Raw genomic sequence first — 230,686 nt, 5'->3', positions numbered from 1 at the left:
CGTAATCTGATAGAGAAGGATGTTGTGTGGTTCCAAAATCAATGCTATTGTCAGAAAAATTATCAGCAACTATACATTGTATACCTTCTTTATCAGCTTCGAATTTTTGTAGTAATTCTTCTTTTGATCCGTATGTTTCATAAAACAGTGTAGCTATAGGAGAAGCATAACTTGAATCTTCTTTCAACATTAAGAAACCATTATCTAATAACTTAAAATTACTCATTAAGTATACAGCTTTATTATAATCATAGTTATTAGCATATTTAGCTCCATTAATGATATCATTATAGTCATAAATAGATCTAAAAAATAAGTCAAAATCATAACCTTTTGGTACCATAAGTTTAGAAACACTTCTACAACCTAAACCATAATAGGTGAAAATATCATTCCCTAATGCTGCTAATTGTTCTTTGGACTCATTTCCAGTTAATACAGCAACAGAATTTCTGTTTTTACGAATAATATTGGGTTTATTGCCAAAATAATGTTCGAAGTAGCGAGCTGTATTATTACTTCCTGTCGCAATCATAGCATCAAAATCAGTAAATCTTTCTTCAGTAAAAGAAATACGTTTTTCAAATCTTGGTTCAATAGCAATTAGATATGATGCGAGATATGGAAGTAATTGATTATCATTTGAAGATTGTTTTACCAGCACATTATGCCCACTTACGAGTACTGAAATGAAATCATGAAATCCAACTAAAGGGATATTACCGGCCATAATGATTCCGATTGTTTTAGTCGTTATAGTGTCTAAAGAATAAGAAGATAACCATTGTTCTAAATTATGTTTTGTAAGCGTCTTACTCCATTGTGATAATGAAAACACGATATTTTCTTCCGTAAACCAACCATTATGATGTTTAGCAGATTCTATTTTTTGAATCATTCCATCAAAAAAATCTTCTTGATGCATTATGTTGCTAATCTTCTCATAACCAGTATTTTTGAATTGACTTAGGAACCTGCCTAATTCAGAAAAAGCGACTATTCGATCATTTAATACCATTTCTAATTTGTTTATCACTAGTTTACGGGTTATTTTTGTGATGCAAATTTAGAATAAAAAAAGCTATGGCAATTATAATAACGGACGAATGTATAAACTGTGGAGCATGTGAACCAGAATGTCCGAATACTGCGATTTATGAGGGTGCGGATGACTGGAGATACGCAGATGGAACCGATTTAGAAGGTGATGTAGTGCTTCCTGGTGGTAAAGCGATTAATTCAGAAGAAGCTCAAGAACCGGTTAGCGATGAGATTTATTATATTGTACCTGATAAATGTACAGAGTGTAAAGGTTTTCATGAGGAACCTCAGTGTGCTGCGGTATGTCCTGTAGATTGTTGTGTACCTGATGAAGATGTAGTTGAAACGGAAGAATTTTTATTACAGAAACAGGCATTTATGCATAAAGAATAACTAACTATTTTATAGATACTTATTATAAACCTGTCTGTTTAGACAGGTTTTTTTATACTCGTTTTTTAAATTTTAGTATTTTCGTCAAGAATTTAACCTCAAATTTAAACATGAAATTATGAAAAAATTAATATTTTTTATCTTATTAACTGTTATTTCCTTTTCTTCTTATGGACAATATCGCTGGGAAGTAACGGGTGGTATAACTAGTTCTAGTCTTAATATCGAAAATTCTGAAAGTAACCGTGGTGTTGGTTTTCATTTTAATGCTGGATATGGATATGTGATGGGTGTTCGTGCCAAAACTAGTATTGTTTTTTCCGTTGAAATTTTACAAAGAAATAGTGAAGTTATAACAAATCTTCCCGGAGGAACGATTACTTCAGATTTTAAAGCATTGCAAGTAGGTTTTAATCCTAAATTCAGGTATTTATTTGGTAGAGGTAAAGATCGCTTTAGACCATTTATTAATGTCGGTCCTTCTTTTAGATTAAATACAGGTATAGAGTTCGCTGGTGTAGATTTAGAATCAGATGCATATGAGCAATTGGTTCTTGGAGGAGTATACGGTCTAGGTTTTTCTCAAATGGTAGGAGAGATGTTCGATATTTTTTTTGAAGCTGGGGCTATGAATGATTTTACGGATAACTTGACTGATGTAGATAGTAAATTCTTCGATATATATGCTAGAGTCGGAGTTCGTTTTAGAATATATGACGCGAGACGATAAAATAGAATAAACATAATATTAGTTAAGATCCTGCCTCGGCAGGATTTTTTTATACAATTATGTTTAATTTTTTGTAAATTAGTTACTTACAAATACATCTAAAAGAATATTAATATGCCAAATTGGGGATACATAGCAATTATTATTCTTGCATTTTATATTGTAGCTAGTGTAGCATTGTATTATTTGCAGGAGTATTTCATTTTCAAGCCAGAAAAGTTAAATAAGGATTTTGAGTTTCATTATAATAATCAAGTTGTAGAGGAGTATAATCTAGAAACTAGAGATGGAGCTGTAATCAATGGGCTTCATTTTAAGGTTCAGAACCCTAAAGGAGTTGTTTTATATCTTAAAGGAAATTCCAAGAGTATAAAAGGTTGGGGTAAATTTGCTGTGGATTTTACCAGGCATGGGTATGATGTGTGTATGTTAGATTATCGCGGATTTGGTAAAAGTACTGGTAGACGTTCTTTTAAGGCTATAAAAAGAGATCTTCAATTTGTCTATAATAAGCTAAAGGAAAAAGTAGACGAAAAATACATCATTCTATACGGTAGGTCTATGGGATCTGGCTTTGCAACAAAATTAGCTTCTATCAATAATCCTAAAATGTTAATTCTCGATGCTCCCTATTACAGTTTGAGTAAAGTAGCGGGTAAATTTATTCCTTTTATGCCCGTTTCTTTAATCATGAGATATCCAATACCTACTTATAAGTGGTTAAAATATGTGAATTGTCCTATACATATTATCCACGGGACACAGGATAAATTGATTCCTTTTAAATCTAGTATTAAATTATCAAAAATAAAACCAAAACTTACCCGATTATACACTGTCATTGGTGGAGGGCATAAAAACCTAAATAATTTTGAATCTTATCATAAAATGCTAGGAGAAATTATTAACTCGAAGATGAGAAAAATAAATCTCTCTAATACGAGCATTGGCGCAAGACATGCTGAAAAAAAAGTGAATGTCCAAGCTTAAAAAAGTCCTAATATGGACATTGATAATATATTTTATGGTTTTAGGGTTATTAAGTTTCTTTCAGCATAAAATTATTTTTCAGCCTAAAAAACTTCCTAAAAATTATACTTTTCAATTTGATCATCCTTTTGAAGAATTTTTTCTGGAGACTACAGATGGTGAACGCTTAAATGCCATACATTTTAAAAACAAACACCCTAAAGGAGTAATTTTGTATTTTCATGGGAATAAAGGAAGCTTATCCAGATGGGGGCGTATAACTACTTTTTTTGCTAAAAAGCAGTACGATGTGATCGTAATGGATTATAGAAGTTATGGAAAGAGTACAGGTATAATAACAGAAGAAAATTTATACAAGGATGCCCAGTTGTTTTATGATTATACATCAAAACTGTATAAAGAGGATCGAATAATACTATATGGTAGATCTTTGGGGACAGGTATTGCTACAAAAATTGCATCAACCAACCAACCAAGCAGTTTGATCTTAGAAACACCATATAATACCATGGAAGAAGTTACTTCTTATTGGTTACCGATTTTTCCTGTAAAAAGTATATTGAAATTTAAGTTTGCGTCGAATGAATTTATACAAGATGTAACTTGTGCTGTTACTATTTATCACGGTACTGATGATGGAGTAGTCCCGTATGCTTCTGGTAAAAGATTGTTTGAAAGTATACCTATATCTGAAAAGAGAATGATTACTATTGAAGGTGGGTCGCATAACGACTTGATAAACTTTGAAGAATATATAAAAACTATTGATAAGATTTTAGATAGAAACTCTAACGAAAACCAGAATGTCACTTCGAGCGGAGTCGAGAAGTAGATATTTACACTTAGTAAAATAATACATTTCGACTTCGCCCTGCGTGACAGTAATTTAATTAGAAATTAAAATCTAATCTAGCATAGTAATATGCACCACTGAATCCCATTTGTACAGCATCCCAGTAACCACCGGCTTCTGTTAAGTCATCTTGTTGATCTGGATATTCATTAGTAATATTGTTTCCGCCAATAGTAAGTTTCAGTTGATCTGTTAACTCATAACCAACTGTTAAATCGGCTGTTATTTTTGCACCATATATATCTTCATTATCATCAAAATCGACTAAGGTGATATCACTAAAACGAGTCAGACCAAGACCGGCATTAAATTTATCATTATTATAATTTAAATTTAGGGCAAACTTACTTCTTGGTGCAGAAGCCAGCAAAAACCCTTGCTCTCTTTTACCAAAAAAGATATCTGTATCTAGGTTAGTATTAATAGAAGTTATGTACATATTATTGACATTTCCCGCTAATAGTGCAGATAATGTTCCAAAATCATAATTACTTTTCCAGGAAAGTACAACATCCATACCTACGGTTTCTGTATCCACCCCGTTAGCAAAAAATTGAGCCTCATTTACATTATCAAAATCAGTTGCTTCAAAAGTACCCGTTAGTACAATACGATCTTTAATATCAATATAATAACCATCCACAGTTGCAGAGAAATCACCTAGCTTAGCCGTAACACCCAGGGATCCATTTAATGAAGTTTCTTCTTTTAATCGGTCTATCCCAAAAGATGCCGTAACAGGACTATTATTTGGAGATAATAATGTTTCTGTAGCTACACCTCCTTGGAAATCCGTAAATCTAAGGTTATAATAGATTTGTGCCAATGAGGGGGCTCTAAACCCAGTACTTACAGAAGCTCTTAAGTTAATGTTGTCTGAGGCTTTTACTCTAAATGCTAGTTTTCCATTAATAGTACTTCCAAAATCACTATAATTTTCAAATCTTGCAGCTCCCGCTATTAAAAAAGCATCCGTAACATCTAATTCTGCATCAGCATATAGGGATAAATTAGATCTAGATCGATCCACTTCATTAGCAGGACTGTATCCCGGAAATCCTTGTGATCCCCCAGATCTTGGATCACCACTTACGGGATCTATAGGTTGGGTTTGAGTAGCAGGATCGGTAATAGGGAGTCCATTAACATCATAAGTAGCATAAGAGCTTTCTTCTCCTGCAAAAATGATAAAATTTTCTGTTCTGTATTCTGCTCCAAAAGCTAGGTTCAAACCTTTGGTTATTTTAGGGTAATATTTCGAGAAGTCTAAATTAATTGTATTTTGACTTAAACTATGCCCTCCTGCATCGAATTCTTTAGGAGAGTTTTCTTCTAGAGATGCATTTAGTGTTCCTTCAATAAAATAGTGGAAATTGTTTTTTCCCCAGGTATTACTAAGATCTATTTTCCAGCCATTGTCTGTTTCAGTTCTTACCCCAGCAGAAATTGAATTATCAATGATATTAGAAGTAATTCTTGGTGTAAAGCCATTAGGATAAATTTCGGTAACTACACGTTCACCACCATTACGAGTAAAAGCAAATGCGTCAGTATCTCGATAGTTTCTACCTCCAAAGGCATATAATTCAGTTTTATCTGATAACGGAATACTAGCATTAGCAAAGAAATTAAAGCCATCTATTGCCGCTTCACCAAAACCTCTTCTAAAATCAAATCCTGGTCTAAGCGTTTTGTTTTTGCTTAAATATTCTGTGGTAAAATTGATATATCCCTTTTCTCCGATACCAACTCCGTAATTAGCAGTTACTTTTACAGAACCACCATCAAGACTCTTATCATCTGCTAGTCTGTTACCATCATTTTCAGTGTCCAAACGATTACCATCAGTATTTGGAGTTCCATCAGGGAAATCTCCTTTAGCATTCGTATTGTATGCACCATAGCTTATACTACCACTAAGTTTATCAATATTGTCTTTTAGAACTATATTAATAACTCCTGCAATAGCATCAGAACCGTATTGCGCAGCAGCACCATCTCTTAGAATTTCGATTCTTTTAATAGAAGTCGCAGGAATCGTATTAAGATCAGTTCCAGAATTTCCTCGACCTCTTGTTCCGAAGATATTAATGAGAGAAGAACTGTGTCTTCTTTTTCCGTTGATTAAAACTAGTGTCTGATCAGGACCTAAACCTCGCAAACTTGCAGGATCAATATGGTCGGCACCATCAGACCCTGATTGTTTATTGGCATTAAATGAAGGAGCAGAATACTGTAATAGTTCATTGATTTCTATTTTACCACTTTTTGTGACAATATCTTGCATATCTATAATATCTACTGCTACCGGAGTATCAGTAGCAGTACGTTTAGGACTTCTGGATCCTACTACAATGATTGTGCTAAGTGCTTCTCCTTCTGAAAGCACAACATCAATCTTGTCGTTAGTACCTACAGGAATTTCTTGAGTTTGGAAACCTACAAAACTAAATACCAAGACTGCATTTTCATCTACTGCAATGGTATATTTTCCGTCATCATCAGTTGTAGTACCCTTATTAGAGCCTTTTTCTACAATGTTAACAAAAGGTACTGGTAATCCCGAAGTGTCTGTTACTGTTCCTGTAACAATTCGTTGGCTAAATCCTAAACTTGTGAATAAGCCAAATAAAATGAGTGTGAGTTTTTTCATGTAAATTATATTTATTGGTTTTGAATAAAGATATTCAATAAATATTAAAGGGAGAAGTTGCATACTATTTATTACAAGTTTTGAATTAGGAAATATTAAAACTTGATGATTCTTTAAATTTCTTACATCATTTTTGGCGAGTCTTCTTGTAGGTCCTACAGTACTATTCGCGGATTTTCAAGTAAGAAATGTTTTTTTGAAAAACGTCACTTGATTATTTTCTTGAATATGATTTTTTTAAAATGACACAAGGGTAAGGTTCTAAAGATTTCTCTTATTTTTTTTATGTAATTTTTAGTCGAGTTGGGATAAGCATTCGTGGCACACTAAAATTATGAATATTAAAAAAAAGTGATAATTATATTACGAAAACGTTTGCGAAGTGTTAAAAAATTAGTAATATTGAAAAATTGGTCAACCAATTTAATTAAATCGGTAGTTTAAGGGAAAACGTAAACATTTTTTAAAAAATACTAACAAATGAAAAAATCACCAATAATTAGGGGAAAGTTATCTTACTTGTCATGTATTACTACATTCTTATTGCTGCTGTTTGTTTTAGCAGTCAGCTGCACCAATGAACAAATTGACGATGAATTCTTAGAAGAAATTAAAGATGATTCCGAAATAAGGGCTTCTGTACCTATCCAAAACCCTGGATTCGAATCAGGCGAAGTGAGTTGGGGCGACAATGCTAAATATGCTATCTCTGGTGACGAGTATTCTGGATCCAAAGCTGGTAAAGTAACAAGTTCTTCAGGTAGAATCGAGCAAACAGTAAGTGTAAGCCAAAACACTGATTATATATTAAAAGCTTGGGTTAATGGAAATGGAAAACTTTCCGTAGGTGGTCAAACTAATGACTTTAATACTAGTAACTATGAAGAAATTAGTATTGCATTTAACAGTGGAAGTTCATCTTCGGTCACAATTTTGGGTACTAGAGATAGTGGAGATGTTCGTTTTGATGATTTTACACTGGAAGGTTCTGAATTGGAAGATCCTACAGAATCAGGTAAGATCGTACCAATAGGTGTTTCTGCTAATGGAAATCAAACTGGTTACGGACCAGAAAAGACAATTGACGGAGAAATTGAAAATACCGAATCAAGATGGTCTTCTAACGGATATACGGGTAAATATATTACTTATGATCTTGGTGCTACAAAAACAGTTTCAAGTTTAAAAATAGCTTGGTTTAAAGGTGATGAAAGAAAGGCATATTTTAAAATTAGAGTTGGTAACTCGATATCTTCCTTGAATACTGTATTTGACGCAAAAACAGATGGGAGTAGTGGTGCTACCGAAGGTTTAGAAACCTATGATTTTGATAATGTAGAGGCTAGATATGTAAGAATATCTTGTTTTGGTAATTCCAGTAGTAGTTGGAATAGTATCATAGAAACAGAAATTTATGGAGAAGGTGGCGAGCCCGGTGATACAACTCCTCCTGGACCAGTTTCTGGATTAAGCGCAAGAGCTGGTAATAGTTCTGTAGCTTTAAATTGGAATAATCCCGGTGACACTGATTTTAATAAAGTACGTATTACGTATGATGGAGGAGAGGTAACTTCTTTAGGAGAAAATGTGACTATTAACAACTTGGTTAATGGTACTTCGTACACATTTACTGTAGTCGCAGTAGATAATTCTGGCAACGTTTCTGCTAGTAGAATTATAAATGCAACACCTCAAGGTCCACCACCAGGAGGAAGTGCAGCTAGTATTATCGGCCCTGGATGGAAGTTAAATGGATTTTCTGGTTCTTTAAATATTGGTAGTAGTGACAATGGATTAGATTATGAAGATAATGCTAGTAAAAATGAGAGTCATTTTTTCTTTGAGAAAGATGGATATGCTGCATTTAGATGTTATCCTGGTAACCCTTCTTCTGGAGGATCTAGTAATCCAAGATCAGAATTGAGAGAGGTTATAGGTGGTGGAGATGGCTATTGGAATGGTAATACAAATACAGAATACTCTATGAAGTGGAGATTTAAAGTCGAAAATTTACCGCCTTCCGGTAAATTAGCATTTGGACAAATTCATGAGAGAAATGATTTTTATGATGATGTGATAAGAGTTCAGGTACAAGGGGATGCTGGTCAAAGTTCTGGTAAAGTAGACTTGAGGATATTGGGATATGTAACTGAGAAAGTAGAAGATCGTGAGGGAAGAACAATTGATTTTGATATGCAGTTGGATACAGAATATTATTTTGAATTAACGATGAGTAATGGAGTTGTTACCTTATACAATTTAAATAATGGAGGCAATAGAATAGAAGAGTTATTTAAGTCTATCGATATAGGTAATGCAGATGAAAACTATTTTAAGGCAGGATGTTATTTACAATCAACAAGTAGTAGTCACGAAAGTTCTAGTGACTATGGTCAGGTATTGATTAAAAACTTAGTTGTATTTCCTGATAATTAGATTTAGAGAAATAGTTTTGGATACTAAAAATTGGACCACCTAAGTATATTTAGGTGGTCTTTTTTATAGTATTAATACGATCCAATAATGTATAAAACTTCAATAAATAGTCTTGAAAGGAGATATAAATATCATTTTAACAAAAAATACCATTAAATAATATATATATGGTTAAAATTTTAACACTATAATTAGTTAAAATTCAAAAAAAAATACGAAAACGTTTGAGTTGAGTTAATAAATCATTAATATTGTGTAACTAAATTGGTTAACCAATTTAAATATTGGACAACCAAATATTTAACACAAATTTTATGAATAATTCAAAACTAACTATTATGAAAACTCATGTAACCCAATGGAAAGGCATATCTACTGCTTTCCTAGCTAAAATGTTCTTGTTGTTAAGCTTTGTACTTACACCATCTTGTGAGTCAGAAGAGTTTGTAGAGCCAGCAGAATCAAGTTTCGAAGAAGAAACATTTGAAAAAGCAACCCCAGTTTCAGGGAGAACTTATTATTTAAGAAACAAAAAAAGCGGATTGCATATGGACGTTGCAAACAAAAGCAATGCTAATGGAGCTAACATTCAACAATGGGGAGATGCAAATGGTACCCATAGACAATGGCAGGTTATTAGTGCTGGTAATGGTTATTATAGACTTAAAGGTATCGATAGTGGTAAGTCAATTACTGTGAAGGATGGAAGTAATGCTAATGGAGCTAATATAGAATCAAGATCTTATAACGGAAGTAGCCATCAGGAATGGCAAATTATTAGTGTTGGTAGTGGTTATTACAGATTAAAATCTCGAGATAGTGGCAAATCTATTGGTGTTGCTGGTGGAAGTACCTCTAACGGTGCAAATGTAGAGTCACGTTCTTGGAATGGTGATGACAAATTTAGATGGTTTTTTACTGAAGTAGGAGGTACTCCACCGCCACCACCGCCTGGAGGAGGAACTGCTGCTAGTATTATAGGAAGTGGTTGGAAGCTAAATGGTTTTAGTGGTAATCTTAATGTGGGTAGTAACAATAACGGATTGAGTTATGCAGATAATGCAAGTACTGGCGAGAGTCATTTCTTTTTCGAAAAGAATGGATATGCAGCATTTAGATGCTACCCAGGAAACCCAACTTCTGGAGGTTCTTCTAATCCTAGATCAGAACTAAGACAAAGAATAAATGGAGGAGATGGTTATTGGAACGGTAATACAAATACAGAACACTCGATGAAATGGAGATTCAAAATAGAAGATTTACCTCCATCTGGTAAATTAGCATTTGGTCAAATCCATGAAAGAGATGACTTTTATGATGATGTTATTAGAGTTCAGGTTCAGGGTAGTAGTGGTCAAAATTCAGGATCCGTTGATTTAAGAATATTGGGATATGTAACTGAAGAAATAGAAGGAAGTGGAAGAACCATTGATTTTAATATGCAAATGGATACCGAGTATTATTTTGAGTTAGCTATGAGGAATGGAGTGGTTAGTTTATATAACCTTAACAATAGTGGAAACAGAACGTCGACCTTATTTAGATCTGTTGATATCGGTAATGCAAATGAAAATTATTTCAAAGCAGGATGCTACCTACAGTCAACTAAGAGCAGTCATTCTAGCTCTAATGTATACGGACAAGTTTCTATCAAAGACCTTAGCGTTAACTAAGTTAAAGTCGTTTTTTTTAAATATTAATTGCTTAGTATTAAATAGGTTAATTTACTACCACAATAGCCCGATGTATACGATACATCGGGCTATTTTCGATTTATTAAAAAACAGTTTAATAATTAAAGGCATACAGAGTCCCAAGATAATTCGCATAAACCACCATTAAGTGGGTTAGGAATCCAACTAATTCCGCCACATAAATAACAATCTTCTTCGGTTCTTGGCCAACCACCAGCTTTAATTATTTGTTGTTGCTTTTTGTCTAAAGTTTGAACACCATCTAAGTTTAAAATACTGTGTAACATTTTATTTAATTTAAGGATTAAACCATAAAATTACTTAATTAATAGTCAAAGATTCCCATCCGTTACGGGTAGTTTTTGAAACAATAAATTAAGTACCTAATTTAAAATCCTTAAATACAAAAAAGTTGAAGTTAATCGAAATCTTAAGTTACAACCTATTTTAATTTATAAGTTAAGGTAATAACAGTATCAGTTGTTGAATCGTAAGTTTCTAAAATTAAATTTTTATCTTCATCAAAATGTCCAAGACAATTATCTTTTGATCCCATATTTACTAAGTAATATCCATTAGAAACAGGTTTGGCTTTAGATGTTTTTTCTCCTTTTTCATCGATGAGCGTTAATATATAACCCGAGCCATCAGAGATACTGCTATATATTTTTTCATTAGAAGTCGTTCCAGAGTTTTTGATAGATACTTTTTCAGGTTCATATACTGCAGTTCTATTGGTTTCACCATCTTCTTCATCAGGACTTAGTTTTACTTCACTTTTTTTAGTAATTACTTGTTGCTGTTTGATTACTTTTTCTTCTCCATTAGCGCCTTTAATTCTGATTATTTTAGTTACTACTTCTTCAGAAGTATTTTCTTTGGCCTTCGTTTCTTCTGCCTTTTCTTTCTCTTCTTTTTTATCTTCGGATTGTGCATAGTTTATACAAGTGCAAAAGAAAAAGATAATTGTTACTAAGTTTCTTAGAGTTTTCATTGGTTTGTTTATTTGTTATTGTAAAATTACGAAAAAGTAATAAAATCATTTTATAGTGATTATATTAAAAGGGTAATTACTGTGGCAAACAGGATTGAATATATTTATTTTTAATTATAATCTCTTTACGTAGTATTTGTATACTAAGTGTCAATACTGTTATCTTTGCATTCTCAAAAATTTGAGCTAATATCTTATTAGCTCTTATACATATCATAATTATGAAAGCAGGAATAGTTGGATTACCAAATGTAGGAAAATCAACACTTTTTAATTGTTTGTCTAATGCAAAGGCGCAAAGTGCTAACTTTCCATTTTGTACAATTGAACCTAATATAGGTGTTGTAAATGTACCTGATCCTAGATTAGAAAAACTCGAAGAATTAGTAAATCCTGAGCGTGTCCTACCAGCTACCGTAGAGATTGTAGATATTGCTGGATTGGTAAAAGGAGCAAGTAAAGGAGAGGGTCTAGGAAATCAATTTTTAGGAAATATTAGAGAGACTGATGCGATTATTCATGTATTACGTTGTTTTGATAACGATAATATCGTACACGTTGATGGTTCTATTGATCCAATTCGGGATAAAGAAACCATAGATATAGAATTACAGCTGAAAGATCTAGAAACACTTGAAAAAAAGTTGGATAAGATCAAACGAGCTGCAAAAACTGGTAATAAAGAAGCTCAGAAAGAAGAAGCAGTATTACTAAAATTAAAAGAAGGTTTAGAAGCTGGAATATCCATAAGAGCGATTGACGTCTCTGATGATGATGATTTGGCGTTTGTAAAACCATTACAATTTATTACGGACAAACCAGTATTATACGTTTGTAACGTAGACGAAAGTGCTGCTGTTGATGGAAATGATCACGTTACAAGAGTAAAAGAAGCAGTTGCATCAGAAAATGCTGAGGTAATTATTCTAGCCGTTGGAACCGAAGCAGATATAACGGAGCTTGATGATTATGAAGAAAGACAAATGTTTCTTCAGGATATGGGATTAGAAGAGCCTGGAGCATCTGTATTGATTCGAGCAGCGTATAAGCTATTAAATCAACAAACTTATTTTACTGCAGGAGTAAAAGAAGTAAGAGCTTGGACAATTCCTATTGGTGCTACAGCACCTCAGGCAGCGGGTGTAATCCATACGGATTTTGAAAAAGGATTTATAAGAGCAGAAGTAATTAAGTATGATGATTATGTATCTTATGGTAGTGAAGCTAAAGTAAAAGAAGCGGGTAAACTTGGAGTAGAAGGAAAAGGATATGTAGTAAGTGATGGTGATGTTATGCACTTCTTATTTAACGTGTAATTTATATAGAAATTATTTTTTATACAAAACCTCTTAGATGATTTTCTAGGAGGTTTTTTTGTTGGACATCGTATTTTTTATTGATTCAGAAAGAGAACCAAAAATATTGCGTTTATTTTTATAAGATGCAAAAATCTAAACAGATTTCTATAGGAATCATTGTAGCAGTTATTGGTGTAGTTTTGTTTTCCGCGAAGGCGGTGATGGTCAAATTGGCTTATAAATATGATATAACTTCAGAACATTTGTTATTATTTAGGATGTCATTTTCTCTTCCTTTTTATTTTGCTATAGCTATATTTAACAAACCTTCAAACCCCGAAAAAATAAGAAAAATAGATTATTTGTGGATCATATTTTTTGGTTTTGTAGGGTACTATTTAGCGAGTTACTTTGATTTTCTGGGATTACAATACATAAAAGCGGGATTGGAACGCATAATTCTATTTGTATACCCAACTTTGGTCATTATCATTTCCAGAATATTTTTAAAAGATAAAATAACAAAACAACAGTTAGTAGCCATAATTATTACCTACATAGGAGTAGTAATTACTTTTTGGCAAGAACTTCAATTAGAGACGTCAAACCTTATTTTAGGAGGATCTTTAATTTTTCTAAGTGCGCTTACATATGCAACCTATTTAGTTGGTAGCGGTTGGTTAATACCTAAGTTTGGAGTTATTTCATTTACCTCTTATGCGATGATTGTATCTTCTTTATGTATAATTTTTCAATATTTAGCTTTTGATAGAGGAGACTTAACAAGTTATTCTTCAGAAGTATATTTCTTGAGTATTCTGATGGCTTTTTTTTCTACCATAATTCCGTCATATCTCATCTCTTACGCAATAGGAAAATTAGGAGCTTCAAATGTTGCTATCATTGGTAGTCTTGGACCAATATCTACCATTATACTTGCCTTTTTCTTTTTAGGAGAAAGTTTATCCCAAATACAAATTATTGGCGCTGCGATTGTAATTTTAGGGATTTATAGTGTCACAAAAAAGAGTAAAGAAAGAAAGTAATGTATGAGAGAGTCTTTATCTTAACTTTATAAAATAAACGTTTTTCTGTTTTTTTTTAGTAAATTAACTTTATTGACTGAATACATTTATTGATAGTTGATATGATTGTATTAGAGAAGTTAAGACATTTATAAAAGTTACATGTTTTGAGAAAAATATTTCTATTCACATATTTTATACTCTCTATTCCTTATTTGGTTTACAGTCAGCAAGAATCTAAATTCCCCGTCAATGACAGTTTTCAATATTTAATAGATACCGCTAATAATCTTACCTTCGAGTATAAGATTAAGGAATCTTTAGAATACGCAATTAAGGCAGCTAATTATGCTCATGAATTAGATAATGATCATTATAAATCAGAGGCCTATTATTTAATGGCTTACAATTATGAAACACTTGTTGATTATAAAAATGCGGAGCAATATTTCAAAAAATCGTTAAAATACGCAGAAGAAGCAAATGATTCATTACTTATATTATGGAACAATAATGGTTTAGGTAATGTGCATTCTGATGGTTATAAAGACCTAGAAGCTTCGCTGGTTTTTTATAGTAAAGCTACCGAGTTTGGAAAGTTGTTAAATGACTCACAAGAATATATGACTCCAGTGATTAATCTTGCTTGGACTTATATAGATGCAAAACAATTTGATAAAGCTATTCCGTATTTAGAAGAAGCCAACAAGTTAGTAGTGGAAAATAGGGATATAGAAGGGTATTGTGAGGTATATTACCTTAAAGGTAGACTTGCTTTAAGTCAAAATCAATATGCAGAAGCAGAAGAGTATTTTAAAGAATCTATCGAGATTGCAGAAAAGCATAATATGCTATTAGAGCTTTCCTATCTTTACGAAGCTAGGGCAGAGATGTTCGAAAAGAAAGGTAACCTAACGGAAGCGTATAATGATATAAAACGTTTTCAAGAATATAAAGATAAGGTTTACAATAAAGAAAAGCTGAAACAGATTGAAATTGCAAGAGTTAGTTTTAATGTAGACGAGTATAAAAGAGAATTAGAAGTAACAAAAACTGAAAAGGAGTATCAGACCAAAATGGCAAAAAACAACAGAACAATTAATATTATTTCTGTTGCAGGTTTGATATTTTTATTGGCTACTGCATTTTTCTTATATATAGGGTATCGATCAAAGAAAAAGTTAAATCACGTACTAAAAGATAAAAATAAACAACTAATAGAAGCTAAAGCCCAAGCTGAAAAACTAACCCAAGTAAAATCTCAATTTATATCTACAGTTAGTCACGAACTGAGAACTCCATTGTATGGTGTCGTAGGAATAACCTCATTGCTACTTGAGGATAAAGATGTGTTAGAGAAACATAAACAATTATTAGGTTCATTAAAGTTTTCAGGAGATTATCTTTTAAATCTAATTAATAATGTACTACAGATAAGTAAGATAGAATCCAATAAAGTAAGGTTGGCAAAAACACCTACAAACCTTTTTAAATTATCACAGAATTTACTGAATTCATTCGAGTACCAGGCAAAAAGTAAAGACAATGAACTTATTCTTGATGTACCCAATGATTTACCGGATGCTCTCAACGTAGATTCGCTTAGATTGTCAGAAATTCTGATTAATTTGATAGGGAATGCCTCTAAGTTTACTGAAAAAGGAAGAATATGGTTGAGAATCAAAATACTTAATAAAGAAAATAACACTATTTATATTCGTTATGAGGTCGAGGATAGTGGGGTAGGGATTCCTGACGACAAAAAGGATTTTGTATTTGAGAAATTTTCTCAAGTAGATAGAGAATCTAACAAAGTAGAAGGAACAGGTTTGGGACTTTCCATTGTAAAAAACCTTTTAGAAATGATGGACAGTAAAGTCCATTTAGAAAGTAATGAAGGACGAGGTGCTAAGTTTTACTTCGACTTGAAATTTGAAATATTAGAAGAGGGAGAAGAGCATTCTGTAAATGAACGGAATAACGGTACGACTAATGTTTATCGTAGGATATTGGTCGCAGAAGACAATAAGATTAATCAAATTGTGACTAAAAATTTATTGAGTTTGATTGGGTATGATTGCGTTATTGTAGAAAATGGTTTTAATGCATTGCAGATGGTTAAAAAGGAAGATTTTGATTTAATATTAATGGATCTTAATATGCCTTATCTAAATGGTAGTGAAGCCACAAAAAGAATTAGAGAATTTGATAAAACCACTCCTATAATAGCATTAACCGCTGCAGAGTTAGGAGAAGTTCAGGAGGAATGTTTAGCTATTGGGATGAATGATATTATTAATAAACCATTAAATAAAAATGATCTTCGAGATATTATTGCTAAAAACTTGTTGCCTTAGTGAGATTGTTATAGTATAGACGGAAATAAAAAGAAGCCAGAAAAAAATAACTTTTCTGGCTTCTTTTTATTTGGTGTTATTTATCTAGTTAGTTCCATCAGATATTGGTGGTCTTCTGTTTTTAACATATTTTTCAAGCCATTGATCTTGCTCCCAAATCAAATGTAAAATTGACTCTTTAGCTCTATATCCATGACTTTCTTTCGGTAACATGATTAATCTTGCCGTTGCTCCTAAACCTTTTAAGGCATTAAAGTAACGCTCACTTTGTAATGGATACGTTCCAGAATTATTATCAGCTTCTCCGTGTATAAGTAGTAGAGGAGTCTTCATTTTATCGGCATGCATAAATGGAGACATAGTATAGTACACATCTGGAGCTTCCCAATAACTACGTTCTTCACTTTGAAAACCAAAAGGAGTTAGGGTTCTATTATATGCTCCACTTCTGGCAATCCCGGCAGCAAAAAGATCAGAGTGTGATAATAAGTTAGCAGTCATAAAGGCACCATAAGAATGTCCACCAACGGCTACACGATTTCTATCAATGTATCCTAACGCATCAACTGCATCAATGGCAGCCTTACCATTAGCGACTAATTGTTTTCTAAAAGAATCATTAGGCTCTTCATCTCCTTCGCCAACTATAGGAAAAGAAGCACCATCTAATACTACATATCCTCTTGTTACCCAATAAATCATGGAGCCCCAAAAAGGGTAGGTAAATTCATTAGGATTAGATGTAGATTGTGAAGCACTATTTTTATCTTTAAATTCTCTCGGATATGCCCATAAGATCATTGGCATTTTTTCTTTTTTTGCAGTATCATAACCAATAGGGAGATATAAAGTACCTGATAGTTCTAATCCATCTTCTCTTTTATATTTTATAACTTCTTTATGAACATCTTGTATTGCGGAGAAAGGGTTTTTGAAGTTGGTAATTTGCTTCAACCCGTTTTTAGTAGTAATATTTCTAATATAAAAGTTAGGGTATTCGCTAGGTGATTCGATACCTACAAGAAATTCTCCTTTTTTGATATTGGTGGCATAATAAATGTTCTCTACTTTATCAGTATAAGAAGATTGATAAACTCTTGTTGTCTTAGTGTCGCTTAGATTAAGCTTGTCTATAAAAGGAAATTGCCCATCTTTTGTGTAGCCATCACCCGTAAGATATACATGTTTCTTATCAATATTTACAACTGATTTTCCGTATTCGTTTCTAGTGTTTACAAAGCTTCCTGGATCACTGTATCTATCTTGATAATTTCGATCAAAAATGATTTTTGGTTTTTCTGAAAGTTTGTTGGGGTTAAAAACATATGTTTTCGTATTTCTAGTATTCCACCAATAATCATATGCAAATGCTACTTCATCAGTGCTACTCCATTGAATACCACTATATCGATTAATCGTTTTTAATAGCGAAACGGGGTCTTTATTAAAGGGTGCATCTTGTTGAAAAACTTCATCACGATATTCAACTTTGATATCAGGATCTCCTTTGTCTAAAGCTTCAGCCCAAGTTATAGATGCAGGCTTATCCGCTCTCCAATTCATAGATCTTTTTCCAGTTCTTGTGGACATAAAACCTTTTGGGCGAACTTCATCAATAGGAACTTGATTTACAATTTTAAAACTTTCCCCTGTACTTTTATAAATAGTAGTTTCCTTTGGAAATCGGTAATAGGGAACTAAATAAGAAAAGGGCTTTTCGATTTTTGTGATCATCACATATTCTCCATTAGGGGAAAACGAAAAATCACTATACATTCCAGCTGATGCCCATTCTTTTTTGGATCCGTCTATAGAAACTTTAGAAATTTCAGAAGTAGCTAGTTGTTCAAAATTATATTCGTCATTAGGGTTTTTTAGCAGATCTTGATACGTTCTGTTTTGTGCTTTTGTTCCTTCACTAACAGAAATTGTAGGACCTTTAGGAACGGTGTTTTGAGTATCAATTAAAGATTCTCTGTTCTTTGGTAAAAACTTTACTAAAAGTGCTGAATTATCTTTAAACCACCTGAAAGGTGAACCCATATTAGCATTCAAAGAAGCATCTGTAATTTTAGTAGCATTAAAAGTATTAATATCTAAAACCCATAATTCTACGCCATTTGCTGTAGTATTAGTAAAGGCTGCTTTTGTTTGATCCGGAGACCAAGCCACATAAGTAATTCTTGGATTATCAGGCAGACCAATTACTTGTTTAGCTTCTGTATCTCCAGTTTTCTTTAATTTAATGTTTTTATAATAATTAGCTCTACTAGAAATATTTGTTTTAGGATTAATTCTTAATCCCGCTAATCGCATTTCTTGTTCTGATAATTCTGTAATGGTTTTATAACCATCTCGATATAAAAAAATTAAATTTTCTCCTTTTTGATCTATTCTAACCGAAGGGGCTAATGTTACATCTACTAGATCTAAAATCTCTTTTACGGGTTTTTGATAAGGAAGATTCTCTTGTGCTTTAGCAATAGATATTACAAATAGTAGTAATAAAAATGATTTGACGAATTTCATAATATAAAAAGGTTGGTTTAAGAGGTTACGTTATTAATAATCAAAAATAGAGATTTAATTCTTCAAACATTTGATTTCATAGTGTTTTGGAGGATAATACTACCACGAATTCATAAATTTAGGGTAAAATCTTTAGTTTTCTTTAGTACAATGTCCGTTGATTCTTTATGAGGAGTGTGACCCACATTTGGTATAATAAGAGATTTAGATTTTCCTGAAGTTTTTTGAACAATACTCGAAACTTGATCCATCGAGCCATATTCATCGTTTTCTCCTTGAATAATGAGAGAAGGACATTGAATTGCAGGTAAGTAACTTTCTATATTCCAATCCTCGAATGATGGCGAAAGCCAAGTTTCTGTCCACATTCTAAATACATCTTCTGTTTTTTCACCGTGATACCTAGCGAGCTTTTCTTTTAAATTAGTAGTTTCATAAGCAACTTTTGCATTTCTTATCCCTTGCAAAGTTTCTTTTTCTACAAAAACGTGTGCTCCTTCAGTAATAATTCCTTTTATTTTTTTTGGATATAAAGAGGCTGCCAGTAATGCAATACTTCCTCCATCACTATGACCGAATAGTATTACATTTTTTAATGAAAGTTGATCTATTAATTTGGCGAGTACATCCGCTTCTTTATGAAGATAGTTTTTGTTTCTTTTTAATTCAGAAAAACTATTTGATTTACCATAGCCTTGGCGATCATAAGAAAGTACGTTGCAATTAATAAGGGCACTTATTTTTTTAGGGAAATCTCTCCAAAGCTCGATGCATCCGAGAGAATCGTGCAAAAATATGATCGTAGAAAGTAAAGGATTAAATGATTCGGGATTGTCAGAAAGCCGTAATCTATTTGTGTCAATTAAAATATCCAAAGTGATAGATAAATAAGTAAATAATTATCAAAAATAGGTTAAAGTCTATACAAATTATATATTTTGCGCGACCAAAGTTGTAACACTCACTAATTTTTTGCGTCTAGCATAATAAATAATTGAATACATGAAGAACATATTTATTACACTATCCATTAGTCTTTTGCTAATTGGATGTGGATCCATTAATCAATCAAACGATATTGCTTCTAAAACACCAATTGCTACAGAGGTAGACTTAACACAAATAACAGATGATAAAGTTCCTGTTGTAATAAATCCAGGACGTTTTATTCAAGACACAGTAAAATACTACTTACCAAAAGTTGTGCAAGGGACATATGCAGTTAGTGATTTTGGGAAATTTGTGGATGATTTCAGAGCGTTAGATTATAATGGAGTAGAGTTGGCTACAGAAAAATTAGATTCGAATACGTGGTTAATTACAAATGCTAAACAATTAGATAAAATTATATATCAGGTAAATGATACTTATGATATAGAAAATACTAGTGTAGAAACACCTTTTTCTCCATCTGGAACAAATATAGAGACAGATAATTTTGTATTGAACTTACATGGGTTTATAGGATATTTTGATGTATTGAAAAATAATCAATATGCATTAGAAGTAAAAGCACCAACCGATATGCAAAGAACTTCTGCATTACAAAATGTTGGATCCGAAAAGAATGAAGATGGAACTATTACTACAGATAAGTATTTTGCAGCTAGGTATTTTGATGTTACAGACAACCCGATGATGTATGGTAAATTAGATGTAGAAGAATTCGAAGTAGGAGGGATCAAAATAGTTTTAAGTGTTTATTCTCCAAATAAAGCGTATACCGCGGCAGGGATTAAAGAGACCGTTTTTAAAATGATGAAGGCTCAAAAAGCGTATTTAGGAGATATCGATAGTACACCTAGATATGATATCTATTTATATCTAGCACCTCAATCGCAAACAGCACCAACAGGTTTTGGAGCACTAGAGCATCATACATCTACAGTGGTTGTGCTACCAGAAGCAATTCCAGAAGATGCATTGACATCAGCAATGATAGATGTAGTATCTCATGAGTTTTTTCATATAGTTACTCCATTAAGTGTACATTCTGAAGATGTCCATTATTTTGATTATAATGATCCAACGTTTTCCAAACATTTATGGATGTATGAAGGAGTTACAGAATATTTTGCAAGTGTTTTCCAAATTAATCAAGACTTAGTAGGAGAAGATGAGTTTTATACTAAAATGATGGGTAAAATCGAATCTGCTAGTAGGTACGATGATGCAATGAGTTTTACTGTAATGAGCGAAAATATACTGAATGAACCTTATGCTAAGAATTATGCAAATGTTTATGAAAAAGGAGCTTTGATAGGAATGTGTATTGATATATTAATGAGAGAAGAAAGTAACGGAAACCGTGGTATTTTATCACTAATGAAGGAATTGTCATTAAAATATGGAAAAAACAAACCTTTTGAGGATGATAAGATTATTGAAGAAATAACAGCAATGACATACCCATCTATAGGAGAATTTTTAAAAACTCATGTGATAGGTAATACTCCGATTAATTATAATGACTTTTTTCAAAAAGTAGGACTTTCTATTGGTGCTAAAGATATAGAAACTGATTACGTTAGAAACGGCAGTGCTATTATAGTTGGTGGAGATCAGGATAAAGGAACTATTTTCTTTACAGAATTAGTAGCAGAAAATAGTTTTTGGGCAGATAATGGGGTACGAGCTTATGATGTAATAAAAGAGGTTAATGGAACAAAATTAACTTTAACGAATGCTAATTCGGTATTGCAGGGAACACTTCAGTGGCAAGAAGGTGATGATGTAGAAGTAAAGTTAGATAGAGCAGGAGAAGAGATTGTTGTAAAAACCAAATTGACAAAATCTTTTACAAAAGGAGAAGTTTTAAGTGATATCGAAGCTCCAACAAAAGATCAATTAGCACTAAGAAACGCTTGGTTAAAAGGATAATCTAAGGAAAGTATACAGAAAAAAGAGGCTTTCTGGAAAGTGAACAAAACCTGAAACTGTCCGTCTCTGGATGAAGCTCAGTTTGACATAATAAAGTTGTTTTTCAGAAAGTCTTTTTTTTAGTGTTATTGGTTATAAGGGATTTTATCTAAAACATGTTGAATCGCTTCGATTCTTGCTTTTGTTTTTCTATCGGCTTCGATAATAATCCAAGGAGATTTTTCTGTATTCGTATGTTCGAACATTTTTACCTTATACTTGGTATACTCGTCCCATAATTCTTGGGCACTTTCATCTACTTTGGTCATTTTCCATTTTTTAAGAGGGCTCATTTTTATATCTTTAAATCTGCGTGCCTGTTCTTCTTTGGTAATAGAAAAATAGAATTTAATCAGATAGGTGTCAGATTCTAATAACATTCTTTCGAAATCATTTACCTGACCCATAAAAGTTTGATATTGCTGTTGCGTACAAAAATTATTGACAGGCTCTACAACTGCCCGATTATACCAGCTACGGTCAAAAAAAACGATCTCTCCAGGCTGTGGGAGTTGATTGATATACCGCTGAAAATACCATTGTCCTTCTTCTTCTTTTGAAGGTTTAGGTAATGCAATAATGCGGAATTGTCTTGGATTAATATGAGCAGTTATTCTCCTTATTGCACCTCCTTTTCCAGCAGCATCACGACCTTCAAAAAGTATAACAATTTTCTTTCCGTTTTTTATAGTCCATTCTTGTAGTTTAATTAATTCTACTTGTAATTCTTTTAACTCTGTTTCATACTGAGCCATGCGAATGACCTTTTGTAAATCAATCTTTTTATCTGCAAATAGATATTTAAGACCAATACTGGAGTTTAGTAGTGTTAGGTTTTCTTCAGAAAGATCTATTTGTTGAGTTTTTTGAGTTTCTGACATGTCTTAAATATCTATTTGTTCAACAAATCTATAATATCGTAAAATAACATTTGGATCGGGTAGTATAGTGGTTTTTGCTTTCGATCTGCCCATATAGTCAAATTGAGAAAGTACATATCGCATACTTTCTAATCTTGCGGTCTTTTTATTATTTGTTTTCACGATAACCCAAGGACTAAACGTAGTATGAGTTTTAGAGAACATTTGTTCTTTATAATGACTGTATTTATTCCATAATTTTTGCCCTTCCATATCCACAGGACTAAATTTCCATACTTTAAGAGGGTTTTTTAATCTGGCATCAAAGCGTTTTTTCTGTTCTTCTTTAGAGATAGAGAACCAAAATTTTATAACAATAATACCATCTTCATAAAGCATGTGTTCAAATTCTGGTACTTGCACCATGAATTTTTTATACTGTTTGTTATTGCAAAAACCCATTACAGGCTCCACTACAGCGCGATTATACCAACTACGATCAAAAAAAACGATTTCACCAGGATTTGGTAATTCTTTAATATATCTTCTAAAATACCATTGTCCCTTTTCTATTTCAGTAGGTTTTGTTAGTGCTACTATTCTCATAGAACGAGGATTAAGATGTTCTGTAAAACGTTTAATAGAACCTCCTTTTCCGGCAGCATCACGACCCTCAAAAATTACAGCTACTCGTAGTTTCTTTTTAGCAATCCAATTTTGAAGATTCACCAATTCTGCTTGTAAGAATCTAAGCTCTTCCTCATATCTGATTTTAGCCAATATTTTATTTATATCAATATTTTTTTGATGGGCTAAATCAATAAGTTGTTTCCGTTTTTGAACGCTGCTTAATTCTTCTACTGTGAACATATGATAACTAAGGTTAGTTTTTAGTGGGTGGTGTTATAAAGATAAGAAGAATATTTATTAATTTCTGCTAGTCTATTTCTGGGAATCCACCAACACCAGCTGCTAAGCGATCTTTTTTTACCTGAATCTTTTTACGCATCCAATCAGGATATTCACTGTCGTCTTCTGCTTCATAAATTCTAATATTCTGATTATCATCAGGAAGTATAAGGTCTTCCTGTCTGCATTTAAGAATTTTTGCTGCAGTCTCTACTCCAGAATAACCTGCTCCTGCTACTCCATGGGATAATACACTGGCACCACATAAATATAGGTTTTCAATTTCACTTTTTGCTTTATAAGCAAAAGGTCCAATTTGCCAAAAACTTTTTTCTGTTCCATATACACAACCATTAGTAGAGTTAATATAGTATTCATTGGTTATTGGAGTACCTAATTCTTTTTGTACAATTTTATCGCCAACTCCTGGAATAACTGTTTCTAAAGTTCTTATCATTTTTTTGATCAGCTTTTCCTTAAAAATTAGATAAGATTCAGAACGTCTGTCACCTTCATTTTTGTAGGCATTGAACGATTTGTGATTGATGTATGTAATTGCTTCTATTGTATGATACCTACCGTCAAAACTTATGGGGTCTTTTAACGTTGTACAGCTAATAAACATTCCTGGAAATGTATCTCCTTCTAAAAGGTCTATTTTCTGGGTTTCTTCAAAAACTTTGTCAAGATCCTCGTTGTTCATCATCCAGATATTACCGGAATCTAAACCTGCTTTTCTAACATCCATATCCACGGTTAAGAAAAGCATTAGGGAAGTACAAGAGTATTTTGTTTTATCAAGACGCTTACTTAGCTTTTTACTGATATTGTTTCTCCCTATTAAATCAAGAAATGTCTTATCAGGGTCTGCGTTAGAGATAATTCTTTTCGCAAAAATCTTTTCTCCACTTTCTAGTTCTACTCCAGTAGCTTTCTTTTTCTTATCTCCTTCCAGTAAAATTTGTTTTACTTTTTTACTAGTTCTTATTTCTCCTTTATGTTCTTTTATCGCATTGGTCATGGCTTTTACCAATGCTCCGCCACCACCAATAGGGTAGTAGCCACCACTAGAGTAATGCCCCATAACAGCTGCGTGTAACGGAAAACTAGCTTTAGAAGGTGGTAAACCATGATCTCCAATCTGTATATTTAGAACAGCTTTGAGTAATGGGCTCTTTATATGTTTTTTTATTACTTTTCTTAAACTAAAAACACTGTATTTTCCCATGTTCTTAGTGCGAAAAGGTATTGTAAGATGCGCCCAAAAACCCTTTACTTTGGGAATTAATTGTAGCTCATAGCATACATCACTAACAAGCTTTAAATAACTTGCTACTCCTTTTTCTTCTTCAGGAAACCGTTTAGCTAGTACTTCTTTTATGTTTTCATATCCAGCGGGCATATCAATACGTTCTTTGCCAATCCAGCAATGTTCATAAGCCTTAGGATTCATTCTAAAAAAAGAAATATTATTAGCAATACCAAGCCCTTCATAAAGTGTGCTGGTTGATTCCCCTTTGTTTAGTAAACCTACATAATGAACTCCAGGTGTAAAACGGTATCCATTTAGATAAAAACTATGACACCATCCACCAGGAACATCGTGTTGTTCTAATACCAATACCTTTTGACCTGAACGAGCTAAACATATTGCTGCAGAAAGACCTCCTGCACCTGAGCCAATTATAATAGTGTCATACTCTTTATTTTGTTTCAGAGCGTTTTCAGCATCTTTTTCTTTTTCCATAAACTTTAATACCAATAGTTACAATTCACTTTCTTTAGCAGTTTTTTGTTAAAGGTATTATTTTTTTAGGATAGCGAAGAAGTAGCCGACTAGCACATCTTATTTTTTTAATATTAAATACTTAAGATTTATAATTTCCAGTAGATTAAGTTCATGTTATTTTTAATCTGAAACCTGAACAAAGACACCTAATCTATCAAAAACAGACCCCCATCCGTTCATAAAGCCCATTTTTTCTTGTTGTTGACAATATTCTTCAGTAGCGTGAACTACATTAAAAGTGAAATTGGTTTTATCTCCGTCTTCTTCAAACAGTGCTTGTATTTCTACACCTTCGGTCATCGGTTTAAAATTAGCTGATGAAATTATTTTTTGAAACGCTACAATTTCTGTATAAATACCATCTGCTATGAATTCATTTCCATCTGGCATAAGCATAGCATATTTCCATGTTCCACCTTCACTAAAATTATGTTCTATTATTTTAGTTTCCATTCCTTTTGGTCCCCACCATTGCGCAATATGTTCTGACTGTGACCATGCTTCCCAGACTAATTTAATGGGTGCATTAAAGGTTCTCTTTAAGGATAGTGTGCGATTGTTTAAGTTACTCATTGTCTTTGGTTTTAGATTGTAATTGGTTTAAATAATTTTCGAAGGAATCTAATTTTTCCTCCCATAAAGTTTTGTATTGATCTATCCATAGAAAAGCTGGAAGCAGGTTTCTAGGTTGAATTAAACAGTAACGTTCTCTACCTTGTTTGTTTATGGAAATGATACCACATTCTTCAAGAATTTTGATATGTTTTGAAATGGCAGGACGACTGATGTCAAATTTTTCGGCAATAGCATTGATAGACAGTGTTTGTTCTGCTAAAAGGGAAATAATATCTCTTCTCACTGGATCTGCAATAGCTTGAAAAACGTCTCTTCTCATTATTAAATGTAACTGATTGGTTACAAATATATATGTAATCATTTGGTTACACAAATATTCGTTAGATTAATTTTATGAGGATTACGAATGAAGTATAGATTTTATTTATTGTTAGTTCATTTAAATATATAATTAATCTATATGTAATAGAAATGCAATTCATTAAATTTGGAAAGACATACTTTAAAACTCGATAAAATTATGGATAACACAGGAAGTTACAATATTAATGGTGAGGGCGATATTAGTAAATGTCCTTTTATGGGCGGAACTGCTAAGGCCTCTGCTGGTCAAGGTACCACAAATCGTGATTGGTGGCCAAATGAATTAAAATTAAATATTCTTCGTCAGAATGCAACAAAATCTGATCCAATGGGAAAAGATTTTGATTATGCTAAGGCATTTAATAGTGTTAATTATGAAGAACTTAAAGCAGATGTAGTGGCTTTAATGACAGACTCTCAAGATTGGTGGCCAGCAGATTATGGTCATTATGGCGGGTTAATGATACGTATGGCATGGCATAGTGCTGGTACGTATCGTGTAGGTGATGGTAGAGGAGGAGCAGCTACCGGTAATCAGCGTTTTGCACCTTTAAATAGTTGGCCAGATAATGGTAACTTAGATAAAGCACGTTTATTACTATGGCCTATTAAACAAAAATATGGTCAGAAAATTTCTTGGGCGGACTTAATGATTCTTGCAGGCAATTGTGCAATAGAGTCTATGGGATTAAAAACATTTGGTTTTGCCGGTGGTAGAGAAGATGTATGGGAACCGGAACAAGATGTATATTGGGGAGACGAGACAGAGTGGTTAGCTAATAAAGAACGTTTTGCTCATGGAACTCTGGAGGGTCATCTAGGTGCTGCTCATATGGGATTAATATATGTGAATCCAGAAGGGCCGAACGGTTCTTCAAATCCATTAGAAACAGCCAAGCTTATGAGAGAAACTTTTGGACGTATGGCGATGAATGATGAAGAAACTGTGGCACTTGCAGCAGGAGGTCATACTTTTGGTAAGGCCCATGGTGCTGCTGATCCAGATAAATATGTCGGGGTTGAACCTCATGGGGCTTCTATTGAACAAATGAGTACGGGGTGGAAAAACACTTATGGAACAGGGGTATTAGATGATGCTATTACCAGTGGTTTGGAAGGTGCTTGGACACCTAATCCGGATAAATGGGATTATGATTATTTCAAAGTATTATTGGATTATGATTGGGAGTTAACAAAAAGCCCGGCAGGTGCAAGTCAATGGACTCCTAAAGCAGATTCCGGTGCGCCAACTGCACCAACTGCTGGTGACCCTTCAAAAAGGCAAGCTTTGATGATGACGGATGCTGATATAGCATTAAAAATAGATCCTGACTATTTAAAAATCTCTCAACGTTTTCGTAATAATCCAGAAGAATTTGAAGATGCTTTTATAAGAGCTTGGTACAAATTAACACATAGAGATATGGGACCAGTGTCTTGTTATTTAGGACCTGAAGTTCCAACTGAGGAATTAATTTGGCAAGATCCTATTCCTGCAGGAACATCTCTTAAGGATTCGGATATTATCTCTTTAAAAAAAATGATTTCAGTTTCTGGTCTAACGGTATCACAGCTAGTAACGACAGCTTGGGCATCTGCCTCTACATTTAGAGGTTCTGATAAGCGTGGAGGAGCAAATGGAGGACGTCTTCGTTTAGAACCACAAAGGAGTTGGGAGGTAAATAGTCCAAAGGCTTTATCTACGGTATTAGATGTTTATCAAGGAATTCAAAAAGATTTTTCTGGAGATGTTTCTATGGCAGACCTTATTGTACTTGGTGGTAATGTCGGTGTAGAATTAGCGGCTAAAAATGCAGGATACGATGTGTCTGTTCCTTTTACAAGTGGTAGAGGAGATGCAACACAAGAACAAACGGATGTCAATTCATTCGGACATTTAGAGCCATTAGCTGATGGGTTTAGAAATTACTTGAGGGGTGATTTAAAATTAGCTGCAGAAGAATTGCTAATAGATCGCGCTCAATTACTAACATTGTCGATTCCGGAAATGACAGTTCTTGTAGGAGGTTTAAGAGTGTTAGGAGCAAATTATGATCAGTCTAATCATGGAGTATTTACGGATAATGTTGGTGCTTTGACCAATGACTTCTTTAAAAACATTTTAGATTTTACATATACTTGGAAACCTACATCAAAAGATGATACTTTGTTTGAAGGTAGTGACCGTAGAACAGGAGTAGCTAAGTTTACTGGTACTAGAGCTGATCTTATTTTTGGTTCTAATACCGAATTAAGAGCAGTTACGGAGGTATATGCTTCTGAAGATGCAAAGGAAAAATTTGTACAAGATTTTGTAGCAGCTTGGGCTAAGGTTATGAATCTAGATCGATTTGACTTGAAATAGAGTAGAGATAGTTTCGAGAAATCAGATATATTTTTAAGTAAGGTGATCTTGAAAAAGATCACCTTTTTTTTTATTCAAAAAATTCATATTCGTAACTTTAAGAATATAATTAAACTTTAGTATTTACGGAATAACTATAGAAACTGCATCTGCAGTAATAGGATTTACATTAGGAAACACGGTAACGCCTAGATCTGGATCCATATATGAATTGCTATAGAAATTATCACCATATACTTTAAACCATAACGTATCTCCAGGTTCAAAACCTAAATTTATGAAAAAAGCTATTGAAAAAGTTAGATTAGCAAGATTCGAGTTAGTTCCTACAATAGGTGAAAATTCGGTGTAAATTTCATTACTTACATTCTCGCTGTTATGATAAAAAATTCGTAATCTTTTTACCAGTAAGTCTTCTGTTTCAGGACGAGTGACCGTAAGAATAATGAAATTGCCGTTTATTACTACTGTATTTTCTGTTATAATACTATTAGAGATTTGACCAAGTTTTAATTGTTCTGGGATTAATGTAAATTCACCTACGTCGGTATGTTCTACATCAAAACGTTTGTAGGTTCCAAAACCTTCCTTTTCATATACTATAGTATAGGTTCCGAAGGGGACATTTTTTAAGTTGTAATTTCCGTTTAGATCTGTTGTAGCAGTTATTAAGGGAGAACTTCCCTCTAAAGAAATAGTCATGTTTGTATTGTCAATAATGTTCTGATCATCGTCATAAAGTTCGACGGTTCCAATGATATCCGCGGAAGGAATCAGTGCAGTATTGTCATCACTACTGCAGCTTGTTAATAATACTAAAGAAAGTACAAAAAGTAAGATGAATCTTTTTTTCATAATAAATGTGTTTAGGTAAAAAGTTTATTGAACATTGTTCCTGATTTAAGATAGGAATAATGTACAGGAAGTAGGTGTTGTGTTTTGATTATGAGTTGTTTATGAGGTTGTGTAAAGGTGTTCAATTATTTTAAAAAGATATATAAGGGTTTTCTCGTGTTTTATAGGTGTTTTTCTTTGGAGGTTAAAAAAAATGATTGACAAGTACTTCTTAGAAAATCTTCAATTTACTGTAAGCCAAATAATCAACAAAAAACAAGCTGTAATTGTTAATTACTTTGTAGTGTATCTATTTTAATTCCGTAAGTGAAACCTTATATTAGCAAGCATTCTACCCAAAATTTATGAGTAAGGAAACTAAATATACCGAAGATAATATACGATCCCTCGACTGGAAAGAACATATCCGTATGCGACCTGGTATGTATATTGGTAAACTTGGAGATGGATCATCTGCGGATGATGGAATTTATATTTTACTAAAAGAAGTACTTGATAATTCTATTGATGAATATGTCATGGGTGCTGGTAAAACTATTGAGATTTCCATTCAAGGAGATAAAGTGATTGTAAGAGATTATGGTCGTGGGATTCCATTAGGTAAAGTAGTAGATGTAGTTTCTAAGATGAATACTGGAGGTAAATATGATTCCAGAGCATTTAAGAAGTCTGTTGGGTTAAATGGAGTTGGTACTAAGGCTGTAAATGCATTATCTAAATTTTTTAGAGTAGAATCCACACGGGATGGGAAATCGGCTTCTGCAGAATTTGAGAAAGGGAATCTAACGAATCAGGATGTTTTAGAAGAAACCTCTCGCAGAAAAGGAACAAAAGTTTCGTTTGTGCCAGATGATACCATTTTTAAAAATTATAAGTATCGTACAGAGTACGTTGCGAAGATGCTTAAAAATTATGTGTATCTAAATCCAGGATTAACTATATTATTTAATGGAGAAAAATATTTTTCTGAAAACGGATTAAAAGATCTTCTTTCTGATACTATCAATGAAGATGATCGATTGTATCCTATTATTCATTTGTTAGGAGAAGATATCGAAATTGCTATTACACATAGTAAAACACAGTACAGTGAGGAGTATCATTCTTTTGTAAATGGACAGAATACAACGCAAGGAGGAACACATCAGGCTGCTTTTAGAGAAGCAATAGTGAAAACAATTAGAGAGTTTTATGGTAAAAACTATGAAGCCAGTGATATTCGTAAATCAATTGTATCTGCAATAAGTATAAAAGTAATGGAACCGGTTTTTGAGAGTCAAACCAAAACCAAATTAGGTTCTACAGAAATGGGTGGAAAACTACCAACTGTGCGTACTTTTATTAATGACTTTATAAAAACTAAACTTGATAACTTTTTACATAAGAATTCGGATGTAGCAGAAAGTGTTCAGCGCAAGATATTACAAGCAGAACGAGAACGTAAAGATTTATCTGGGATACGTAAACTAGCGCGTGAACGTGCTAAAAAGGCAAGTTTACATAATAAAAAATTAAGAGATTGTCGTGTGCATCTTACAGATAGTAAGAAAGATCGAAATCTAGAGAGTACTTTGTTTATTACCGAGGGAGACTCTGCAAGTGGTTCTATAACAAAATCAAGAGATGTAAATACGCAAGCAGTTTTTAGTTTACGTGGTAAGCCCTTGAATTGCTATAACATGAGCAAGAAAATTGTGTATGAGAATGAAGAGTTCAATCTATTGCAAGCGGCACTTAATATAGAAGAGTCATTAGAGGATCTTAGATATAATAATATTGTTATTGCTACCGATGCCGATGTAGATGGAATGCACATTAGGCTTTTGTTGATTACATTCTTTCTACAGTTTTTTCCAGAAGTTATTAAAGAAGGACATTTGTATATTTTGCAAACACCATTATTTAGAGTTAGAAATAAAAAAGAAACTATTTATTGCTATTCTGAACAAGAAAGAAGAGATGCCATTACTAAACTATCTGGAAAACCAGAAATCACCCGATTTAAGGGACTGGGAGAAATTTCTCCAGATGAATTTGTGCATTTTATTGGAGATGATATTCGTTTAGATCCTGTAATGTTGGATAAAGAAAAACCTATTGAGGAGTTATTATCTTTTTATATGGGAAAAAATACACCTAATAGACAAGAGTTTATTATAGAAAATCTTAAAGTAGAGTTAGATACTATAGAAGAAGAATTATAAGGATACAAAAAGTGCCCCCGGAAAAGGTATGGATATAGAAAACGAAAACGAAGAACTACATAGTGAGTTAACTCCAGAAGATCATCAGCCTCAGGAAGTGATTACAAAGGTTACCGGAATGTATAAGGATTGGTTTCTGGATTACGCATCCTATGTAATCTTAGAAAGAGCAGTACCATCAATAGAAGATGGGCTGAAACCTGTTCAGCGTAGAATTCTACATTCTATGAAAGACTTAGATGATGGTAGATATAATAAAGTAGCTAATATTGTAGGACATACTATGCAGTATCATCCACATGGTGATGCTAGTATTGCAGATGCAATGGTACAGATTGGACAAAAAGATCTGTTAATTGATATGCAGGGTAACTGGGGTAATATACTCACTGGCGACAGAGCGGCAGCTTCTAGGTATATAGAAGCGCGATTATCTAAATTTGCACTAGATGTAGTATATAACCCTAAAGTAACAGATTGGCAGTTATCGTATGATGGAAGAAAGAAAGAGCCGATTAATTTACCTATAAAATTTCCTTTATTATTAGCACAAGGAGCAGAAGGGATTGCAGTAGGACTTAGTACTAAAATTCTACCTCATAATTTTTTAGAATTGATCGATGCTTCTATTAAACATCTGCAGGGTAAACGGTTTACAATTTTACCAGATTTTCCAACTGCAGGAATAGCAGACTTTACTAATTACAATGATGGTAATCGTGGGGGTAAAGTTAGAGTACGTGCAAAAATCTCTCAATTAGATAAGAACACGCTGGTTATAAGTGAGATACCTTTCTCTACTACAACTTCTAGTTTAATTGATTCTATCTTAAAAGCGAATGAAAAAGGTAAGATAAAAATTAAAAAAATAGAGGATAATACTGCTGCAGAAGTAGAAATTTTAGTGCATTTGCCAGGAGGTATTTCTCCGGATAAAACTATCGATGCTTTATATGCTTTTACGAATTGCGAGTCATCTATTTCTCCTTTGGGATGTGTGATTGAAGATAATAGCAGACCTAATTTTATAGGAGTCTCCGAAATGCTAAAACGTTCTACAGATCATACTGTAGAGTTATTGAAGAAGGAATTAGAAATTCAGTTAAACGAATTACAGGAGCAATGGCATTTCGCATCATTAGAAAGAATTTTTATCGAAAACCGTATTTATCGCGAAATTGAGGAAGAAGAAACTTGGGAAGGAGTAATAAAGGCTATTGATAAAGGTTTACAACCACATATAAAACATTTAAAGCGAGCTGTTACCGAAGAAGATATTGTTCGTTTAACAGAAATTAGAATTAAAAGAATCTCAAAATTTGATATCGATAAGGCACAACAGAAGATTGAAGCTTTAGAAGAAGATATTGCTCAGGTAAAACATCATTTGGCACATCTTATTGAGTATGCTGTTTCCTATTTTAAAAGACTGAAAAGTACCTATGGTAAAGGATGGGAGCGAAAAACTGAAATAAGAATTTTTGACGACATAGAAGCGACTAAAGTTGTTATCAGAAATACAAAGCTGTACGTAAATCGTGAAGAAGGATTTGTTGGTACATCGCTTCGTAAAAATGAATATGTTACTGATTGTTCTGATATTGATGATATTATATGTTTTACAGCAGAGGGTAAACTGATGATAACTAAAGTAGATGCTAAGACCTTTGTAGGTAAGGATATTATACATGTTGCTGTCTTTAAAAAGAAAGATAAGCGTACTATTTATAATATGATTTATCAAGATGGTCGAGGAGGAGCATCTTATGTGAAACGTTTTGCGGTTACAGGAGTTACAAGAGATAAAGAATATGATTTAACACAAGGGAAGAAAAGTTCTAAGGTTACTTATTTTACTGCAAACCCAAACGGAGAAGCAGAGATAATTACTATTTTCTTGCGTCAGGCAGGAAGTGTGAAGAAATTAAAGTTTGATCTTAATTTTTCCGATCTATTGATAAAAGGGAGAGGTGTTAAAGGTAATATTGTTACTAAATATAATATCAAAAAAATTGAATTAAAAGAACAGGGTGTTTCTACTTTAAAGCCTCGTAAAATCTGGTTTGATGATACTGTACAAAGATTGAATGTAGATGGAAGAGGGGAATTGCTAGGAGAATTTAAAGGAGAAGATAGATTGCTGGTTATTAGTCAAAAAGGACTTCTTAAAACCATTATTCCTGAGATAACTGTGCACTTTGGTTCTGATATGGTGGTACTTGAAAAATGGAAGCCAATGAAGCCTATCTCTGCTATTTATTGGGACGGAGAGAAAGAAAAGTATTATGTAAAACGATTTTTAGTCGAAAATGCGGATCGTGAAGAGACATTTATTTCGGATCATCAGAAGTCATTTTTAGAAATAGTTTCTACAGATCATAGACCCGTAGCAGAAATAGTGTATAATAAATTAAGAGGTAAAGATCAGAAACCGAATGATGAAATAAGTTTAGAGGATTTCATCTCTGTCAAAGGAATTAAAGCACAGGGCAATCAATTGACTACAGAAAAGGTGAGGCAGATAAATTTATTAGAATCTTTACCATATGATGAACCTGAAGAGCTACCTGCAGAAGAAATCGAAGTAATAGAAGAAGAAGCGGTTTCATCTGGTTCCAAAAACACTTCTGGGATTGGTAATTCTGAAGATGATGAGAATAGTGATCAACCAACATTATTCTAAAAAAAATATGGAAGAACTATAAATCATAATCACAGAAATGATTTATAGTTCTTGTTAATAGATAATCAACTTATCTACAACTCTTTGGTTATCTGTACTTAGTAAGACAAAGTAAACCCCCTTTGTTAGATTAGAGATTTTGTCTGTGTTCTCTGTATGATTATAGCTTTTTGATATTATAGTTTTTCCGGTGGTGTCATATATTTTGAGTTTTTTTATTGAATTAGAGGTGTTTTTAAATTTTATATATGCTTCATCTTTTGTAGGGTTAGGATAAATCTCAAAGTATGAATTAGGATTGTTACTATTATTTATTCCTAAAGTAGTATTATCTACAAATACATCAAGCTCTGTAAATTCAAAATTACCGCTACTTTGGTATCCCTCTACAACAAAAGAAACTTCATGTAATTTACCTAAATTCATATCAATAGACTCCCATTGATTAAAATGCTCTGAAATATCTATAGTACCACTATTTCTTGTATCTCTTCTTATGCTAAAATATTGTTGAAACGTAGCGATACCCACAATCGAAGGTTGATTCACTCTTGTGTTCTCGTATACATCATACATACTTCCGTTTATTTCAAAAGATTTTTTTAAAACAGCCCCCTCTACCATTGATGGAATCCAATTACGCCAATCTTCAATGATATAATATTCTACAAGAGGCTCGATAGTCCATCCATAAATAGACAAATAGGAGTTCCCTGAATTGGTAGAGGGGTTGTAATTACAATTGTAAGTGGTGTAAAAATCTCCGATTTCTTGATGTAGTTGGGTTTGATCATATCCTAAACCTCTTCTTGCTAAATAGTTCAATATGCCATCCCATTCTCCGCTAAATAAAGCTTCATTACCAAGTGTCATACAAGCAGTCCCTTGTGAATTTTGATTCCATAATTCATATCTGAATCCATCTTCTTCTCCAGCAATCTGTTCTGCTCCTGATTGTATGCAATAGGTTTGTGCTTTGCTACTTAGAATATTTCCTAAAAGAAACATAAATAGTAATATTGTTAGAATTGTGTGATTTTGTCGTTTAGGGAATTGTTTATTCATAATTGTTATTTATTAAAAATCTTATTTTTAGTAATTTAAATAACTTACTTAAAGTAATACTTTAGTTATTTAAATCGGAATAAAATTCTTTAATAACAACGAAAAACAAAAATTATTGAGGGTGTTAAATGTTTTTTTTACTTAAATTTTAAGTAACCTATAGCTTACGTGCTATAAATAAATCGATTAAGATTTTTTTACAAACTTGGTTAAGATCACAATGTGTTGGCCATTAACTTTACCTTCTATATGTTCAGGGTTATCATATACTAAAGAGATATTACGGACTGCTGTACCTCTTTTGGCAGTAAAATTAGCACCTTTTACGTTTAGATCTTTAATCAGTACTACATTATCTCCAACTTGTAACGCTGTACCGTTAGAATCGATATGTTTTATAGTAGCATTTTCATCATCACCTTCTCCAGTAGCTTTTGCCCAAGCTAATGTATCATCATCCAGATATAACATATCTAACAAATCCTGTGGCCAACCTTCTGAACGCAATCGAGTAAGCATTCTCCAGGCCATAACCTGTACTCCAGAAACCTGGCTCCACATACTATCATTGAGGCAACGCCAGTGATTTGCGTCTATTGTGGAAACATCTTCAATTTGTCCTTTGCAAGTTGAGCATACTAAAATGCTAGAATCTAATCCCACATTTGGTGATTCAGGAAGATCGTATGTAGATAAATCCTTGGTAATACCACATAATTCGCATACAGATCCACTACGATCTTGTAATTCTTTTAATTTGCTCATTTGTTTCTGTCTATAGGTGAGATCACTGTAATTTCCTCAAAAATGCAATAATTTCTTTTAAATTCTAATTTTCTTGTCCTCTCAGTTTTCCTTTTTTGCGAAGTTTAAAATTTATAAACTCTACAAATAATGAAAACGCAATGGTAAAATATAAGTACCCTTTAGGAATAGTACCAACTTTACTTTCGAACACTTGTAAATGCGCTAAATGCGCAGCTTCTGCAATCAGCATAAAACCTATAAGAATCAAAAATGAAAGCCCTAGAATCTGAACTGATGGATGTTTGTTTACAAAACGACCAACTGGTGTAGCAAATAGCATCATAATTAAAACAGAAATTATCACAGCGATAATCATTATAATCAGCGCATCCGTTGGGTTGTCACTTAGTCCATTAGTCATGCCGACAGCGGTAAGAATAGAATCAAAAGAGAAAACAACATTGATCAATGTAATTTGTACAATTGCTTTGGATAATGAACTTGAACTTTTTTCTTTAATCTCTTTCTCTTCTTCTCCTTTTTCGTCAACTTTTTCGTGGATTTCGTGAACACTCTTATATAAGAGGAAAAGTCCTCCTCCAAATAATATGAGAGACTGTCCGCTAATTCCAGCTTCTATCCAAGGTAGATTAATATGCCAGAAAGGAGCTTCCATCGCTACAATCAAGGAAATACCAAACAGCAATACAATCCGCATAACCATGGCTAGTAATAAACCAATATTGGTTGCTTTTTTTTGTTCTTCATTAGGTAACTTACTCGAAGCTAACGAAATGAATATAATATTATCAATACCTAATACAATTTCAAGAAAAGTCAACGTTAATAGGGCTATCCAAGCGTCGGCAGTTGTAAAAATTTCTAGCATTACTCTATTTTTTTAGCAGTTCCTCTTTGCTTATTTTTTTTAACACCTACCAACCCATATTCAAAAGTATAAGTGTTTTTATCTGTGGTTAGGATCTTCATATGAATCGCTTTTTCCTCGGCCATATTTTTTGGATGAAGTTTCTTTACTACATACTCGCAGTCATTAATCCAGCGAATACTAGCGGTATCACTTTTACCTTGGAAATAATCTATTTCGATAGAATCATTACGGACAAATGTAGTTTTAGCAAGCGCTCCATTAAGATAGGTTTCAAATTCAAAAGTACCAGTCTGAAAATCTGTACAATCCCTTTCTTGCTGATAACAACTGGAAAGCAATACAGAAATAAAGAGTAAAAAAGCAAGTCGCCTCATAGCATTATAATAGTGATAAACGAAAATAAATCTATTTCAACAGATTTTACAGCAACAGTGAGAAAAGTTGTTAAGATTTTTAATTCTTGTAGATGTCAAAAGTACCATCTTTATAAAAAAATACAATTTGATTAATTTCTTTAGTAGCAAAAGCAGTATTGATGATCTGTTTTTCTTCATTTTCTGTGTTATCCGAAATATTGTTTTGAATTTCAGGTTCCGGAATAGAGAATAAATCTTGTTCGAGTTCTTCAGTATTTGGTATTTCGGTTAGAGTAGGAACTGTTGGTATAATTTGCGGAGTTGTTTCTATAGGTTTATTCGTTTCTTCGGATTTAGGAAATGTACCCTGACCATAAAGCAACCAATATAATTCTGCTTCTGGATAAGCTTCTGTAATTTTCATTACAAAGTCTAAACTTGGTTTATTTCTACCAGAAAGAATATGTGAAATAGAAGAGCGACCTACACCCATAGCGTCTGCAAATCCTGATGCCGAAACATGATAAAATTTCATGATTTCTTGTATTCTTTTTCCGAAAGCGGCAGTGTTTACCATTGTAAACTAGTTTAAATAAATAAATTGATTACAAAGGTAAACAAATTCAATTCAATATGAGTTTACAATTGTAATATAATACTAAATACAACAATTATTGTATAAACTAAAACTTTATATAAATACGTTTATTTAATTGAAAATAAGATTTTTAGTTAAAATTAAATCAAATAAAACTCTAATTGTTAATAACCTAATCATTTTGGAAAATGGAGTAATGGATTATGTTTAACTTACTAAACAATTTTAAAATTTAAATTGTTTACATCTGTAAATAGAGATGATTTACAATTGTAAAATGTGTATTAGTTTACATCTGTAAAAACTATGCATATTGTTATGAATCTTCAGTAAACAGTGGTAATTTAGACGCTTTAATTAGCCTATGGATATTAAAAAATTGTCAGAGTACTTCTCTACTTATAATGAGTCTTCTATATCAGGACGTTATATACATTTAGAACATATTACTCCACTTTTGGAAGGTTTTTCTAAAAAGGTGCATATTGAACTTTTAGGTACTTCAGAAAATAATGCTCCAATACATCTTATAAAACTCGGTAAAGGAAACAAGAAGTTGTTGTTCTGGTCACAGATGCATGGAAACGAAAGTACCACTACGAAAGCAGTATTAGATTTTATAAATATGTTGATGGATGATTCTAATGAGTTTTCCGAAAGTATTCTAGCATCTTGTACTTTATTTATCATTCCTATATTAAGTCCTGATGGAGCTAAGGCGTATACGAGACTTAACTATAACCAAGTAGATCTTAATCGAGATGCTCAAAATAAAACCCAAAAAGAAAGTGTTATACTAAACAATGTGATTCATAAGATTCAACCTGATGTAGCTTTTAATCTTCATGGACAGCGTACTATTTTTAGTGCAGGAGAAACTGAGTTTCCTGCTACAGTTTCTTTTCTCTCTCCAGCGGGAGATAAAGAACGTACAGTTACCAATTGTCGTAAGGTAGCTATGGAAATCATTTCTGAGATGAATTCTGTCTTACAAAAGTATATATCAAAGAGCGTGGGAAGATATGATGATGGTTTTAATATTAATTGTGTTGGAGATACCTTATCTGATATGGGGATACCTACAATTTTGTTCGAAGCCGGACATTATGCTAATGATTATGATAGAGAGAAAACTAGAGCTTATATATTTTACGCGTTGGTAACCGGAGTTCACTATATTTCTAATGAAAATATAACAGGAAATGGTCATAAAGGATACTTTGATATACCGGAAAACGGGAAGTGCTTTTATGATATCATTATTAGAGATGTTATTTTAGATAAAAAAAATGTAGATATAGCAATTCAGTATACCGAAGAATTATGTGAAAATGATATTAAATTCATTCCAAAAATTGTTAAAATTGAGGATTTAGAAAATTTTTATGGACATAGAGAAATTATCGGTAATAAAAGGGTGATATATAACGAAAACGTTACAGTAGAGGTACTTCCAGAAAATGAGTTGTTAAAATTCCGCCTAAATGATGAATTATTCTCAACAGAATTGAGAAAAAGTTGAAAAAAAATGTATGAAAACATTATTTTTCTGTTATTTTTGCAATGTAAATAATCGGGAAAATTTATTAGAATTACTATGGCAAAATTTAAATTAGACGAAGTAGATCACCAAATTTTAGACATGTTGATCGAAAATACACGTACTCCATTTACGGATATTGCAAAGAAATTGCTAATTTCTGCGGGTACTGTTCATGTGCGTGTAAAGAAAATGGAAGAAGCCGGAATTATCGAAGGATCTTCATTAACATTGGATTATAAAAAATTAGGATACTCTTTTATTGCGTATGTAGGTATATATCTTCAAAATACTTCACAAACCAAGTTTGTGTTACAAAGAATTAAGGAAATACCATTTGTAACTGTTGCTCATATTACGACAGGTAAGTTTAATATCTTTTGTAAAGTAAGAGCGAAGGATACGAATCATGCTAAGGATATCATTTTTCAATTAGATGATATCGATGGTGTGTACCGTACGGAGACCATGATTTCCTTAGAAGAAAGTATAAATGATAAGAAACGTTTGATGCATTCTATCTTTCAAGAAATGTAAAGGGCATTCTATTCGAACATATAAACCCTTTAGGAATCGATCTTAGAGGGTTTTTTAATGTTAAATAATTTATTAATCAACCATATTCGTAACCACAATTATGGCAAGACAACCAAAAATAGAGCGTTTTAACCACAACGTTCTTACTAAATATCAGATATACAACAGTATATTTATCACCTTACCTTTTGATGAGATCACAAACACAGGTGTTTTATTACCACTTTTTAAAGAAGTTTGTGAAAAGGGGTATGATGAAAAGAAAAATCCTTCAGAAATTGTAGAAAGCTTTTTTAAACTATATCAGGATAATCCTTCTGATAAAGAGAAGCACGATCTTTTATTTAGATTTATCCAGTATATAGAACGTCAGGTAGTATTATTTGATGCGATTGAAGATGCAGCTTTTCCTATTGTTAATAATATGGATGGTCGAGGTACGCTAAGAAGTATTAAAGAAGAAGCACAGGCAAAAGGACAATTAGAAGAATTAAAAGATTATTTAAGAAGGTTTAAAATTAGACCAACCTTAACAGCGCATCCTACTCAGTTTTATCCAGGAACCGTACTAGGGATTATTCATGATCTTGATACTGCTATCCGAGATAATGACTCGCAGAGAATAAAAAAGTTGTTAGCACAGTTAGGTAAAACAGCGTTCTTTAAAAAGGAAAAGCCTACACCATATGATGAAGCGGTGAGTTTAATCTGGTATCTAGAAAATGTATTTTATCACTCTGTAGGTACTATCTATAATTATATACAGCAGAATATTTTCCAAGGAGAAGATCTGGAAAATGATCTTATAAACCTTGGGTTTTGGCCTGGTGGAGATAGAGATGGAAATCCTTTTGTAACCACAGAAACAACACTTAAAGTTGCAAAAAGATTAAGAAAAACGATTCTTATCAATTATTATAGAGATATGCGTAAACTAAAACGCAGAATCACTTTTGGAAATCTACAAGATAAGCTAGGAGTTCTGGAAGAAGCACTATATGATAATTTTTATTATGCAAAAACTGCAGAACCTTTGTCTATTGAAACATTGATGAATGGTTTACTAGAAGTAAGAGAAGAATTGATCAGTAAACATCAATCTCTGTTTTTAGAAGAATTGCAGGATCTAATTAATAAAGTTAAGATTTTTGGATTCCATTTCGGAACCTTAGATATTCGTCAGGATTCCAGAGTGCATCATAGTGTGCTTACCGAAATCGTAAAAAAGACTAACGAATTGGGGCTAGGTTTTTTTCCTGATAATTATGATTCATTATCAGAAGAAGAACAAATACAAGTATTGTCTAATGTTACAGGAAAGTTAGATCCATCTGTGTTAGATGATGATATGGCAAGAGCAACAATGGAATCTATTTATGCGATACAAACCATACAAAAAAATAATGGAGAGCGTGGAGCGAATCGTTACATTATTAGTAATAATGGTAGTGTTATTAATGTGATGGAAACCTTCGCGATGATCAGATTAAGTGATTGGGAGCAACCATCGGTAGATGTGATACCGCTTTTCGAAACTGTTCCGGATCTCGAAGTTTCTCATCAGGTTATGGAAGCATTATATAGCAATCCGGTATACATAGAGCATTTAAAACGTCGTGGAATGAAGCAAACGATTATGCTTGGTTTCTCTGACGGAACGAAAGATGGGGGATACCTAATGGCAAATTGGGGTATTTTTAAAGCTAAAGAAGCGCTAACTGAGATGTCCAGAAAATATGGTGTGAAAGTAATATTCTTTGATGGTCGTGGAGGACCACCAGCCAGAGGAGGAGGAAACACCAATCAGTTTTATGCCTCACTTGGTCCAACAGTAGAACATGAACAAATTCAGATTACGGTTCAGGGACAAACCATTAGTTCTAATTTCGGAACTTTGGATTCTTGTCAGTATAATTTAGAACAGCTATTAGGAGCTGGTGTAGAAAATCAATTGACGGATAATGAAGCCAATCTATTTTCTAAAAAAAATAAAGAGACCATGCAGGAATTGGCGGATGTAAGTTACCAAACTTATGTAGATTTTAAGAACCATCCTAAGTTTTTACCGTATCTGGAACATATGAGTACACTTAAGTACTATGGAAAAGCCAATATTGGTAGTCGTCCTTCTAAACGAAGTAAAAGCAGTAGTTTAGATTTTGGTGATTTACGAGCAATACCATTTGTAGGTAGTTGGAGTCAGTTAAAACAAAATGTTCCTGGATTCTATGGAGTAGGAACTGCTCTAAAAACTTATGAAGATCGAGGAGAGTTTGATAAGATAACTGCCTTATATAAGGGATCTGCCTTCTTTAGAGCTTTGGTAGGTAATAGTATGATGAGTTTGACCAAATCATTCTTCCAGCTTACAGCCTATATGAAAGAGGATAAAGAATACGGTGCTTTTTGGGATATCATTCATAAGGAGTATGAATTAACTAAGCGTCTGTTGTTAAAACTAACAGGATATACTGAGTTGATGGAAAACGAATCAGCAGGTAAGGCATCTATTGATATTAGAGAAAATATTGTATTGCCATTACTTACGATACAGCAATATGCATTGAAGAAGATTCAGGATATTACTCGATCTGGCAAGGATACAGAAGATCTAGAAATCTATGAAAAAATGGTGACCCGTTCATTATTTGGTAATATCAATGCTAGCCGTAACTCAGCATAAGAAACTATAATTTTTTAAATGAAAACCACAGTTACTATTACTGTGGTTTTTTTGTTTGATTAATTTTGATTTTCTTTAAAAGAAAATTCTTGTAATTATAGTTTTAAATCCTTTTACGTGGTTTATGTGCTTAGTTATAAGAGAAATATATACATTAGTTAGTATATAAACATGTTACTCGCAAGCTGAAAACAGAAACTTTTGTAACACTTTCTAATATTCTGTATCAAACTGAAAAATCCTTTTTTATTATGCAGTTTCCTTTTAGTAAATCATATTCAGATACAGAACAGCAAAATCTAGTTCAACAAGCCATAGATGGAAATAAAAAATCATTAAATGAAATAATAAGCTTTCATCAACCATTCATTTACAATGTAGCTTGGAAAATGTGTCATAATCCTGCAGACGCTCAGGACTTAACACAAGAAGTTCTGATTAAAGTAATAACAAAATTAAGTCAATTCAACTTTAAAAGTAAATTTAGGACATGGCTATATCGTATTGTTGTGAATGAATTTTTACAATCCAAAAGAAGAAAGGGAGAAACGCAGTTTTCAAACTTTGATGATTATGGAGAACGTTTAGATCAAGTCCCAAATGCCGAATTAAGCATTGAAGAAGAAATTAGCTACCAAGAATTGTCAAAGGAAATGCAAATTCAATGTATGAGCGGAATGATTATGTGTCTTAATAGGGAACAACGCTTAATTTTTATTCTAGGAGCCAGTTTTGGAATTGATCATACACTTGGCGCAGATATTTTTGGTATAAGTCCACAGAATTTTAGAATAAAACTTCATAGAGCGCGAAAAGATTTGTTTAACTATATGAATAACAAATGTGGACTAGTGAATAAAGAAAATCCATGTCGATGCCCTAAAAAAGCAAAAACTTTAAAACAAATGGGTGTTTTGGATGAAGAAAAAATGCTTTTTAATATCAAAACAAAAATGAAAGTGAAAAACTTTGTTGAAGATACTCATGAAGAAGCTTTAAACGATTTCACATCCACCTATACCAAATTATTTCAAGAGCATCCAGTTAAAGAAGATTTTGATAAAGACACAATTATTAATGAATTAATAAACAACGATAAACTTTCTGCTTATTTCAAATTATAAGTTCCAAAAACACTTCGGCTAAATAATTACAAAGGTTACTTCATGCAAAAGTAACCTTCGTTGTTTTGTAACACATTTTACTTTCCTGTATCAAAATAGTAAATCATATAAAACATACTGACATGGAATTTAAAAAAGAAATTATCATTAACAAACAGATAGAAGCAGTTTGGGAAATATTGGGTAATCAATTTGGCGATGTTTATAAATGGGCATCAGGTTTGAATCATTCTAAAGCTTTCAGTCCGCCAGTAATTAATGGAGCACCTTCAAACAATAGGTCTTGCGAACTACCATCTGGAAAAATTAAAGAAGTCATAAGGAAATTTGACCCCAGTAATTACGTACTGGAATATGAAGTCATTGAAGGTTTTCCATTTTTTGTAGATACAGCAATAAATAATTGGCAACTAACAAAAATTAGTTCAGAGGGAACAAAAGTGAATATGCATCTCATAGTAAAAACTAAAGGATTAATCGGCAGTGTCATGAATCCTATGATGAAAATGCAATTGAAAAAACAGCTAATTCATATTCCTAATGATTTGAAATACTATGTTGAAACTGGTAATCCAAGTCAAAATAAAGCAAAAGAACTTGAACAATTATCAACGAAGGTTGCCTAGGTTTTGTAACACCAACCCAAAGATTGTATCAAAACATAAGAACTTAAATTTTGAATTATGAAAATCACAATGAAATCAATATTAACCTTCACAGCCTTAGCAATAATCAGTCTGAACGCTTCAGCGCAAAGTATGGCAAAAAAGTTCCGTACTGTAAAAGTAGAAATGATAATAGATGCATCTGCAGAACGCGTATGGGAAGCTATGGTTTTAGATTATGGAGAAATATCAAATTTCTCGCCATATATCTATACTTCAGAATATACTAACGGTTCTTTAAAAGGAGAATTTGGAGCTGAGCGCAAGTGTAATTTTAATGAAAAAGGAACGCAATGGTCTAAAGAGCGTATTGCAGAAATTGACAACAAGAATATGGTAATGCGTAATGTAGTCATTGATGGTGCTAAATTACCATTAAACTTTGATAACTCTCAAGCTTTTTACAGAGTAAGAGATAATGGTGATGGTACATCAACAGCTTCATACGAATTTCAATTTAGAACTAAACCAGCTTTTTTAGGCATAATTGCTAAAGGAGGATTCAAAAAACAACTATCTGGTACTCTTGTTGGACTCAAGCACTATATAGAGACGGGAGAACGTGTAACTGGGGGAACAAATAAATACAAAGAAATTAAAGAGAGATATCCTAAAGCTACAATAATCAAAACGTAAATAATAAATTTTAATTAACATCTAAAAATCAAAACAATGAAAAAAACAAAAATTTTATTCATCTTATTCATTTCTGTAACTACTATGTTACAAGCTCAAACACCATTAGTAACAGAAATAGAAAGTTCTGCAGATGAGGTCTGGCAACAAATTCGAAAAATGGATAATATTGATGAACTATCATCTTTTGTATCTAAAGTGCAATGGAAAGGTCCAAAAGGTATTGGAGGTGAAAGAGTTTGTACTTCCGCAGACGGAAAAGGGTATTTTAAAGAAAAGGTAACAGGGTTCGATGACAAAACTAGAACTTACTCTTATCAAGTTATAGAAGGTGTACCGGCTAAAAACATGAACAATTCGATAAAAGTTGTTGATTTAGGCTATAATAAATCAATGATTGTTTGGACATCAAGTTATGAATTTATGGAAAACCCAAATATGACTAAGGAACAATTCGATAAATTTATAACCAGTGCTCGAGTTGAAATGGTAGAAAATATAATTAAATTGGTAAAATAAAGCTAGCGACTAATAACGGGTATTAGTAATAGCGATTTGAATTAAAACTCAAATCGCTATTACTTTTTATTTTGTAAATTACTTTGTGAAAAAGTAGTGCTTTTAATTTGCTACGACATAAATGTTAAATGTTGTGTATAATCTGAAAATGAGCTATCAAAAAAACAAAATAGAACTTGAAGAAAACGGATATTCCATATTATCTGACTTGTATTCGTATAATGAAATAAGTCAAATTTTAACTTGTATCAAGAACGCCGAACAAGATGGGAATTCGTTTATGAAAACAAAAGATTTATTTGCAATTAGGCAATTAATCAAAAATATACCCGAACTAAGTGATTTGATATTTAACAAAAAGCTGACGGAATTACTTACTGATCTTTCTGAATCTAAATATTTTCTAACTAAAGCAATCTATTTTGATAAACCTAGTGAATCAAATTGGTTTGTAGCTTATCATCAAGATTTGAGCATTTCTGTTGATAGAAAAGTAGAATTAGAAAATTATTCGAATTGGACTTTTAAAAAAAGCCAATTCGGAGTTCAACCACCAATCGAGGTTTTAGAAAACACAATAACGATTCGAATTCATTTGGATAAAACGGACAAGAATAACGGAGCGTTAAAAGTAATTCCGAAATCTCATTTGAATGGAATAGTTAGAGCTGACTCAAATGATTGGAATATCGAAAACCAATTCGTATGTGAAGTGGAAAAAGGCGGAGTAATGCTAATGAAACCTCTAACTTTACACGCGTCGAACAGAACTACTAACGGAAAGAAAAGACGTGTAATACATTTAGAGTTTAATAAACAGAACCTGAATGAACCACTAAATTGGTTAGAATATTGGGACGTAAAAGCTAATGCCTAACATTAATACAATTAAATGAATTCGATGCTTAACTAAAAGTTTAGAGCTTTAAACCAAGTCAGTCAAATCTAGGAACAAGAACTGCCATAAAAAACATTCAAAATAAACTTCAATTGAACTATAAAGAATCACATATATTAATTCTTAATAATATAGCTAGGTTTATTGATTTAACCGAACTAGAAAAGCAAAAATACCTCTCTTTACTTACTGAAATAAAAGTAAAAAAGAAGGCGTTTTTAATGCAGGCTGGTGATATAACTAAATATGAGTATTTTATAACAAAAGGTTGTTTAAAGGTTTATACATTAGATGAAGATGGTGCACTGCACATATCCATGTTTGCAGTAGAAGATTATTGGACTGGTGATATGGCTAGTTTTATGACTAAAGAACCAACACGCTATTTTATTAAGGCTACAGAGAATTCAGAATTATTAGGTATCTCTAGAGCGAACTATGATTTACTTTTTCAGGAGATACCAAAATTCGAAAAGTTTTATCGCATACTATATCAAAAGTCACTTATAAGTTATATAAGACGTTCCAACCAAGGCATATCCTTAACCGCAGAAGAAAGATATGTAGAGTTCAAAAAGAAATATCCAAAAATTGTCAATAGAATTACCCAAAAAGACCTAGCTGGATATATTGGTATTACTCCAGAATTTATGAGTAAAATTATTACTAAAGTCAATAGAATGTAAAAGTCTTAAACTAGTTCATTTTTTTTCATGTGATTCTATCGGAATTTTGAAGCATGAAAAAAACAATAATCATTATATCTTTTTTAATAATTGGCTTTGCAAACTATTTGCACGCACAATTCACACAAGTAGAACTGTTTTCTGGTTTTGATAAAACAGATTTTACGTTATACTCTAGTTATGCTATTGATAAGAGTGAGACTTTTAGTATTAACACACTGGTTTTTTTTCAGAAATTTAAAGATAAAGAAAATCAAAACTTCGATGAAATAGGTGTTCAACCAACGCTATTCTGGAATATTAACAAGCATATATCATTAGGGCCATCTCTATATTACAATAGTTTTTCTGGGTATTCGGAACGTTTTTCAGTAAAGTTCTCCCTAAAAAATTCACGAGTGTTATTTGTAGTTATTCCAACAGTGGCTCATTCTGAACAAACGAATGATAGTTATGCAGAGATCTTTGCACAGCTTCAATTAAACACACCAATAAATGATAAAATTTCTCTCTGGTTAAACGGACAGTTTTTAACCGTATGGGATGAATTCGAGAGGCATTCCAGAAGTTTTCAGCAACTACGCGCAGGTCTGTCGTTTAAGGGACATCAGTTTGGTGCTGGTGTGGACTTTGACCAGTTTGGACAGAAACCTATAGGAAAGTCATCTTTAGGAATGTATTACCGAAAAATTTTATAAACAATTTTAAATCTTAAATAGTATGAAACATTTAGTAAAAAAACTTTTAAAAACGCACCCAAATATGGGCTATAGCATTGCTCGATTAACACTTGGTTTAGTAATATTTCCGCATGGTGCACAAAAATTATTAGGACTCTTTGGCGGTTATGGTTATACGGCAACGATGGAATCGTTTACAACTCAAATGGGATTGCCAAGCTTTATAGCATTCTCAATAATAATTATTGAATTTTTTGGGTCTATCTCACTAATTCTAGGTCTTTTCAGTAGATTTTGGGCAGTATCACTCATAGGAATGTTCATAGGGATCATTTATACTACACAGTTAGCGCATGGCTTTTTTATGAATTGGTTTGGAAATCAAGCTGGCGAAGGTTACGAATATTCTCTTTTAATTATAGGCCTGGCATTAACCATAATGGTTAACGGTAGTGGAACCTGGTCAATAGATAAATTAATCTCAAAAAAACAGTAATAATGAAAAAAGTAATCACAATAGCAGGAAGTAATAGTCAAAAATCTATTAATAAAAATTTATTGACATATGTATCGCATTTATTAAAAAACACAGAAGTCATATCAATCGATTTAAATGATTTTGTATTGCCTATTTATGGGGTTGATTATGAAACCGAAAATGGTATACCTACTGCGGTTAAAAGACTAGATGAACTACTTGATGCTGCAGATGGATTTATCATATCTCTTGCAGAACATAATGGATCCTATGCGGCAGTATTTAAAAATACTATCGATTGGTTATCTCGAGTAAACATGAAAATATGGAGAGAAAAACCAATGCTTTTAATGGCGACTTCGCCTGGTGATAGAGGAGGTGCAACGGTTTTGAAATCTGCTAAGACGTATTTTCCATATTTAGGAGGTAGTATAATTGCAGATTTTTCTTTACCCAATTTCTATGATAATTTTTTAGAAAATGGAATTTCTGATACTGAATTAAAAGAAGAATTGAGTCAAAAAATATTGCTCTTTGAACAGCAATTGAATAACAAGTTCAATAATTAAAATTGTTATATTTAAATCTTAGTTTCTTACACGTATGAAATACTTTTCTATAAGTCTATACCTCAAGATGATTAATTGTGCCATTGCAGAAGGCATGTCTAGGGGTGATTTTATGGAATTGCCTACGTCAATAGATGAAGCAAAGCATTTGCAGGTTATTGCTGCAGAGGAATTTCTGGATTTACATGAATTATTGGATGATAAATTAGGTCCTGGATTTGGGGTTAGGGTAGGCCAGCAAATGCTAATTGAGGATTATGGTGTATTAGGACTATCATGGCGTACTTGTTCTAAAGTAGGAGAAATTTTTGAACGTAGTGATCGTTATTTTAAACTCCTCTCGAATACATTTGTATGGAAAATTAAAGAAGAAGGAAACGTTTCTCATGTCATACTCAATAGAGAAGCACATCGTAGAGGTATGGAATTATCTACAGAAGCTAGCTTATCTGCCACGGTAGTCGTACTCCAAGCTATGTCTGAAAAAGATATCTCTCCTATTCAAGTTAGTTTTAAACACGGTCCATCGCAAGATTTAACTAGCTATAATGATGCTTTTAATTGTCCTATATTATTTAATCAACCACAGTATGCGATAAGCTATAAAACAGAAGATCTCAATTTAAGAACAGCTAAAGCTGATGCTAGCATTAATAGTTACCTCTTACAACAAGTAGATGAAAAAACTAAAGGTATTAAAATCCCAGGCACAAAGTTTGCGCGTGATGTCGAATCCCTTATAAAAGACGCACTGCCTACCGGAATTCCAAGTATTCATCATATTGCTGATCTTACTGCTATGAGTAACAGAACACTTACCAGAAGACTTTCTGAAGCGGGTGTGACTTATCGTGATTTAATTAAAAAGACTCAAGAAAACATCGCAAAAGATATGCTACGGAATACTACACAAAGCGTAGGCGAAATAGCATTCTTAACGGGCTTCTCTGAACAAAGTGCATTTAATCGTGCCTTCAAAAAATGGACTGACCTCACACCTTCAGAATTCAGAAAAAATAACTAAATAATCCTTTTTGGCGTAAAATGTCAAGAGATTGTCTTTAAGTGTCAAAAAACTCTTTTGATCACTTCGCACTTTTGTATCATCAAATAAATAACGCTATATAATGATGATAACGATAATAAAACTAATAATAGGAATTTTTACAATATTAACTATTAATTCAAAAAACACTTACGAATCGATTCAAGAGAATACGGAATCTACTTCGGGATACACTTTAAATTATGTAGTAAAAGATTCTAAAGCTGAAGCATTTAAAATCTTAGAAAACAAATGTAATGTTTGTCATTACAAAAGGAATAAAAGACGTGTGTTCACATTAGAGAACATGAATCCTTGGGCTAATGATATCTACAAGCAAGTATTCATAAAAAAAAGAATGCCTAAGGGTAAAAAAATAAAACTCAACTCTAAGGAATATCAAGAATTATTAACGTGGATAACGTCTACAAAAACATCAGCTAATGGAATTTAAACTAAAATTTATTGTGTTAATGCTCGGTTTACTATTTACTGGTCTTACAGCTGGTTTATGTTTTACTTGGTCTAATGCTGTTACACCTGGAGTTGGTCGACTAGACAACTTAACCTTCTTAAGGTCTTTTCAATCAATGAATAGAGCAATTATAAATACCCGTTTTATGGTAGTATTTTTTGGTCCTGTCATATTACTCTTTGTAAATACCTATTTATTTAAAAACAACAGTATAAGTTTCTGGCTATTCCTTGCGGCTGCAATACTGTTTTTTGTTGGAATTGGTCTTGTAACCATTTTTGGAAACGTTCCATTAAATGAGGTTTTGGATGCCTCTAATTTAGAAACACTTTCAAAAATTGAATTGCATGAGCTTCGAAACAAGTTTGAACAACCTTGGAATCGTTGGCATATCATAAGAACAGTATCATCATTTAGCGCTTTTACACTTTTAATCGTAGGCATGCTTTACATAAAATAAGACAAGTCATCAAAGAGCTGAAACAAATAATCAATCAAAAAACGAACAGTTATGAAACATTTAAGAGCTATTAGTATTGGAATTATTATCTGGATAATTGGAGTAAGTATTTACACAATTTCCTTCTACATTCCGATTTTGGAAGACCCAGAATTTCAGGCAAATATTTTATTGTCTTTAGGAATACTACCTGTAGTGTGGTTAGGAGCAAAACTATATTACAGTAAAAAAAGTACTATAAAAGGATACTGGTTAGGGCTAGTTTTCTTTTTAACCGCTACCATTTTGGATGTTTTAATTACGGTTCCCTATTTAATAATTCCTGACGGAGGATCCTATTATAGCTTCTTTGCTGCTGCGGGTTTTTGGCTCATTGGAATAGAGTTTATCGCAATGAGTAGCGTGTATTGGTATACTAAAGTTTTTAGTAAAACAAATACTGCAAATTGCTTATAAAAGTAAAATCAAAAAGTTTCAAATAATTAATAATAATTTAAAAACGAATAGAAATGAAAACAGAAAACATTTTAGTTATCGGAGGAAACGGTAAAACCGGTCGCCGAGTAGCAGAAAATTTAACCCAATTAGGACACAATGTACGCGTTGTAGGCAGAAAAACAAACCCAGCATTTGATTGGGAAAACACAGACACCTATGATGCTGCTTTAAAAAATATGGATAGAGCCTATATTGTATACTACCCAGATTTGGCAGTACCTGGCTCTAGAGATGCCATCAGTACACTTACCAAAAAAGCTTTAGAGGCTGGTTTAGAAAAAGTAGTATTACTTTCTGGAAAAGGTGAGGCAGAAGCAGAAGCCTGCGAAGAAATCGTGTCAAACTCTGGTTTAAACTACACTTTGGTTAGAGCGTCGTGGTTCAATCAAAACTTTAGTGAAGGTGCTTTCTTAGAATTTGTACTCAATGGTACTGTTGCATTACCAATGCCAGATGCAGAAATTCCATTTGTAGATGTCAATGATATAGCGGATGTAGTTTCTAAAGTAATTGTCGATGAAAACTATAACGGACAAACCATAACCGTTACCGGACCTCAAAAAAGAACTTTTAAGGAAGTGGTTGAAATTATGGCTGAAGCTACTAACAAGCATATTCAATTTATTCCTATTTCTATTGAAGAATTTAAGGAAGGTATGAAAAAAGCAGGATTACCTGATTCTTATGTATGGTTGTTCGGGTATTTATTCCAAGAAGTACTAGGAAATCCAGAAAACCAAGAAGTATCTGATGATGTAGCCAAAGTATTGGGCAGGCCAGCCATAGATTTTGAAACATTTGCTAGAGAAACTGCTGCCACTGGTATTTGGAATCAGACAATTGCTCAGAGTTTATAAATTAACCATCTAAAAATCAAAATATGAAAAATAGATATATAACATTAGGTTTAGTTTTTGGAGCAGGAATTGGACTTTGTATTGGAATCTTGGCAAATAATATTGCAATTGGCTTGTCTTTTGGCGCTGGTGTTGGTTTAATACTTGGATCAGCTCTTGGAACTGGAGTTAAAAAAGAGAACAAGAAATAAGATTCGAAAAGACATAATCTTAACTAAACTATTGCCAATAACGGCGTGTAAGTAATAGCGGTTTGAGTAATAACTCAAACCGTTTTTTATTTGAATAAAGTATATTGTAATAATAAGGGTAGTAGTTACAATAATACCGAAGTTAACCGTAGATAAAACGATTGTACCATATTATGAAAAACAAAACTCAGATATTGATTCTGTATCTTTTTTGTATGATAACTGTCCGGTTGTGTATTGTATGGCAAAGATTGGAGGAAAATGGAAGCCTATAGTTTTATATCTAATTTCTAAAGATACTAATCATTTTGGAAAACTATATAAAAGAATTCAGGGTATTAGTAAACAGATGTTAACCACTCAACTTGGGGAACATGAAAGAGATGATATGATATTGCGGAAAATCTATGCAGAAATTTCTCCAAGAGTCAAATACTTTTTAACAGAAACAGGTAATTCATTAATGCCTATTGTTCAAAGTATGCAGTAATGGGGTAAGGAGAATAAAACTAAATAATAGTTTATCAAACTAATCATTGTTGAAAATACTTAAGAAAACAAAATGAAAGTTTCTATTCTGTTAGTAATTACTAACTCGTTAACATAAACTATTAAAAAATATCTAAGAGAGTATTAACGTTAATCAATAGGTTACGCAACCTATTTCATTTTGTAACATCTAAAAAGAAAGAAATGTTTAGGAAAGTACTCAGATTTATATGTATTGTGCCAATATTAATGGCTTTTCAATGCGATGATGAAATGGAAAATCAACTAAGGTTTAATCCTTATAAAGTAAATATAACACCAAATGCTACTTTTTCTTTAGACGATACAATTTGGATTACGGCTCGAGTTTCATCAAAAGTCTATGATTTGTCAACCAACGATTCTATTTTTAACGAAGATCCAAATAAGATCTTTAATCAATTTACACTTTTTAAATTAATAGAGCCTATAAATACTAGGGCTGCAAACACTGAAGGGGCTATAGATAAGTTTGATTTAATTTATGATATAGGAGATTACTCTCCTAGAACCGTTTGCGAAAATACCCAAAAAACAATATTTCCAGAATTGAATAATGATAATTCGTTATATACGTATAGAATAGGATTAAAACCATTAATTGTTGGGGACTACATAATTAATTGGCCTTCGATTAATAGTGCAATAGTTCAAAATGAAAATAGGAATGAATCTATTATCGAAAATTATCAAATAGAAAATCGTCCAAACCAAATCGAATTTAATCAATGCGGCAATCGTTCTGTATTATTTATAAATGAAACTGAAAGGATCTATTTTTTCAGCATTCGATAATTATTTTACAATACTATTTTTAATATGGTTTATTAAACCTTTCCTGTAGTTTTTTCATTTTTGTAAAGACTATTAAATCAATTGATTAACAATTTCATTTTTGTTTTTTGCTACTTATTGGTTTATAATAGGCTTTAAAATAAAAGATAATACTAAACTTTTGAATGAATGCTTCATCAAAAGTTTAGTATTTTTAATTTATTGACTAATCCTAACGGCAGTTATAATAATAAAACAAATGAAAATTCATATCGAAACTGAGCGATTAATTCTTAGAGATCTAGAGGGTTATGATGCACAAGGAATTTTTGAACTTGATTCAGATCCTGATGTTCACGAGTATTTAGGAAAAAAGCCTATTAAAACAATTGAAGAAGCTAAACAAGTGATTGATTTTATAAGAAATCAATATATTGATAATGGAATTGGACGTTGGGCAATTGTTGATAAAGAAACAGGAGATTTTATTGGTTGGACAGGTTTAAAATATGAGAAAAGACTACGAGAAAATTTCAACTATTATGATTTAGGTTATAGACTCCAGAAAAAATATTGGGGAAAAGGAATTGCTACAGAGACAGCAATTGAATCTCTAAGATATGGATTTGAAAAACTTGATTTAAAAGAAATAGGGGCAGCAGCAGAAGTAAATCATCAAGCTTCGAATAAAATACTAAAGAAAATTAGTCTAAAATTTATCGAAACATTTGATTACGAAGGGGTTGTTCATAATTGGTATAACATTAAAAAATCTGAATGGTTAAAAGGTACATGCATCGCAGTAGAATAGTAATATGTTTAGTTTTTTTGGTTTTCACTTGGGTTGGTTTTGCGCAAGAGGAAGCAAATTATACTTTCGAATTAAAGGAAACAGAGTTGGTTCCGGTGGGAGACTCCAACAATATATTTTTTGACTACGATTTAGATGGAGACCTTGATCTAATAATCTCTGGCTATAATAATGATTTTAGTGAGGTAACAAGCACACATACTTTTTTATATACGAATGATGGTAAGGGTAATTTTACTATAGATAAGAGGTCATCATTTATGGGAATAGAATATGGAAAAATTGATGTTGGAGATATTGATAATGATAAAGATTTAGATATTGTTATCACAGGACAGGAACTAATAAAGAATAAAGAAGGTGGAATAGTCATTTATAAAAACGAAAATGCTGTTTTCAAAAAGATAAAAAAAATTGAACCTGATAGAGCTTATTCTGTATATGCTAATTTTATTGATGTGAATAATGATCAATATGAGGATCTATTAGTAGAATTAAACGATTCAATTAAATTTTATATTAATGACAAAAAAGGGGATTTTTTAGCAGCAGGTAATCTAGAAGGAATAGACGAGGTTTATGAATATGGAGTGATTCCATTTGATATGGATAATGATGGTGATATTATGTTACAAGGAGAATATGGATATGAATTAGAACCCAAAACCCTGTTATTTAAAAATAATTCAGGAAAGTATGAATCTGTATCTCACAATTTCAAGAATACATTTCAAGGTATTGTTGTACCTGTTGATATTGATAATGATGGAGATCAAGATGTGTTTATGACAAACTTAGGAAGTATTAGTGAAAATTTGGATGAATCATTTTTTTATATCAAAGAAGAAGGTAGTTTTAAAGAAAGTGTATCTGATGTTTTAGTATATAACATAGTACAATCTTGCTTTGTAGATTTGGATTCTGATGGAGATAAAGATCTTATAATTATGGGGAATAGAAAAGAACTTAACAAACCAGGATATTATTCAGAGGCTATCGATATTTATGAGAATAAGGAAGGTGTTTTTGAGTTAATTAAAACAGCAGCGTTTCCTTTTTTAGGTCAAAGTTCGATAAATACGGCAGATGTGGATGGTGATGGAAATCAAGATGTTTTGCTAACGGGTTATGAAGGAGAAACTCCGAGAACTAGATTATACATTAATAAATTGAAGTAAATCAAATTCATTGAGTACAACAAAATATTTTAAATTTACTGGATGATTTCTAAAGCTCAGGTAAATCTTTTAGATAAACTATTCATCTATAAAAAAATGATACAATAGACTATAGTGTTTTAAATATCATAGTTCTTTTTGGAGCAATACAAGGATTTACATTGTGTCTTTATTTACTTTCAAAAAGAAGGGATAATAAAAGAGCATTCAATTATTATATGTTGTTTTTGTTTTCCTTATCCTTTTATAATCTAACATATGCATTCTTATATATGAATGTAGATTCAATTGGTTTTATTCCTTTAACCTCTTTTCCATTTCCTTATAAGTATCTAATTGGTGTGGGTTTTTATTTCTATATCAAAAACCAAATTAATAAAAAAGCGCATGTTATTTCTTCTATCGAATATGTATTGTTTATTCCTGCTATTTTATATGGTATATTAAGAGCTTACTGGTATGTTATGCTTCATAGTGGTACTGATGAATATATCTTTTATAGAGTATATCAAACTGGATTTTTCTTATATAATGATTTTGCCTATCTAATTTTCAATCTATTATTGATGATTAGTGTTCTACGATTTATAAAGAAGAACAAGGATCTGATAAAAGGTTCCGTATCAATACGTAAAAATTGGGAATGGTTGTCTACATTTTCTTGGATGTTCATTGCATTTATTATGCTCAATATATTACATCAAGTTATAGCAGTACTTTTTAATCTTCAAGATAGTGGAGAATTTTACTACGTAATATTAGTTTTAAATTCTGTTTATATATACTGGATAGGTTTTATTGGTTTTACTAAATCTAATTTATTATTTAAAACATTTAGTCTAAAAGATCAAAAAGAAGAGGAGCAGGGTAGTTTGTTAAAAAATAGAATAGAACACTTTATGAAAAATGAAGAAATCTTTACCAATCAAAATCTTAAAGTTTCGGATGTAGCTTCTTTATTATCGATATCCGAAAAAGAATTATCCTTATATATTCACGATACCTATCATATCTCTTTTACGGATTTTATAAACACCTATAGAATTGAAAAGGTAAAATCATTATTAGTTTCTTCAGAACAAGAAAAATTTACATTGTTAGCGATTGCAGAAAAATCTGGTTTCAGTTCTAAATCTTCGTTTAATTCTGTGTTTAAAAAAATGACAGGTGTTACTCCGACTCAGTATAAGGCAAATCATAAAAACTAATATGTCCAATATTTATTTTCTGGACATTATTCCCCTGTATCCTAAGTTCTTTTTCTATAAAAGCGAATAGTTTTGAAATCATAAAATTTTAAAATTATACTTATGAAAAAATTACTTTTAATTCTGATTACTGTTGTTTCTATACTATCATCAAAAGTCTACGGTCAACAAAAAGTTATATCAGTTCAGGATAGCATTAACGTATTCTATGATCAGTTTTTTGAAGAATTAGAAACTAACTACTTATATCGAAAAAACGTTAACTGGGATCTAATAAAGCCATATATAAAAAGGGAAGCATTAAAAAATAAAACCTTTGAGAAATCATTAGAGATCAGTTCAAAACTTTTTGACACTATACAAGGAGATCATTTATTATTATTTTCAGAAAAAGGAATGTATCAAAGTAACCTCAAACGAAGAATTGAACAAGAAGATTTACATAGAAGCTTACTGATAGCATATAGTGAAGAACCAAAATTTGATGTAAAATTAATTAATGATCATTATGGATATATTTTTATTCCAGGGATGCTTTTGCTCGATGCTACCGAGAAAGAGTTAAATGAAAGGGCACAAGAGATATATGATGCTATCTTAAAATTGGATAATAGTAAAAAAATCAAAGGATGGATCATTGACTTAAGATTAAACATAGGAGGGAATTCTAATGTTATGTTAGCTGGATTATACCATTTAATAGGAGATAATACGGTGTCCTTATATTTGGATGCAAATAAAAATGTAAAGAACCGTTCTGGTTTACATAATGGTATTTATTATGAGAATCAAAAAATACAAGCACAAGTAAAAACAGTTGCAAAACCTGATGCCGAAATCCCTGTTGCTCTAATTACTGGAGTAATGACAGCTAGTGCTGGAGAGTTTGTGGCTTTAGGGTTTAGAGGAAGAAAAAATTCCATCATTATTGGTGAGGAGAGTTTTGGGCTGACTACTGCTAATGATTTGTTCGAGTTACCGTTTAAAACAAAAGCTGCTATTTCATTGAGTTATGGAACGGATAGATCAGCTATATTCACAAAAACAATTAAGCCCAAAATAGAGATCATAAAAGAAGCTGATTTTCAAGATTTAACAAAAGACAAGAACGTTATAGAAGCTATTAAATTTATAGATAATAAGTAATGAAACTATCTTGTTTAAGTAAATATGTTTTAAATTAGATAAGGTTTTAAAAATCACACTTATGAAACTTAAATACATGTTTCTTTTATTAGCTATTGTTGGGCTTTGCTATACTTGGTATTTCAATATTCAGTTTTATATAAACTCAGAGGATACGTCCCTTTTAAATTATATCGCTCAAACGAAAACTACATTTCCGGCTAAGTCATTTAGTGCAGATTTATTAGTGGTGGTATTTACTTTTTTTGTTTGGTATATTCCAGAAGCTATTAAATTAAAAATGAAACACTGGTGGGTTTTTATTCCATTAACCTTTATGGTTGCTATAGCATTTGCCTTTCCGCTGTTTTTATATTTTAGAGCCCGTAAATTGGAGAAAAAAACGGTGATTATGGAATAAAATGTATGGAGATAATAAAGAACTGTTAATGACTTTATGGATTGAAGTAAGAATTAGTACATTTCTACTTTATTTATAAATAATAATGTATGCAGTCTTTACTAACTTCGGGAGAGTATAATCCTTATTACGGTGTTTTTATTGATCAAGCTGAAAACGCTAATATTTTGATAGGCTTACAACAAAGTAAGCAGAAATTCATTGATTTTGTAAACACTATTTCTGATGAAAAATTAACATATGCCTATGCTGAAGGGAAATGGACAATTGCTGAAGTGTTGCAACATATAATTGATACAGAGCGCATTTTTTCTTACCGAGCCCTTCGCTTTGCTAGAAATGACAAAAGCCCATTGATTGGTTTTGATCAAGACGAATATGTTCCTAATTCTAATGCGAATAATTATAGTAGGCAGGAGCTTATAGAAGATTTTGAAGCAGCTAGAAATAATACAGTAGGATTATTTAAAAGCTTTACACAGAATATGTTAACTGAAATAGGAGAAGCTAGTGGTAGCCCAATGAGTGTAAGAGCTATAGGGTATGTGCTTTCTGGTCATCAGAAACATCACCTTCACGTAATTAAAGATCGATACTTATAATTAGCATCATGGACCGTCAGTTTTTAAAAAGTTGATAGGTCTGTGAATTTTACCAATAAATAAAATGACTAAAGAAGAAGTAGCAAAAAAGTATCTTTTCTTTTTAGAAAAAGGAGAGATGAAGAATGTAGTTGATTTGTTTACACAAGATGGAGTGGTAGAATCTCCGTTGTATGGTGTTCTTTCTGCTGAAGAATTTTATAAAGCCTTAGCAGAAGATACAAATTCCTCTAAGCTTCGTTACGATGGATTGTTTTTTGAAAAAAATACGAATAGGATTTCTTTACTTTTTGATTATGTATGGGAGCTAAAAAATAGTAAAACAGTTGAGTTTAAAGTAGTAGACATTTTAGAACTTACTCCTGAAAATAAGATAAAAAAGCTAATCATTATTTATGATACAATAAATGCCAGAAACTTGCTTGGGAAATAAGATTTTATAAAATCTCTACGCTTTCAGTATGGAGTAGTTTAGTTTTTAGTACAAGAGAAATAAAGCATCAATTTCAATTATAATTATTTCAAAATCTTTTTATAGGCCAAACTGTTTAGGTAACCATAAACTTAATGCAGGAATATATGTTATCAGAATTAATACGATAATCATTACTAAAAATAAAGGCACTAGTGGTTTAATTACTTTTTGAATAGAAAGCTTCGCAACACTGCAACCAACGAAGAGTACTGATCCTACAGGGGGAGTACATAGTCCAATACAAAGATTTAAAATCATTATAATACCAAAGTGTATCGGATCTAAGCCAATTTTAATAACGATCGGTAAAAAAATAGGTGTGAATATTAGTATTGCTGGGGTCATATCCATAAAAACTCCAACGAAGAGTAAAATTAGATTAATAAGTATCAAAACAACGATAGGGTTATCGCTAAACGATAAAATTGTATGACTGATTTCTTGAGGGATGTTTTCATAAGACATTACCCAAGACATTGCAATTGATGCAGCAATAAGCAGAAGAACAATAGATGAAGTCTTTACTGTTTCCAGAAAAATAGGGAAAAGATCCTTTATCGTAATTTCTTTATAAAAAGCAGCCAATATTAGTGTGTAAATCACTGCAATAGTAGAAGCTTCTGTAGCCGTAAAAACACCAGAAACGATACCTCCAATGACTACTACAAGTAAGAGTAAACTAGGTAGCGCGGCGATAAAACATTTTAGAAACTCTGAAAACTTCACTAATTTTTGAGTTGGATATTTTTTTATAATAGCATATAGCGCCGCTACAATCATTAAGGAGAATCCAATAAGAATACCAGGTATATATCCAGCAATGAATAAGGATGCTATAGAAACGCCTCCACTTGCCAAAGAATAAACAATCAAAACATTACTAGGAGGTATCATTAGACCTGTTGTTGCACTTGTAATATTAACTGCTGCACTAAATGATGGTTCATATCCATCTTCTTCCATCATTGGATTCATAAATCCTCCTATAGCAGAGGCTGCAGCCACAGCTGAGCCAGATATAGCTCCAAAAAGCATACAGGATATAATATTTACGAATGCTAAACCACCCGGCAAGGGACCCACAATAGCTTTTGCTAAATTAATAAGTCGTAACGCGATACCACCACGATTCATAATTTGCCCCGCAAGAATAAAAAATGGAATTGCAGAAAGGGTAAAGCTATCTAAAGAAGTTGCCATTCGCTGTGCCAATGTGGTAACCGATGGTAAAAAAGGCATTGCAACAATTAGGGTGAAAAAACCTGCTAGACCAATAGAATATCCAATAGGTACTCTTAGTGACAGAAACACTAAAAAACTAATTACTAATATCAATATTTCATTATAACTCATTACGATTTTAAATTGCTGGTGTCTTTTTTAAATAGATTTGAAAACAATAATAGCTAATCAATACTCCCGAAACGGGTATAATAAGATAAACAATACCCATTGGTATATGGAGTGCTGCAGAATGCTGTTCAAATTGAAACGAAAGTATGCATAATCGTAATCCTCCGATGATCATTACTGTAAATGCAAATAGAAAAATCAAACCATATACAATACCATCGAATAATGTTTTTTTTCGTTGAACTATTAGAGTAGGAATTAGGTCAATAGCTAAATGTAACTTTTGTCCAGTTGCGTAGGCCATTCCTAGTAAGCCGATCCATATGAGACAGAAACTTGAAAGTTCGTTAGTAATTGTACTTGGCGATTTTAAAATATATCTTGAAAATACTTGCCAGACTACACTGATAAGCATAATAAAAAGCAAAAAAACAAGAGTTTTCTCAACAAAAGTATCGATATGTTTTTTCATCTAGTAGTCAGTTTTTATTGATGTAATAAGTTTAAATAATTCAGGTTGGCTTTTAAAATTATGAATGGTTTCTTTAGTCTTTTGTTCAAAAAGAGATTTGTCAGGTCTTGTCACTTGTACTCCAGCTTTTATTACAGCTTCTAATGATTTTTTTTCAGAAACAGCCCAGAGTTTACGTTGTGCTATTTTTGATTCTTGACTGGCTTCTTTTAACCATTTTTTTTCTTGTTTATTTAACTTTTTCCAAGTATTAATGCCTACTACCAGAACGTCAGGGATAGATGTATGTTCATCTAAACTATAATATTTACAAATTTCATAGTGCTTTGATGTATAAAAACTTGGAGGATTATTTTCTGCACCATCAACAACTCCTTGTTGCAGAGCTGTATATAGTTCTCCCCATGAAATGGGAGTGGGTGCTCCCCCCAATTGATTTACCATTTCAATAGCCATATTACTTTTCATTACCCGAATTTTTTTACCTATTAGATCATTCGGAGTACTCAGTGGTTTTTCTTTGGTATAAAAACTTCTACTACCTGCGTCATAAAAGGTGAGACCTCGTAAGTTAAATTGCTCACCCTTGGATAATAAGTTATTTCCTAATTGCCCATCTAAAACTGAAAACGCGTGTGTTTTATCTCTAAATAAGTACGGTATTCCGAAAACTTTGTATTCTGGAATGAAATTTTCTAGTACTGCAGCCGATACTTTAGTGATATCTAAACTACCTATCTGAAGTAGTTCTAAGCACTCACGTTCTCCACCAAGTTGACTGTTAGGGTAAATTTTTAATGTTAATTTTCCATTGGATTTTTGAGCAAGACGTTCACCTAAAATCTCCATTGACTGATGAACAGGATGTTTTGTATCTAAGATATGAGCTAAACGCAATACACGTACTTCTTTCGAATTATAACAAGAGGTAAGTACTAACATTAAGATAGTCCATAAAAAGATCTGTATTGTTTTTTTGAAACTATTCATATTCTACTACGATAGGATTAGCAAGTTTTTGCAGTATAGTTTCTATTTCTTTAGAAAAACCTTCTTCGCTTTTGAATTTAGAATCAGAAGCTTCCCACCCTGATAAAAAGTAATAGGATAAAGGAATTTTGTTTTCAGAATTAAATACTACATAATGGGTATTAGTAATACCAGTTTCTTTTTTTTGAATAGTACCGTGAGTATAATACACATCCTTATTTAAAATTAGTGCCATACCCAGATGATCTCCATTTTCTGACTGTTTCCCAAAAGAATACATACTTACATTATCTTCGCCTTTTTTTATATGCATTGTGTTGGGTTTTAGATTAGCAATACCAGCTACAAGTTTCATTTCAGAAGTTATTCCTGATAAATAGATCTCACTTTTATAATACCATTGTCCTTTGTAAATAGAAACTTTGTGCTTTGTTTGTATAGGGATCTTATGTATTTTGTCATTAACATAGTTAATTTCAAAAGAAGCTTTAATAGGACCTTCTTCAATTACTTTAAATGCAGCACCATTTTTTCCTGTAATTCGATAAAGTGAATCTTTTAGTTGTATGGCAATTGCTCCAGCACCTAATGAATTACCAACTTTGAGGATATCCATTCCCCAGCTTTCTTTTGTGTGATAATCTCCAAGAATCCCAACTGTTGATAATGTTAAATTGGAAGTCGTTTTTCCAAAAATATCAATACCATTTCGGGGATCAAAATACATACGAAACCCTACTTTATCATTTTCCCAGGCAGGACCTTCCATTTGAAATATTTTTTTTTGAGGAGCCAGCCTTGGATCGTTTATACGATTGTAATATTGTACTTCAGAAATATTTGCACGTGAATTACCAACACCAAAGTGAATGTCTGTTGCTTTCTGGAATGAAGGTGTTTTAGATTTTTCAATAACGTTGTAATGAATTTTTTTTACTTCTCCAGGTTTAAAATTAGTAACAAAAATTAACTGATCCCATTCGCCGTCATCGTTAATATCCTCTAGTTGAAAAGGAATTGCTCTAGAGTTATTATCATAAATAATAGGAGTTAGTTCTTTATTGAGGACGCGAGTATCAATTTTAGTTATTGGAATACAAACCAATTCATCTATACGCTCAATATTCAATGTGTTTTTAATAGTAATTTCTTGACTGTAAGTAGAACTACATCCAAATGAGATTAATATAATAGCTAAAGAAAAAGGACTAAAAAGTTTCATCTATTTATTATTTATTTTACAAGCTTTGCTATGAAAAAGATAAAAACGTCATTTTTAATATTTCTTGACCATCAATCATCATTAGAAAGTTTAACAATAGCTACAAAATTTCTTCTTTTAGGTGAAATAGAATTCATTAACAAAATCAATAATATTAGAAAGGATAAGAGAATAGTTTTTCTCCATTAAGGCCTACATTTTTCAAATACTAAGGTTCTAAATCTTTTACACAGCTAATGTTATCGTTTTTAAATTATCAAATGATTGATTTGTCATGGTTTAAGTGATTATTTTAACTCCGTAATTTTTGCGATATCCATATCATTATAGTCTAAATTTTCACCTGCCATTCCCCAGATAAATGTATAGTTACTAGTTCCTGATCCTGAGTGTATGGACCAAGGAGGGGAGATAACTGCTTGGCAATTTTGTAACCAAATATGTCGTGTTTCATCCACCGGACCCATAAAATGACAAATAGCTTGTTCTTCTGGGACTTCAAAATAAAAATAGACTTCCATCCTGCGATCATGTACGTGTGCTGGCATCGTATTCCATACACTTCCTGGTTTTAATTCTGTCATTCCCATTTGTAACTGACATGTTTCTACAACTCCACTAAGAATCATTTGATAAACAGTTCTCGCATTAGCAGTTTCCATTGCTCCAAGTTCCAATTTATTTGCTTGTTCTTTAGTTATAGGTTTAGTAGGAAAAGTACGGTGTGCAGGTGCAGAATTTAGATAGAACTTAGCTGGATTGTTAGGGACATCACTTTTGAAAACTACATTTTTGCTATCTTTTCCAATATATAATGCATCTTTATATCCCAATGCGTACGTAGTCCCATCTACAGTTACATGTCCTGCACCACCTACATTAATAACTCCTAATTCTCTTCGATCCGTAAAGTTGTCTGATTTTATAGGATCAATGGTTTCTAATTTTAGTTCTTTGTTAACAGGAACAGCAGAACCGGCCATATAACGATCGTAATGTGTATAAACCCAAACAATTTTATCTTGTTGCATTAGATTTTTAATCAAAAATTCATCTCGTAATGCTTTTGTGTCATAATGCTTTACAGCTTTTGGGTTACTAGCATAACGCGTTTCATATATTGTGCTCATAAAGTAATTTATTAGTAAGAAATAGTGTGTTTTGAATTATTTTGATGTATTATAGTAATCTCTTTATTTTTTTTATTCATTTTAATTTTTTTAATAACAGACAATTCGTCAATTGTAAAATCAGTTCCAGATTTTTTCCATAACATAGCTGTGATATAGACATCGTCTTGTTTAGAGAGAGGATGTTTTACTTTAACGTTCATTACAGTACTTTTTTTAGTTTCTGGATGTAAATCTGTCGTAGTTTTGGTAGCGATGGTATCCCATCCTTTTATAGGAATCAAAGCCAATTGATATTCGCCATTATCAATGATATGTACCTCTGTATCTTTTATTTGTTGAACAGATTTTTTTATATATCCGTTGATATGTGACAGACTATAGTGTCCTAAAATGAAATCTAGAGGTTTTTTAGTATTAACTTTATCTACGCGTAGAATCCCATTTTTAAGAGGGATATCGGCTAGATTTATAGAAACATCATCAATAATTTCGGATTTTAGATCTCGATAATAGACACCATTTTCAAATTTTTTAAAGGTGTATAATCTTCCAGGTTCGTATGGGATAGTATCAACTCCGGTTTTAAACATGTAATTCATAGATACAATACCATTAGGATCATCAGCTTGCCAGGGAAAAGCACTGTTGTATGCTAGTTTGTTATAGTTTTCGCTACCTCGGAAGGGCTCTTTCACTCCGGTAATTGGTACATTACACCAAGCTCGAATTTCCGTAGCTCCAATATTTGGATAATTGGTAAGCATGATTTCTGAAGTTTTAAAAAACTTATTATGTGCTTTATCCTTGATTAATTCATTATCCCATGCTCCATCATTTTCTGTAGCATTCCAAAATTCATTTTCTTTTGGTAGTAGTAAACTGAGAAAAGCTTTTCCCATCCAAAAAGCACTTCCTCGACAGCTGTAATATTGCACAGAAGGATCAAATGATCCATAAAATCCCAATGTTGGAATATCATCTTTCATAAAATGAGGATGTTGCAAGAATTGTGATAATACTCCAGAAGAAATACGCCGCATCCATCCCCAGTTAACGTTTTTGGTTTCTTCTGGATAAAAACCTAAAAAAGGAAATGGACTAATAGAAGCTATACGATAACTAATACTTCTTCCCCACATTATCATTTCTCCATCTTTACTAAACATGTAGGGATAACTATCTTTTATATCTAAAAAATTTGCCTTGAATTTTTTAGCAATTTCAGGGTAATATTTATTTCCAAATACCTCAGACCAATAAGCAGCATACATCTGAAACGCCCACATACTGTAATAATCATAAGCGGGATTATCGTTATACCAACCATCACCTCGATAATGATCTAAACTCTTATTTAAATAATCGACCAATAACGTTTCATTGACCACATATCCTTGACTTTTAAAAAAACTTAAAACAAAAATGTTAAAAAATTTCCAATTAGAAGGAACGGTTGCACCATCACCATAACTAATCATTTTACGAGCTAAAATATCTTTTTGTTCCTGTGTAAGAGGATCCCAAACTATTTCAGGAATAGTAAAGAACGAAATTCCTAATGCACCAAATTCGACCAAGGTTTGTCCCGGCCAATCTTTTTCTTTGTCTTGTATGAATGATGGGTGATTTTCATCTATCAGATTTACTATGTTATGCCGATAATAATCTGCTATCCTAATACCATTAATGGTTAATTCTGGATTTTCCTTTAACAAAGGAGCAGCTACAAAAAGTGTTCTGCATAAACCTTCTAATTTTTCTATTGGGATTTGCCAATCACCCCTAGGGTAAGATACGTTTCCTAATTTTGGAAATTTAAGTGGATCATCGATTTTATCTACATACGAAAAAGCACCTTCTAAGATATATTGTGCCATATCTAACCAATGCTCTCGAGTCATTCCGGTTTTTGGACTTTTTATATAATCTGGTTTAGAAATCTGATATATTGGTTGTCCACCATACAGGGTGTATACTTCAGAACCAGCGGCTAGAAAAGCTCCTGTACCATATACTTCGGTTTGGTCTTTAAAAGCTTTATCAGGGCCTGCACCTATAGGTTGTACGTAGCCTAACATACCTTTGGGAGTAATAGAACGATTTAGAGCATTCCAAGCTTTTTTTATATGAGGTTCATATATTACTCTGTCTAATATTCCATTATTTATACCCCACGCTAAACCAAATGTAAAAAACGATGTTCCACTAGTTTCAGGGGTTGGATAATGTTTTTGATTGAGTAAACTCATAGACCAATACCCCTCTGGAGTTTGGATTTTGATGAGTTTTTTCGCCATTTTAAGGTAGATTTCCTTAAAATATTCATAAGGTTTAGATCCAGGTTCATATTCGTCCATTAGCAGGGTAAGCCCTCCAAATACCCATCCATTTCCTCTTGACCAAAATATTTTATTGCCGTGATCTAATTTATCAATAAAACTATTATCTCTAAAAAATAGATGTTCTTCTTCATCAAAAAGATGTTGCTTTGTAACCTCGTATTCTTTTAACATCCAATCCGTATATTTTTGATCGCCAGTAATGTTTGTCAGTTTTGCCCAAACAGGCGGACTCATAAATAAAGCATCACACCAGGTCCATCTTTCTAAGTGTTTATAATTGTCTAAAGTGATCGGTTGTTTACTTGGATTTTTTATAATCCAGTCCAAACGCTCTTTTGTCGGAGTAACCATGGAAGAGTCTTTAAATTTTCTGAATAATTCTAAAAACATTTGGCCAACTACATGATCATCTGCCATATATTTTCTATAGTGTAGTTGCCATTTTTGTTGCGTTCCAATTTTTTTTAACCATTGCCAGTATCTATCATCATTAGCTATTCTCGCATATTTAGTCATACCAACATAAAGTGCTCCATTAGTCCAGTCTGCAATATGATGAGGTTTGTCTCTACCACTGTATTTTTCTCGGAAATGCTCGATTTGCCAATCAGCTACAAGCTTCATTTGCTTTTTAACAGCTACAGGAGTTATATCAAGATTATTATTTACTTGAGCATTACCGGAAACGCAAAAACAAATAAATAATATAATCTTAGATGTCGTTTGTACGAAAAGTTTTTTCATGTTTAGCAAGAAAATAATTATGGTTTAAGATTTATATGTTTAAAGATGTTACTCCTAGAATAGCGTGATTTCATTCAGGTTCGTTATAATAGTTAGCAGATGATATATATTCATTATAATTTGTTATTTGAAAGAACCATAATTCTCATAAAAATTCTTAATACTATAAAGTCTTTAAAAATTATCAATCTCTATTAAGCTTCTAAGTTTTTTAGAATAATTCTATTGACTTCTGAAGAAAAATACTTAAAAGTTATAATTATTTCTATATTTAACCTTTGGTTAACGGTATTTGTAACGGTTAACTTTATAGCTTTTATAAGTTGAATTTGAATAAAAATGAAGGAACTTTCAAAAGAAGAAAAAATACAAATATTACAGGATATTCTAGATAGTCGAGAATTTTCTAAGTCTCCTTCAAGTAAAAACTTACTTCGTTTTTTGACAGAAGCTACTATCTCCAAAAAACAATTGAAAGAAACAACGATTGGGATGGAAATTTTTGGTAAAAGATTTATAGACCAAAATAATTCCTCTAGTATTCGAGTGAATATTTATAATCTCAGAAAGAAACTTGAAAAATATTATGAAAATGAAGGGAAGAATAGACCTTGGAAGCTTACCATTGATAAAGGACAATATTATATCTCATTTTTACAAAACAAAACAATTAATAATAAAAGAAAAGATTATAAAGTTTTATACAAAGTAGCAATTAGTGTTTCACTCTCTTTGTTAATGATTTTGGGTTTAATCTTATTCAAGTTTTTATATCATAAGCCTATTGTATTATGGGATTCATTTTTTAATAATAATAAAGAAACGACTCTGGTAGTGGGAGACTTTTTTGGATTTATGGCTAAAACTAAAACCGGTAGAGTAGGCTGGAATAGGGATTATCAAATCAATTCTTTGAATGATTTTTATAGTTTTCAAAAAGAGAATCCTGAATTTAGGAAAGATGTAATTCCTGCAAACTATTCTTATGTTACAGAAATGGGGTCTATTGCTGTTTACCACTTAACTAAACTTTTTTATTCTAGAGATCAGAGCTTTTCGATTCGATTTTCTACTAAGTCTACATATAACGATATTAAGGAGCATAACTCTGTTTATATAGGGCCGACCAAAAATCATAATAAGTTTATTCAATATTTTAATGAGCGAAATTCTTTTTTTTCTATTCAAGATCGAGAACTTAGATATAAAAACGTTGCCAAAAATAAAGACACAATTTTTGATCTTGATATTAAGGGGACAGCATCAGAGTATGCTATCGTATCGCGATTAAAAGGAACAAATGGAACGGAACAGTTTTTGTTTTTTTCGGATCATGATATGGGAGTAATTGCGACTGTAGAATTATTCTGTGATGAAAAAAAAGCAGAAAGATTTATAACACAATATGTAAAAGATTTAGATACGTTTACCGCATTATTTATGGTGAACGGAAAAGAACGTACCAATTTGGATTTAAATTTAATTGTTATAGATTCCTCCAACTAAACAGGAGATACTACTAGATTCCAATATTCAAAAAAAAACACATACTTAATTCGTTGTGTATTTAAAATCCTATCCTTGACGCACTTCTTCCTTCGATCGAAGTACTCGAATTGACATACTTTGATTAAAAAAAATCTAAATGCATAACAGGTCTACTTATTCTTGCAGTATTTTTTACTTATTAGATTTTTTGATAGAGTAAACAAAAAATCATTGGATCAGGACTAAGGATTTTACTTAAAAATTAAAAACAATATAATGTGTTACAAAATCTCTACGCTTTTATCAGTTCTTAGGATTGAATCAAAATAGGTAGAGAAATCGAAAGTATTTAATCCATTCTTTCCAAAAGTTTGTCCGATAAAATTTTTAGTTACACCATTCTCTTCTACGGAATGAATATGAAGGGCTCGAGAATTTTTAACTGATTTTCCTGAGACAAATATTTCATAAGAATTGAATGCATCAACTGCAAAAATTGTAATACCTAACTCTTTAGCAACTTCGATATCAAATTCTGAAACAGTTCTAATATTTCTTAGATCTTCTGCCATTTCTTTAGGGTGGCCATGTAGTTGCCCTAAAAGCATTAATCCTTCTCCAACTCTCGGAGCACTATTCGAACCAACTCCATATGTATTAATAACGATTTCTTTTTTGGTTCTAAATTCTGGTATCCAGTCTCTAATGGCAAAAACTTCTCCACTATTAACATTTAGAACTATGAATACCTGATTCTCTAATCCCTCTTCCATTGTATCATCGGCGATTCTCTGAACTTCCTTTTGTATTTGATTTTCATTAAAAGTAATTACATAACTATTCCTATGTAATTCTCTAGTTCCAGGCTTAGATTTAGTTCCTCCTTTTTCTTCAATTACATAATTCCATTCTCGTATATCTATTACTCTCAGTTTGTTTGTTTCTGATCCATCTAACCCAAGTCCTCGTCCAGTTACTCGATCAATATAATAATCAGCAAAACAAAAAGCCTGAAAACAAAATAAAGAAACAAAAAGAGGTACTATTTTTTTATGCATTGATGGAAGTTTAGATTTCATTTAAATTTAAACAATATTTTTTAAAGTTTCAATATCAAGTTCATGACCTCCAGGATGTGATCTAAATTCTATTTGCGGTAATATATCTTTTACACGTATTTTTTCGGCTTCTACTTTGGCAATTTCAAAATAGGGATCCTTTTCTCCTAAAATGTGACTTACTTTGGTTTTGTTAGTCAAAAATGTAAAATCTTCTTTTCCTAACTCTTTCGGAAATCCACCAGAAATCATCACAAAGTCATCTGGCTGGATTTGTTGACTGGCAATCCATCTACTGGCGATACTAACACCTTGTGAATACCCTAGGACGACAAACCTAGTTGTAGCGGGAAGTTTTTCTTCCTTAATTATTGAATCTATATAATTGAGTACATTTTTAGTCTCAGTTTTGGTGTTCTCCTTAGTGAGCCAGCTAGATCCTACTTTTTTATAATCATTGTTTTTATAATATTTGGACGGAGCTTGCGGAGCAATTATATAGTTTTTTTCGGGATCCAGACTTTGGAATAACCGAATAAAATATCTGCTTAGATAACCAATTCCATGAAATACCAACCAAACGTTTTTGGTTTCGGAAGTCAACTCATTTAAAGTGTCGTAAGTGTTTGTGGATTGATAAACAACCTCTTTTTGCATAATTAATAACTTTTATAATTGGAACCATTCATCGATTATAGGCCACAAGATATCCTGATTTTTCTTTCTAAAAAAATCAAAGTGACCAATTGTTTTTAGATTGTAATCTGAGGGTTTTAAGTGTTTTCTGGTAGTTTTGGCATTTTTATATACACGATCGCTTAGTATGTCTACTGATTTTTGAGGGGCAAAAAGGTCATCGTCAATACTAATTAATAAAATAGATTCTTTAATATCTTCATAATAAGTTTCAGAACCTCCTTTGGAAAAATGTAACATCGAATCTGGATGTAGTAAGAAAGTAGCCCAGTCCTTTGCAGCTTTTGTGGTCAAAGGTCTTCCTAATCCAAACCAACTCGATGGATAGTATCCTAAAATAGATGTTGTTAGTGGTACGAAAAACTTAAAATTGAGATATATCAAAGCACGCATTTTTAGAGTGAAATGTTTGTAAAACCCAAACTGAGAACCTATAGTAAGATACTTGTCATAGTATTGAAACGAATCACTAAAACCAACGCTATTACCACCATAACTATGGCCTATCATATATTGTGTATTATCAGGGAATTCTTCTTTTGCATATTTTGACACAGCTTTAAAGTCCATAGCCCAGGAAAAAAAACCATACTCTTTTAGGGATTGAATACTTTGTGATATTGAAGACCCAATACTTCTATAATCAAAAGTAAATACATTACAGCCTTTTTGTGCCAGGTATGTAGCCATACTAAAGTAAAACTTTTGTGGAACTGCTACAGCAGGAGCAAAGACGATTGTTTTATTGTTTGACGACTTTGGGACAAATTCATGCACGGAGATCGGGTAGTCATCGGTGGATTTAATAGTATATGATTCCATTATTATGCTTTTAATATGATTTTTTCCATTCTGGAAACTGCATTGTTAATATACTTATGATCGTTATAGATACGCATCAATAAAATACCGCCTTCAAGATCCTGAACCATTTGTTCCGCTAGTGATAATGATTCTTCTTTAGAATAGTTAGGTTCTAGCAAAATCTGTAAACCAGCGATAAAATCTTTAAAAAAATGTTTGATTTCATCCTTGTAAATAGGATCGAGATGGGCAGTTTCTAACGCAGTATTTGCCATAATACATCCGCTATTCGCATTTTTAAACATTTTGTTTATGAGTTCATGAACTTTTTTAAGTTTTTGTTCAATAGTTAAATTATTGTTTTTAATTACTTTGAATAGGTTATGTTTAAAATAACTATTTACGGTAGCTAACACCTCTTTAATTAGCTGTTCTTTATTATTAAAGTAATAGTAAAAGTGGGATTTCTGTATTTCACATGCTTTGGCTAATTCACTCATACTGCTTTTGCATATGCCTCTTTCTCTTAGTACAGGAATTACTTTACTCAGGACTTCTTCTTTAGATGTTTTAGTTTTAGGCATTTTATTGAACGTTCGTTAAAATAATACATAAATATAGTTAGAATTATTTAGTGTCATTGCTTATTTTTACTTAAAATTTAAAAAAGTATGCAGTTAACTGAAGAAGAAATACTGAAGAGATGTGCTATAATGTGCGAAAATACGCTAATGGAAACATTGGATATTTCTTTTTGCGAAGTAGGTAAAGATTACTTGGTTGCCAAAATGCCGGTTACCTCAAAGGTTCATCAACCGGATGGTGTACTTCATGGTGGTGCTATGGTAGCACTAGCAGAGAGTGTTGGTAGTGCAGCCTCACATATATTCTTAGATACTAAAGAATTTTATATAAGGGGCTTAGAGATTTCTGCGAATCATGTAAAAAGTATTAGAGAGGGATTTGTATATGCTAGAGCAGAGATTGTGCATAAAGGAAGAACGACTCAACTTTGGGATATTAAAATTCGTGATGAAGAAAGTAATCTAATCTCCATTGTAAAATTAACAACTATAGCATTGTCTAAATCCAGATAATATGGATATTTCAGCATTATATCTGAAAATCCAATCTCAATTGGATCATCAATTACCCTTTGTTGTATATAGAAAATCTGGAGAAAAGAAAATAAATAGTTTTCTTCAAAATGATAATCACTTGTATAATGTAAATGGATATGATACTTCAGGTTTTGTTTTTGCGCCATTTGATAGTAATGGTAAAACGATATTAATACCAACGGATAAAAGCAGTTGTTATAGCGCAGTTATTCCGTCCGAACATAAAGGTCAAAATCAAAATCAATCTCTCTTCGTTCATAATGATCATAAAGCAAAAAAAAATCATATAAAACTAGTTGAGGAAGGAATAGAAGCTATCGCTAATGATTCCTTTAAGAAGGTGGTATTGTCCAGAAAAGAAGAAATCACTTTTTCTGGTAAAGACTATTTAATGGTTTTTCGACAGTTGATCGATAATTATCCTAATGCTTTTGTCTATTGCTGGCACCATCCAGCTATAGGAACCTGGCTTGGTGCAACTCCAGAAACTTTGGTTACTATAAAAGAAGACCAGTTTTTTACGATGGCATTAGCTGGAACACAACCTTATGTTGATTCGTTAGAAGTGCATTGGGGATCAAAGGAGAGAGAGGAGCAAGCGATGGTTACAAATTTTGTTTTGAATGAACTCTCATCCAATGTGAACAGTATTGAAAAATCAAATACATATACATATAAGGCAGGTACACTGTTGCATTTAAGAACAGATATTAAAGGCTTTTTGAAGAATAAAAATTCTAATGTAGAAGATATTATCAAGGTATTGCATCCTACTCCTGCTGTGTGCGGTTTACCTAAAAAACCAGCAAAATCCTTTATTTTAAAGAATGAATTATATGATCGGAAATATTATACAGGTTTTCTTGGAGAACTATATATCAATCATAAAGGAAAAACTGAATCTAATCTGTATGTAAATCTAAGATGTATGGAAATGTCTTCTGGTAAAGCAATACTTTATGTAGGAGGAGGAATCACCAAAGATTCTATCTCAGAAAAAGAATGGGAGGAAACCGTAAGAAAGACTGAAACTATGAAAAAAGTTTTGCATTAAAACACTGGCTTTAATTATGGCTATATCGTAATTTAGCGACTCGAATGAAGAAACGATTATATTCCAAAATTCCTTTGTCCCAAACAGTGGTTGCTTTGTGTGAAGCAAAAGGAATTCATCATATTGTAATATCTCCAGGATCCAGAAATGCACCTTTGACTATTGGTTTTACTGAAAATCCTGATATGAATTGCTATAGTATTGTTGATGAACGATGTGCTGCTTTTTTTGCATTGGGAATTGCACAACAGATTAAGAAGCCTGTAGCACTGGTATGCACATCGGGTAGTGCATTGTTAAACTATTATCCAGCAATTTCAGAGGCTTTTTATAGTGATATTCCTTTGGTAGTATTAAGTGCGGATAGACCTATTGAACGTATTGATATAGGTGACGGACAGACGATACGTCAAAAAAATGTATTCGAGAATCATATTTTGTATTCTGCAAATTTATATTCTGAAATTGTACCAGAAACAGAAATAAATGATCTTAAGATAAAACAAAAACAACACGAAGCACAAAAGCATAACGAAAGAGAAATTAATTTAGCTCTTAATGCTTCCATAGAAAATAGAGGTCCAGTTCATATTAATGTTCCTTTTTATGAACCGCTATATGATACAATTGAACAACCAACAATTTCTCCCAAAAATATTCCTGTAGAGTACTTAGAACATCGTATATCGGATGCTTTACGATCCAGTATGTTGATAGAATGGAATAAAGCAAAACGAAAAATAATATTGATAGGTGTTAATGCGCCAAACAGTATTGAGCGAAGATGGATAGATCATTTTGCCAAAGATTCTTCTGTGTTGGTTTTGACTGAAACAACATCAAATATTCATCACGACACTCATGTTAATTGTATTGATCAATTAATAACATCGTTAAATGAAGAAGAGTTTAGGGCATTGCAGCCTGAGATTCTACTTACTTTTGGAGGCATGGTAGTTTCTAAAAGAATCAAGGCTTTTTTCAGAAACTATCAACCAAAAGTGCATTGGCATATTGATGAGAAAAAAGCGTATGACACTTATTTCTGTTTAACAGAACATATAAAAATGAACCCTAATTCTTTTTTTTCTGATTTCCTTCCTGATACCGAGGCATTGCAGAATGATTATAAATCATTTTGGATATCTCTCAGAAATCAAAGAAGAGTGCGACACGCCGAATATTTAGAACGTATAGATTTTACAGATCTAAAAGTGTTTGAAACACTTTTTAATCATATTCCAGATGATCAGATGATTCAGTTAAGTAATAGTTCTACGGTACGATATGCGCAATTGTTTTCATTGAATCCTTCCTTTAAGGTGTATTGTAATAGGGGAACAAGTGGTATTGATGGAAGTACATCTACCGCTATAGGTGCAGCAGTAGCTTCTGGAGTTCCTACGACCTTGATAACGGGAGATCTCAGTTTCTTTTATGATAGTAATGGATTATGGAATGATAACATTCCCGCTAATTTTAAAATTATTTTAATTAATAATAGCGGAGGAGGAATTTTTAGAATTTTACCAGGTAAATCAGAAACTGATAATTTTAGCACTTATTTTGAAACAAAACATAAATTGACAGCTCAACAGCTTTGTAGTATGTTTAGTGTTAAATATACACAGACAAATGGAATAATAGGATTGCTAAAAGGTATTGAAAACCTATATTTCAATAATGATTCGCCGCAGTTATTAGAAGTTTTTACACCCAGAAAAGTGAATGATAGTGTTTTAATCGATTATTTTAGGCATTTTATCTAAAAAAGCCCATAGAATATAATTTATAAATGAATTATTCATTTATAAATAAGTTATATTTGAGATAACATAATAAATTAACTAAAACCTAAAACATTATCACCTTATGAGTAAAAGAGACGAATTAATAACTAAGTATGCTGCTGATATCAAAGATAAAATTGGTCAAACACCGGATGTGGACTTTTTAACTAAGGTTACTATTGGTTGTGGACCATCTATTTATAACAAAGATGCTGCTACAGTATCAGGAAGTGATCCTGCAGAATTAGAAACAGTAAAGAAAAATTTCCTAATCAAAAAGTTAGGACTTTCTGACGGACCAAAATTAGATGAAGCAATTGCTTCTGTAATGGATGCATATGGTAAATCTAACCGTAATAAGTATAGAGCTGTAGTGTATTATCTTCTAGCTAAACATTTTAAAAAAGAGTCTGTTTATAAATAAAATAGTAGCTCATAAAATAATAAAAGGTGTTCTCTGATGGACACCTTTTTTGTTTTAATATGCTACATAGGAAGATTAAACAATTATCTTTGCGCAAAAAATAGAACATGCTTAAGCTTGGTACATATAATACACTAGAAATCGTAAGAGAAAGAGATCAAGGAATTTATCTTAGCGATGATGATGGAAATGAAGTCTTATTGCCTAATAAATACGTTCCCAATGAATTTATGATTAGGGACGAAATCAAAGTGTTTTTATATTTAGATCATGAAGAGCGAATAGTAGCAACTACTTTAGAACCTTATGCTACGGTTAATTCATTTGCTTATTTAAAATGTACTACAGTTTCTGATATTGGTGCCTTTATGGATTGGGGACTAGAGAAGGAACTTTTTGTGCCTTTTAGAGAGCAAGCTTCTAAAATGAGGATTGGTAGTTGGTATCTAGTTTATGTGTATTTAGATGAAGAGACAAACAGACTGGTTGGTTCTAGTAAGACTAATGCTTTTCTTGATAATTCATTAGTATTGTTATCTGCATATGATGAAGTAAATTTAATGGCATCACACCCTTCTCCATATGGTTGGAATATGATAGTGAATCAAAAACATTTGGGGTTGGTGTATGAAGATGAAATTTTTCAAAAAGTTACTCCTGGAGATCAACTAAAGGGATTTGTGAAAAAAGTACGTCCAGATGGTAAAATTGATCTTACGCTACAAAGACACGGGTATCGTGCAATAGAACCTAATGCGCAACAAATACTTGATGAATTAAAATCGAGCGGAGGATTTATTGATCTTAATGATAAATCTGACCCAAATGATATTAAAGACGTTTTTCAGCTAAGTAAAAAAAGTTTTAAGAAGGCAATTGGTTCTTTATACAAAGCTAAAAAGATAGTTATAGAAAAAGATGGGATTCGTTTAATTAACGAGGATTAATTGTCTCAAATAAAAGTGTTTTTTAATAGGTAAGAGGTACACCAGTTACAGGGCAATATATGCCAGTATATGTACTTGCATCTCTATAGGCATTATTTTTAATATTTCCATTACCACTATTATTGGTGTTATATCCACCATTTCCTGTTATTGTAAATCTTAGGTTGTTTTGATTTTGATTTTCGGTACTAGGAAGAGAAAAAGCGTAATTAGATTGTATGAACTTATTTTCAGGAAGCAGAAGAATTGGTGCTTCGTTTTTAAGATGCTGTTTACGTAAATCAACACTTAAATTTATTTCCATTAAAAAATAATTGCCAGTAGAAATTATTTCACGGGTATAAGATAGAGAAGGAGTGATCTCCCTATGCTCTAATGTGTATCGTGAGTCGTTTTCTATTAGTTGTGTATTCCACGTTTCCCAATCGATAGTAAGTGAAGGCTTTTCTTGTCCATAAGAGATGATACTAATACAACTTAAAAGGAATATAAAAAGAATCTTCATAGTAATTTCTAATTATCTGTTTTGTCTAAAATATCAAAAATCGTGCAAATGTCATGTTAATTTATACAAAAGATGTAAAAATATTACTTTTTTAACTTGATTTAACTACTATAATGATGTAGCTGGATACAATATATTATATTATTTTTGATAGCATTAAAAAATATGAAATGAATTCGATAAACTGGAAAACTGTAAAGGAATATCAAGATATAACTTATAAGAAATCTAATGGTGTAGCTAGAATAGCGTTTAATAGACCAAATGTGCGTAATGCTTTTAGGCCTCAAACTACAAGTGAATTATACGATGCATTTTACGATGCGCAAGAAGATACTTCAATAGGAGTAGTGTTACTTTCTGGCGAAGGGCCTTCTACTAAAGATGGTGTATACAGTTTTTGTAGTGGAGGAGACCAAAAAGCCAGGGGACATCAGGGATATGTAGGACAAGATGGAATGCATAGATTAAATATATTAGAAGTACAGCGACTTATTCGTTTCATGCCAAAAGTGGTAATAGCTGTCGTACCAGGATGGGCTGTTGGTGGAGGGCATAGTTTACACGTAGTTTGTGATCTTACTCTTGCGAGTAAAGAACATGCTATTTTTAAACAAACAGATGCAGATGTTACTAGTTTTGATGGTGGATATGGATCTGCATATTTAGCTAAAATGGTAGGGCAGAAAAAAGCACGTGAGATTTTCTTTTTAGGTAGAAACTATTCTGCACAAGATGCTTACGAAATGGGGATGGTTAACGCAGTAATACCTCACGAAGAATTAGAAGATACAGCATATCAATGGGCTCAGGAAATCTTAGAAAAATCTCCTACATCTATAAAAATGCTTAAATTTTCTATGAACCTAACAGATGATGGCATGGTTGGGCAACAAGTTTTTGCAGGTGAAGCTACACGACTAGCGTATATGACGGATGAGGCTAAAGAAGGTAGAAATGCGTTTTTAGAAAAGAGAAAGCCTAATTTTAAAGATATTAAGTGGATACCATAATAGTGAGATATTGATCTTCAAATTTAAAAGGGATAATGGAAAATAAAGAAGACGAATTATTATCGGTACAATATAGGATTGAAAAATCCGGAATGAAACAACAGAAGCTGGAGAATCGTCTCGTTTCTATTTCAGAAGAGTTAAAGAAGAGTAAGAGGAACAGTTTGATTTTTATGATTTTTTTTCTGACTGTGATTCTTGTTATGGCTGGAGGAATATATTATCTAAGTGAAAAAGATGCTTCGTTTTCTAACGATCAAAGTGAAAACACACAGGTAGATATAGATCAAATTCAGAAAACCAACGATTCTTTACAAGAAGAACTAGTGAAGCTTAAATCTGATATTGCAGATTATAAAAAAGGATTAGTTTATGAAACAGATAGTCTTGGTACAGCATCTGCAGATACTACAAACACTAATGTAGAAGGAGAAAAACGAATAGCTACGGATACCCTCAATAAATTAAAATTCGAGAGAAAACATTGCTATGTTAAAAAGGTATTTAGAAACAACGGAGTAATTTTTATTGAAGCCGATTTTATAGAATATTATAAAGGAAGAAAAGCTGTGGAAAAAGCTAAAGAAAATAATGAAGCAGAATATGATATTGATAAAAATGGTGATACGTTGTATTTTTTATATGACAATTATTATGTTTCTAACATTAGTAATAAATTAAGAAGGCTCGAATTAAATGACAAAGTTCGCATTCAAGATATAAATCAAATTTCTAGAGGATTTCCTTTAAAGGCCTTTCAGAAAATTATTGCAGATAAGCCTATTATGATTTTAGAAATAAGTGATGGAATTGTATATAAGATAAAGAAACAGAAATTACCATAAGCCTATAAATCTTTCTAATACTCCGTAAAAATGCCAGATATTAAAAATGAAGATCTTTTATCACTGCATTATCAGATAGAAAAAGCCGAGGTTGAACAACAAAAACTAGAGGATCTTCTTAATGATAGATCATTAGAACTCAAAAAGAACAGAGCGTCTAAAATAATGTTTAAGATACTTTGCTCTGTTCTATTAATTACTACAATAACATTGATTATATATGTGGTGTTTTGGGTAGGTAATAGCAGTAGTAGTGTAACCACTAATAATAAAGAATTCTCCTCTTTTCAATCAGAGATCGATGGACTTAAAAATCAGTTGAATCAATTAAAAAAGGAGCAACCCGATCTTAAAAATATAAAGGATCTTTATTTATATAGAAGTTTAATAAATAAAGACACCGTGTATTCTGTTCAAATACAATCCTTTACAACGGATAAGGTTTCTTTGGTTTCAGAAAAATTCACCAATACTCTTTTTTATAACGATACATATTATTATAAACTTAGTTTAGGTATTTTTGAGACCCTTGAAGAAGCTCAGGAATTTAGAAAGATCCTACTTCAATCTGGGATTATTGATAAGAATATATTTGTTATTTCTTATAAAGAAGGAGAGCGTATACGAATAGAAAACCCATTTTAAAAATAAAACCCCTCTTTCTGAGGGGTTTTGTTTTTCTAAGCTTGTCAGCAAAGAAGAATACATATGTTTATTAGACCGAATGTTACGGTTTTTGACTAAGGTTTTGTGTTTACCTTAATTTAGGATATTCTACAGGATTAACCTCATTCATCAAATCATAAACTTTCTCAAAAATATCTTCTGTAGATGGCTTACTGAAATAATCTCCATCAGTTCCAAATGCCGGACGATGTGGTTGTGCACTTAGCGTTTGCGGCTCACTATCTAAATATTGATAAATGTTTTGTTCATCAATAAGTTTGTGAAGTATATACCCCGTAGCTCCACCAGGCACATCTTCGTCAATAATCATTAATCTATTGGTCTTAGCTACACTTTTTACGATATCGTGAGTTAAATCAAATGGGATTAAGGATTGTACGTCAATTACTTCTGCATTAATACCTAATGATAATAATTCTTTAGCTGCTTGTTCTACTAGTCTTAGCGTTGATCCATAAGAAACAAGTGTTATGTCACTTCCTTCTTTTACCGTTTCAACGACACCAACAGGTGTTCTAATTTCTGATAGGTTAGAAGGCATTTTTTCTTTAAGACGATATCCGTTAAGACATTCTATTACCACTGCCGGTTCGTCACTATCCATTAAAGTATTATAAAACCCAGCAGCTTTAGTCATATTTCGCGGTACAAGAATATGAATTCCGCGTAATAGGTGAATTAAACCACCCATTTGAGAACCAGAATGCCATATACCTTCTAGTCTATGTCCTCTTGTTCTAACAATTAACGGTGCTTTTTGTTTAGCAAATGTTCTGTATCTTAAGGTTGCGAGATCATCACTTAATCCTTGTATACAGTATAAAATGTAATCAAGATATTGTATTTCGGCAATAGGCCTAAGACCTCTCATAGCCATACCAATTCCCTGACCGATAATAGTAGCTTCTCTGATACCTGCATCTGAAACTCTTATATCTCCAAATTTTTCTTGTAATCCTTCAAGTCCCTGATTAACATCACCGATCTTACCACTGTCTTCTCCAAAAATTAAGGATTCAGGAATTCTACTGAATATTTGATCAAAATTATCTCTAAGAATCAAACGAGCATCTACAATCTCTGCATTTTCTGCATATTGAGGTATAACTTCTTTGATTTTAGTAACATTACTATCAAAATCATTGTAGAGGTGATCACTATATTTAGGCTGAATTTCTTCTATATAACTGTTAATCCAATTTTGAAGCGCTGTTTTTTCCGGGAAATCTTCTTTAACAATATATCGTAACGTTTTTCGAGTTGCTTCAAGAATATCTTTGCGGATTGGCTCATCTTTATCTGCCAATGTCTTTACAAGAGGAGAGATGAAATTTTTGTTAGCACTTTTAGATTCTACAGCTTCTAACATAAGAAGTGCTTGTTTTTGTTCAGCAACAATTTCAGATAAGTAAGCGTTCCAAGCGCTGGTTTTACCTTGTCTAACTATTTTCTTACAAGATTTTTCTAATGCAAGCAATTCATCTGCTGTAGCGACATTATGTTCAATAATCCATTCCTTGAATTTCTTATTGCAGTCATGTTCACGTTCCCAGTTTAATCTTTCTTCACTTTTATATCGTTCGTGAGATCCTGAAGTAGAGTGACCTTGCGGTTGTGTTAGTTCTTTTACATGCACTATAACCGGAATGTGCTGTTCCCTAGCTAAATCTTCAGCAGTTTCATAGGCTTCTACAAGAGCTGGATAATCCCAACCGTTTACTACTATGATTTCGTATCCATCGTGCTTTTCATCACGTCTAAATCCTTCTAAAACTGCAGATATGTTTTCTTTTGTAGTTTGATGTTTTGCGTGTACCGAAATTCCATACTCATCATCCCAAACACTAATAACCATTGGTACTTGAAGAACACCACCGGCATTTACAGTTTCCCAAAAAAGACCTTCACTAGTACTTGCGTTACCAATAGTTCCCCAAGCTACTTCATTTCCATTAATAGAAAAATTAGTATTTTCTTTTACACTTTTCTCGTTACGGTATACTTTGGATGCTTGTGCTAAACCTAATAATCTTGGCATTTGACCGGCAGTAGGAGAGATGTCAGAACTAGAATTTTTTTGTTTAGTTAAATTTTTCCAGGATCCATCTTCATTAAGACTATGAGTAGCAAAGTGACCACCCATTTGTCTGCCTGCTGCAAAAGGTTCTTTTTCAATATCAGTATGAGCATATAAACCTGCAAAAAATTGTTCTACAGTATATTGCTCTATAGCCATCATAAACGTTTGATCACGATAGTACCCTGATCTGAAATCACCATCACGAAAAACTCTAGCCATTGCTAACTGAGGTAATTCCTTTCCACCACCAAAAATTCCAAATTTGGACTTTCCTGTTAGGACTTCTCTTCGTCCTAATAAACTACACTCTCTACTTATTAAAGCAATTTTGTAATCTCTAAGTATTTGATTTCTATATTCTTCAAAAGAAATATTAGGTGTAATTGTTGTTTCAGGCTGCATGTGAACGATGTTTTACGGTCCGCAAATTTAGCTAAAATCCACGCCAATTCCAAGGCAAGAAGTATTAAATTTATTAAGGATAATTCACATAAATCAACTTTTTGTTATATAATTCTTTTTTTAGACCATTATTTTAAGAACTGATTAACAAATATTCAAAATTTTCACATTTATTGTTTTGTAGATTTATCATAGGAAATATTTGAATTTGTAATCTATAAAAGCTTGTTTGATTTGTGTGATGTGTAGTGTCGATATACTTCGATTGTATGTGGTTTAAACTTTTAATTGTTATTTTTTGAATAAGATTATTTAGATTGTTTTTATTTAAAAACTTGGTTTTTAGTTTTTTAGAAATCTTATTTTTTAAGGTTTAATAAAGTAGGTTTAAGGTTAAGTTCATTTTTTTCCTACAAATCCAAAAAATAATATAACTTAGAAGTGTTGTTGAAGAACTCTATAAGATCATCAGTGATTCTTTAAAACAGAAATGAATTCATAAGAAGTAACAGCATATTTTTGAAAAATATAAAGCTAACAGATATATTATTCTATTTTGCTTTTACAGCGGTTATTATAATTGCTGTTTTTTTTGATAGAAAATATTTAGCTTATGGACTACCAACAATGATAGTTTCTATTGGGGTCATATATTTTGAACGTGTAGTTAAAATAAATTTGTGGTATGTACTTAGTTTAATTTCCATGATTATTTGCGATACTCTTATTTATACCGATTTCGTCCAGAATTTTTCCATAATATGTATTTTGACAGCTATATATTTTATATCGTGTACACTTGCGTTGAGAAGGTATTTATTGGTTAGAAATATTAAGCGTAGTACTTTTTTATCAATACCTATTTTAGTTAGTTCTGGATTGGTTTTGTATTTGATATATGCTATTTCTCAGTTACTTATTGATGTTGTTAAAGAAGCCGTTCCAGAAGTAGTTGTTTGTCTAATGTGCTCTACGTCATATATACTAGTGTCTTATCTTATATATGTACAAGATATGTCAAAAGAAGGTTTGAAATTACTTGTAGTAGCTTTTTTATGCATATTTATAGTGTCTTTATTACCTATAAATGAGTTATTTTATTCAAGTAAAATTTTCACTGTATTTATTAATATTGCTCACGTATTAAGTCTTTATCTTTTTATGAAGTATTTAATAAGAACTACTCCAGAAAAAGAAATACATGTTCGTGAAAACTATCTTTGATTAAAATCGATTTGAAGCAGAGTATTGAAGTAAGTAATTGTTTTAAAAACAGTTTTAATTATTATTAATACCATTCTCTGGTAAATAATCCAATAAGTGTTTGTGGACTTAGTGTAATAATAAATCGAATCTGCTCATTATAGTTAGGTTGATTTATTTCAAAACCATTATTAGAGGCTATCGGAAAGAAAAGCTCGAAATAATCAGCAACAAGACTCACTCGTACACCCGCATTATACACAAATTTTGGTGACATTCCTCTATTTTTAACAAAACCAACATCTCCATATGCATATATCCACTTCCAAATATTAGTATTGGCATTAAGTGTAGTAATCCATTGGTTAGCAAAAGGATAGTCAAGTTGAGATTTAAATCCTCCTTCTGCTATAATTATTTGTTGACTTACTAATCCAGTGTCTTCACTACGTCCTAAATAATTAAAATCAAAAAGATAATCGGTTGGTCTATCTAAAGCAAAGCTGAAGAAATCACCATCCTTTTCCGTATCATTAAAAAGGAAAGCACCAGCGAATAAACGGAGATTTATTTGTCTATTGTTCAAAAACACTTTTCTATAGTTAAAGGTGGCAGATAGCTTGCTAAAGTTTTTGGCTATTTGATAATCAAATATATAAGAAGTAAAGTCCAAAAGATTAAAATCAGAATATCTATATCTAACATTAAAAACACTATAATCTGGGGTTTCTACAGGATCATTATCGTCCCGTTCTCTAAACACGTTTACGCTACGTATAGAAAGCCGTTGTCTCTCATTAGATCTTAGATCTTGTGGTCTCCAAGAAAAATCAACAGAAGGGGAGAAACGCCTAAATAATAAATCAGGGGCATAGCTAAACATGCTGCCACTAAATGCATATCTAATCTGGTAAAGCCCATAATCTGCAATTTGATCTCTGTATTGGAAAAAAGCAGAACCAATTAGTTTTTTAGATAGAAAACCATAACTAGGAGTAATTCTATAATCAAAATCTCGTCTTATGAATGTTTTATTATAAAACTTAGAACCAATAGTTAAACCATCATACACATTAAACTCAAATTCTGGAATGTAAAACACCTGACTACGTGTGGGGTCTTCTATATCCTGTAAAAACCTGAATTGTATCGGTTTATTAAAAATTCCTTTTAGATTTCGATGATTATTTCTGCGATTTACTTCTGGAATATTTTGATCATAATCTAAAACCAATTTGTCGATATCATCATTGGCGATTTTTACTTTTTTCTTCCCTGTAATATTGGTTATCCATGTTTTGGAAACTAATTGTCCATCTCTTAATCCAGCCAGTGAGACGGGCATTGCATTATTTCTTTTATTCTTTATGGTAACTTCAAGAGAGTCATTTTTTCTTTTAATCGATTTAATTTTGAAATCCAATTTCTCATTAGTGGGTATGAAGTCTTCAAAAAACCAATCAATATTTTTAGGAGTTAAATCATTTAAGATCTTTTCGAATTCTTTAGAGTTTGTAAGCTGTAATGTATTATTGATGTAGTAATTTTTAACAGCTTCTGATAAGATATTATCGTCTTCCAGATAATCTTCTAAATATTTAAAACCAATCCCCGCCTTATATGCATTGGCGATATTTTTATTGAATTTTATAAGTTTATCTTGCGGTTCAGTAAGAGGTTGATCCAGAAATAATCTTGCCATATTTTTATACCCTAGAAAATACTGGTCATTAAAATCTAAATCTGCAGCGTGAAACCATCGAATACCGATAACTTTACTTAGGTTTCCTATGATTTTCATATCTGGATAATACTGTTCTGTATAGGACATCATTAGGTAGATATGAATAGCATCTTTTATCCAAGCATCGTATCTAGGATTTATAATTAGTGTCTTTTCCAGGTAGCTTTCGGTAATAGATTTCAGTTGCTTAATTTCATATTGAAAACCATCCGGGAACGGTCTCAATATATCAGGTAATTGGTTTAATCCATATACAGGATTGTTTTTATAATCATTTTCTGAGACTAAAATTTTGTCAAATGGATATGGGCCTAATCTTTTTTCTAAAAACTTAACGATTCTTTTTGTTGCCACACTTTTCATCTCTGGCATTAAATCATTATCCTCTATGTTACTAATGAGTTTTAACCCATTCATCTGAAAGTCATAGAACGAATTATTTTTTTCCAGATACAGATTTACTTCGTTTCTTTTTTCACCAATAAGTTGCACATTTTTAGTTTCCTCATTAGGCAGAGATGCTTCTTTCTGATCAAATTCACTAGTAAGATTATAATCAGATGATAAGGTTATATTTATGGTGTAATCGGTTAATGGCGCGTATAAGTCATCTAGGTTTTTATGGCTATAGATATTCCATTTTGTATCATATACAGCAGGAGCAATATACCAATATTTGAGACTGAAATTACCATTTTTATGATAACCATATCGTGTGAATTTTTCATTAGGTATTTTTACTTTATATGTTAAAATAAACGTAACACTGTTTCCAGGATATAATGATTTGTCAATATCTAATTTTATAATATCAGGAGTTTGATTATAACGCTCCCAGGTTAGACTACTATTAGACTTGTCTGTAATTGACTCAATAGCGGTAGCTCCACGCTCATAATCTTTTGCAAAATAAAATCGTTTTAAAAAATCTTCAGAAAAGCGTTCACCAAGGGGGGTAGTTTTACTGTTAAAACTATTTGCCCAATCGTGTAAAAATATTTCTCGTAAGGTGTCTTTTGATTCGTTGGTATAAGTGATTTCTTGTTGTATTGATATCACCTTGTTTTCAGCATCCAAAGTTCCATCAATAGTTATGGTATGCTGAGCCGATAAAGCTTGCATAGCAAATAGAATTATAACTATATGGAATATTCTGGAGAAGCTCAATTTTTCTTTAAAAATTTAATCGTGTTACTATTCATACTAACCGGAACAAGGTAGTACATTCCTTTACTTAATGCGGATACAGGAATGTTAGTAATACTATTTCCATTTGCAGAAAATGACACTATTTCTTGACCTAAAGTATTATATATCCTGAAATCTATAGGTTCCGGATGATTGTTTATTTGTAAAGATAAAATATCATCAATTATAGTACCACTGTTTAATTGTATTGTTTTTGGGGTTTCTACAAATTCTGTAGTACTGAGTAATTGTTGATTTACCTGTAACTCCATCACAACGGGTAAATGGTCACTCATATTATATAATGCATCTCTCAATGCACTATCAAATTTCCCTGTACAATCAGCATTATCAATCCTTTGGTTATAGCAATTACCATTATTGCCATATGCTGAGTAAGTATCGGGTTTATAGCTTAATTCAGGACTATTTATCATGTTTTCAGACATCAAAATAAAATCAAATCGATCATCCAGTCCGCCGCCACTTCCAAAATCACCAAACTCATCACTGCTTATACGTGTACTTTGTGTATGTATATCCGTAAAAGTAATGTTACTGCTCCAATCACCAGGAGTAGTTATAGGATCTACCATCACAATTTTATTATTTGCATCTAGTAATTCCTGATAAGCTGGTTCTTCTGATGAATATAAATTAAAGTCACCCGCAAAAATCACATAATCATTTTCGTCTAAATTAGCATAGTTATCCGTAAACTCTCTTACCATATTAAGACGTTTGGTCTCATTGTCAGCGCCTCTACTGGCTTTAAGATGGGCCACAAAAACTTCTATTCTAATGGGATTGTTGCTCTGATCATCAGAGATTAATTCTAGTGTGTACCAGTTAATATCTCTTATTGTGGTTGTTAGTCTTTGGCTTTGTATTAAAGTAAACTTTTGATTGTTATAATATAGTAATTGATGTAATTCTACATCAGAATTAGAAAAATTACTTAAGAAAGGAGCGCTAGAATAATTATTACCATCATCATTCAATGAATCATTAAGTATTTCATCACCTCCATCTTCGGTTTCCAATTCACAAATCATAAAAATATCGGGCTCATAACTATCAATGATAGTTTCCAATATTTCTTCTCTATTTGTGGGTGGAGCAGAAGGATAGTTTAAAACGTTATAAAACATAGTTTTAATAGTAGCCTGTCCGAATGAAATTTGGGCACTACAAAATACTATGACTATTAATACGATTCTTTTCATTGCTGAGTTTGTTGAGTTTGTGTGAAAAGGGATGCTTTTTTAGAAATTAGGACTTAAATTATATTGTCCATAGAATTTGTCTAATATATCTAATACTTCTTCTGGAGTATCGACTACATGAATTAAATCCATATCTCCAGCACTAATATTGCCAAATTTATCTAAGAGTGTGCTTTTCACCCAGTCTATTAGTCCCCCCCAGAACTCAGTACTTACTAAAATAATAGGAAATACTGCAATTTTTTTAGTTTGTATCAAAGTGATCGCCTCAAAAAGCTCATCTAAGGTCCCGAATCCACCTGGCATTACTACAAATCCCTGAGAGTATTTTACGAACATTACTTTTCGAACAAAGAAATAATCAAAGTCCAGACTTTTATCACTATCGATATAGGGGTTATCGTGCTGTTCGAAAGGTAGTTCTATGTTAAGTCCTACGGATGTTCCTCCACCCAAATGAGCACCTTTATTACCAGCTTCCATAATACCTGGACCACCACCGGTAATAACACCATAACCGTGTTCTACAATTTTTTGAGCTACATCTACAGTTAATTGGTAGTATTTGTTATCGGTTTTCGTTCTTGCAGATCCAAAAATAGAAACACAGGGCCCAATTTTACTCATTCTTTCGAATCCATTAACAAACTCTCCCATGATCTTAAAGATTGCCCATGAATCATTTGTTTTTATCTCATTCCATCCTTTGTGACGTCGTTCTTTTCTCATAAATTATATTTTACGGTTTTCAGTAAATGACTGATGTAACCTTGAATTGTTATTTGTTTTTGTTTATTTATTCTAAAGTTGAAGAATATACTGAATCATTATTTTAGATTACTTACTTCTAACTCTTTCTTCAAAAATTTTGCGGTATAGCTTTTTTTATTTTTAATAATTTCTTCGGGAGTACCTTTGGCTACGACTTCTCCGCCATTTTTCCCTCCTTCATATCCTATATCTATAATGTAATCGGCCATTTTTACAACATCCAGATTATGTTCTATAATCAATACTGTATTTCCTTTGTTTACCAGTTCATTCAGTACTTCCATTAACACTCTGATATCTTCAAAATGAAGTCCGGTTGTCGGCTCGTCTAATATATAAAAAGTATTTCCGGTGTCTCTTTTTGATAATTCCGTAGCCAATTTAATACGTTGTGCTTCACCACCTGATAAGGTAGTGGATTGCTGGCCTAAGGTAATGTATCCCAAGCCAACACTCCTAATAGTTTTTAATTTTCTAAAGATTTTAGGAATTTGATCAAAAAACTCGCAAGACTCATTAATGGTCATTTCTAATACATCAGAAATAGATTTTCCTTTATATCGTATTTCTAAAGTTTCTCTGTTAAATCTTTTTCCTTGGCAAGTTTCGCATTCTACATAAACATCTGGTAAGAAATTCATTTCTATAACACGCAGACCGCCTCCTTTACATGTTTCACATCTCCCGCCGGTAACATTAAAACTAAAACGTCCTGGTTTATACCCACGGATCATGGCTTCTGGTGTTTTAGAAAACAATGTTCTGATTTCAGAAAATACTCCTGTATATGTCGCGGGATTAGATCGTGGTGTACGACCAATTGGTGATTGATTAATGTCGATTACCTTATCCGCGTGCTCTAAACCTTTAATTTTTTTATAAGGCATTGGTTTTTTAACACCATTAAAATAATAAGCATTAAGAATAGGGTAGAGTGTTTCATTAATCAGTGTAGACTTACCACTACCAGAAACTCCGGTAACAGCCACCATTTTACCTAAAGGAATATCGATGGAAACGTTTTTTAGATTATTTCCTGTAGCTCCTGTTAAAGAAATCTTTTTACCATTTCCTTTTCTTCTTTTTGCAGGGACTTCTATTTGTTTTTTACCACTCAGATAATCAGCAGTTAACGTATCGTGATTTCTTAAATCTTCTGGAGTACCTTCGCTGATGATTTCACCACCATGCTTACCCGCTCTGGGACCAATATCAATCACATGATCTGCTCGTTCGATCATATCTTTATCATGCTCCACCACGATAACAGAATTACCAATATCCCTTAACTGAACCAAAGAATTAATCAGTTTTTCGTTATCACGCTGATGTAATCCAATGCTCGGTTCATCTAGGATATACAATACCCCAACCAATTGAGAACCTATCTGCGTTGCTAAACGAATACGTTGTGCTTCTCCACCAGAAAGTGATTTACTACTTCTGTTTAGAGACAAATATGTTAATCCTACATCAATTAGGAATTGTAATCGGGTATTGATTTCTTTAAGAATCTCTCCAGAAATTTGTTTTTGTTTTTCATTAAGTAGATCCGGAAGATTAATAAACCAATCTGCCAGCTCGCTAATATCCATATTAGCTAGATCCGCAATATTTTTTTCACCAACTTTAAAATACAAGGATTCTTTGCGTAGTCTAGATCCATTACATTCAGGACATTGAATATTATCCATAAAATCCTTAGCCCATCTGCGTAGAGAAGTAGAATCGTTATTGGTATAGGTATTATCTATAAAAGTGGCAATACCTTCAAAATCAATTTTATATTCTCTGGTAACTCCTAATGTTTTACTATCTATAGTAAATTTCTCCTTTCCTCCATAAAGAATAACTTCCATTGCTTCTTCAGGAATCTTTTTGATTGGATCACTCAGTTTAAAATCAAAGCGTTGTGCGATTAATTCTAATTGCTTAAAAATCCAGTTATTCTTTTGTGGGCCTTGTGGAACTAAACCACCACTTTTGATGGATTTAGAATCATCAGGAATAATCTTTTTAGTATTTACTTCATATAGATTCCCAATCCCATTACATTTAGGACAGGCACCTTTTGGCGAGTTAAATGAAAAGTTGTTGGGTTCAGGATTTGGATATGAAATTCCGCTTGAAGGGCACATTAAATTTCTACTAAAAAATCGTGCTTCCTGTGACTCCTGTTCAATCACCATCAATACATCATCACCGTGATACATGGCGGTATTGATAGTTTCCATCAAACGTTTAGAATTATCTTTGTCGTCACTAACTGCAAGACGGTCAATAACAATCTCTATATCGTGCATTTTGTAACGATCCAACTTCATTCCTTTGGTGATATCTTTGATTTCACCATCGGTGCGTACTTTTACAAAACCTTGTTTCGCTATTTGCTCAAAAAGTTCGCGATAATGTCCCTTTCTGGATCTTACAATAGGAGCGAGGATGTTAATTCTTTTTCCGTTAAAATCCTGAAAAATTAAGTCTTTGATCTGCTCATCGCTATAACTAACCATTTTTTCGCCTGTGTTATAACTATAGGCGTCACTTCCACGAGCAAACAAAAGTCTTAAGAAATCATAGATCTCTGTAATGGTTCCTACGGTACTTCTAGGGCTTTTACTGGTTGTTTTTTGTTCTATAGCAATTACAGGAGAGAGCCCATCGATTTTATCTACATCAGGGCGCTCCAGACTGCCTAGAAATTGTCTGGCATAGGCAGAGAATGTTTCTATATACCTACGCTGTCCTTCTGCATAAATAGTATCAAAAGCCAGTGATGATTTACCAGAGCCCGAAAGTCCGGTAATTACTACTAATTTTTCGCGAGGTATTGTGACATCAATGTTCTTAAGATTATGAACTCTTGCCCCTAAAACCTCTATATTTTCATCTGATATCGCCATAAATTTTAACCAAGATTGCAAATGTAGTTATTTGATAGCTCTTAGTAAAATGGGGTTGGCTTTTACAATTGTTAAATAGCTGTTATAATTTTGGGAATTAGGGTGAACCGGACTTCGACTTCGCGGCTGCTGAGTTTATCGAAGTACAGTCCTCGAATGAGTCTGCTACGAAAATATAAGATACTACCGAAGGGTGAGGCTCTCGAACCCTGATTCCAGTTGTACCGGACTTCGAGTGCCTCAGCCCTCGAATGAGTCCGCTACGAAAATATAAGATACTACCGAAGGGTGAGGCTCTCGAACCCTGAGTACACGTAGTAACAAATACCTTATATAACACACATAATAGTATAAACACATAAATATCAAATCAATGACGGGTTATATTTATACATTAGAATGTAGTGATGGTTTTTTCTCCCCAAAAACCTTCTATTTTAACCTTTTTTATTTTTTTCATTTAAGTTTATTTTCAAATTACTTTCAAAAATTGTGTCACTACCAACTTAGCAATATATCCCATTTATAATTAATACAGCCACGTTTCCGCAACCATAAATTCTCTCTTTTATTCTTTTTCTACTAAACTACCACAAGCAAAAACCAATCCCTTACGGAAAACCACAATGGCTGTAAGTTTAGATACAATAACGAGATACCACTACATGAATATGAAGTAGTCGATTGTGTGTTGTTTACGTTATGAAAGTAGGTTTGACGACCTTACTTTCAGGGGATGCTTACCTTTATACCGAAGGGTGAGGCTCTCGAACCCTGATTCTAGGTCAACCGGACTTCGAGAGCCTCAGCCCTCAGGTATACGAAACCCGAATATAGGGAAATTTCCTCAATTACATTTTTTGTAATAGATTTTCTGCTGCATCATATCGGTTAAATCCTCGTACTTTTATATTTTAGCTTAAAAACAAATACCAATGATATTAGGAATAGGCTCCAGAATAAAACATCCAACATATGGATTGGGTGTAGTTACGAATATAACCGCAAAAATGTATTGGGTAACTTTTATAGAAAATGGATTAGAAACCATTGATGTAGACGAAGATTTTGAGGTGATCGATGGAGTAGAGGATGAAGTGGATACTGTAAGTTTCTATGAAGTAGAAAAAACCTTTAGAGAGTTACTAAAGCGCTACAGCGATATATCCGAGATTGTTCCCATTGCTGATAAATGGAAAGGAGGTAAGATCATACTAGAACCGGGCGATACGAATCTTGCTTCTAAAGAAATTCCGATTGATACATTCTTTCATAAAATAGTGATGGTAAGAGACCGCATCCGTGTGATGGAACAAAAGATCAATAGTTCTAAGGTGATTGATGATCAGGATAAGGTAGATCTACAACAATACATTACCCGTATGTATGGTAGTTTAACTACATTTAATGTGTTATTCAATAATAAATCTCAACAATTTACAGGAAGTAGTAAAAAGTAAATGACAACATATCCGCTAATTAAAAAGATTGGATTAATTGCAGGCCCCATATTATTTTTGGTGTTGATCAATCTTCCTATCGTATTAGTTTCTGAAGTTGCGGATAAAGTAATTTCGGTGGCTATATGGATGATCGTTTGGTGGATTACAGAAGCGGTTTCTATATCAGTAACGGCTTTGATACCGCTGATTTTATTTCCGCTGGTGGGAGTTTTGGATCTCAAAACGGTTTCTCAAAGCTATGGGAGTCCAATCGTATTTCTATTTTTTGGTGGATTTGTAATGGCGTTGGCGTTGGAAAAAGTAAATCTCCATAAGCGCATAGCTTTATCTATTATAAAAATAACAGGAACCAGTCCGGATCGGGTGATTCTAGGTTTTATGATTGCTACTGCTTTTATGAGTATGTGGATTAGTAATACAGCTTGTACCGTGGTGATGTTGCCAATTGCGTTGTCTGTGATACAATTGTTAGTAGATGATGAGGATGGTTTTACTAAGAATGATCGAAACTTTGCTCTGAGTATTATGCTTGGTATTGCTTTTGCTGCTAATGTGGGAGGCGTAGCAACAATTATTGGAACACCGCCAAACTCTGTATTGGTGGGGTTTTTGGAAAATGAATATCAAATAGAAATCTCTTTTCTTAATTGGATGTTACTGGCATTGCCTTTTTCTGTATTAATGATCGGAATTATTTATTTTGTGATCGTAAAATGGATATACCCCAATCGGATTGAGAGTTTTGCCGCATCCAAAGATGTGATTGATCAGGAATTAAAAAAGCTTGGTAAAGTAAAGAAAACGGAACGCAGAGTACTTACTATTTTTTGTGTAGTCATATTTTTATGGATTTCCAGAACTACGATTAATGGTTTTTTTCCTGATCTTAAATTATCAGATACAGGGATTAGTATGATGGGAGCCTTTGCTTTGTTTGTGATTCCATTTAAATTAAATAAAGGAGAGTTTACGTTGATTTGGAAAGATACTCAGAAATTACCTTGGGGAATCCTTATTCTTTTTGGTGGAGGATTAGCGTTAGCAAGTGGTTTGTCTCACGCAGGATTGATAGAATTGGTAGCTAATATGATCGCAGCTAATCAAGGGTTAAGCTTGCTAGTAGTGACGCTATTGCTGATTGTTTTTATGCTCTTTATGACAGAGTTAATGAGTAATGTAGCATTAGTAGCAATTTTTGTTCCTGTAGTGGCAGGAATCGCTATAGGATTGGATATACCAATGCTACATTTATTAATACCCGTAACCATGGCGGCTAGTTGTGCATTTATGCTACCAATGGCCACACCACCGAATGCGATTGTATTTGCCAGTGGTTATGTTAAGGTATCCGAAATGGTAAAAGCTGGGTTAGTTCTAAATATCATCTCTGTGATATTACTAGTCCTGTTGTTTAAGTTTTATGTGTCTTTGTTATTCTAAATAGTAATAGGAGTTAGTATGCTTAGAAATGTATTTTTTGTTTTAATCATCTTTTTTGGTATTAATCAATCTGAAGTATATAGTCAAAAAAATGGCGTTGTTTTAATTTTTAAAGATGGTACTCGATTAAAGGGTTTAGGAAAAAAACTTTCTAATGGCACAATGAAGTATAGAAAGAACAAAAAAGAAAAAGCTCGTTTTATTGATTTAAAAGATGTTGAAAAGATTAAGATTTACAAGAAAGATGGAGTTTATTTTAGAGCATATAAAAAAATTAAAGGAACATCAAAGTACAAATACCTGGAATTAATAGAAGAAGGAAAATTAACTATTTATAGAAAATTTAAACCGGTTTACTTACCTACAGATCGTAATGGGCAACCTCTTTATTTTTTTGAAAAGAATTTGGTTGATTATTATGTACAAAGAGAAGGAGAGGAAGAGGTTACTCCTCTAATATCAAGTGGGTTTTTTAGTGTTAATTTTAAAAAAGTTGCTTTAGATTATTTTAGTGATTGTGAAGAGCTTATTGATAAAATCAAACAAGAAGAACTTACAAAAGATGATTTTAGTTTGATCGTAGATTTCTATAATTATGAATGCGAATAATTGGCTTTTTTTTGTAGTAATTCTAGTGCGCTTTCTCATTTAATAATTTAAACAATTATTTTTAAGTACCCCTGTTTACAGTGTTTAGGAAAACCAAAGTATTAGGGTATTATAATACTGTAAAATACCTTTTATTTGAGGAAGTATTAAGAGCCAACATACATCATTTATATAATAGTTATAATATGAGTACGTCATTCAAAATATCCATACCCAAACCTTGTCGTGAGAATTGGGATACCATGACTCCAAATGAGCAGGGGCGTTTTTGTACCTCTTGTTCTAAAACAGTGATTGATTTTACAGAAAAATCAATTCCAGTAATCAAAGATTTCCTTATTCAGAATCATGAAAAGCAGGTTTGTGGTAGGTTTACGAATGCATCTATAGATAATTTGATTGTATCAATTCCTGAAGAGGTAATACAAAGAGATTATTCATTTAGACAACTGTTTCTATTGGTTCTGCTTATTACTATGGGAACTACCCTTTTTAGTTGTAGTGATTCTAATGGAACTTCTAAGAAAATTAGTGCGGTAGAAATAATTGCGACCGATACAATTCAACAGAAAGCTATTAAAGCAGATTCAACTATTAAAGTATGTGAAGGAAAAAAGCAAGTTGAACAAGATGTTTCTATTGTTTCTAAAACAGGAAAAGATAGTTTAAGGCAAAAAGTACCGATACCGACAAGACGCATTATGGGGGAACCAGAAGTTATTATGGGAGGTATGAGTATTGATCATATTGACGATGTTAAATATGATTCTGAAGTTATGGTTCCGTATATATCAAAAAGTGATTTTAAGAATAAATTGATTTTGGTATCGCAAAAGAAACTATCCGCTAAAGATTTTGAATCTTATTTAGGAGGAAACTTAAATTTATTAATTATTGTCAATAGGAAAAGGACAACATTTCTAGAGTTTTGTAAGAAAATAGAAGGTAAAGAAATTAAATTCAAAGAAATTGAAATCAGTAGAAATGGCAATAATGTAATAAGAAATATAGTCTTAATATATAAAAAGACTTCCATTTTTTAACTAGAATATAGTATGAAATAAAGAGTTATGAGCATTTGACTTAATGCTATGTACTAACTACTAACTCATCTATTCGTTCCAAGCCCTCACGTTACTTATCGGAATTCCAATACCTAATGCTTTATGTTTCTGAGAAAGGTAAGCGCCACTTTCTGTAGTCGTCCAACCTTGCCAAGTCGCTTCGATACCACCAATTGGAATTAAAGAAACCCACATCTGATAGCTTTTAGGTAGATAGTTTTCGTCTACTTTCCATAAATATGAATCACCAGGTGTTGTGCCTCCTGAGCTGTATGTAACCAGTAGACCTTTAGATCCATCTTCTAGATCCACTACTTTTCTGGAAACTCCTGTATCAAATAATTTATGCGGAGCTACTAACCAGAAAGAATCATTATTAAAATACGACAAGGCTTTTTCTAATAACTTCTCCTTTTCAGGGGTGTCTAAATCTATATTATCTACGGTAATGGTACTGTTTTTAGGATGCAGAAGATCTAGATTTGCTTTGTAATCTTCCCAGGTTACTTCGACCTTTCCGGATTTTTTATTCCAGAGATAATTGTTTTTATTACGAAAGGTCCACTGTATATAATCCGTATTTACAAATTTATCATGTTGTATTGCTTTTTGGATTTGTAAAGCAAAATTATCGGCTTCTGTTCCAGATATTCCTTCTGGCATTTTTTTGTGTAATGAAAAATACAGAATTGCTACCAAAAAGATGACAATTACTAATAAACTGGTGAAAAATATTTTGAGTAGTTTAAAGAGTCGTTTTTTCAAGATGTAGTGCTTTAATTAGGTTTAAAGATATTAAATCAAAGCCAAACTAAAGCGAAGTATAATACTCAAAAGCATCCATAATCAAATCATCAGGAACAATACAGTTATATTTTGCTTCACCGATGGAAGTAAGTAATACAAAATAGATGTTTCCTTTTTCATTCTTCTTATCGTGCACCAATAATTCCATAATAGTCTTATAATCATTAGGATCAATGTCGACTTTTGGGAATGTAGCTAGGATTACTTTGCTGATTATAATTAGTTCTTCTTCTTTTAGCGATAATTGTGCGGCAGAAATAAACCCTTCCAAAATCATTCCTATAGCAATCGCCTCGCCATGTAGTAATTCTGGTTTTTCTGGATGTGTTAGGTAAAAAGACTCAATAGCATGACCTAGCGTATGACCGAAGTTCAGGTATTTTCTGATGTTTTGCTCCGTAGGATCTTCAAAAACAATTTTATTTTTAATGACCACAGAATCATAAATTAATTGATCCAGATCATCAGTAGTCAGTTTAGATAGGTCACTCATTTTTTCCCAATATCCTCTATCTTGGATCAATCCGTGCTTTAGCATTTCTGCAAAACCACTGCACATTTGATTGACCGGTAGGGTTCCCAAAAATTCAGTATCAACCAGTACCATTTCGGATTCACTGATCACACCTACCATGTTTTTTAAGTTACCAAGATCTACACCCGTTTTTCCACCAACAGAAGCATCCACCATCGCTAATAAAGAAGTAGGGACATTGATGTAACTAATACCACGTTTATAGGTACAGGCAATAAAACCACCTAGATCGGTTACAACGCCACCACCAAGATTGATGAGCAAACTTTTTCTGTCTGCTCCATATTCTGCCAGTACACTCCAGATACTACTGCAGGTATCGATATTTTTATTAATTTCTCCTGGTTCTACTTCTAGAACTTCAATCTCATATTCTTTTTCTATTTTACTCATAAAATGAGCATAACAGTTTTCATAGGTATTGCTATCTACTAGAATAAAAATTTTAGAATGATTAGCTTTTTCTAGATAAGCATTAAGAGCGGTATAACATTCTTCGTTAAAATATACGATAGAATCTTTAGAAACAATAGGCTTCATAAAAGGTGTTTTAACAGGCGGTGAAATTAAGCAGAATTTGTAATAAAATAAACTTCCAAGTTCTATATTTGTAGATATCTTAAAACAAATAGGTAGTAGGTGATAAAACTATCATTATTTTAGTGAATTTACCATAATTGTTACGAATCTTTAAAATTTGAGCTTAATGAAGGAACATACTTTGTTTGATAATACAGAAACTGCTTTTACTTTAAAAAGTGATTCTGAACTCGAAAGAGCATATTTTCTTTTTAAAATGATCGCCAATGAACCTCTTGTTCGTATTGGTACTGCGGTTACTAATTTTGCATTAAAAGCGCATTTGCCAGTTCAGGGTTTGATTAGAGCAACGGTTTTTGACCATTTTTGTGGAGGTGTGGATGAAGAGGATTGCTTGCAAGTAGTAGATAAAATGTATGCCAAAGGTCGAGTTTCTTCTGTGTTAGATTATTCCGTAGAAGGCAAAGAAGAAGAAGAACAATTTGATCACGTATTACATAAAATAATGAAAATTCTGGACTTTGTTGATCAAAAAGAAGCAATTCCTTTTGCGGTTTTTAAACCAACTGGTTTTGGAAGATTTTTGCTTTGGCAAAAGAAAACAGAAGGAATACCATTATCTAGTGATGAGGAAAAAGAATGGAGCAGGATAGAGGATCGTTTTGATCAAGTATGTAAAAAGGCCTATGAATGTGATGTTCCTTTATTGATCGATGGAGAGGAAAGCTGGATGCAGGATGCCGCTGATGAGTTGGTAGCTAAAATGATGGCAAAATATAATAAAGAGAAAGCAATTGTATATAACACACTACAGCTGTATAGACACGACAGATTTGAATACCTAAAGAAATTACAACAGCAAGCTAAGGAGTCAGGTTTTAAGATCGGAATGAAGATCGTGCGAGGCGCGTATATGGAAAAAGAAAATGATCGCGCGGAAGAAAAAGGATACCCAACACCAATTTGCGAAAGTAAAGCAGCTACAGATCTTAATTTTAATACTACTCTGGAGTATATATTACAAAACCTGGATGATATTTCTGTATTTATAGGAACTCATAATGAAGAGAGCTGTTATAAAGCGATCGAATTGATGAGAAAACAACAAGTAATTAAGAGTGATCATAGAGTGTGGTTAGGACAATTATATGGAATGAGTGATCACATAAGTTTTAATCTCGCGGCAGAAGGCTATAATGTAGCGAAATACCTTCCTTTTGGTCCTGTGAAGGATGTTATGCCTTATCTGATACGTAGAGCAGAAGAAAATACTTCGGTAGCTGGTCAAACTACGAGAGAACTAGATTTATTATCTAAGGAAAGAAGAAGAAGAAAGTTGTAATTCTTTGATGTACGAATTAAGAATTACGAGTTTCGAATAATGTTGTAAGTTACAGTGAACTGTCATTCTAGCGTAGGCTGGAATCCATAAAGCGCTGAATTAAATGAAATTTTGGTTTTTGAACTGTAAATCTTAGTTATTGAGTAATACTGAACCCCGTTCTACAACGTGATGACAATGTAAAAGAAATAAGCAATGAACCTAAATCAAATTACTGTCCCTTCTATAGATGTTGCACAATCTATTTCTTTCTATGAGAAACTAGGTTTGCGATTGATTGTAAAAGCGTTGCCTCATTATGCACGTTTCGAATGTAAAGAAGGAGATGCTACTTTTTCTATTCATCAGGTTGAAGAATTGCCAGAAGGTGATGGTGTTTATGTATATTTTGAAACCACACAATTAGATCAGGAAGTAGAACGATTAATTGAAGATGGAGTGGATTTTGATCAATTGCCAATCGATCAAAGCTGGTTGTGGAGAGAAGCAAGGCTTAAAGATCCTGATGGAAATCAAATCATTTTGTATTTTGCTGGAGACAATAGAAAGAATCCACCTTGGAGGATTCAAGAATAATTTGGATTAGAAAGGATATCCTATTGCAAAATTTAATATAGGGTTAGCAATATCAAAATTAAAACTTTGTTCTTCCTCTGAAGGATCATTTAATGGAGCCGCCAGATCAAATCGGATTACAAAATTTTGGATATCTACCCGCAAGCCAACACCTGCTCCAATACCTAATTCGTTTAGAAAGTTTGATGAAAATTTACCTCCGGATAGTGCATCATTTTCTTTCATTAGCCATACATTTCCTGCATCTGCAAAAACAGCACCTTTTAGATAAGGAATTATAGGAAATCTGTATTCTAAATTCGCCTCTAATCGGATGTCCCCTGATCTATCAAAAAAGGATCCGGAATCTTGATCATTAGGTCTATAGGTTCCGGGGCCAAGTGATCGTATTCTAAAAGCTCTTACACTAAAAGGTCCTCCTGCGAAATATTGTTTCGAAAAAGGTAATGTAGTAGAATTACCATACGCTAATCCCCATCCACCGAATAAACGAGCTACCAGTTTTTGATCGTTCCCTAAACTAAAATGATATCTAAAATCTATATCAGCTTTAACGTATTGTGCGTATTCTAAGCCCAAAAATGAACCAGATTCTGTTTCTTCTTCACTTTTGCCAAAAAGGCTAATAGTGTTTCCTGCAATATCAAAATTGGCATTAAAATAAATAGCATTACTAATAGAACTATCATTAAGCTCATTATATGTAAACGAGTAGGTGAGTCCTGCTATAAACTGTTGATCAAAACTACTTTTTAAGAAAGGATTTTCATCTAGGATATCTTCAAATTCTTGTGTCGTGTTAGAAAGATTTACATAGTTAATACTTATTGGATTCAGTTCATGATTCACAAAACGATTGGCGTTCCAGCTATATCCGAAGCTGGCATTTACTGAATTTAGGCTGTATAATTTGCTTCTGTTAAGATATTCGAATCCTGTGCTAATTATTGTCTTAGGAACAGCATATTTGAATCGATCCATAATCCGGATAGGAAATAACAACCTCGGAAATATAAGGTCCGATTTCAATCCAATTTGTGTACTGCTAAGACCTTGATTTTCTGATCCTGATAATTGAGTTTCGTATCCTAGAGATGCCGTTATATTTAAAGTTTCTCCTCCACTGAAAAGGTTTCTGTTAGCGTATGTGAGTAGAAGGTTAGGTCCTGTGAAATTATTTGATTTAGAAACAGCTTGTAATTCTGCTCTGATAGCTCGTTTGTTTAAGGGGGATAAATATATATTAGCTGTTAAATCACCCGTTCCGACACCATTCGTACCAGTATCAAGAACATTATATTCAATGTTTACAAATTTATAGGTTCCAATAGATGATAAACGATTACTAGTCCTTTTAGAAATAGTGGGGTTGTATAATTGTCCTTTTTCAAATAGAATGTAGGGTTCCAGTCTTTTGGGTTTGAAATATTCTTTATTCTGAATAAAATTAATATCAGAGTATGTCACAGTATCCTTAACAATACTATCTGTTTCTATAGAATAGTTTGGAAAAACATTGATTTTATTAATTTTATATGGCACCAAAGATTTTTCGGGCACTTCTTTTTTTAATCTTAAAAACAAATCAAAACGTTTATTTTTATATTGATTAGTATCTGCTTCAAAAATCAAGAAATCAGCATTGAAGTTGTAATATCCTTTTGATTTTAACGATTTATCAATTCGTTCTCTTTCTAACTCAAACAGAGCAAGATCAAAACGATCTTCTTTTTTAATTGGGCTGCTAGCTACTAATGCTTTAATATCTTTACCAATAGGATACTTTATAGAATCTAGTTGATAGGTTTGTAATAGATATGGTTTTTTAATTTCTGCAGTATACTTTATAAATGATTTGATAGTATCAGTAGTAACTTCTGAATCGATATAACTTCTGAAAAAACCTCTATTTTCTAATCGATTGCCAATTAATTCGGTCACTTTTGATATATCCACATCAGAAAGATAGACGGGTTTTTCTCCGAAATTTTTAAATAAGAATTTATTGATAAATCCTGGATTTTCTTTTTGATTTTTGTAGTACGCATACAATCCGAGTTTGATACCTAAAATTTTAGTATTTGGTTTTGGTCGCAAAACTAATTCTAACTGTTCTTCAATAGCTTTAAGATTCTTGATCTCTTCTTCAGATTGTAGTGTAATGGATGCACCGGTATATAGAACTTCATCTTCAGGAATAAACCTTTTTACTCCGCAGGAATATAAAAGAATGATCGAGACGATTATATATAGTATATTCTTATTCAATTTTAATTTTTCTTTTTGTTTGTAGTTTTTTGATTGTCAATTTCTTTTGCCACAGATTTAGAAAACAACTCTTTAAATTTGTTAAATTCTCTGTTGAAAATTAGTGCGATTCCTGTGACAACTAATTGACCGTCAATTACACTTTCGAACTCATTTTTTCTAAAACCTTTGAGACGATATCTACCGTTTTTCGATAATAGATATTCTAAACTTACATTGCCGATTACAGGAGTACTTTCTTCACTATTTTGACTGCTACCTTCGATATCTACATCACTTCCTACTTGCACGATCAATCTGTCGTTAAATAATCGTTTTTGTGCACTAATTTCTAATTGAGTTCTATTTTGAGCAGAATCTCCTTGATAATCTGTAAAACTATTAAGACCAAATCCTAACTCTATTCCGGTATCCCCGATCAATTTATCTGAAAAGTTATTGAGTTGCCCTGATAATACTTTATTTACATTGTCTCTGGCAATAGAAACCGCACCTCCGTTGCTACCGTCACTTCCGGATTGAGGAAAAAATCTATTTAAGACTAAAAGTGAAAAAACTTGCTTATTTAGTTCTTCTTCTTGATTATTAAGTTGTTGTACTTGTCCATAAACTTCTCCTCCTAAGGATCCTTGTTCTTCTTCTGGCATGTCTAGTTGAAAAGAAATTGCTGGTTCTAGGAGCTCTCCATCTACATTGAGATATACCAGAAACGGAAGTTTTTGTCTAAACTGATTTACCACCCCAGCGGATTCTCCGGATGTTTTAGCAGACATTAAAGAAGAGGCAGACGTTTCTACTTCATAAATAGCAGTTACATCTAATTTAGCATCTAATGGATCACCGAGCCAGGTGATAGAACCGCCAGGTGCAATTTTAAATCGCCTTTTTACAATATTATATAAACTAACTTCATAATGTCCATCGCTTATATCATAGCGTCCAGATAAGGTTGTTCTGCCGTTTGGTTCCATACCAAATTTGAATTCACCTTTACCTGAAATCTGGAAGTTGTCCTTGCTACGTTCATCAATGATTATTTTAAAAACAGATCCTTTATCAATTTTTAATCTAGTATTAACATCATACCCTCTTAATAAGGCAGTAGAGAATTGATCTTCTTCTACACGGGTAATAATGGCATCAGGATTTTCTCGGTTGACAAAAACGACTATTCCTTCTCTTTCTTTTATATCGAGTTCGGATTCTGGAATTATTAAGGTAAAATCTGATCCCTCATCTATGGCCAGATTACCTCTAATTTTTGGAACATTTAGGTCACCATTAATATCTAAATCTGCGGTTATTTTTACTTTACCATAAAACAGATCATTATCCTCTCTGGTAGCATTTAATATTTGAAAGTTTTTAGTTTGCAATTTTAAATCAAAAGTAGGGTTATTAAGAGTTTCTGTTTCTATTTTTCCATTAAGAGAAAATGTGTTTTTATTTTCATCAGCAATCGTGAAATCATTTAAAAATAATCCTGAATTATCTATTTGAATATTTTCTTCTGCTAATGTAAACCTAGTGTTTAGTGCATTAACTAATAAACTGGTTTTTTCGAAATGAAATATTCCATCATACTCAGGATCTTGAGTAGTTCCCGTAATCTTAGCGTTTCCTGTAATTTTACCTCTGGTATCAGAAATTTGATCATCTATAAATTTTTCTACAACCTTTATATTTAATTCTTCTAGATTGAAATCCAGGTTTATATTGGCTCCCTTATCAGAAGCTTTGTAATCTCCATCTAGACGTAGTTTAGCATTTTCACCATTTAGTTTCAATGCTAAATCATAATTTTTGAAACTTTTTGATGTAGCATTTAATGTAAGATCGCCCAAGGGGATTTCTGTAACTTCTAAATTATCAATGGCTATATCTGCAATCAACCCTGTTTCATCAAATGGCTTTTCGATAGTCAATTCTCCATTAACCAAACCATTCGCTAGTATTTCATCATTACTTAAAATAGAAGTAAAAGTTGATAGATAAAATTGTTGGAATTCAATATTGATATGCTCTTTGTCAATTGCAGGATCATTAGAGCTGATCTTTAATCGCTGTTGGTTTTGTGATAATTGAAAATCTCTAAAAGAAAGGTAGTTTTTCGCTATGGTGATTTGATTATTTTCGGAAATAGACCAAGGATTTTTATCAAAAATTACAGATGCTGGATTTATACGATAATATAGGGTATCATTTTTAAGACGTAACTCAGATCGTAGTCGGGCGATCTCATCAGTTTCATTATTTGTACCGAAATCAAGTAATAAAGTTTGATCTTTTAATACTCCATCTATAGAAGTTTTATTTACGTGTATAGGATCGGATAAAATATTCTTCCACCCAAGTGAAAAGTTTAAGTCCTTTCTGTCTCCATTAATCGTAAGATTTAGGCTATCTATACTACTGTTATCATACTGTATAGAAGGAACTTTAATACTGGCAGTAAGCTTTTCTTTCTCCTCTATAAAGTTTATAATAGCTGTGATAGAGTCCATTTTTTTAATTCCAGGAAGAAAAACATCACTAAGTATAGGCTTTTCTCTTAAGGTAACCTGCATTTTCATAGCTAGCGGTTTTCTAATGGTATCTCTTACCACAGATGCAGAAATATAGCTTTTCAACTGAGACTGTATAGAAGAAGTTATTTTACTAATGTTAGCATCTGCGGATAAATTTGCTTCTAAAAATCTACTATGTACAGATGCCTTTGTTTGTAACTCATTACTAGATGCACTGATGTTAATATCATTAACAGAATAAGGTTCATTTTCTTTTACAACTAAAGCATCAGTGACATTAGAGGTGAATGTAAAATTATCTGTATTTCCTTCAAAATCTATAAATAGTTTAAGCTGCGTTTTTATAAGTTCTTGAGTGATTCCCAAACCATTTAGATCTGCACCTTTTACATTTACTAATCCATTAATTTTGGGAGATACAGAGTCTAGTTCAACCTTGGTATCTATTAATAAATTTAAATTATCATCTTTGAATTGAGCATTGATGTTACCTTTTCCCTTAGTAATTTGCCCATCCAATTCCAGATTGGAAAAATCATATTTATTGTAGGTTAATTGATCAAAATCAGAGATAAATGTTGCATTCAAAGTGTTAAGTGAAGTTCCTGAACCAGAAACTTTTGCTGATATAGAAATGGATCCTAATTGTTCATTGTTTAATAGTTTTTGTAGTTGAAACTTAGATGTCTCCAGGTTTCCATCAATAGAGATGGTATTTTTGTTCTTGTAGTTACCCTTTATTGAGATAGAGCCCATAGATGAATTTAAGGAGGCATTACCTTTTATATTTTCAAGAGAACCGTCTAGTTGACCAATAATAGAAGTCTTTTTCGGTATGGTTATCCCCAATTCTGATTCATTTATAAAGTTCTTTATATCATCACGTATTGTACTGGTATTATAATACAGACTATCAATAAAAAGCTCTTTTTCGGTAAGAAGGTTTTTTATTCCTCCTTTCAATTTAATTTTAGTATATGCTCCCCAGTTCAAATTAGTTTCTTCGGTATGTAGGTTTGAAATTTTTCCATCGAGTTGTAAGGAACCTGTAATGTTTTTCTGAGCTAAAGAATCTATATAAGGATTATTAGCTATATCTGGTTGTAAATAATAAGAATCTTTAAGGCTAACATTTATAGTATTTAAATTGATATTCATTATTATTTTTTCCGGAGTATTGATCAATTCAGTAAGCGAATTATAATTTAGATTAATACCACCTTTTATAGTACTCTCATTAGTTTTGATTACTAAATCATTAAGAGCAAGTCCTGAAGTATTATTTATGCGAATACTAGAAGACAGGTTGTGTAATATAAATCCACTTCTATCACGAAAAGATAGCTTGTTTAGGTCTACATTAGCTGTTTCTTGAATTAATTTTAAATCACTGGCTTTCAGTGTTAAAGATTTTAGTGCAATATGATTAGGATTAAACCCTGAAGTGTTTTTAATATTAGGATTGGCTATATATTGTATGTAATTATTTTGTAAGGATAGCAGATCAGCTTTCATTTTTATTTTAGGCCATTGAAAAGTAATAGGAGCTTTAGAGACAGTATCATTTACTCTTTTATTTAGATCTGTATATGAAATTTTTGAATTATTGAGTGTTAAAACGTCGATTTGAAAATCTTGTTTCTCCAGATCCAAAGTACCAGATTCGATTATTAACTCGCTCAAATCTGAAATCAATGTGTTTTTTTCGGGTATTGACTTATAATTAGTTTTTACATCTTGAATTTTAAGAGCATTAATTTTTATAACAGGCAGCGGATCGTCACTGGTGATAGTATCTGATATGATTGGTTTCGTTTGATTATAATTGATAATTGAATTCGTGAATTCTAATTCATCGATTTCAAAAAACATCGACTCTAAGTCAAAATCTTCTACCGCTACTTCTAGAGTACCTAGGTTGAAACTACTATCGATTCCCGAATTTTCGTCTAGAAAAATAACATCAAAATCGCTTAACGCAATATTTCCAATTTTTATAGGAACAGTTTGTGTGGAATCTTTTGGTTGTGATATGGAATCATTATTGGATGTAAAAGCCTCGACTATAAAATTAAAGTTAAACGAAGCAGTTTCCTGTGTTTTGACAATATTTGCTTTCACACCAGTCCAGTCTAAAGACTTAAGATGGTATCTTTTTCCTCTAATCAGTGGCATTAGTGCTATAGAAGCCTCTAATTTTTTAGAAAATAGCAGTGTGTCTTGCTTTTGATCTTCTATGTAAACATCTTCTAAAAGAATATTTCCAGAAAATGTAATGTAGGCTTTGTCGATATTGACAACAGTTCCGGTTTTATCCGATATGTAAGAGACTAATTTATCTACAATAATGTCTTGACCCCATTGACTTCTTATAAATAGAATTAAAAGAATAAATATAAAGAGGATGCTAGTAGCTATTTTGGATAGTAGTTTTAACCATCGATATTTTTTCTTCTTTTTTTTGTTCACAGGAAAAGTATACTATTGTTTGTGTGTTTCAGGACAAATGTACATTGTTAAAAGTTAACCTCTTTTGAATTTTATCTTAATATGATCTTAATGATATCGATTGGTTTAAAAGTTTTATCATATAAGTTAGAAAGAGGCTTCAAATTAATTGGTAAAGCTTATAAAAATAGTAGAAAGAGTCTTTTACATTGAAAGTAATTATTTAAATTTAAACTTACAATAATAATACATGAACGATCATCCAATCATCGAGGAAAATTTCCAAGATAAAAACTTTTCCAGTCAAAAATTACCAAATGTAGAGTACGATAATTGTAGTTTTACTAATTGTAATTTTACGGAGGCAGACATATCTGTAATAACATTTTTAGAATGCACATTTACAGATTGTAACTTTACAAAGGTAATGATGAAGCAAACAGCGTTTAGAGACGAATGTATTTTTGAAAACTGTAAGTTATTAGGAGCAGATTTTAGTAGTTGTAATAACTTTATGTTTTCTATAGCTTTTAAAGGTTGTAAACTTGATTATGCTTCTTTTTATGGGTTTCAACTAAAAAACACAAGATTTGTTGATTGTAAACTTGTTGAAGCCGATTTTACGGATGCTATAGTAACTGGATCCAGTTTTGAAAATTGTGATTTAAGTAATGCTGTTTTTGAACAAACCAATGCAGAAAAAGTAGACTTTAGTACAGCAGTGAATTTTGATATAGATCCTACTCGAAATAAGCTAAAGAAAGCTAAGTTCTCTGAAGCTGGACTCATTGGTTTATTGAGGAAGTATGATTTGGTTTTAAAATAGAAATAATCAAGATGAAAAAAATTGCTATACAAGGGATACAGTTTGATGATAAATCTTCATTTCAAAAAGGTCCAAAACTAGCACCTCCTATTATTAGAGAAACTTTACAATGTGGATCTCTTAATTTGTGTGCAGAAAATGGAACTAGTATTGAAACTCCTAGTATAGTAGATAAAGGTGATTTTGAAATAAAGGAGTACTTTGATATTGAAAAAATCACAAAAAAACATTTAGATTCCTACAAAAAGATTTTTACGTTAGGAGGGGATCACTCTATTATATTCCCTATTATTAAGGCATATCAGGATACATACAAGAAATTTGATATTTTACAGATTGATGCGCATTCAGATCTGTATCATGAGTATGAAGGTGATCCATATTCTCATGCCTGTCCTTTTGCAAGAATTATGGAAAACGGATTTGCTGCCAGGTTAGTACAAGTTGGTATTAGAACATTGAATCCCCATCAAGCAGCTCAAGCAAAAAAATTTAATGTAGAGATTCATCAGATGAATGAATATGATCTGTCATTGATACCAAAATTTGAAAATCCATTATATATTTCTTTGGATATGGATGGGTTTGATCCTGCTTTTGCTCCGGGAGTGTCGCATCATGAACCTGGAGGATTATCTTCACGACAAGTGATTGATTTAATACAAAGTATAGAAACTGAAGTTATTGGAGCGGATATTGTAGAATATAATCCTACTAGGGATTTTCAAAATATGACAGCCTTTTTAGCAGCAAAAATGATGAAGGAAATATTGGTGAAAATGATGTAAAATGTATGTTTTCTTACTATTTATAACACATTTTAATTTTTCAATAGCCTCCATAATCTCTTCTTTATTTAGAGCTGTAAATCCATTCGAATTCTACAACTAGCGGAATTATCTCAGAAAAGAAATATGTTGTCTAAGATCATTTGCTTTATGTGATTCGTATAAATAACTACTTGTTGTTTATATTCTTTTCTGTCTTTGGTAAATATTTGTAGCTGATAGTACGTGCTATCGATTAATGCAAAAATAATTTCTGTAGGTTCCTGTATGTTTGTATTCTGGATAAAGCCATTATTTCAAGTGTCAAGAAATAATGTGTGTAGAAAATTTCTAACGTTAGTTTAACTATAGTGTAAACTTTTCTTAATTGAATGCTTGTTCTATCTATTTTTTCTTCAATGTAGATTTGTTACTGAGAAAACAGAAGTTGTTTAGTTGATGACCTAGATGATTTCCTTGTTCTAGAGAATTAGTTATTAAGGCATAAGCAGGAAATTTTACTAGCGATATGGCTGTGGTACGATCTTTAAAAAATATTTCACTTCCGCATAACAGAAGCACTGTTATGTTTATAACCAACCTAAGTATAGTAAAATGAAAAACAAAAAAAAGTTCCTGTTATGCAGCTTAATAGCATGCTGTTTCTTTAGCGTTATTGAAGCGCAAACAAGTATAAAGGTAATGACCTTTAATAAATTATTTACGACGAGCAACAGTTCTGTATTGAATGTTGTCAGATCTTCCGGTGCTGATGTTATTGGTATTCAGGAATCGTATGGAGCTGCACGAAGTATAGCGAACTCTTTAGGATTTTATTATCATAATATCAGTAGTAGTGAAGCTGTCGTTTCTCGTTATCCTATTACGTCTACCAATGCTTCTGGTGTTCAGATTACGCTACCAAATGGCTTAGAGGTTTATGTTTTTAATGCACATTTAACGTCTTATCCATATCAGCCTTATGACATTCGAGATGGGAGTATTAGAACAGAATCACAAGCGATTAGTTCAGCTAATAACACACGTTCTTCTGAAATGAGCAGGATTATAAATACGATCCAAAGCTGGGTACCTTCGGAATCACCTGTTTTTTTTACTGGTGATTTCAATGAACCAAGTCATTTAGATTGGACCCAGCGGGCAGCTAATGCAGGAATACATGCAATGAAGGTAGCTTGGCCTACCAGTAAACAAGCCACTGCTATTAATATGAAAGATTCTTGGCGTTCTGTATACCCAAATGAAGTTTCAAGGCCTGGTAATACCTGGACTCCAAATCAATCATCTAACGAAGTGTATGACCGAATCGATATCATTTACCATCGAGGAAATGATATTACGGCTACAGAAGCGGTACGATTTGGCCCTGTTGCTGATGAAGCAGAAGTACAATTTAGTGGTTACACTAGCGATCATCGTGCAGCCATGGTGACATATAGTTTGCCAGAAACTGATAATAATGATGGTGATGTGAGTTATGGTGATAATCTACTTCTACAGGGTAGTGCAGAACAAAGTAATCTTAGTTCCTGGACTCAAGTATCAGGTAGTCAAAAAAGTATTCAGGGTGGACGAAATGGGTATCCAAGTGCTCAGCGTGGTAACTATATCTTTTGGTTTGGTAATTCTAGTACAGGAGAAGTTTATCAGGAGATAGCTGTGGGACAATATGCAGACAATATAGACGCAGGTAAGCAATCCTTCTTGTTTAATGGTTTTGTAAGATCGTATAGTGGTCAAGATAGAAGTAGAAGCAAAGTAGAGTATAGGGATAATAACGATAACGTGTTAGCAGTTTTTGATAGTAATTGGAGAAATAATAGCGGCAATTGGGAACAAATAAATGATGTGAGATTTGCTCCTTTTGGAACACGTAAGATTAGAGTAGTTTTATTGAGTCAGCGCAATAGTGGTAGGTCGAATGATGGTTATTTTGATGATGTAAGTCTTAAAACAGGAACAAGTACTAGTCGCATCCTTACTGCTTCGACTAAAAGAAAGGGTTATCAAACAGTGGATAGAACGGATTTATTGGAAACCAATCGTGTATTCCAGGTTTGGCCTAATCCTGTAATAAATAATATCAATTTTTCTATTAAAGAAAAAATGAATGGAGAAATAATGATTATTGATATGATAGGTAGAATTAAGAAAAAAGTAAGTGTAAATAGTAGTGCGGATTTCAGTATTTCGACTGCTGGTTTTTCTCAAGGACTCTATATACTTCAGTTTAGGGATAAAAAAGACAATGTGTATACAGAACGTATTTCAATAAAGTAATTATTAAATTATAAAGAAGAACTTTTAATGAGGCTGTCTGAAAAGTATCGTATTCCTGTCAAACTGAGCCTGTCGAAGTTTTTAATGTCTTGATTTTCAAAATGTTTTCGACAAGCTCAGACTGACAATCCAGAATTCCTAATACTTTTCAGACAGCCTCTTTTTTTTAAAAATTATGTAACTAGATCAATAATCTAACCCAGGTTATTTATTATTTTTCTTAAATACATCCACCTGATCATTATTATTAACAACCCATACTTGTTTTCCATTAGAAGTTTTGATAGATATCATATGTCTTACATCTTTATCAGCATAAAAACCTGATTTTATATTCGGGATATATGAGAATTTTCCTTTCGAATTTCCTTTTAAGAAAAAACCGATACCCGCATCAGATCTGGTAGTTTCTACTTCGGATTGGTAATTGTTCCCAGCTAGTAATAGGTCCTTTTTTTGATCTCCATCAAAGTCTTCAAAAAGTATACTATTGATGGGAGATTTCTGCATCTCATTAGAAAATGGAGAGAAGGTATAGGATCCTGCTCCATCATTAAAAAAGATTCCGGAACGGAATTCAGTTGCTTGATAATGTAGTGCAGATTTTACAGATTTACCTAGAATACCTTCAAGGTCACTATTCGCAAATTCACTATACGTAGGGATTTTTTTAGATAAATGTGGGATTTGCTGTGCCGTACAGACTTTTCCTCTTACTGGTACTTGTTTGTCCTTATAGTGTTTAGCTAGTATAATATCTTCGTTACCATTAAAATCAAAATCACGTGTATAGATATGAAAGGGCTTTTTTTCTGAAGCATGAAATTTATAATTTAAACCTAGATTACCCGCAATAATATCTTGATCTCCGTCATTATCCACATCTACAGCTTTAATGGTATTCCACCAACCGGTAGTCGCGGATAAGGTTTGATATTGGTCACTTTTAGATAATGTATTGTTTTTATTGATAAACACTTCGATTCCCATCCATTCGCCAGTAACGATTAGGTCAGGTCGTTTATCTCCATTGATGTCTTTCCATACAGCATCTGTAACCATACCAATATTTTCTAATTCTGGAGCAAACTCCGTAGTGTTAATCGAGAATTTTCCATTAGTATTAATAAGTAAATAGCTTATTGGTGCATATGGATATTTACCAGGAATGACTCTGCCACCTACAAATAAATCGATATCTCCATCGCTATCATAATCACAGGGAGTAACTACAGATCCCGCAGTGATCAATTCTGGTAGTTTGTTTTCTGCTTTTGAAAAGTTTCCTTGTCCATTATTAAGATATAATCTGTCTTGTAGTAGTTTTGGTTTATTACTAAATTCATAACTACCACTAACCACATATAAATCTTGATCCCCATCTTGATCAGCATCAAAAAAACAAGCTGCTATATCTTCTTTTTGTTTATCTTTTTTAAAGTCAGTTATAGTTTGTGGACTGAATCCTCCTTTTTTATTGCCTATAAGTAATTGTCCTGTTTGCGTATGAGCGCCACCTATAAAGATATCTTCGATACCATCATTATTTATATCTGCCTTGGCAATTGCAGGCCCAGTTTGTGATAATTTATGAGGTAATAAAACCTGCAGTTTATAGTCGTTAAACGGAATTTCGGTATGACGAAAAGAGGAAGTAACTGAATTAAAGATCGTATTGTTGTCGATATCTTTTGAAGTATGTTTTTCCGTATATGAAGCATTGGTGTAATCAAAAGATATGGATTGATTTGCTTTGATTTTTGATAACTCTTGAGTCTTTCGATCTGGCCAGATGATTTCTACTTTTTGTATGGAGTCGTTTTTCTGAAATCCAAAATGTAATATATTGGAGACAGAGGATAAAAATCCTCGTGTGTTTATTAATTGACGAGATTGTATTTTATTGTCGGATAGATACACTTTTACTTGCGCACCAATTCCGAATTTGTTTTTCTCTGGACCTTTTAGGGAAACCTTTAGGAAATGATCATTATGGAGTTCAACTGCATTGTTTTTTAGAATGGTTGCCTTTTCATTTATGTTATTTACGACTATATCCAAATCTCCATCATTATCTAGATCTGCATAAATAGCTCCATTAGAAAAAGTAGGAGAGGAGTCATTCCAGGTAGCAGTAGTGTTTTCAAATGTTAGGTCTCCATTATTTTTATAGAAGTAATTTGTTAGTTTTTGTTGGGGTAACATTTTTGAAAAGGACAAGAAATCCTCCGGAGTAGGTTTTCTTTGGTTTTTTCTTAACATCTGAAGTATTTCATTGTTTTTGTCGCGATCAATAACATCTCTATACACTCCGTTAGTGACGTAGATATCTTTATGACCATCCAGATCAAAATCGGCTGCTATTAATGACCAGCTCCAATCTGTATTGGCGACACCTGCCATATTAGCAATCTCACTAAAGGTATTATTACCGTTATTGATTTGTAGCATATTATGCATATACTGATGGTGATATCCACTAGAAACCATTGCATCAAAGTTTTCAATTGATGTCATTGCCATCGTAGTTTTAGATCGCACATAATCTTCTGGATTCATATCTAAGGTCATTAAATCAGATAATCCATCGTTATTCATATCGGCAATATCACTTCCCATACTATTAAAAGACATGTGTTTTAATAGTGTATCTCTAGACTCTGTGAATGTACCATCTCCATTATTAATATATGCAAGATCCGGAACATTAAAATCATTACATACATAAATATCAAGAAACCCGTCATTAGTAAGATCACCTACCTGCGGATTAAGGCCAAAACCTATATCAAAGATCAAACCTGATTGTTCTGAAACATCTGTAAAATGACCAGTACCATCATTGTTATAAAGCCTGTCACTTCCTTTAAGTGCTAATGTTTTAGGATCTTTCTGAATTGCTTCTAAATTAACAATTTTTGCTCTGTCAGTGACATCTGGAGTGTTCGAAATGTAAACATCTAAATCATTATCATTATCATAATCAAAAAAAGTAGCCTGTATGGTTCTGTTGGTATCGGCTAAGCCTAATTCCTCTGCTTTCTCCGTAAATGTTAGGGTTCCTGAACCTGCTGAAGGACCATTATTGATATAAAGCATATTGGCAAACTTATTATCTTCATCTTGCCATCCACCACGGGATATATAAATATCTAAAAAACCATCATTATTTACATCAGCTACTGTTACTCCAGTATCAAAGCCTTCTCTTTTGGATATTCCTGCTTTTATTGTAATGTCTTCAAACTTAAAATTGCCTTTATTGAGATACAATTTATTGTCAAAGGTATTGGAAGTAAAAAACAAGTCGATCAACCCATCATTATTAAAATCAGCAGATGCGACGCCCCCGCCAATGTAGGTATACATGTACTGATAATAATTAGAAGCAACTGTTTCTAACAGTTTGTTTTCAAAATGAATACCTGTATGATCGGGATGAAGTAATGTAAATAACTTCTCTTTTTTCATGCTATTTTCTGAAACTGCGTGATTATTTTTTGACTTGGAGCAAGAAATAAAGTTTATTATAATTAAACCATATATAAAGAGAGTTTTTATGAGATGTGATAAGTTCATTTTTATGTGTGTTATTTACATAATATGCTACTACTTATTTTGAATTATTTTATCAATAATCTTGGATTCTTTTAAAAACACAACAGTAAAATTGATGAAACCTTACTGCTGCGCTCTTAAAGTGGCTAATAAATAGATGTTAGTTTGCTAAATTAGGATTTCGATCTACTTCTAATTGTGGAAGCGGAGAAAAATAATTATCTGTGCTCAGAGAACCGGTTATCGGGTTAAATTGAGTTAATAACGCACCATCCGCATTCATGGATGTTTGAGGATCTCTATTAGAAAGTGCCTGGTCGACGCGTTCCATACGAACCAAATCATTCCAACGTAGATATTCTCCTGCAAATTCCCATTTTCTTTCCATAAAGGCTAATTCTGCTAAATCACCTGAAGTAACATCGACACTTGGATCTGGAGTATTATAAGGCAATCCTTCAGCACGTCTCCTGATCATATTAAGAGCTTCCCAGGCTTCTGGCGTAATAGCACCAGATCGGGCAGAAGCTTCTGCATAGATCAATAGTATTTCTGCATATCTTATAAAGAAATCATTTCTATCTGTTTGGAAATCAGGAGCTAGATTGTCTTCAATAGGGCCTGCGATTTTCTTGAAAACAGGTGTTGGTTGATCATTAAAGTTTTCCCAGTCGTGGTCTGTTCTATAGGTAGCTTCTTTTCTAGCACCTTCGGGAAAGTCTTCAAAGAATCTGATTTCAGCAAATGTTTCTTGCCATCCTGATAGATCTGATGGATTTCCTAGTTTACCGAATTTACGATTTGCCTGACCGCAACTTCTGCAATAGGGGATTGTCCAAACAGATTCATTATTAAATCTATTTTCTAATTTCCATAAATCTTCTAGGTCATCTAACAATTCAAAACCGTGTCCTGAATTATTATCCATAACTTGTTTTGCACTTGTAGCTGCATCTGCATATTTACTATTATCTTTTTCTGGGAAACCAGCCCAATCTAGATAAAGTCTGGCTAACATTCCTCTGGCAGAACCACTATTGGGTCTTGGAGCACCCGCCTGCACTCCAGGGTATATTTCTGGTAATAAGCTTTCTGCTTCTAAATAATCTGATTCTATCTGACTGTATACTTCCTCTTGACTTGCTCGGCTTAGTTGTGCTGTTGGATCAGGTACAAGCGGTAATGCAATTCGTCCATGAATACGTGCCAAATGATGAAACATTGTAGCTCTTATAAAATAGACTTCACCTAAAAGCCTATCCTTTACATCATCTTCTCCCGGAGTTTCTAATCCTTCCGAATTGACCAAAATGGTATTTGCAGCTCGGATTACCACATAAATAGCTCTATAGTTATTGGCAATTCTAGAATTTATGGAGGAGACAGATCGTTGATCAAATTCTCTAAATTCTGCTTTGTTACTGGCAAAATGAGTGGTGATATCATCACCTCCCCAAGCAGGGGCATAAAAAGTAGTCATCCAAGTAGCATCTTGCAATCTGGCATACATACCGTTAACTCCTAAGTTTAATTCCTGTAAATTAGAATAGGCTCCAGGAGCTAATTGACTTACGGAAGGATCTTCGTCAAGTTCTGCACAACTCTGAAAAATAGATGCAATCATCAGAAATGCAAGTAAGTATCTTGTTCTTAACCGATTTTTGAAATATGTTGTTTTCATAAAATTTATTTTTTTATTGTTAAAATCCAACTTTCACTCCAAATATGAATGACCTTGGATTCGGATATGCTCCTGCATTAATACCTGCAGCAACATCTACGTTTTCGGCTCCTTGATTGCTAGCGGATCTTGATGTACTTTCTGGATCATAACCACTATAATCGGTAATCAAAAATAGATTTTGACCTGTTAGATAAAGTTTTATGGTACTACCATCTAAAAGCTCTGAACTTGGTAAAGTATATCCCAAAGTGAGATTACTTAACCTAATAAAATCTCCTTTTTCCACAAAACGTGTTGAGCCAGCCTCGTTATCACCACCAGCAGGAATATCTGTTTCATTTTCTGGAGTCCATTGGTTTAATTGTTCAACAGCCAAGAAACTTCTTTGATTTCCAGTATTACCTACAATTACACCTTGTACAGCATTTAATACATCAAACCCGTGTACTCCCTGAAAGAATATGTTTAGATCCCAATTCTTATAGCTTAAAGAATTATTAAAACCCCAAGTCAGTGTAGGCGTACCATTACCAATTACCCCAAATACTATTTCTCCATTTTCATCTCTTAAATATTTAGCATCACCAGGAATTCTTGAAAATGTCGCAGCTTCTGCAGCTTCAGAGGTCTTCCAGGTTCCTAAAAAGGTGGCTCCATTAAACTGGCCTAGTGGTTCTCCTTTTTGAATGATATTCCAGGTTCTACTTCTCCCATCAATACTCCCAAAAGTTCCTTCGATTTCGTCTACTCCTCCTAAATCTATTACTTTGTTTTTTATAAAAGAAATATTAAAGTTAGAGTTCCAATTAAAATTATCAGTACGTATGATATCTCCAGAAATAGAAATATCCACTCCTTGATTTTCAACTTCTCCAATATTTTTTAGAATAGTTCCTCCTCCGTTTGTATCATCAACAGGCTCTCGTAAAAGCAAATCTTCTGTATTTTTTTGATATGCATCAATAGATAGGTTAACGCGACCATTAAAAAAGCCAAGGTCAAGACCAACATTGGTTTGTGTGGTAGTTTCCCATTTAATATCAGCATTACCAAAACTATCAGGAGCAACTCCAGGAAGAATTTGTGTGCCATCAAAAGAGAATCCAGCATTCAATACACTAGGAAATTGGGAATAAGGAGGGATTTCTTGATTTCCTACTTGTCCCCAACCAGCCCTTAGTTTTAAAGAATTGAATACATCACTATTTTCTATAAAACCAAGTTTATTGAATGAATAGGCAAGTGCTGCCGAAGGATAATAACTTACTCTATTATCTGGTGCAAATACAGAAGCTGCATCCTGACGAATTGTTCCTGTAAAAAACAACGATTTATCATAAATATATTCTGCTCTAGCGACTAATGATTGAATAGCTCTTTCAGTAAAGTTGTTAAAAGCAAATTGACCTGATCCTGGTGCAGTTTCTACAAAATAAAAACCTCCTGGTACTTCCAGTCTATCACCACGATACCCATTAAAACGAGCTTGAATACCGGAAAATTCATAAACTCCAGTTGCTTTAATATTATGATTACCAAACTCCTTTGCCCAAGTCAGAATATTACTAACTTGATGCGTAGTGTTTTTATTATTTCCAAAACTTACCGATGGAGGGTCTACTCTAAATGTTCTATAGTTCTCACTAGACGAATTAAATGTAGTAACCCCTGCAACTAATGTATAGTTCGTGTTTTTAAATATGTTATAACTAATATTTAAATTTATATCTAGACGATCACTAATATTCTCAAGATTAGCAAGAGAAAGATTGGCAACAGGATTGTAATTAAGAGAAGCTAAATTTTGTTCTGATACGTTATTAAAAGCACCGTCTTCATCTCGAATTGGAGTAGTAGGGTCCCAAGTCAGCGCATGTAAAATAGCACTTCCTTGAAATCGCTGAAATGTATTGAGGTTATTTAAGGTAGTTGTTCTACTTCCATAGACATTAAGCCCTACTTTTACTTTTTTAGATAATTCAGCATTCAAGTTGGAACGGAGTGAATATCGTTCGTAATTTGTGTTAATAACAATACCTTCTTGATTAACATAATTTCCTGATATAAAATATCCAATTTTACCTTCAGAACCGCTAGCAGATAGCTGAAGATTTTGGGTAATTCCGGTTTTAAGAATTTCATCCTGATAATTAGTGCCTCCATTAGATTCAAACTCGGAAATCTCGGCAGCTGTAAAAATTTCATTTCCTCCTCCTCGTATTCTTCTGCTATTTTCCAATCTTGCGAAATCTGCAGCCCCAAGTGTAGGAAGTAATTCAGGAACTGTGGAAATTGTTGTGAAATAGTCTACGTTTACTTTTGTTTTTCCTTTTCCTTTTTTGGTTGTAACTAGCACAACACCATTAGAACCTCTAGAACCATATATAGCGGTTGCAGAAGCATCCTTTAATACATCGAGTGATGCAATGTCATTAGGATTTAATGTACTTAAATCTCCACCAATAAAACCATCGATAACTATTAAAGGATCATTATTCCCGGTAATAGAGTTAACACCTCGGATTCTTACCTTTATAGCGCCTCCTGGTGATCCATTAGCTTTGGCAACGGTAACCCCAGATGCTCGTCCTTGTAGGGCTTCTTCTAATCTAGCGAGTGGTTGATCTTCGAATGATCTAGCAGTTACTTGAGAAACAGAACCGGTAAGATCACTTTTCTTAACACTACCATATCCTATAACAATTACATCATCTAAAGACTCTACATCGGTTAATAATTTTATAGTAAAATTGGTTTGATTGCTAATAACTATTTTTTGTGTAATAAAACCTAGAAAAGAAACAATAAGAGTGTTACCTGTCGAAGCAGTAATGGTGAAATTTCCATCAAAATCTGTTATTTCTCCAGTATTAGTTCCTTCTACAAGGACATTAACTCCTGGAATACCTACGTCATCTTCGCCAATCACTTGTCCTTTGATGATTTGTTGTGCATTTGTTTGAGTGATACCCACAAATGCTGTGAATAGGAGCAAAAGGAAACATTTCCTTATTAATTTAATGAGTTTTTTTTTCATAATGATTGTGTTTGGTTTGATTAGATTTTTCCCTTTACTAATTGTATATCCCAACAAAATCTGTTATGATTGCTTTTGAAAATTTTCTATTGATGTACTATATGATTAAATCATATTTGGAATCAGATGAAATAAAAATTGATATATAAATGCGATACACTATAGTGTCGAATAGAAAAGATTCAAAGGAGTTAAGTTATAGTTTGGTAAAATAACTAATAGGAACAGTTTCTTATAGATGCACGATGAATACATATCGATTCGCTATTAACCTATATTTCGATCTTAATGATGTTGAAAGAAAATAGAAGCATAAGATTTTCAAAAGTGAATTCAATATTTATTCGCGTATAAGTTTTTTGGTTTTCATGTTGATATATTATAAATTGGTTTGCTTTGGTAAATATTTATAATAATTCTTGTTAATTGTTTGTTATATGTTCTGAAGACTACCACATATGATTTATTGCTTAAAAACCTATTTGTAGTTTTGGTTTTTATAGTACCATTTTTTCATCTTATGAATGGTATATTGATAATTTTAAAAATTCCTAGGGATATAAAATATTAACTTTATTTTTCTATGGTATTTGGTATAATTTCCGCTAATTTCTCGATAACTTCTATAATTTCTTCTTCGTTTAAGGCAGCAAATCCTATTCTAAAACCATTGTGACCACTATTGTTGTTATCATATCGTTTCCAATCGTTTATAAAAACTAGATTTTGTTTCTGTGCTGCAGAAATTATTAAGTCCCAATGATATGGTTTTTTTAGTTGTAACCAAACTGCCATTCCGCCTTTAGGGATTTCAAAATCGAAAAAATCTCCCAGTTTATTCTGTAATAGTTTACAGAATAAATCTCTACGTGCTTTATAAATTCTTCTCACTTTGTTACTATGTCTTTGTACATCACCATTACTAATCATTCTTGCTAGCGTTTGTTCTAATAAAGTATCGCCTTGCCTGTCCAGAATTCGTCTTAATCTTGCAGCTTCATCTACTACCTCTTTTGGAGCGATGAAATACCCAATACGAAGTGCTGGAGCAATAATCTTGGTGAAACCACCAATGTAGATAACGTTTCCATCTGTATCATTACTTGCTAATGGAAGGATAGGAGCATTGCTGTAATGAAAATCATAATCATAATCATCTTCTATAATTGCAAATTTATACTGTTGTGCTAAAGCTAATAAGTGCATACGTCTTTCTGCTGATAAGGTAACAGTAGTAGGGTGATGATGATGTGATGTTACGTATATAGTACTAATTGATTCTTCTTTACAGATTGTTTCGATTTCATTAGTATTAATCCCTTGCGCATCAACAGAAACACGTTTTATAATTCCCCCAGCTTCTGTAAACGTATTATCGGCGGTCATATAGTTTGTGTTTCCTGTGATAATAGTTTTTTTGTCATTTAATAGTAATTGACTAGCTAGATAGATGCCCATTTGACTTCCTCTGGTGATTAGGATGTTATCTACAGTTATTTTTAATCCTCTGGTTTGGTTAAGGTAAATGACTAATGCCTTACGTAAATTAATATTTCCGTATATGTCTCCATACATAAGTAGCTCTTTATGATGTGCTTTTTTAGTGATGTTTCTATAGATTTTAGCAATATCCTCAATTGGAGCTAACCGATGATCCGGAACTCCATCATCTATTTTTAGTGCAATCAGTAAAGTTTTTATTCCTTTTCTTATAAGGTGTTTTCGTTTTTTGAAATTAAAACCAGCTGTGTTTTTAGTATCTATAATAGTAGAGAAATCTTTTAGTTTTTTAGGATTTACAATAGGTAAATCCTGACTTACGAAGGTGCCTCTAGCCGGAATACTTTCTATCCAACCTTGAGACATTAGTTCGTCATAAGCAGCGATAACTGTTTTACGGTGAATACTAAGATCCTCAGATAGTTTTCGGGATCCGGGGAGTTTTGATGAAGGAGCCAGTTTACCTGATTTAATAAAACCAATCATCTGATCACATAATTGTAAATAAAGATGACGATTAGAGTTTCTATCTAAATCAATGTTACTTTTAAAAGGAAATATAGCCGGACTACTCATAATATATAAACTGGATTAGTTTAACACACCATAAAACTACTAATTTTGGTTTAAATCAAAAAACGAATAGGTAATGTCAGAATATCAAGTAACACCGCTCAATAAAGTAATAAGAGGATCGAAAAGAGCGAATTATAATGTAGAAGAAATTAATAGAATTCTGGATGATGCATTTTTATGCCATGTAGGTTATGTGTGGCAAAATAATGCGATTGTGATTCCAACTGCTTATGGTAGAGAAGGAGATACTATCTACATCCATGGGTCACTAAAAAATAGAATGATCACTAATTTATTAGATGCTGGGAACGCTAGTATTTCGGTTACTCATTTAGATGGATTGGTCTTAGCTCGTTCTGCATTTCATCATTCAGCCAATTATCGATCTGTAAATGTCTTTGGAAAAGTTCGTAAAGTAGATGATCCGATAGAGAAGATGGATGCTTTAGCCTGTATTCTTAATCATATGGTTCCTGAACATTGGGATAATGTTAGACGGCCAAACGATAAAGAATTTAACGCCACATTGGTAATGGCAATTAAGATCGAAGCAGCTTCAGCTAAAGTTAGAGCAGAAGGAGTTGTTGATGAAAAAGAAGATCATAGCTTACCTATTTGGGCTGGTGTGATACCAATTAGACAAGTAGCAAGCGATCCAATTACTGATGCAGATTTGCAAGATGATATTGAAATCCCTGATGCGGTATTGAAGTATGTGAAAAGTAAAGGTTAATTTTTAATTCGTAATTTCATTCATATGTTAGAAATAAGACCAACTTGTGAAAACTGTAATAAATCATTGTCCAATGATAGTAAAGAAGCAATGATATGTACTTTTGAGTGTACCTTTTGTAAAGATTGTGTTGATTCTATTTTGCATAATGTATGCCCCAATTGTGGAGGAGGTTTTACCAAAAGACCCACGAGACCATCTCATCTTTTAGAAAAATATCCTATAAGTACTAAAATTATTCATAAACCTGTAGATTATGAAATTTACAAAGAAGTACAGGATAGGTTTAGACATATTGAATCTAGAAAAAGATAAAAATATGAGTGTTCACGTAAAAATAGGAACAATAGATGATGTTCTTGAAATTTCCTTTTTAGGTAAAAAGACTTTCGATCAATCATTTGGGCATCTTTTTGGTGATAGAAAAGATCTTACTGATTATCTCGATCATACGTTTTCCATCGAAAAGTTAAAAAGTAGTATTGTCAAGCTACATAATGTATATTGGGTAGCTTATTATGGAAAATCAGCTGTTGGCTATGCTAAGATTCAATTGAATTCATCTTCAGAGTTTGTGGAATCTTCAAAAGGATGTAAGCTGCAAAAGATATATATATTAAAAGAATATTTATCTATGGGAATAGGGGCTCAATTAAACCAGTTAATATTTGATAAAGCGATAAGTAATAATAGTGAGTATATCTGGTTGTCCGTTTTAAAGTCTAATGAAAAAGCAGTGCGCTTTTATGAAAGAAATTTATATACAATTGTAGGAGAACATTCTTTTAATATTGGTAAAGAGGATTTTGATTTTTGGGTGATGAGCAGAAAACTATAATTACTTTAAAATCTCCAAAGTATTCACCCTTGCAATAGAATCACAATTAGCAATAAGCAATCCTATAGTTTTTGTTTTGGCTTCACCTTCTATAAAATAGGTGTTACAAGAATCTAAATCGGTGTTACTTTTTCCGAAATCTACATCTCCTGATTTTAGAATATTAGAGATATCTGCCGTATCAATACTGTAGTTTTGCATAACAGCAAGTACTTCTTCAGAAAAGACACGTTCCTTAATTCTGATGTTTTTTAATACACGAGCAGTAGGAGTGTAGTCACAGGAAGCCTTTTTTCCTCCTAAAAAGAAGAACAACAGAAATAATCCAATAATAAATCCAAAAAAGTAAAATCCCAGTCGATGCGCTATTTTCATGTGCTATAAAAATTCAGTGTCCAAAAGTAATGAAAGTTTGGGAGTTTGGGAGTATTAGAGTTTGTGTGTTTTTTTAGCTACCTAGTTTGCATCTCAAATATTATAAAATCAACAAATTAATATCTCTATACGATAAATCAAACCAGTCCGCAATAGATTTGCTTGTTAGAATACCGTGATAGAAATATAATCCACTTTTTAATCCACGGTCAAAACGTACTGCATTTTCAATACCTCCTTCTTCACCAATCTGCAGGATATACGGTGTAAATATATTACTAATAGATAATGATGACGTTTTTGCATAGCGGGAGGGAATGTTTGGTACACAATAATGTACTACTCCATGTTTTTCGAAAGTAGGATGATCATGAGAAGTAACTTCACTTGTTTCGAAACAACCGCCCATGTCGATACTTACGTCTATAACGACGGCACCGGTTTTCATGCGTTCTACCATTGTTTCTGATACAATAATAGGCGATCTGTTTTTTCCTCTAACTGCACCAATGACAACATCACAACGTCTTAGAGCTTTTAATAAGTTTTTGGGTTGTATTGTAGAGGTATATAATGGTCTTCCAATATTTGTCTGAATACATCTCAATTTAGTAATGGAGTTGTCAAATACTTTTACATTAGCTCCTAGTCCAATGGCAGAGCGTGCCGCAAATTCACCTACGGTGCCGGCACCAATAATCACTACCTCTACAGGCGGTACACCGCTTATATTACCCATCATCAACCCAGAACCATGGGTAGCGCTACTCATTAATTCAGAGGCAATTAATACAGCTGCCGTGCCTGCTATCTCGCTTAATGCACGAACAGCAGGATATGCGCCATCTGCATCACGAATAAATTCGAATCCAAGAGCTGTAATTCTTTTTTTGGCGAGTTCCTGAAAATAATCCTTAGACTGTGTTTTTAGCTGTAATGCTGAGATTAATACAGCTTGCGGATTAATATGTGTCAATTCTTCTATAGAAGGTGGTTCTACTTTCAGAATAATTGGGCATCCAAAGACTTTTTTGGTATCGTTAGTAATTTCTGCTCCGGCTTCACTATACTCATTGTCTGTAAAACTAGCACCTATTCCGGCATTAGACTCGATCAATACTCTATGCCCGTGTGCGGTAAGCGCTGCTACTGCGTCTGGAGTTAGGCATACACGTTTCTCTTGATAACTTGTTTCTTTAGGGATGCCTATAAAGAGTTTTCCTTTTTTACGTGCTACTTCTATCATTTCCTCTTGTGGCAAGAGTTGCTCTTTGGTAAAAGGAGAGGTTGGTTTGCTCATTTGTGTGATCTTCTATATCTCAAATTACGAATAAAAATGGATAGTATGCAAATTTAGTATTACTGTATTTGTAAAGGCTCTTATATTAAATATAGAATTATGTAAATAAACCTCCGATATATTAAATAGTCGTAATTTATATAACTCTATAATTACCTAAGTCTGTTCCACCAGGACTTTTTGTTCGATTTATTAAAAGTGTTTAATTCTGATAAATCAATCCCATGAATTTTGTCAAATATTTTTGTTCTAATTGTATATACTACGCTCAAAATAATTACCGGCACTGGTATAAGATAAAATATTTCGTTTTCATCTATAATCTGAGAATCTTCTAATATTAATGAAATAAGCTGAAAAGAGTATAGCGTAATGGGTATTAGAATTACAGGATACCACCAGTGTTTGCAGGTAAAAAACCAAATGATAAAAAGAGTTAACGGAATGAATTTACCTAAAAGCACCCATACAAATACATTAACGCTTTCGTAATATTTACTTTGATAGGTGAAAAAAGAATTTTCCCAGATGGCTCCATCCGGGAAAATATCATTTATGTAGAATAAGAAAGGTACAGTTGCTATCAAGAAAACAATCAGACTACTTATTTTTAGGTACTTTAATTTTGGTTTTTGGGGCTGACATTGATTTTGGGGTTGTTGTTCCTTGCTGGGTGTTGTCATTTTGTGTGGTTGAGGGATAGGGTTTTGTCAGGTTGTTTTCATCTACATCGGAGATCATGTAGGTTGCTAGGGTAAAGAAAAAGCTGAAAAAAATAGTTGTTGTGATTTTCATCGTTATAGGGTTTAAATTAGTTATACCTCAAACTTAGATGAAAATCAAGTGACTGTTCAATTCAAAAAAATTGTAATTTCGCGAGCTGTAACAAGCTGTTTTTATTACTGAGAAAAAGTAAAGTCGCTACGTTATTTCTGTCAAAAACCATATTTTAGTCGATTAAGTACTAGTAAAAATCAACAATAAAAATAGTTCATTATTATTGTAAGAAAAAGAGTAACTCTGTTAAATTTTACTAAAACGACTTTTTTAACATATTTTTACCCTAATGAAAGTACTCTTTTACCATCGTCGAGAAGTTCTATTTTTATTTTAGTACAGTCTTCGGGTAATAAATTGGAGATTCTATCTGGCCATTCTATAAATATCCAGGCATCTGTATCGAGGTATTCTTCAAAACCAATATCATAAGCCTCTTCTTCATCTTGTATTCTATAAAAATCAAAATGATAAATAGTATGTTGATCTCCTTTATACTCATTCACTAAAGAATAAGTAGGACTAGAAATTGTATCAGAGACTCCTAATTGTTTACAAATTTCTTTAATCAATGTTGTTTTACCAACACCCATTGCCGCGTTAAATAGTAATTTTTTACTTTTAGCATTCTTAATAATATGCTGTGCAGTTTGCGAAAGTTCGTCTAGAGTATAGGTTATTTTCACTATGATATATAGTTTGTATATTATTAAGTATGCAATGATTATGTTTAAAGCATTGCATACTTAATAGGATTTACTAATATGTTAACTATTACCTTGGATTCAATACTACAAATGGTATAATCATTTCTTCTAAAGAAACTCCTCCGTGCTGGTAGGTATTTCTGTAATAACTCACATAGTGATTATAGTTATTTGGATAGGCAAAGAAATAATCTCCTTTAGCAAATATAAATGAACTACTCATATTTATAGATGGGAGATGTATTGATTTAGGGTTCGTAGCGGCCAGTACTTCTTTGTTTTCATAAGTAAGGCTTTTACCAGTTTTGTATCTCAAGTTCAGACTGGTGTTTTTATCACCAATAACTTTTGAAGGGTTTTTTACATTAATAGTTCCGTGGTCTGTGGTTATTATTAATTTGAACCCCATCTGTTGCGCTTGCTGAATCATATCTAATAAAGGAGAGTTCTTAAACCAACTTTGAGTTAGGGATCTATAGGATTTATCATTAGAAGCTAATTCTTTGATTACTTCCATTTCTGTTTTACTATGAGATAGCATATCCACAAAATTGTAAACAACTACAGTAAGATCATTATCTTTTAATCCTTTAAAATTAGCTGCTAGTGTTTTACCGGATCGTTCATTAGTTATTTTGTAGTACTCGTGCTTAATGTCTAAGCCAAGCCTTTGTAATTGCGCAGTAAGAAATTCATTTTCATGCATATTTTTACCACCCTCGTCAGTATCATCTAACCAAAGATCTGGGTGTCGTTTTTTCATATCTGCAGGCATTAGACCCGAGAAAATAGCATTACGCGCATATTGGGTAGCAGTTGGCAGAATACTACAATATGAAATTTCTTCTTCTTTCTTATAGTAATTATTTACGATCGGTTCAAAAGCTTTCCATTGATCATACCTGAGATTATCAATAACGATAAATAGCGTAGGTTGGTCTTTACTGATTTCAGGAACTACCTTTTGTTTAAATAATGTGTGAGACATAATTGGTGTATCATCATCACCAGTAAACCAATCTGGATAGTTTTTGTCAATAAACTTACAGAACTGAGAATTGGCTTCGACTTTCTGAGATTCTAAAATTTCGAACATACCTGTGTCTTCAATATCTTCTAGTTGAATTTCCCAGTATACTAACTTTTGATATAACTCCACCCACGTCGAGTAAGAATTTACCATAGCCATATCCATAGCTATTTTTCTAAATTCTTGTTGATAGTTAGAAGTTGTTTTTTCAGAAACTAATCTAGAGTGGTCTAGATTCTTTTTTAGACTTAATAATATTTGATTAGGATTAACGGGTTTAATAAGGTAATCCGCAATTTTACTTCCTATCGCTTCTTCCATGATATATTCTTCCTCACTTTTGGTGATCATCACTACAGGAAGACTATCATTCTTCTCCTTGATTTCTGCTAGTGTATCAATTCCCGAAAGTCCTGGCATATTCTCATCAAGAAAAACAATGTCAAAATTATTTTCTTCTAACGTCTCAAGAGCCTCAGTTCCACTTTGGCATTTGGTTACTTCATAATTTTTCTTTTCTAAGAATAGAATATGTGGTTTTAGTAAATCAATTTCATCATCTACCCAAAGTATCTTTATATTGCTCATTATAAGGCTGTTTTTTTATGCTATTTATTAATATAAAATGATATATGATTTGAGAATAAAATTTTTCTTCAATCTAGAGACCATCTTATCTGTCTTATTGACTGTTTCTTTTTTAAATTATTACGGTTTTACTTTCTGAAATGTATAGACATTATATAATTCTATTGCTTAATTCGTAATTGTGAATTCATACGTATATATTTGTTAGCAAAAGTAAAGTAAACTTGAAAAAAAGAAATAAACTTAAAATACTAAACGACCCAATTTACGGTTTTATTACGATACCTAATGAACTAATTTTTGATCTAATAGAGCATAGGTATTTTCAGAGGTTAAGAAGAATATCCCAGATGGGGCTTTCTTATTTAGTATATCCAGGAGCACATCATACCCGTTTTCATCACGCGCTTGGTTGTATGCATTTAATGCAAAATGCAGTGCGAGTCCTTCGTTTTAAGGGTGTTAGTGTTTCTTCTGAAGAAGAAGATGCTTTGTGTATTGCTATATTGTTACATGATATTGGTCATGGACCTTTTTCTCATGCAATGGAGCATAGCATCGTTAATGAAGTAAATCATGAGTCTATTTCTTTGATGTTTATGGAGAAAATAAACCAAGAATTTAACGGTAGTTTAACGCTTGCAATACAAATTTTTAAAGGCGAGTATCATCGTCAATTTCTTCATCAATTAATTTCGGGCCAATTAGATATGGACCGCTTAGATTATCTAAAGCGAGACAGTTTTTATACAGGTGTTGCAGAAGGAAATATAAATAGCGAACGTTTAATAACTATGCTTAATGTAGTGGATGATGAATTGGTAGTAGAAGAAAAGGGGATATATTCAGTAGAAAAATTTTTATTAGCAAGACGTCTGATGTATTGGCAGGTATATCTGCATAAAACCAGTTTAGTTGCAGAAAGTCTATTAATAAGAGTATTAAAAAGAGCAAAGGAATTAGTAGATCAGGGCGGAAAACTTAGTTCGAGCAAGGCGCTTTTATTCTTTTTAGAAAATAAGATAACAGCTGATAATTTTACCGATGATGTGTTGGAAACTTTTTCAAAATTAGATGACTATGATATTGTTTCTGCAATGAAAGAATGGACAACATCAGATGATTTCGTTTTACGAAGCTTATGTAATATGATTATTGATAGGGATTTGCTAAAAATAAAAATAAAGAAGAAGGCGTTTAATGAAGAAAAAATAAAAAGAAGAGTTGATGAATTTAAAGAGAAATATAAAATTTCTACAGAAGAAGCTCGTTATTTTGTGTTTACAGGAACGATTTCTAATCAAGCATATCATCAAAATAAACAGAATATAAATATTTTATATAAGTCGAGTAAAATAGTTGATATTGTGAGTGCTACAGATCAATTTAATTTAAAGGCATTGTCAAAACCTGTAACTAAATATTTTATATGTTACCCAAAGCATATAGATTAACACATTTTTTATACTTTTGTTGCTAATGATTTTTACAGCCACACAAATTGCAGGTATACTGAATGGTGAAATCGAAGGAGATGAAACCGTCGAAGTATCAAAACTAGCAAAGATAGAAGAAGGAACTAAAGGTTCATTAACATTCTTATCTAATCCTAAATATACCCCATATATTTATTCTACTGATGCGTCTATTACGATAGTGGATAAAACATTTGAAGCTGAATCTAATATAAAGACCACTTTAATTAGGGTTGAAGATGCTTACAAAGCATTTTCCCAGTTATTAGATTACTATAATATGGTAAAGATGAATAAGACAGGTATTGAACAACCAAGTTTTATTTCGGATACAGCAAAGTATAGTGATGATATGTATTTAGGTGCATTTTCTTATTTAGGAGACAATGTAAATATTGGCCAAAATGTCAAGATTTATCCAAACGTATATATAGGAGATAATGTCACTTTGGGAGATAATGTCGTTGTTTTTGCTGGTGCTAAAATATATTCTGAATCTGTTATAGGTAACAACTGTGTAATTCATAGTGGAGTTATCGTTGGAGCTGATGGGTTTGGGTTTACACCAAACGAGAAAGGAGAATATATTAAAGTTCCACAAACGGGTAATGTTATTATAGAAGATAATGTGGATGTTGGTGCAGGAACAACAATCGATAGAGCGACTTTAGGTTCCACAATTATTCGTAAAGGTGTTAAATTGGATAATCAGATTCAGATAGCACATAATGTAGAAATAGGAGAACATACTGCTATCGCCGCACAGACCGGAATCGCAGGATCCACAAAAATTGGGAAACATTGCTTGATTGGTGGTCAAGTAGGTATTGCAGGACACCTCATTATAGGTAATAAAGTTAGAATCCAGGCACAATCTGGTATAGGAAGAAATATAAAAGACGGAGAAGCTATTCAAGGATCTCCAGCATTAGGGTACTCGGATTATAATAAATCTTATGTACATTTTAAAAATTTGCCCAAAATTGTAGATAGAGTATACAAACTTGAGAAAAAGATAAATGACAATGAGTAATTCCGTTGCAAGTAAACAAAGAACAATTCAAAAAGAAGTCGAGCTCAGAGGAGTTGGACTTCATACCGGAAAAGAAGTTATACTTACTTTTAAACCAGCACCCGAGAATTACGGATATGCGTTTTGCCGTGTCGATTTAGAAGGGAATCCGATTATAGAGGCAGACGCTAATTATGTGGTAAATACGCAAAGAGGTACAAATCTAGAAAAGAATGGTGTAAGTATTCAGACATCTGAACATGTACTTGCTGCTTGTGTCGGTTTAGAGATTGATAATCTTTTAATAGAGCTAAATGCTTCAGAACCGCCTATTATGGATGGTTCCAGTAAGTTTTTTATAGAAGCTTTAGAAGAAGCTGGTATTGTAGAACAAGAAGCAGAAAGAGATGAGTATATCGTAAAAGATGTGATCTCTTATACGGATGAAGAGTCTGGAAGTGAAATTATAGTAATGCCATCAGATGAATATCAGGTGACGACTATGGTAGATTTTGGTACTAAAGTATTGGGTACACAAAATGCTTCATTAAAACATCTTTCAGAATTTAAAAAAGAAATAGCTGACGCCAGAACATTTAGTTTTTTGCATGAGCTGGAAATGTTATTAGAACATGGTCTGATTAAAGGAGGAGATCTTAATAATGCAATTGTATATGTAGATAAGGAGTTAAGTCCTAGTACCATGGAAAAGCTAAAAGTTGCGTTTGGTAAAGATGCTATTGCTATAAAACCGAATGGAATTTTAGATAATCTTACGCTTCATTATCCTAACGAAGCTGCGAGACATAAACTGTTAGATGTAATAGGAGATCTGGCTCTGATAGGAACACGTATCAAAGGAAAAATTATAGCAAATAAACCTGGGCATTATGTAAATACTCAGTTTGCCAAAAAACTCTCGAAGATTATTAAGATTGAGAAACGTAATAAAGTTCCTCAGTTTGATCTTAATAAAGAACCTTTGATGGATATCAATAAAATTATGTCTATGCTTCCACATAGACCACCATTTTTATTGATTGATCGTATTTTAGAAATGTCTGATAAGCATGTCGTAGGAATGAAAAATGTTACAATGAATGAACCATTTTTTGTTGGGCATTTTCCTGGAGCACCTGTTATGCCTGGAGTTATGCAGGTAGAAGCAATGGCGCAGACAGGCGGTATTCTGGCTTTAAGTACGGTTCCGGATCCAGAAAATTATCTTACTTATTTTATGAAAATAGACAAGGTAAAATTTAAACAGCAAGTATTGCCAGGAGATACGCTAATATTCAAGTTAGAATTGCTTACTCCGATAAGAAGAGGAATTTGCCATATGCAAGCTTTTGCTTATGCTAATGGAAAATTAGTAACTGAAGCGGAGCTTATGGCCCAAATCGTAAAATCAAAATAATATTTAGTATACTACCTAAAATTAGTTATACTAAAAAATTAAAATCAAATCAATGAATCAGCCTTTAGCATATGTTCATCCAGGAGCAAAGATTGCAAAAAATGTAGTCATCGAACCGTTTACTACGATTCATAATAATGTGGTTATAGGAGAAGGAACCTGGATTGGTTCCAATGTAACTATTATGGAAGGAGCTCGTATTGGTAAAAACTGTAGTATTTTTCCCGGAGCTGTTATTTCTGCCACTCCACAGGATAAAAAATTTAATGATGAAGATACTACTACCGAAATAGGTGATAATACTACGATCCGAGAGTGTGTTACTATCAATAGAGGTACAGCAGATAGAATGAAAACCAAAATAGGGAAGAACTGTTGGATAATGGCATACTGCCATATAGCTCATGATTGCATAGTTGGCGATAATTGTATATTTTCTAATAATAGTACGCTAGCAGGTCATATTAACGTTGGAGATTTTGTAGTTTTAGCTGGTATGGCAGCTGTACAGCAATTTTGTAGTATAGGTAATCACGCGTTCGTGACAGGAGGTTCTTTAGTTCGAAAAGATGTACCACCTTATGCTAAAGCAGCTCGTGAACCACTTTCATATGTTGGTATAAATTCGATAGGACTGCGAAGAAGAGGTTTTACAACAGAAAAAATAAGAGAAATACAATCTATTTATAGAATTTTGTATCAAAGTAATTATAATAATTCTCAAGCTGTAGCAATTATTGAAGCAGAGATGGAAGCTACGCCGGAGAGAGACGAGGTTTTAGAGTTTATCAAGAATTCTCAGAGAGGTATTATGAAAGGATATTTTTCTAACTAAGTAATTCTAGAAATTAGATAATAAGAATAAGTAACAACAATAACAATGGCAAGTACTAGTGATATTAGAAATGGATTGTGTATTAAATACAATCACGATATATATAAGATTATTGAGTTTTTACATGTAAAACCAGGTAAAGGTCCTGCTTTTGTGCGTACAAAGTTAAAAAGCGTAACATCAGGAAAAGTAATTGATAATACGTTTTCTGCTGGACATAAAATTGATGAAGTAAGAGTAGAAACACATAAGTTTCAGTTTTTGTATGCGGAAGGTGATACCTATCATTTTATGAATACTGAAGATTACAATCAAATTACATTAGAGAAGTCTGCATTAGATGCTCCTGGATTATTAAAAGAAGGTGCAGTAGTTACAGTTATTATTAATTCGGAAGACCAAATGCCGCTTTCGGTAGAAATGCCAGCAAGTGTTATTTTAGAAGTTTCTTCTACAGAACCAGGGGTAAAAGGAAATACAGCTACTAATGCTACTAAACCTGCTGTAGTTGAGACAGGAGCAGAAGTAATGGTACCTCTTTTCATAAATGAAGGTGACAAAATCAAAGTTGAAACTGAGAAAGGAACCTATAAAGAACGTATTAAAGAATAATTCAGAAATTATATTCTGAATTCTGAATTATAAAATGAAATTTCCTCAAGCACACACCTTAAAGCAAATAGCGACTATTATATCATCAGAATTTGTTGGTATACCCGATTTTCCAGTACTAGGAATGAACGAGATTCATGTGGTTACTCCAGGTGATATCGTTTTTGTTGATCACCCTAAATATTATGAAAAAGCTTTAGAAAGTGCAGCAACGGTTATTTTAATTAATAAGAAAGTAGATTGTCCTGACGGAAAAGCGTTACTTATTTCTGATGATCCTTTTAGGGATTTTAATACGTTGACTACATATTTTAAGCCTTTTGAAAAGGCTACGGCAATAGTGTCAGAAAGCGCAAAAATAGGAAAGAATACTATTATCCAACCCAATGCTTTTATTGGTAATAATGTAGTGATAGGCGATAATTGTTTTATTCATGCTAATGTGAGTTTATATGATGGGACTATTATCGGAAATAATGTAACGATACACTCGGGAACGGTATTAGGAGCAGATGCTTTTTATTATAAAAAACGGCCCGAAGGTTTTGATAAACTAATTTCTGGAGGTAGAGTTGTGATAGAAGATAATGTAGATTTAGGATCTTTATGTACCATAGATAGAGGAGTTACTGGAGACACAACAATTAAAGAAGGGGCTAAAATTGATAACCAGGTACATATTGGACATGATACTGTTATCGGAAAAAAATGTTTGATCGCCTCTCAAGTTGGTATCGCCGGATGTGTAATAATAGAAGATGAAGTTACGATATGGGGACAAGTGGGAGTAACTAGTGGAATTACTATTGGTACCAAGGCAATTGTTTCGGCGCAATCCGGAGTTAGTAAATCTCTGGAAGGAAACAAAAGTTATTTTGGAACCCCTGCGGATGATTTTAGAAAAAAATATAAAGAAATTGCTGCCATCAGGCAAATACCTGAAATAATAGAAAAATTAAATAATAATGAGTAAAATAGCAAAAGAGGTGGTTCAATCCTTTTATCAAACGGATTTGATTCATAATATAGAAGCCTTTTCTGAGTATTTACATCCAGAAGTAGAATTAAATTGGAACAGTAGTTTTGGCTATAATAAAAAAGGTTTTGATGATATTAAGACCATGTTCAAGGAGATGTCCAGCTCATTCGAAACGTTTAGGTGTGAGATTAGTCATCTTTTAGAAGAGGATGGAATGGTTACTATCCGATATACGTATGTTGCTAAAACCATAGAAAGACCTGATAAAGAAGAAGCAATAGCTCATTTTATTGCAATTTGGGAACTAAAAGATGGTAAATTATATAGAGGATATCAGATTAGTCAACAGGGAGATAACACACCAGAAAATTTAAAATCATTTTTATCTAAATAGATTTTAAAAATCGTGACAATTAGTTTTTTTTTTTCTAAAAACTAAAAGGGAAAGGTATTGGATAATTAAAAAATCGAAAAAGATTTTTGATTTTTCATTTTAACTATAGTGTTCAAAACCGTACTTTTGAAACTGCAAAAAAAATATAAAAAATCATAACGCAATGAGTGTTCTAGTAAATAAGGATTCTAAAATAATAGTTCAAGGTTTTACAGGTAGCGAAGGTACTTTTCATGCTGGTCAAATGATTGAGTATGGTACTAATGTTGTAGGAGGTGTAACTCCTGGTAAAGGTGGACAAACACATCTAGATAAACCAGTTTTTAATACTGTAGAAGATGCAGTTAAGGAAGTAGGAGCTGATACTACTATTATTTTCGTGCCACCTGCATTTGCTGCAGATGCTATTATGGAAGCTGCTGATGCAGGAATCAAAGTGATTATAACAATTACTGAAGGTATTCCTGTTGCAGATATGATTAAAGCTTCTAATTATATAAAAGGAAAAGGATGTCGTTTGATTGGTCCTAACTGTCCAGGAGTGATTACTCCGGGAGAAGCAAAAGTTGGTATCATGCCAGGTTTTGTATTTAAAAAAGGAAATGTAGGTATTGTTTCTAAGTCAGGAACATTAACCTATGAAGCAGCTGATCAGGTTGTAAAACAAGGATTAGGTATCACTACTGCTATTGGTATTGGAGGAGATCCTATCATTGGAACTACTACAAAAGAAGCTGTAGAATTACTGATCAATGACCCAGAAACAAGTTGTGTTGTAATGATTGGAGAAATTGGGGGACAATTAGAAGCTGATGCTGCTAGATGGATTAAAGAGAGTGGAACTTCTAAACCAGTAGTAGGTTTTATTGCTGGAGAAACTGCTCCTGCTGGACGTACTATGGGACATGCAGGTGCAATTGTTGGAGGAAGTGAAGATACTGCTGCTGCTAAGAAAGCAATTATGAGAGAATGTGGAATTCATGTAGTGGATTCTCCTGCAGAAATTGGTAAAAAAGTAGCTGAAGTACTAGGTTAAAATAGTATATGAATTAGACTATTTTTATTAATGATATAGTAATAACAACTGTCCATAAGTTTTCTAACTTATGGACTTTTTGTTTTTTTACTTTTGTTAAAGTATTCATAAAAACCGTAACATGTAATAACATTTTGTGGTTTATTGAACTTTAAAGAGACAATTAACTTAAACTATTTAAATGAAATCATTAAAATCTCTCTTACTATTATCTTTTGTAGTATTACTTAGTAATTGTAAGAATTCATCAAATCAAGAAAAAAATACTGAGAAAGAACTTACAGTAGAAAAGAATACAGATGCTGCTGGATTTTCTTACGAAACAGTTTCTAATGACCCAACTGGTTTACGATTGTACACCTTAGATAATGGACTTAAAGTTTATTTAAGTAAGAATATAGAAGAACCTAAAATTCAGACTTACATTGCTGTAAGAGCTGGATCCAATTATGATCCTAAAGAAAGCACTGGATTAGCTCATTATCTAGAGCATATGGTATTTAAAGGTACTGATGAAATTGGAACACAAGATTTTGAAAAGGAAAGTGTATATCTAAAACAGATTTCGGATTTATATGAACAACATAGGCTAGAAAAAGATCTTGATAAAAAGAAAGAAATTTATAAAAAAATAGATGAAATTTCTTTAGAAGCTTCTAAAATATCGATTCCTAATGAATATGATAAGATGGTAAATTCTTTAGGGGCAGAGGGGACAAACGCTCATACCTGGTTTGAAGAAACCGTCTATAAAAATAAAATACCTGCTAATGAATTAGATAAATGGTTAACTGTAGAAAGCGAACGTTTTAGTCAATTGGTATTACGTTTGTTTCACACAGAGTTAGAAGCTGTATACGAAGAGTTTAATAGAGGGCAAGATAGTGATTTTAGAAAATCGTATGCTGCAATGTTAGATGGATTATTTCCAAATCACCCTTATGGACAACAACAAACAATAGGAACTTCTGAACATCTTAAGAACCCTTCTATGGTAGCGATTCATAATTATTTTGATACATATTATGTTCCAAATAATATGGCTGTAGTGCTGGTTGGTGATCTTGATTTTGATAGTACTATTAAAAAAGTTGATGTTGCTTTTGGGAAAATGAAAAGAAAAGATGTTACTCATCCAGTTTTACCAAAAGAAGAAGCGATTACCAGCCCCATAGTAAAAGAAGTTTTTGGCCCAACAGCTGAATCTATATCGGTTGCTTTTCGTTCTGAAGGATTAGGAACAAAAGAAGAAAAATTATTGACACTTGCTGATATGATATTAGCAAATGGTAATGCAGGACTTATAGACTTAAATCTAAACCAAAAACAATTAGTACAACGCGCCGGATGTTCACCAACTATATTGAATGACTATGGTTATCATGTTTTTAATGGTACACCAAAAGCAGATCAAACTCTTGACGATGTAAAAGATTTATTACTTGGTGAGATCGAAAAACTTAAAAAAGGTGAGTTTGAAGATTGGATGATTTCTGCAGTAATTAATGACTTAAAATTAAGTCAAACAAAAAGTTATGAGAATAGTACAGCCTTAGCTTCAGCATATTATAATGCATTTATACACCATCAGGATTGGAAGGATAAAGTTGATTTTTTAAATGAGCTAAAAAAAATCACTAAACAAGAACTAGTAGATTTTGCTAACTCTTTTTATAAAGATAATTATGTAGTCACCTACAAAAGAAAAGGAGAAGATAAAAATATTGTAAAAGTAGAGAATCCAGGGATCACTCCAATAGAGTTAAATAGAGATAAAGAATCTATTTTTCTTAAAAAATTTAATGGAATTAATACTCCAGAATTAAATCCTCAATATGTTGATTACAAGTCAGCTATTAAAGAAATTAAAACGAGTAATGGATTGAGTGTTTCTTATATTGATAATCCAAATAATGAACTTTTTGATCTTAATATCATTTTTGATATGGGTAAAGATCATGATCGTAAGGTGTCATTAGCGGCAGGCTATTTAGATTACTTAGGGACAGATAAATATAGTCCTGAAGAATTGAAACAAGAATTTTATAAAATTGGAATTAATTATTATGTTTTTGCTTCAGAAGATAAAACGTACGTTGGTTTATCTGGTCTAAAGGAGAATTTAGATGAAGGACTAGTTTTATTAGAGCATTTATGGAATAATGCTGTTCCTAATCAAGATACATATAATAAATATGTGGATAAAGTTTTAAAAGGACGTCAAGATGGTAAAACTCAAAAAGGTAATATTCTATTCACAGGATTAATGAATTATGGTCTGTATGGAGAGAATTCTAGATTACGTAATATTTATAGTGCATCAGAGTTACAAAGTTTTAATCCGCAAGAACTTGTAGATAAGGTAAAAGAATTACGTAACTATAAACAAAGAATCTTCTATTACGGAAAAGATATTGATGCAGCTATCGCTTCTTTAGATAAGAATCATACCGTAAATTCTGAGTTGTCAGAATACCCTGAAAAAAAGGTTTATTTACAGAAAGAAACTGGAGGAAACGTATATTTTGTTGATTATGACATGGTGCAGAGTGAAATGCTATTGTTAGCAAAGGGATCAGAATTTGATCCAAAAAAAATGGCAGCTTCCAGATTGTTTAATACCTATTTTGGTGGTGGATTGTCATCAATTGTTTTTCAGGAGATTAGAGAGTCAAAATCATTAGCATATTCTGCTTTTTCCGCTTATGCTAATGCCTCAGAAAAAGGTAAATCAGATTTGATATATGCATATATTGGTACACAAGCTAATAAAATGCCAGAGGCAGTAGATGCCATGATGGAATTAATGACCGATATGCCAGAAGCTGAAGAGCAGTTTAACCAAGCTAAAGATGCAACTCTAAAGAAAATTGCAGCACAAAGAATAACTAAATCTAATATCTTTTGGACATATGAAAGCCTTAAAAAGAGAGGTATAGAGAATGATAATCGAGAAGAAATGTATAATGTGATAAAGAACATGGAGTTAGCAGATCTTAAAACATTTTTTAACGAAAATATTAAAGGCGAAAATTATAATGTGCTTGTAATTGGTAATAAAAAAGATGTTAATATGGATGCTCTTAAAAAATTAGGAGAAGTTAAGGAGATGGATATAGACTATCTATTTAACTACGAGAAAAATAATGAAGATGTTAAGATGTAATAAGTAAATGATACAATTTTGTTTTGTGAAATCTAAACATGGCTTAATATTTGTAATTCACTAATGATAAAATCCACGAAGAATATTCGTGGATTTTTTATTATAATATATTTAAGAGTTAAAGTATCTTTTTAATTTAATAAGATTAAATGTTTTTCTTAGATAAGCGTATATAGCTCCAATTCTTTATACTTATTACGCTTCAACTTCAATGTCACTAGTAGGTATAAAAAGTTCTAATACAATTGCCAAAAACATTACAATTCCACATCCAAGAGCATTGAGCCATAGAAAAGGGAGCCAATCTTGCCACCAGACAAAAATAATAACGGCTTGTGTAATCAATGCAGCTACAAAAACAGCATTACTTTTTACATACTTAATAAAGAATGCTAGCAAGAATATACCCAGTACATTTCCATAAAATATGGATCCAATAATATTGACCAACTGTATCAGATTATCAAAAAGATTCGCAAAACAGGCGACCAGAATCGCCAATATTCCCCAAACAAGTGTAAAAAATTTAGAAGCAGTAACGTAATGTTTTTCACTTTTTTCTTCTTCTATATTACGCTTGTATAAATCAATCACTGTTGTGGACGCGAGGGCATTCAGTTCTGAAGCTGTGGATGACATAGCTGCCGATAATATCACGGCCAATAATAACCCGATAAGTCCTCTAGGGAGATTATTGAGTATAAAATGAATAAAAACATAGTCTTTGTCATTGGTTTCCACAATGGGATCTGCCATCGCTATTAATTCTTTCGCGGCTTCTCTGGTTTTTTTCTCAGATTTATCTAAAGCGATTATTTCTTTTTTAAGGTTTGATTTTTGCTCAGTTTCTGTTTCTCTTAAATAATTTTGAATAGAGATTTCTTTAGAGTTTTGAATTTCGGTGAGTTGATTTTCAAGTTGCTCATATTCCTGAACATATTTAGAATTTTCTATGGCTATAGATGCTGCTGGATTAAAATTGAGAGGAGCAGCATTAAATTGGTAGAAAACAAAGACCATAACACCAACCAATAATATGAAGAATTGCATCGGTATTTTTAGCAGTCCATTAAATAATAACCCCAATTGACTTTCTTTTACAGACTTACCAGATAAATATCTTTGTACCTGACTTTGATCTGTTCCAAAATAAGAAAGCATTAAAAATGTTCCTCCTAAAATACCTGTCCAAACGGTATATCTATTGCTAAGATCAAAAGAAAAGTCTAAGACTTCCATCTTTCCACTAGCCCCAGCAATATCTAATGCTTTTGTGAAAGTTACATCATCAGGCAGATAACTTATTATAAGAAAAAAAGCAATAAACATTCCTGTGAAAATAATGGCCATTTGCTGTTTTTGTGTCACACTTACTGCCTTAGTACCTCCAGAAACAGTATAAATGATCACCAATATTCCAATAACTATGTTTAGAGTTGTAAGATCCCAGCCTAGCACAGCAGATAGTATAATTGCAGGAGCAAAAATGGTTATTCCAGCACCTAATCCTCTTTGAATCAAAAAGAAAAATGCAGTAATGGTACGAGTCTTAAGATCAAATCTACTTTCTAAATATTCATAAGCTGTATATACTTCTAATTTATGATATAGCGGAATAAAAACTAAACAGATAATAATCATGGCAATAGGGAGTCCAAAATAAAACTGAACAAATCCCATTCCGCTATGAAACGCTTGTCCTGGAGTAGAAAGAAAGGTAATTGCAGATGCCTGAGTAGCCATTACGGATAGACCAATAGTCCACCATTTTGCTTCATTACCACCACGGATATAATCCTGAACGTTTTTACTTCCTTTGGTTTTCCAAACACCGTATAATACAATAAACAATAAAGTTCCTATGAGTATGATCCAATCTATTAGTTGCATATGTTAATTATATATATGTGTATGTTTTGAAGTAAAGTATGTGCTAAAGTATCATGAAAAAGTTGTCGTAACCCAATAGAAGAAAAGTAAGTATAACACATTAGCAATTAATATAATTGTGTATAGTTTTTTCCAGACTAATTTAGTGTTTGAATCTTCCATAATGGTTGTTATTTTCCTAAAGATAACATATTTGCAAACAATCGATATGCTCCAGAAACTCCTGCAGGAAATTCTCTAAAGAAGCTTAAACCAGTATATACATAATATCCTTTCCCATATTTTGCAATCAGCAAAGCTCCTTTTTTCTCAGATTCCCCTTTATCATTTGCAGAAATTATAGGGGTATATTCTTTAGACCATTCATTAGGAAAGTATAGTCCTCGTTCTTGCACCCAACCTTCAAAATCTTTAACCGTTATTTTATTAGGAGTGTTCAATACCGGATGATCATTTGCCAATAACTTAATAGTCGCATTTTCATCTGTCACACGATCTCTTGAAAGTTTCAAAGGATATGGTCCTAGGTTGTCTGTTACTTTGAGTCTTCTGTTTGTATTATATTGGATAATTAGATTTCCACCATTTTTAACATACGCTAATAAATGTTTTTGCTTGAACTTTAATTCCTCTACTGTATTATAAGCACGTATACCGACAACGATAGCGTCAAAGGGTCTCAATATTTCTTCAGAAATTGATTCAGGAGTAATAGTAGTTACTTTATAGTCAATTTGTTGTAAACTTTCAGGGACTACATCTCCAGCGCCTTCTATATATCCAATGTTTTGACCTTTCTTTTTGATATCTAATCGGACGACTTTTGTTTCTGAAGGTAATATTACAGTCTGAAAAGGAATATGATCATAATCAATTGTTATTACTTCATCAGAATATGTTTTTCCTTGGATGTTTATTTCTGGTGAAATATGACCTTCACTTTGATTTTTAGGAGCTGTAAGTGTAAATACTACTGTTTTTTCTTCACCTTTTTGGGCCAAACTAAAATCAATATTTTGCGGAGATACTTGCCAACCTTCTGGATGTTTTAAGGAAACGGTTCCTTTGAGATCAGATTCACCAGCTTTTATAATAACTGGAATTTGTTTTGCAGGACCATTTGCATAAATGATTACTTTATCCTTTATACTAGCAGAAATGGCCGGAACAATCTCAAAAGGCTTATATACTTCTCCTTTTACCGGATCGTTAGTCTTATAAACAATATCTTTTTGAAAAGGGATAATCACTCCATTAATTTCAAGATTAAATACAGCTTCCGTTTGATGTTTGGTTTCTGGTGTTCCGATCAATTTTTGATCTGTTACATTATACATACCAAGCGTTCCTTTATTGTTTAACCAATATGGAGTTGTATTTTTTGTGCTAGAAATGATTTTACCTTTCAGTTCATAATTGTTTCTTTTATTATTTTCTAAAGCTGTTTCTGCATTTTCTGAAACTCCTAGTGATGAAATATCAATTGATTTTAATCGAATTGAAGCATCACTTCGATTAATAGCTTCTATTTTAATGGTTACTTCACTATTCTTAGTAGTATATGGTTCTGTAGCAACAGCTTCTATATAAAGACCGGTTACTGCTGCGATAATATCTTTTATTTCCTTGGTTTTGATAGTTTTCCAGTGAGTATCTTCTAATTGTTTTATTAGTTGATATGCTTTTACCAATTGATTGAGAGAGGCTGAAGGATTTTTGAAGTCAAAGTTTTTTTCCACTTCGTATAAAATATCACCAATCGCTTTTCCTCCTTTAACTCTGTTCCAAGAGGTATCAATTCCATCAAAAATATTAGCTTTATCTTTAGGAAGTTCCCCTTTTATTAATTCTACATATTCGGTCTGCGTTCCACGAGTACCGGTGCTTCCGAAACCTTGTGATTTGTGCTGACTTCGACTTAATGAAGCAATTTCTGTATTAGAAAGCCCTAAATCCGAGTAATAAACTCCTGTATCAAACTCTAAAAAATTAGATTTATCTGCTTTTTCAAAATTTTCTCTACTTCCGTAAAACCACCATGAAGTATTAAAGAATAGTCTTTTAGGTTGCCACGTATTTACATATTGTAATTGCTCAGGGTATACTTTTTTATCAGCTACCATATCAAAAGCCTCTACACTTAGCATTGCAGAGGATGTATGATGCCCGTGCGTGGTTCCTGGTGTTCTATGGTTAAATCTATTAATTATAACATCCGGTTGAAACTTTCTTATTGCCCAAACAACATCATTAAGCACTTCTTTTTTATCCCATATTGCTAAGGTCTCATCAGGATGTTTAGAATATCCAAAATCATTAGCACGCGTAAACATTTGTTCTCCACCATCTGTATTACGAGCTGCTAATAATTCTTGTGTTCTAATTACCCCAAGTAATTCTCTTATTTCTGGACCAATTAAATTTTGACCGCCATCACCACGAGTAAGTGATAGATAAGCAGTTCGGGCTTTTACCTGATTAGACATATAAGAAATCAGTCGCGTATTTTCATCATCAGGATGCGCAGCAACATATAAAACAGAACCTAAAAAATTTAGTTTCTTAATCGCTTCATGGATTTCTACAGAATTTGGTTTTTTAGGTTGTTGTGCTTCAGCTGTATGTATAAACAATGTACTGAAAGCAATTACAAAAAGTAATTTTCGCATAATATTGGATTGATACTAGTTTTGAGTGTTTCGTCAAATATAAAAAGATAAAATTCTCAGTATTTAGGTTTAAGGATACTTTAACAAGACTATTTAGATCTGTAGATTAACCCAAGTAGAGAACCTAATAAAACAGTAATAGCAATAGTTGGTTTAGGCCCAAAAACGGTTAAACCTATAAGTAAACCTATAACACCTCCTAATGCGCTAGCAATAAAACGTCCACTATTATTCTTTTTATTAATTATATAAATCATAGCTATAGAAAGTGTCATTCTGAGTGCTGCACCTACAATGGTAATGTCTACTATGCTTTTCCAAAATAGCGCAGTAATATAGGCAATAACAACAGTTATGACTGTTGCATATCTCAATGATTTTACTTTCTGATCTTCTTTTGTTTTATAAACTAGGTGAGAGGATACTGCAAAAATAGAGGTATCTGCAGTACTCATTAAGCCAGCAAAGAAAAGTACTAGCAATAAAGGAATCCAGGATTGATTGACTAAGTTTTGCATTGCAAATACAAATACAGTATCCGGATCTAAACCAGGATTCTGATTATAAACATATAAACCTATAAGCAACAACAAAAATGCTATTAATAATACCGGAATGATAGCTAGCCCTAATCCTTTTTTTAGAGATTTTACATTTTTTGCAGCATAACAGAGTTGGTATCTATCGGCTAAACCAAAGACAGATAAGCCTCCATACAAAACCAATCCTATAATACTTCCCAATTGCACGGTTTCATTTGCAGAAGTACCTAAAACGCTACTAAAATCTTTTATATCTAACATTCCGAATATTAGGATACCTAAAAAAGCAATAATGATAAAAGCCTGAATTATATCTGTAAGAATAACTGCTTTGAAACCAGAGAATAATACATAAATTAATACTACGGATGTGGTAACGAGTAACGCAATGTCATAGGAAAATAAACCAAAAAAGGTAATCACCTTAGCACCACCTGCCAGAGAGAGCAAAATCCAGAAAAACTGAACCATAATAGTAATCGAATTGGTAATTAATGAAGTGGTTTTATTTCCTGTAATAAATTCAGGTAAATCACCTTGTGTATAGAAATTACCTTGTAATGACAATTTTTTGATTCTGGGTGCTGCCCAAAATGCAAACAAAAGATAACCAACAACAGAACCAATAGACATAGCAAATAACCCCCAACCAAATTTATAAGCGTAACCTGTATAGGTAATTAAGGTGCTTACACCAATAGCGCTCGCAAATTTCGAGAATAGAATGGTCCATCCACCACGATTTCTTCCACCAATTAGAAAATCTTCTTGGCTAGAGGATCTCGATATATAAACGGATAAACCAATTATTAATAGGATGTAAATAACTAAGTAAAGATAAATCTCCATATGAGATGCTTTGGTGAGCTTCAAAAATAATTAAAAGCTTTTATAAAGAAAGTTTTTCTATCAGTAGTTCATTTAGTAAATAGTGAAGAGGATAACTCAATTTTTCTAATCCTTAGACTTCTTTTTATAGTCTACAATCTCAGTAATATCCACCTCCATATAATCAGCAATTCTTTGTAGTCTTTCAAAATCTTTAGCAAGATTTTTTCTCTTTACTACATAGTCTCCTGCCTGTGGACTTATACCCAATGCTTTTGAAATACCATATACAGTTTTTGCTCCTTTACTTTTTTTGAGTAGTCTTTTTAATTTCTTGTTAATCATTGTTTAACAGTATAATAGAATTTAAATATACAAATAAATTTTTAATAAAAAAATATTTGTATAATCAAAAAATAGTTGTATATTCGAATCATACAAATCAAAACCGCTAAAAAATGAAACTCTTATTAGTAATTGCAATGCTTTGCGTAACATTTGGAAACGCAGCTTCTTTAGATTCGAATCCAATAAACGAGAAGGAAAAAAATAAAAAAGGGGATAGAAAAGAGAATGTAGAGAATAACTTGATCTCCAGAAATTTTCATTCAATTAAGAGATGGAAAATGACCGTGGAGTATACGAATGGAGATGTTATTTCTAAGACCATAGAGATTAATGATGACTTATCTTCTAGTGCTATGGAATTAGCTTTTATAGAAGCAGAAAAATATATAAAGACGTTAAAAAGAGTGAAATCTTATAATGTATCACCAGTATCAGGAAATTCTTTTGTTTTGTTAGCAGGAGGGAAGTAATAATCGATTGAGCTTAACCTACGAAAAAAAGGCTGCTAATTATTTAATTAGCAGCCTTTTGCTGTATTCTTTAATATACGTTATACTGTGTTATTTTTTTCGTTCTACGAATTCTAGTTGATCTATTGCAACATTGGTAGTAAAAATACCATAGTTAACGACCGCTTTTCCTTTTTCTAAAGTGTCAATGGTTCCTATAGATTTTCCATCAATCATACGAACTCTATCACCAATCTTAAGAATTACCTTTGGCTTTTCCTTTTCTATTTTTTCTTCTTTTTTCTTTTGCTCCTTTTTCTTTTCTCGTATTACCTCAACTTTTTTCTCTACTTCTTTAACGATTTTTTCCTCCTTTACCTTTTTTGCCCTTCTTTGTTTAATCGTTTGCTTTTTTCTTTTAGAATTTTCTACTTGAACAATTTTCATGAACTCATCGATAAGTTCTCTCTTCTTTTTATTGTGAAAGTATTTTTCGCTTATTTCATTTAACTTTTGACCTAAATAAATCATACGCTGATTACTATCATAAAGCTCCTGATAACTTTCTAATTTGTGTTGTAATCGCTGATTGATTTTGTCTAAACGTTCTTTTTCTTCTTCTGTTTTTTGTTCTTTTGTTTTTAGAGAAGAAGTAGTTTTTTGGAGTTTTGATCTTTCTTTCTGAAGGTTTGCAATGCTTTTATCAAATCGAATTTTGCCCCTTTCTACTTTTTTCTTGGCCTTATTAATTAAGCTATAAGGTATTCCATTTTTTTGTGCTACCTCAAAAGTAAAAGAGCTTCCTGCTTCGCCTAAATATAATTTGAATAATGGCTCTAGAGTTTTAGAATCGAATAGCATGTTAGCATTGGTCATGTTTGGAAGCTCATTAGCTAACATTTTTAGATTCGCATAATGTGTAGTGATGATCCCAAAAGATTCACGCTCGTAAAAAATCTCTAAAAAAGCTTCAGCAAGTGCTCCTCCCAATTCAGGATCACTACCAGTACCAAATTCATCTATAAGAAATAAAGTTTTGTTATTACATTTCTTAAGAAAATAATTCATGTTTTTTAAACGGTAGCTATAGGTACTTAAGTGATTTTCTATAGATTGATTGTCACCAATATCAGTCAATACAGTGTTAAAAATACACATTCGACTATACTCGTGAACAGGAATGAGCATACCGCTTTGAAGCATAATTTGGAGAAGTCCGACAGTTTTTAATGTAATACTTTTTCCTCCGGCATTAGGGCCAGATATTACAATAATTCGATTTCCTTTGTCTAAAGAAATTGTTTGGGGATATGTTTTTTCTCCTTTTTCCTGATTGTTAAGATAGAGTAGTGGATGGTATGCATCTTTTATAGTAAGCTCTCTATCCTCAGTGATTTTTGGCAATACTGCGTTTAACTTGTTTGCATATTTTGATTTTGCAGCAATGATATCAATATCACTAAGATATTGTTGGTACTGTTCTAATAATTCAGAGAATGGTCTTATTTTATTAGTAAGTTCTTTAAGTATTTTAACAATTTCTTCTCGTTCTTCATATTGAAGGTTACTAAGTGTCCTACTAAACTGTAACGTTGCTTCAGGTTCGATGTATACAATGCTTCCTGTCTTAGAGTTACCCATTATCGAACCTTTTACTTTACGACGATACATAGCTTTAACCGCTAGTACTCTTCGATTATCGACAACACTTTCTTTGATGTCATCTAGATATCCTTGACTATTGTATCTAGTAAGATCTCTACCAAAACTTCCGTTTAACTTTCCTTGCACTTCATTAATATCTTTTCTAAGTACGCGTAGAGTAGGAGAGGCACTATCTTTAATCTCTCCAAATTTGTCAACAACTATCTCAATAAGATTGATGATTTCTTTAGTAAAAGGAACTTCAGAAGATGTTTGATGTAGTATAGGGTAGAATTCTTTAAACTTTCTAAAAAAGCCTAGCAAATCATTAGTTGTTACACTAATAGATATTATCTTTTTTAGATTAAATGTTTCTAAAAAAGTATTTTCAATACCTAATAGCTGTAATTCTTTATCAATACTATCAAATCCGTGATTTGGTATTTTAGAATCATTTAGATAAGAAGATTTGTATTCGAATACTTGTTGCAGTGACACATGTAAATCTTCTTTAGTACTTAGCGGAACAATTTTTAAAGCTTTTGTTTTTCCGTGGTCAGTATTACATAAATCTTCGATGTGATTAAGTACCGTGTTGAATTCTAGGTCTTTAAGTGTTTTTTCGGAAATACGGATCATGTTGTTACCCTAATTTTTTTAGGAGATATTCTTTTTCTGTTAATTTCTTTATTATAAAACTCAATACGAGTCTACCTTTAGAAAAGTATTTGTTATAATTTTACAACCAAGCAAATGTAAACAATTGGATATTTTTATGATACTAACATGGATGTAAATATTGAGAATAGCTGGAAACAGCAACTTGAGAGCGAATTTGATAAACCATATTTTAAGGAATTAACAGGTTTTGTAAAGCAAGAGTATAATACTCAGACTTGTTTTCCTAAAGGCTCAGAAATTTTTGCTGCATTTGACTATTGTAGTTTTGATGATGTAAAAGTTGTAATAATAGGTCAAGATCCTTATCACGGTGTCGGACAGGCTAACGGATTGTGTTTTTCTGTCAATAATGGAATTACGATGCCTCCTTCTTTGATTAATATTTTTAAAGAAATTGAATCTGATATAAATATACCTTTTCCTTCTAATGGTAATCTGGAACGTTGGGCGAGACAAGGTGTTTTATTACTAAATGCTACGTTGACAGTGAGAGCACATCAGGCGGGGTCTCATCAGGGTAAAGGTTGGGAAAAATTCACAGACGCCGTTATTCAATCAGTTTCAGGCAATAAAAGTAATGTGGTTTTCTTATTGTGGGGAGGTTTTGCTAAGAAAAAAGGTGCTAAAATAGATAATAAAAAACATTACGTATTAAATAGTGGTCACCCGTCTCCTTTAAGCGCCAATAGAGGATATTGGTTTGGGAACAAGCACTTTAGTAAAACTAATGAATACCTTCTTAAGACTAATCAATTACCTGTACAATGGTAGATTAATTATGCAGCCTTCGGAATTCCTGTAGTTTTTACTTTGTTAATTTCAGCATTAGCTGTGGTTGATTGAACTCTTTTTGCTTTTGCTTTTTTCTTATCACTATCAACAGATTGAATGCTGAATTTTAATAAAACGAAGTTAAATGCTATAAGCCCTCCAAGAATTAGTAGAAACGTTACCATAATTGATTTGTTAGTTAATTATTAGATGCAAATACCTCCAAAGGGTTGCGTACACTTTCATAATTATTTTATTGGGGTAGGCTTGGCAAATGTACAAAATTATTTAAATCTTTTCTTGCGGATATTCCGTAATATTCACGATTTAGATTTATCTCAATTATTTACCCTATTTAATTTATGTTTTGTTAAAAAAATATTAAATAATTGAATATTTACAAAGTCTTTCCTCTTATTATATAACGTTTATGTAATCAAAAACCCTACTTCTAAAATCGAAAACCGAAAGATAAATTTGGATGAGCTAGTAAATCAGGGGAATTTTTGTTGAATAAATTGTAGGCAACAGCGAGCCCGAAGTCAATAAAAATGCCATTTTTTAATATTCTTTTATCGCCTATACCAATTCCTAAAGCGATATCTGTAAAGTCAATTTCTTGTGAGATCGAGGTGTTATTTCTGAAGGTATATGCCTTTCCGGATGATATCATAGCGAGTCCTTGTACATAAAACCTTCTCGCAAATCTTTCTCCAACATAATATTTAATATTAGGAATAACCGAAAAGTTTGTCCTACCTGTAATGTCTATATCTCTATTATCGGTACTGCCCTGGTTATTATAAGCTTTAAAAAGGTTTACTCCAACACTAATGTCTTTATTAAGAACCCTATCATAGTTTATACTAAAACCTCCAGCAATCACAAAAGGATGGACGTTTACGCTTACATCGTTTTTTTGAGTGTCTCGTTTAGTTATATTACCAGTATTCTCTTGAGAAAGACCAATTTTTAATGAAAAAATAAGCACTATTATAGTTAGGATTCTCTTCATAATATAACTTGTTTTTTATGCAAAAAAAATAGAGTTATACGGACTAAATAGTACTAAAGATAAAACCCGTATAACTCTATGGTATATAAAAATACTAACATAATAGGTTAGCTATATTAGAATCTATATCCAATATATAAATTTGGTCTTACAATAATCTGAGGGCTTTTTTCATTAAATAAATTTCGCCCAATACCAAATCCTATATCAAGAAAAAAACCATTTTTAGCAACAAATTTTCCACCTACACCGAATCCTAAAGCAAAATCAGTATATTCTTCCGCGACATCTCCAGATCTAACAAAATTCCCTAAATCGTCAAAGACCGTAACATAATTATCATGTTCACCAGAAGATAACATTCCAAATGCTTCTACATAAAAACCTCTTGCCACTCTACTTCCAAAAAAATATTTAAACTGTGTTGTAAATGCTATTTCTTTATCAAAAATTCCATCTCTATCAATAACATCATCATCACTATCTATGTTATCACTAAATCTGTAGAAAAAATCAAAACCTAACGTAGTATTATTTGTTAATACTCTTTCATAGTCAATATCTAGAGCGCCAAATGCTATAATGTTAATTGGGTTAATACTGATTTCGTTTTTATTAATGTCTCTAGGCGGTAGATCAGATTGGTCTTGTGCAAAAGAAATTTGAAATGAGAATAAAATAATAATTGATATTAATGTCTGTTTCATAATATTAAGTTGTTTTCCTATTAAGAAAGATGTTAAAACATAAAAAAGGTTGCTTACATCTTAAAAATTAGTTTCTCAGTATCAACTATCTTGCCAATGATATTTAGTTTAAATAATTTATCCTGAACTTCATTCAAAGTTTTATCAGCTATTAACGATTGACTCCATTCCGTAATTTGTAACCATGCTCTAATGTCTTCTAGCTGTTGTTCATATCTATATGCCAGTGTTTTATCAATACTTGGTATTTGCTTAAAATCAGCAGTAGTAGTATTGATGGTTTCTAAAATACTTTTTACTTGATCTTTCTTAGAAAGCAGAATTTCTTCTCTAACGGCTATTACAAAGCAAGGCCAGGGAGTAGGGCAGTCTCCCAAACGGCGAAAAGTTTTGTTATCCACTAAAGGTTTTGTTGTAAAATGTTCCCACATAAAATAATCTGCACTACCATTAGTCAATGCTTCTACAGCTCCATCAAGATTTTTTATCACTTCGAATTTTAATGAGGAAGTATCCCATCCGTGATTCTGCGCATTGATATATGCCATTAGGTGCGAACCTGATCCATATCTACTAATTGCAGCTGAAGCGTTTTGGAGATTGTTTAAATTATTATGTTTGGAATTATGTCCTACATGAATTCCCCAAATCAAAGGGGATTGGATATATGTTTGTACAATTTTCGAAGGATTACCAGCAATGATATCTTTTACAATTCCTTCAGTAAGTATAATAGCAATATCAATATCCTTATTTCTTAGAGCTTCGCACATAGCTCCAGTTCCTCCTGGAAAATCAGTCCATTCTAATTGTATATCATCTTTTAAGTAAGCATCTTCTTCTATTGTTAAATGCCATGGTAAATTAAAGTGTTCAGGAACACCTCCTATTTTTATAGTATGCATGCTATTTTGTTGTGAAATATATTAAAATTGTGTATTTTATCGATTATATTTGTTTTTTGTCGTTTAATTAGAGTTTTTATCATTACCTTTGAAATATAAATCTGATAATTACGACTATATTCGAAGTAATTAAAACCAAATAAAACAATATTTGCTATGAAAAAGAATTTTTTAAGAAATAAAAGTGCTCAAGTTAAAGTAGCTAAATTAAAAAACAACACCTTAGAAAACGGGATTGTGGTATTTATCGCTTTATTACTAGCAACGAATTTTTTAATAAGTTTAAAGATATTGTTTGGTTAATGTATTGATAGGAGCATGTATCTTTGTAAGATATTCTCTTAGTAGATGTTGGGATTGTATGGACGGTTTATCGTCCATTTTCTTTTTGTAGCTATTAGTTTCATTCGCATCTTGGATTCTTGCCTTTACATTATCATTTAATTGTATATCCAAAATTGTTTTTAACTCTTTTTTACAATCTTTATCTAAAATAGGAACTAAAACTTCAATACGTTTATCTAAATTACGCGTCATCCAATCTGCGCTACCAATAAATATTTTTGAATCTCCATTATTATTGAAATGATATATTCTTCCGTGTTCTAGATACCGATCAAGAATACTGGTTATTTGGATGTTTTCACTAATATCTTTTAAACCAGGGATTAAACAAGTAAAACCTCTTACTAGTAGTTTGGTTTTAACACCAGCATTACTAGCGTCATATAGTTTATTAATTATCTTTTTGTCTTCTAGGCTATTTAATTTGGCTGTAATACCAGAAATATTACCATTTTTTGAATTATAAATTTCTTTATCAATAAGTTCTTCGAATTGTATTCTTGTTGTAAAAGGAGATACCAATAAATTTTTGGGTTTAGGTAGTATCATTTTGCCAGATAACACTTCAAAAACTTCAGATAGTTCTTTAGTAATTAATTTATTCGCTGTAAATAAGCCGTGATCACAATAAATTTTGGATGTTTTAGCATTAAAATTACCCGTACCAATATAAGCATAGGAGGCTTCTTTGTTATTTTCCTTTCGTTTGACAAGTAATATTTTAGAATGTACTTTTATTTTTGGGTAACTATAAAAAACGGATGCTCCTTTTTCTTCGAAAATCTTCCCCCATTTTAAATTGTTCTTTTCGTCAAAACGTGCTTTGGCTTCTACAAATACAGTAACTTTTTTACCGTTTTCTAAAGCTTTTAATAAGGAGGAGGTAAGGTCAGATTCTTTTGCAACGCGATATAAGGATATTTTTATCTCTGTAGTGTTAGGATCTACGGCTGCTTGATTAATAAAATTTTGAACGTAATTAAAAGACATATATGGAAAATGTACTAATTGATCTTTCTTAGAAATTACTTCAAAATAGTTGCTGTTTTGCTCAAATTCTTTGTGTTTTATTTCTGTTGCTTTGGGGTAATGTAAAGAAAGGTTATTTGTAGGGTCCGGAAAACTAAAGAAATCACTAAAATTGTGATACTTTCCGCCCGGCATCATATCGATTTTGCCTAATCCTAAAGACTTACGAATCTTACTTTTGTATTCTTTTGGTAATGCAGCATCAAATAATAAACGAGTTGGTTGCCCATCATAGCGTTGCGAGAGGGATTTTTTTATTTTTTCTGCCAAAACACCTTCAAATTCATCGTCTATATACAATTCTGCATCTCTTGATAATTTTATTTGAAAACACCCTTTTATTTTTTGACCATCAAAAATTTGATTTAAATTAAGTCGAACAATATCATCCAGAAAGGTAATATGTGTATTTTGACCATCAGAGGGAAAGCATACAAATCTTTCTAAAGTATCTGAAGGTATATTTACAATTCCAAATTGATCTTCCTTTTCAAATGTTAGTAAATAATATAGTTTATTGTTTTCAAGAAATGTGGGGTTTACTTCGGATAAATCAATAATTTCTGAATTAATTAAGGGGAGGATTTTAGAAATAAAATACTCGGTAGCATATTGATGTTGATCAAAATCATAATGATTTTGATCAATTAAATGGATATTATGTTTAGCAAGTTCTGGAATAAGGTCTTTAAAGAATATACTACCAAATTTTTCTTGTTGAATTTTTACTTGCTTTAGTATTTCTTTAACCTGTTTATTTGGTTTTAAAGCAAGTTTTTTTCTTAGTTTTCTATCTATTCTTTTTATTTGCCGCAATCGAGAAACTCTTACTCTAAAATATTCATCTAAATTAGAAGAGAATATTGCTAAAAACTTTAACCTTTCATATAAAGGGTTTGATTCGTCTTCGGCTTCTTGCAAGACACGTTCATTGAAACTTAACCAATTTACGTCCCTATTATTATAAGGGTACTTTTTTAAATCCATAATTTAAAGTTAAGTTATCTAGAATAGTTTGATTTTAACAAAAGGTTAAATCAAATCCATATAGCTCACAATTTTATCTAAAGTATACTTGATAAGGTTATCAACAGCCTTTTTTGGGTCATTACTGAACTGTCCTGTTGCTCTATTTGCTATCATTGCATTCATGGATACAGCACGGTGACCAAGAAGTTTTGCCATTCCGTATATACCAGCTGTTTCCATTTCTAAATTTGTTATTTTTTTATCCGCATAGCTGAAAGAAGCTATTTTGTCATTTAGTGTAGCGTCTGATGTAGGTAATCTTAATACTCTTCCTTGGGGGCCATAGAATCCAACGTTGGTAATTGTAAATCCTTTACTTGTTTGGTTACTTTGCATATGTCTTCCGAGCTTTTTGTCAAAAGAAACCACATAGGGTGTTGATTTATCTTTATCCCAATCCAAATGCTTCATTAAGGGTTCAGAGATCTGCGGAAACTGTATATCTTTACTATCGTAAAAATGGAGTAAGCTATCAAACCCAATAGCAAGTTCGGAAACTATAAAACTATCGATAGGAATTTCTGATTGTATAGCCCCAGAAGTACCAATACGAATAATGTTAAGAGAGGTGTGCTCTTTTTTAATTTCTTTTGTTTCGAAATCAATATTAACTAAAGCGTCTAATTCATTAAAAACAATATCTATGTTATCTGTGCCGATACCAGTAGATATTACGGTAATCCTTTTTCCTTTATATGTACCAGTTTGAGTATGAAATTCTCTCTTGCTAATTGTGTGTTCTACAGTGTCAAAATATTGAGTAACCTTGCTTACGCGATCTGGGTCACCAACGGTTATAATAGTATTAGCGAGGTGTTCAGGTTTTAGATTTAAATGATATATACTACCATCTTGGTTGAGAATTAATTCTGATTCGGCTATAGCCATATTATAATTTTAGTAAATTATGCGTTTCGTTATTATATAAATAATCATATTTTTTGACTCCTCCATAATACCAATCCAACGTTTGTGTGTTATAGAAATTCTTTTTTTGCTGTACGGCCAATTTTCCCCTTTCGGATAGTAATAATCGGTCTTTAGTTTGATCCAAAAATTGAAAAAGTCTTGCTAATACTCTCTTAATTTGCATATCACCATACCCATAGAACCCTTGGTATTCTAGTGTATAGCCCATTAATTGTTTTATGTTTTTGATTTCATAGGTATCGACCATTTGTAGAATATTGTGTTCTAGTGTATTCAGGCCAGTAAGCATATTTGGAAATCTTTGTAAATGTGCTCTTAAGCATATGGATAGGTAATCAAAAGATGATTGTTTTTTAATTTGTCCTGCAATTTTATTTGGATTTGATTCGCAGTATAATGTCCAAACATGGGATGCTAATTCTAAATCGTTAATGTCTAATACTATTTTGTCCTCAAAATGTTTTTTTAGTTGTGTATCCGATAGCTCACATAATCCCAGGCATTTTTTGGAATTCTCGACTCTACCGCTACAAACCAGATAGACTGGAGTATCCTTGATTCCTTTTCTAAGTAATAAGCTTATAGCAGCGATCATATTAATATGACAGAAAAGATCATACTCAAACCAAAGCACAATTTCATCATACTTTTCTATATTGTTTAATTTATTTAATTGACTTATGAACTTTTCTTCGTAGTCATCATTAACAATTCTATAGTATTTTTCTAGAAATCCTTTACGTCTTTCAATAGCTTCGTCAGTTTCAATTCTTATGTCTGTAGGGCCTTCACAAAGCATCTCCCTCCAAATTAAGAATTCTCCATCAACCAGATTCAGTTCTTTTAAACGATCTGTTAAACTATCGCCATTTGTAATATGTAATGTTTTAGCCCCCAATGATGTATCTATTTCTGAATTATGTGACAAAAATTATCCGCCAACTCTTTTTACTTTAAATCCCTTTGTTTTGAGGATCTCCATTATTTTATCTCGATAATCTCCCTGAATAATAATGCGTTCATCCTTAAAACTTCCTCCAACACTTAATTTTGTTTTTATTTCTTTAGCAAGTTTCTTAAAATCTTCATCAGCACCTGTATATCCTTCTAATATGGTAATTGGTTTCCCTTTTCGTTTCTCATATTTGCAGATAATTGGATCATCCTGCATCCAGATACCATCTTCTTTTTTTAGATCTTTTTCCTCCTCAATAGGTTCGTGATCGGGAAATAAGTTTTTTAATTGATCTTTTAAATCCATGTGCAGTAATTACTTCTTAATCAATCCAATTTCAACTAGTCGTTGATGCAGAAAATCACCAGCAGTAATATCCTCATACTGTTTAGGATTCTCTTCGGTAATGCATTCTTCTAAACAATTTAATTTCATATCGCTTCGTGGATGCATAAAGAATGGAATAGAATATCTAGGTTTACCCCATTGTTCCTTTGGTGGATTGATTACTTTATGTATTGTAGAACGTAACTTGTTATTGGTATGACGTTCTAACATATCTCCTACATTGATTACTAGTTCATCCTCTTGTGGTATAGCATCAATCCATTCGCCATCTTTACGCTGTACTTGTAATCCGCCGGTGGACGCACCCATTAATAACGTAATTAGGTTGATGTCACCATGCGCTCCTGCACGTACCGCACCTTTTGGTTCTTCAGTAATAGGAGGATAGTGAATAGGACGTAAAATACTATTACCATTACTTGCCCAATGATCAAAATAAAATTCATCTAAACCTATGTATATTGCTAAAGCTCTAAGGACATAGATTCCTGTTTTTTCGAGCATTCTATAAGCTTCCATACCTGTGTGGTTAAAATCCTTTAGCTCTTCTACAATTACATTAGGAGGGTAATCTTCGATTAAATTAGCATCTTCAGATGGTTCTTGACCAAAATGCCAAAATTCTTTTAAATCACCTTCTTTTTTGCCTTTTGCGTGTTCTTTTCCAAAGGAAATGTAACCTCTTTGGCCACCTAATCCTTCAATTTCATATTTCTGCTTATCTTCTAATGGTAAGGCAAAAAATGCCTTTACTTCCTTATACAATTCTTCTACTAAGTTATCGCTTAGAAAATGATTTTTTAATGCTACAAAGCCTATTTCTTCATAGGCTTTTCCTATTTCGTTAACGAACTTTTGCTTACGTGATGGATCATCAGATAGAAAATCCGAAAGATCTACACTTGGTATGTTATTCATGACTATTTAATTTACTTTAACTAAAATAAATGTATTTCGTTAAATAAACATCATGGATGATGCCTTTTTTTAAAATATAGTGGATAACTGTCAAAATAATTATTTTTTCACATATTATCGATAAAGCTTGGTAAATTTAGTTAATTCTTATAATTGTTAGAGTTAAATTAACAACTACTTAGTATTATTGTTATTTGATTGTTTTTTCTGAAATAAAAATAATTACATTTACTATACTATTTTTCCAATTTTGGAGAACCTATAAATATTAAAGAGTATTGATTTTTGAATTGTATGGCAGAAGAGAAATTGTTATTAGATTTTGATAAGAAAGAGTATAGTAAAGAACTACTTGTTTCTCTATATTTCAAAATGCTTAAACCGAGGTTGATTGAAGAAAAAATGCTCATATTACTTCGTCAAGGTAAAATTTCTAAATGGTTTAGCGGTATTGGCCAAGAGGCTATTTCGGTTGGAGTAACGGCCGCATTACATAAGGATGAATATGTTTTGCCGATGCATCGTAATTTAGGCGTGTTTACTACTCGTGATGTTCCGTTATATAGACTCTTTAGTCAATGGCAAGGTAAAGCTAGTGGTTTTACTAATGGACGAGATCGTTCGTTTCATTTTGGAACACAAGAATATAATATTGTCGGTATGATTTCGCATTTGGGACCACAATTAGGAGTTGCTTGTGGCGTAGCTTTAGGTAATCTTTTAAAAAAAAATAATAAAACTACTGCTGTTTTTACTGGTGAAGGAGGTACTAGTGAAGGAGACTTTCATGAAGCTTTAAATATTGCATCCGTATGGAGTTTGCCCGTACTTTTTTGTATTGAGAATAATGGATATGGATTGTCTACACCGACAAGAGAGCAATACAATTGTAAGCATCTTGCGGATCGAGGTTTAGGCTATGGCATGGAATCGCATGTTATAGATGGTAATAATGTATTAGAAGTTTATAACAAAGTAAATGAATTAGCAGAAAGTATAAGACAAAACCCACGACCTGTTTTATTAGAGTTTAAAACTTTTAGAATGCGTGGTCATGAGGAAGCGAGTGGTACCAAGTATGTTCCGGCAGATTTAATGGAGTATTGGGCTGCAAAAGATCCAATAGAAAATTATAGAGAATATCTTATTGATAATGGAATTCTTTCTAAGGAAGATGAACTTCAAGGAAAATCCGCGATTAAAACTGAAATCGAAACACATTGGCAAAGAGCTAATGAGGAGGAAAAAATTCAAGTTGTTTTAGAAAAAGAACTGAAAGATGTTTATCAAACATTTGAATTTAAAGAAATTCTACCAGGAAGGTCTACAAAAGAAATTCGACTTATTGATGCAATTTCTGAAAGCTTAAAGGAAGGAATGCGTAGATATAGTGACCTTATTATTATGGGACAGGATATTGCTGATTATGGAGGTGTTTTTAAAATTACTGATGGTTTTGTTTCAGCATTTGGAAAAGATAGAGTTCGTAATACACCTATTTGTGAGTCTGCTGTAATTTCTACGGCATATGGATTATCTGTTAATAGTACAAAAGCCATTGTAGAGATGCAGTTTGCTGATTTTGTTTCTTCAGGATTTAATCCTATTGTAAATTTATTGGCTAAATCCCATTATCGTTGGAACCAATCTGCAGATATAGTGGTAAGAATGCCTTGTGGAGGAGGTGTTGGCGCAGGACCTTTTCATAGTCAGACTAATGAAGCGTGGTTTACAAAAACTCCCGGTTTAAAGGTTGTATATCCAGCTTTTCCGGCAGATGCTAAAGGATTATTATTGACATCTATTGAAGACCCTAATCCAGTATTGTTTTTCGAACATAAAGCATTGTATCGTAGTATTAGAGAAGAAGTGCCTGAAGGTTATTATACTATTCCATTCGGAAAAGCTTCTTTGTTAAAAGAAGGAAATCAAATAACTGTTATAAGTTATGGTACCGGTATACATTGGGCTTTAGAAATCTTAGAAAAACATTCTGAAATAGAAGCAGATGTTATAGATTTAAGAACCTTACAACCATTAGATGTTGACACAATTTTAATATCGGTTAAGAAAACAGGTAAAGCGATTATTTTGCAAGAAGATTCAATGTTTGGAGGAATAGCATCTGATATTTCTGCATTGATTATGGAAAATTGTTTTCAATATTTAGATGCTCCCGTAAAAAGAGTTGCGAGTTTAGAAACACCAATTCCTTTTGAACCCAGCTTAGAATCTCAATATTTGGCCAAAAATAGGTTCGAAAAAGAATTACAGGAATTATTAGAGTTTTAGACCTGTATTAGGATAATAATAGGTTTAAGATAATTTTAAAATAGTCTATTATGAACTTTAAACCCGGCGATTTTTTTATTGGAATCTTTGATTTGTTTGCAATTCTTTTACCAGGAATAGTGTTTGTTTATTTGTGGATCAATGAGATACGCGCTGTTTTTAATTTTAGTAATATTGAGACCTCAGAGACTATCTTGTTTTTGGTGATGTCCTATATAACAGGGCACTTTTTACTTAATATCAGTTATCCTTTGGACCTGTTATATTTTCAATTCCATGAAAAATCATTGGGGCGTGATAGGTTTTATAAGGCGTTTTCCTTTATAAGGATGAATAATGTCTCCGCTTTACAGGAATTAGAAAGAAATACAGCACATTATAAACTTTTCCGAAGTTTATCTTTTGTATTTTTTATTGAAATTATTCACGGATTCATAGGTGGTGCTTTAAGTCCTTGGATTTTTATAGTTTTGACTTTACTGTCAGTTTGGAGGTATTGGTTCCTTAAAGAATGGACAGGAGAATTAGCTCTGGACTTTGAAAAAACTATCAGAGAAAATACAATTAATTAGTCGCCTCTTATATTAAATACTCTTTTACATCTTCAACAAGAGTTGCTAATTTAGAAATTTCAATTTACTATGAACAAATACTAGAATCTCGATGTTTAGTCGAAAACTGGTTCGAAATTGAGTCACTAAATTTTTACACGTATTAATACCTGTTTTCATACTTCGAAAACGTTTTTGTTAATAAAAATGAGTAAGAATTTATATATTTGATTTACAGTTGATTATGATAATTAAATCGATGAATTGATTTTTTTATGGGATGACGGAACATAGTGAATTTTATTATGGGTTAAAATCCCCTTTGATATAAGTTGTGTGTTCTGTTGTTTAATCTTAATTTCGCGCAGTCTGTGCAATATGCATAGCGTAGGGGATTAAAAATCAAGGGATAATACAAGAAATTCATGAACACTAACCAATTAGAACTATTGAGTTCTTCTACTGTTTTAGTTACTGGAGCAGCGGGTTTTATCGGGTCGAATCTATGTGAAGCTTTACTAGAAAAAGGCAGTAAAGTTGTAGGTTTAGATAATTTTGCCACTGGGCATAAGAAAAACTTAGCAGCAATTAACGAAAATCCAAGTTTTACATTTATTGAAGGAGATATAAGGAATCTTGATGATTGCCATAAAGCCTGTAATGGCGTGGATTATATATTGCATCAAGCTGCATTAGGATCTGTACCAAGATCCATAAATGATCCAATAACTACTAATGATGTAAATGTTGGAGGTTTTCTTAACATGCTAGTAGCTTCTAGAGACGCTGGAGTCAAACGATTTATATATGCGGCTAGCTCTTCGACTTATGGAGATTCTAAGGCTTTGCCGAAATTAGAGGATAAGATAGGGAAGCCTCTATCACCATATGCGATTACCAAATATGTAAATGAATTATATGCGGATAATTTTAAAAGAACGTATGATCTGGATACTATCGGATTACGTTATTTTAATGTTTTTGGACGCAAACAGGATCCTAATGGAGCATATGCAGCTGTGATTCCAAAGTTTGTAATGCAGTTTATGGAACATGAATCACCTGTAATTAATGGTGATGGATCTTTTTCTAGAGATTTTACATATATCGATAACGTAATTCAGATGAATCTAAGGGCTATCGTCTCTGATAACGAAGAAGCATTAAATAATGTATATAATACCGCTTTTGGAGAGAGAACTACTTTAAACGAATTAGTTACTTTATTAAAAGAATATTTGTCGGAGTTTGATTCAGAAATCACAAACGTAGATGTTAAAAAAGGTCCAGAACGTAAAGGAGATGTGCCACATTCTTTAGCTTCTGTAGATAAAGCTAAAACACTTCTTGGTTACCATCCGAAGTTTGATATGAAATCTGGATTAAAAGAAGCTGTAAAATGGTACTGGGATAATCTAAAATAATGATACATTACCTGTGTATAAAATTAAACAACCACAACAAACATGCAGAATATTAAAATAGGAATCATTGGTTTAGGATATGTAGGACTTCCTTTAGCTAGATTGTTTGCAACAAAATTTCCTGTAATTGGTTTTGACATTAATAAAAATAGAATTGAAGAATTAAGATCAGGAACAGATGCTACTTTAGAAGTTGAAGATGAAGTTTTGCAATCCGTTTTGAAGGATAGCTCTCAAATGGATAAGGGATTATATTGTTCTTATAACTTAGAAGATATAAAAGACTGTAACTATTATGTGGTTACTGTTCCTACTCCAGTTGATAAAAATAATAGACCTGATCTGACTCCATTATATAAGTCTAGTGAAACTGTAGGTAAAGTTTTGAAAAAAGGAGATATTGTTATTTACGAATCTACAGTATATCCAGGCGTTACTGAGGAAGAATGTATTCCGGTATTAGAAAAAATAAGTGGATTAAAATTTAATGAAGATTTTTACGCTGGATATTCTCCAGAGCGCATCAATCCGGGGGATAAATTACATACAGTAGAAAAAATTCTTAAAGTAACTGCAGGTTCGACACCAGAAATAGGTGAAAAAGTAGATGCACTTTATGCTTCTGTTATTACAGCAGGAACTCATTTGGCTCCAACTATAAAAGTGGCAGAGGCGGCTAAAGTGATAGAAAATTCTCAACGTGATATTAATATTGCTTTTGTCAACGAGTTAGCTAAGATTTTTAACCTTATGGATATTGATACTAGTGAAGTGTTAAAAGCTGCTGGTACCAAATGGAATTTCTTGCCTTTTAAACCAGGTTTGGTAGGAGGACATTGTATAGGAGTGGATCCTTATTATTTAGCTCAAAGAGCACAGGAATTCGGATATCATCCGGAAATTATTTTAGCTGGACGAAGATTAAATGATAGCATGGGGCAATATGTTGCTTCAGAAGTTATCAAATTAATGGTGAATCATGATATCAAAATTAAAGGAGCTAATATTTTGGTGCTTGGGATTACTTTTAAAGAAAACTGTCCGGATGTTAGAAATACCAGGGCCGTGGACGTAATAGCGAATCTAAAAGATTTCGGAACAGATATTACTATTTATGATCCTTGGGCAAATCCATCAGAAGTAAAACATGAATATGATTTGGAGACAGTAACGGAATTACCAAATTCTAAATTTGATGCCATTGTATTAACCGTTGCACATAAGGAGTATCTTGATATAAATCTGAAATCATTATTAAAATCAAATGGAATTTTATATGATGTTAAAGGTATATTAGAAGAAAAAGTACACGGAAGACTGTAAGGGAAACAATCTTCATTTTATAAATTAAACAACTTTTTAAACCAACCACATTGAGCCAATTAAAAAAAGGAGCTTTACTTACATACCTAAAGATCTTCCTGATTAATGTTATCGGAATTGTTATGACTCCGCTAATAGTTAGTTATTTAGGAAAAGATGAGTATGGTATATTCAATGCTATAGGTGCATTGATAGGTACCATAGCATTGCTGGATTTTGGGTTAACGAATACTGTGGTTCGATTTATAGCTAAGTATAGAGCAGAGAAAGATAGAGAAGGAGAAGAGAATTTTTTAGGAACTGTTAGGATATTATATTTTGCAGTCTCGACGTTAGTAGTAATTTCTGGGATCGTATTTTATTTCTTTATTGATACATATTTTACGAAATTCAACGCAGAAGAACTTAGAATTGCCAAGTTGATGTTTGTGATTTTAGTTTTTAATTTAGCGATTCAACTTCCAGGAATGATATTTACGGGTATTTGTAAAGGGTATGAAAAATTTGTGTTTCCCGAGTCTATTGGTATTATACGATATATTCTTAGATCATTAACTATAGTGGCGGTTTTGTTTTTTGGAGGGAGAGCTATTGCCTTAGTTATTGTGGATACGGTATTCAATATTCTGACCATTTCGGTATCTGCTTATTATGTATTAGTGAAGCTTAAGGTTAGATTTAAATTGCATAAACTATCTAAAAGTTTTGTACTTCAGATTTTTAAATACTCAAGTTGGATTTTTCTGTTCGCAATTGTAAATATGTTACAGTGGAAGTCAGGTAGTTGGGTTTTAGGAGCTATAAGTGTTCCTAAGGTTCTAGGAATCTATGGACTTGGGATTGCATTGGGAACGTACTACGGAGCCTTTTCTACGGCGATTTCCAGTGTGTTCTTACCAAGAGCAACACAGATGTCAGTAAATAACGCTAGTGGAGAGGAATTGACCGACATGATGATCAAATTAGGAAGGTTATCTTTTATAATTTTGATGTATATTTTTGGCGCTTTTATGTTATATGGAGAGCAGTTTATCAATCTTTGGGTTGGTGGAGGAGGAGAATCATCAGGCAACGGAAGGTATAGTATAGAGGAATGTAGAGAAATATATAGTATTGCACTAATTATAATGATTGGGTACACACTACCATTATTACAAGCATTTGGAAATTCTATACTAGAGGCAAAAAATAAATTATCTTTTAAGGCTATTCTTTATCTTGTCTTTATGATTTTAGGAGTAATCCTAGGTGGTTTTCTAGCAATAGAATACAGTGCTATAGGAATGATTATAGGATTGGTTGCAGGATGGATCATTGTACAAAACGTTATGAATTTTTATTATCATAATAAGATAGGGTTAAATATTCTGCGTTTTTTTAAAGAATTATTTCATAAAACGCTTATTGTAGTTTTATTAGTGATTGCTACAGGTTATTTTATCAATTATATCCCCGGAGATGGATGGTTTAGTTTTATAACAAAAGCTATTTCCTACACTGTTGTTTTTATCTTTACGATGTATTCTATTGGTATGCTAGAATATGAAAAAGAATTATTTAGAAAACCTATAGTTTCTTTATTGAAACGAAAATAAAAGAAAGAATGGATACAGTAAAGCTACATTCAATTACATATTCAGAAGAAGGTCGTAAGATCAGCTATGAGTATTCTGTTGGTTCGAATATCCAGAAGCTCTTTGTAGAGAAAGAGCCTTTTTACTCCAAATATCAAATAGATGTTAGTGCCACACCGATAAGTATTGCGGTAATTCCATTTTTATCTAATATACTACCGATGGCTTGGTTTGCGGGTTTTACTATAGAAGTGGATGAAGTAGATGAGGATTTTTATAAAGCTCAGGAGGAAATAAAAAAAGAATTCGCTAAGAGAGACCCTGCTAATAGTTTTGAAGGTAAATTGGTTGCGAAGAAATTAGTAAAAAATACTTTAGATGGTTCCAAATCATCAATGCTTTTTAGCGGAGGAGTAGATGCATATGCAACCTATATTAGAATTTATGATAGAACCCCTGATTTAATTACACTTCATGGTGCAGATATTACTATAAAAGATAAAGATCAATGGAAGGATTTCACTGGTTTTATAGAAAGTGAAGAACTGCTTAATGATAATAATAAGGAATATATAGAAACCAACCTTAGAGATTTTTATACGTATCAAGTAGAACTTTTGTTAAAAGACATTGGATGGTGGGGAAAAGTACAGCATGGATTAGCTCTAGTAGGATCAATTGCTCCTTTATCATATATAAATAAGTATGGTTCAGTTCATATAGCCTCTTCTTATACAGATCATATAGATATTGATTGGGGATCTACACCAGAGATCGATGAGAAGATAACTTGGGGATCTGGTTTCAAGGTATTTCATGATGGTTATGAATTAAAAAGACAGGACAAAGTTGATTTGATTGCAAAATTTGCTTCAGAAAAAAATAAAAGATTCAGACTTCGAGTATGTTATTCAGAAAAAAGAACCGAGTTTAACTGTAGTTATTGTGAAAAATGTTTCAGAACTATACTAGGTTTAATTCTTAATAACCAAAACCCCAATGAATACGGTTTCAAAGTTGATGGTAGTGTTTATGACAAGATTTATCAAATATTACATATTGGTTCTGGTAGTAAAGGAGTAAAATATTTTTGGTGGGAATTAATGGAAAAAGCTAAGAGTGTAGAAACTTTCTTTGTTTTTGAAGATGTTGAGACTGAAACCAACCATATGAACGATTTCAGAAACGGAAAAGTGGATCGGCTTTTGGAAGAAAAGATTAATAATGCTAACAAAGGAACAAATAGATTAAAGTTTATTATTAGAAATAAGTTTCCTTGGTTACAAACGATATATAGAAAATTCAAATAGAATAAAAAACTAGGTAAATTGTAGAATTCATGAAATACGGACTACTTACATACGATGAGAATAAGAATTTCTTTAACGTAGGAGATAATATACAAAGCTTAGCGGCTAAACAATATTTACCAAAAGTCGATACACTATTAAATAGAGAACGATTAGGAGAATATAAAGGAGATCCTATAAAACTGATTATGAATGGATGGTTTACGCATAATATTCATAATTGGGTTCCTTCAGAAGATATAGATCCTGTATTTGTATCTTTTCATATGAATAATACCGCTGCTCCAGCGATGTTAAGTGAAAAAGGGATTGCTTATTTAAAAAAGCACGAACCTATAGGATGTAGAGATCAATTCACCGCAGATACCCTTAAAGCGAAAGGGATTGATGCACATTTTACAGGATGTCTTACGCTAACTTTAGACTCTTATAAAGTTGACGATTCTGAGAGAGGAGATGACGTGTATATTGTAGATCCTCTTTATAGTTACCCTAGACCTGAAAAAGTATTTTATAATACTAAAATTACTATAAAAAATATTCTTAATGGATCAGTTTTTAAGTTAGGTAAAAAGGATAAGCACGTAAAAAAGTTTATAAGTAAAGAAGTAATGGATTCTGCCATATTTATTAACCAAGAACCGCCTTCTAATACGTATACAGATGAAGAAAAATTTGCAATGGCAGAAGATCTTCTAAATAAGTATGCAAAAGCAAAACTAGTGATTACTTCAAGAATTCATTGTGCATTACCTTGTTTAGCAATGGGAACACCAGTGATTTTCGTGAATGGATTTGATAGTTTTGTAGATTCTTGTCGATTTGATGGTATTCTAGAACTGTTTAATAGAATAGATATCGATAGTAAAACAGGAACATATACTTCAAATTTTGGGTTAGAAGGAAAAATAACCAAGGATACTATTGTAAAAAACCTCGAAAAACACCACGAACTTGCCAACGCATTAAAAGAAAAAGTAACAAGTAAAATCTAATCAACCACACAAACGATGAAAAGTGTATTCAAAAAACTGTTAAAAGATAAATTCTTTACAGCTCCGAAAAAAATGCAACAAAAACATACAGCATTTACAAAAGAGCAGTTAGAGGAATTAACAAAATCACTTAAAGAAAATTATATAGATAGGGGTAATACTAAAAGTAGATTATCAAAGGAAGAATATGATAGAGCTATTAGTGGACAGCTTTTTGAACGTTTATACTATAATAGAAATCGAATTGCCCCTTGGTTACAAAATGTAAAAGATTTAAATGGTGCGAGTATCTTAGAAATAGGGTGTGGAACAGGAATTTCTACCTTGGCACTAAGTGAACAAGGAGCTAAAGTAGTAGGGGTAGATGTAGATGCTGGAGCATTGGCTGTAGCAAAGGATAGAATGAAGATCGCAGGGTATGAGGCTGAATTACATCACGTAAATGGTGAAGAAATTGAGAAGAATTTTAAAGATAAAAAGTTTGATTTTATTATCTATTATGCGGTATTGGAACACATGACAGTGAGTGAACGGTTAGAATCATTAAAACAAGCTTGGGGGATGTTATCTAAAGGTGGATACTTAGCAGTTATAGAGACTCCTAATAGATTGTGGTATTATGATTCTCATACAGCAGCATTACCCTTCTATGATTGGCTTCCAGATGATTTAGGATATTATTATTCTAAATTTTCTAGTAGAAAGAATTTTAAAGATTCTTATAGAGAATTAGATGATGAGAGTATGATGAAATTCAAGAGGTGGGGAAGAGGAGCTAGTTATCACGAGTTCGAAGTAGCGATAGCTCCTTTAAAAGAACTAAATGTAGTTAGTAGTTTAATGAAGTTTGAAAAATCTGCTTTTTTAAAAGTTGGTTTTAAAGGATTGCGTTATATCAAGTTTTTAAAAACACTCAATAAAAACTTAACTAATGGTTTTTGTTATCCATATTTGGATATCGTTATAAAGAAATAGATTTATAATTTTTTAATGAAATTAAATTAAAATGGATCAAGCCGTTAGTAATAAAATTCGGATACTTTCATTCTTTTCAATTTTTATGGTTGTTGTCTGTCATGCTTATAATTTGACTAACCTGAGTATTGAAACAAATAGAAATGTTGTTTACTACATAGAATATTTATTTGCATTGGAGCTTTCTAATATTTTTATTCCAATGTTCTTTTTTATCTCAGGATATCTATTCTTTAAAAATCATGATTTAACAGTAGCTACTTTTAAAAGAAAAATAAGAAATAGATTTAAGACCCTTGTTATTCCATATATCTTATGGTGTGCGTTGTGGTTTTTCATAGTATATGCTATTCAGTTTATTCCGATTTTATCTCATTTTTTTGAACAACCATTACATCAAATGCCAGCATGGAAACAGGCTTGGTTGGCTTTTGTAGACCCTATAAATTATACGTTTTGGTTTATACGAGAATTGATTTTTTATATATGGTTAACTCCATTTATATATTTGGGAATTAGGTATTTAAAATTCATGTTCCCTGTTTTACTATTTGCACTACTTTTTTTAAAACAACCAAGTTTGTTTTATGTAAATAGCATCTATTTGTTTCAGTTTCTTGGTTTGTTTTCTTTTTCTTGCGGTGCATATACATCTATTTCAAAGTTTAATATAATTTCTAGTTTTAAGAATTCAACTTACATTTTTTCATTAATTATATGGGCATTACTTATTGTTTGTAATTTTTATGTAAGAGATGCTTATCCGGATGATTACTGGTTAGCTATACTATGCAAAAGGATAACAATGTTTGTTGGTTTTTTTACAGTATGGACTTGGTATGATTTTATAAATAACAAATATGAGTTTAGAAATAAAGAACTTTATGGATATAGATTTTTTATTTATGCAGCGCATGGTGTAGCTCTGACTTATTTTACTAAGATTTATGTGAAATATATTGGAGAAAAAGATTTTATATTACTTGTTCTGTTCTTTATTAGTCCAATTTTAGCAACGCTGGTATGTGTCGGCTTTGCTAAGTTATTACAGAGAAGTATACCAAAGGTTTACTCCGCTTTGACCGGAAGTAGATAATTAAAATATTATAATTGATAAAACTACTATACATAACAAACAATATCAATGGTCCCGGAGGATTAGAAAGGGTGCTGTCAATTAAGGCTAGTTACCTTGCTGATCATTTAGACTATGAAATTCATATTCTGACATTAAATCAGAAGGAAGTACATCCGTTTTATGATTTTAGTAATAAAATAGTGTACCATAATATTTCTGTTGGAGGTAATTTTGTTTCTTATTTTTTACAATATTCAAAAAAGATTCGTGCTATAGTAAAAAATATTAAACCTGATGTTATTGCGGTATGTGATGATGGACTAAAAGGTTTTTTTGTGCCGTTGATCTTAGGAAAACTTTGTCCTATGATATATGAAAGGCACGTTTCTAGAAGTGTAGAAATCAAAAAAGGGAAAAGATCATTATCCAAAAGAATGGCTACTGGTGTTAAATTTGGGTTGATGAATTTTGGAGGTAAGTATTACGATCATTTTGTGGTATTGACTAATGGAAACCTTAATGAGTGGTCTTTTAAAAACCTAAAAGTAATTCCTAATCCTTTATCATTTTATCCAGAAACCAAAAGCACGTTAGAAACCAAAAAAGTTTTAGCTGTAGGGAAACATAGTTACCAAAAAGGATATGATAGATTGCTAAAAAGTTGGAAAAAAGTCGTAGAAAAACACCCTAGTTGGATATTAGATATATACGGTACTATTAGTGAAAAAGAAGGGTTAGCTACATTGGCTGATACTCTTAATATTTCAAAAACGATAAACTTTTATCCGCCAGTAAAAAATATAGCAGAAAAATATAAAGAAGCTTCGATCTATACGATGTCATCGAGATTCGAAGGTTTTGGCATGGTGCTAACGGAAGCGATGGCGTATGGTGTGCCTTGTATTTCTTATGATTGTCCATATGGACCCTCAGATATCATTACAGATAAAGAAAATGGACTTTTGATTGATAATGGAAATATAGATGCTTTTGCAGATGGGATAATTTCTCTAATTGAAGATAATGAAAACAGAAAATCAATGGGAATTAAAGCAAAGGAAGCAGTAAAAAAATATTTACCAGAAACTATTGCTAAAGAATGGGACGCTCTTTTTAAGGATTTAACAAATACTTCTTTAAAATGAGAATAGTCTTTATCATTGATCAGGTATACTTACACGGAGGGATAGAAAGAGTGCTCTCTATCAAGGCTAATTATTTTGCCGCCCAAGAAAACACCGAAGTTCATGTTATTACTACAGAACAAAAAGATGAAAAGGCCTGTTATATATTTGATGAAAGAATACTATTTAAAGATTTAGGTATTAATTACAATCGAAGAAAGTCATATTTTCATCCTACAAACCTTAAAAAGCTGCCTAAACATATTTCACGAACTAAAGCAGTATTAAAGGATATAAAACCGGATGTAGTGGTGGTTTGTAGCCACAGTGTGGACACCTATTTTGTTCCGTTTATCGTAAAACGTATTCCAAAGGTTAAAGAGTTTCATTATTCAAAATTTATTGAAAAAGACAAACGACAAAACCCTAGCTTGTTTAAAAAATACTTTTTCAAGTTTGCGGATTATGTGGAATCAAAATATGATACACTGGTTATTCTAAATAAAGATGAATCTAATTATTATAAGAGTAATAATACGGTTGTTATTCCGAATCCATTAACTTTTTATCCAGATAAAAAAGCAGAGCTATCTAGCAACAAAGTTATAACTGCTGGAAGAATTGCTGCCGTAAAGGGGTATGATATTCTTATCGATATATGGAAAGAAATAGCCAAAATTAGAAAAGATTGGCAACTTTTTATCTTTGGTAGTGGAGAAGAGAGGTATGTTAATATGCTTCAGGATAAAATAGAAGAAGCATGTATTCAGGATACTATAAAGTTAATGGGATCTACTAATAAGATTAAAGAGGAAATGTTACAATCTTCTATTTTTGTAATGACATCTCATAACGAGTGTTTTCCTCTAGTATTATTAGAAGCGCAAGCCTGCGGTTTGCCGATAGTATCTTTTGATTGTCCATATGGACCTAGAAATATAATAGATAAGGAAACTGGGGTTTTGGTGGAGTTGCACGATAATAGTTCATTTGTTTATCAACTTAATGAATTAATGGATAATAGAGAAGTGATGCAGAAAATGGGCGTAAATGCTAGAAAAAATGCTGAAAAGTATCAATTGGATGCAGTAATGAATCTCTGGCAGAAAATGTTTAATGATTTAATAAAATAAGCATGAGATCATTAATTTTAAATATTTATAAGATCTTTTTACTACCTCACGTGATTGTATATCAAATGAGTAAAAACAAAGATGTTGTTGATAAGGATATAGAAAGGTGGGCGTTGGCTAAAGGAATAAAAGGAGGTAAGGTATCATTACTTTTAAATTTCATAGCTAATTCTCCAGATTTTAGAACATTATTCTATTTTAGAAATAGAGGTATAGTATCTAGTTTGTTAAACATATACTGTAAAAAAGAAAAGTATTTTAGAATTGATATTAGCACAAAGCTTGGTGGAGGAGTGTTAACAGGACATCCATATAGTACCATTCTAAATGCAGATTCTATCGGTGAAAATTTATATGTAAATCATTTGGTTACTGTCGGAGAGGTAAATGGAAAGCGACCAACAATTGGGGATAACGTATCAATTTATACGGGAGCAATTATTATTGGCGATATCAAAATAGGTAATAATTGTTCGATCGGTGCCGGATCTGTTGTTGTAAAAGACATTCCGGATAATTGTGTAGTAGTCGGAAATCCTGCTCGTATTATTAAACAAGATGGTAAAAAGATTTAATTAATTTATAGTATGAAACTACCAAAAAGTAACATAATCAAAATATTAGGTGCAACTAAATTACAGATACATAATATTTAAATTCAGTTTATCAAAATGAACACTTTAGTACCCTTAGAGTATTATTTTCCATTCTATATTAATATATTTTTAATATTAGTATTGTTTACATTGTTGCATACGATGGTTTTGGAGATTCATGACTCAAAGAATATTGTGTTTATAAATTTTGCTGGGATTGTATTAGTAACTTTTTTAATTCTTTATTTAGGATTAAGACCAGTTAGTGGTAAATATTTTGGTGATATGAGGACTTACACTAAGTATTTTGAATGGTATCAGAGCGGAGGAGCAATACTAGGTTCGAAAGATGTTTTTTTTCATATATACATGAAAAGTCTATCATATATAGTATCAGCTCCTGTGTTTTTTACAGTTTGTGCTGCTATCTACATAGTTCCGTTAGCAAAAATTTCTAGAACATTGTTTAAAGAATATTGGTATTATGCTTTTTTAATGTTTGCTGTTTCTTTTTCTTTTTATACGTATGGAGTTAATGGTATTAGAAATGGTGCGGCGACTTCTCTTTTCTTACTGGGATTGAGTTTTCATAGAAAAAAAGTGATTATGGCGTTGTTTTTTTTACTAGCAACATCATTCCATAAAACAATGTTTTTACCAATAATTGCTTACGTATTAACCTACTTTTATAATAACCCAAAGACTTATCTGAAAGGATGGCTTCTTTGTATTCCATTATCATTAATTATGGGTGGGCTTTGGATTTCTATTTTTAGTAGTTTAGGATTTGCTGACGATAGGCTTTCAGGTTATTTAAATGCAGAAGTTGATGCATCTGCTTTTGCTAGCACCGGATTTCGTTGGGATTTTCTTTTTCATAGTGCTTTTGCCGTATTCGCTGGATGGTACTTTATTTATAAAAAGAAATTTGAAGACAAGTTTTATTATCAACTTTTAAATACCTATCTAATTTGTAATGGATTTTGGATCTTAGTAATTAAGGCTAATTATTCTAATCGATTCGCTTATCTGTCATGGTTTATGATGGGATTGATAATAATATATCCATTTCTTAAACAACGTATGTTCAAAAATCAACATTTTATGATTGGAAAAGTAGTTTTGATTTACTTTTCATTTACATATATGATGTATTATTTATACAAATGATAATCACTAACAATATATCAACTAATGAAAACTATAACCGTATTTACACCGACTTATAATAGAGCTTATTGCTTACATAAGTGTTATGAAAGTCTGATAAAGCAATCCAATCAAGATTTTCTTTGGTTAATTATCGATGATGGTTCTTCGGACGATACAGAAGCCCTCGTTGGTTCTTGGATTAAAGATGGTAAAATAGATATACAATACCATTATCAGGAGAACCAAGGAATGCATGGGGGACATAATGCAGCGTATAGACTAACAGAGACTGCGCTTAACGTTTGTATCGATAGTGATGATTGTATTGGAGAAGAGGCTATAGAGAAAATTCTTGTTGCTTGGGAAAAAATAAAAGATAAACCAGAGTTTGCCGGATTGGTAGGATTAGATGCAGATCCTGAAGGGAAAATTATAGGAACTACAATTCCGGAACATATAAAAGAAACTACATTATATGATTTGTATAATGTTCATAAGGTATTAGGAGATAAAAAATTAGTGTATAGGACAGAGGTGGTGAAAAAGTACCCTCCGTATCCTATTTTTGAAGGAGAACGTTTTGTTCCGTTAGGGTATTTGTATCAGTTAATTGATCAGGATTATAAATTACTACCGATAAACGAGGTGTTATGCGAAGTAGAATATATGGAGGATGGATCAAGTATGAATATTTTGAAACAATATAGGAGGCACCCTAAAGGTTTTGCATTTTCTAGAAAAAGTAGAATGAAGCTTGCTAAAAACTTTAAGGATCAATTTAAGAATGCAATACATTATGTGTCTAGTGCTATGTTTACTAAAAATGGATCTTTCATAAGTGAATCGCCTAAGAAACTGACTACTTTTTTGGCAATACCATTTGGAGTACTTCTAAACTTGTATATACGATATAAAACTAAAGGAGAATTTTAATGACAGCAATACGTGTTCTACAAGTTTTTACAATCATGAATCGGGGAGGAGCCGAATCTATGATTATGAATTATTATAGAAAGATTGATAGAGAGAAAGTACAGTTTGATTTTTTAGTACACAGAAAAGAAAAAGCCGCTTTTGATGATGAAATAGAAAGCTTAGGAGGAAAGATATATCGATTTGACCCTATCAACCCACTTTTTCCAGGTGATTATTATAATAAATTAAGAGTTTTCTTTAAAAATAACTCTAAATATTCCGTTGTACATTCTCATCTGAATACATTTAGTTGTTTTCCTCTTAAAATTGCTAAAGAATTTAATATTCCTTGTAGAATAGCGCACGCGCATATTGCAATAGATGATGTTAGTATTTTATCCCTGTTTTCTCAAAAAGAAAGTATAAAAGAAACATTCAAAAAACTAATCAAACTACAGTTAAAAAAGAAGGTTAAAAGAGACGCGACTCATTTATTTTCTTGCGGAGATAAAGCAGGGAAATGGTTATTTGGAAGCAAAGAATCTTTTACAACCATGAATAATGCAATTGATACAGAAAAGTTCGCATACAATGCATCAGTTGCTAAGGAGTACAAACAAGAGTTTAATTTGCAAAATAGATTGGTGATTGGTCATGTAGGGCGTTTTGCAAGTCAAAAAAATCATGCATTCTTATTACAAATTTTTGCTGCTTTAGTAAAAGAAAAACCAGCTAGTGATTTAGTTTTGATAGGTGATGGGCCGTTAAAGAAAGTGATGGAAAAAGAAGCCAAAAGTTTATCCATCGATAGCAACGTACATTTTTTAGGAGTAAGAGCGGATGTACCAGAATTATTTCAAATGTTTGATATCTTTGTTTTTCCTTCTTTTTATGAAGGTCTTCCTGTAACATTAATCGAAGCACAAGCAGCTGGTATTAAAGTGCTGGCATCTGATAGTATTACAACTGAAGTCAGCTTAACTGATGATATAGAGTTTCTTTCGATTGACAAGCCCGCCGAACTTTGGGCTAATAAAATATTAGAAATAGATGCTGCCATAAAAAATGATAATACAGAAAAGATAATCAAAGGGGAGTATGATATTGTTTCGAATACTCAAAAAATTCAGAAATTTTATATGGAACAAATAAAGGTGTAGTTATGGGAAAAATGCAGGAGAAAATATATAATAGTTTGCCTTATCCTTTTAAGTTTATATTGCTTAATGTAAAAGCATTTCAGAATTCTAAACAACGATATACTAAAGAGTTTGATGCTTTTTTAAAAGAATACATTGATTTATGGAATGCAGATAGTGATCATATAAAAGCTTATCAAAAAAGTAGATTGATACTTCTGTTATCAGAAGCATTAGAGCACTCTGATTGGTATGCTAAAATAATGAAGGAACTTGGTGTAAAATTAAAGGATATTGAAGAAAATCCTTATGATGTACTTCAGAAAATGCCAATCCTGACTAAATCAGAAAGAAAATCAAATCCAGATGTATTAGTAAATAAAAGTCGAAATACTGACGGGATAGGATATACCAGTGGTACATCTGGCGCTCCTACTATTAACTATTTAGATAAAGAATCAATAAATAGGTCTTTTGCTCTTTGGAGAAGGTTTCATAAAGCTATTGGTTTAGAAACCAAGAGAGTTAAACAAGTTCGATTTTCTGGAAGGTTGATAGTTAAACCAGATGCGAAAAAACCTCCTTTCTGGGTTTATAATTATTTCGAGAATCAACTATTAATGTCTACGTATCATTTAACAAATGATAATTTATTTCATTATGTAAAAAAATTGAATCGTTTTAAACCAATATTATTGGACGGATATCCTTCAGCAATTTATATTATAAGTAGGTTTATTAATCAAAATAATCTGACATTAAGTTTTACTCCAAAGGCTATTGCAGTTACAGCAGAGACTTTATATGATTATCAAAGATTAGAAATAGAGAAAGCTTTTAATTGTCATGTATATAATCAATATGCTTCTAGTGAAGGAAGCCCCTTTATTACAGAATGCACCGAAGGAAATTTACACTTAAATACGGATTCTGGTATTTTTGAATTTATAAATATAAAAGGAGAAAAAGCAAAAGAAGGAGATGTTGCGCAATTAGTAGTCACTAGTTTTACTAATCTAAAAACACCTCTTATCAGATATAATATTGAAGATACGGTATTGCTTTCTGAAGAAGGTAAAACGTGTGATTGTGGTTGCGCCATGCCAATCATAGAAAAACTTACAGGTAGGGAAGATGATATTCTTTGGACAAAAGAAAAGGGATATGTTGGTAGAATGGATACCGCTTATAAAGGTTTGGAAGGTATTGTGAAAAGCCAAATTATTCAAGAAAATCCTGATGAGATTCTGGTTAATCTAATTGCAGATCACCAGTTTGATGCTAAAATGCAAGAGAAGCTAGTGCATAATTTAAAGGATCGATTAGGTCAAAATATCAGATATCAGATACAGGTAGTAAAAGATATTCCTTTGGGACCGAATGGCAAGTTTGATGCTGTCAAAAGAAACTTTACGATAGAATTGTAAAAGATAAAGCCAGAATGCAATTACATTCTGGCTTTATTGATTTTATAAGATACCTATTACACTTTTTACCTTATCTAGTCGTACATGTGTTGCCGCTAAGATTAACGCCATTTGGAGTATCCGAATTATTATTTATACAGTTATATCTTTCCGCCCCAGAAGGTTCTAATATGTTATTATTAGAAATAGATACATCAGTGTGGGTTCCATAAATACGAATTCCATCACTATCAGAAGGATCTATTTTTGTATTAGACGTAATAGTAACATTTGTAGCATTTCCTAATTCGATACCTCCAGTAACATCATTATTTCTAAAAGTTACACCGTTGGCGTTAGCAAAAGTGACCTTATTAGAATTAAAAAACTTATTTTCTTCAAGAATTACATTGTAATTCCTAGTTTCATCAGTATTATTTAAAGTAGAGAAGAAAATATGAAATCCATTTCCATTAGTTGTAGTAATATCGTTTCCTCTAATTTCTCCATTATTAATAAAAGTATTAGTAGCAGCTATACCTTTTTCAGATGCTACTATATCATTATCAATAACTCTTGCATCATTTGGTTTACTCATCTGTAAGCCTACAGCAACATCACTAATAATATTATCATGAACATAAGCTTCATTAGAACTAACCACAATACCTGTAGTATATCCAGCAATTTCATTACCAGCAATTTCATTATTAAATACAGTTTCGCCTGTTCCTGCAGCAAAAATAGCCCAACTCTCGGTTGCACTTCCAGCAGCATTAAACCTATTATTCAATATTTTGGTTCCATTAGTAAGCGAATATACTACTCTGGTTCCTATGTCATTATCTTCTACTGTAATGTCTTGTCCGATAGTTACCGTTACAAATCCGGCTCTACTATTAGTTTCTGTATTATTTCTAATAGTAATATCAAATGCTTTTTGTAATTCTAATAGCACTCCATTATCATCTCTTCTTCTTGCTGGTTCTACATTAATAGCGTAACCAACTTCTCCTCCGTCAGAGTTTGGCATAGGTTGTCCATTATTTATAAAAGTATTCCCTTCAACTATTATATCGCTACCATCAGTAAGTGAAATCCCCATTCGTCTAATATCTTTAAAAAGACAATTTTTAATAGTTACACCTTTAGTCGGGTAGTAGTTAGCAGGATTCGTAGAAAACCCTTTGGAATATACAGTAAGTCCTCCTTTAGAACCTTCTATAAAATTAACACTATCAATAGTAACGTTTCTTCCAGATTGCACGTGTATAAGATGACTTCCTTCTAATCCATTATCAGCAGCAGAATAACTACGTTCCTCTCTATCTCCGTGTAACCATCCACCACGAACAGTAGAGTTATCTACATCATTAAAAGCAAGTATCGCTCCGTTTTCTATTCCTGCTTCTGCAGGAAAAGTTCGAAGGTGTGTATTATCTGTCATTAACAAGGTGAAATTCGATGGAATATTAACAGCTTCTTTACTTGCTCTAAAAGTTTGTACGGCAGGAGGGGTAATTTTAGTAACCTCAAAATAAGCGTCGAATTGATCAATTTTAAAAGTGGTTGCCTCCATTTCTTTAGTTAAATAGAACAGATTTTCCAAATTAGCATTGTTTTCTAAAGCAATGTCCGATGTTGTTTGTCCTTCTATAATATTTTTCCATCTGGATGGAGTGAAGATAAAAGTAGGATCTTTAAGCACTACATCACCTTCTGTCGTTAAATCAGAATTTAAAAGTCTTCCGTCAATATATCCACCAGAGAAAACAAGTGTACCATTAAATATATCTCCACCTTCAAAATCAAAATTGACATTTGCAGGTAAATTAACAGTTGCGCCTTCAAGGTCTAATAAACAATCAATAATAATGGTAGAATTTGCAGCGATACCAGAAAGATCAAAATCACAAGGATTATCTGAAGTTATGTCAGTATCTTCTTCCTCTTCTTCATTAGTGTCTTCCTCTTCTTCAACTTCTTCTTCAACATCAGCAACAATTTCTTCAAAACCTTCATTACTACAAGAAATGTAGGAGAAGGCTATTACAAATAATAGGTAATAAGGTAACTTTTTCATTTGGATGGGGGGTTGATTTTTAGTTTCATTTTAATGTTTGGATAACGGATGTTTATCGACGTTATTGTGTATTACGTCGAAAAAAAATGTTAAAATTTACAAAACATAATTAATTGATATTTAAACACTTAATGCTTTGAGGTTTTACCGTAAAATAAAATGAAGTTTCATCCAAAAGAACTTTGTATTTGATATAATATGACATAAAATAAGTGATAGGGTGTGTGAGTTGTTTAAATCAGGGTATATTCCCTACGATAATTAAGTAAACTGTTTTTTTTTGTAAGTTTTTCCTTTCTTTTAATTGTGATTATAATCTTTCAATTATGATTAGAGTATTATATTTAGAACCAATATATTGAATAAACATGTGTTAAAAAAAGAATTAGAATAAAAATTTTATAAGAATCTTATATCTATATATTTGCAATGAAAACAGATATTTTTATTTATACAAGTGGGAAAGAAAACTAAGATTATTCGTGTTACTACTGTACCTATGTCACTCGGAGGTTTACTTCAAGGACAACTTAAGTTTATGTCGCAATATTATGATGTTGTAGGTATATCTGGTAAAGGGGGAGATCGGTTAGATAGAGTTTCAAGAGAAGAAGGAATCAAAGTAATTCCTGTAGAGATGACTCGTAAAATAACACCGATTCAGGATTTAAAAGCGGTAGTTCAATTATATAAGATTTTCAGAAAGGAAAAACCATTTATTGTTCATAGTCATACTCCAAAAGCTGGAACTTTGTCCATGATTGCGGCAAAATTAGCTAGAGTTCCAAATAGATTACATACAATAGCAGGATTACCTCTTTTAGAAGCTACTGGTGGAAAGAGAAAATTATTGGATATTGTGGAAAAGCTTACTTATAGATGTGCTACGATGATTTATCCTAATTCTTTCGGTCTTAAAGATATTATTATTGAACATGGATATACCATTCCGGCAAAACTAAAGGTAATTGCTAATGGAAGTTCTAACGGAATAAATACTGCTCGTTTCGATCCTAACTTGTATTCAGAAGCAGACAATCTGAAGTTAAAAGAAAAATTAAAAATCGATAAGAACGAATTTGTTTTTGTTTATGTAGGTAGGTTGGTTAAGGATAAAGGAATTAACGAATTAATATCTGCTTTTGGTAAATTAAGTTTAGAGAATGAAAATTGTAAACTTATTTTGGTAGGTGTATTCGAAAAAGATCTTGATCCATTACTACCTAAAACAGAAAGTGAAATAAATACAAATCCTAACATCATTTTTGCTGGTTGGCAAAACGATGTACGACCATATTTCGCAATTTCAGATGTTTTAGTTTTCCCAAGTTATAGAGAAGGTTTTCCTAATGTGGTAATGCAGGCAGGGGCGATGGGCTTGCCTAGTATTGTTACGGATATTAATGGATGCAATGAAATTGTTTCTGAAAATGTTAATGGTACTATTATTCCTGTAAAAAATCCAGAAGCACTATATACGAGCATGAAGAAGTTTATGATGAATAAAGACTATTCTAATCAATTATCAATGAGTGCAAGAACCATAATATGCGAAAATTATGACAGACAAAAGGTTTGGGATGCACTAAAGAAAGAGTATAGTGAATTATAAATCTTATTAATTTAATATAGAATTGAGAATTAATAATTTAGATTCGTTTATTCTCTTCGTTTTATTTAGATGATAGATATGAGACTTGGAGAAAAATTAAGAAATATTTCTTTTTGGTTAATTGATTTTTGCACAGGACGTGATATTAGAAAGCATTATAAAGATATTGAGGACATTATAGAACGTCCTCATAATAAGAAATCAATATCTAAACAAGAGCATTACCTTCGGCAATTACTTGTACATGCATCTGGCACAACAAGTTTTTATAAAAGTTACGAATCCTCCGACTTTCATAATTTTCCTATCATAAATAAAGAGATAGTTAAAAATTCTTACCAAGAATTTTTGTCAGGGACCTATAAACATAAAAAACATTTTAGTGTATCCACTAGTGGATCTACCGGCACTTCTTTTACAATGCTTCAGGATTACAATAAGAGAAAAAGAAATACCGCAGATATTATTTATTTTTCTGAGTTAGCTGGATATCAATTGGGACATAAACTCTTTTATTTAAGATTTTGGGATATGTTCAAAAAGAAGAATAAGCTAGCATCTTTTCTCCAAAATATTATTCCAATAAATGTATTTGATTTATCAGATAACACAATTAAAAATTTGATTGAGATTTTAAAGAATGACACGTCTAATAAGGCAATGTTAGGATACGCTTCATCATTTGATAAAATTTGTAATTATCTGGACTCAATAAAGGCTGAGCCTATCAATTGTAATCTTAGATCTGTAATAGGCATGTCGGAACGTTTAGATCCATCCACAAAATTATCTATGAAAAAGTATTTTGGTGTAGATATGATTTCAAGATATTCTAATGCAGAAAACGGAATGATAGCCCAACAACCAATTGGTGAAGAGTATTTCGAAATAAATTGGGCGAGTTATTATGTAGAAATTTTAGATTTCACAAGTAATAATAGAGTGGGATATGGAGAATTAGGAAGGATTGTTATTACTGATTTATTCAACTACCATACACCTATGATTCGATATGATACAGGGGATTTAGGAATTATGGATGAAATTAAAGAAAACGGAAAAACTAGATATGTTTTTAGTAGAGTAGAAGGTAGAAAAATGGATAGTATACGCAGTACATCTGGAGAAATATTATCTACAAGTATACTGCTAGTGATCAATAAATATAAAGAAATTAGGCAAAGACAAATTATTCAGAAAACAAAGAATGAATATCTCTTTAAACTAAAGATTGAAAATCATACTTTTGGCGAGGAAAAAGAGTTTATTGAAGAATTTCGGGGATATTTTGGTCATGATGCTATTATTAAATTGGAATATGTTGATGAAATTCCTCTATTAGCTTCCGGGAAACAAAGGGCAATTGTTAATGAAGTTAAATTATAGAATCCAAGTGTTTTTAAATAAAAGGAATCAGTTTTTTGGTATGCTTTTATTTTTTAAAAATTCGGATTAGACTAAAGTAAAAAGTTATAGATATTCAATTATGAAACGAAAACTTTCTTTGTTAAAAAAAAGAGTTTCAGTTATTCTAAAGGATAATAATAGAAAAGGTTTTTTTCAAATCATAAAAGAAGCTATCTCTTTTTGGATTGTAAAAAAAGAGTTCCCATATTTCTACTTCGGAAAATTCTTATATCGAAAGGATATTAAAAATTATAAAGATTACTTAAGTAGTAAGGAAGTAGATAAAATAACACTTTCCAAAAATTTACATCATTTTCAGTATGCTTCACTACTAAGAAATAAACTTGCTTTTGCATTTTACATGGAAAAGCATAATATGCCAGTTCCTTCTTTAATTAGTTATAATTTAGGTAATAGGTTCTTTTGCAATTCAGTTTTTCAAATGATTGATAGTAAACAGAAACTTCTTACATATTATAAAGATCTTTTTAATAAGACGGGAAAAACAAGAATTTTTGTAAAAGCCATTACCGAAATGGGAGGGACCGGTGCATATCTTATTACAGAGCAAAATTTAGAAGAAGAAATTAGTAAATATGGCACTTATATACTAGCCAACGATTGTATACATCAAGATGTTATTGTGCAGCACGATGCAATCAATAAAATATATAAACACAGTGTGAATACCATACGATTTGATACTTATATGGATAAAAATAACAAGATTCATATTTTAGTAGCTTACATGCGATTTGGAAGAGGAGGCAATGTTGTGGATAATATGAGTTCCGGTGGTTTTTATGTCGGTGTTGATGAAAAAAATGGAGTGCTAAAAAGTAAAAGTTACCAATTTATGAAATATGGTGGTAGCCAATTAGATCGTCATCCCGATACAGGTATCATATTCGAAGGTTATAAAATACCATACTTTAAGGAGGCTTGTGAGCTTATAGAAAAGTGTGTGACATATATTCCAGATAGAATTATTGGTTGGGATATTGCAATTACCGAAAATGGTCCGGTTATAATAGAAGGGAATGATAATACCAATCTTTTAGGACCAGATGTTACATATGGAGGACTTTTAAAGCATCCGTTGTATAAAGAAATTATGAAGGAAGCATAAAAAATAGACGATGAAAATATTCGAGTTATTGAGAAATAAAGCATTTTGGATTGTAGATGCTCTAAAAGGAGGGGATAAAAAAAAGCATTATAATGAGATCAAATTTTTAATTGAAAATCCTACTTCTCAAGAAGCAATTAATTGTAAAGAAAAAAATATTCAAAATATTTTAGATCACGCTGTCCAATCAACGGATTACTATAAGAAATATAAAGGTTATGCCTCGATTGAAGATTTTCCAGTTATAAATAAGAATATTATTAAAGATAACTTTGAGAGTTTTCAATCTAAAAAATTTGTTGGTCTTCCTAAATTTACCTTAAGTACTAGTGGTTCTACAGGTACACCTTTTACGATATACCAAAACAAGAATAAGAGATTAAGAAATATTGCGGATACTATTTATTTTTCAGAAAAAGCTGGTTTCAATATAGGATTCAAACTTACCTATTTTAGGCTTTGGAATGCATTTGAAAAAAAAGGAGTTTTAAATAGATTTCTTCAGAATATAGTGCCTATAGATGTATTTGATTTAAAAGATAAGTCGCTTATTGATAGAGTTATCGATACTTTATCTAAAAGTAGTTCGTCTAATAGCTGGTTGGGATATGCCTCTGCTTATAAAGAAATATGTAAGCATCTAGATAGTAAGAACTCTTCTCCAATATCTAGTAATTTAAAATCTGTAATTGCTATGTCTGAAAGACTAGATGACTATACAAAACAAAGCATTTATAAATATTTTGGAACAGAAGTAGTTTCTAGATACTCTAATGTAGAAAATGGAATTCTTGCTCAGCAACCCTTAGGAAATGTTAAAAAATTCGAAATTAATGAGGCTAGTTATGTTGTAGAGATTTTAGATTTAAAATCTGATAAAAGAGTCGAAAATGGAAAACCGGGTAGAATTGTAATAACCGATTTGTTTAATTACTATGTTCCAATGTTAAGGTATGATACTGGTGATATAGGAATTAAAGATGTAATTGATGGAAAACCCTTTTTTAGAGAAGTGAGTGGAAGAAAAATTGATGTGATTTATAATACGAAAGATGAAATTATAACTGTAAATTTAGTTTTGTTGGTAAATAATTATCCTGAATTAAAACAATGTCAATTAATTCAAAAAGCCTCAGGAACGTATCATTTCAAATTAAATTCCGAGCAAGAATTTCTAAGAGAACAAGAATTTATTAATGAGTTTAAAACTTACTTAGGAGAAGATGCTTCTATTTCGATTGAATATGTTGATGAAATTCCATTACTTGCATCAGGAAAACGCAGAGTAATGGTTAATGAAATGAATCTCTAAAATTCCTTTATGAGCTGCATAGGAACATTTTAAGTTTTTATTAAAAACTAGTTAAATTAAGTTAAAAAAATAAAATATAGATTGTATATTTGCCACCGATTCTAATCATAGAATTATAGATATGATGATGACTGCATTCCCCTTGACAGATAAAAATCATTGTACTAGTGTATTTCCCCCGTTTTTTAAGTGTAAGAATATCCCATGGAATGTATTCCATGATTTTGAGTATATTCATTTTTAAACTGGAATAATAAGGTGTATAAATATTTTTTAAAAAGAGTTCTGGATTTTAGTACAGCATTGATATTGCTTATCATCATTGCGCCTATATTTCTTTTATTAATTGCTTTTCTTGCTATTGCTAATAATGGAAAACCATTTTTTGTCCAGAGAAGACCTGGTAAATCTGAGAAAATTTTTAGTATTATCAAGTTTAAGACAATGAATGATCTGAAAGATGAGCAGGGCAATTTATTGCCCGATAAGGATAGAATGACACCAGTTGGAACATTCGTAAGAAAAACTTCATTAGATGAAATTCCTCAATTGATAAATGTATTGAAAGGCGATATGTCTTTGATAGGTCCAAGACCATTGATTATAGAATATTTGCCTGTATATAATGAAACGCAAAAAAAGCGGCATAATGTAAGACCTGGAATCACGGGTTGGGCACAAGTAAATGGTAGGAACTCGATTACCTGGAAGAAGAAATTCGAATATGATGTTTGGTATGTAGAGAATTGTAGTTTTCTAATAGATCTTAAAATACTAGGTCTTACATTAAAAAAAGTTTTGAAAAAAGAGGATGTAAACTTGTCACAAGAGTTAACATCAGAATGGTTTAACGGTACTAACTAATTAGTTTTATTGTAGTCAGAAGCGCATGAGTAAAGATTTACAAGTAATAGGCTTAACAAAAAAGATGTTAAGGGAAGCTATTGATAAAAATACCTATTGGAAAAATGATCTCGCACCATTACCAAAGAGTAAAGCGTTATGGTTAGTGGGCAATGATAGGATTGATGAAGAAGATTATTGTGGAGTACTAGGTCATGAAGGAGACAAAATGATCTCGTTTATATTTATGTTTCCTGATGTATTAAATACGAAGGATAGTAAACCAAGAAAGGTTTATTGGATGATATCTTGGTGGGTACATAAAACCTATAAAGACACTGTTTTAGGAACATACATTTATAATGAAGCGGTTAATCTTACAGGAAAAAAGATATTGATTAAGTCGTATGCCGAGAACGTAAATACCTTTTATGAAAAGCAACCCTTTAGAGTAATAGCCGAAAGATTGAGACATACCATTTTTTTTAGCTTGGATGCTTCTATGTTAATCGGAAGGTTTAAGTTTTTAAAATCATTCAAATTCATTCTCGATCCAATAGATAGTTTTGTTGGTTTAATTGTACGGTCTATAAATAGATCTAAGTTAAAAAATATGGTAAAAACACTTTCTTATGAGTTTGTAAATCAAATAGATGATGAGACATGGGATTTTGTTAAGCCTCTTTGTGATAGTGATTTGATTTATAAAACAAAGGAGTATGTGAATTGGCAAATTGATGCGAGCCAATACCTTCAAACTCCAGTACCAAATAAACATCCTTATACATCACTACAGACAGGTATTAGTAATAATATTTATCTTCATAATCTAAAAATAGTAAAAGAAGATACAATCATTGGTTTTTTATCTTATGTTATAAATTATAATGAGTTTAATGTTAAATATTTTTTGGTAGCCGATGACGAAAATTATAATGTGTGCGTGGATGCATTAATGGAAAATTTCATAAAGCATCGAAAAACGTTCATATTTACTGATGATACAAAATTGTCTGATAACATAACTAAAAGATATAGAACAATTTTTACACATAAAGTTACCAAAAAAGGCTTGGCACATAATGATACTGAGATAGATTCTGAGAATTTTGTTATGTTAAACCGTGATGGACATTTTTATTAAACCAATTGCATAATCAACCACAAATGGAATTCGTAAAAAAATTACAGGAATCAATAGAAAAATATTCAGATCATAATGTATTATGTATTAATGGAACATTTTATACTTATGGACAGTTTGCCATAGAAATATCCAAGATTAGATCTGCTGTAGTTAATACGATAGAAGATTCAGAAAAGCTAATAGGTTTAGTGACCAATGATGATCTTCAGACCTATGCGAGTATTGTTGCTTTATGGTTAGAAGGAAAGGCATACGTTCCTGTAAATCCAGAAGTTCCATTCGAACGAAATGCAAAAGTTTTTGAACTAACAGAAACTAGGTATGTGATTGATTCTTCGGAAAGTTCAATATATGATAATCACAATGTAATTGCTTCTAAAGAATTAACAAATGCTGAGATTAATTTGGTTCCTAAAGAATTTTCAGGAGATCAATTGGCTTATATTTTGTTTACTTCTGGTACTACTGGTTTGCCAAAAGGAGTACCTATCACATTTGATAATATTCAGGCGTTGGTAGGAGCCATTGATGCAGAGCCGACATTTAATTTGGAACCATCTGATCGATGTTTACAAATGTTTGAGCTAACTTTTGATTTTTCAGTAGTTGCTTATTTGTTTCCTTTATTGTCAGGATCTTGTATGTATACTATTCCAAAAGGAGCGATTAAGTACTTTTATATTTTTAAGTTGATAAATGAAGAAAAACTTACTGTACTTACTATTGTGCCGTCCATTATCAATTATTTACGTCCTTATTTTTCAGAAATAAATGCACCTGATGTGAGATATTGTAGCTTTGGTGGTGGTGCTCTTCATAGCGAAATAGCAAAGGAGTGGAGTGATTGTTTACCAAATTGTAAAATATTCAATTATTATGGCCCTACAGAGTTTACAGTATATAGCGGTTTTTATCCATATCATAAGGAAACAGATACCAAGTCACATAACGGTATCATAGCAATTGGTACTCCACAAAAAGATACGTTATATCTTATAGTAAATGAAAATAATGAAGAAGTTGGTATCGGCGAAACAGGAGAATTATGTTTAGGTGGACCGCAAATAACTCCAGGGTATTGGAAAAATGAAGAACGAAATGCTCAAAGTTTTTTCATAAGAGAAGAAAATGGCTCACCTATTAGGTACTATAAAACGGGTGATCTTTGTTTAAAAGATGAAGAAGGAGATTTTTTATACGTTGGTAGAGCAGATTTTCAAGTAAAAATTAGAGGCTATAGAGTAGAACTCGCAGAAATAGAGTTCCACGCAAAATCCAGATCAGACAAAAAAGTAAATATGGTAGCTCTTGATATCACTAATAATTTAGGAAATGCGGAATTGGGATTAGCAATCGAATCCGAGGAGTTTGAAACAGAATATATCTTTGATTATATGAAGACTGTGATGCCAAGTTATATGATCCCTATGCATGTGAGATTCATAAAAGAATTTCCTCATAGTATCAATGGAAAAATTGATAGAAAAGAATTGAAAAAACATTTCGACATAAACTAAACAACTAAAAATAACGAATTAAATGAGTAGAGAAGATATTTTATCTAAAGTAAGAACAGCATTCATTTCTGTATTAGAGCATGAAAATTTCCAGCTTTCTGATGAGACAACTGCTAATGATGTAGACGGATGGGAATCCATAACCCATATGATGATTATTACAGAGGTGGAGAAAACTTTTAGTATTAAGTTTAAATTAATGGACTTAATGAACATGAATAATGTTGGAGATTTAATTAATAGTATAGAATCAGAATTACAAGCGTAGATTTTATGTATCATTCATTTATAAAACGTTTTTTGGACTTTACACTTTGTTTTATTGGCGTTCTTATGTTAATGCCAATTATAGTCGTGCTTATTGTATTATTGGCGATAGCTAACAATGGTAAACCATTCTTTTTTCAACCAAGGCCTGGCAGGAATGAAAAAGTGTTTAAAATTATCAAGTTCAAAAGTATGAATGATAAAAAAGATGAGAATGGAGTGTTGTTACCTTTTGAAAAGAGAATTACGAAAACCGGGAAGTTTATAAGAAAATATTCGTTAGATGAGATTCCACAACTTTTCAATGTAATAAAAGGAGACATGAGCTTAATTGGTCCAAGGCCACTTTTAGTAAAATATTTACCCTTGTATAGTGATTTCCAAAAAAAGCGACACAATGTAAGACCCGGAATAACTGGCTGGGCTCAGGTTAATGGGCGAAATACTATTTCTTGGGAAGAGAAGTTTAAACTAGATGTTTGGTATTCAGAACATTTAACCTTTAAACTTGATCTTAAGATTATTTTTATGACAATTAAGAAAGTATTGTTTAAAGAAGATATTAATAGCGGAGAAAACGTAAATATGCCTACTTTTACAGGTAATAATTAACTAGATTGAACAAGAAACCACTAAAAACTATATTATATTAAATTGAAAAACGCTGTAATAATTGGTGCAGGAACACAAGGTCAAGTGTATGCTTCTTATCTAAAAGAAGCAGGAGTGAATATCATTGGTTTTATTGATGATAATCCAGATCTTATAGGTAAAGAAGTAATTAACATACCTGTTATAGGGAAGTATAAGGATTTGTTTTTAGATGAATTTAAAAATAAAATTCACGATGTATATTGTCCAATAGGAGTGAATGCTGTAAGAGTAGAGTATTTATCCACTTTAAAAAAAGAAGGATATGGTATTCCTGGTTTTTTACATCATACGGTGTCCATAGCACCAGATGTAACCATCGGTGAAGCTGTTTATATGTTAGCAGGTAATATTGTGATGCCACATACGACCATTGGGAATTATATTATGATTAATATGGATAGCACTATTGCTCATCACGTGACTTTAGAAGATGGAGTATTTATGTCTTCTGGTGTTAATATTGGAGCTTTAATCAATGTTAGAAAAAATGCTTATATCGGTATGGGCGTTACTGCAATGACAGGTATTAAAGAAATAGGAAAAGAAACATTAATAGGGGCAGGAACAGTAATTATTAAGGATGTTCCAGAATATACTACCGTAGTTGGTAACCCAGCTCGTGTAATAAAAACAAAACAACCATAGTTTATGGATTTTGAAAATAAAACTAACCACACAGATATCACCTTTATAGGTTCAGGTATCTCATCTTCATTTACTATTTTACATTTTCTTGATCGATTAAAAACCAAATCAATAAGCAAGAAAATATCAATAACTATTATAGACAAATACCCAGAGTTTTATACAGGAATACCTTATGGTGTGAGATCCGGTTTTTCGGTTCTCTTAATCACATCTTTAAAGAATTTCTTACCTGAGCCAGAACTAAGTAAGTTTATTAAATGGCTTAATGTAAATAAAGAATGGTTATTAGAAGAATTTAGACTTGATGGTGGTGTATTGTCTGCGGAGTGGCTTTCTAAGCACGAGGATAAGCTTAAAAATAATGAATGGGAAGATCTCTTTATTCCTCGTCGCTTTTTTGGTTGTTATATTGATCAAAAAACCAAGAAGTATATTAAGGAAGCTGAAGAGAAAGATACTATAACTGTAAACTTTATCAATGCAGAAGTGGTTGATATAGATAGGTCTGATACTATGTATTCATTATCTCTTGGAAATGATCAAGAGATCATTTCAGAGAAAGTTGTTCTTTCTCTAGGTTCGCTTCCTACCATGCATTTATGGAAAAAAGAAGATTTAATTACAGATGACCATTTATTTTTTGTTAATAATCCTTATAAGCCTTGTTTAAAAGAAGTACTGGCAAAGCTGGAAACTTTTTTAGAAGATAAACCAGAAAAAAAGCTGAACGCTTTAATCGTTGGTGCAAATGCTAGTGGGTTAGAAATGCTTTATAAGCTTAATGATAATGGAAATATTAAATCGAAAATCAACAAGTTTACATTACTTTCTACTCAAGGATTATCACCAGACTCAATTGTAGATGAGGAAGGTAAAAAGAAATATTGTCCAAAAAATTTACTCGCCCTGGCTGATCATCAAAGTTTAACAGCAAAACAAATTGCCGATGCTACATATAAAGACTTGGATTTAGCAGATGAGATTCACTTAGGTGCGGCTTCTACTGTAGATATTATTTCACAAGCCTTTGGTTCATTGTTAAAAAAACTAGATCGAGAAGAACTTAAGAAATTTGCCTGTCTTTATGGTAATGATATAGGAAGAAGACAACGATGTGCCGGGTATCATTATTCTAAAACAATAGAAGTTTTAAAAGAAGAAAGTCGTTTTGATCATATTGCAGGGAGATTTGTAGATATAAAAAAGAATTCAGATAACATGTACTCTTTAGAGTACTTAGATACCAAATCGGGAGCTAATAAAATTTCAGAAAATTCGGTACAAGTAGTTTTTAATTGTATAGGGAGTACAAATTTAACTGCATCTGATGTTCCGCAATTATTAAAGAAAACTATAGAAAAGAAATTATGTGTGCCTAATGAATCTAAGATTGGTTTTGAAGTGAACGAATCTTTAGAAGCATCGTCGAATTTACATATTGTAGGACCATTGTTAGCTGGTAATATTTTTGAAGGAAAAGCTGTTTGGCATGCAGAGCATTGTGGAAGGATAATATGGCTTTCTAATGTTCTTGCTGATAAAATATATAATTGTTTTAATGAAAAAGTAGTGAAAGAATAGCAAAAGAATAGACCTATAAACGAATTACTAATAAACCACCTAAGCATTGAACAAAAATTACAAAATATTAATAAAAGATCTTGATGACAGTTCGGAAGTTGTGAAATATAAATCACTTCTTAAAAAAGAATGGAATAATAATGTGTATTATTCAATAGAGCATTTACGTCATTCAGAAAAAGATTCTGATGAATTGAGATGCTTTTTGTTTGAAAAGAATGATGTACCTATCATATTGATGCCTTTTGTTTTAAGGAAGATAAAAATACATGAAAAGGAATATCCTTATAATGATGTGATCAGTCCATATGGATATAGCGGACCATTATTTAATGATAATGTTTCGTCAGAAGATCTTGCCCAATTTTGGAATCATGTAGATATTTGGTATAAAGAAAACAGTGTTATAACTGAGTTTGTTCGTTTTAGTCTTGATGAGAATCACGAAAATTATTCAGGTTCGTTGATAAAAACACTTTCTAATGTAAAAGGTCATTTATTAGAGAATTTTGAAGATCAGTGGAATGCGTTTCTTCCTAAAGTGAGAAATAATTTTAGAAAAGCCATAAATTATGATTTGGATTTTAAGGTTTTTCATAAAGATCAGATCACTAAAGATATTATTAAAATCTTTCATGATATCTATGTAGATACCATGACACGAAATAAAGCGGATAGTATTTACTTTTTCTCTGAGACTTATTTTGAAGATCTCATATTATCTAATTTGGATAACTTTTCTATTGTTATTGTTTATTATGAAGATATACCTATTTCGGTAGAGCTTATCATTAATTATAAAGATATAATTTTTGCCTTTTTAGGAGGTACTAATGCAGAGTATTTTAGTTATCGACCAAATGACTTTTTACGAGTAAAAGTTATTGAATGGGCAGTACTGAATGAAAAGAAATATTACGTTCTTGGAGGAGGAATGAAGGATGGAGATGGACTGTATAAAAACAAAAAATCATTATTTCCTAAGGATGATGATGTAATGTTTTGTACAGGAAGAAAAATAGTAAATGAAAAAGTATACAATGAATTATGCTTGGCTTCGGATAAAGAGTTTACAAATATCAAGAAAGAAGATCTAAAAAATTATTTCTTCCCATTTTATAGATTGAACAATAGATGAAAAAAGAACATATAGATTATTTTTTCGAGCTTTTTGAAAAATGTTCAATTCCAAAACTATTCTCAGAAGTACGATCATCAGAAAATGAGAAAGGGATAATCAATCCTAATTATGATAGTGGTTTGGTAGAAAATCCAGATAAAGTGTATTCTGTTTTTTTTATTCCAGATTATTTAAAACCAACTATTAATAGTAACAATTTTGTTATAAAGAAAATAGAACAATTTTTTAAAGGTTATGCTATTTTTCTTGATGGTTTCACAAGTGCTGATGCTTATATCAAGCATCGTTTTAGAAGTAATGCTAAAGGAATTAGAAGAAGAATAAAACGATTAGAATCATGTTTTGACATTTCATATAAAACATACTATGGAGCCATAGAGGAGGAGGATTATGAGTTCTTAATGAATTGTTTGGAAAAAATGCTAATCAGAAGATTTGAACAGCGCAATGATGTAAGTCAGAGCCTGTTGAGATGGGATCATTATAAACAAATGTATTTTTCTTTGATTAATGAAAAAAAGGCGTCAATGTTTGTGGCTTTTGAGAATAATCAACCTATTATAGTTTCCTTAAACCATCATTTTCAGAATAGATTATTTAGTTCAATTTCATCATATGATATTGATTATTCTAAGTTTAGTTTAGGTAGTGTAGAGATTTATAAAAAATTAGATTGGCTCATAGAGAACGATCATAAATCCTATGAGATGGGAATGGGGGATCTAAGTTATAAGAGAGAGTGGTGTAATCATATATATAATTTTGAACATCAAATCATATATCCAAAAAAATCAATTGTAGGTTTTTTTAAAGGAAGTATAGAGTATCTAAAAGTAAAATTAAAAGAGTTCGTTTTTAAAGTAGCCTATGTCCGCTATAAAAAATACAAAGGAAAACGAAAGACACAATCTATTGTTGTTGCCGAAAAATATAAAGTATCTCCGGTTGAGGAAGTGTCTTACGATAAAGGATTGCCAGCGATAGACTATAATAGGGAAGAGTATAGAGGACTTAGAGGAATAGTATTTGATTTTCTATATACAAGCATTGATAATGTTAAAAATGTTAGTGTGTTAGAAGTTGATAAAAACGAAAAAACGTATTTAATTGTTGGAAAATCAAAGATGCAGAAAGTTACATTGATAAAGTAATTACTCTTTTGTCAGTTCTTTTTTCTTAAGATATTCACTTATAGCTTGAGCAATAAGATCTCGACCGTGATTGTTCCAATGTCTATCATAAATCAAAGTGGTAGCGTGATCACTTTCTTCAAAATATTCTGAAAAATCAATATAGGTATAATCATTTTCTTCTAAATAGGACATGAAAATTTCACTGGTAATTCTGGAATCTAAAAGAAGAGTAAAACGATTTCTATTGTATCCGTATTTATCTACAAGACTTTTAAAATTAGCTAAATAAATATTTTCTTTTTCTTTCTTAATACGTAATATTTCCTCGTCGCTTGCCTGTTGTTTTTTAGGAGCAGAGTTTAGTATATTCATTAGTCTATAGAATAATCTTTGTGGAGGGTCCAAAATACCGATGCTTTTGCAATAAACAAGTAGTTTACTTTTTTTAAGCAGTTTATTTATAGGAGATTCCAGTGCCAGTCTGCCAGTAATCACTTTATATTCTCCTCTGGTTAGATCATTAGAGAATTTTATTCCAAGAATGATATGATCAATTGCGTCAAATTGTTCCTTGTAAGCATAAATTAGGTGTAGTTGATCTGCAAAATCATAGCCTGCATATCCATATTCATATACTTCAATTTCTGGGATAGATTTTTCAACTTTTTTACCAATAGAATTATAATAATTTTGATGAAATCCTTCAATAAATGAATCTCCTACAAGAGCAACTTCGATATTATCTTTAGTAGGTGTAAATTCTCGGTGAGAGTTATATCCTGAGTTGTTAATATGATATTCAGAGAAATTCTGTCTTCTATTTCCTGTTACAGAAAAACCATTCTGATTAGGCATCCATTTCTCTACTTTGTTTTCATCTAGAATTCTAGTTGGTGTATCTTTTCCTAAATGAAAAACTCTTACTAATACTTCTAGTCCAATGAGTATTAGAAAAACATACAAAGCGCTTTTTAGAATAAGTTTTTTCATTTAACTAAAATTGGAAATATATAAAAGATCTATCAATATTATCGTCAAAGAAAAGGAGCATACCTAAAATTACTAAAGTATAGGCTACAAATCTTACTATCCTTGATTTAAATTTAAAAGGAGATCGCTCATCTCTTCTAATGCTAAATTCGTAAAGAATAAAAAGTCCTAGTAATATAAAATAGTCAATCATACGATAACCTAAAGGGTGTTCGTATATTTCAAAACTAAAATTATTATATATCTGTTTTAAAAAACCAAAAGCGTCAGTGATGGATTCTGATCTAAAAAACACTCTAGAAAATGTTACTAATGAAAAGGTAAGTAGTATTTGTAATATCTCTCTAATAGATGGAAACCAACTATTTTCCGCCACTACATTATTCATATAAATCCGATTACGCCCCATCAGAAAAACTGGAATATATAGAAGTGCATGAATTGCTCCCCAAGCGATAAAAGTCCAATTTGCACCATGCCAAAAGCCGCTTACCAAAAAGATAATACAAATATTTCTTATTGATTTTAGTTTACTAACTCGGCTTCCACCAAGAGGAATATATACATAATGTCTAAACCAGGTTGATAATGATACATGCCATCTTTGCCAGTATTCAGCAACATTTCTGGAAAAACTTGGAAATTTAAAGTTAGACATTAGTTCTATTCCAAACAACTTGGCAGTACCAATCGCGATATCAGAATAACCGCTAAAATCTCCATATACCTGAAAACTAAATAATGTAACACCTAGTATAAGAGTAGAAGCAGGGTAGTTGGTATAATTAGCAAAAATATCATCCACTATAGGTGCAATTGAATCTGCAATCACTACTTTCTTGAACAATCCCCATATAATTAGTTTTAGACCATCTGTACATTGCTTATAATTAAAAACTCTTCTCGTTGTAATTTGGGAAAGCAAATTGGAAGCTCTCTCAATCGGACCCGCAACTAATTGAGGAAAAAAACCAACAAATGTTGCAAAAGAGATAAAATCCTTAGTAGGAGTAAGTCTTTTATAATAGATATCTAATGAATAAGACATGGTCTGAAATGTGTAAAATGATATTCCAACAGGAAGTATAATTTGCAATGTCCAAGAGCTTTGAGGTGTATAGCCAAAAATATCAATAAGATCAACCCAAGAATCTATAAAGAAATTATAATATTTAAAAAAGCCTAATAAACCAATATTAAAAATTATACTAACCCATAACCATCTCTTTCTTTGTTTATTAGAGTCACTGCTATAGATATATTGACCAATGTAATAATCAACCGTAGTACTTGCTAGAATAAGAAATAGGAAACGCCAATCCCACATTCCATAGAATAAATAACTAGCACCCAAGACAAAAATATTCTGAAGCCTTAAATTTTTATTGAATAATAACCAGTACACAATAAAAACTATTGGTAAAAAAATGAAAAAGTCTAATGAATTAAATAACATGCAAAATCAATAATATAAGATTCGAGGAGGTTATTAAAACTAGAATTACCATTAGATAATCCCTTTATTTTTTTGAAGCACGTAAATTTTGTTTATTTAATTTAATAAATCAAGGATTATAGTCAGTTTTTACAAAGAAACATAATTATATAGATTTAAAAATAGTAAAAAGTACTATCCTTAATAAAAAGAATTAGCAATGGTTTATTACTTCTTAAAGGTGCTATAAAAAAATGGATTGTGTGTAGTTTATCGAAATATTAGGTGGATTACCTTTTTTATGTATTCTTTTTTTGATAATTTCTATTGGTTACTTTATAAGCTTGATTATTTTTGTATTATAATAAGAATGATTAATTTATCAATGACATAATTTAAAATAGTAAGGTATAAGAATAGAAAATTACAATTTATTTTTTTATAAAGAAGGGAAAAAACCCTATTCAGAAACAGGTTATTCACTGCTTATTTTATCAAATTTAACCAGTATTATTACAGTATTATTACAGTATTGTTTAAGAGGTTGAGTTAAGTAGGAAATTACGTTAACATCTTTTGCAAAATTTAGTTAAAAAACGTTAAAAATAATCGTTTCAGCGTAATTGATTAAACAAAAGTGTTGTTTTTGTAGGTTTTTACTTGTATTAGTAGTCAAATTACATAGTACTTTTCTTACGGTAAACCCCTCGTTTGGTGGTTTATAACGAAGTACTTATGCTCTTAAACGCCTTTTTTAAGTATTCCATCTAAAAAGTTAGTTTTTCTGATGATATTACATGGAACTAAACTATTTTAGCGTCGGTTAAAGCAAGTAAGAGAAAAATACAATTTTTGGAAGTACTACCCCCTTCTTCCTTACATTTTATTAGATTGTCATGAAAAAGAGTCGGCAATTATAACAGTTGTGTTATAGTTATTGAGGATAAAGTATTGTTCATTAATTAATGGGGAAAAATTATGAATGCAGTAAAATCCAAGAGAATATGGCTTTCTTCACCACATATGGGGGGGACGGAGCAAAGCTATGTTAAAGAAGCTTTTGACACTAATTGGGTTGCACCATTAGGGCCAAATGTTGATGGTTTTGAGAAGGATATCGAGAATTATCTAGGGAGTAACAATTTTGTTGCTGCTTTAAGTTCTGGTACCGCAGCGTTACACTTAGGACTTAAACTTTTAGGTGTTTCGCGGGGAGATGAAGTATTATGTCAGAGTATGACATTTGCTGCTTCTGCCAATCCTATTGTTTATTTAGGAGCAAAACCAATATTTATTGATAGCGAATTGGAAACCTGGAATATCTGTCCAGAACAATTAGAATTAGCTATTAAAGATAGGATAGCCAAGGGCAAGAAACCTAAGGCTATTATCGCTGTACATTTATATGGTATGCCATATAATGTAGATGCGATACACAAAATAGCTTCAGAATATAAAATTCCTGTTTTAGAAGATAGTGCAGAATCATTAGGTAGTTCTTATCACGGTGTTAAGTGTGGAACTTTCGGAGATATTGCTATACTTTCTTTTAATGGAAATAAAATTATCACTACTTCTGGTGGAGGAGCATTAGTTGCTAAAAATCCTGAGTATAAGGAAAAAGCTATTTTTCTTGCTACTCAAGCTAGAGATAATGCGCCACATTATGAGCACACTGAAATCGGACATAATTATCGAATGAGTAATATCATTGCCGGAATAGGAAGAGGGCAGATGGAAGTTTTAGATAAGCATGTAAATAACAGAAGAAATAACTTTGATTTTTATAAAAATAATTTAATTAGCTCTGCTGAAATTAAATTTTTGGAAGAGCCAACAGGTTTTCATTCTAACAGATGGCTTACTTGTATAGAGACCACATCTTATGAATTAAGAGAAGGTTTAAGGTTAGCATTGGCAGAAGAAAACATAGAATCACGACCACTATGGAAACCCATGCATCGTCAACCTGTTTTTGCAGATTGTGATGCTTACCTCAATGGAATTTCTGACGACCTATTTGATCGAGGACTTTGCTTACCCAGCGGGTCTAATCTTGAAAAAGAAGATTTATTTAGAATTGTATCGGTAATTAAAAATATATTGAGATGATTAAGGACTACATAATTAATAATTCACATAAGCACGCGTCAAAATGGGTTGTACTATCTATTGATATTGCAATCGTTATTTTTAATTTCTTTTTGGCGTATGTAGTTAGATTTGGTATAACCCTTGATTTTGATGAGACTAATTTCTTTTATCAAATACCAGTGATGGCGGTTATAGCTGCAGCTAGTTTCTTGATGGTTGGTTCTCATAAAGGAGTGATCAGACATACCGGTATGAGAGACGCATATAATCTGTTTTTGGCAGTTACTGTGTTGATTTCTCTAAGTGGAGCCCTAATGGTCTCAAGTAGATTGTCTTTGATTCCGGAACTTCTTAATATTCCAGTATCTATTATTTGTGTACATTATCTATTAAATATTATTGTTCTAACTGTAAGTCGGTTAGTATTTAAATATTGTTATCATTATGTAAAGTCAAAACTTGGGGATTCTTCAAGAGTTATGATATATGGAGCAGGAGATTCAGGATTGATAACATTAGCAGCAATTACGAATGATTCACAAAAAGCAGTAACCGTAGTTGGTTTTATAGATGATAATCCGCAAAAAGCCGGAAAAACCATTAATGGAATTACAGTTTTTCGTTCAAAAACCATTACACAGAGTTATGTAATAAAACATAATATAACTGAGATAATTGTATCAATCCCGCACATAGATAAGCAACGTTTATCGGAGATTTCGGATAATTTACTTAAACTCTCTGTAAAGGTTAAGATCATACCAGCAATTAATGATTGGATTGATGGTAAATTGAATGTATCTCAGATCAAACAAATTCAGATAGAAGATTTATTGGATAGAGCTCCAATTGCATTAGAAAACCAAAATATTAAAAAAGAACTTCATGATAAGGTTATTTTGATTACTGGTGCAGCAGGTTCTATTGGTAGTGAAATTGTTAGACAGGCATCTTTTTATAGTTATAAACATTTAGTGTTAGTAGATCAGGCAGAATCGCCTTTATATGATTTACAGCAGGAATTGTTAAGTAAAGGAGTTGTTAATTTTACTCCGATTGTTGCCGATATTAGAGATCATCAGCGTATAGAGACAATCTTCGAAAGATTTAGACCAAATATGGTATTTCATGCTGCTGCATATAAGCACGTACCATTAATGGAAAATAATCCTTGTGAAGCAATAAAGATAAATGTTTTAGGTACAAGAAAATTAGCAGATTTATCATCTGAGTTTGGTGTGGATAAATTTGTTTTTGTCTCAACTGATAAAGCAGTGAACCCAACAAATGTGATGGGGGCAACCAAAAGAGTTGCAGAGATGTATATAAAATGTTTACATAGAACTAGCAAGACTAAATTTATTACAACAAGATTTGGAAATGTTTTAGGATCTAACGGTTCTGTGATTCCTTTATTCAAAAAACAGATTGATAAAGGAGGTCCTCTGACTGTTACTCATAAAGATGTTACTCGTTTCTTTATGACAATTCCAGAGGCTTCTCAGTTAGTGATTGAAGCAGGAACGATGGGTAATGGTGGTGAGATTTTTATTTTTGATATGGGTGAATCGGTGAAGATATTCGATTTAGCTAAAAAAATGATAAGACTATCCGGACTTAATTATCCTAATGATATTGATATAGAGATCACAGGTTTAAGACCAGGAGAAAAACTGTATGAAGAGCTATTAGCGGATACAGAAAACACCTTACCAACATACCATAAAAAAATCATGATTAGTAAGTTTGATGATGCAGATTGTCCATTGGTTATGGATAAGATTGATGACCTTTGTATTATGAATTTATTCAATCAGGATCACCAAATTGTTGGAAAACTAAAAGAGATAGTACCTGAGTTTATTTCTAAGAATTCTACTTTCGAAAGTATCGATATTAAGAATGAGGAAATAAATGATAAGAAACAAAAGGTGCTGGTCTAGTCTTCTTTTTAAAATTGTTGTAATAAACGAGAATATTATCATACTTTTGTTTGCTATTTAAATGCCCTAAAGAATTTAAAAAATATGAACTCATATAAGTTTTTACTTTTATTAGTAGTATCAACATTTATTTTTTCTTGTAAAACCCCGACAGATGTGGTTTATTTTCAGAATTCTAAAGATTTAGAGAAAATAAATTCAACAAATTCGTTTACTCCAGTTTTTAAAGTAGATGATGTTGTTAGTATATTGGTTTCTGCGACGGATATGGATGCAGCGAGACCTTTTAATTTAATGCAAGGTGCTAGTTTACCATCTCCAACTGGGGATAATGCTGGATCCGGAACTAATGGAGGTGGAGGAGTCGAGCCTACATATCTTATTGATGAAGAAGGAAATATTGATTTTCCGGTTATTGGAAAATTGAAAGTTGCGGGATTAACAAGAGTGCAGGTAAAAGATATGTTAAAGGAAAAACTGAAAATCTATATAAAAGATCCTATTGTAAATGTAAGGCTTAAAAACTTTAAGATTACAGTTATAGGAGAAGTAGATAGACCAGGATCATTTACCATTCCTAACGAAAGAATAACTATTATAGAAGCGATTGGTTTAGCAGGAGATCTTACTATTATGGGAAAAAGAGGTAATGTGATGGTAATACGAGAAAATGAAGGTGTGAATACATATCACAGGGTAGATCTCACTTCTAAATCAATTTTTGATTCACCTGTTTATTATTTAGCACAAAATGATGTATTATATATAGAGCCTAATAAGACTAAAGTAAAAAGCTCTGTAGGTAAAGATAATACCTTAGGGATTGTTTTAAGTATAATAGGAGTTGGTTTATCTGTAGCTGCACTTATTTTAAGATAGAAGTTTATGATTTCTAATACTAATTCCGATAATAATACTTTGATAAATACACCAAAGTCTAGTTTCAATTTCAGAGACGAAATTCTAAAGTACGTAAAGAAATGGTACTGGTTTTTGCTAAGTGTACTAATTTTTGCGACACTAGCATATCTCCATATAAGATATACAATTCCTCAATATAACGTTTCTGGGACCATATTGATTTCACAGGAAGAAAGTGTTAGTGAATCAGAACTTTCCGCTTTCAGGGACTTGGGATTACTTGATGATTCACAAAATAAAATCGAGAATGAGCTTCAGATTATAAAATCAAGAACACTATTAACTAATGTTGTTAATAATCTAAAACTAAACGTTCAGTATTTTACAAAAGGAAGAGTACTAGAATCAGAAAATTACCCTAAATCGTTGATAGAGATTAACTTTTTATCAGCAGATTCCATTGTTCATACTAAATCAAAGAGTTTCAGAGTACTTATAAATTCAGAAACTTCTTTTTCATTTGTAGATAAAGAAGGGAAAAATATTAGTGATCATTCTTTTGGTAAGACCATAAATACTAGTGTTGGAGATATTGTAATTACTCCAAGTATTGAAGATATAGTGTCTAACAAAGGAAAGATAATTCATATAAAAATAACTCCTGTTAATGTTGTAGCTCAAAGCTATAGAAATAGAATATCCGTTGCTACTATTGGAAAAGGATCTTCTATTGTGAGAATGTCTCTAAATGATCCTGTTAAAGAGAAGGCCAAAGACATTATAAACAATTTGGTAGAAGAGTATAATAAATATACCATTAAAAACAAGAAACAAACTTCGGCCAGAACTGCTGAATTTATTAATGAAAGATTAGAGCTTATTTCTGGTGATTTATCTGAAGTTGATGATGAAGCTGCGGGTTACAAATCTAAATTTGGATTGACCAATGATGTTTCTGCTCAAACCCAGCGAGTTGCTGATATTGATTCTAGGAATATTCAAGAAATTAATAGATTAGAAACTCAATTAAGAAAAATAGAATCTACAAGGCGTTTTGTTTTAAGTCAGGATGGGAAATACGATATTTTGCCTTCTACTCTTGGATTTGATGATCCGTCCGTAACGTCAACTGTTGCGAGATATAATGGATTAATAAGCCAAAGAAAAAGGTTATTAAAGTCATCAAGTGAGCAAAATCCGGTAGTAGTAAATATAGATGAACAGATAGGTTCATTACGTCAAGGACTAATTGCTAGTTTAAATGGAGCCAAAAGTTCTATAAGTATAAGTTTGAATAGTTTAAGAACTCAGGACAAGTATTTTAGCGGACAACTGTACAATGCACCATTAAGGCAAAAAGAATTAACAGCTATTGGTCGTGAGCAGGGAATTAAGGAACAATTGTATCTTTATTTATTACAAAAGCGAGAAGAGGCTGAGATTACTAGTCATATTACACTATCTAATGCACGTGTCATTGATAAAGCTTCTACTTTAGGATCCTACCCAGTTTCTCCAAATAAAAGAATGATTTATTTTGGTGCTATATTTTTAGGACTAGCACTTCCATTTTTAACTATTTATTTACTTGATCTTTTTAATACTAAAATAAGCTCAAGAGAAGACTTAGAGAGTGTACTTTCTATGCCAATCTTGGGAGCTATTCCAAAAACAAAAAATAAGAAAAGTAAAATTGTAGTTTCCAGAAATAGTAGGTCATCCGTGGCTGAAGCTTTTAGAATTCTTAGAACGAATTTAGGTTTCTTAATGGCTGGAACTAACAAAGAAATGGGGAAAGTGATATTTGTTACTTCTACCATTTCTGGAGAAGGTAAGACGTTAGTTTCATCTAATTTAGCCAAGACGTTAGCTATTTCAGGCAAAAAGATTGCATATTTAGGAACTGATTTTCGTGATCCAAAATTTCATAATTTCTTTGAATTACCAAAAGGGAAAGATACTCCTGGGTTTACTAATTATATTATGAATCTAGATATTAAACCTGAAGATATAATATACGAACAAGGAGAAAATGATCCTATTTTCGTGGTTCCTTCAGGAGCTATACCTCCAAATCCGGCGGAACTTCTAATGAATGATAGGGTAAAAGAGATGTTCGAATATTTAGAAAAAAACTTCGATTACATTGTAGTAGATACAGCACCTGTTAGCTTAGTAACGGATACCTTATTAATCGGTCATTTTGCTGACTTAAGTATATATATAGTACGAGAAAATTATTCGGACAAAAGAATTTTACAGGTTCCTGAAAACTTTTATAGAGAAAAACGCTTACCTAATATGGCAGTACTTCTTAATGCGGCTGGTGATAAGGTTGGTTATGGTTATGGCTATGGTTATGGAGCAAAGGATTAACTAAAAGATCGGTTCTTTTTCATTAATTCCGATATTTTAGATGCGTATTTTGCAGTAAATCCTTTTTCTAAGACTTCAAACTGTTGATGATTATGTACATCAGAACCCGCAAAATCAAAAAGGTTTTCAGTAAGCAATTTCATTCCTATATTCTTAACTTTTTCACCATAATATCCGGAAATTGAAAGTAAATTAAGTTGAAATAAAAACCCAGATTCTTTTAATTCGATGAATTTATTTATATCGTCTTTGTAAAAAGAGTACCGCTCTGGATGTGCTAAGATAGGAGTGAAACCAGCTAACTTAATTTCAAAAAGTATTTCATTTAGATTAATTGGAGGATTAAAAGTAGACATTTCTACCAAGATATATTTTTGGTATAATGGTATAATGTCTTTGTCTTTTATTCTTTTATAAAAAAGATCGTCTAACATATATTCCGCACTGGCTTGTAATGTCACCTTAATGTCAAGAGAGGATAACACTTTTAGCATTTCTGTATGTTTGGATATAATAACTTCTGAAGTATTAGGCCATACATCTTGCATGACATGAGGCGTAGTAATTATCTTCTTTACGCCAAGTTTTTCAAACTGCTCAATAATAAATGCAGACTGATATACTGTTTTTACTCCATCATCTATTCCAGATAATAAATGTGAATGCATGTCTACATAACCTTTTGGTATGAATTCTTTAAGTGGAATTTCTTTTTTAGATAAAAAATGCAAAATGTTTGTCTTGTTTTGGGGTAAATTAAAGCTGTAAACCTCTAATTTATGATGAGTATAGGTTCTACAAAAGTAAAGATTATTATACGTAAAAAAAACTGCCTAAGAAGTTAAACTCCTTAAGCAGTTTCGGATTATTGAAATATGCTTCTTTTTAATGTTTTGTTATATCCCCAGATCCAGAAACTTTTTTATCTTCTTTTTCTGGATTCCCTTTGTAATCAATGTCTCCAGAACCGGTTACACGAGCTTTCAAAAAATAAGTTGATGTTAATTTGATATCGCCAGAACCTGTTACAGATGCATCTACATTTTTGGCATTTAAGTCATATGCTTTTACATCTCCAGAGCCCGTTACGTTTAATTCTAGGTTTTCTGTAGTACCTTTTAGTGTCAGGTCTCCGCTACCAGAGACAGATCCTTCTAATTCTTTTGCTTCAACTTCTAAACCTACATCTCCAGATCCAGAAACTCTAGTCTCAAAGGATTCAGCTTTGATAGTGTCTTTAGAATAGATGTCACCTGATCCAGATAAGCTTACTTTAGAGATGTCTTTAAAAGGTACAGTAATTAGTATTATCTTATTGTTACTTGGTTTTAGATAATAATCTTTTTCTACGTATATTTTTAATATGTCACCTTCAACTTCGGTAACTACATGTTGGATTAGGTTGCTTTCTGCTTCAATTTTAATATTCCCTTCTGTTCCATATACTAATGCTACATCTAGACTACCTTTTAGTTTTACTTGATCATAACTAGATAGATTTCTGGTTTTGGTAACTACATTACCATTTCCTTCTACTTTTTTACCTTTTCCCCACCATTGTGCATTTACTGATGTTACGCTTAATAATGCTAAGCTTAAAATGATTGTTACTGTTCTCATAATTGATTGAATATGTGATGATTAATTTTTTCTAAGTTTTACTCCACCATAACTGGTAGAAATGTTAATTGTTGCGCCACTATTTTGTTGACCTCGATATCCTTGATAATCTTTGCTAGAATTTTCTTTATTTTTTTTCATAATATTGATATCGTCATCAAGGCTGATACCACCGTACGATGTTTTAATGATAAAATCAAAATTCAGATTACTGCTATAACCTATGTTAACACCAGTGTAATCAGTTCTTATTTCGACATTTTTAGTTGTAGATTCCAAATTTTTAATATCAATAGAGCCGTAATCGGTGTTGATATTTACGCTATTACTTACATTTTCGATATTTGTGTCAAGATAGTCTCCATTTCCTTTGAATATACCGACATTTTCAACTTTTAGACTTCCGTAATCACAGTTATAATTAAGTTCTTTAACTGACATTATTTTGGATTTTGTATAATCAGCATTGAGTAGTATTTCGCCTCCTTTTTCTAATATGAAATCAGAATAGTCAGCATTGATTTTTCCATTTTTCATATATTTTATAGTACTATTATGTGTATAGTCTATATTGATCTTATTTTCGTTACCTAACAATTCACCAACAATGATTTGTCCATAATCACAGTTTATTTTTGAATTACCTTTAATTTTATCAATCGTAATACTACCGTAATCATTATTAAGATCGATATTGTTAGTAGCAGGAACTTTTACGGTATAATTAATTTCTAATTTTAAATTATTCCCGCCCCAACCGTCAGAGAATTTTGACCACCAAGATTTTCCATTTTTATCAAAAGTAGTTCTTGCGCTTACTAAGTCCGAAGTAGCTTCAAAAACCACATCGATACTTTCTAATTTTTTTATTACTTTTTCTTCGTCATTTCCATTAACTTTTATATTAATTTCCATAACAATTCTATCCTGATCCCAAGAAGTAATATCCAGATTTCCGTAGTCATTGCTAATTTTTAATAAAGCATCACTGCTTACAGAGAATTCTTTTTTGAGGGACTTTTCTTTGGTGTATTTCCCTTTTTTTCTCGTATCTACATTTCCAAGCGAGATCGCAGGAACTAGAAATAGGAAGCATATTATTTTATAGTATATTGGTTTCATTTTCTGATAATTTTAATTTGTTGACATTGTTAATCTTTTCTAATACTTCTTCTAGTAGTGAAGCTCGTTTCTGAAAGTTTTTAATCATCGCGCTGATTACTCTTTTGTCATTACTACTTTCTACTAAATCTTTTTTTAGAATTTGATAACTAGATTCTAATTTGTCTAATTGTTTCATTGCATCTTCAACTAATCCAGTTGTTTCTGCAGATGAAGTTTTGTTTATTTCTTCAAGCTGAGTTTTTATTGCAACCGTAAAGAAATTTTGGGTTTCTTCCATTTGCGGAGAAACACTGGCTAAATCAGCTTCATCATTAGTATTGAGTATAGGAGCTATAGATACCATACCTATAAGTATTGCTATAGAAGCAGCAATAGCTAATGGTCTGATCCAATTTCGCTTCTTAGGTTGCAATACAACTACTTTATTTTGTTTCTGTAGTTTTTCTAGAAAGCGTATTTTATGATCAGCTGATGGTTCGTATACATCAAGTTGATTTTCCATGCGTTCAAATAATTTTTCTATTTCATCTTCGTTTTTCATGCAACTAGTAATTTTTTTCGTAAACTTTCTTTCGCGCGAGAAATGAGTGTACGACAGTTAGAATATGATATGTTCAAAATTTCACAAATCTCTTCATAATCATAGCCTTCTATTAAGTGTAATGATAAAGCTGTGCTATAACTTTCTTTTAATTCTTTTAACGTATTTAAAACTGCGTTTGCTTTAACACTAGTTAAATCCTCTCTTACAACCCCTTCTGTTTCATCTGTAAGTGCATATGCTACGGTTTCTAAAGGGACCTCACCATAACTATTACGCTTACGAGATATTGTAAGACTAGAATTAATAACTATTTTTTTTAACCAAGCTCCAAACAATTTACCATCTTCTAACATTGATAGCTTAGTGAATGCTGTCAGAAAAGCTTCTTGCATCACGTCCTCAGCTTCTGCAGAATCTTTTATAATCCTATAGGCACTATTATACATGGCTTTATAGTATCGATTATAAATTTCCATCTGCGCTCCCTGATCGCATTTGCGGCATTTTTCTACCAGCTGCTCGGTATTTAGTTTGGTTAGTGTCAAAAACTTCAGTTTACTTTATCTAAAGATATGGATAGATACGTTTTGTTACAGTTTTAAAAATATTTTTTTGAAGTTTATGGCATAACAATTGAATTATCTAAGTAGAATCAGCTATAAATAGCTTATTTTGTTATTGTTATTGATTCTAAAATCAGTTTTATTTAATTTTTAAAGAATGTTGTTTTGACTTAATGACAAAATGACTTTGATATATACTTATGACGAAATCCAAATTAACAACTCTTGACAGTTTGTCATTACAAGGAATAAATGAAGATGCAGAATTAATACCTTTAATGACTCCTGAAGATGAGGAGGAAATAGATAAAGAAGATCTACCCGAGACACTTCCTATATTACCGCTTAGAAATACAGTGTTGTTTCCTGGCGTAGTAATTCCTATTACAGCAGGTAGAGATAAATCGATTAAACTTCTTAATGAAGCTAACAATGGTAATAAAACTATTGGTGTAGTTTCTCAAAGAGAAGAGGATGTAGAAAACCCTACATCAAAAGATATAAATAAAGTAGGAGTAGTGGCGAGAATTTTAAGGGTTCTTAAGATGCCTGATGGAAATACTACTGTTATTCTACAAGGAAAAAAAAGGTTTAAGATAGATGAAATCTTAGAAGAAGATCCTTATATAAAGGCTAGAGTAGTAGAAGTAAAGGAAAACAGACCTTCTGCCGAGAATCAAGAATTTAATACGATCATTGATTCGATAAAGGAATTAGCATTAGAGATTATTAAAGAAAGCCCGAATATTCCTTCTGAGGCATCTTTTGCTATAAAGAATATAGAAAGTAATTCTTTCTTAATCAATTTTGTCTCCTCTAATCTTAATTTGCCTGTTGAAGAGAAACAAAAAATACTAGAAATAGATAGCATAAAGGATAGAGCACTTGCTACACTGAAGTATATGAATCTAGAGTTTCAGAAATTGGAACTTAGAAATGATATTCAAAATAAGGTGCAGCATGATATGAGCCAACAACAGCGTGAATATTTTCTTCATCAACAGATGAAAACTATTCAGGAAGAGCTTGGTGGAGTATCTCATGAAGATGAAATAGAAGAGATGCAAGCGCGCAGTAAGGATAAAAAATGGGATGAAACTGTAAAGAAGCATTTTGATAAAGAATTATCCAAAATGCGTCGTATGAATCCGCAGGTGGCAGAATATTCTATTCAGCGTAATTATCTTGATCTATTTTTAGATTTGCCTTGGAATGAGTTTAGTACCGATAAATTTGATCTAAAACGTGCCAAAAAGATTCTTGATCGTGATCATTATGGATTGGACGAAGTAAAAAAACGTATCATCGAGTATTTAGCAGTGCTAAAACTTCGTAATGATATGAAATCTCCAATACTATGTTTGTATGGGCCTCCGGGAGTTGGTAAAACCTCTTTAGGAAAATCTATTGCAGAAGCATTGGGTAGAGAATATGTTCGTATCTCATTAGGAGGATTACGAGACGAGGCTGAAATTAGAGGTCATAGAAAAACGTATATTGGTGCGATGCCTGGTAGAATTGTTCAAAGTCTTAAAAAGGCTGGGACAAGTAACCCTGTGTTTGTTTTAGATGAAATAGATAAACTCTCTGTTGGTAATCAGGGAGATCCTTCTTCTGCCTTGTTAGAAGTTTTAGATCCAGAACAAAACTCTGAGTTTCACGATAATTTCCTTGAGATGGGATTTGATCTTTCTAAAGTAATGTTTATAGCTACTTCTAATAGTCTAAATACAATACAGCCGGCATTACGCGATCGTATGGAGATTATTAATGTAACTGGATATACAATTGAAGAAAAAGTAGAAATCGCAAAACAACATTTACTACCGAAACAATTGGTAGAACATGGATTGGATAATTCACATCTTAAAATAGGAAAAGTTCAATTAGAAAAGATTGTAGAAGGTTATACTAGAGAATCGGGAGTAAGAGGCTTAGAAAAGCAAATAGCTAAAATGGTTAGGTATGCAGCTAAGAACATTGCAATGGAAGACTCATACAATGTTAAAGTTAGCAATGAAGATGTTTTAGAAGTACTAGGTGTTCCTAGATTAGAGCGAGACAAGTATGAGAACAATGAAGTGGCAGGTGTAGTAACAGGTTTAGCTTGGACGAGCGTAGGGGGTGATATTTTGTTTATAGAGTCCATTCTTTCTAAAGGAAAAGGAAGTCTTACTATTACCGGAAACTTAGGTAAAGTGATGAAAGAATCTGCTACTATTGCTATGGAATATATAAAAGCGAATGCAGATATATTGGGGATTAATCAGGATATTTTTAGCAACTATAATGTTCATATTCATGTTCCGGAAGGTGCAACTCCAAAAGATGGACCAAGTGCAGGTATAACCATGTTAACGTCATTAGTATCTTTATTCACACAAAGAAAGGTGAAAAAGAGTATAGCAATGACTGGAGAGATTACACTAAGAGGTAAAGTATTGCCAGTAGGAGGAATAAAAGAAAAAATTCTAGCAGCAAAAAGAGCACATATTAAAGAAATATTGCTTTGTGAAGATAATAAAAGAGATATTGAAGAAATAAAATCAGAATATCTTAAAGGATTGAAATTTCACTACGTAAAAGAAATGAGTGAAGTATTAGAATTAGCATTAACAAAAAGCAAGGTTAAAAATGCTAAAAAATTATAATTAGTTATTGATTGTAAATTTTTAAATTGAAAATAAGAAAAGGGTTTACTCGATTTTTTTAAAGTAAATATTAAGAATTTATCTTTAAGCTAAGGTATTATTTAGACCTGTTGGATTTTAAAAATTCAACAGGTCTTTTTTTAGATTTTGAAATAAAAGCTTTCAATTTGTATTTTATTTTTTTAGTTTGTTAAATGCGTGAGTCTACTGATTTCATTACATGTTTCTAGTTTTTAGGTGATTAATTATAAAAAAAACAGAATAGAAGTGTAACAAAATCTACCAATGTTCGTCATATAGATGTAAACAGTAGAGAAATCAACGGTATCTTTTATTAGATCAGCAAAAGTAGAATTGATACTAAAAGGGGGTTCATCCTGATACATCTTAGGATGAGTGCTTTTTAAAACAGAGTATTATATTTTAACCAGCAATCAAAAAACAAGATTTACTTTACTAACAATTACAAGTTCGAACAATACATTTTGAGCGTTTATCCTGATACTACTTGGGATGGACGCTTTCTTATTTTGGTAGTAAATCAACTATTTTCTTTCACTTTTTTTGAGGTTTACACATAGCTACAAGTAGATTAAATGTATTACTTTTAGCTTATAAACCAGACTTTATTTTAAACTCATGTTTTCTTTAACCAACGAGTATATTACACATGAAAAATCTCTTAAATCTAAGGTTAGATCTTAAACTTATTGAAAAGCGTAATGAGTGTCTTTTGTAATAAGTTCACTTTCTAAAAAGTTTTGGTAGAACGGGATTGTTAAAAGCAATCCCGTTTTTTTTATTATAAATTCCTTTAAGCTAAAAAATATCATTAATCTTGCATACTATGAATATAGTATCGGATATTAAAACCCAAAGATTAGCAATAAAACTCAAACCTTCTGCAGAAAAGATGGTGAAGAGGGGGCATCCCTGGATTTTTGAAAATAGTATTCTTAAACAAAATACAAAAGGGAATGCTGGTGACTTAGCTATTATATACGATCACAAAAAGAATACAATATTGGCCATTGGATTATATGATCCACATTCTCCAATCAGGATAAAACTTATTCAGTTTAAAAAAGCAGCGCAAATTAATAGTGACTGGTTTAGTAATAGAATCGAGGAGGCATATACTTTAAGGAAACCTTTACTACAAACTGATACTAATAGTTACAGATTGCTGTTTGGTGAGAATGATAAGATGCCTGGTTTTATTGCAGATGTTTATGATACAGTTTTGGTTATAAAATTATATTCTCATATTTGGTTTCCATATCTTAATTGGATAGTTCCTTGTTTAATTAAGCAGTCTGATTGCAAAACGGTTGTAGTTCGATTAAGTAGATCTTTACAAACAGTTGGAGAAACTTATAACTTAGAGGATGGTAAGGTAATTCATGGAAATCTGGAAAATGAAGTTGTAGTTTTTAAGGAACATGGTGTTTTGTTTTCTGCTAATGTGATTAAAGGACATAAAACTGGATATTTTTTAGACCATCGACATAATCGTAAACGAGTAGGGGATCTATCTAAAGGAAAAACAGTATTAGATGTGTTCTCATATGCTGGTGGATTTTCTATTCATGCCTTAGCGGGTCATGCAAAAGAAGTTATAAGCTTGGATATTAGTAAACAGGCATTAGCAATGGCGAAAGATAATGCTGCTTTAAATGAACATTCTGGAAATCATACTATTATTGTTGCAGATGCTTTTGAAGGTTTACAAAGTTTAATTAATCAGAAAAAGAAATTTGATATTGTAGTGATTGATCCTCCGTCTTTTGCGAAAAGAGAAAGTGAGATTAAAAAAGCCAAAAATAGTTATGCTAGATTGGCTAAACTTGGAGCTCAATTGGTTGAAAATAATGGAGTTTTAGTCTTAGCGTCCTGTTCGTCAAGAGTAATCGCAGAAGAGTTTTTTGATATTTGTGAGGAAAATATTTCTAACACTGGAAGAAGATTTATATTACTAGATAAAACCTATCATGATATCGATCATCCGATCACTTTTCCAGAAGGTGCTTATCTGAAATGTGGATATTATCAACTAGATTAGAATAAAGTATATAAATGATAAATCTGAGCCAATTTGAAATGTAATTCATTTACGTATGATGTACTTTAATCAATATTGACTCAGATTATTATATTGTTACTAATGCTTTCCGAAAACGTGAATTTTTGCACGATTTTTAGATAGGTTTTTAGTGTCATAGAAAAAGGTAATATCTCTTATAATCCGTTTATTGCCCTTTAGATCAATAAGTCTTGTTGCTCCGCCTTTTTTAAAGTTTTTTCTAACTTGAATAACTTGGTTTTCACCATTACCATATTCCACCACAATTCTATGCATGTTTAAGGAACCATTAGTAACTTTAACCTTTAGTTTTTTAAATGCTCCATCTCTAGCAGTTACTTTTATGACATCGCGATCTAATTTATAGTTTACGGTTCTAGAGCCTAAATGTTCCCATTTTTTGATATTAGAAGTAAAGCTACTTCCTACTAAAAGAATGATAACCAAGAATGGTAATACTATTTTTTTTATTTCTATATTTTTCATAGTAAAGTGTTTTAATGTTTTGTTATAAGACTTGATAAATTATAAAAGGTTTAATTGTAAAGTTTTTCGACCTTATTTTAGAAGTAGGTTTTTAGATAAAAGAAAAACCACATACAATCAATGTATGTGGTTTTGTCTAATTTGATTAAGTTTTAATATTTAATATAATATATTTAAAGCTGTTTTATCCGTATCTGTAAATTCACCATCTTCATTAGGACCAAAACATGCTAGCATTAAAGAATCTGCAAATGCCGAAATGGGTGTTCCAGGAATCCAGATAGCAGGTGGTTCTGCGGGTAATGGACCTGTATAACCACAACTTTGACGATTATACCAGTCTTGATGTCTTAGTCCAAGACAATGACCAATTTCATGACCTATTACATGTTCATTGACATTGGTAGTAAATGCATCTGTTCCAGAATTTATTCTTATCCATTTGTAGGGCTCACCTTGAGCATTAGGAAAGCCTGCGCTTCCACCACCACCAGCATTATTTACTTTATAAACTACAATGTCTGCTGGACCGAAGTTTGTGCCAAATGTTAGATTGAAATTAAGCGTATTGGGTAGTGCATTATAATTGTTAACTGCCCAGCTTAGTGCTGTTTGCATTTTTGAAGTTAACGCAAAACTACCACCAGTATATCCAAGAATATCAATGTCTCTGTTAACAGGAGATACTATGTTTACGTCTCTATATTGTTTATCTCCACCATCCAAAGGTTTCAATGCTGGGTATGAGTTCAAGTCCGATACAGGAACTAAAATATCTCCAGACACAAGGTATTTATAAGTTTTTCCATCTAAATTGGTAATGTCTTCTATGGAAACATCATCAATGTTTATACCCATACTAAATAGTTTATCAAGCTGTTCTTTAGTGGGTTCTTCAACAATTCCCTGTACTTCTTCAGTAACTTCTTTTTTTTGACAAGAGAATGTAATTCCTAGGACAATTGCACAAAGTGCTAGTAATTTATTTTTTTTCATTTTAATATATTTAGTTATGGTTAATTATCAATACTGTTTACTAAGGAGGGATATGCAGTCACAAACCTTTAATAGCGGTTGTAATAGCATTAACTTTAGGGATAAGACCATAAATAATGTATAGAACTACACATTTTTTATTGTTTTCAAAAGTAAGACGAAATAATAAATAGAAAAAGGGGCGTAAAACCCTTATTAATGGGTTGATCCCCTTTATTTTTAATATTTTAGGAAGAAGTAATCTGTGAATAGAAGGATTCAGGTGTTCAGTTTATCAAGCCTGGATTGTTTACGAATTATTCGATTCTTATGTAATTTTCAGCTTGAGAATATTGTCCATGTTCATCAACTGCAATCTGCAGATATGATTTTTTATCCATAACTAGTTCAAATTTAAATACCTGAGTCGTGTCTACAATTTTCATCATTGGACCTGAGGCGTATTCTAATCGTTCTTCTAACATATTTCCTTTGATCTCATACGATCCATATCCAAACCATTCATTATTGTCTGCAGGATCAAATCGAGTCCACATTACTTTACCTTTACTATATATTTTTACCTGGCGGTATCCATTAGTATTAAAAATCGTATCCGAAACTTGATTGTGATCATATAATAATTGATGCTTTAAATCCCATACTCCTTCAAGATTATAGACATCAATTGGGGTATTAATATAAGTGTTATCTATTGCAGTAGTAGAAAATAAGCCGAGGAGAATGAATACAAATATTTTCATGATTGTGTAATTTAAGTTTTGAACCTTAATAAGTTACAAAAATTTTATGAGATTTGTTTGTTTTGAAATGGCTTTATAATTTCTTTGGGAGTGATTGTGAATAAGAATTTGATAACATACAAGAGCTATTAATAAAAGAAGCAATCATAAAAAGTAAATTTGAAACTTGTTAATATAAATGAATGGTTTTTAATATTTATTATTAAAAACATATTCCAGCTTGAAAACAAGGATATAATATGACTGAATATGTGTTATTAACTGATGATCAAACCTATTTTGTGGAATATCTTATAGGAGAGTTGATTTTATCTAATAGTATCAGTGAAGCGATGAAGTTTAATGATGAGCATTTGGCGTTAAAATTTAAGCAGATGCTTCATAATTCCTGTAAATTAACTACCAGTGTAAATACATATATAGGTTAATACTTGTTTTACAATTATAACTACTTAGTTTGAAAATATTATATGGAGTCCCGGGAGAGGGAATGGGGCATGCAACAAGAGCAAAAGTAATTCTTAGCCATTTAATTAAAAGTAATGAACTAAGAATAGTATCTAGCGATCGAGCATATCAATTTCTTAAGAAATCATTTCCTGATCAGACATATGAAATAAAAGGGTTTCATTTTTCATATAAAGATGGAGTAGTGTCTAGATCTAAAACATCGGTAGATATTATAAAAAACGCACCAGAAAACCTAATTACAAATTTTAAAAAATACAAATATCTTCATGATGATTTTAAACCAGATATTATTATATCTGATTTTGAATCCTTTACTTATTTATATGCTAAGTATCAAGGAGTTCCGATAATCAGCATCGATAATATGCAGATTATCGATCGTGGCAAAATAGATGTCAAGATACCTGATTCAGAAAAATTGAATTATAAGATAGCAAAAGCTGTAGTAAAAGCAAAACTTCCGAATTGTAATCAATATTTGATATCCTCTTTTTTTAATACTAAAGTTAAGAAGAAGAATAGTTGTTTAATACCACCAATAATTAGAAAAGAAATTCTAAATGCTAAGAGAGAGATAAAGAATCATATATTAATTTATCAATCATCTTGTAGCGAAAAGAAAATGATAGATCTTTTAAATAAGCTTCCTGATGAAAAATTCTTATTATATGGTTTTAATAAAGAAGAAGTTCATAGAAATGTATCATTAAAGAAATTTAGCGAAACTGAATTTATTGATAATTTTAGGACCGCTAAAGCAGTTTTCTGTAATGGAGGATATTCGTTTTTAAGCGAAGCATTATTCTTGAATAAACCTATCTGTACTGTTCCTATTAAAAATCAATTTGAACAATATCTAAATGGTGCTTATATAGAAAAATTAGGATATGGGAAAATGCTTAAAGATTTTAAACTTAAAGGAATACAAGATTTTTTAAATGATCTGTCTATATTTCAACAAAAGATATCAGAATACCGACAGAAAGACAATAGTTTATTGTTTAATACATTAGATAAAACGTTGATAAGTATATCACAACAATAAAATAAATATTTAAGACAAAAAAAGGGATGAGTAACATATACTCATCCCTTTTTGTTAAAAGTTATCTAATCCTAATTTGATGATAGCATCGCAAAGAATTTATCTAGATTAGGTAATAATACGATTCTTGTACGTCTATTAATAGCCATATTTTCTTCGGTATCATTTTCTACAAGAGGTTGGTAGCTGCTTCTTCCTGATGCTATTAATTTAGCAGGATCCACATTGTACTTCTTTTGTAATAATCTAGTAATAGAAGTTGCTCTTTTAACACTTAAATCCCAGTTATCTTCTAATGCAGGGGTGTTAATTGTTCTTGGGTCTGTATGACCTTCGATCATAACGTCAAGACTAGGCTCTGAATTAATTACTTGTGCTAGTTTTTCTAAAACATCATTGGCTTTGTTACTTACTCTATAACTTCCGCTATTAAACAACATTTTATCAGATATAGAAATCATAACTACCGTGTTATCAATATCGATAGAAATGTCCTCATCTTCCTTCAAACTATCATCTAAAGAACTTTTTAGATTATGAGAAACAGCAAGATTCATTGAATCTTCAAGGGTTCTTGCTCCCTGAAGTTTTTCTGGATCCACTTGAGCTAATGTTTCTTTCATCTTCTCTTTAGTGTTGTTCGAAATTACAGCAAGGTTATCAACCATTACCATTTTCTCATCATTAGATTCTCTTAATGAATTAATTTTTGAATTATAATCTGCCACTCTGGCCTCAATTTTTGCAAATTTAGATTCTAATTCTTCTTTTTCTACAGTGGTTTTCTGTAACGTACTACGAGTATTGTTTAAATCCTCTTCTAGAGCAAGGTATTTCTTTTTAGATACGCAAGACGTAGTCATCAAAGCTCCAGATAATACGATTAGTGTGAATACTTTTTTCATGGTTATTTAATTAATCTTTATACGTAACTAAAACTAATTGTTATGTGATTTATTATATTTTCACCTACTAAACTTTTCATATTGAATTCTTAAAAATTGTTAAAAAAAATTGTTAAAATTAGGATACCGTACTATTTTTACGGTAAATTTATCGCTTTGTTATTATTAACAAACTGAATAATAATACTTTAATATTTTTCTAGTATGATTGAAAAATTTTTATTCGAAACTAATTTTTTTTATTGTTGTAACGATATTAAAAATGTATCGTCTTATTATGAAACGAAAGACCCTGAATCAATTTTACTTTAAATTTAAAAATTTTTGAAAGTTCATGTTTTTGAATAAAAGAAAATTATTCCTATTGGGAATTTTAGTTTATGTGGCGTCTATAAATATATCAGCACAACAAGTTGGAAATAAAGATGATAAGTTGCTGTTGGGATATAAAACAATAGTATTAGATGGTGACATTGCATACTTACCTATATATAAAGTGAATCAACAAAGTATCATTGCCAGGATTAATTCCGATAAGATACTTGAATCTAAAGATTTCAGCACAGTGTATGAGCAAGATTGGAGTAATACTGTGTTTAATGTTTTCTGGCTAAAAAAATCTATAGATCCTTTCTTATTACATTTTGAGGATGAAGTTTTTTCATCACCTGTAGAACATAAAATGGTTGTTACTTCTAGATATGGATGGAGGAGAGGTAGACCTCATCAAGGAATTGATATAGATCTTAGAACCGGTGATAATGTAAGAACATTACTTGGCGGAAAAGTACGATATGCCAGACGCCATGGAGGTCATGGAAGAACCATTGTAATTCGTCACGATAACGGTTTAGAAACGGTTTATGCGCATCTCTCTGAATACTTGGTAAAAGAAAATGATATTGTAGAAAAAGGTCAAGTTATCGGAAAAGGTGGTGTATCGGGTAATGCCAGAGGTAGTCATCTTCATTTAGAGGTAAGGTATAAAGGTAAAAGTATACATCCAGAGTATCTTTTCGAGTTTAATCAAGAAGCAAAAGTTAGATCCAAAGATATTGCAGTAACCAAAAAATGGATGACTCCGAGATCTCATCGCTCGACTAGAAAAAGTAAAATTGTGGTTCAAACGAATATTGAAAAAATTACCGACGAACCTCCTACTAAAAGTGTATATATAGTAAAAAGAGGTGATACTCTACATGGAATAGCCAGAAAGCACGATATCGAAGTATCTGAAATATGTAAGATAAATGAAATCAGATACAATTCTGTTCTTAATGTAGGACAGGAAATTGTAATTTATTAATTCCTTACGTGCTTCCGTATCATTTCTAATAAAATATTCTTATCGTAAGGCTTTAAGATATAGTCATTTAATCCAGCTCGCATAATCTGTCTGTTTAATTGAGTAACATCAACAGCAGTTAGTGCAATAACGGGAGTTTTATCATCAAATTCTCTAATTCTTTTTGTAGTACCTATGCCATTAAGTTTTGGCATATTGATATCCATAAGAATGATGTCATAGGAATTATCTTTTGCCAATTCTATAGCATCAAAACCATTGTCTATAGTGGTACATTCAAAATTTTCTTTAGAAAGAATTTTATCCGCAACCAACAAGTTCAATTTATTGTCATCTACGATTAATACTTTTTGCTTATCATCTCCACTTCCTATTGTTTGATTCGCTTCATTGTTAGGATTAATGGTTTCCATATCAACAACAAAAGCATATTCGGATTCAGCTTGAGAATTGTTTTGCAGAATGATTTCGCCATTTAAAGATTTAGCAAGTCTCTTAACTATAGTAGAATTAACACTAGTACCTAAATATGATTTTTTAACATTCTCAATACCTATAAATTCTTGATATATAGATTTTTCATCTTCTTCAGAAACTTCATCTCCATCATGTGTTACCTTAAATGAAATATGATTAACATTCCCTTTTTTATTGATAAGTTGAACAGAAAAAAGAACATTTCCGTTCCTAGTAAACCTAAGAGCATTACTAATAAGATTCATTAATACCTGAGAAAGAATACCAGGATTACCATTTAGTGTTTCGGACAGATCAGGATCAAACTCTAGATCCAATGAGTTGTTACTATTCTCTATCGCATAACTAAAAGAGTTTATGATATTTTGAGTCAACTCTTTTAGATTAAAAGGTTTTTTTATGGGGATAATTTCTTCAGATTCTAAAACATTAATCTGAAGAACGTTATTAATAAGAGTTAATAAGTAGTCTCCCGAAAATTTCAGTGATTTAAGGTTCTTGTTGCTTTCTAGTTCCGGGTGTTCATCAACTAGAATATTCGTTAAACCCATAATTCCGTATAATGGTGTTCTCAATTCTTGACTAAGAGAGGAAATAAATTCTTGATTGATTTGAACTCTCTTTTCTGTAGAATCGAGTAAAGAATTTAACTCGTTGTTCTTATTATTGAGTTGGTTACTCAATGCTAAACATCGATAACCTAAATAAATAATCACTAATACAAGTAGAATTCCGACGATATAATAAATCATTTGAAATATTTTACAACAAAATAAGAGATATCGGATTTATCTTACAAGTTTGAAACAGTATTTTTTTAATAAATAGAGTTTTTTTACGTTTTTCACTTAACAAATAGTTAGTTTGGTTGAGTTTTTGATTACAAACAATAAAAAAAAGTAAGGGATTGATTATCTTTAACGACTATATGGATAAAGGAATAATGAGGATGAAATCCACAATGATATTAATATTAGCAGTTTTTTTTGTGATTTCTACGAATGCACAGATAGAAAAACCGTTATCTTCTTTAAAAGTTGATGAGAATAGTAGCTTAAGTACAAGTAAGTACAGTCTTTCTTCTGGTTTAGCCAAGCCTAAAAATAATTTCACTTTATATAATAATTCGAAAGATTCAGTTAGATTTAACAGAACACAGAAACCTTTTGATATGACTGGAAACAATGGTCTTTTACAGCCAAATTTTAAAGTAGTGCCCAAGCATTTCAAAAAGGATAAGGAAATAAAAGAAGAATATAAGTCTGATCAATATTTGGGAGATTTTAAAAGTAACTCAGAGTATGTGTATCTTATTTATAGGGATCATCAGTCTGTGGATGGAGATTTGGTTAGGATCTTTATTAATGATGATGTTATTAAGTCTAATGTGTATTTAGATGCTGTTTTCAAAGGATTTAAGATTAACCTTATTAAAGGATTTAATAAAATTGATATACAAGCTCTAAATCAGGGAACCTCTGGTCCCAATACTGCAGAATTTCAATTACACGATGATCAAGGAAACATAGTCACTGCTAACGAATGGAACCTAACTACTGGAGTAAAAGCTACAATTATAGTCGTTAAAGAGTAGTGTTTTCTGTTTAAAAACCTTTGAAGAGACTATAAAACCTGCTATGTTAGTGGGTATTTCTTATTTTTTCGGAATTTTTATCTTGAATCAATTCTTTGCTAATCTTATAGCGTGAACTCGATGAAAGAATTTTGTTCTAAAAAGCCATCAGATCGATTGGTTTTTTACAATGAAGCGGAGAAAAATTAGCCTGCCCGTCCGCCTAAGGCGGAGTATCGAGAATAGCTTTTTTATCTAAAGTTCTATTCGCGTTAGTTCTGCCGAGCCTGTCGAAGTATAATCCGCCTGATGCAGATCACTCTGACTGACATAAATTTTCTTATTTCGAACTCAGGTTTACAGTAATTGTATTTTTAGATATATCTTACCTTTTTAGATATGCTCATTAGAGGGGTAGGCTAATTTTTCTTTCATTAATTAGCTTTGATTTTTACAATGTTTATAGGTAGTTGAACATTTTCAGTTCATCGTATTCATAATATTTAGAAAATATTTTGTGATTTTTTGAATGTATTAGATACTAATAAGAAAAAAACAAGCTCAATATGAGTAAAGAAGAAGAGTTTACTCGAATTATTAAGGATAACGAAGGTGTTATTTTTAAAATAACTACGATATATACTGATCGATCAGAGGATCAACAGGATTTATATCAAGAAATCGTATACCAATTATGGAAAGCTTATGACAGTTTCAGAGGGGACGCTAAAGTAAGTACGTGGATGTATCGCGTGGCATTGAATACCGCAATTACTAGATTGAAAAAAGAGAAAAGAAAGGGAAATAGGATAGGAATTGATCAAGTAGTATTAAAGCAAACAGAAAATTATAATACAGAGTTCGAAGAGAAATTAAGAATCTTATATGCTCATATTAAAATGCTAAATGACTTAGAAAAGGGGCTAATTCTATTGCTTTTAGAAGGAAAGAAGTATGAAGAAATAGCTTTGATTACCGGATTGACTCCATCCAATGTGGGAACCAGAATATCTAGAATTAAACAAAAGTTGAAAACTCAAATAATAAAAAAATAAGGGCTATGGAACTAGAAGAAATGAAAGAAGTATGGTCTGAGATAAGCGGCCAGTTAGAAAAACAAAAAAAATTAACTGATAAAATGATAATTATGATGACACAAGAACAGTATAGAAAAAAATGGAATAAAATAGCATATCCAGAAATACTAGGTACAATTATTTGTTTTGGTATGGCGCTATTGATTTTCTTTAATATTTCTAAATTAGAAACATGGTATAATTTATTATTTGGTATTTCATCTGCCATTATATTATTGGTTTTACCAATATTATCCTTGCGTTCTATTAATAAAATGAGTGGAATTAACTTTTATAAAAATAGCTATAAGGATACCCTAATTAAGTATACTAAAAACAAAAAACAGTTTCAATCACTTCAGAAGATTTCATATTATTTAAGTTTTTTATTAATCTTTTTGATATTACCTGTAACTTCTAAAATTATGGATGGAAAGGATCTATTTACTAGCATTAATAATATTTGGCCATTGATTATTTTCATTCCTATTGGAATTACTTTCTTTGTGTTTTTTACCAAATGGGTAAAAAAATGTTATAGTAATAATATAAATGAAGCGGAAAATATTTTAAAGGATTTGCAAACCGAAGAATAGTTTTAAATATATTTTTAACTAGAACTAAACATTAGGTTCTAGTTTTTTTATTTTAAATAATATCTAATTTATAAAATTCTACCTTTTGATTTAAGAATAAAAATATAATGTTTTTGTACTTTTAAAGAATAACCAATGATATTTATAAAATGAATTTCAGATTTGATATTAGTAAAAAGTTCCAATGTTTAATTTTTAGTATCACAATGCTTTGTGTTATTATTTCATGTCAAGATGCTACATCAAATAACAACCAGTTTGATAAAAACTTTGTACATACAGTGTATTTTTGGCTTAATAACCCTGAGAGTAAAGAAGATAGAAAGCTTTTCGAAGAGTCATTAAATAAGTTCTTAGAAACATCAAAATATGCAAAAACTAATTTTATAGGAATACCGGCAGGTACGGATAGGGAAGTGGTAGATAATTCTTATACCTATGCGCTCGTTGTAACTTTTTCCTCTAAAGAGGAACAGAATTTATACCAAAAAGAAGAAGCTCATCTTTTATTTATTAAAGAAGCCTCTTCTTTATGGAATAAAGTACAGATATATGATGCTATAGGTTTAGATTGAAATTTTTGATCGTGATGTGCCACTATTTTTGATCAAGGTAAGATCCTAAATTGTTCAGCGTATCATCCCAGAATTGTTCATAGAACTTCAACCATTTATTTATTTCTTTGAGTGGTTTTGTATCTGCAATACAAAATCGCTCTCGACCCTTAATGTTTGTTTGTACTAAACCGGCATCTTCTAGTGTTTTTAGATGTTTGGTCACTCCTTGGCGGCTTATGTCAAACTGACTGGAGATATGAGTAATAGGTAGCGCAGTGGCAGCCAGAACCAATGCGTGAAATATCTCCCTTCTAGTTGGATCCGCGATTGCCTTGAGTATTTTAGTTATTTTATCCTGCATGAATCTCCTGTGTTAAATATCCTGCTAGTTCGGTAATACAATTGTCCCATCCACCATCAAAACTATTAAACATTGTTACAGCAGTGTCTCCAGAGTAGTTAGAAATACCAGAGTGTTCTAGATATAATTTAGTTCCTCCTTCGATTTTTTCTAATTTCCAGGTAACTGTAGTTTCAACATTTGTATCGGCTATCATCCAAGTATAAATAAGTGTATATGGATTTGCTTGCTTTACGATTCCTGTGATTTTTGAGCAATTCTCAGTATCCGGTGAGTTAAAGGTGTATTTATAACCAACTTCGGCTTTAAAATCTGCTGGAATAAACCAAGTAGATATTTCTTCAGCTTTAGAAATAGCATTCCAGATTTTGTCGATCGAATGTTTAAATACGTGTTCTTTAGTGATAAGATCTTTCATTTGTATGTGGTTTTAAATTAATACGCAACTGTATGGTTGCAAATTTAATCAAATTATTTTAATACGCAACTTTTTGGTTGCTTGTTTAGATGTATTTGAACAGAACAATCCTGTGGAATTCTTATTTTAGTTCTAATCTAGGCTATTGGTATAATACCATTTAGCTATAGTATTTTCGGCTGGTTTAAACCTTGGAGAAAAATCTAAATTCGTGGGTGCATTTTTCATATTTGATTGGATATTCCATTGCCAAATATATGTTCCAGCAAACCAATCTTTATCCCATAATGTTTCATAAAGTGCTTGATATGCTATTTGCTGGGTCTTATCAGATTTTTGTTTGGATAAAATACTTAGCGCTGAACCCCATTCCCAAGGTTCGATAGTGGCCGATGCTTCGCTTTTATATCCTATTTCAGTAAACAATATTGGTTTTTCATGTTTTTTTGATAATGCTTCTAACATTTCCACGTGTGCATTCCAACCATTTTTTACCGTATTTATATCAGGATTCGAAGTTTCGGTTAATGGAAAGTAAGCTTGGATTCCTATATAATCAAGTTCGTCCCAAAAATCGATTAATTCATACTCTCCATCCCAATTTGCTGCATACGTGAGTTTTCCTTTATAGATAATTTTAATTTCTTTGATTAGAGTTTTCCATTTTTCCGGCTGAGCTATTAGAGAACTTTTTAATTCAGTGCCTATACAAAGTAGCTCTACATTGGTTTTGGCAGCCATGGTTGTATAATGGATCATATTTTTACGGTATGAATCAAACCAGATATCCCAATCAGAAGAAGTGGATTGTTTTAGGTTAGATCTCCATCCAGAACTGAGCCAAAGATGCGGTTTTAACATTATATGAATATTTCTACCCTTAAGTTCTGTAATTCTATTTATATATACACTGTCTCTTCTAGACCATTGACCAACCTTTTTTGGTGTTCTCATTTTTAAAGTTTCCTCATCTTCCTGATCAAAAAATGGCACTATCGCTACCCATTCTGTATTAGATCTAACTAGATCATCAATAGCAGCTTTATTATTATCATTATAATTCCATCCAAATACAGTCATTCCACGATGTTTTCCATCAATTCCATATAAATTCTTAGAGATGCCACTATTGTTTTCTACAGATGGAATCCAATCATACTGGAAGTCTTCTGAACTATTTTTGATGATAATGAATTTAAACATTCCAAATAGAACTAAGGCAGGAGTAAACAACCTTAAAGAAAAACGCTTTATCATCACGCTAAAACCTTTCTTTTTTTGTATTCGAACAAAATATCTAAAAATTAGAAATAATAAATACAGTATTATAAATAAGACATGAATAGCAAAAACAAATTTCAGTCTCGTTAATGTTTTTCCAAAATATTGTAAAGATTCTAAAAAAGTAAGACCAGCTGATACTGCACCTATAATAAAAAGGATTAAGCTCATTAACCAGGCGAGTATATATATTTTAAAAGCTGTGAAAAGTTTATTTTTCATATATCGAATCACCACCTAAATATGTTAGAATAAAAATGCATCCTAATCTTACGTAGAATTTAGATGAATATTAGTTTTTAAATGTAAATAAAATATAAACTTTTCATAAATAAGACATTAAAAGTCTAATTAACCCGTATTTTAAATATAATCAGTATCAATACAAAACCGAAGGTATATGAGATTACACAATAAATTTCTGGTATTATTAATTTTGATTGGAATTAATTCAGGACATGCTCAATACAAAGAGAACGATTGGGTAGAAAGAGATACTTGGATGAAGGTGTCGGAGATATTTGAGATAGCAGAAATCAAACAAGGCAGTAATGTTGCAGATATAGGTTGTCATGAAGGGTATTTATCAATTCATATAGCCAAGGAAGTTGGAAAATCAGGAAAAGTTTTTGCAGTCGATGTCAGAAAAGATAGATTAGAGAAACTAGATGAACATCTGGAAAAACGAAACATTAAAAATGTAAAAACTATTTTAGGGGATTATGATAATCCAAAATTACCTGATAGTTCCTTAGACGTTGTGGTAATTTTGGATACTTATCATGAAATGGATGATTATGAAAAAATATTAGCACACGTCAAAAAGGCTTTGAAACCAAAAGGCAACATTGTACTCATAGAGAAATTTAAGGAACATATGCTCAATAAATCAAGAGATGAGCAAATGGAGGCTCATACATTAGCTATGCATTATGTGAAAGAAGAATTAGAAACAGCTGGGTTTATAATAAAAACAGAAATTGAAGACTTTGGGAGATGGAAAAAAGAAGAAGATAAACGAATATGGATCTTAGTAGGGACAAAGAAGGAATAAATATTAGAATTCTTTATTTTTTGAATACATTGGATTTACAATGAAAATTAGAAAAATCATTTATTTAACTTCTCGGAATGTTCACCAAATTTATTAGAAAAAAGAGTTTGTTAACATAGTAATTTTATGGAAATTTACAACTCTGTTGCATTAGATTTCCTCTATCTTTGTAAGCGAAATGAAGTTTTTTACAATCATATTATCTGTTTTTGTACTAGGCCTGGAACTTGTACCTTGTTCCGACGCATTTAATTCAGAACATAAAGAAGAGCTATCGTGTAATGATGAGCAGGATCATTCTCATGATACAGATGACTCTTGTACTTCAATATGTATATGTGCTTGCTGTGGTGTAACAATTACATATGAGTTGCTAAAGCAGTTTAATGTAGAAGTAAGAACTGATATCATTTCTAAAGATGATTGTATCTATCAATCAGACTATACTTTTTATTTCTTTCCTAATATATGGCAACCACCTCAATTAATTAGCTAGGAACTTGGTTGGCTTATGCGTAATTAGCCATAGATCAAATTTGGAGAATTAAAAAAACTAAAATTTAGAATGAAAAATATATTATGGAGCATAATGCTCTCTATAGTACTATGTGCATATGCTAGTGCACAAACAAGTACATTAAAAATGAAGGTACTATCAGAATCAAATAGCGAACCCCTTATTGGAGCTACTATCTATTCAGCGCAAATAGAAAAAGGATCCGTGACAGATCTTGATGGTATGGCAACTATTAATGAAATTCCGTCAGGAACTTATGATTTTATTATTTCGTTTTTAGGTTTTGAATCAGTTCAAAAATCAATAAAGATTCCTTATACAGAAGTATTGGTTATAAAATTAAAAGAAGGAGAGTCTTTAGAAGAAATAGTTCTACAGTCCAATCGAAGTACCAGAACTTTTAAAAGAATACCAACTAGAATTGAGTTTATTGGAGGAGAAGAGTTAGGAGAGAAAAATGCTATGAATGCTACTAATATTTCTATGGTACTAAGAGAAAGTACGGGAATACAGATGCAGCAAACATCCTTAAGTAGTGGAAATTCAAATATTAGAATTCAGGGATTAGATGGACGATATACGCAACTGTTAAGAGATGGATTTCCTCTGTATGGAGGATTTTCTAGCGGTTTGAGTATTATGCAGATACCACCTTTGGATATAAAACAATTCGAAATTATAAAAGGAAGCTCCTCTACACTTTATGGAGGAGGTGCTATTGCGGGACTGGTGAATATAATCTCGAAAACTCCAGAAGAAGAGCCTGACTTAGATATTATGCTTACACAAACACACGCATTGGGTACTACAGCTAATGTTTTTTATAGTAAGCGAAACAATAAGTTTGGTGTTTCATTATATGGATCAGGTTATTATCAAAAGGAATACGATCCAGAAGATGATGGGTTTAGTAATTTACCAAGAACAAAATCTGTATCGATAAATCCCAAAATATTTTATTACCCATCAGAAGAAACCACGGTTTGGTTTGGTGTTAATGGAACCTATGATGATAGGATAGGAGGTGATACGAATGGAATTGAAAATAATGATAATAATCTCTATACAGAAGAGAATATATCAAAAAGAATAAGCACACAAGCCATTTACACTATTAAAATAGACTCTTTAAAGTCGCTAAATATAAAGAATAGTTTTGCTTATTTTAATCGAAACCTTACTGTTCCAAGCCTTAATTTTAAAGGAAATCAGTTCAATTCATTTACAGAAATATCCTATGATAAGAAGGGAGTGAGATCCGATTGGATTTTAGGCGCAAACTTATACACAGTAGATTTTGATGAAGAATCCTCTACTTTAGATCGTGATCAAAGTGATATAACGGCTGGATTGTTTATTAATAACATCTTCGATATTACTGAAAATTGGATAATAGAAACAGGTTTTAGAGCAGATTATGCAAAAGATTGGGGATTTTTTCCTTTACCGAAAATATCGCTTCTCTTCAAAACAAACAATTCCTTTTCAAGTAGGATAGGAGGTGGATTAGGGTATAAAATTCCAGATATTTTCACCGAAGAAGCTGAATTTATTAATTTTAATAATGTATTGGCTATCGATAAGGATGTTTTAGATGTAGAACGTTCTTATGGAGTAAATTTAGATTTTAATTATGAAACGTATCTGACTGATGAAATTGAATTCTCTATTAATCAGTTGTTTTATACTACAGTAATTTATGATGGCTTATTATTGATCGATACTACTACTGGTTTTTTTGAGTTTGAAAATGCTCAAGATGATATCGTAAGTAAAGGTGCCGAGACTAACATCAAGTTTGCTTATAAAGATTTTAGGTGGTTTCTTAATTATGCATTTATAGATACACGTTTAAACTATCTAAATGGTAATCCACAAAAGCCTTTAACGGCTAGACATAACGCCGGTAGTGTGGTGATGTATGAGAATAAAAAATGGAGAATAGGGTATGAAACTTACTATACAGGAAAGCAGTTACTTACTAATGGAACAGAAACTACAGATTTTATTAGTATGGGGTTATTAGGTATGCGTAATTTTAGTTGGGGTACTATCTTTGTTAATTTTGAAAATTTCACGGATCGTAGACAAAGTAGATTTTCACCATTGGTATTACCTCCAACCAATGATCCTACATTTACAGAGATTTATGCTCCAACAGATGGTTTTATCTTTAGTGCAGGTATTATTATTAAACCTTTTGGATAAAAAGAACACCATTAACCGACATAATCAGGGATTAGGCTATTCCAAAAGTAGAGTGTCATTGTCAAACTGAGCTTGTCGAAGTTTTAACTTACAGATTTTCAAAATATCTTCGACAAGTTTACAGTTCTTGTAACTAATCTAAATTTTTGTTATAGCGAAATTATATGGAAATGTAAATAATTATGAATTACCGTTATTGATTATTTCAAGTCTATAGCCAACACCATGGACATTTACAATTTTTACTTCTGAATCTTTACCGAGTTTTTTTCGTAATTTAGAAATAAACATATCTAAACTTCTTCCCACAACAACGCCATTGTCCTCCCATACCTGCTTGATAAGCTGTTCTCTTTTAACAATCTGATTAGGACGCTGTGCAAAAATAGCGAGTAGTTCACTTTCTTTAGCCGTCAATGAAATTTCAGTTTGATCTTTGTTTAATCTTTGTTGATCTGGAGAAAATATAAGTGTACCAAGAACAATTTGGTTTGATGAAACTATTGATTTTTTTTCTCTACGTTTCTTTTGGAGTAGCGTAGAACTAATAATCAAAATAATAAGCAATACTAATAAAGAAAAGGTGTACATATTACCCATTGTGTTATATAAAGAATGAGTTTCTTCTTTTAGCATAATAATCTGAATGGTATAACAATTTGTGGGAAGTTTTCTACCTAAGCATGAAATTTCATTTTCTTTTATGGGTCCTAATATTTCATAACTATAGGATACTTCTTTTGTATTGCAATGAATCACTTCTGTAATATAATTGTCTGGGAGGCTTGCTTTTTTTAATTCAACATCAATAATTGCTACCAAATCTTCTGGATCAATTGCTAATTCTTGCTGAAAAGATAACTCAAATTTATAATCAGAAATCTCTTTTATCGGTAGTACCAAAGATGTGGAATCATTATTCTTTAATAACAACTTATTTCCAACAGCTCTTAGGGCTACTTTAATCTTTTCCGCATAGAACAAATCTTCTTTTGGAGAAAAGCTGTGAATCGTCATTATACTCATCAATAAGATGACAACTGTTACTAGTATTTTGAATTTATTCTTCACGTAAAAAATGTTTCTTATTTACAAATAACGAAAAATTTACAATTGCTATACACTTTTTTACAATTGATTTAGCATTGTAGAATAAGCCTTGGATTACTTTCGTCTCAACTAAAAATTTAAAGTATTATAATCGATGAAAACTAATGTAAGAATTCAACTTAATAAATTGAATATCAATATTGTTAAAATATATGTAAGCTTGTTTTCGCTTATGGCATTTTCAGGGTGTTCAAATAAAACTGACTTTACTAGTACAGCGTCAGGGCTTCAATATAAAATAGTAAAATCTGGTTCAGGCCAAGCAGTTGTTAAAGGTCAAGAGGTTCTTATTCATGAGACCACAAAATACACTAATGACTTTATAGTATATACTTCTAGAGATAGAGCTGAACCACTCAAAATACTCGTCGGGGGTAATCAAGTTATAGATGGTGTTGATGAGGGATTGCTAGGAATGCAAAAAGGAGAGATTAGAAAACTGATAGTTCCGCCTTCACTAAGTAAAAGAATGGGAGATATGACATTCCCACATCCAGATTCTACACTACTATACGATATAGAGCTAATAGATATCGTAAAAAAGAAAACAATTTCTGAAGTAAAAAGAGGTAATGCTTTAAAAATTGATACCGAAAAAAGCATTCTTAAATGGGAAGGGTTCAATAAACTTCATACAGCTGGACATTATGGAACTATTGCTTTTAATAGTGGAGCATTTTATAAAAAGGAAGATAAACTTATTGGAGGTGAATTCATAATAGACATGAATACTATTATAAATACAGATGGTGAATACAGTCAGTCTTTAATTGATCATTTAAAAAATGAAGATTTTTTTGAAACGAATATATACCCAACATCATCACTTATAATAACAAGTATAAAATATACTGATGATTCTAATCTATCTTTAGTAGCTGACCTAAAGATTAAAGATGTGCAACAGCCTATAGAATTTGATGCTCATATATCTTATGTTGAGAAAAAAATGATTTTTGAATCAAAGTTCATAATAGACAGAACATGATGGAATATGTTTTACGGTTCTGGTAGTGTTTTTGATGGTTTAGCAGATAATTTGATATCGGATAAGATACATTTTGAAGTAACTATTATAGCGGAATAAGTAGCTGTAGAGAAGCATTTTTATTGATTTAACAACAGATAATAAAAAAATAATCTCATATTTTATGATAAAAATTCTGCAAAAATGCATAAAAGGAAGTAGTTTTGCAGCCCTAGAAATCAGAAAATATGTCGGATACCACTACAGGATTACAAGAAAAAAAAACGGGTAAGGATTTATATAGCTATCAAAAAGGAGCGATTAACAAAATTTTCAAAAGTTTTGAAGATGCTCGTGAAGATTATCATTTGTTATATCAATTGCCAACCGGTGGAGGGAAAACAGTTATTTTCTCAGAGATTGTAAGACAGTATCTTAAGCATCACAACAGAAAAGTGTTAGTGATGACGCATCGTATAGAGTTGTGTAAACAGACATCTACTATGCTTACTGGATTTGGAGTTGATAATAAAGTAGTAGATAGCAAAGCTAATTTAGATGATCAGGATAAATATAGCTGTTTTGTAGCGATGGTAGAAACTCTAAATAATCGACTGAATGAAGATAAATTAGATATTTCTGATATCGGCTTAGTGATTATTGATGAGGCTCATTATAACTCTTTTACTAAACTATTTAAATTTTTCGAAAAGTCTTTTATTTTAGGAGTTACGGCTACACCATTAAGCTCTAATATAAAATTACCAATGAAAGACAATTATGATGAATTAATTGTTGGTGAAACGATAGAGTCTTTAATTGAAAATGAGTTTTTAGCTCGTGCAGAAGTATTTGCATATAATATGGGATTAACATCTCTAGAAGTTGGTTCAAATGGAGATTATACAGTAAAATCTTCAGAAGATTTATATACCAATAGCAATATGCTTAGTCAGCTATTGCAAGCTTATGAAAAACATTCTAAAGGTAAGAAGACATTAATATTTAATAACGGTATTAATACTTCATTACACGTATATGATACTTTTAGATCTGCAGGATATCCAATTGCGCATCTAGACAATACGGCAACCAAAAAACAGAGGAAACAGATTCTTCAATGGTTTAAAGAAACCCCTGATGCTATTTTGACTTCTGTAAGTATTTTGACCACAGGATTTGATGAGCCGACAGTGGATACTATTATTCTGAATCGTGCAACAAAATCATTGACTTTGTATTATCAGATGATCGGTCGTGGGTCCCGAATACTGAAGAACAAATCTACATTTAACGTTATTGACCTAGGAAATAACTATCATCGCTTTGGGCCTTGGGGAGCAGATTTAGATTGGCAGAAAATATTCAATTCTCCGGATTATTATATGGACAAGCTCCTGAATGATGAGGATATTGAAAATAAATTCAGGCATGAAATGCCAGAAGAATTAAGAGCAGAATTTGCTAATTCTGAGGAAGTGTACTTTGATATCAAAGAGACCTATAAAGATTCTGTTAGAAAAGGGGAGTCTTCTAAAGTTGTTTTAGAACGATCAATAGCGCAGCACGCAAAGATTTGTATAGAAAACAGTGAAGATGTTTATG

At 31.9% G+C, this 230,686-nt stretch carries 199 protein-coding genes (2 of these 199 cut by a window edge); 121 read left to right on the top strand and 78 right to left on the bottom strand.

From position 1 onward, the window contains the following. Positions 1–1,018 carry the 5' portion of an acyl-CoA reductase gene (locus D1818_RS03645; RefSeq protein WP_118456441.1) on the bottom strand. The gene continues 44 nt to the left of window position 1, outside the view, so 1,018 of the gene's 1,062 nt are visible here — the first part of the coding sequence; its start codon is at positions 1,016–1,018; the stop codon falls past the left edge of the window. 65 nt (positions 1,019–1,083) lie between these two features. Here D1818_RS03645 and D1818_RS03640 point away from each other — a divergent pair, with 65 nt between their 5' ends. The 4 genes from D1818_RS03640 to D1818_RS03625 all read left to right on the top strand — a co-directional run bounded on the left by D1818_RS03640 (position 1,084) and on the right by D1818_RS03625 (position 3,986). Beyond that, entirely contained in the window at positions 1,084–1,434 is a 351-nt protein-coding gene (locus D1818_RS03640; protein ID WP_118456440.1) for a 4Fe-4S dicluster domain-containing protein, read from the top strand. Between the two features lie 118 nt (positions 1,435–1,552). Continuing rightward, positions 1,553–2,164: an outer membrane beta-barrel protein gene (locus D1818_RS03635; protein WP_118456439.1), complete on the top strand. Its 612-nt coding sequence runs from the start codon at positions 1,553–1,555 to the stop codon at positions 2,162–2,164. Between the two features lie 114 nt (positions 2,165–2,278). Beyond that, positions 2,279–3,154, top strand: a complete 876-nt coding sequence (locus D1818_RS03630; protein ID WP_118456438.1) for an alpha/beta hydrolase — start codon at positions 2,279–2,281, stop codon at positions 3,152–3,154. After that, positions 3,141–3,986, top strand: a complete 846-nt coding sequence (locus tag D1818_RS03625; RefSeq protein WP_118456437.1) for an alpha/beta hydrolase — start codon at positions 3,141–3,143, stop codon at positions 3,984–3,986. Before D1818_RS03630 ends, D1818_RS03625 begins: the two co-directional genes overlap by 14 nt. A gap of 58 nt (positions 3,987–4,044) precedes the next feature. Here the strand turns inward: D1818_RS03625 and D1818_RS03620 are convergent, their stop codons facing one another. Further along, the gene (locus D1818_RS03620; protein WP_118456436.1) at positions 4,045–6,660 is read right to left on the bottom strand and encodes a TonB-dependent receptor; all 2,616 of its coding nucleotides are present in this window, start codon (positions 6,658–6,660) and stop codon (positions 4,045–4,047) included. A gap of 480 nt (positions 6,661–7,140) precedes the next feature. On the opposite strand from D1818_RS03620, the gene D1818_RS03615 reads away from it, so the two are divergent. Beyond that, positions 7,141–9,096 (top strand): polysaccharide lyase family 7 protein, encoded by a 1,956-nt coding sequence (locus tag D1818_RS03615; protein ID WP_118456435.1) that lies wholly within the window; start codon positions 7,141–7,143, stop codon positions 9,094–9,096. 338 nt (positions 9,097–9,434) lie between these two features. Then, positions 9,435–10,769 carry an RICIN domain-containing protein gene (locus D1818_RS03610; RefSeq protein ID WP_158596922.1) on the top strand — a complete coding sequence of 445 codons (1,335 nt, stop codon included), beginning with the start codon at positions 9,435–9,437 and terminating at the stop codon, positions 10,767–10,769. Between the two features lie 122 nt (positions 10,770–10,891). On the opposite strand, the gene D1818_RS03605 is transcribed toward D1818_RS03610, so the two are convergent. Further along, positions 10,892–11,077, bottom strand: coding sequence for a hypothetical protein (locus tag D1818_RS03605; RefSeq protein WP_118456433.1), 186 nt, complete (start codon positions 11,075–11,077; stop codon positions 10,892–10,894). Positions 11,078–11,232: 155 nt separating this feature from the next. Further along, the gene (locus D1818_RS03600; protein WP_118456432.1) at positions 11,233–11,784 is read right to left on the bottom strand and encodes a hypothetical protein; all 552 of its coding nucleotides are present in this window, start codon (positions 11,782–11,784) and stop codon (positions 11,233–11,235) included. Positions 11,785–12,005: 221 nt separating this feature from the next. Here D1818_RS03600 and ychF point away from each other — a divergent pair, with 221 nt between their 5' ends. The 3 genes from ychF to D1818_RS03585 all read left to right on the top strand — a co-directional run bounded on the left by ychF (position 12,006) and on the right by D1818_RS03585 (position 16,464). Continuing rightward, entirely contained in the window at positions 12,006–13,100 is a 1,095-nt protein-coding gene (gene ychF, locus D1818_RS03595; protein ID WP_118456431.1) for a redox-regulated ATPase YchF, read from the top strand. A gap of 125 nt (positions 13,101–13,225) precedes the next feature. Then, positions 13,226–14,128, top strand: a complete 903-nt coding sequence (locus D1818_RS03590; protein ID WP_118456430.1) for a DMT family transporter — start codon at positions 13,226–13,228, stop codon at positions 14,126–14,128. Positions 14,129–14,274: 146 nt separating this feature from the next. After that, positions 14,275–16,464, top strand: coding sequence for a response regulator (locus D1818_RS03585; RefSeq protein ID WP_118456429.1), 2,190 nt, complete (start codon positions 14,275–14,277; stop codon positions 16,462–16,464). Positions 16,465–16,548: 84 nt separating this feature from the next. On the opposite strand, the gene D1818_RS03580 is transcribed toward D1818_RS03585, so the two are convergent. Then, positions 16,549–18,993 carry a S9 family peptidase gene (locus D1818_RS03580; RefSeq protein WP_118456428.1) on the bottom strand — a complete coding sequence of 815 codons (2,445 nt, stop codon included), beginning with the start codon at positions 18,991–18,993 and terminating at the stop codon, positions 16,549–16,551. A 110-nt stretch (positions 18,994–19,103) separates the two neighbouring features. Next, on the bottom strand, positions 19,104–19,868 hold the full coding sequence (locus D1818_RS03575) for an alpha/beta fold hydrolase (RefSeq protein ID WP_199726271.1): 765 nt from the start codon (positions 19,866–19,868) through the stop codon (positions 19,104–19,106). Between the two features lie 127 nt (positions 19,869–19,995). Here D1818_RS03575 and D1818_RS03570 point away from each other — a divergent pair, with 127 nt between their 5' ends. Continuing rightward, entirely contained in the window at positions 19,996–21,873 is a 1,878-nt protein-coding gene (locus D1818_RS03570; RefSeq protein WP_118456427.1) for a peptidase M61, read from the top strand. Between the two features lie 125 nt (positions 21,874–21,998). Here the strand turns inward: D1818_RS03570 and ppk2 (D1818_RS03565) are convergent, their stop codons facing one another. The 5 genes from ppk2 (D1818_RS03565) to D1818_RS03545 all read right to left on the bottom strand — a co-directional run bounded on the left by ppk2 (D1818_RS03565) (position 21,999) and on the right by D1818_RS03545 (position 26,407). Continuing rightward, complete coding sequence (ppk2, locus tag D1818_RS03565) at positions 21,999–22,793, bottom strand: polyphosphate kinase 2 (RefSeq protein ID WP_118456426.1); 795 nt, start codon at positions 22,791–22,793, stop codon at positions 21,999–22,001. Between the two features lie 3 nt (positions 22,794–22,796). After that, positions 22,797–23,642 (bottom strand): polyphosphate kinase 2, encoded by an 846-nt coding sequence (ppk2, locus tag D1818_RS03560; protein ID WP_118456425.1) that lies wholly within the window; start codon positions 23,640–23,642, stop codon positions 22,797–22,799. 67 nt (positions 23,643–23,709) lie between these two features. After that, positions 23,710–25,428 (bottom strand): NAD(P)/FAD-dependent oxidoreductase, encoded by a 1,719-nt coding sequence (locus D1818_RS03555; protein ID WP_118456424.1) that lies wholly within the window; start codon positions 25,426–25,428, stop codon positions 23,710–23,712. 162 nt (positions 25,429–25,590) lie between these two features. Further along, positions 25,591–26,043: an SRPBCC domain-containing protein gene (locus D1818_RS03550; protein WP_118456423.1), complete on the bottom strand. Its 453-nt coding sequence runs from the start codon at positions 26,041–26,043 to the stop codon at positions 25,591–25,593. After that, positions 26,036–26,407 (bottom strand): helix-turn-helix transcriptional regulator, encoded by a 372-nt coding sequence (locus tag D1818_RS03545; RefSeq protein WP_233558533.1) that lies wholly within the window; start codon positions 26,405–26,407, stop codon positions 26,036–26,038. Before D1818_RS03545 ends, D1818_RS03550 begins: the two co-directional genes overlap by 8 nt. A 159-nt stretch (positions 26,408–26,566) precedes the next feature. Here D1818_RS03545 and katG point away from each other — a divergent pair, with 159 nt between their 5' ends. Next, positions 26,567–28,774, top strand: a complete 2,208-nt coding sequence (katG, locus tag D1818_RS03540; RefSeq protein ID WP_118456421.1) for a catalase/peroxidase HPI — start codon at positions 26,567–26,569, stop codon at positions 28,772–28,774. Between the two features lie 123 nt (positions 28,775–28,897). Here katG and D1818_RS03535 read toward each other — a convergent pair whose 3' ends face one another. Continuing rightward, the gene (locus tag D1818_RS03535; protein ID WP_118456420.1) at positions 28,898–29,629 is read right to left on the bottom strand and encodes a carboxypeptidase-like regulatory domain-containing protein; all 732 of its coding nucleotides are present in this window, start codon (positions 29,627–29,629) and stop codon (positions 28,898–28,900) included. 344 nt (positions 29,630–29,973) lie between these two features. On the opposite strand from D1818_RS03535, the gene D1818_RS03530 reads away from it, so the two are divergent. After that, complete coding sequence (locus D1818_RS03530; protein WP_118456419.1) at positions 29,974–31,833, top strand: DNA topoisomerase IV subunit B; 1,860 nt, start codon at positions 29,974–29,976, stop codon at positions 31,831–31,833. Between the two features lie 28 nt (positions 31,834–31,861). Then, positions 31,862–34,516 carry a DNA gyrase/topoisomerase IV subunit A gene (locus tag D1818_RS03525; RefSeq protein WP_118456418.1) on the top strand — a complete coding sequence of 885 codons (2,655 nt, stop codon included), beginning with the start codon at positions 31,862–31,864 and terminating at the stop codon, positions 34,514–34,516. Positions 34,517–34,570: 54 nt separating this feature from the next. Here the strand turns inward: D1818_RS03525 and D1818_RS03520 are convergent, their stop codons facing one another. The 5 genes from D1818_RS03520 to D1818_RS03500 form a co-directional block, all read right to left on the bottom strand. After that, positions 34,571–35,581 (bottom strand): glycoside hydrolase family 11 protein, encoded by a 1,011-nt coding sequence (locus D1818_RS03520; protein ID WP_118456417.1) that lies wholly within the window; start codon positions 35,579–35,581, stop codon positions 34,571–34,573. Between the two features lie 186 nt (positions 35,582–35,767). Beyond that, positions 35,768–36,346, bottom strand: a complete 579-nt coding sequence (locus D1818_RS03515; protein ID WP_118456416.1) for an alkylphosphonate utilization protein — start codon at positions 36,344–36,346, stop codon at positions 35,768–35,770. Between the two features lie 64 nt (positions 36,347–36,410). Further along, entirely contained in the window at positions 36,411–37,217 is an 807-nt protein-coding gene (locus tag D1818_RS03510) for a TerC family protein (RefSeq protein ID WP_118456415.1), read from the bottom strand. Beyond that, entirely contained in the window at positions 37,217–37,594 is a 378-nt protein-coding gene (locus D1818_RS03505) for a DNA topoisomerase IV (RefSeq protein ID WP_118456414.1), read from the bottom strand. The genes D1818_RS03510 and D1818_RS03505 overlap by 1 nt, the downstream gene beginning before the upstream one ends. A gap of 79 nt (positions 37,595–37,673) precedes the next feature. Next, positions 37,674–38,153 carry a helix-turn-helix transcriptional regulator gene (locus D1818_RS03500; protein ID WP_118456413.1) on the bottom strand — a complete coding sequence of 160 codons (480 nt, stop codon included), beginning with the start codon at positions 38,151–38,153 and terminating at the stop codon, positions 37,674–37,676. Positions 38,154–38,538: 385 nt separating this feature from the next. Between D1818_RS03500 and D1818_RS03495 the strand changes: the two genes are divergently transcribed. The 27 genes from D1818_RS03495 (at position 38,539) to D1818_RS03370 (ending at position 59,795) form a co-directional block, all read left to right on the top strand. Beyond that, entirely contained in the window at positions 38,539–39,696 is a 1,158-nt protein-coding gene (locus tag D1818_RS03495) for a M14 family zinc carboxypeptidase (protein WP_118456412.1), read from the top strand. 75 nt (positions 39,697–39,771) lie between these two features. After that, complete coding sequence (locus D1818_RS03490) at positions 39,772–40,251, top strand: Lrp/AsnC family transcriptional regulator (RefSeq protein ID WP_118456411.1); 480 nt, start codon at positions 39,772–39,774, stop codon at positions 40,249–40,251. Between the two features lie 100 nt (positions 40,252–40,351). Then, positions 40,352–42,934 carry a phosphoenolpyruvate carboxylase gene (locus D1818_RS03485; RefSeq protein ID WP_118456410.1) on the top strand — a complete coding sequence of 861 codons (2,583 nt, stop codon included), beginning with the start codon at positions 40,352–40,354 and terminating at the stop codon, positions 42,932–42,934. A 251-nt stretch (positions 42,935–43,185) separates the two neighbouring features. Then, positions 43,186–44,058, top strand: a complete 873-nt coding sequence (locus D1818_RS03480) for an RNA polymerase sigma factor (protein ID WP_118456409.1) — start codon at positions 43,186–43,188, stop codon at positions 44,056–44,058. 122 nt (positions 44,059–44,180) lie between these two features. Further along, the gene (locus D1818_RS03475; RefSeq protein ID WP_118456408.1) at positions 44,181–44,684 is read left to right on the top strand and encodes an SRPBCC family protein; all 504 of its coding nucleotides are present in this window, start codon (positions 44,181–44,183) and stop codon (positions 44,682–44,684) included. Between the two features lie 69 nt (positions 44,685–44,753). Then, positions 44,754–45,359: an SRPBCC family protein gene (locus D1818_RS03470; RefSeq protein WP_162897253.1), complete on the top strand. Its 606-nt coding sequence runs from the start codon at positions 44,754–44,756 to the stop codon at positions 45,357–45,359. A 36-nt stretch (positions 45,360–45,395) separates the two neighbouring features. Beyond that, positions 45,396–45,878 carry an SRPBCC family protein gene (locus D1818_RS03465; RefSeq protein ID WP_118456406.1) on the top strand — a complete coding sequence of 161 codons (483 nt, stop codon included), beginning with the start codon at positions 45,396–45,398 and terminating at the stop codon, positions 45,876–45,878. A 148-nt stretch (positions 45,879–46,026) separates the two neighbouring features. Next, the gene (locus D1818_RS03460; RefSeq protein ID WP_118463476.1) at positions 46,027–46,755 is read left to right on the top strand and encodes a phytanoyl-CoA dioxygenase family protein; all 729 of its coding nucleotides are present in this window, start codon (positions 46,027–46,029) and stop codon (positions 46,753–46,755) included. Between the two features lie 113 nt (positions 46,756–46,868). Next, positions 46,869–47,462, top strand: a complete 594-nt coding sequence (locus D1818_RS03455) for a Crp/Fnr family transcriptional regulator (RefSeq protein ID WP_118456405.1) — start codon at positions 46,869–46,871, stop codon at positions 47,460–47,462. Positions 47,463–47,515: 53 nt separating this feature from the next. After that, positions 47,516–48,160: a hypothetical protein gene (locus D1818_RS03450; RefSeq protein ID WP_118456404.1), complete on the top strand. Its 645-nt coding sequence runs from the start codon at positions 47,516–47,518 to the stop codon at positions 48,158–48,160. Positions 48,161–48,182: 22 nt separating this feature from the next. Further along, positions 48,183–48,638, top strand: coding sequence for a DoxX family protein (locus tag D1818_RS03445; RefSeq protein ID WP_118456403.1), 456 nt, complete (start codon positions 48,183–48,185; stop codon positions 48,636–48,638). A gap of 2 nt (positions 48,639–48,640) precedes the next feature. After that, positions 48,641–49,189: an NADPH-dependent FMN reductase gene (locus D1818_RS03440; protein WP_118456402.1), complete on the top strand. Its 549-nt coding sequence runs from the start codon at positions 48,641–48,643 to the stop codon at positions 49,187–49,189. Positions 49,190–49,223: 34 nt separating this feature from the next. Continuing rightward, positions 49,224–50,213: an AraC family transcriptional regulator gene (locus tag D1818_RS03435; RefSeq protein WP_118456401.1), complete on the top strand. Its 990-nt coding sequence runs from the start codon at positions 49,224–49,226 to the stop codon at positions 50,211–50,213. Between the two features lie 103 nt (positions 50,214–50,316). Next, positions 50,317–50,688 (top strand): hypothetical protein, encoded by a 372-nt coding sequence (locus tag D1818_RS03430; RefSeq protein ID WP_118456400.1) that lies wholly within the window; start codon positions 50,317–50,319, stop codon positions 50,686–50,688. After that, entirely contained in the window at positions 50,678–51,169 is a 492-nt protein-coding gene (locus D1818_RS03425) for a DUF1772 domain-containing protein (RefSeq protein ID WP_118456399.1), read from the top strand. Before D1818_RS03430 ends, D1818_RS03425 begins: the two co-directional genes overlap by 11 nt. 51 nt (positions 51,170–51,220) lie before the next feature. After that, a complete protein-coding gene (locus D1818_RS03420; RefSeq protein WP_118456398.1) occupies positions 51,221–51,625 on the top strand; it encodes a DUF5367 family protein in 405 nt (134 codons plus the stop codon). A 53-nt stretch (positions 51,626–51,678) separates the two neighbouring features. Further along, positions 51,679–52,524, top strand: coding sequence for an NmrA family NAD(P)-binding protein (locus D1818_RS03415; protein WP_118456397.1), 846 nt, complete (start codon positions 51,679–51,681; stop codon positions 52,522–52,524). A 23-nt stretch (positions 52,525–52,547) separates the two neighbouring features. Further along, positions 52,548–52,715 (top strand): hypothetical protein, encoded by a 168-nt coding sequence (locus D1818_RS25205; RefSeq protein WP_158597000.1) that lies wholly within the window; start codon positions 52,548–52,550, stop codon positions 52,713–52,715. A gap of 241 nt (positions 52,716–52,956) precedes the next feature. After that, positions 52,957–53,205 (top strand): helix-turn-helix domain-containing protein, encoded by a 249-nt coding sequence (locus D1818_RS03410; RefSeq protein ID WP_118463473.1) that lies wholly within the window; start codon positions 52,957–52,959, stop codon positions 53,203–53,205. A 203-nt stretch (positions 53,206–53,408) separates the two neighbouring features. Further along, positions 53,409–54,038 (top strand): hypothetical protein, encoded by a 630-nt coding sequence (locus D1818_RS03405; protein WP_118456396.1) that lies wholly within the window; start codon positions 53,409–53,411, stop codon positions 54,036–54,038. 238 nt (positions 54,039–54,276) lie between these two features. Beyond that, the gene (locus D1818_RS03400; protein ID WP_118456395.1) at positions 54,277–54,828 is read left to right on the top strand and encodes a GNAT family N-acetyltransferase; all 552 of its coding nucleotides are present in this window, start codon (positions 54,277–54,279) and stop codon (positions 54,826–54,828) included. Beyond that, positions 54,795–56,006, top strand: a complete 1,212-nt coding sequence (locus D1818_RS03395) for a VCBS repeat-containing protein (RefSeq protein WP_118456394.1) — start codon at positions 54,795–54,797, stop codon at positions 56,004–56,006. The genes D1818_RS03400 and D1818_RS03395 overlap by 34 nt, the downstream gene beginning before the upstream one ends. A 272-nt stretch (positions 56,007–56,278) precedes the next feature. Beyond that, positions 56,279–57,214, top strand: coding sequence for an AraC family transcriptional regulator (locus D1818_RS03390; RefSeq protein WP_162897252.1), 936 nt, complete (start codon positions 56,279–56,281; stop codon positions 57,212–57,214). Positions 57,215–57,316: 102 nt separating this feature from the next. Further along, entirely contained in the window at positions 57,317–58,360 is a 1,044-nt protein-coding gene (locus D1818_RS03385; RefSeq protein WP_118456392.1) for a S41 family peptidase, read from the top strand. A 61-nt stretch (positions 58,361–58,421) separates the two neighbouring features. Further along, complete coding sequence (locus D1818_RS03380) at positions 58,422–58,760, top strand: DUF2834 domain-containing protein (protein ID WP_118456391.1); 339 nt, start codon at positions 58,422–58,424, stop codon at positions 58,758–58,760. 89 nt (positions 58,761–58,849) lie between these two features. After that, a complete protein-coding gene (locus D1818_RS03375) occupies positions 58,850–59,362 on the top strand; it encodes a DinB family protein (RefSeq protein WP_118456390.1) in 513 nt (170 codons plus the stop codon). Between the two features lie 64 nt (positions 59,363–59,426). After that, positions 59,427–59,795, top strand: coding sequence for a nuclear transport factor 2 family protein (locus D1818_RS03370; RefSeq protein ID WP_118456389.1), 369 nt, complete (start codon positions 59,427–59,429; stop codon positions 59,793–59,795). A 99-nt stretch (positions 59,796–59,894) separates the two neighbouring features. On the opposite strand, the gene D1818_RS03365 is transcribed toward D1818_RS03370, so the two are convergent. The 6 genes from D1818_RS03365 to D1818_RS03340 all read right to left on the bottom strand — a co-directional run bounded on the left by D1818_RS03365 (position 59,895) and on the right by D1818_RS03340 (position 68,093). Next, the gene (locus D1818_RS03365) at positions 59,895–61,190 is read right to left on the bottom strand and encodes a TRAP transporter large permease (protein WP_118456388.1); all 1,296 of its coding nucleotides are present in this window, start codon (positions 61,188–61,190) and stop codon (positions 59,895–59,897) included. 7 nt (positions 61,191–61,197) lie between these two features. Further along, positions 61,198–61,662 carry a TRAP transporter small permease gene (locus D1818_RS03360; RefSeq protein WP_233558656.1) on the bottom strand — a complete coding sequence of 155 codons (465 nt, stop codon included), beginning with the start codon at positions 61,660–61,662 and terminating at the stop codon, positions 61,198–61,200. Next, positions 61,663–62,652, bottom strand: coding sequence for a TRAP transporter substrate-binding protein (locus tag D1818_RS03355; RefSeq protein ID WP_118456387.1), 990 nt, complete (start codon positions 62,650–62,652; stop codon positions 61,663–61,665). Next, a complete protein-coding gene (locus D1818_RS03350) occupies positions 62,645–63,874 on the bottom strand; it encodes a DUF4861 domain-containing protein (RefSeq protein ID WP_118456386.1) in 1,230 nt (409 codons plus the stop codon). The genes D1818_RS03355 and D1818_RS03350 overlap by 8 nt, the downstream gene beginning before the upstream one ends. Before the next feature lie 287 nt (positions 63,875–64,161). Continuing rightward, positions 64,162–65,004 carry a 5-dehydro-4-deoxy-D-glucuronate isomerase gene (kduI, locus tag D1818_RS03345; protein WP_118456385.1) on the bottom strand — a complete coding sequence of 281 codons (843 nt, stop codon included), beginning with the start codon at positions 65,002–65,004 and terminating at the stop codon, positions 64,162–64,164. A gap of 11 nt (positions 65,005–65,015) precedes the next feature. Continuing rightward, positions 65,016–68,093, bottom strand: coding sequence for a DUF2264 domain-containing protein (locus D1818_RS03340; protein ID WP_118456384.1), 3,078 nt, complete (start codon positions 68,091–68,093; stop codon positions 65,016–65,018). Positions 68,094–68,432: 339 nt separating this feature from the next. Between D1818_RS03340 and D1818_RS03335 the strand changes: the two genes are divergently transcribed. Next, entirely contained in the window at positions 68,433–69,599 is a 1,167-nt protein-coding gene (locus D1818_RS03335) for a helix-turn-helix domain-containing protein (RefSeq protein WP_118456383.1), read from the top strand. Positions 69,600–69,862: 263 nt separating this feature from the next. Here D1818_RS03335 and D1818_RS03330 read toward each other — a convergent pair whose 3' ends face one another. The 4 genes from D1818_RS03330 to D1818_RS03315 are packed head-to-tail and all read right to left on the bottom strand — an operon-like array spanning position 69,863 to position 72,723. Next, positions 69,863–70,639, bottom strand: a complete 777-nt coding sequence (locus D1818_RS03330; protein WP_158597021.1) for a hypothetical protein — start codon at positions 70,637–70,639, stop codon at positions 69,863–69,865. A 27-nt stretch (positions 70,640–70,666) separates the two neighbouring features. Continuing rightward, positions 70,667–71,296 carry an alpha/beta hydrolase gene (locus D1818_RS03325; protein ID WP_118456381.1) on the bottom strand — a complete coding sequence of 210 codons (630 nt, stop codon included), beginning with the start codon at positions 71,294–71,296 and terminating at the stop codon, positions 70,667–70,669. Positions 71,297–71,308: 12 nt separating this feature from the next. After that, on the bottom strand, positions 71,309–72,157 hold the full coding sequence (locus tag D1818_RS03320; RefSeq protein ID WP_118456380.1) for an alpha/beta fold hydrolase: 849 nt from the start codon (positions 72,155–72,157) through the stop codon (positions 71,309–71,311). Positions 72,158–72,159: 2 nt separating this feature from the next. Further along, on the bottom strand, positions 72,160–72,723 hold the full coding sequence (locus tag D1818_RS03315; protein WP_118456379.1) for a TetR/AcrR family transcriptional regulator: 564 nt from the start codon (positions 72,721–72,723) through the stop codon (positions 72,160–72,162). Positions 72,724–72,810: 87 nt separating this feature from the next. Between D1818_RS03315 and D1818_RS03310 the strand changes: the two genes are divergently transcribed. The 5 genes from D1818_RS03310 (at position 72,811) to D1818_RS03290 (ending at position 77,475) form a co-directional block, all read left to right on the top strand. After that, positions 72,811–73,236 (top strand): PaaI family thioesterase, encoded by a 426-nt coding sequence (locus D1818_RS03310; protein WP_118456378.1) that lies wholly within the window; start codon positions 72,811–72,813, stop codon positions 73,234–73,236. A gap of 1 nt (position 73,237) precedes the next feature. Next, a complete protein-coding gene (locus tag D1818_RS03305; RefSeq protein ID WP_118456377.1) occupies positions 73,238–74,314 on the top strand; it encodes a chorismate-binding protein in 1,077 nt (358 codons plus the stop codon). A 44-nt stretch (positions 74,315–74,358) separates the two neighbouring features. Continuing rightward, positions 74,359–76,083 (top strand): 2-succinyl-5-enolpyruvyl-6-hydroxy-3-cyclohexene-1-carboxylic-acid synthase, encoded by a 1,725-nt coding sequence (menD, locus tag D1818_RS03300; protein ID WP_118456376.1) that lies wholly within the window; start codon positions 74,359–74,361, stop codon positions 76,081–76,083. 103 nt (positions 76,084–76,186) lie between these two features. Further along, positions 76,187–76,528, top strand: coding sequence for a DUF2853 family protein (locus tag D1818_RS03295; RefSeq protein WP_118456375.1), 342 nt, complete (start codon positions 76,187–76,189; stop codon positions 76,526–76,528). Between the two features lie 107 nt (positions 76,529–76,635). Next, a complete protein-coding gene (locus D1818_RS03290; RefSeq protein ID WP_118456374.1) occupies positions 76,636–77,475 on the top strand; it encodes a S1 RNA-binding domain-containing protein in 840 nt (279 codons plus the stop codon). Between the two features lie 22 nt (positions 77,476–77,497). Here D1818_RS03290 and D1818_RS03285 read toward each other — a convergent pair whose 3' ends face one another. Beyond that, complete coding sequence (locus D1818_RS03285) at positions 77,498–77,980, bottom strand: hypothetical protein (protein ID WP_118456373.1); 483 nt, start codon at positions 77,978–77,980, stop codon at positions 77,498–77,500. 170 nt (positions 77,981–78,150) lie between these two features. On the opposite strand from D1818_RS03285, the gene D1818_RS03280 reads away from it, so the two are divergent. Genes D1818_RS03280 through D1818_RS03270 form a run of 3 tightly spaced genes read left to right on the top strand, consistent with a single transcriptional unit; the run spans position 78,151 to position 80,483 of the window. Further along, positions 78,151–78,993 carry a 1,4-dihydroxy-2-naphthoyl-CoA synthase gene (locus D1818_RS03280; protein WP_118456372.1) on the top strand — a complete coding sequence of 281 codons (843 nt, stop codon included), beginning with the start codon at positions 78,151–78,153 and terminating at the stop codon, positions 78,991–78,993. Positions 78,994–79,028: 35 nt separating this feature from the next. Beyond that, complete coding sequence (locus tag D1818_RS03275) at positions 79,029–79,838, top strand: hypothetical protein (protein WP_118456371.1); 810 nt, start codon at positions 79,029–79,031, stop codon at positions 79,836–79,838. Between the two features lie 30 nt (positions 79,839–79,868). Further along, entirely contained in the window at positions 79,869–80,483 is a 615-nt protein-coding gene (locus D1818_RS03270; RefSeq protein ID WP_118456370.1) for an SPOR domain-containing protein, read from the top strand. Between the two features lie 109 nt (positions 80,484–80,592). Here the strand turns inward: D1818_RS03270 and D1818_RS03265 are convergent, their stop codons facing one another. Continuing rightward, positions 80,593–83,007, bottom strand: coding sequence for a thiamine pyrophosphate-dependent enzyme (locus tag D1818_RS03265; protein WP_118456369.1), 2,415 nt, complete (start codon positions 83,005–83,007; stop codon positions 80,593–80,595). A gap of 768 nt (positions 83,008–83,775) precedes the next feature. On the opposite strand from D1818_RS03265, the gene D1818_RS25200 reads away from it, so the two are divergent. Continuing rightward, positions 83,776–84,231, top strand: a complete 456-nt coding sequence (locus D1818_RS25200) for a hypothetical protein (RefSeq protein WP_162897251.1) — start codon at positions 83,776–83,778, stop codon at positions 84,229–84,231. Between the two features lie 64 nt (positions 84,232–84,295). On the opposite strand, the gene D1818_RS03255 is transcribed toward D1818_RS25200, so the two are convergent. The 4 genes from D1818_RS03255 to uvrA form a co-directional block, all read right to left on the bottom strand. Next, positions 84,296–87,076, bottom strand: coding sequence for a metalloprotease (locus D1818_RS03255; protein WP_118456367.1), 2,781 nt, complete (start codon positions 87,074–87,076; stop codon positions 84,296–84,298). A 41-nt stretch (positions 87,077–87,117) separates the two neighbouring features. Then, positions 87,118–88,368 carry a T9SS type A sorting domain-containing protein gene (locus D1818_RS03250; RefSeq protein WP_118456366.1) on the bottom strand — a complete coding sequence of 417 codons (1,251 nt, stop codon included), beginning with the start codon at positions 88,366–88,368 and terminating at the stop codon, positions 87,118–87,120. Positions 88,369–88,407: 39 nt separating this feature from the next. Next, positions 88,408–89,097 (bottom strand): TIGR00730 family Rossman fold protein, encoded by a 690-nt coding sequence (locus D1818_RS03245; protein WP_118456365.1) that lies wholly within the window; start codon positions 89,095–89,097, stop codon positions 88,408–88,410. A 98-nt stretch (positions 89,098–89,195) separates the two neighbouring features. After that, complete coding sequence (gene uvrA, locus D1818_RS03240; RefSeq protein ID WP_118456364.1) at positions 89,196–92,042, bottom strand: excinuclease ABC subunit UvrA; 2,847 nt, start codon at positions 92,040–92,042, stop codon at positions 89,196–89,198. A gap of 935 nt (positions 92,043–92,977) precedes the next feature. On the opposite strand from uvrA, the gene D1818_RS03235 reads away from it, so the two are divergent. From D1818_RS03235 to D1818_RS03220, 4 genes are all read left to right on the top strand, one after another. Then, complete coding sequence (locus D1818_RS03235) at positions 92,978–93,502, top strand: hypothetical protein (RefSeq protein ID WP_118456363.1); 525 nt, start codon at positions 92,978–92,980, stop codon at positions 93,500–93,502. Continuing rightward, positions 93,503–94,945 carry a DASS family sodium-coupled anion symporter gene (locus D1818_RS03230; RefSeq protein WP_118456362.1) on the top strand — a complete coding sequence of 481 codons (1,443 nt, stop codon included), beginning with the start codon at positions 93,503–93,505 and terminating at the stop codon, positions 94,943–94,945. A gap of 18 nt (positions 94,946–94,963) precedes the next feature. Continuing rightward, complete coding sequence (locus D1818_RS03225; RefSeq protein ID WP_118456361.1) at positions 94,964–95,554, top strand: hypothetical protein; 591 nt, start codon at positions 94,964–94,966, stop codon at positions 95,552–95,554. A 185-nt stretch (positions 95,555–95,739) separates the two neighbouring features. After that, positions 95,740–96,597 (top strand): hypothetical protein, encoded by an 858-nt coding sequence (locus D1818_RS03220; RefSeq protein ID WP_158596997.1) that lies wholly within the window; start codon positions 95,740–95,742, stop codon positions 96,595–96,597. A gap of 69 nt (positions 96,598–96,666) precedes the next feature. Here the strand turns inward: D1818_RS03220 and D1818_RS03215 are convergent, their stop codons facing one another. Further along, on the bottom strand, positions 96,667–97,281 hold the full coding sequence (locus D1818_RS03215; RefSeq protein WP_118456359.1) for a hypothetical protein: 615 nt from the start codon (positions 97,279–97,281) through the stop codon (positions 96,667–96,669). Between the two features lie 148 nt (positions 97,282–97,429). After that, the gene (gene aroB, locus D1818_RS03210; RefSeq protein WP_118456358.1) at positions 97,430–98,500 is read right to left on the bottom strand and encodes a 3-dehydroquinate synthase; all 1,071 of its coding nucleotides are present in this window, start codon (positions 98,498–98,500) and stop codon (positions 97,430–97,432) included. A gap of 166 nt (positions 98,501–98,666) precedes the next feature. Here aroB and D1818_RS03205 point away from each other — a divergent pair, with 166 nt between their 5' ends. Both D1818_RS03205 and D1818_RS03200 read left to right on the top strand, forming a co-directional pair. Next, positions 98,667–99,842, top strand: a complete 1,176-nt coding sequence (locus D1818_RS03205; protein WP_118456357.1) for a proline dehydrogenase family protein — start codon at positions 98,667–98,669, stop codon at positions 99,840–99,842. A gap of 195 nt (positions 99,843–100,037) precedes the next feature. Continuing rightward, on the top strand, positions 100,038–100,418 hold the full coding sequence (locus D1818_RS03200) for a VOC family protein (RefSeq protein WP_118456356.1): 381 nt from the start codon (positions 100,038–100,040) through the stop codon (positions 100,416–100,418). 6 nt (positions 100,419–100,424) lie between these two features. Here the strand turns inward: D1818_RS03200 and D1818_RS03195 are convergent, their stop codons facing one another. Continuing rightward, positions 100,425–102,686: a BamA/TamA family outer membrane protein gene (locus tag D1818_RS03195; protein ID WP_118456355.1), complete on the bottom strand. Its 2,262-nt coding sequence runs from the start codon at positions 102,684–102,686 to the stop codon at positions 100,425–100,427. A 2-nt stretch (positions 102,687–102,688) separates the two neighbouring features. After that, a complete protein-coding gene (locus tag D1818_RS03190) occupies positions 102,689–107,683 on the bottom strand; it encodes a translocation/assembly module TamB (RefSeq protein WP_118456353.1) in 4,995 nt (1,664 codons plus the stop codon). A 229-nt stretch (positions 107,684–107,912) separates the two neighbouring features. Between D1818_RS03190 and D1818_RS03185 the strand changes: the two genes are divergently transcribed. Next, positions 107,913–108,488, top strand: a complete 576-nt coding sequence (locus D1818_RS03185) for a pentapeptide repeat-containing protein (protein WP_118456351.1) — start codon at positions 107,913–107,915, stop codon at positions 108,486–108,488. A gap of 11 nt (positions 108,489–108,499) precedes the next feature. Continuing rightward, the gene (gene speB, locus D1818_RS03180; protein WP_118456349.1) at positions 108,500–109,276 is read left to right on the top strand and encodes an agmatinase; all 777 of its coding nucleotides are present in this window, start codon (positions 108,500–108,502) and stop codon (positions 109,274–109,276) included. Positions 109,277–109,389: 113 nt separating this feature from the next. On the opposite strand, the gene D1818_RS25885 is transcribed toward speB, so the two are convergent. After that, on the bottom strand, positions 109,390–109,560 hold the full coding sequence (locus tag D1818_RS25885) for a hypothetical protein (protein ID WP_158597004.1): 171 nt from the start codon (positions 109,558–109,560) through the stop codon (positions 109,390–109,392). A gap of 310 nt (positions 109,561–109,870) precedes the next feature. Here D1818_RS25885 and D1818_RS03175 point away from each other — a divergent pair, with 310 nt between their 5' ends. After that, entirely contained in the window at positions 109,871–111,556 is a 1,686-nt protein-coding gene (locus D1818_RS03175; RefSeq protein ID WP_118456347.1) for an endonuclease/exonuclease/phosphatase family protein, read from the top strand. Positions 111,557–111,760: 204 nt separating this feature from the next. On the opposite strand, the gene D1818_RS03170 is transcribed toward D1818_RS03175, so the two are convergent. The 4 genes from D1818_RS03170 to D1818_RS03155 form a co-directional block, all read right to left on the bottom strand. Then, positions 111,761–115,027, bottom strand: coding sequence for a VCBS repeat-containing protein (locus tag D1818_RS03170; protein WP_233558614.1), 3,267 nt, complete (start codon positions 115,025–115,027; stop codon positions 111,761–111,763). Positions 115,028–115,274: 247 nt separating this feature from the next. Then, positions 115,275–116,795, bottom strand: coding sequence for a RagB/SusD family nutrient uptake outer membrane protein (locus D1818_RS03165; RefSeq protein ID WP_118456342.1), 1,521 nt, complete (start codon positions 116,793–116,795; stop codon positions 115,275–115,277). A 19-nt stretch (positions 116,796–116,814) separates the two neighbouring features. After that, positions 116,815–119,835, bottom strand: a complete 3,021-nt coding sequence (locus D1818_RS03160) for a TonB-dependent receptor (protein ID WP_147406191.1) — start codon at positions 119,833–119,835, stop codon at positions 116,815–116,817. Between the two features lie 573 nt (positions 119,836–120,408). Next, the gene (locus D1818_RS03155; protein ID WP_118456338.1) at positions 120,409–121,911 is read right to left on the bottom strand and encodes a PLP-dependent aminotransferase family protein; all 1,503 of its coding nucleotides are present in this window, start codon (positions 121,909–121,911) and stop codon (positions 120,409–120,411) included. Positions 121,912–121,984: 73 nt separating this feature from the next. Between D1818_RS03155 and D1818_RS03150 the strand changes: the two genes are divergently transcribed. The 3 genes from D1818_RS03150 to D1818_RS03140 are packed head-to-tail and all read left to right on the top strand — an operon-like array spanning position 121,985 to position 123,482. After that, the gene (locus tag D1818_RS03150; RefSeq protein ID WP_118456336.1) at positions 121,985–122,644 is read left to right on the top strand and encodes a pyridoxamine 5'-phosphate oxidase family protein; all 660 of its coding nucleotides are present in this window, start codon (positions 121,985–121,987) and stop codon (positions 122,642–122,644) included. A gap of 24 nt (positions 122,645–122,668) precedes the next feature. Next, positions 122,669–122,959 carry a DUF1272 domain-containing protein gene (locus tag D1818_RS03145; protein WP_118456334.1) on the top strand — a complete coding sequence of 97 codons (291 nt, stop codon included), beginning with the start codon at positions 122,669–122,671 and terminating at the stop codon, positions 122,957–122,959. After that, the gene (locus D1818_RS03140; RefSeq protein WP_118456331.1) at positions 122,901–123,482 is read left to right on the top strand and encodes an N-acetyltransferase; all 582 of its coding nucleotides are present in this window, start codon (positions 122,901–122,903) and stop codon (positions 123,480–123,482) included. The genes D1818_RS03145 and D1818_RS03140 overlap by 59 nt, the downstream gene beginning before the upstream one ends. Here the strand turns inward: D1818_RS03140 and D1818_RS03135 are convergent, their stop codons facing one another. The 5 genes from D1818_RS03135 to D1818_RS03110 all read right to left on the bottom strand — a co-directional run bounded on the left by D1818_RS03135 (position 123,483) and on the right by D1818_RS03110 (position 128,259). Continuing rightward, positions 123,483–123,857 (bottom strand): DUF4258 domain-containing protein, encoded by a 375-nt coding sequence (locus D1818_RS03135; protein ID WP_118456329.1) that lies wholly within the window; start codon positions 123,855–123,857, stop codon positions 123,483–123,485. It lies immediately after the preceding gene. 100 nt (positions 123,858–123,957) lie between these two features. Beyond that, a complete protein-coding gene (locus tag D1818_RS03130; protein ID WP_118456327.1) occupies positions 123,958–125,157 on the bottom strand; it encodes an alanine dehydrogenase in 1,200 nt (399 codons plus the stop codon). 152 nt (positions 125,158–125,309) lie between these two features. Further along, positions 125,310–125,840, bottom strand: coding sequence for a hypothetical protein (locus tag D1818_RS03125; RefSeq protein ID WP_147406257.1), 531 nt, complete (start codon positions 125,838–125,840; stop codon positions 125,310–125,312). Positions 125,841–126,215: 375 nt separating this feature from the next. After that, positions 126,216–126,620 (bottom strand): tRNA (adenosine(37)-N6)-threonylcarbamoyltransferase complex ATPase subunit type 1 TsaE, encoded by a 405-nt coding sequence (tsaE, locus tag D1818_RS03115; RefSeq protein WP_118456321.1) that lies wholly within the window; start codon positions 126,618–126,620, stop codon positions 126,216–126,218. Between the two features lie 88 nt (positions 126,621–126,708). After that, complete coding sequence (locus D1818_RS03110; protein WP_118456319.1) at positions 126,709–128,259, bottom strand: PglZ domain-containing protein; 1,551 nt, start codon at positions 128,257–128,259, stop codon at positions 126,709–126,711. A gap of 224 nt (positions 128,260–128,483) precedes the next feature. On the opposite strand from D1818_RS03110, the gene D1818_RS03105 reads away from it, so the two are divergent. The 9 genes from D1818_RS03105 to D1818_RS03065 all read left to right on the top strand — a co-directional run bounded on the left by D1818_RS03105 (position 128,484) and on the right by D1818_RS03065 (position 139,185). Next, on the top strand, positions 128,484–129,713 hold the full coding sequence (locus D1818_RS03105; RefSeq protein ID WP_118456317.1) for an HD domain-containing protein: 1,230 nt from the start codon (positions 128,484–128,486) through the stop codon (positions 129,711–129,713). Between the two features lie 25 nt (positions 129,714–129,738). Next, the gene (gene lpxD / locus D1818_RS03100; protein WP_118456315.1) at positions 129,739–130,767 is read left to right on the top strand and encodes a UDP-3-O-(3-hydroxymyristoyl)glucosamine N-acyltransferase; all 1,029 of its coding nucleotides are present in this window, start codon (positions 129,739–129,741) and stop codon (positions 130,765–130,767) included. Then, entirely contained in the window at positions 130,760–132,163 is a 1,404-nt protein-coding gene (locus D1818_RS03095) for a bifunctional UDP-3-O-[3-hydroxymyristoyl] N-acetylglucosamine deacetylase/3-hydroxyacyl-ACP dehydratase (RefSeq protein ID WP_118456313.1), read from the top strand. Before lpxD ends, D1818_RS03095 begins: the two co-directional genes overlap by 8 nt. Positions 132,164–132,215: 52 nt before the next feature. Then, the gene (gene lpxA / locus D1818_RS03090) at positions 132,216–132,998 is read left to right on the top strand and encodes an acyl-ACP--UDP-N-acetylglucosamine O-acyltransferase (protein WP_118456311.1); all 783 of its coding nucleotides are present in this window, start codon (positions 132,216–132,218) and stop codon (positions 132,996–132,998) included. Positions 132,999–133,043: 45 nt separating this feature from the next. Continuing rightward, the gene (gene efp, locus D1818_RS03085) at positions 133,044–133,610 is read left to right on the top strand and encodes an elongation factor P (protein WP_118456309.1); all 567 of its coding nucleotides are present in this window, start codon (positions 133,044–133,046) and stop codon (positions 133,608–133,610) included. Positions 133,611–133,644: 34 nt separating this feature from the next. Beyond that, positions 133,645–134,583 carry a UDP-3-O-(3-hydroxymyristoyl)glucosamine N-acyltransferase gene (locus D1818_RS03080; RefSeq protein ID WP_118456307.1) on the top strand — a complete coding sequence of 313 codons (939 nt, stop codon included), beginning with the start codon at positions 133,645–133,647 and terminating at the stop codon, positions 134,581–134,583. Next, positions 134,576–134,983 carry a nuclear transport factor 2 family protein gene (locus tag D1818_RS03075; protein WP_118456305.1) on the top strand — a complete coding sequence of 136 codons (408 nt, stop codon included), beginning with the start codon at positions 134,576–134,578 and terminating at the stop codon, positions 134,981–134,983. Before D1818_RS03080 ends, D1818_RS03075 begins: the two co-directional genes overlap by 8 nt. Positions 134,984–135,146: 163 nt before the next feature. Next, on the top strand, positions 135,147–136,019 hold the full coding sequence (gene sucD, locus D1818_RS03070) for a succinate--CoA ligase subunit alpha (RefSeq protein ID WP_118456303.1): 873 nt from the start codon (positions 135,147–135,149) through the stop codon (positions 136,017–136,019). A 181-nt stretch (positions 136,020–136,200) separates the two neighbouring features. Further along, positions 136,201–139,185: a pitrilysin family protein gene (locus tag D1818_RS03065; protein ID WP_118456301.1), complete on the top strand. Its 2,985-nt coding sequence runs from the start codon at positions 136,201–136,203 to the stop codon at positions 139,183–139,185. A gap of 195 nt (positions 139,186–139,380) precedes the next feature. Here D1818_RS03065 and D1818_RS03060 read toward each other — a convergent pair whose 3' ends face one another. From D1818_RS03060 to D1818_RS03045, 4 genes are all read right to left on the bottom strand, one after another. Continuing rightward, the gene (locus D1818_RS03060) at positions 139,381–141,075 is read right to left on the bottom strand and encodes a sodium:solute symporter (RefSeq protein ID WP_118456299.1); all 1,695 of its coding nucleotides are present in this window, start codon (positions 141,073–141,075) and stop codon (positions 139,381–139,383) included. A gap of 170 nt (positions 141,076–141,245) precedes the next feature. Then, entirely contained in the window at positions 141,246–143,744 is a 2,499-nt protein-coding gene (locus D1818_RS03055; protein ID WP_118456297.1) for a PIG-L family deacetylase, read from the bottom strand. 89 nt (positions 143,745–143,833) lie between these two features. Then, a complete protein-coding gene (locus tag D1818_RS03050) occupies positions 143,834–145,135 on the bottom strand; it encodes a sodium:solute symporter (RefSeq protein WP_120752562.1) in 1,302 nt (433 codons plus the stop codon). A gap of 105 nt (positions 145,136–145,240) precedes the next feature. After that, complete coding sequence (locus tag D1818_RS03045; protein WP_118456293.1) at positions 145,241–145,459, bottom strand: helix-turn-helix domain-containing protein; 219 nt, start codon at positions 145,457–145,459, stop codon at positions 145,241–145,243. 113 nt (positions 145,460–145,572) lie between these two features. Here D1818_RS03045 and D1818_RS03040 point away from each other — a divergent pair, with 113 nt between their 5' ends. Next, on the top strand, positions 145,573–145,932 hold the full coding sequence (locus D1818_RS03040) for a hypothetical protein (protein WP_118456291.1): 360 nt from the start codon (positions 145,573–145,575) through the stop codon (positions 145,930–145,932). Positions 145,933–146,022: 90 nt separating this feature from the next. On the opposite strand, the gene D1818_RS03035 is transcribed toward D1818_RS03040, so the two are convergent. Then, on the bottom strand, positions 146,023–148,194 hold the full coding sequence (locus tag D1818_RS03035) for a DNA mismatch repair protein MutS (protein WP_118456289.1): 2,172 nt from the start codon (positions 148,192–148,194) through the stop codon (positions 146,023–146,025). Positions 148,195–148,341: 147 nt separating this feature from the next. On the opposite strand from D1818_RS03035, the gene D1818_RS03030 reads away from it, so the two are divergent. Beyond that, positions 148,342–149,007 carry a uracil-DNA glycosylase gene (locus D1818_RS03030; protein ID WP_118456287.1) on the top strand — a complete coding sequence of 222 codons (666 nt, stop codon included), beginning with the start codon at positions 148,342–148,344 and terminating at the stop codon, positions 149,005–149,007. A 5-nt stretch (positions 149,008–149,012) separates the two neighbouring features. Here the strand turns inward: D1818_RS03030 and D1818_RS03025 are convergent, their stop codons facing one another. The 4 genes from D1818_RS03025 to D1818_RS03010 all read right to left on the bottom strand — a co-directional run bounded on the left by D1818_RS03025 (position 149,013) and on the right by D1818_RS03010 (position 151,634). Beyond that, entirely contained in the window at positions 149,013–149,192 is a 180-nt protein-coding gene (locus tag D1818_RS03025) for a hypothetical protein (RefSeq protein WP_118456285.1), read from the bottom strand. 266 nt (positions 149,193–149,458) lie between these two features. Next, positions 149,459–150,022 (bottom strand): hypothetical protein, encoded by a 564-nt coding sequence (locus tag D1818_RS03020; protein WP_118456283.1) that lies wholly within the window; start codon positions 150,020–150,022, stop codon positions 149,459–149,461. 116 nt (positions 150,023–150,138) lie between these two features. Next, positions 150,139–150,729 (bottom strand): hypothetical protein, encoded by a 591-nt coding sequence (locus D1818_RS03015; protein WP_118456281.1) that lies wholly within the window; start codon positions 150,727–150,729, stop codon positions 150,139–150,141. A gap of 53 nt (positions 150,730–150,782) precedes the next feature. Further along, the gene (locus D1818_RS03010) at positions 150,783–151,634 is read right to left on the bottom strand and encodes a substrate-binding domain-containing protein (protein WP_118456278.1); all 852 of its coding nucleotides are present in this window, start codon (positions 151,632–151,634) and stop codon (positions 150,783–150,785) included. A 156-nt stretch (positions 151,635–151,790) separates the two neighbouring features. Here D1818_RS03010 and D1818_RS25190 point away from each other — a divergent pair, with 156 nt between their 5' ends. Further along, positions 151,791–151,937: a hypothetical protein gene (locus D1818_RS25190; protein ID WP_158597073.1), complete on the top strand. Its 147-nt coding sequence runs from the start codon at positions 151,791–151,793 to the stop codon at positions 151,935–151,937. Here D1818_RS25190 and ppk1 read toward each other — a convergent pair. From ppk1 to D1818_RS02985, 5 genes are read right to left on the bottom strand one after another with little or no spacing between them, the layout of a single operon-like run. Beyond that, positions 151,917–153,995, bottom strand: a complete 2,079-nt coding sequence (gene ppk1 / locus D1818_RS03005) for a polyphosphate kinase 1 (protein WP_118456276.1) — start codon at positions 153,993–153,995, stop codon at positions 151,917–151,919. The genes D1818_RS25190 and ppk1 overlap by 21 nt on opposite strands. A gap of 45 nt (positions 153,996–154,040) precedes the next feature. Further along, positions 154,041–154,925: a nucleoside phosphorylase gene (locus D1818_RS03000; RefSeq protein WP_118456274.1), complete on the bottom strand. Its 885-nt coding sequence runs from the start codon at positions 154,923–154,925 to the stop codon at positions 154,041–154,043. Between the two features lies 1 nt (position 154,926). Continuing rightward, positions 154,927–155,895, bottom strand: coding sequence for a DUF1835 domain-containing protein (locus D1818_RS02995; protein WP_233558620.1), 969 nt, complete (start codon positions 155,893–155,895; stop codon positions 154,927–154,929). A gap of 3 nt (positions 155,896–155,898) precedes the next feature. Beyond that, a complete protein-coding gene (locus D1818_RS02990) occupies positions 155,899–156,228 on the bottom strand; it encodes a translation initiation factor (RefSeq protein ID WP_118456272.1) in 330 nt (109 codons plus the stop codon). A gap of 9 nt (positions 156,229–156,237) precedes the next feature. After that, positions 156,238–157,188 carry an isopenicillin N synthase family oxygenase gene (locus D1818_RS02985; RefSeq protein ID WP_118456270.1) on the bottom strand — a complete coding sequence of 317 codons (951 nt, stop codon included), beginning with the start codon at positions 157,186–157,188 and terminating at the stop codon, positions 156,238–156,240. A 294-nt stretch (positions 157,189–157,482) separates the two neighbouring features. Here D1818_RS02985 and D1818_RS02980 point away from each other — a divergent pair, with 294 nt between their 5' ends. The 16 genes from D1818_RS02980 to D1818_RS02905 all read left to right on the top strand — a co-directional run bounded on the left by D1818_RS02980 (position 157,483) and on the right by D1818_RS02905 (position 176,196). Further along, positions 157,483–159,480, top strand: a complete 1,998-nt coding sequence (locus tag D1818_RS02980; RefSeq protein WP_118456268.1) for a thiamine pyrophosphate-dependent enzyme — start codon at positions 157,483–157,485, stop codon at positions 159,478–159,480. A 50-nt stretch (positions 159,481–159,530) separates the two neighbouring features. Then, the gene (locus tag D1818_RS02975; protein WP_118456266.1) at positions 159,531–160,052 is read left to right on the top strand and encodes a hypothetical protein; all 522 of its coding nucleotides are present in this window, start codon (positions 159,531–159,533) and stop codon (positions 160,050–160,052) included. Between the two features lie 404 nt (positions 160,053–160,456). Next, positions 160,457–161,455 (top strand): SDR family oxidoreductase, encoded by a 999-nt coding sequence (locus D1818_RS02970; protein WP_118456263.1) that lies wholly within the window; start codon positions 160,457–160,459, stop codon positions 161,453–161,455. A gap of 42 nt (positions 161,456–161,497) precedes the next feature. Beyond that, positions 161,498–162,778: a nucleotide sugar dehydrogenase gene (locus D1818_RS02965; protein WP_118456261.1), complete on the top strand. Its 1,281-nt coding sequence runs from the start codon at positions 161,498–161,500 to the stop codon at positions 162,776–162,778. A gap of 50 nt (positions 162,779–162,828) precedes the next feature. Continuing rightward, on the top strand, positions 162,829–164,373 hold the full coding sequence (locus D1818_RS02960; RefSeq protein ID WP_158597008.1) for an oligosaccharide flippase family protein: 1,545 nt from the start codon (positions 162,829–162,831) through the stop codon (positions 164,371–164,373). An 8-nt stretch (positions 164,374–164,381) separates the two neighbouring features. Beyond that, complete coding sequence (locus tag D1818_RS02955; RefSeq protein ID WP_118456257.1) at positions 164,382–165,662, top strand: hypothetical protein; 1,281 nt, start codon at positions 164,382–164,384, stop codon at positions 165,660–165,662. 29 nt (positions 165,663–165,691) lie between these two features. Further along, positions 165,692–166,657, top strand: a complete 966-nt coding sequence (locus tag D1818_RS02950) for a polysaccharide pyruvyl transferase family protein (RefSeq protein ID WP_118456255.1) — start codon at positions 165,692–165,694, stop codon at positions 166,655–166,657. A gap of 15 nt (positions 166,658–166,672) precedes the next feature. Beyond that, positions 166,673–167,632, top strand: coding sequence for a bifunctional 2-polyprenyl-6-hydroxyphenol methylase/3-demethylubiquinol 3-O-methyltransferase UbiG (locus tag D1818_RS02945; protein WP_118456252.1), 960 nt, complete (start codon positions 166,673–166,675; stop codon positions 167,630–167,632). A 31-nt stretch (positions 167,633–167,663) separates the two neighbouring features. Continuing rightward, a complete protein-coding gene (locus tag D1818_RS02940) occupies positions 167,664–168,728 on the top strand; it encodes an acyltransferase family protein (RefSeq protein ID WP_118456250.1) in 1,065 nt (354 codons plus the stop codon). Between the two features lie 14 nt (positions 168,729–168,742). Then, positions 168,743–169,855, top strand: a complete 1,113-nt coding sequence (locus D1818_RS02935) for a glycosyltransferase family 4 protein (protein ID WP_118456248.1) — start codon at positions 168,743–168,745, stop codon at positions 169,853–169,855. Then, complete coding sequence (locus tag D1818_RS02930; RefSeq protein WP_118456246.1) at positions 169,852–170,967, top strand: glycosyltransferase family 4 protein; 1,116 nt, start codon at positions 169,852–169,854, stop codon at positions 170,965–170,967. The genes D1818_RS02935 and D1818_RS02930 overlap by 4 nt, the downstream gene beginning before the upstream one ends. Before the next feature lie 2 nt (positions 170,968–170,969). Then, a complete protein-coding gene (locus D1818_RS25840) occupies positions 170,970–171,542 on the top strand; it encodes a serine O-acetyltransferase (RefSeq protein WP_118456244.1) in 573 nt (190 codons plus the stop codon). 96 nt (positions 171,543–171,638) lie between these two features. Continuing rightward, positions 171,639–172,733: an EpsG family protein gene (locus tag D1818_RS02920; RefSeq protein WP_118456242.1), complete on the top strand. Its 1,095-nt coding sequence runs from the start codon at positions 171,639–171,641 to the stop codon at positions 172,731–172,733. 24 nt (positions 172,734–172,757) lie between these two features. Next, positions 172,758–173,648: a glycosyltransferase family 2 protein gene (locus D1818_RS02915; RefSeq protein ID WP_118456240.1), complete on the top strand. Its 891-nt coding sequence runs from the start codon at positions 172,758–172,760 to the stop codon at positions 173,646–173,648. Continuing rightward, positions 173,648–174,790 (top strand): glycosyltransferase family 1 protein, encoded by a 1,143-nt coding sequence (locus tag D1818_RS02910; RefSeq protein ID WP_118456238.1) that lies wholly within the window; start codon positions 173,648–173,650, stop codon positions 174,788–174,790. Before D1818_RS02915 ends, D1818_RS02910 begins: the two co-directional genes overlap by 1 nt. A 2-nt stretch (positions 174,791–174,792) precedes the next feature. Further along, positions 174,793–176,196 (top strand): phenylacetate--CoA ligase family protein, encoded by a 1,404-nt coding sequence (locus D1818_RS02905; protein ID WP_118456236.1) that lies wholly within the window; start codon positions 174,793–174,795, stop codon positions 176,194–176,196. Between the two features lie 70 nt (positions 176,197–176,266). On the opposite strand, the gene D1818_RS02900 is transcribed toward D1818_RS02905, so the two are convergent. Then, positions 176,267–178,258, bottom strand: a complete 1,992-nt coding sequence (locus D1818_RS02900) for a right-handed parallel beta-helix repeat-containing protein (RefSeq protein ID WP_158597056.1) — start codon at positions 178,256–178,258, stop codon at positions 176,267–176,269. A 457-nt stretch (positions 178,259–178,715) separates the two neighbouring features. Between D1818_RS02900 and D1818_RS02890 the strand changes: the two genes are divergently transcribed. From D1818_RS02890 to D1818_RS02830, 13 genes are all read left to right on the top strand, one after another. After that, complete coding sequence (locus tag D1818_RS02890; RefSeq protein WP_370449467.1) at positions 178,716–179,870, top strand: glycosyltransferase family 4 protein; 1,155 nt, start codon at positions 178,716–178,718, stop codon at positions 179,868–179,870. 78 nt (positions 179,871–179,948) lie between these two features. Further along, a complete protein-coding gene (locus tag D1818_RS02885; RefSeq protein ID WP_147406270.1) occupies positions 179,949–181,256 on the top strand; it encodes a CoF synthetase in 1,308 nt (435 codons plus the stop codon). Positions 181,257–181,356: 100 nt separating this feature from the next. Then, positions 181,357–182,406: a sugar-transfer associated ATP-grasp domain-containing protein gene (locus tag D1818_RS02880; RefSeq protein WP_118456226.1), complete on the top strand. Its 1,050-nt coding sequence runs from the start codon at positions 181,357–181,359 to the stop codon at positions 182,404–182,406. Between the two features lie 10 nt (positions 182,407–182,416). Then, complete coding sequence (locus D1818_RS02875; RefSeq protein ID WP_118456224.1) at positions 182,417–183,718, top strand: CoF synthetase; 1,302 nt, start codon at positions 182,417–182,419, stop codon at positions 183,716–183,718. A 258-nt stretch (positions 183,719–183,976) separates the two neighbouring features. Further along, positions 183,977–184,582, top strand: coding sequence for a sugar transferase (locus tag D1818_RS02870; protein WP_118456222.1), 606 nt, complete (start codon positions 183,977–183,979; stop codon positions 184,580–184,582). Positions 184,583–184,607: 25 nt separating this feature from the next. Then, on the top strand, positions 184,608–185,705 hold the full coding sequence (locus D1818_RS02865) for a hypothetical protein (RefSeq protein ID WP_118456220.1): 1,098 nt from the start codon (positions 184,608–184,610) through the stop codon (positions 185,703–185,705). Between the two features lie 23 nt (positions 185,706–185,728). Beyond that, positions 185,729–187,225, top strand: a complete 1,497-nt coding sequence (locus D1818_RS02860) for an AMP-binding protein (RefSeq protein WP_118456218.1) — start codon at positions 185,729–185,731, stop codon at positions 187,223–187,225. A gap of 22 nt (positions 187,226–187,247) precedes the next feature. After that, positions 187,248–187,493, top strand: a complete 246-nt coding sequence (locus D1818_RS02855; RefSeq protein ID WP_118456216.1) for an acyl carrier protein — start codon at positions 187,248–187,250, stop codon at positions 187,491–187,493. Positions 187,494–187,498: 5 nt separating this feature from the next. Beyond that, the gene (locus D1818_RS02850) at positions 187,499–188,104 is read left to right on the top strand and encodes a sugar transferase (protein WP_118456214.1); all 606 of its coding nucleotides are present in this window, start codon (positions 187,499–187,501) and stop codon (positions 188,102–188,104) included. Positions 188,105–188,146: 42 nt separating this feature from the next. After that, a complete protein-coding gene (locus tag D1818_RS02845; RefSeq protein WP_118456211.1) occupies positions 188,147–188,791 on the top strand; it encodes a NeuD/PglB/VioB family sugar acetyltransferase in 645 nt (214 codons plus the stop codon). Positions 188,792–188,794: 3 nt separating this feature from the next. Continuing rightward, entirely contained in the window at positions 188,795–190,375 is a 1,581-nt protein-coding gene (locus tag D1818_RS02840) for an FAD/NAD(P)-binding protein (protein ID WP_118456209.1), read from the top strand. A 46-nt stretch (positions 190,376–190,421) separates the two neighbouring features. Then, entirely contained in the window at positions 190,422–191,513 is a 1,092-nt protein-coding gene (locus D1818_RS02835; RefSeq protein ID WP_118456207.1) for a GNAT family N-acetyltransferase, read from the top strand. Next, positions 191,510–192,667, top strand: coding sequence for a GNAT family N-acetyltransferase (locus D1818_RS02830; protein WP_118456205.1), 1,158 nt, complete (start codon positions 191,510–191,512; stop codon positions 192,665–192,667). Before D1818_RS02835 ends, D1818_RS02830 begins: the two co-directional genes overlap by 4 nt. Here D1818_RS02830 and D1818_RS02825 read toward each other — a convergent pair whose 3' ends face one another. Together D1818_RS02825 and D1818_RS02820 are read right to left on the bottom strand one after the other, a co-directional pair. Then, positions 192,668–193,639, bottom strand: coding sequence for a hypothetical protein (locus tag D1818_RS02825; RefSeq protein WP_118456203.1), 972 nt, complete (start codon positions 193,637–193,639; stop codon positions 192,668–192,670). Between the two features lie 4 nt (positions 193,640–193,643). Further along, entirely contained in the window at positions 193,644–195,095 is a 1,452-nt protein-coding gene (locus D1818_RS02820) for an MBOAT family protein (RefSeq protein WP_118456201.1), read from the bottom strand. A gap of 957 nt (positions 195,096–196,052) precedes the next feature. On the opposite strand from D1818_RS02820, the gene D1818_RS02815 reads away from it, so the two are divergent. The 4 genes from D1818_RS02815 (at position 196,053) to D1818_RS02800 (ending at position 202,348) form a co-directional block, all read left to right on the top strand. Further along, positions 196,053–197,186, top strand: a complete 1,134-nt coding sequence (locus tag D1818_RS02815) for a DegT/DnrJ/EryC1/StrS aminotransferase family protein (protein WP_118456199.1) — start codon at positions 196,053–196,055, stop codon at positions 197,184–197,186. Next, a complete protein-coding gene (locus tag D1818_RS02810) occupies positions 197,183–199,111 on the top strand; it encodes a nucleoside-diphosphate sugar epimerase/dehydratase (protein WP_118456197.1) in 1,929 nt (642 codons plus the stop codon). Before D1818_RS02815 ends, D1818_RS02810 begins: the two co-directional genes overlap by 4 nt. A gap of 84 nt (positions 199,112–199,195) precedes the next feature. Then, complete coding sequence (locus tag D1818_RS02805) at positions 199,196–199,990, top strand: polysaccharide biosynthesis/export family protein (RefSeq protein ID WP_118456195.1); 795 nt, start codon at positions 199,196–199,198, stop codon at positions 199,988–199,990. Positions 199,991–199,996: 6 nt separating this feature from the next. Then, complete coding sequence (locus D1818_RS02800; protein WP_118456193.1) at positions 199,997–202,348, top strand: tyrosine-protein kinase; 2,352 nt, start codon at positions 199,997–199,999, stop codon at positions 202,346–202,348. On the opposite strand, the gene D1818_RS02795 is transcribed toward D1818_RS02800, so the two are convergent. From D1818_RS02795 to D1818_RS02775, 5 genes are all read right to left on the bottom strand, one after another. Beyond that, positions 202,345–203,079 (bottom strand): tyrosine-protein phosphatase, encoded by a 735-nt coding sequence (locus D1818_RS02795; RefSeq protein WP_118456190.1) that lies wholly within the window; start codon positions 203,077–203,079, stop codon positions 202,345–202,347. The genes D1818_RS02800 and D1818_RS02795 overlap by 4 nt on opposite strands. A gap of 154 nt (positions 203,080–203,233) precedes the next feature. Beyond that, the gene (locus tag D1818_RS02790; RefSeq protein ID WP_118456188.1) at positions 203,234–203,968 is read right to left on the bottom strand and encodes a head GIN domain-containing protein; all 735 of its coding nucleotides are present in this window, start codon (positions 203,966–203,968) and stop codon (positions 203,234–203,236) included. A 21-nt stretch (positions 203,969–203,989) separates the two neighbouring features. Continuing rightward, positions 203,990–205,090, bottom strand: a complete 1,101-nt coding sequence (locus D1818_RS02785) for a DUF4097 family beta strand repeat-containing protein (protein WP_118456186.1) — start codon at positions 205,088–205,090, stop codon at positions 203,990–203,992. Then, entirely contained in the window at positions 205,071–205,634 is a 564-nt protein-coding gene (locus D1818_RS02780) for a hypothetical protein (protein ID WP_118456184.1), read from the bottom strand. The genes D1818_RS02785 and D1818_RS02780 overlap by 20 nt, the downstream gene beginning before the upstream one ends. Next, on the bottom strand, positions 205,631–206,182 hold the full coding sequence (locus tag D1818_RS02775) for an RNA polymerase sigma factor (RefSeq protein WP_118456182.1): 552 nt from the start codon (positions 206,180–206,182) through the stop codon (positions 205,631–205,633). The genes D1818_RS02780 and D1818_RS02775 overlap by 4 nt, the downstream gene beginning before the upstream one ends. Before the next feature lie 218 nt (positions 206,183–206,400). Here D1818_RS02775 and lon point away from each other — a divergent pair, with 218 nt between their 5' ends. Beyond that, on the top strand, positions 206,401–208,851 hold the full coding sequence (lon, locus tag D1818_RS02770) for an endopeptidase La (RefSeq protein WP_118456180.1): 2,451 nt from the start codon (positions 206,401–206,403) through the stop codon (positions 208,849–208,851). A gap of 847 nt (positions 208,852–209,698) precedes the next feature. Continuing rightward, the gene (locus D1818_RS02765) at positions 209,699–210,913 is read left to right on the top strand and encodes a class I SAM-dependent rRNA methyltransferase (protein ID WP_118456178.1); all 1,215 of its coding nucleotides are present in this window, start codon (positions 209,699–209,701) and stop codon (positions 210,911–210,913) included. 99 nt (positions 210,914–211,012) lie between these two features. Here the strand turns inward: D1818_RS02765 and D1818_RS02760 are convergent, their stop codons facing one another. The 3 genes from D1818_RS02760 to D1818_RS02750 all read right to left on the bottom strand — a co-directional run bounded on the left by D1818_RS02760 (position 211,013) and on the right by D1818_RS02750 (position 213,159). Then, the gene (locus D1818_RS02760) at positions 211,013–211,420 is read right to left on the bottom strand and encodes a DUF2541 family protein (RefSeq protein WP_118456176.1); all 408 of its coding nucleotides are present in this window, start codon (positions 211,418–211,420) and stop codon (positions 211,013–211,015) included. Positions 211,421–211,579: 159 nt separating this feature from the next. Beyond that, the gene (locus D1818_RS02755; RefSeq protein WP_118456173.1) at positions 211,580–212,416 is read right to left on the bottom strand and encodes a M57 family metalloprotease; all 837 of its coding nucleotides are present in this window, start codon (positions 212,414–212,416) and stop codon (positions 211,580–211,582) included. A gap of 296 nt (positions 212,417–212,712) precedes the next feature. Continuing rightward, a complete protein-coding gene (locus D1818_RS02750; RefSeq protein ID WP_233558662.1) occupies positions 212,713–213,159 on the bottom strand; it encodes a hypothetical protein in 447 nt (148 codons plus the stop codon). Between the two features lie 239 nt (positions 213,160–213,398). Here D1818_RS02750 and D1818_RS02745 point away from each other — a divergent pair, with 239 nt between their 5' ends. Together D1818_RS02745 and D1818_RS02740 are read left to right on the top strand one after the other, a co-directional pair. Next, positions 213,399–213,587 carry a hypothetical protein gene (locus tag D1818_RS02745; RefSeq protein ID WP_118456171.1) on the top strand — a complete coding sequence of 63 codons (189 nt, stop codon included), beginning with the start codon at positions 213,399–213,401 and terminating at the stop codon, positions 213,585–213,587. 29 nt (positions 213,588–213,616) lie between these two features. After that, positions 213,617–214,675 (top strand): MJ1255/VC2487 family glycosyltransferase, encoded by a 1,059-nt coding sequence (locus tag D1818_RS02740; RefSeq protein WP_118456169.1) that lies wholly within the window; start codon positions 213,617–213,619, stop codon positions 214,673–214,675. 71 nt (positions 214,676–214,746) lie between these two features. Here D1818_RS02740 and D1818_RS02735 read toward each other — a convergent pair whose 3' ends face one another. Further along, positions 214,747–215,580, bottom strand: a complete 834-nt coding sequence (locus tag D1818_RS02735) for an OmpA family protein (protein ID WP_118456166.1) — start codon at positions 215,578–215,580, stop codon at positions 214,747–214,749. Positions 215,581–215,944: 364 nt separating this feature from the next. Between D1818_RS02735 and D1818_RS02730 the strand changes: the two genes are divergently transcribed. Continuing rightward, positions 215,945–216,886 carry a peptidoglycan DD-metalloendopeptidase family protein gene (locus tag D1818_RS02730; protein ID WP_162897250.1) on the top strand — a complete coding sequence of 314 codons (942 nt, stop codon included), beginning with the start codon at positions 215,945–215,947 and terminating at the stop codon, positions 216,884–216,886. On the opposite strand, the gene D1818_RS02725 is transcribed toward D1818_RS02730, so the two are convergent. Then, complete coding sequence (locus D1818_RS02725; protein WP_118456162.1) at positions 216,883–218,115, bottom strand: response regulator; 1,233 nt, start codon at positions 218,113–218,115, stop codon at positions 216,883–216,885. The genes D1818_RS02730 and D1818_RS02725 overlap by 4 nt on opposite strands. A gap of 155 nt (positions 218,116–218,270) precedes the next feature. Here D1818_RS02725 and D1818_RS02720 point away from each other — a divergent pair, with 155 nt between their 5' ends. The 4 genes from D1818_RS02720 (at position 218,271) to D1818_RS02705 (ending at position 221,183) form a co-directional block, all read left to right on the top strand. Continuing rightward, a complete protein-coding gene (locus D1818_RS02720; RefSeq protein WP_147406279.1) occupies positions 218,271–218,957 on the top strand; it encodes a hypothetical protein in 687 nt (228 codons plus the stop codon). A 545-nt stretch (positions 218,958–219,502) separates the two neighbouring features. Next, complete coding sequence (locus tag D1818_RS02715) at positions 219,503–219,991, top strand: RNA polymerase sigma factor (RefSeq protein WP_118456158.1); 489 nt, start codon at positions 219,503–219,505, stop codon at positions 219,989–219,991. A gap of 5 nt (positions 219,992–219,996) precedes the next feature. Continuing rightward, positions 219,997–220,608: a hypothetical protein gene (locus D1818_RS02710; protein ID WP_118456156.1), complete on the top strand. Its 612-nt coding sequence runs from the start codon at positions 219,997–219,999 to the stop codon at positions 220,606–220,608. Positions 220,609–220,757: 149 nt separating this feature from the next. Next, the gene (locus D1818_RS02705) at positions 220,758–221,183 is read left to right on the top strand and encodes a Dabb family protein (protein WP_240338278.1); all 426 of its coding nucleotides are present in this window, start codon (positions 220,758–220,760) and stop codon (positions 221,181–221,183) included. 22 nt (positions 221,184–221,205) lie between these two features. On the opposite strand, the gene D1818_RS02700 is transcribed toward D1818_RS02705, so the two are convergent. The 3 genes from D1818_RS02700 to D1818_RS02690 form a co-directional block, all read right to left on the bottom strand. Beyond that, positions 221,206–221,526, bottom strand: a complete 321-nt coding sequence (locus tag D1818_RS02700; protein ID WP_118456152.1) for a helix-turn-helix transcriptional regulator — start codon at positions 221,524–221,526, stop codon at positions 221,206–221,208. Then, entirely contained in the window at positions 221,516–221,944 is a 429-nt protein-coding gene (locus D1818_RS02695) for an SRPBCC domain-containing protein (RefSeq protein ID WP_118456150.1), read from the bottom strand. Before D1818_RS02695 ends, D1818_RS02700 begins: the two co-directional genes overlap by 11 nt. Before the next feature lie 132 nt (positions 221,945–222,076). Further along, the gene (locus tag D1818_RS02690; protein WP_118456148.1) at positions 222,077–223,396 is read right to left on the bottom strand and encodes a hypothetical protein; all 1,320 of its coding nucleotides are present in this window, start codon (positions 223,394–223,396) and stop codon (positions 222,077–222,079) included. A gap of 229 nt (positions 223,397–223,625) precedes the next feature. On the opposite strand from D1818_RS02690, the gene D1818_RS02685 reads away from it, so the two are divergent. From D1818_RS02685 to D1818_RS02675, 3 genes are all read left to right on the top strand, one after another. After that, positions 223,626–224,279: a class I SAM-dependent methyltransferase gene (locus D1818_RS02685; protein WP_118456146.1), complete on the top strand. Its 654-nt coding sequence runs from the start codon at positions 223,626–223,628 to the stop codon at positions 224,277–224,279. A 178-nt stretch (positions 224,280–224,457) separates the two neighbouring features. After that, positions 224,458–224,775 (top strand): DUF6660 family protein, encoded by a 318-nt coding sequence (locus D1818_RS02680; RefSeq protein ID WP_118456144.1) that lies wholly within the window; start codon positions 224,458–224,460, stop codon positions 224,773–224,775. Positions 224,776–224,844: 69 nt separating this feature from the next. Next, on the top strand, positions 224,845–227,004 hold the full coding sequence (locus D1818_RS02675; RefSeq protein WP_118456142.1) for a TonB-dependent receptor: 2,160 nt from the start codon (positions 224,845–224,847) through the stop codon (positions 227,002–227,004). Between the two features lie 180 nt (positions 227,005–227,184). Here the strand turns inward: D1818_RS02675 and D1818_RS02670 are convergent, their stop codons facing one another. Next, a complete protein-coding gene (locus tag D1818_RS02670; protein WP_147406236.1) occupies positions 227,185–228,075 on the bottom strand; it encodes a winged helix-turn-helix domain-containing protein in 891 nt (296 codons plus the stop codon). A gap of 133 nt (positions 228,076–228,208) precedes the next feature. Between D1818_RS02670 and D1818_RS02665 the strand changes: the two genes are divergently transcribed. Further along, complete coding sequence (locus D1818_RS02665) at positions 228,209–229,102, top strand: FKBP-type peptidyl-prolyl cis-trans isomerase (RefSeq protein WP_118456138.1); 894 nt, start codon at positions 228,209–228,211, stop codon at positions 229,100–229,102. 227 nt (positions 229,103–229,329) lie between these two features. After that, positions 229,330–230,686 carry the 5' portion of a DEAD/DEAH box helicase gene (locus D1818_RS02660; protein ID WP_118456135.1) on the top strand. 194 nt of this gene lie beyond the right edge of the window, so the window shows 1,357 of its 1,551 coding nt (coding positions 1–1,357); the start codon lies at positions 229,330–229,332; its stop codon lies off the right edge, out of view.

This window comes from Aquimarina sp. BL5, from assembly GCF_003443675.1.
GTDB lineage: Bacteria > Bacteroidota > Bacteroidia > Flavobacteriales > Flavobacteriaceae > Aquimarina.
The sequence above is the reverse complement of the archived record's forward strand: the minus strand, read 5'-3'. Positions and strand labels throughout refer to the sequence as shown.

What these genes read in the sequence shown, in the direction of transcription:
- D1818_RS03185 (WP_118456351.1), top strand. Translation starts at nt 107,913, where the DNA reads ATGAACGATCATCCAATCATCGAGGAAAATTTCCAAGATAAAAACTTT.
- D1818_RS03600 (WP_118456432.1), bottom strand. Translation starts at nt 11,784, where the DNA reads ATGAAAACTCTAAGAAACTTAGTAACAATTATCTTTTTCTTTTGCACT.
- D1818_RS03400 (WP_118456395.1), top strand. Translation starts at nt 54,277, where the DNA reads ATGAAAATTCATATCGAAACTGAGCGATTAATTCTTAGAGATCTAGAG.
- D1818_RS02680 (WP_118456144.1), top strand. Translation starts at nt 224,458, where the DNA reads ATGAAGTTTTTTACAATCATATTATCTGTTTTTGTACTAGGCCTGGAA.
- D1818_RS03145 (WP_118456334.1), top strand. Translation starts at nt 122,669, where the DNA reads ATGTTAGAAATAAGACCAACTTGTGAAAACTGTAATAAATCATTGTCC.
- D1818_RS02980 (WP_118456268.1), top strand. Translation starts at nt 157,483, where the DNA reads ATGGCAGAAGAGAAATTGTTATTAGATTTTGATAAGAAAGAGTATAGT.
- D1818_RS03420 (WP_118456398.1), top strand. Translation starts at nt 51,221, where the DNA reads ATGAAACATTTAAGAGCTATTAGTATTGGAATTATTATCTGGATAATT.
- D1818_RS02815 (WP_118456199.1), top strand. Translation starts at nt 196,053, where the DNA reads ATGAATGCAGTAAAATCCAAGAGAATATGGCTTTCTTCACCACATATG.
- D1818_RS03555 (WP_118456424.1), bottom strand. Translation starts at nt 25,428, where the DNA reads ATGGAAAAAGAAAAAGATGCTGAAAACGCTCTGAAACAAAATAAAGAG.
- D1818_RS03460 (WP_118463476.1), top strand. Translation starts at nt 46,027, where the DNA reads ATGAGCTATCAAAAAAACAAAATAGAACTTGAAGAAAACGGATATTCC.
- D1818_RS03590 (WP_118456430.1), top strand. Translation starts at nt 13,226, where the DNA reads ATGCAAAAATCTAAACAGATTTCTATAGGAATCATTGTAGCAGTTATT.
- D1818_RS02880 (WP_118456226.1), top strand. Translation starts at nt 181,357, where the DNA reads ATGAAACGAAAACTTTCTTTGTTAAAAAAAAGAGTTTCAGTTATTCTA.
- ppk2 (WP_118456426.1), bottom strand. Translation starts at nt 22,793, where the DNA reads ATGTCAGAAACTCAAAAAACTCAACAAATAGATCTTTCTGAAGAAAAC.
- D1818_RS02695 (WP_118456150.1), bottom strand. Translation starts at nt 221,944, where the DNA reads ATGAAAGATCTTATCACTAAAGAACACGTATTTAAACATTCGATCGAC.
- D1818_RS02725 (WP_118456162.1), bottom strand. Translation starts at nt 218,115, where the DNA reads ATGATTTATTATATCGTCGGAATTCTACTTGTATTAGTGATTATTTAT.
- D1818_RS03490 (WP_118456411.1), top strand. Translation starts at nt 39,772, where the DNA reads ATGGCAAAATTTAAATTAGACGAAGTAGATCACCAAATTTTAGACATG.
- D1818_RS02675 (WP_118456142.1), top strand. Translation starts at nt 224,845, where the DNA reads ATGAAAAATATATTATGGAGCATAATGCTCTCTATAGTACTATGTGCA.
- D1818_RS03470 (WP_162897253.1), top strand. Translation starts at nt 44,754, where the DNA reads ATGAAATCAATATTAACCTTCACAGCCTTAGCAATAATCAGTCTGAAC.
- D1818_RS02830 (WP_118456205.1), top strand. Translation starts at nt 191,510, where the DNA reads ATGAAAAAAGAACATATAGATTATTTTTTCGAGCTTTTTGAAAAATGT.
- efp (WP_118456309.1), top strand. Translation starts at nt 133,044, where the DNA reads ATGGCAAGTACTAGTGATATTAGAAATGGATTGTGTATTAAATACAAT.
- D1818_RS02700 (WP_118456152.1), bottom strand. Translation starts at nt 221,526, where the DNA reads ATGCAGGATAAAATAACTAAAATACTCAAGGCAATCGCGGATCCAACT.
- D1818_RS03615 (WP_118456435.1), top strand. Translation starts at nt 7,141, where the DNA reads ATGAAAAAATCACCAATAATTAGGGGAAAGTTATCTTACTTGTCATGT.
- D1818_RS02975 (WP_118456266.1), top strand. Translation starts at nt 159,531, where the DNA reads ATGAACTTTAAACCCGGCGATTTTTTTATTGGAATCTTTGATTTGTTT.
- sucD (WP_118456303.1), top strand. Translation starts at nt 135,147, where the DNA reads ATGAGTGTTCTAGTAAATAAGGATTCTAAAATAATAGTTCAAGGTTTT.
- D1818_RS03025 (WP_118456285.1), bottom strand. Translation starts at nt 149,192, where the DNA reads ATGGTAACGTTTCTACTAATTCTTGGAGGGCTTATAGCATTTAACTTC.
- D1818_RS03010 (WP_118456278.1), bottom strand. Translation starts at nt 151,634, where the DNA reads ATGCATACTATAAAAATAGGAGGTGTTCCTGAACACTTTAATTTACCA.
- D1818_RS02985 (WP_118456270.1), bottom strand. Translation starts at nt 157,188, where the DNA reads ATGAATAACATACCAAGTGTAGATCTTTCGGATTTTCTATCTGATGAT.
- D1818_RS03155 (WP_118456338.1), bottom strand. Translation starts at nt 121,911, where the DNA reads ATGAGTAGTCCGGCTATATTTCCTTTTAAAAGTAACATTGATTTAGAT.
- D1818_RS25205 (WP_158597000.1), top strand. Translation starts at nt 52,548, where the DNA reads ATGAAAAATAGATATATAACATTAGGTTTAGTTTTTGGAGCAGGAATT.
- D1818_RS03330 (WP_158597021.1), bottom strand. Translation starts at nt 70,639, where the DNA reads ATGCATAAAAAAATAGTACCTCTTTTTGTTTCTTTATTTTGTTTTCAG.
- D1818_RS02905 (WP_118456236.1), top strand. Translation starts at nt 174,793, where the DNA reads ATGGGAAAAATGCAGGAGAAAATATATAATAGTTTGCCTTATCCTTTT.
- D1818_RS03035 (WP_118456289.1), bottom strand. Translation starts at nt 148,194, where the DNA reads ATGATCCGTATTTCCGAAAAAACACTTAAAGACCTAGAATTCAACACG.
- D1818_RS03175 (WP_118456347.1), top strand. Translation starts at nt 109,871, where the DNA reads ATGAAAAACAAAAAAAAGTTCCTGTTATGCAGCTTAATAGCATGCTGT.
- D1818_RS03605 (WP_118456433.1), bottom strand. Translation starts at nt 11,077, where the DNA reads ATGTTACACAGTATTTTAAACTTAGATGGTGTTCAAACTTTAGACAAA.
- D1818_RS03535 (WP_118456420.1), bottom strand. Translation starts at nt 29,629, where the DNA reads ATGAAAAAAAGATTCATCTTACTTTTTGTACTTTCTTTAGTATTATTA.
- D1818_RS03390 (WP_162897252.1), top strand. Translation starts at nt 56,279, where the DNA reads ATGAATGTAGATTCAATTGGTTTTATTCCTTTAACCTCTTTTCCATTT.
- D1818_RS03050 (WP_120752562.1), bottom strand. Translation starts at nt 145,135, where the DNA reads ATGGAGATTTATCTTTACTTAGTTATTTACATCCTATTAATAATTGGT.
- D1818_RS25840 (WP_118456244.1), top strand. Translation starts at nt 170,970, where the DNA reads ATGAGATCATTAATTTTAAATATTTATAAGATCTTTTTACTACCTCAC.
- D1818_RS03305 (WP_118456377.1), top strand. Translation starts at nt 73,238, where the DNA reads ATGGATATTTCAGCATTATATCTGAAAATCCAATCTCAATTGGATCAT.
- D1818_RS03310 (WP_118456378.1), top strand. Translation starts at nt 72,811, where the DNA reads ATGCAGTTAACTGAAGAAGAAATACTGAAGAGATGTGCTATAATGTGC.
- D1818_RS02810 (WP_118456197.1), top strand. Translation starts at nt 197,183, where the DNA reads ATGATTAAGGACTACATAATTAATAATTCACATAAGCACGCGTCAAAA.
- D1818_RS03440 (WP_118456402.1), top strand. Translation starts at nt 48,641, where the DNA reads ATGAAAAAAGTAATCACAATAGCAGGAAGTAATAGTCAAAAATCTATT.
- D1818_RS03435 (WP_118456401.1), top strand. Translation starts at nt 49,224, where the DNA reads ATGAAATACTTTTCTATAAGTCTATACCTCAAGATGATTAATTGTGCC.
- ychF (WP_118456431.1), top strand. Translation starts at nt 12,006, where the DNA reads ATGAAAGCAGGAATAGTTGGATTACCAAATGTAGGAAAATCAACACTT.
- D1818_RS03505 (WP_118456414.1), bottom strand. Translation starts at nt 37,594, where the DNA reads ATGAGGCGACTTGCTTTTTTACTCTTTATTTCTGTATTGCTTTCCAGT.
- D1818_RS03380 (WP_118456391.1), top strand. Translation starts at nt 58,422, where the DNA reads ATGAAACTTAAATACATGTTTCTTTTATTAGCTATTGTTGGGCTTTGC.
- D1818_RS03165 (WP_118456342.1), bottom strand. Translation starts at nt 116,795, where the DNA reads ATGAAAACAACATATTTCAAAAATCGGTTAAGAACAAGATACTTACTT.
- D1818_RS02875 (WP_118456224.1), top strand. Translation starts at nt 182,417, where the DNA reads ATGAAAATATTCGAGTTATTGAGAAATAAAGCATTTTGGATTGTAGAT.
- D1818_RS03375 (WP_118456390.1), top strand. Translation starts at nt 58,850, where the DNA reads ATGCAGTCTTTACTAACTTCGGGAGAGTATAATCCTTATTACGGTGTT.
- D1818_RS03275 (WP_118456371.1), top strand. Translation starts at nt 79,029, where the DNA reads ATGGAAAATAAAGAAGACGAATTATTATCGGTACAATATAGGATTGAA.
- D1818_RS03485 (WP_118456410.1), top strand. Translation starts at nt 40,352, where the DNA reads ATGGCAAGACAACCAAAAATAGAGCGTTTTAACCACAACGTTCTTACT.
- D1818_RS03500 (WP_118456413.1), bottom strand. Translation starts at nt 38,153, where the DNA reads ATGGTAAACACTGCCGCTTTCGGAAAAAGAATACAAGAAATCATGAAA.
- D1818_RS02850 (WP_118456214.1), top strand. Translation starts at nt 187,499, where the DNA reads ATGTATCATTCATTTATAAAACGTTTTTTGGACTTTACACTTTGTTTT.
- D1818_RS02885 (WP_147406270.1), top strand. Translation starts at nt 179,949, where the DNA reads ATGAGACTTGGAGAAAAATTAAGAAATATTTCTTTTTGGTTAATTGAT.
- D1818_RS02920 (WP_118456242.1), top strand. Translation starts at nt 171,639, where the DNA reads ATGAACACTTTAGTACCCTTAGAGTATTATTTTCCATTCTATATTAAT.
- D1818_RS25190 (WP_158597073.1), top strand. Translation starts at nt 151,791, where the DNA reads ATGAAAAAGAATTTTTTAAGAAATAAAAGTGCTCAAGTTAAAGTAGCT.
- D1818_RS03450 (WP_118456404.1), top strand. Translation starts at nt 47,516, where the DNA reads ATGAAAAAAACAATAATCATTATATCTTTTTTAATAATTGGCTTTGCA.
- D1818_RS02900 (WP_158597056.1), bottom strand. Translation starts at nt 178,258, where the DNA reads ATGAAAAAGTTACCTTATTACCTATTATTTGTAATAGCCTTCTCCTAC.
- D1818_RS03000 (WP_118456274.1), bottom strand. Translation starts at nt 154,925, where the DNA reads ATGGCTATAGCCGAATCAGAATTAATTCTCAACCAAGATGGTAGTATA.
- D1818_RS02940 (WP_118456250.1), top strand. Translation starts at nt 167,664, where the DNA reads ATGGATCAAGCCGTTAGTAATAAAATTCGGATACTTTCATTCTTTTCA.
- D1818_RS03620 (WP_118456436.1), bottom strand. Translation starts at nt 6,660, where the DNA reads ATGAAAAAACTCACACTCATTTTATTTGGCTTATTCACAAGTTTAGGA.
- D1818_RS03285 (WP_118456373.1), bottom strand. Translation starts at nt 77,980, where the DNA reads ATGAAGATTCTTTTTATATTCCTTTTAAGTTGTATTAGTATCATCTCT.
- D1818_RS03135 (WP_118456329.1), bottom strand. Translation starts at nt 123,857, where the DNA reads ATGAAAATAGCGCATCGACTGGGATTTTACTTTTTTGGATTTATTATT.
- D1818_RS02690 (WP_118456148.1), bottom strand. Translation starts at nt 223,396, where the DNA reads ATGAGCTTAATCCTTTTTATTATAGGTGCAGTATCAGCTGGTCTTACT.
- D1818_RS02705 (WP_240338278.1), top strand. Translation starts at nt 220,758, where the DNA reads ATGAATTTCAGATTTGATATTAGTAAAAAGTTCCAATGTTTAATTTTT.
- D1818_RS03235 (WP_118456363.1), top strand. Translation starts at nt 92,978, where the DNA reads ATGATATTAGGAATAGGCTCCAGAATAAAACATCCAACATATGGATTG.
- D1818_RS02860 (WP_118456218.1), top strand. Translation starts at nt 185,729, where the DNA reads ATGGAATTCGTAAAAAAATTACAGGAATCAATAGAAAAATATTCAGAT.
- D1818_RS03270 (WP_118456370.1), top strand. Translation starts at nt 79,869, where the DNA reads ATGCCAGATATTAAAAATGAAGATCTTTTATCACTGCATTATCAGATA.
- D1818_RS03475 (WP_118456408.1), top strand. Translation starts at nt 44,181, where the DNA reads ATGGAATTTAAAAAAGAAATTATCATTAACAAACAGATAGAAGCAGTT.
- D1818_RS03370 (WP_118456389.1), top strand. Translation starts at nt 59,427, where the DNA reads ATGACTAAAGAAGAAGTAGCAAAAAAGTATCTTTTCTTTTTAGAAAAA.
- D1818_RS03550 (WP_118456423.1), bottom strand. Translation starts at nt 26,043, where the DNA reads ATGAGTAACTTAAACAATCGCACACTATCCTTAAAGAGAACCTTTAAT.
- D1818_RS03510 (WP_118456415.1), bottom strand. Translation starts at nt 37,217, where the DNA reads ATGCTAGAAATTTTTACAACTGCCGACGCTTGGATAGCCCTATTAACG.
- D1818_RS03020 (WP_118456283.1), bottom strand. Translation starts at nt 150,022, where the DNA reads ATGAAGAGAATCCTAACTATAATAGTGCTTATTTTTTCATTAAAAATT.
- D1818_RS03525 (WP_118456418.1), top strand. Translation starts at nt 31,862, where the DNA reads ATGGATATAGAAAACGAAAACGAAGAACTACATAGTGAGTTAACTCCA.
- D1818_RS03250 (WP_118456366.1), bottom strand. Translation starts at nt 88,368, where the DNA reads ATGAAAAGAATCGTATTAATAGTCATAGTATTTTGTAGTGCCCAAATT.
- D1818_RS03320 (WP_118456380.1), bottom strand. Translation starts at nt 72,157, where the DNA reads ATGGAATCATATACTATTAAATCCACCGATGACTACCCGATCTCCGTG.
- D1818_RS02825 (WP_118456203.1), bottom strand. Translation starts at nt 193,639, where the DNA reads ATGAAAAAACTTATTCTAAAAAGCGCTTTGTATGTTTTTCTAATACTC.
- lpxA (WP_118456311.1), top strand. Translation starts at nt 132,216, where the DNA reads ATGAATCAGCCTTTAGCATATGTTCATCCAGGAGCAAAGATTGCAAAA.
- D1818_RS03150 (WP_118456336.1), top strand. Translation starts at nt 121,985, where the DNA reads ATGTCAGAATATCAAGTAACACCGCTCAATAAAGTAATAAGAGGATCG.
- D1818_RS03080 (WP_118456307.1), top strand. Translation starts at nt 133,645, where the DNA reads ATGAAATTTCCTCAAGCACACACCTTAAAGCAAATAGCGACTATTATA.
- D1818_RS03060 (WP_118456299.1), bottom strand. Translation starts at nt 141,075, where the DNA reads ATGCAACTAATAGATTGGATCATACTCATAGGAACTTTATTGTTTATT.
- D1818_RS03140 (WP_118456331.1), top strand. Translation starts at nt 122,901, where the DNA reads ATGAAATTTACAAAGAAGTACAGGATAGGTTTAGACATATTGAATCTA.
- katG (WP_118456421.1), top strand. Translation starts at nt 26,567, where the DNA reads ATGGATAACACAGGAAGTTACAATATTAATGGTGAGGGCGATATTAGT.
- D1818_RS03425 (WP_118456399.1), top strand. Translation starts at nt 50,678, where the DNA reads ATGGAATTTAAACTAAAATTTATTGTGTTAATGCTCGGTTTACTATTT.
- D1818_RS03295 (WP_118456375.1), top strand. Translation starts at nt 76,187, where the DNA reads ATGAGTAAAAGAGACGAATTAATAACTAAGTATGCTGCTGATATCAAA.
- D1818_RS03335 (WP_118456383.1), top strand. Translation starts at nt 68,433, where the DNA reads ATGAAGGAACTTTCAAAAGAAGAAAAAATACAAATATTACAGGATATT.
- D1818_RS02800 (WP_118456193.1), top strand. Translation starts at nt 199,997, where the DNA reads ATGATTTCTAATACTAATTCCGATAATAATACTTTGATAAATACACCA.
- D1818_RS03340 (WP_118456384.1), bottom strand. Translation starts at nt 68,093, where the DNA reads ATGAAAAAACTTTTCGTACAAACGACATCTAAGATTATATTATTTATT.
- ppk2 (WP_118456425.1), bottom strand. Translation starts at nt 23,642, where the DNA reads ATGTTCACAGTAGAAGAATTAAGCAGCGTTCAAAAACGGAAACAACTT.
- D1818_RS02820 (WP_118456201.1), bottom strand. Translation starts at nt 195,095, where the DNA reads ATGTTATTTAATTCATTAGACTTTTTCATTTTTTTACCAATAGTTTTT.
- D1818_RS03610 (WP_158596922.1), top strand. Translation starts at nt 9,435, where the DNA reads ATGAAAACTCATGTAACCCAATGGAAAGGCATATCTACTGCTTTCCTA.
- D1818_RS03160 (WP_147406191.1), bottom strand. Translation starts at nt 119,835, where the DNA reads ATGAAAAAAAAACTCATTAAATTAATAAGGAAATGTTTCCTTTTGCTC.
- D1818_RS02745 (WP_118456171.1), top strand. Translation starts at nt 213,399, where the DNA reads ATGACTGAATATGTGTTATTAACTGATGATCAAACCTATTTTGTGGAA.
- D1818_RS02865 (WP_118456220.1), top strand. Translation starts at nt 184,608, where the DNA reads ATGAGTAAAGATTTACAAGTAATAGGCTTAACAAAAAAGATGTTAAGG.
- D1818_RS02915 (WP_118456240.1), top strand. Translation starts at nt 172,758, where the DNA reads ATGAAAACTATAACCGTATTTACACCGACTTATAATAGAGCTTATTGC.
- D1818_RS03630 (WP_118456438.1), top strand. Translation starts at nt 2,279, where the DNA reads ATGCCAAATTGGGGATACATAGCAATTATTATTCTTGCATTTTATATT.
- D1818_RS03520 (WP_118456417.1), bottom strand. Translation starts at nt 35,581, where the DNA reads ATGAATAAACAATTCCCTAAACGACAAAATCACACAATTCTAACAATA.
- D1818_RS02950 (WP_118456255.1), top strand. Translation starts at nt 165,692, where the DNA reads ATGAAATACGGACTACTTACATACGATGAGAATAAGAATTTCTTTAAC.
- D1818_RS03405 (WP_118456396.1), top strand. Translation starts at nt 53,409, where the DNA reads ATGTTTAGGAAAGTACTCAGATTTATATGTATTGTGCCAATATTAATG.
- D1818_RS03170 (WP_233558614.1), bottom strand. Translation starts at nt 115,027, where the DNA reads ATGAAAAAAGAGAAGTTATTTACATTACTTCATCCCGATCATACAGGT.
- D1818_RS03495 (WP_118456412.1), top strand. Translation starts at nt 38,539, where the DNA reads ATGGATATTAAAAAATTGTCAGAGTACTTCTCTACTTATAATGAGTCT.
- D1818_RS03215 (WP_118456359.1), bottom strand. Translation starts at nt 97,281, where the DNA reads ATGCCAGAAGGAATATCTGGAACAGAAGCCGATAATTTTGCTTTACAA.
- D1818_RS03225 (WP_118456361.1), top strand. Translation starts at nt 94,964, where the DNA reads ATGCTTAGAAATGTATTTTTTGTTTTAATCATCTTTTTTGGTATTAAT.
- D1818_RS03265 (WP_118456369.1), bottom strand. Translation starts at nt 83,007, where the DNA reads ATGCAGCCTGAAACAACAATTACACCTAATATTTCTTTTGAAGAATAT.
- D1818_RS02805 (WP_118456195.1), top strand. Translation starts at nt 199,196, where the DNA reads ATGAACTCATATAAGTTTTTACTTTTATTAGTAGTATCAACATTTATT.
- D1818_RS02930 (WP_118456246.1), top strand. Translation starts at nt 169,852, where the DNA reads ATGAGAATAGTCTTTATCATTGATCAGGTATACTTACACGGAGGGATA.
- D1818_RS03395 (WP_118456394.1), top strand. Translation starts at nt 54,795, where the DNA reads ATGGTTAAAAGGTACATGCATCGCAGTAGAATAGTAATATGTTTAGTT.
- D1818_RS03430 (WP_118456400.1), top strand. Translation starts at nt 50,317, where the DNA reads ATGATGATAACGATAATAAAACTAATAATAGGAATTTTTACAATATTA.
- D1818_RS02780 (WP_118456184.1), bottom strand. Translation starts at nt 205,634, where the DNA reads ATGAAAAACGAAGATGAAATAGAAAAATTATTTGAACGCATGGAAAAT.
- D1818_RS02715 (WP_118456158.1), top strand. Translation starts at nt 219,503, where the DNA reads ATGAGTAAAGAAGAAGAGTTTACTCGAATTATTAAGGATAACGAAGGT.
- D1818_RS03065 (WP_118456301.1), top strand. Translation starts at nt 136,201, where the DNA reads ATGAAATCATTAAAATCTCTCTTACTATTATCTTTTGTAGTATTACTT.
- D1818_RS03515 (WP_118456416.1), bottom strand. Translation starts at nt 36,346, where the DNA reads ATGAGCAAATTAAAAGAATTACAAGATCGTAGTGGATCTGTATGCGAA.
- D1818_RS03325 (WP_118456381.1), bottom strand. Translation starts at nt 71,296, where the DNA reads ATGCAAAAAGAGGTTGTTTATCAATCCACAAACACTTACGACACTTTA.
- D1818_RS03125 (WP_147406257.1), bottom strand. Translation starts at nt 125,840, where the DNA reads ATGACAACACCCAGCAAGGAACAACAACCCCAAAATCAATGTCAGCCC.
- D1818_RS03030 (WP_118456287.1), top strand. Translation starts at nt 148,342, where the DNA reads ATGGATGTAAATATTGAGAATAGCTGGAAACAGCAACTTGAGAGCGAA.
- D1818_RS03075 (WP_118456305.1), top strand. Translation starts at nt 134,576, where the DNA reads ATGAGTAAAATAGCAAAAGAGGTGGTTCAATCCTTTTATCAAACGGAT.
- kduI (WP_118456385.1), bottom strand. Translation starts at nt 65,004, where the DNA reads ATGAGCACAATATATGAAACGCGTTATGCTAGTAACCCAAAAGCTGTA.
- D1818_RS03360 (WP_233558656.1), bottom strand. Translation starts at nt 61,662, where the DNA reads ATGAAAAAACATATCGATACTTTTGTTGAGAAAACTCTTGTTTTTTTG.
- speB (WP_118456349.1), top strand. Translation starts at nt 108,500, where the DNA reads ATGAAAAAAATTGCTATACAAGGGATACAGTTTGATGATAAATCTTCA.
- D1818_RS03045 (WP_118456293.1), bottom strand. Translation starts at nt 145,459, where the DNA reads ATGATTAACAAGAAATTAAAAAGACTACTCAAAAAAAGTAAAGGAGCA.
- D1818_RS02955 (WP_118456257.1), top strand. Translation starts at nt 164,382, where the DNA reads ATGGATACAGTAAAGCTACATTCAATTACATATTCAGAAGAAGGTCGT.
- D1818_RS03220 (WP_158596997.1), top strand. Translation starts at nt 95,740, where the DNA reads ATGAGTACGTCATTCAAAATATCCATACCCAAACCTTGTCGTGAGAAT.
- uvrA (WP_118456364.1), bottom strand. Translation starts at nt 92,042, where the DNA reads ATGGCGATATCAGATGAAAATATAGAGGTTTTAGGGGCAAGAGTTCAT.
- D1818_RS03290 (WP_118456374.1), top strand. Translation starts at nt 76,636, where the DNA reads ATGCTTAAGCTTGGTACATATAATACACTAGAAATCGTAAGAGAAAGA.
- D1818_RS02685 (WP_118456146.1), top strand. Translation starts at nt 223,626, where the DNA reads ATGAGATTACACAATAAATTTCTGGTATTATTAATTTTGATTGGAATT.
- D1818_RS02840 (WP_118456209.1), top strand. Translation starts at nt 188,795, where the DNA reads ATGGATTTTGAAAATAAAACTAACCACACAGATATCACCTTTATAGGT.
- D1818_RS02910 (WP_118456238.1), top strand. Translation starts at nt 173,648, where the DNA reads ATGACAGCAATACGTGTTCTACAAGTTTTTACAATCATGAATCGGGGA.
- lon (WP_118456180.1), top strand. Translation starts at nt 206,401, where the DNA reads ATGACGAAATCCAAATTAACAACTCTTGACAGTTTGTCATTACAAGGA.
- D1818_RS03385 (WP_118456392.1), top strand. Translation starts at nt 57,317, where the DNA reads ATGAAAAAATTACTTTTAATTCTGATTACTGTTGTTTCTATACTATCA.
- D1818_RS03640 (WP_118456440.1), top strand. Translation starts at nt 1,084, where the DNA reads ATGGCAATTATAATAACGGACGAATGTATAAACTGTGGAGCATGTGAA.
- D1818_RS03230 (WP_118456362.1), top strand. Translation starts at nt 93,503, where the DNA reads ATGACAACATATCCGCTAATTAAAAAGATTGGATTAATTGCAGGCCCC.
- ppk1 (WP_118456276.1), bottom strand. Translation starts at nt 153,995, where the DNA reads ATGGATTTAAAAAAGTACCCTTATAATAATAGGGACGTAAATTGGTTA.
- D1818_RS03530 (WP_118456419.1), top strand. Translation starts at nt 29,974, where the DNA reads ATGAGTAAGGAAACTAAATATACCGAAGATAATATACGATCCCTCGAC.
- D1818_RS03625 (WP_118456437.1), top strand. Translation starts at nt 3,141, where the DNA reads ATGTCCAAGCTTAAAAAAGTCCTAATATGGACATTGATAATATATTTT.
- D1818_RS03415 (WP_118456397.1), top strand. Translation starts at nt 51,679, where the DNA reads ATGAAAACAGAAAACATTTTAGTTATCGGAGGAAACGGTAAAACCGGT.
- D1818_RS02945 (WP_118456252.1), top strand. Translation starts at nt 166,673, where the DNA reads ATGAAAAGTGTATTCAAAAAACTGTTAAAAGATAAATTCTTTACAGCT.
- D1818_RS03205 (WP_118456357.1), top strand. Translation starts at nt 98,667, where the DNA reads ATGAAGGAACATACTTTGTTTGATAATACAGAAACTGCTTTTACTTTA.
- D1818_RS03365 (WP_118456388.1), bottom strand. Translation starts at nt 61,190, where the DNA reads ATGAGTTATAATGAAATATTGATATTAGTAATTAGTTTTTTAGTGTTT.
- D1818_RS03410 (WP_118463473.1), top strand. Translation starts at nt 52,957, where the DNA reads ATGGCAAAGATTGGAGGAAAATGGAAGCCTATAGTTTTATATCTAATT.
- D1818_RS03350 (WP_118456386.1), bottom strand. Translation starts at nt 63,874, where the DNA reads ATGAAACTTTTTAGTCCTTTTTCTTTAGCTATTATATTAATCTCATTT.
- menD (WP_118456376.1), top strand. Translation starts at nt 74,359, where the DNA reads ATGAAGAAACGATTATATTCCAAAATTCCTTTGTCCCAAACAGTGGTT.
- D1818_RS03465 (WP_118456406.1), top strand. Translation starts at nt 45,396, where the DNA reads ATGAAAAAAACAAAAATTTTATTCATCTTATTCATTTCTGTAACTACT.
- lpxD (WP_118456315.1), top strand. Translation starts at nt 129,739, where the DNA reads ATGATTTTTACAGCCACACAAATTGCAGGTATACTGAATGGTGAAATC.
- D1818_RS02790 (WP_118456188.1), bottom strand. Translation starts at nt 203,968, where the DNA reads ATGAGAACAGTAACAATCATTTTAAGCTTAGCATTATTAAGCGTAACA.
- D1818_RS02710 (WP_118456156.1), top strand. Translation starts at nt 219,997, where the DNA reads ATGGAACTAGAAGAAATGAAAGAAGTATGGTCTGAGATAAGCGGCCAG.
- D1818_RS02750 (WP_233558662.1), bottom strand. Translation starts at nt 213,159, where the DNA reads ATGAAAATATTTGTATTCATTCTCCTCGGCTTATTTTCTACTACTGCA.
- D1818_RS02785 (WP_118456186.1), bottom strand. Translation starts at nt 205,090, where the DNA reads ATGAAACCAATATACTATAAAATAATATGCTTCCTATTTCTAGTTCCT.
- D1818_RS03095 (WP_118456313.1), top strand. Translation starts at nt 130,760, where the DNA reads ATGAGTAATTCCGTTGCAAGTAAACAAAGAACAATTCAAAAAGAAGTC.
- D1818_RS03445 (WP_118456403.1), top strand. Translation starts at nt 48,183, where the DNA reads ATGAAACATTTAGTAAAAAAACTTTTAAAAACGCACCCAAATATGGGC.
- D1818_RS03315 (WP_118456379.1), bottom strand. Translation starts at nt 72,723, where the DNA reads ATGCCTAAAACTAAAACATCTAAAGAAGAAGTCCTGAGTAAAGTAATT.
- D1818_RS03355 (WP_118456387.1), bottom strand. Translation starts at nt 62,652, where the DNA reads ATGAATAGTTTCAAAAAAACAATACAGATCTTTTTATGGACTATCTTA.
- D1818_RS03580 (WP_118456428.1), bottom strand. Translation starts at nt 18,993, where the DNA reads ATGAAATTCGTCAAATCATTTTTATTACTACTATTTGTAATATCTATT.
- D1818_RS03570 (WP_118456427.1), top strand. Translation starts at nt 19,996, where the DNA reads ATGAAGAACATATTTATTACACTATCCATTAGTCTTTTGCTAATTGGA.
- D1818_RS03480 (WP_118456409.1), top strand. Translation starts at nt 43,186, where the DNA reads ATGCAGTTTCCTTTTAGTAAATCATATTCAGATACAGAACAGCAAAAT.
- D1818_RS03635 (WP_118456439.1), top strand. Translation starts at nt 1,553, where the DNA reads ATGAAAAAATTAATATTTTTTATCTTATTAACTGTTATTTCCTTTTCT.
- D1818_RS03200 (WP_118456356.1), top strand. Translation starts at nt 100,038, where the DNA reads ATGAACCTAAATCAAATTACTGTCCCTTCTATAGATGTTGCACAATCT.
- D1818_RS03255 (WP_118456367.1), bottom strand. Translation starts at nt 87,076, where the DNA reads ATGCAAGCTTTATCGGCTCAGCATACCATAACTATTGATGGAACTTTG.
- D1818_RS03055 (WP_118456297.1), bottom strand. Translation starts at nt 143,744, where the DNA reads ATGCGAAAATTACTTTTTGTAATTGCTTTCAGTACATTGTTTATACAT.
- D1818_RS02970 (WP_118456263.1), top strand. Translation starts at nt 160,457, where the DNA reads ATGAACACTAACCAATTAGAACTATTGAGTTCTTCTACTGTTTTAGTT.
- D1818_RS02965 (WP_118456261.1), top strand. Translation starts at nt 161,498, where the DNA reads ATGCAGAATATTAAAATAGGAATCATTGGTTTAGGATATGTAGGACTT.
- D1818_RS02760 (WP_118456176.1), bottom strand. Translation starts at nt 211,420, where the DNA reads ATGAAAAATATAGAAATAAAAAAAATAGTATTACCATTCTTGGTTATC.
- D1818_RS02990 (WP_118456272.1), bottom strand. Translation starts at nt 156,228, where the DNA reads ATGGATTTAAAAGATCAATTAAAAAACTTATTTCCCGATCACGAACCT.
- D1818_RS03040 (WP_118456291.1), top strand. Translation starts at nt 145,573, where the DNA reads ATGAAACTCTTATTAGTAATTGCAATGCTTTGCGTAACATTTGGAAAC.
- D1818_RS03280 (WP_118456372.1), top strand. Translation starts at nt 78,151, where the DNA reads ATGAATTCGATAAACTGGAAAACTGTAAAGGAATATCAAGATATAACT.
- D1818_RS02735 (WP_118456166.1), bottom strand. Translation starts at nt 215,580, where the DNA reads ATGAAAAAAGTATTCACACTAATCGTATTATCTGGAGCTTTGATGACT.
- D1818_RS03245 (WP_118456365.1), bottom strand. Translation starts at nt 89,097, where the DNA reads ATGAGAAAAGAACGACGTCACAAAGGATGGAATGAGATAAAAACAAAT.
- D1818_RS02765 (WP_118456178.1), top strand. Translation starts at nt 209,699, where the DNA reads ATGAATATAGTATCGGATATTAAAACCCAAAGATTAGCAATAAAACTC.
- aroB (WP_118456358.1), bottom strand. Translation starts at nt 98,500, where the DNA reads ATGAAGCCTATTGTTTCTAAAGATTCTATCGTATATTTTAACGAAGAA.
- D1818_RS03015 (WP_118456281.1), bottom strand. Translation starts at nt 150,729, where the DNA reads ATGAAACAGACATTAATATCAATTATTATTTTATTCTCATTTCAAATT.
- D1818_RS02855 (WP_118456216.1), top strand. Translation starts at nt 187,248, where the DNA reads ATGAGTAGAGAAGATATTTTATCTAAAGTAAGAACAGCATTCATTTCT.
- D1818_RS02665 (WP_118456138.1), top strand. Translation starts at nt 228,209, where the DNA reads ATGAAAACTAATGTAAGAATTCAACTTAATAAATTGAATATCAATATT.
- D1818_RS03545 (WP_233558533.1), bottom strand. Translation starts at nt 26,407, where the DNA reads ATGATTACATATATATTTGTAACCAATCAGTTACATTTAATAATGAGA.
- D1818_RS02755 (WP_118456173.1), bottom strand. Translation starts at nt 212,416, where the DNA reads ATGAAAAAAAATAAATTACTAGCACTTTGTGCAATTGTCCTAGGAATT.
- D1818_RS03130 (WP_118456327.1), bottom strand. Translation starts at nt 125,157, where the DNA reads ATGAGCAAACCAACCTCTCCTTTTACCAAAGAGCAACTCTTGCCACAA.
- D1818_RS03110 (WP_118456319.1), bottom strand. Translation starts at nt 128,259, where the DNA reads ATGAGCAATATAAAGATACTTTGGGTAGATGATGAAATTGATTTACTA.